The organism is Streptomyces sp. NPDC097595 (assembly GCF_044761525.1).
Classification (GTDB): Bacteria; Actinomycetota; Actinomycetes; order Streptomycetales; family Streptomycetaceae; genus Streptomyces; species Streptomyces drozdowiczii_A.
This window is the reverse complement of the sequence record NZ_JBIWCN010000001.1, coordinates 227554-455231: the sequence shown is the minus strand read 5'-3', so window position 1 is coordinate 455231 and position 227678 is coordinate 227554. Positions and strand designations below refer to the sequence as shown.

Annotated in this window: 191 protein-coding genes, 2 tRNA genes, 1 pseudogene and 6 riboswitches (1 of these 200 running past the window's edge); of the genes and pseudogenes, 90 read left to right on the top strand and 104 right to left on the bottom strand. The window is 72.2% G+C overall.

All coding sequences use genetic code 11. The annotated features are described in order from the left end of the window. The first annotated feature begins 62 nt into the window (after positions 1–62). Positions 63–395, top strand: a complete 333-nt coding sequence (locus tag ACIQZN_RS01960; RefSeq protein ID WP_403986968.1) for an STAS domain-containing protein — start codon at positions 63–65, stop codon at positions 393–395. Between the two features lie 71 nt (positions 396–466). On the opposite strand, the gene ACIQZN_RS01955 is transcribed toward ACIQZN_RS01960, so the two are convergent. After that, a complete protein-coding gene (locus ACIQZN_RS01955; RefSeq protein ID WP_403986965.1) occupies positions 467–2815 on the bottom strand; it encodes a GH92 family glycosyl hydrolase in 2349 nt (782 codons plus the stop codon). A 250-nt stretch (positions 2816–3065) separates the two neighbouring features. Between ACIQZN_RS01955 and ACIQZN_RS01950 the strand changes: the two genes are divergently transcribed. Further along, positions 3066–4211, top strand: a complete 1146-nt coding sequence (locus ACIQZN_RS01950) for a DMT family transporter (RefSeq protein WP_403986962.1) — start codon at positions 3066–3068, stop codon at positions 4209–4211. Here the strand turns inward: ACIQZN_RS01950 and ACIQZN_RS01945 are convergent. Continuing rightward, positions 4181–5482, bottom strand: coding sequence for a transglycosylase family protein (locus ACIQZN_RS01945; protein WP_403986958.1), 1302 nt, complete (start codon positions 5480–5482; stop codon positions 4181–4183). The two genes, ACIQZN_RS01950 and ACIQZN_RS01945, sit on opposite strands and share 31 nt — an antisense overlap. A gap of 413 nt (positions 5483–5895) precedes the next feature. Between ACIQZN_RS01945 and ACIQZN_RS01940 the strand changes: the two genes are divergently transcribed. Then, positions 5896–8406: a glycoside hydrolase family 3 C-terminal domain-containing protein gene (locus ACIQZN_RS01940; protein ID WP_403986955.1), complete on the top strand. Its 2511-nt coding sequence runs from the start codon at positions 5896–5898 to the stop codon at positions 8404–8406. Positions 8407–8414: 8 nt separating this feature from the next. Next, positions 8415–9512, top strand: coding sequence for a LacI family DNA-binding transcriptional regulator (locus ACIQZN_RS01935; protein ID WP_403986952.1), 1098 nt, complete (start codon positions 8415–8417; stop codon positions 9510–9512). Between the two features lie 26 nt (positions 9513–9538). Here ACIQZN_RS01935 and ACIQZN_RS01930 read toward each other — a convergent pair whose 3' ends face one another. After that, on the bottom strand, positions 9539–10885 hold the full coding sequence (locus ACIQZN_RS01930; protein ID WP_403986949.1) for an ROK family protein: 1347 nt from the start codon (positions 10883–10885) through the stop codon (positions 9539–9541). A gap of 145 nt (positions 10886–11030) precedes the next feature. On the opposite strand from ACIQZN_RS01930, the gene ACIQZN_RS01925 reads away from it, so the two are divergent. The 6 genes from ACIQZN_RS01925 (at position 11031) to ACIQZN_RS01900 (ending at position 16813) form a co-directional block, all read left to right on the top strand. Then, positions 11031–12344, top strand: a complete 1314-nt coding sequence (locus ACIQZN_RS01925) for an ABC transporter substrate-binding protein (RefSeq protein ID WP_403986946.1) — start codon at positions 11031–11033, stop codon at positions 12342–12344. A gap of 10 nt (positions 12345–12354) precedes the next feature. After that, a complete protein-coding gene (locus tag ACIQZN_RS01920) occupies positions 12355–13365 on the top strand; it encodes a carbohydrate ABC transporter permease (RefSeq protein WP_403986943.1) in 1011 nt (336 codons plus the stop codon). After that, positions 13358–14266 (top strand): carbohydrate ABC transporter permease, encoded by a 909-nt coding sequence (locus tag ACIQZN_RS01915; RefSeq protein ID WP_403986939.1) that lies wholly within the window; start codon positions 13358–13360, stop codon positions 14264–14266. Before ACIQZN_RS01920 ends, ACIQZN_RS01915 begins: the two co-directional genes overlap by 8 nt. Positions 14267–14286: 20 nt before the next feature. Continuing rightward, complete coding sequence (locus tag ACIQZN_RS01910) at positions 14287–15645, top strand: GH1 family beta-glucosidase (protein ID WP_403986936.1); 1359 nt, start codon at positions 14287–14289, stop codon at positions 15643–15645. Between the two features lie 161 nt (positions 15646–15806). Then, the gene (locus ACIQZN_RS01905) at positions 15807–16583 is read left to right on the top strand and encodes a MerR family transcriptional regulator (RefSeq protein WP_403986933.1); all 777 of its coding nucleotides are present in this window, start codon (positions 15807–15809) and stop codon (positions 16581–16583) included. 47 nt (positions 16584–16630) lie between these two features. Further along, positions 16631–16813: a hypothetical protein gene (locus ACIQZN_RS01900; RefSeq protein WP_403986930.1), complete on the top strand. Its 183-nt coding sequence runs from the start codon at positions 16631–16633 to the stop codon at positions 16811–16813. Between the two features lie 43 nt (positions 16814–16856). Here the strand turns inward: ACIQZN_RS01900 and ACIQZN_RS01895 are convergent, their stop codons facing one another. After that, complete coding sequence (locus ACIQZN_RS01895; protein ID WP_403986927.1) at positions 16857–17441, bottom strand: TetR/AcrR family transcriptional regulator; 585 nt, start codon at positions 17439–17441, stop codon at positions 16857–16859. 278 nt (positions 17442–17719) lie between these two features. Continuing rightward, positions 17720–19108: a cellulase family glycosylhydrolase gene (locus tag ACIQZN_RS01890; RefSeq protein ID WP_403986924.1), complete on the bottom strand. Its 1389-nt coding sequence runs from the start codon at positions 19106–19108 to the stop codon at positions 17720–17722. A gap of 242 nt (positions 19109–19350) precedes the next feature. Between ACIQZN_RS01890 and ACIQZN_RS01885 the strand changes: the two genes are divergently transcribed. From ACIQZN_RS01885 to ACIQZN_RS01855, 7 genes are all read left to right on the top strand, one after another. Then, positions 19351–20373, top strand: coding sequence for a LacI family DNA-binding transcriptional regulator (locus tag ACIQZN_RS01885; protein WP_403986921.1), 1023 nt, complete (start codon positions 19351–19353; stop codon positions 20371–20373). 219 nt (positions 20374–20592) lie between these two features. Further along, the gene (locus ACIQZN_RS01880) at positions 20593–21699 is read left to right on the top strand and encodes a lytic polysaccharide monooxygenase (protein ID WP_403986917.1); all 1107 of its coding nucleotides are present in this window, start codon (positions 20593–20595) and stop codon (positions 21697–21699) included. A gap of 163 nt (positions 21700–21862) precedes the next feature. After that, entirely contained in the window at positions 21863–22603 is a 741-nt protein-coding gene (locus tag ACIQZN_RS01875; RefSeq protein WP_403986914.1) for an MgtC/SapB family protein, read from the top strand. 42 nt (positions 22604–22645) lie between these two features. Continuing rightward, entirely contained in the window at positions 22646–24262 is a 1617-nt protein-coding gene (locus tag ACIQZN_RS01870) for a PucR family transcriptional regulator (RefSeq protein ID WP_403986911.1), read from the top strand. A gap of 126 nt (positions 24263–24388) precedes the next feature. Continuing rightward, on the top strand, positions 24389–25774 hold the full coding sequence (locus ACIQZN_RS01865; protein ID WP_403986908.1) for a diaminopimelate decarboxylase: 1386 nt from the start codon (positions 24389–24391) through the stop codon (positions 25772–25774). 77 nt (positions 25775–25851) lie between these two features. Then, entirely contained in the window at positions 25852–26334 is a 483-nt protein-coding gene (locus ACIQZN_RS01860) for a MarR family winged helix-turn-helix transcriptional regulator (protein ID WP_403986905.1), read from the top strand. Then, positions 26331–26765: a hypothetical protein gene (locus ACIQZN_RS01855; RefSeq protein ID WP_403986902.1), complete on the top strand. Its 435-nt coding sequence runs from the start codon at positions 26331–26333 to the stop codon at positions 26763–26765. The genes ACIQZN_RS01860 and ACIQZN_RS01855 overlap by 4 nt, the downstream gene beginning before the upstream one ends. A 432-nt stretch (positions 26766–27197) precedes the next feature. On the opposite strand, the gene ACIQZN_RS01850 is transcribed toward ACIQZN_RS01855, so the two are convergent. The 3 genes from ACIQZN_RS01850 to panD are packed head-to-tail and all read right to left on the bottom strand — an operon-like array spanning position 27198 to position 28667. Next, a complete protein-coding gene (locus ACIQZN_RS01850) occupies positions 27198–27836 on the bottom strand; it encodes an aspartate/glutamate racemase family protein (RefSeq protein ID WP_403986899.1) in 639 nt (212 codons plus the stop codon). 21 nt (positions 27837–27857) lie between these two features. Further along, on the bottom strand, positions 27858–28211 hold the full coding sequence (locus ACIQZN_RS01845) for a GNAT family N-acetyltransferase (protein WP_265538904.1): 354 nt from the start codon (positions 28209–28211) through the stop codon (positions 27858–27860). Between the two features lie 30 nt (positions 28212–28241). Further along, positions 28242–28667, bottom strand: a complete 426-nt coding sequence (panD, locus tag ACIQZN_RS01840) for an aspartate 1-decarboxylase (protein ID WP_403986895.1) — start codon at positions 28665–28667, stop codon at positions 28242–28244. Positions 28668–29231: 564 nt separating this feature from the next. On the opposite strand from panD, the gene ACIQZN_RS01835 reads away from it, so the two are divergent. Continuing rightward, positions 29232–29522, top strand: a complete 291-nt coding sequence (locus ACIQZN_RS01835) for a hypothetical protein (protein WP_403986892.1) — start codon at positions 29232–29234, stop codon at positions 29520–29522. A 528-nt stretch (positions 29523–30050) separates the two neighbouring features. Here the strand turns inward: ACIQZN_RS01835 and ACIQZN_RS01830 are convergent. The 3 genes from ACIQZN_RS01830 to ACIQZN_RS01820 form a co-directional block, all read right to left on the bottom strand. Then, on the bottom strand, positions 30051–30599 hold the full coding sequence (locus ACIQZN_RS01830; RefSeq protein ID WP_403986889.1) for a hypothetical protein: 549 nt from the start codon (positions 30597–30599) through the stop codon (positions 30051–30053). A 299-nt stretch (positions 30600–30898) separates the two neighbouring features. After that, entirely contained in the window at positions 30899–31780 is an 882-nt protein-coding gene (locus ACIQZN_RS01825; RefSeq protein ID WP_403986886.1) for an IS3 family transposase, read from the bottom strand. Next, on the bottom strand, positions 31777–32118 hold the full coding sequence (locus ACIQZN_RS01820; RefSeq protein WP_403986883.1) for a transposase: 342 nt from the start codon (positions 32116–32118) through the stop codon (positions 31777–31779). Before ACIQZN_RS01820 ends, ACIQZN_RS01825 begins: the two co-directional genes overlap by 4 nt. Before the next feature lie 87 nt (positions 32119–32205). Here ACIQZN_RS01820 and ACIQZN_RS01815 point away from each other — a divergent pair, with 87 nt between their 5' ends. Together ACIQZN_RS01815 and metE are read left to right on the top strand one after the other, a co-directional pair. Then, on the top strand, positions 32206–32688 hold the full coding sequence (locus ACIQZN_RS01815) for a TetR-like C-terminal domain-containing protein (protein ID WP_403986880.1): 483 nt from the start codon (positions 32206–32208) through the stop codon (positions 32686–32688). A gap of 65 nt (positions 32689–32753) precedes the next feature. Continuing rightward, positions 32754–32973, top strand: a riboswitch (cobalamin riboswitch). A gap of 168 nt (positions 32974–33141) precedes the next feature. Continuing rightward, positions 33142–35460: a 5-methyltetrahydropteroyltriglutamate--homocysteine S-methyltransferase gene (metE, locus tag ACIQZN_RS01810; RefSeq protein WP_403986877.1), complete on the top strand. Its 2319-nt coding sequence runs from the start codon at positions 33142–33144 to the stop codon at positions 35458–35460. 24 nt (positions 35461–35484) lie between these two features. On the opposite strand, the gene ACIQZN_RS01805 is transcribed toward metE, so the two are convergent. The 6 genes from ACIQZN_RS01805 to ACIQZN_RS01780 form a co-directional block, all read right to left on the bottom strand. Then, positions 35485–35868 (bottom strand): hypothetical protein, encoded by a 384-nt coding sequence (locus tag ACIQZN_RS01805; RefSeq protein WP_403986874.1) that lies wholly within the window; start codon positions 35866–35868, stop codon positions 35485–35487. Between the two features lie 61 nt (positions 35869–35929). Further along, positions 35930–35998: riboswitch (cobalamin riboswitch) on the bottom strand. After that, positions 35997–36797: an ECF transporter S component gene (locus tag ACIQZN_RS01800; protein WP_403987385.1), complete on the bottom strand. Its 801-nt coding sequence runs from the start codon at positions 36795–36797 to the stop codon at positions 35997–35999. It overlaps the preceding riboswitch by 2 nt. A gap of 65 nt (positions 36798–36862) precedes the next feature. Next, positions 36863–38509 carry an ABC transporter ATP-binding protein gene (locus tag ACIQZN_RS01795; protein WP_403986871.1) on the bottom strand — a complete coding sequence of 549 codons (1647 nt, stop codon included), beginning with the start codon at positions 38507–38509 and terminating at the stop codon, positions 36863–36865. Next, positions 38506–39684 carry an energy-coupling factor transporter transmembrane component T gene (locus ACIQZN_RS01790; RefSeq protein WP_403986868.1) on the bottom strand — a complete coding sequence of 393 codons (1179 nt, stop codon included), beginning with the start codon at positions 39682–39684 and terminating at the stop codon, positions 38506–38508. The genes ACIQZN_RS01795 and ACIQZN_RS01790 overlap by 4 nt, the downstream gene beginning before the upstream one ends. Continuing rightward, positions 39681–40655, bottom strand: coding sequence for a hypothetical protein (locus ACIQZN_RS01785; protein WP_403986865.1), 975 nt, complete (start codon positions 40653–40655; stop codon positions 39681–39683). Before ACIQZN_RS01785 ends, ACIQZN_RS01790 begins: the two co-directional genes overlap by 4 nt. Next, positions 40652–43372 carry a prenyltransferase/squalene oxidase repeat-containing protein gene (locus ACIQZN_RS01780; protein WP_403986862.1) on the bottom strand — a complete coding sequence of 907 codons (2721 nt, stop codon included), beginning with the start codon at positions 43370–43372 and terminating at the stop codon, positions 40652–40654. The genes ACIQZN_RS01785 and ACIQZN_RS01780 overlap by 4 nt, the downstream gene beginning before the upstream one ends. 170 nt (positions 43373–43542) lie before the next feature. Beyond that, positions 43543–43674: riboswitch (cobalamin riboswitch) on the bottom strand. 100 nt (positions 43675–43774) lie between these two features. Beyond that, positions 43775–43848, top strand: a riboswitch (cobalamin riboswitch). A gap of 121 nt (positions 43849–43969) precedes the next feature. Here ACIQZN_RS01780 and ACIQZN_RS01775 point away from each other — a divergent pair. Then, entirely contained in the window at positions 43970–45382 is a 1413-nt protein-coding gene (locus ACIQZN_RS01775) for a prenyltransferase/squalene oxidase repeat-containing protein (protein WP_403986859.1), read from the top strand. A 7-nt stretch (positions 45383–45389) separates the two neighbouring features. Here ACIQZN_RS01775 and ACIQZN_RS01770 read toward each other — a convergent pair whose 3' ends face one another. From ACIQZN_RS01770 to ACIQZN_RS01760, 3 genes are all read right to left on the bottom strand, one after another. Next, positions 45390–45884 (bottom strand): molybdopterin-dependent oxidoreductase, encoded by a 495-nt coding sequence (locus ACIQZN_RS01770; protein ID WP_403986856.1) that lies wholly within the window; start codon positions 45882–45884, stop codon positions 45390–45392. Positions 45885–46031: 147 nt separating this feature from the next. Continuing rightward, a complete protein-coding gene (locus ACIQZN_RS01765; protein ID WP_403986853.1) occupies positions 46032–48815 on the bottom strand; it encodes a molybdopterin-dependent oxidoreductase in 2784 nt (927 codons plus the stop codon). After that, the gene (locus tag ACIQZN_RS01760) at positions 48812–49648 is read right to left on the bottom strand and encodes an FAD binding domain-containing protein (protein ID WP_403986850.1); all 837 of its coding nucleotides are present in this window, start codon (positions 49646–49648) and stop codon (positions 48812–48814) included. The genes ACIQZN_RS01765 and ACIQZN_RS01760 overlap by 4 nt, the downstream gene beginning before the upstream one ends. A 225-nt stretch (positions 49649–49873) precedes the next feature. On the opposite strand from ACIQZN_RS01760, the gene ACIQZN_RS01755 reads away from it, so the two are divergent. Continuing rightward, positions 49874–51391, top strand: coding sequence for a PucR family transcriptional regulator (locus ACIQZN_RS01755; protein WP_403986847.1), 1518 nt, complete (start codon positions 49874–49876; stop codon positions 51389–51391). 21 nt (positions 51392–51412) lie between these two features. Here ACIQZN_RS01755 and ACIQZN_RS01750 read toward each other — a convergent pair whose 3' ends face one another. The 4 genes from ACIQZN_RS01750 to ACIQZN_RS01735 all read right to left on the bottom strand — a co-directional run bounded on the left by ACIQZN_RS01750 (position 51413) and on the right by ACIQZN_RS01735 (position 56337). After that, positions 51413–52372 carry a hypothetical protein gene (locus ACIQZN_RS01750; protein ID WP_403986844.1) on the bottom strand — a complete coding sequence of 320 codons (960 nt, stop codon included), beginning with the start codon at positions 52370–52372 and terminating at the stop codon, positions 51413–51415. Beyond that, positions 52369–54435 (bottom strand): TIM-barrel domain-containing protein, encoded by a 2067-nt coding sequence (locus tag ACIQZN_RS01745; RefSeq protein ID WP_403986841.1) that lies wholly within the window; start codon positions 54433–54435, stop codon positions 52369–52371. Before ACIQZN_RS01745 ends, ACIQZN_RS01750 begins: the two co-directional genes overlap by 4 nt. A 76-nt stretch (positions 54436–54511) precedes the next feature. Continuing rightward, positions 54512–55405 (bottom strand): carbohydrate ABC transporter permease, encoded by an 894-nt coding sequence (locus tag ACIQZN_RS01740; RefSeq protein WP_403986838.1) that lies wholly within the window; start codon positions 55403–55405, stop codon positions 54512–54514. Beyond that, entirely contained in the window at positions 55402–56337 is a 936-nt protein-coding gene (locus tag ACIQZN_RS01735; protein WP_403986835.1) for an ABC transporter permease, read from the bottom strand. Before ACIQZN_RS01735 ends, ACIQZN_RS01740 begins: the two co-directional genes overlap by 4 nt. A 442-nt stretch (positions 56338–56779) precedes the next feature. On the opposite strand from ACIQZN_RS01735, the gene ACIQZN_RS01730 reads away from it, so the two are divergent. Genes ACIQZN_RS01730 through ACIQZN_RS01715 form a run of 4 tightly spaced genes read left to right on the top strand, consistent with a single transcriptional unit; the run spans position 56780 to position 62329 of the window. Then, complete coding sequence (locus ACIQZN_RS01730; protein WP_403986832.1) at positions 56780–58441, top strand: extracellular solute-binding protein; 1662 nt, start codon at positions 56780–56782, stop codon at positions 58439–58441. Next, positions 58438–60390 (top strand): hypothetical protein, encoded by a 1953-nt coding sequence (locus ACIQZN_RS01725; RefSeq protein ID WP_403986829.1) that lies wholly within the window; start codon positions 58438–58440, stop codon positions 60388–60390. The genes ACIQZN_RS01730 and ACIQZN_RS01725 overlap by 4 nt, the downstream gene beginning before the upstream one ends. A 44-nt stretch (positions 60391–60434) precedes the next feature. Next, positions 60435–61415, top strand: coding sequence for a hydroxyacid dehydrogenase (locus ACIQZN_RS01720; RefSeq protein ID WP_403986826.1), 981 nt, complete (start codon positions 60435–60437; stop codon positions 61413–61415). Continuing rightward, positions 61412–62329: a sugar phosphate isomerase/epimerase family protein gene (locus ACIQZN_RS01715; protein WP_403986823.1), complete on the top strand. Its 918-nt coding sequence runs from the start codon at positions 61412–61414 to the stop codon at positions 62327–62329. Before ACIQZN_RS01720 ends, ACIQZN_RS01715 begins: the two co-directional genes overlap by 4 nt. A 68-nt stretch (positions 62330–62397) precedes the next feature. Here ACIQZN_RS01715 and ACIQZN_RS01710 read toward each other — a convergent pair whose 3' ends face one another. Together ACIQZN_RS01710 and ACIQZN_RS01705 are read right to left on the bottom strand one after the other, a co-directional pair. Further along, entirely contained in the window at positions 62398–63477 is a 1080-nt protein-coding gene (locus ACIQZN_RS01710; RefSeq protein ID WP_403986820.1) for a LacI family DNA-binding transcriptional regulator, read from the bottom strand. Between the two features lie 114 nt (positions 63478–63591). Further along, entirely contained in the window at positions 63592–64992 is a 1401-nt protein-coding gene (locus ACIQZN_RS01705) for a GH1 family beta-glucosidase (protein ID WP_403986817.1), read from the bottom strand. A gap of 386 nt (positions 64993–65378) precedes the next feature. On the opposite strand from ACIQZN_RS01705, the gene ACIQZN_RS01700 reads away from it, so the two are divergent. The 7 genes from ACIQZN_RS01700 (at position 65379) to ACIQZN_RS01670 (ending at position 74905) form a co-directional block, all read left to right on the top strand. After that, a complete protein-coding gene (locus ACIQZN_RS01700) occupies positions 65379–66926 on the top strand; it encodes a choice-of-anchor Q domain-containing protein (protein ID WP_403986814.1) in 1548 nt (515 codons plus the stop codon). Between the two features lie 28 nt (positions 66927–66954). Next, complete coding sequence (locus tag ACIQZN_RS01695; protein ID WP_403986811.1) at positions 66955–68328, top strand: nitrate/nitrite transporter; 1374 nt, start codon at positions 66955–66957, stop codon at positions 68326–68328. A 56-nt stretch (positions 68329–68384) separates the two neighbouring features. After that, positions 68385–69608, top strand: coding sequence for a glycosyl hydrolase (locus ACIQZN_RS01690; RefSeq protein WP_403986808.1), 1224 nt, complete (start codon positions 68385–68387; stop codon positions 69606–69608). Between the two features lie 250 nt (positions 69609–69858). Continuing rightward, positions 69859–71787, top strand: coding sequence for a heparinase II/III family protein (locus ACIQZN_RS01685; protein WP_403986805.1), 1929 nt, complete (start codon positions 69859–69861; stop codon positions 71785–71787). A 40-nt stretch (positions 71788–71827) separates the two neighbouring features. Beyond that, positions 71828–73171 (top strand): right-handed parallel beta-helix repeat-containing protein, encoded by a 1344-nt coding sequence (locus ACIQZN_RS01680; RefSeq protein ID WP_403986802.1) that lies wholly within the window; start codon positions 71828–71830, stop codon positions 73169–73171. An 80-nt stretch (positions 73172–73251) separates the two neighbouring features. After that, positions 73252–74064 (top strand): helix-turn-helix domain-containing protein, encoded by an 813-nt coding sequence (locus ACIQZN_RS01675; protein WP_403986799.1) that lies wholly within the window; start codon positions 73252–73254, stop codon positions 74062–74064. A gap of 112 nt (positions 74065–74176) precedes the next feature. After that, positions 74177–74905 (top strand): phytanoyl-CoA dioxygenase family protein, encoded by a 729-nt coding sequence (locus ACIQZN_RS01670; RefSeq protein ID WP_403986796.1) that lies wholly within the window; start codon positions 74177–74179, stop codon positions 74903–74905. A 58-nt stretch (positions 74906–74963) separates the two neighbouring features. Here the strand turns inward: ACIQZN_RS01670 and ACIQZN_RS01665 are convergent, their stop codons facing one another. Next, complete coding sequence (locus tag ACIQZN_RS01665; RefSeq protein ID WP_403986793.1) at positions 74964–75866, bottom strand: phytanoyl-CoA dioxygenase family protein; 903 nt, start codon at positions 75864–75866, stop codon at positions 74964–74966. 85 nt (positions 75867–75951) lie between these two features. On the opposite strand from ACIQZN_RS01665, the gene ACIQZN_RS01660 reads away from it, so the two are divergent. Continuing rightward, positions 75952–76872 (top strand): helix-turn-helix domain-containing protein, encoded by a 921-nt coding sequence (locus ACIQZN_RS01660; RefSeq protein WP_403986790.1) that lies wholly within the window; start codon positions 75952–75954, stop codon positions 76870–76872. Positions 76873–76924: 52 nt separating this feature from the next. Continuing rightward, positions 76925–79030, top strand: coding sequence for a glycoside hydrolase family 52 protein (locus ACIQZN_RS01655; RefSeq protein WP_403986787.1), 2106 nt, complete (start codon positions 76925–76927; stop codon positions 79028–79030). Positions 79031–79063: 33 nt separating this feature from the next. On the opposite strand, the gene ACIQZN_RS01650 is transcribed toward ACIQZN_RS01655, so the two are convergent. The 9 genes from ACIQZN_RS01650 to ACIQZN_RS01610 form a co-directional block, all read right to left on the bottom strand. Continuing rightward, complete coding sequence (locus tag ACIQZN_RS01650) at positions 79064–81742, bottom strand: hypothetical protein (protein ID WP_403986784.1); 2679 nt, start codon at positions 81740–81742, stop codon at positions 79064–79066. Then, entirely contained in the window at positions 81739–82473 is a 735-nt protein-coding gene (locus ACIQZN_RS01645) for an N-acetylmannosamine-6-phosphate 2-epimerase (RefSeq protein ID WP_403986781.1), read from the bottom strand. Before ACIQZN_RS01645 ends, ACIQZN_RS01650 begins: the two co-directional genes overlap by 4 nt. 17 nt (positions 82474–82490) lie before the next feature. Continuing rightward, positions 82491–84269 (bottom strand): FAD-dependent oxidoreductase, encoded by a 1779-nt coding sequence (locus ACIQZN_RS01640; RefSeq protein ID WP_403986778.1) that lies wholly within the window; start codon positions 84267–84269, stop codon positions 82491–82493. Beyond that, positions 84266–85795, bottom strand: a complete 1530-nt coding sequence (locus ACIQZN_RS01635) for a DUF4127 family protein (protein WP_403986775.1) — start codon at positions 85793–85795, stop codon at positions 84266–84268. The genes ACIQZN_RS01640 and ACIQZN_RS01635 overlap by 4 nt, the downstream gene beginning before the upstream one ends. A 43-nt stretch (positions 85796–85838) precedes the next feature. Further along, a complete protein-coding gene (locus ACIQZN_RS01630) occupies positions 85839–86825 on the bottom strand; it encodes an ROK family protein (RefSeq protein ID WP_403986772.1) in 987 nt (328 codons plus the stop codon). Next, on the bottom strand, positions 86822–87619 hold the full coding sequence (locus ACIQZN_RS01625; protein ID WP_403986769.1) for a GntR family transcriptional regulator: 798 nt from the start codon (positions 87617–87619) through the stop codon (positions 86822–86824). The genes ACIQZN_RS01630 and ACIQZN_RS01625 overlap by 4 nt, the downstream gene beginning before the upstream one ends. Further along, the gene (locus ACIQZN_RS01620; protein ID WP_403986766.1) at positions 87616–88536 is read right to left on the bottom strand and encodes a carbohydrate ABC transporter permease; all 921 of its coding nucleotides are present in this window, start codon (positions 88534–88536) and stop codon (positions 87616–87618) included. The genes ACIQZN_RS01625 and ACIQZN_RS01620 overlap by 4 nt, the downstream gene beginning before the upstream one ends. Beyond that, positions 88533–89411: a carbohydrate ABC transporter permease gene (locus ACIQZN_RS01615; RefSeq protein ID WP_403986763.1), complete on the bottom strand. Its 879-nt coding sequence runs from the start codon at positions 89409–89411 to the stop codon at positions 88533–88535. Before ACIQZN_RS01615 ends, ACIQZN_RS01620 begins: the two co-directional genes overlap by 4 nt. 74 nt (positions 89412–89485) lie before the next feature. Then, positions 89486–90799: an ABC transporter substrate-binding protein gene (locus tag ACIQZN_RS01610; RefSeq protein ID WP_403986760.1), complete on the bottom strand. Its 1314-nt coding sequence runs from the start codon at positions 90797–90799 to the stop codon at positions 89486–89488. 254 nt (positions 90800–91053) lie between these two features. Between ACIQZN_RS01610 and ACIQZN_RS01605 the strand changes: the two genes are divergently transcribed. Then, entirely contained in the window at positions 91054–92364 is a 1311-nt protein-coding gene (locus tag ACIQZN_RS01605) for a DUF3370 family protein (RefSeq protein ID WP_403986757.1), read from the top strand. On the opposite strand, the gene ACIQZN_RS01600 is transcribed toward ACIQZN_RS01605, so the two are convergent. The 3 genes from ACIQZN_RS01600 to ACIQZN_RS01590 all read right to left on the bottom strand — a co-directional run bounded on the left by ACIQZN_RS01600 (position 92327) and on the right by ACIQZN_RS01590 (position 95398). Next, positions 92327–93601, bottom strand: coding sequence for a beta-galactosidase (locus tag ACIQZN_RS01600; RefSeq protein ID WP_403986754.1), 1275 nt, complete (start codon positions 93599–93601; stop codon positions 92327–92329). The genes ACIQZN_RS01605 and ACIQZN_RS01600 overlap by 38 nt on opposite strands. Before the next feature lie 541 nt (positions 93602–94142). Next, entirely contained in the window at positions 94143–94670 is a 528-nt protein-coding gene (locus ACIQZN_RS01595; protein WP_403986751.1) for a DedA family protein, read from the bottom strand. Next, complete coding sequence (locus ACIQZN_RS01590; protein WP_403986748.1) at positions 94667–95398, bottom strand: class I SAM-dependent methyltransferase; 732 nt, start codon at positions 95396–95398, stop codon at positions 94667–94669. Before ACIQZN_RS01590 ends, ACIQZN_RS01595 begins: the two co-directional genes overlap by 4 nt. A 132-nt stretch (positions 95399–95530) precedes the next feature. On the opposite strand from ACIQZN_RS01590, the gene ACIQZN_RS01585 reads away from it, so the two are divergent. Both ACIQZN_RS01585 and ACIQZN_RS01580 read left to right on the top strand, forming a co-directional pair. Beyond that, the gene (locus ACIQZN_RS01585) at positions 95531–96670 is read left to right on the top strand and encodes a sensor histidine kinase (protein WP_403986744.1); all 1140 of its coding nucleotides are present in this window, start codon (positions 95531–95533) and stop codon (positions 96668–96670) included. Beyond that, positions 96667–97317, top strand: coding sequence for a response regulator (locus tag ACIQZN_RS01580; RefSeq protein ID WP_403986741.1), 651 nt, complete (start codon positions 96667–96669; stop codon positions 97315–97317). Before ACIQZN_RS01585 ends, ACIQZN_RS01580 begins: the two co-directional genes overlap by 4 nt. Here ACIQZN_RS01580 and ACIQZN_RS01575 read toward each other — a convergent pair. The 3 genes from ACIQZN_RS01575 to ACIQZN_RS01565 all read right to left on the bottom strand — a co-directional run bounded on the left by ACIQZN_RS01575 (position 97307) and on the right by ACIQZN_RS01565 (position 102127). Then, entirely contained in the window at positions 97307–98635 is a 1329-nt protein-coding gene (locus ACIQZN_RS01575; RefSeq protein WP_403986738.1) for a sulfatase-like hydrolase/transferase, read from the bottom strand. The genes ACIQZN_RS01580 and ACIQZN_RS01575 overlap by 11 nt on opposite strands. After that, positions 98632–99981, bottom strand: a complete 1350-nt coding sequence (locus ACIQZN_RS01570; RefSeq protein WP_403986735.1) for an MFS transporter — start codon at positions 99979–99981, stop codon at positions 98632–98634. Before ACIQZN_RS01570 ends, ACIQZN_RS01575 begins: the two co-directional genes overlap by 4 nt. 67 nt (positions 99982–100048) lie before the next feature. Beyond that, positions 100049–102127, bottom strand: coding sequence for an alpha-galactosidase (locus ACIQZN_RS01565; RefSeq protein ID WP_403986732.1), 2079 nt, complete (start codon positions 102125–102127; stop codon positions 100049–100051). 66 nt (positions 102128–102193) lie between these two features. On the opposite strand from ACIQZN_RS01565, the gene ACIQZN_RS01560 reads away from it, so the two are divergent. After that, on the top strand, positions 102194–103444 hold the full coding sequence (locus ACIQZN_RS01560; RefSeq protein ID WP_403986729.1) for an ROK family protein: 1251 nt from the start codon (positions 102194–102196) through the stop codon (positions 103442–103444). 142 nt (positions 103445–103586) lie between these two features. Continuing rightward, complete coding sequence (locus tag ACIQZN_RS01555; RefSeq protein ID WP_403986726.1) at positions 103587–104561, top strand: alpha/beta hydrolase; 975 nt, start codon at positions 103587–103589, stop codon at positions 104559–104561. A gap of 60 nt (positions 104562–104621) precedes the next feature. Here the strand turns inward: ACIQZN_RS01555 and ACIQZN_RS01550 are convergent, their stop codons facing one another. Beyond that, a complete protein-coding gene (locus ACIQZN_RS01550) occupies positions 104622–106082 on the bottom strand; it encodes an endo-1,4-beta-xylanase (protein WP_403986723.1) in 1461 nt (486 codons plus the stop codon). 329 nt (positions 106083–106411) lie between these two features. On the opposite strand from ACIQZN_RS01550, the gene ACIQZN_RS01545 reads away from it, so the two are divergent. Then, positions 106412–107044 carry a hypothetical protein gene (locus ACIQZN_RS01545; protein WP_403986720.1) on the top strand — a complete coding sequence of 211 codons (633 nt, stop codon included), beginning with the start codon at positions 106412–106414 and terminating at the stop codon, positions 107042–107044. Positions 107045–107094: 50 nt separating this feature from the next. Here ACIQZN_RS01545 and ACIQZN_RS01540 read toward each other — a convergent pair whose 3' ends face one another. The 6 genes from ACIQZN_RS01540 to ACIQZN_RS01515 form a co-directional block, all read right to left on the bottom strand. Next, positions 107095–108753, bottom strand: a complete 1659-nt coding sequence (locus ACIQZN_RS01540; protein WP_403986717.1) for a catalase — start codon at positions 108751–108753, stop codon at positions 107095–107097. Between the two features lie 122 nt (positions 108754–108875). After that, positions 108876–109121, bottom strand: coding sequence for a DUF6480 family protein (locus ACIQZN_RS01535; RefSeq protein ID WP_403986714.1), 246 nt, complete (start codon positions 109119–109121; stop codon positions 108876–108878). 85 nt (positions 109122–109206) lie between these two features. Then, positions 109207–109473: a DUF4235 domain-containing protein gene (locus ACIQZN_RS01530; RefSeq protein ID WP_403986711.1), complete on the bottom strand. Its 267-nt coding sequence runs from the start codon at positions 109471–109473 to the stop codon at positions 109207–109209. Next, positions 109470–109889 carry a DUF3618 domain-containing protein gene (locus ACIQZN_RS01525; RefSeq protein WP_403987382.1) on the bottom strand — a complete coding sequence of 140 codons (420 nt, stop codon included), beginning with the start codon at positions 109887–109889 and terminating at the stop codon, positions 109470–109472. Before ACIQZN_RS01525 ends, ACIQZN_RS01530 begins: the two co-directional genes overlap by 4 nt. Before the next feature lie 42 nt (positions 109890–109931). Next, positions 109932–110345, bottom strand: a complete 414-nt coding sequence (locus ACIQZN_RS01520) for a phage holin family protein (protein WP_403986708.1) — start codon at positions 110343–110345, stop codon at positions 109932–109934. 220 nt (positions 110346–110565) lie between these two features. Beyond that, positions 110566–112116 (bottom strand): polysaccharide lyase family 1 protein, encoded by a 1551-nt coding sequence (locus ACIQZN_RS01515; RefSeq protein WP_403986705.1) that lies wholly within the window; start codon positions 112114–112116, stop codon positions 110566–110568. Between the two features lie 481 nt (positions 112117–112597). Between ACIQZN_RS01515 and ACIQZN_RS01510 the strand changes: the two genes are divergently transcribed. Beyond that, positions 112598–113512 carry a diiron oxygenase gene (locus ACIQZN_RS01510; protein WP_403986702.1) on the top strand — a complete coding sequence of 305 codons (915 nt, stop codon included), beginning with the start codon at positions 112598–112600 and terminating at the stop codon, positions 113510–113512. 21 nt (positions 113513–113533) lie between these two features. After that, positions 113534–115168, top strand: coding sequence for an FAD-dependent oxidoreductase (locus tag ACIQZN_RS01505; RefSeq protein WP_403986699.1), 1635 nt, complete (start codon positions 113534–113536; stop codon positions 115166–115168). Between the two features lie 11 nt (positions 115169–115179). Here ACIQZN_RS01505 and ACIQZN_RS01500 read toward each other — a convergent pair whose 3' ends face one another. After that, the gene (locus tag ACIQZN_RS01500; protein WP_403986696.1) at positions 115180–115704 is read right to left on the bottom strand and encodes a DoxX family protein; all 525 of its coding nucleotides are present in this window, start codon (positions 115702–115704) and stop codon (positions 115180–115182) included. 236 nt (positions 115705–115940) lie between these two features. Here ACIQZN_RS01500 and ACIQZN_RS01495 point away from each other — a divergent pair, with 236 nt between their 5' ends. Next, complete coding sequence (locus ACIQZN_RS01495) at positions 115941–117956, top strand: FAD-dependent oxidoreductase (protein ID WP_403986693.1); 2016 nt, start codon at positions 115941–115943, stop codon at positions 117954–117956. A gap of 43 nt (positions 117957–117999) precedes the next feature. Beyond that, positions 118000–118536 (top strand): PadR family transcriptional regulator, encoded by a 537-nt coding sequence (locus ACIQZN_RS01490; protein ID WP_403986690.1) that lies wholly within the window; start codon positions 118000–118002, stop codon positions 118534–118536. Positions 118537–118578: 42 nt separating this feature from the next. Here ACIQZN_RS01490 and ACIQZN_RS01485 read toward each other — a convergent pair whose 3' ends face one another. Both ACIQZN_RS01485 and ACIQZN_RS01480 read right to left on the bottom strand, forming a co-directional pair. Then, on the bottom strand, positions 118579–119514 hold the full coding sequence (locus ACIQZN_RS01485) for a hypothetical protein (RefSeq protein ID WP_403986687.1): 936 nt from the start codon (positions 119512–119514) through the stop codon (positions 118579–118581). Then, positions 119511–120326 (bottom strand): phosphatase PAP2 family protein, encoded by an 816-nt coding sequence (locus ACIQZN_RS01480; protein WP_403986684.1) that lies wholly within the window; start codon positions 120324–120326, stop codon positions 119511–119513. The genes ACIQZN_RS01485 and ACIQZN_RS01480 overlap by 4 nt, the downstream gene beginning before the upstream one ends. Positions 120327–120474: 148 nt before the next feature. Here ACIQZN_RS01480 and ACIQZN_RS01475 point away from each other — a divergent pair, with 148 nt between their 5' ends. The 6 genes from ACIQZN_RS01475 to ACIQZN_RS01450 all read left to right on the top strand — a co-directional run bounded on the left by ACIQZN_RS01475 (position 120475) and on the right by ACIQZN_RS01450 (position 125872). After that, positions 120475–121104, top strand: coding sequence for a TetR/AcrR family transcriptional regulator (locus ACIQZN_RS01475; protein ID WP_403986681.1), 630 nt, complete (start codon positions 120475–120477; stop codon positions 121102–121104). A 230-nt stretch (positions 121105–121334) separates the two neighbouring features. Continuing rightward, entirely contained in the window at positions 121335–122342 is a 1008-nt protein-coding gene (locus ACIQZN_RS01470; RefSeq protein ID WP_403986678.1) for an SPFH domain-containing protein, read from the top strand. Further along, the gene (locus tag ACIQZN_RS01465; protein ID WP_403986675.1) at positions 122339–123238 is read left to right on the top strand and encodes a hypothetical protein; all 900 of its coding nucleotides are present in this window, start codon (positions 122339–122341) and stop codon (positions 123236–123238) included. Before ACIQZN_RS01470 ends, ACIQZN_RS01465 begins: the two co-directional genes overlap by 4 nt. Before the next feature lie 72 nt (positions 123239–123310). Further along, positions 123311–123817, top strand: coding sequence for an NUDIX hydrolase (locus ACIQZN_RS01460; RefSeq protein ID WP_403986672.1), 507 nt, complete (start codon positions 123311–123313; stop codon positions 123815–123817). A 50-nt stretch (positions 123818–123867) separates the two neighbouring features. After that, positions 123868–124362 carry an FBP domain-containing protein gene (locus tag ACIQZN_RS01455; protein WP_073966262.1) on the top strand — a complete coding sequence of 165 codons (495 nt, stop codon included), beginning with the start codon at positions 123868–123870 and terminating at the stop codon, positions 124360–124362. 43 nt (positions 124363–124405) lie between these two features. Beyond that, positions 124406–124499, top strand: a riboswitch (TPP riboswitch). Continuing rightward, on the top strand, positions 124490–125872 hold the full coding sequence (locus ACIQZN_RS01450; RefSeq protein WP_403986669.1) for a purine-cytosine permease family protein: 1383 nt from the start codon (positions 124490–124492) through the stop codon (positions 125870–125872). It overlaps the preceding riboswitch by 10 nt. Before the next feature lie 108 nt (positions 125873–125980). On the opposite strand, the gene ACIQZN_RS01445 is transcribed toward ACIQZN_RS01450, so the two are convergent. The 5 genes from ACIQZN_RS01445 to ACIQZN_RS01425 all read right to left on the bottom strand — a co-directional run bounded on the left by ACIQZN_RS01445 (position 125981) and on the right by ACIQZN_RS01425 (position 131665). Beyond that, positions 125981–126895, bottom strand: a complete 915-nt coding sequence (locus ACIQZN_RS01445; RefSeq protein ID WP_403986667.1) for a helix-turn-helix domain-containing protein — start codon at positions 126893–126895, stop codon at positions 125981–125983. Positions 126896–127121: 226 nt separating this feature from the next. Continuing rightward, positions 127122–128357 (bottom strand): lipase family protein, encoded by a 1236-nt coding sequence (locus ACIQZN_RS01440; RefSeq protein WP_403986664.1) that lies wholly within the window; start codon positions 128355–128357, stop codon positions 127122–127124. Between the two features lie 252 nt (positions 128358–128609). Next, entirely contained in the window at positions 128610–128738 is a 129-nt protein-coding gene (locus ACIQZN_RS01435; RefSeq protein WP_275408390.1) for an LPFR motif small protein, read from the bottom strand. A gap of 169 nt (positions 128739–128907) precedes the next feature. Continuing rightward, positions 128908–128981: transfer RNA gene (locus ACIQZN_RS01430), tRNA-Pro, on the bottom strand. Positions 128982–129031: 50 nt separating this feature from the next. Next, a complete protein-coding gene (locus ACIQZN_RS01425) occupies positions 129032–131665 on the bottom strand; it encodes an ATP-binding protein (RefSeq protein WP_403986660.1) in 2634 nt (877 codons plus the stop codon). 110 nt (positions 131666–131775) lie between these two features. On the opposite strand from ACIQZN_RS01425, the gene ACIQZN_RS01420 reads away from it, so the two are divergent. Both ACIQZN_RS01420 and ACIQZN_RS01415 read left to right on the top strand, forming a co-directional pair. Continuing rightward, complete coding sequence (locus ACIQZN_RS01420; protein ID WP_403986657.1) at positions 131776–132270, top strand: DUF309 domain-containing protein; 495 nt, start codon at positions 131776–131778, stop codon at positions 132268–132270. Between the two features lie 79 nt (positions 132271–132349). Then, positions 132350–132733, top strand: a complete 384-nt coding sequence (locus ACIQZN_RS01415) for a hypothetical protein (RefSeq protein WP_403986654.1) — start codon at positions 132350–132352, stop codon at positions 132731–132733. A gap of 12 nt (positions 132734–132745) precedes the next feature. Here the strand turns inward: ACIQZN_RS01415 and ACIQZN_RS01410 are convergent, their stop codons facing one another. The 3 genes from ACIQZN_RS01410 to ACIQZN_RS01400 are packed head-to-tail and all read right to left on the bottom strand — an operon-like array spanning position 132746 to position 136840. Then, positions 132746–133957 carry an FAD-dependent oxidoreductase gene (locus ACIQZN_RS01410; RefSeq protein ID WP_403986651.1) on the bottom strand — a complete coding sequence of 404 codons (1212 nt, stop codon included), beginning with the start codon at positions 133955–133957 and terminating at the stop codon, positions 132746–132748. Beyond that, positions 133954–135378, bottom strand: a complete 1425-nt coding sequence (locus ACIQZN_RS01405; RefSeq protein ID WP_403986648.1) for an NAD(P)/FAD-dependent oxidoreductase — start codon at positions 135376–135378, stop codon at positions 133954–133956. The genes ACIQZN_RS01410 and ACIQZN_RS01405 overlap by 4 nt, the downstream gene beginning before the upstream one ends. Positions 135379–135406: 28 nt before the next feature. Further along, entirely contained in the window at positions 135407–136840 is a 1434-nt protein-coding gene (locus ACIQZN_RS01400) for an FGGY family carbohydrate kinase (protein ID WP_403986645.1), read from the bottom strand. Positions 136841–137183: 343 nt separating this feature from the next. Here ACIQZN_RS01400 and ACIQZN_RS01395 point away from each other — a divergent pair, with 343 nt between their 5' ends. Both ACIQZN_RS01395 and ACIQZN_RS01390 read left to right on the top strand, forming a co-directional pair. Then, entirely contained in the window at positions 137184–138170 is a 987-nt protein-coding gene (locus ACIQZN_RS01395; RefSeq protein ID WP_403986642.1) for a hypothetical protein, read from the top strand. Between the two features lie 49 nt (positions 138171–138219). Further along, positions 138220–139749, top strand: a complete 1530-nt coding sequence (locus ACIQZN_RS01390; RefSeq protein ID WP_403986639.1) for an amino acid permease — start codon at positions 138220–138222, stop codon at positions 139747–139749. Positions 139750–139819: 70 nt separating this feature from the next. On the opposite strand, the gene ACIQZN_RS01385 is transcribed toward ACIQZN_RS01390, so the two are convergent. The 8 genes from ACIQZN_RS01385 to ACIQZN_RS01350 form a co-directional block, all read right to left on the bottom strand. Beyond that, positions 139820–140587 (bottom strand): sulfite exporter TauE/SafE family protein, encoded by a 768-nt coding sequence (locus tag ACIQZN_RS01385; RefSeq protein WP_403986636.1) that lies wholly within the window; start codon positions 140585–140587, stop codon positions 139820–139822. A gap of 37 nt (positions 140588–140624) precedes the next feature. Continuing rightward, on the bottom strand, positions 140625–141272 hold the full coding sequence (locus ACIQZN_RS01380; RefSeq protein ID WP_403986633.1) for a lactate utilization protein C: 648 nt from the start codon (positions 141270–141272) through the stop codon (positions 140625–140627). Continuing rightward, a complete protein-coding gene (locus ACIQZN_RS01375; protein ID WP_403986630.1) occupies positions 141269–142807 on the bottom strand; it encodes a LutB/LldF family L-lactate oxidation iron-sulfur protein in 1539 nt (512 codons plus the stop codon). The genes ACIQZN_RS01380 and ACIQZN_RS01375 overlap by 4 nt, the downstream gene beginning before the upstream one ends. Further along, a complete protein-coding gene (locus ACIQZN_RS01370) occupies positions 142804–143571 on the bottom strand; it encodes a (Fe-S)-binding protein (protein ID WP_403986627.1) in 768 nt (255 codons plus the stop codon). Before ACIQZN_RS01370 ends, ACIQZN_RS01375 begins: the two co-directional genes overlap by 4 nt. A gap of 166 nt (positions 143572–143737) precedes the next feature. After that, positions 143738–144472 carry a FadR/GntR family transcriptional regulator gene (locus tag ACIQZN_RS01365; RefSeq protein ID WP_403986624.1) on the bottom strand — a complete coding sequence of 245 codons (735 nt, stop codon included), beginning with the start codon at positions 144470–144472 and terminating at the stop codon, positions 143738–143740. An 81-nt stretch (positions 144473–144553) separates the two neighbouring features. Beyond that, positions 144554–145597, bottom strand: coding sequence for a S66 peptidase family protein (locus tag ACIQZN_RS01360; protein WP_403986621.1), 1044 nt, complete (start codon positions 145595–145597; stop codon positions 144554–144556). A 9-nt stretch (positions 145598–145606) separates the two neighbouring features. After that, positions 145607–146026: a DUF4440 domain-containing protein gene (locus tag ACIQZN_RS01355; RefSeq protein WP_403986617.1), complete on the bottom strand. Its 420-nt coding sequence runs from the start codon at positions 146024–146026 to the stop codon at positions 145607–145609. A gap of 32 nt (positions 146027–146058) precedes the next feature. Continuing rightward, positions 146059–146799, bottom strand: a complete 741-nt coding sequence (locus ACIQZN_RS01350; protein WP_403986614.1) for a class I SAM-dependent methyltransferase — start codon at positions 146797–146799, stop codon at positions 146059–146061. 175 nt (positions 146800–146974) lie between these two features. On the opposite strand from ACIQZN_RS01350, the gene ACIQZN_RS01345 reads away from it, so the two are divergent. The 3 genes from ACIQZN_RS01345 (at position 146975) to fusA (ending at position 150682) form a co-directional block, all read left to right on the top strand. After that, positions 146975–147892, top strand: coding sequence for a DUF2510 domain-containing protein (locus ACIQZN_RS01345; protein ID WP_403986611.1), 918 nt, complete (start codon positions 146975–146977; stop codon positions 147890–147892). 103 nt (positions 147893–147995) lie between these two features. After that, the gene (locus ACIQZN_RS01340) at positions 147996–148295 is read left to right on the top strand and encodes a hypothetical protein (protein WP_403986608.1); all 300 of its coding nucleotides are present in this window, start codon (positions 147996–147998) and stop codon (positions 148293–148295) included. A 302-nt stretch (positions 148296–148597) separates the two neighbouring features. Further along, positions 148598–150682: an elongation factor G gene (gene fusA / locus ACIQZN_RS01335; protein WP_403986605.1), complete on the top strand. Its 2085-nt coding sequence runs from the start codon at positions 148598–148600 to the stop codon at positions 150680–150682. A gap of 57 nt (positions 150683–150739) precedes the next feature. Here the strand turns inward: fusA and ACIQZN_RS01330 are convergent, their stop codons facing one another. Both ACIQZN_RS01330 and ACIQZN_RS01325 read right to left on the bottom strand, forming a co-directional pair. Beyond that, complete coding sequence (locus ACIQZN_RS01330) at positions 150740–152185, bottom strand: glyceraldehyde-3-phosphate dehydrogenase (protein ID WP_403986602.1); 1446 nt, start codon at positions 152183–152185, stop codon at positions 150740–150742. Between the two features lie 81 nt (positions 152186–152266). Further along, positions 152267–153256, bottom strand: coding sequence for a Gfo/Idh/MocA family oxidoreductase (locus tag ACIQZN_RS01325; RefSeq protein WP_403986599.1), 990 nt, complete (start codon positions 153254–153256; stop codon positions 152267–152269). A 173-nt stretch (positions 153257–153429) separates the two neighbouring features. Here ACIQZN_RS01325 and ACIQZN_RS01320 point away from each other — a divergent pair, with 173 nt between their 5' ends. Next, entirely contained in the window at positions 153430–154173 is a 744-nt protein-coding gene (locus ACIQZN_RS01320; protein WP_403987379.1) for a GntR family transcriptional regulator, read from the top strand. Positions 154174–154305: 132 nt separating this feature from the next. Then, positions 154306–156012: an RICIN domain-containing protein gene (locus ACIQZN_RS01315; protein WP_403986596.1), complete on the top strand. Its 1707-nt coding sequence runs from the start codon at positions 154306–154308 to the stop codon at positions 156010–156012. A 59-nt stretch (positions 156013–156071) separates the two neighbouring features. On the opposite strand, the gene ACIQZN_RS01310 is transcribed toward ACIQZN_RS01315, so the two are convergent. The 4 genes from ACIQZN_RS01310 to ACIQZN_RS01295 all read right to left on the bottom strand — a co-directional run bounded on the left by ACIQZN_RS01310 (position 156072) and on the right by ACIQZN_RS01295 (position 161197). After that, positions 156072–157895 carry a glycoside hydrolase family 2 protein gene (locus tag ACIQZN_RS01310; RefSeq protein ID WP_403986593.1) on the bottom strand — a complete coding sequence of 608 codons (1824 nt, stop codon included), beginning with the start codon at positions 157893–157895 and terminating at the stop codon, positions 156072–156074. Between the two features lie 71 nt (positions 157896–157966). After that, positions 157967–158863, bottom strand: coding sequence for a carbohydrate ABC transporter permease (locus tag ACIQZN_RS01305; RefSeq protein WP_403986590.1), 897 nt, complete (start codon positions 158861–158863; stop codon positions 157967–157969). Positions 158864–158865: 2 nt separating this feature from the next. Next, a complete protein-coding gene (locus ACIQZN_RS01300) occupies positions 158866–159801 on the bottom strand; it encodes a carbohydrate ABC transporter permease (RefSeq protein ID WP_403986587.1) in 936 nt (311 codons plus the stop codon). A gap of 22 nt (positions 159802–159823) precedes the next feature. Continuing rightward, positions 159824–161197, bottom strand: a complete 1374-nt coding sequence (locus tag ACIQZN_RS01295; RefSeq protein WP_403986584.1) for an extracellular solute-binding protein — start codon at positions 161195–161197, stop codon at positions 159824–159826. Positions 161198–161448: 251 nt separating this feature from the next. Between ACIQZN_RS01295 and ACIQZN_RS01290 the strand changes: the two genes are divergently transcribed. Further along, positions 161449–162507 carry a LacI family DNA-binding transcriptional regulator gene (locus tag ACIQZN_RS01290; protein WP_403986581.1) on the top strand — a complete coding sequence of 353 codons (1059 nt, stop codon included), beginning with the start codon at positions 161449–161451 and terminating at the stop codon, positions 162505–162507. Positions 162508–162522: 15 nt separating this feature from the next. Here ACIQZN_RS01290 and ACIQZN_RS01285 read toward each other — a convergent pair whose 3' ends face one another. The 7 genes from ACIQZN_RS01285 to ACIQZN_RS01255 are packed head-to-tail and all read right to left on the bottom strand — an operon-like array spanning position 162523 to position 170940. After that, positions 162523–163785, bottom strand: coding sequence for an MFS transporter (locus ACIQZN_RS01285; protein WP_403986578.1), 1263 nt, complete (start codon positions 163783–163785; stop codon positions 162523–162525). Further along, positions 163782–165101: a metallopeptidase TldD-related protein gene (locus ACIQZN_RS01280; protein ID WP_403986575.1), complete on the bottom strand. Its 1320-nt coding sequence runs from the start codon at positions 165099–165101 to the stop codon at positions 163782–163784. The genes ACIQZN_RS01285 and ACIQZN_RS01280 overlap by 4 nt, the downstream gene beginning before the upstream one ends. Continuing rightward, positions 165098–166498, bottom strand: coding sequence for a TldD/PmbA family protein (locus tag ACIQZN_RS01275; RefSeq protein ID WP_403986572.1), 1401 nt, complete (start codon positions 166496–166498; stop codon positions 165098–165100). Before ACIQZN_RS01275 ends, ACIQZN_RS01280 begins: the two co-directional genes overlap by 4 nt. Further along, positions 166495–167757: an ATP-grasp domain-containing protein gene (locus tag ACIQZN_RS01270; protein WP_403986569.1), complete on the bottom strand. Its 1263-nt coding sequence runs from the start codon at positions 167755–167757 to the stop codon at positions 166495–166497. Before ACIQZN_RS01270 ends, ACIQZN_RS01275 begins: the two co-directional genes overlap by 4 nt. Beyond that, positions 167754–169067 (bottom strand): ATP-grasp domain-containing protein, encoded by a 1314-nt coding sequence (locus tag ACIQZN_RS01265; protein WP_403986567.1) that lies wholly within the window; start codon positions 169065–169067, stop codon positions 167754–167756. The genes ACIQZN_RS01270 and ACIQZN_RS01265 overlap by 4 nt, the downstream gene beginning before the upstream one ends. Next, positions 169064–170287 (bottom strand): ATP-grasp domain-containing protein, encoded by a 1224-nt coding sequence (locus ACIQZN_RS01260; RefSeq protein ID WP_403986565.1) that lies wholly within the window; start codon positions 170285–170287, stop codon positions 169064–169066. Before ACIQZN_RS01260 ends, ACIQZN_RS01265 begins: the two co-directional genes overlap by 4 nt. Continuing rightward, entirely contained in the window at positions 170287–170940 is a 654-nt protein-coding gene (locus tag ACIQZN_RS01255; RefSeq protein WP_403986562.1) for a metallophosphoesterase family protein, read from the bottom strand. The genes ACIQZN_RS01260 and ACIQZN_RS01255 overlap by 1 nt, the downstream gene beginning before the upstream one ends. A gap of 489 nt (positions 170941–171429) precedes the next feature. Here ACIQZN_RS01255 and ACIQZN_RS01250 point away from each other — a divergent pair, with 489 nt between their 5' ends. The 5 genes from ACIQZN_RS01250 to ACIQZN_RS01230 are packed head-to-tail and all read left to right on the top strand — an operon-like array spanning position 171430 to position 176717. Continuing rightward, positions 171430–172098: a hypothetical protein gene (locus ACIQZN_RS01250; RefSeq protein WP_403986559.1), complete on the top strand. Its 669-nt coding sequence runs from the start codon at positions 171430–171432 to the stop codon at positions 172096–172098. Between the two features lie 56 nt (positions 172099–172154). After that, positions 172155–173417 (top strand): ATP-grasp domain-containing protein, encoded by a 1263-nt coding sequence (locus tag ACIQZN_RS01245; RefSeq protein WP_403986556.1) that lies wholly within the window; start codon positions 172155–172157, stop codon positions 173415–173417. Further along, positions 173405–174601, top strand: a complete 1197-nt coding sequence (locus ACIQZN_RS01240) for an acetyl-CoA carboxylase biotin carboxylase subunit family protein (protein WP_403986553.1) — start codon at positions 173405–173407, stop codon at positions 174599–174601. Before ACIQZN_RS01245 ends, ACIQZN_RS01240 begins: the two co-directional genes overlap by 13 nt. Beyond that, positions 174601–175710 carry an arginine deiminase family protein gene (locus ACIQZN_RS01235; protein WP_403986550.1) on the top strand — a complete coding sequence of 370 codons (1110 nt, stop codon included), beginning with the start codon at positions 174601–174603 and terminating at the stop codon, positions 175708–175710. Before ACIQZN_RS01240 ends, ACIQZN_RS01235 begins: the two co-directional genes overlap by 1 nt. Further along, positions 175707–176717 carry a DMT family transporter gene (locus tag ACIQZN_RS01230; RefSeq protein ID WP_403986547.1) on the top strand — a complete coding sequence of 337 codons (1011 nt, stop codon included), beginning with the start codon at positions 175707–175709 and terminating at the stop codon, positions 176715–176717. Before ACIQZN_RS01235 ends, ACIQZN_RS01230 begins: the two co-directional genes overlap by 4 nt. Here ACIQZN_RS01230 and ACIQZN_RS01225 read toward each other — a convergent pair. Next, positions 176690–177739 (bottom strand): hypothetical protein, encoded by a 1050-nt coding sequence (locus ACIQZN_RS01225; protein WP_403986544.1) that lies wholly within the window; start codon positions 177737–177739, stop codon positions 176690–176692. The genes ACIQZN_RS01230 and ACIQZN_RS01225 overlap by 28 nt on opposite strands. A gap of 140 nt (positions 177740–177879) precedes the next feature. Between ACIQZN_RS01225 and ACIQZN_RS01220 the strand changes: the two genes are divergently transcribed. The 4 genes from ACIQZN_RS01220 to ACIQZN_RS01205 are packed head-to-tail and all read left to right on the top strand — an operon-like array spanning position 177880 to position 182634. Beyond that, a complete protein-coding gene (locus ACIQZN_RS01220) occupies positions 177880–179196 on the top strand; it encodes an FAD-dependent oxidoreductase (protein WP_403986541.1) in 1317 nt (438 codons plus the stop codon). Then, complete coding sequence (locus ACIQZN_RS01215; RefSeq protein WP_403986538.1) at positions 179193–179843, top strand: hypothetical protein; 651 nt, start codon at positions 179193–179195, stop codon at positions 179841–179843. Before ACIQZN_RS01220 ends, ACIQZN_RS01215 begins: the two co-directional genes overlap by 4 nt. Beyond that, a complete protein-coding gene (locus ACIQZN_RS01210) occupies positions 179840–180916 on the top strand; it encodes a hypothetical protein (RefSeq protein WP_403986533.1) in 1077 nt (358 codons plus the stop codon). Before ACIQZN_RS01215 ends, ACIQZN_RS01210 begins: the two co-directional genes overlap by 4 nt. Further along, a complete protein-coding gene (locus tag ACIQZN_RS01205; RefSeq protein WP_403986530.1) occupies positions 180913–182634 on the top strand; it encodes a hypothetical protein in 1722 nt (573 codons plus the stop codon). Before ACIQZN_RS01210 ends, ACIQZN_RS01205 begins: the two co-directional genes overlap by 4 nt. Here ACIQZN_RS01205 and ACIQZN_RS01200 read toward each other — a convergent pair. Further along, on the bottom strand, positions 182611–183339 hold the full coding sequence (locus ACIQZN_RS01200; RefSeq protein ID WP_403986527.1) for a gamma-glutamyl-gamma-aminobutyrate hydrolase family protein: 729 nt from the start codon (positions 183337–183339) through the stop codon (positions 182611–182613). The two genes, ACIQZN_RS01205 and ACIQZN_RS01200, sit on opposite strands and share 24 nt — an antisense overlap. A 50-nt stretch (positions 183340–183389) precedes the next feature. Here ACIQZN_RS01200 and ACIQZN_RS01195 point away from each other — a divergent pair, with 50 nt between their 5' ends. Then, positions 183390–184016: an AAA family ATPase gene (locus ACIQZN_RS01195; RefSeq protein WP_403986524.1), complete on the top strand. Its 627-nt coding sequence runs from the start codon at positions 183390–183392 to the stop codon at positions 184014–184016. Here ACIQZN_RS01195 and ACIQZN_RS01190 read toward each other — a convergent pair. Continuing rightward, the gene (locus ACIQZN_RS01190) at positions 184005–184610 is read right to left on the bottom strand and encodes an HAD family hydrolase (RefSeq protein ID WP_403986521.1); all 606 of its coding nucleotides are present in this window, start codon (positions 184608–184610) and stop codon (positions 184005–184007) included. The genes ACIQZN_RS01195 and ACIQZN_RS01190 overlap by 12 nt on opposite strands. Positions 184611–184825: 215 nt before the next feature. Between ACIQZN_RS01190 and ACIQZN_RS01185 the strand changes: the two genes are divergently transcribed. From ACIQZN_RS01185 to ACIQZN_RS01165, 5 genes and pseudogenes are all read left to right on the top strand, one after another. Then, a complete protein-coding gene (locus ACIQZN_RS01185) occupies positions 184826–185518 on the top strand; it encodes a TenA family transcriptional regulator (RefSeq protein ID WP_403986518.1) in 693 nt (230 codons plus the stop codon). A 32-nt stretch (positions 185519–185550) separates the two neighbouring features. Beyond that, a complete protein-coding gene (locus tag ACIQZN_RS01180; RefSeq protein WP_403986515.1) occupies positions 185551–186699 on the top strand; it encodes a pyridoxal phosphate-dependent aminotransferase in 1149 nt (382 codons plus the stop codon). A gap of 35 nt (positions 186700–186734) precedes the next feature. Continuing rightward, complete coding sequence (locus ACIQZN_RS01175; protein ID WP_403986512.1) at positions 186735–187616, top strand: TauD/TfdA dioxygenase family protein; 882 nt, start codon at positions 186735–186737, stop codon at positions 187614–187616. 495 nt (positions 187617–188111) lie between these two features. Beyond that, the gene (locus ACIQZN_RS01170; RefSeq protein ID WP_403986509.1) at positions 188112–189380 is read left to right on the top strand and encodes a ricin-type beta-trefoil lectin domain protein; all 1269 of its coding nucleotides are present in this window, start codon (positions 188112–188114) and stop codon (positions 189378–189380) included. 158 nt (positions 189381–189538) lie between these two features. After that, a pseudogene (locus tag ACIQZN_RS01165) lies at positions 189539–190102 on the top strand (SDR family NAD(P)-dependent oxidoreductase); the annotation flags it as partial. Between the two features lie 133 nt (positions 190103–190235). On the opposite strand, the gene ACIQZN_RS01160 reads toward ACIQZN_RS01165, so the two are convergent. The 6 genes from ACIQZN_RS01160 to ACIQZN_RS01135 all read right to left on the bottom strand — a co-directional run bounded on the left by ACIQZN_RS01160 (position 190236) and on the right by ACIQZN_RS01135 (position 197767). After that, positions 190236–190309 (bottom strand) — tRNA-Pro (locus tag ACIQZN_RS01160). Positions 190310–190428: 119 nt separating this feature from the next. After that, positions 190429–192621, bottom strand: a complete 2193-nt coding sequence (locus ACIQZN_RS01155) for a right-handed parallel beta-helix repeat-containing protein (RefSeq protein ID WP_403986506.1) — start codon at positions 192619–192621, stop codon at positions 190429–190431. Further along, positions 192618–194084, bottom strand: coding sequence for a M1 family metallopeptidase (locus tag ACIQZN_RS01150; RefSeq protein WP_403986503.1), 1467 nt, complete (start codon positions 194082–194084; stop codon positions 192618–192620). Before ACIQZN_RS01150 ends, ACIQZN_RS01155 begins: the two co-directional genes overlap by 4 nt. After that, the gene (locus ACIQZN_RS01145) at positions 194081–195754 is read right to left on the bottom strand and encodes an extracellular solute-binding protein (protein WP_403986500.1); all 1674 of its coding nucleotides are present in this window, start codon (positions 195752–195754) and stop codon (positions 194081–194083) included. Before ACIQZN_RS01145 ends, ACIQZN_RS01150 begins: the two co-directional genes overlap by 4 nt. Positions 195755–195801: 47 nt before the next feature. Further along, entirely contained in the window at positions 195802–196662 is an 861-nt protein-coding gene (locus ACIQZN_RS01140; RefSeq protein WP_403987376.1) for a carbohydrate ABC transporter permease, read from the bottom strand. A gap of 82 nt (positions 196663–196744) precedes the next feature. Continuing rightward, on the bottom strand, positions 196745–197767 hold the full coding sequence (locus ACIQZN_RS01135) for an ABC transporter permease (RefSeq protein ID WP_403986497.1): 1023 nt from the start codon (positions 197765–197767) through the stop codon (positions 196745–196747). Positions 197768–198107: 340 nt separating this feature from the next. On the opposite strand from ACIQZN_RS01135, the gene ACIQZN_RS01130 reads away from it, so the two are divergent. From ACIQZN_RS01130 to ACIQZN_RS01110, 5 genes are all read left to right on the top strand, one after another. Beyond that, a complete protein-coding gene (locus ACIQZN_RS01130; RefSeq protein ID WP_403986494.1) occupies positions 198108–199097 on the top strand; it encodes a hydroxyacid dehydrogenase in 990 nt (329 codons plus the stop codon). Between the two features lie 95 nt (positions 199098–199192). Next, entirely contained in the window at positions 199193–200287 is a 1095-nt protein-coding gene (locus ACIQZN_RS01125; protein ID WP_403987373.1) for a LacI family DNA-binding transcriptional regulator, read from the top strand. A gap of 157 nt (positions 200288–200444) precedes the next feature. Beyond that, positions 200445–201863, top strand: a complete 1419-nt coding sequence (locus ACIQZN_RS01120; RefSeq protein ID WP_403986491.1) for a M60 family metallopeptidase — start codon at positions 200445–200447, stop codon at positions 201861–201863. 28 nt (positions 201864–201891) lie between these two features. Continuing rightward, complete coding sequence (locus ACIQZN_RS01115) at positions 201892–204279, top strand: polysaccharide lyase 8 family protein (RefSeq protein ID WP_403986487.1); 2388 nt, start codon at positions 201892–201894, stop codon at positions 204277–204279. Between the two features lie 28 nt (positions 204280–204307). Next, positions 204308–206230 carry a DUF2264 domain-containing protein gene (locus tag ACIQZN_RS01110; RefSeq protein WP_403986484.1) on the top strand — a complete coding sequence of 641 codons (1923 nt, stop codon included), beginning with the start codon at positions 204308–204310 and terminating at the stop codon, positions 206228–206230. On the opposite strand, the gene ACIQZN_RS01105 is transcribed toward ACIQZN_RS01110, so the two are convergent. The 9 genes from ACIQZN_RS01105 to ACIQZN_RS01065 all read right to left on the bottom strand — a co-directional run bounded on the left by ACIQZN_RS01105 (position 206231) and on the right by ACIQZN_RS01065 (position 214290). Next, positions 206231–206827 carry a GAF domain-containing protein gene (locus ACIQZN_RS01105; protein ID WP_403986481.1) on the bottom strand — a complete coding sequence of 199 codons (597 nt, stop codon included), beginning with the start codon at positions 206825–206827 and terminating at the stop codon, positions 206231–206233. After that, positions 206824–207558: a GTP-binding protein gene (locus tag ACIQZN_RS01100; protein ID WP_403986478.1), complete on the bottom strand. Its 735-nt coding sequence runs from the start codon at positions 207556–207558 to the stop codon at positions 206824–206826. The genes ACIQZN_RS01105 and ACIQZN_RS01100 overlap by 4 nt, the downstream gene beginning before the upstream one ends. Next, positions 207536–207907 carry a DUF742 domain-containing protein gene (locus ACIQZN_RS01095; RefSeq protein ID WP_026171133.1) on the bottom strand — a complete coding sequence of 124 codons (372 nt, stop codon included), beginning with the start codon at positions 207905–207907 and terminating at the stop codon, positions 207536–207538. The genes ACIQZN_RS01100 and ACIQZN_RS01095 overlap by 23 nt, the downstream gene beginning before the upstream one ends. A gap of 2 nt (positions 207908–207909) precedes the next feature. Beyond that, positions 207910–208344, bottom strand: coding sequence for a roadblock/LC7 domain-containing protein (locus tag ACIQZN_RS01090; RefSeq protein ID WP_161209832.1), 435 nt, complete (start codon positions 208342–208344; stop codon positions 207910–207912). Positions 208345–208351: 7 nt separating this feature from the next. Next, positions 208352–210226: a sensor histidine kinase gene (locus ACIQZN_RS01085; protein WP_403986474.1), complete on the bottom strand. Its 1875-nt coding sequence runs from the start codon at positions 210224–210226 to the stop codon at positions 208352–208354. Positions 210227–210533: 307 nt separating this feature from the next. Continuing rightward, positions 210534–211247 carry a C39 family peptidase gene (locus ACIQZN_RS01080; RefSeq protein ID WP_403986472.1) on the bottom strand — a complete coding sequence of 238 codons (714 nt, stop codon included), beginning with the start codon at positions 211245–211247 and terminating at the stop codon, positions 210534–210536. A 133-nt stretch (positions 211248–211380) separates the two neighbouring features. Next, positions 211381–212376 (bottom strand): ArsR/SmtB family transcription factor, encoded by a 996-nt coding sequence (locus tag ACIQZN_RS01075; protein WP_403986469.1) that lies wholly within the window; start codon positions 212374–212376, stop codon positions 211381–211383. Positions 212377–212482: 106 nt separating this feature from the next. Further along, positions 212483–213751 (bottom strand): MBL fold metallo-hydrolase, encoded by a 1269-nt coding sequence (locus ACIQZN_RS01070; protein WP_403986466.1) that lies wholly within the window; start codon positions 213749–213751, stop codon positions 212483–212485. Between the two features lie 98 nt (positions 213752–213849). Further along, positions 213850–214290 carry a PPOX class F420-dependent oxidoreductase gene (locus ACIQZN_RS01065; RefSeq protein ID WP_403986463.1) on the bottom strand — a complete coding sequence of 147 codons (441 nt, stop codon included), beginning with the start codon at positions 214288–214290 and terminating at the stop codon, positions 213850–213852. Between the two features lie 246 nt (positions 214291–214536). Between ACIQZN_RS01065 and ACIQZN_RS01060 the strand changes: the two genes are divergently transcribed. Both ACIQZN_RS01060 and ACIQZN_RS01055 read left to right on the top strand, forming a co-directional pair. Beyond that, complete coding sequence (locus tag ACIQZN_RS01060) at positions 214537–215745, top strand: Glu/Leu/Phe/Val dehydrogenase dimerization domain-containing protein (protein WP_403986460.1); 1209 nt, start codon at positions 214537–214539, stop codon at positions 215743–215745. Positions 215746–215833: 88 nt separating this feature from the next. Further along, a complete protein-coding gene (locus tag ACIQZN_RS01055; protein WP_403987370.1) occupies positions 215834–216424 on the top strand; it encodes a TetR/AcrR family transcriptional regulator in 591 nt (196 codons plus the stop codon). 42 nt (positions 216425–216466) lie between these two features. Here the strand turns inward: ACIQZN_RS01055 and ACIQZN_RS01050 are convergent, their stop codons facing one another. Together ACIQZN_RS01050 and ACIQZN_RS01045 are read right to left on the bottom strand one after the other, a co-directional pair. Continuing rightward, on the bottom strand, positions 216467–217471 hold the full coding sequence (locus ACIQZN_RS01050; RefSeq protein WP_403986457.1) for a DUF6745 domain-containing protein: 1005 nt from the start codon (positions 217469–217471) through the stop codon (positions 216467–216469). 66 nt (positions 217472–217537) lie between these two features. Continuing rightward, on the bottom strand, positions 217538–217864 hold the full coding sequence (locus ACIQZN_RS01045) for a hypothetical protein (protein ID WP_403986454.1): 327 nt from the start codon (positions 217862–217864) through the stop codon (positions 217538–217540). 173 nt (positions 217865–218037) lie between these two features. Here ACIQZN_RS01045 and ACIQZN_RS01040 point away from each other — a divergent pair, with 173 nt between their 5' ends. The 6 genes from ACIQZN_RS01040 to ACIQZN_RS01015 are packed head-to-tail and all read left to right on the top strand — an operon-like array spanning position 218038 to position 224171. After that, positions 218038–218985 carry an STM4015 family protein gene (locus tag ACIQZN_RS01040; RefSeq protein WP_403986451.1) on the top strand — a complete coding sequence of 316 codons (948 nt, stop codon included), beginning with the start codon at positions 218038–218040 and terminating at the stop codon, positions 218983–218985. 7 nt (positions 218986–218992) lie between these two features. Further along, complete coding sequence (locus ACIQZN_RS01035; RefSeq protein WP_403986448.1) at positions 218993–219964, top strand: STM4015 family protein; 972 nt, start codon at positions 218993–218995, stop codon at positions 219962–219964. Then, on the top strand, positions 219945–221093 hold the full coding sequence (locus tag ACIQZN_RS01030; RefSeq protein ID WP_403986445.1) for an STM4014 family protein: 1149 nt from the start codon (positions 219945–219947) through the stop codon (positions 221091–221093). Before ACIQZN_RS01035 ends, ACIQZN_RS01030 begins: the two co-directional genes overlap by 20 nt. Before the next feature lie 19 nt (positions 221094–221112). Continuing rightward, a complete protein-coding gene (locus tag ACIQZN_RS01025; protein ID WP_403986441.1) occupies positions 221113–221925 on the top strand; it encodes an STM4013/SEN3800 family hydrolase in 813 nt (270 codons plus the stop codon). Continuing rightward, complete coding sequence (locus ACIQZN_RS01020) at positions 221922–223271, top strand: STM4012 family radical SAM protein (RefSeq protein ID WP_403986438.1); 1350 nt, start codon at positions 221922–221924, stop codon at positions 223269–223271. The genes ACIQZN_RS01025 and ACIQZN_RS01020 overlap by 4 nt, the downstream gene beginning before the upstream one ends. Positions 223272–223277: 6 nt before the next feature. Further along, positions 223278–224171, top strand: coding sequence for an STM4011 family radical SAM protein (locus ACIQZN_RS01015; RefSeq protein WP_403986435.1), 894 nt, complete (start codon positions 223278–223280; stop codon positions 224169–224171). 19 nt (positions 224172–224190) lie between these two features. On the opposite strand, the gene ACIQZN_RS01010 is transcribed toward ACIQZN_RS01015, so the two are convergent. After that, a complete protein-coding gene (locus ACIQZN_RS01010) occupies positions 224191–225015 on the bottom strand; it encodes an SGNH/GDSL hydrolase family protein (RefSeq protein WP_403986432.1) in 825 nt (274 codons plus the stop codon). A gap of 183 nt (positions 225016–225198) precedes the next feature. Then, positions 225199–226110 (bottom strand): peptidoglycan DD-metalloendopeptidase family protein, encoded by a 912-nt coding sequence (locus ACIQZN_RS01005; protein ID WP_403986429.1) that lies wholly within the window; start codon positions 226108–226110, stop codon positions 225199–225201. 3 nt (positions 226111–226113) lie between these two features. Next, positions 226114–226270: riboswitch (cyclic di-AMP (ydaO/yuaA leader) on the bottom strand. A gap of 412 nt (positions 226271–226682) precedes the next feature. On the opposite strand from ACIQZN_RS01005, the gene ACIQZN_RS01000 reads away from it, so the two are divergent. Further along, positions 226683–227495, top strand: a complete 813-nt coding sequence (locus tag ACIQZN_RS01000) for a tyrosine-protein phosphatase (protein ID WP_403986426.1) — start codon at positions 226683–226685, stop codon at positions 227493–227495. A gap of 11 nt (positions 227496–227506) precedes the next feature. Here ACIQZN_RS01000 and ACIQZN_RS00995 read toward each other — a convergent pair whose 3' ends face one another. Next, positions 227507–227678: the 3' portion of a DUF6126 family protein gene (locus tag ACIQZN_RS00995; protein ID WP_203602020.1), read on the bottom strand. 5 nt of this gene lie beyond the right edge of the window; the window shows 172 of its 177 coding nt (coding positions 6–177); its start codon lies beyond the right edge, outside the window; the stop codon is at positions 227507–227509.

Genomic DNA, 227678 nt, shown 5'->3' with positions numbered 1-227678 from the left:
ACCCCCGCCGCCCAGTGCAACACGAGGTGAACGTGCTTCCACCGCCCAGCGCCGGCAGAGCCATGCAGATCGTCCCACGGCATGAACGTGGGGCGTTGGTGCTCGCTGTAACCGGTGACCTCGACATCGACAACGTGGCGCCCCTCGGCACCGCGCTGGAGAACGCGTCGCTTGAGGGTGCCGGGCCGGTCGTCGTGGACCTCTCGGACGTGAGTTTCGCCGACTCCACGACGGTGAACGTGCTGCTGCAGGGACAGACGGCTCTCGGTCCCCGGCTGCGGCTCGCCGCACCCTCGGTCTTCATGGAAAGGCTGATCTCCGTTCTTGGTCTGGACAGCGCGGTCCCGGTCTTCCCGAGCGTCGCCGAGGCGATCGACCCGCCGCTTCCCGCCTAGCGAAGAGGCAAACACCGAGCGCCCTTCTCCCCGCCGACGGGGAGAAGGGCGCTCGGCCGTGCGGCGCCCGGTCAGTCCAGGGCGGGCGGGGCGTCCTCGGGCGAGGTGCCCCATGCCGACGGCTCGTCGCCCACCGTGAAGGAGAGCGAGCGGGCCGAGCGGATGTCGTCCGTGGTCAGGTAGGTACGCGACTGCGTCGCGCGGTCGAGCCGGGCGGACTGGATGTAGCGGTCGGCGTCCGAGGTGCCCGGGGCGCTGACGGTCAGCGCGCCGTGCGGGTAGTAGCGCCGGTCGAGCTTGATGTCGACGCGTTCGAACGCGGGCGTGGACAGGCCCCAGGTGTCGGTGCCCGGCTGGACCGGGAAGACGCCGATGGACGAGAGCACCATCCAGGCGGACATCGTGCCCAGGTCGTCGTTGCCGGTCATGCCGGTCGGGCCGTTGGTGAAGAGCGTCAGGGCCGCGTGGACCACGTCGGTCGTCTTCCACGGCTGGCCGGTGGAGAGGTAGGTGTACGGGGCGATGAGGTCGGGCTCGTTCTGCGGGTTGTACTTGTCGGCGTTGTAGTACGCGTAAGGGCCGTTCACCCACACCTCGCGGGCGGTCTTCGCCGGGTCGGCGAGGAGCTTGTCGTACGCGAAGAACGAGTCGAGCCGCTGGTTGGCGGCGTCCTTCCCGCCGATGAGGTCGACCATGCCGGGGATGTCCTGCGGGACCATCCACTGGTACTGCCAGGACGTGCCCTCGTGGAAGCCCTCGCTCTCGGCCGGGTCGGCGGGGCCGGTGAACGCGCCGGCCGCGTCGCGGGCACGGAAGAAGCCGGTGGAGGGGTCGAAGATCTTCCGGTAGTTCTGGGCGCGGGCCTCGTAGCGTGCCGCGTCGGCCTTGTGGCCGAGGTCCCGGGCCATCTCGGCGAGCATGCCGTCGGCGAGGGCGTACTCCAGGGTCGCGGAGGCGCCGTGGTCGAAGTCGGAGTCACCGGGCTTCGCGTGCGGCCGGTCCTTGATGTACGGGGCGAAGCCGTCCTTCAGGTACTGGTCGTTGGCCTCGCGGCCCACGGGCGCGGAGTCGGTGGGCGGCACCCCGTCCGCGTTCTTCTTCAGGGCGCGGTACGCCTCCTCCTCGTACCCCTTCAGCAGGCCCTGCTGGTAGGCGTTGGTGAGGAAGGGGGTGACCGGGTCGCCGGTCATGATGTTGGTCTCGACCGTGCCGTAGCCCCACTTGGGCAGCCAGCCGCTCTCCGCGTCGATGCGCAGGACGGATATCGCCATGTCGCGGGATTCGCGCGGGGCGAGCAGGGAGAGCAGCTGGGCCTGGGTGCGGTAGGTGTCCCACAGCGACCAGTTCTGGTAGTACGTGAAGCCCTTCGCGGTGTGCTTCTTCTGGTCCCAGCCCGTGTAGCGGCCGTCCACGTCGCTGCCCACGTTGGGCGCGAGGAAGGACCGGTAGAGGGAGGAGTAGAAGGTCCGGCGCAGTTCGTCGCTGCCGCCCTGGGCCTTCACGCCTTCGAGGCGGTCCTCCCAGGTGTGTTCGGCGTCGCGCAGGACGTGGTCGAAGCTGTGGCCGCCCTCGGCGCGGAGGTTGAGCGCGGCGCCCTTGGCGTCGACGTAGCTGAGGGCCGTGGTGGCCTCGACGGTGCGGTCCTTGGTGGTGTCGAACCGCAGCCAGGCGCCGTTGCGGGCGTCGGTGGCCTTCGACTTCTTCGCGTCGGTGACGGTGTCGCCGTTCCAAGTGCCCGAGGTGGTGAAGGGGCGGTCGAACCGGGTGATCGTGTAGACCGTGTACGCCTTGGTGTCCTGGCAGAAGCCGCTGCCGGTGATGGCGGTCCGCACGGTGCGGTTGTCCAGGATCTCCACGTCGGACGAGAGCGTCCGGTGCAGCGACTGGCCCGCGTTCAGCAGGACGTTGGCCTTGTCGGTGGCCGGGAAGGTGTAGCGCTGGACGCCGGTGCGCTCGGTGGCGGTCAGCTCGGCCTCGATGCCGGTCTTGAGCCCGACCCGGTAGTAGCCGGGGCTCGCCTTCTCGTCTTCGTGGCTGAACTCCGCCGCGTACTTCGCGTAGTCGGTCTCGGTGACGTCGCCGGTGGTGGGCAGCGTCGGCAGGTCGCCGCCGAGGCCGCAGCCGACGCCGGAGAGGTGGACGGAGGAGAAACCGCGGATGTGGTTCTCGCCGTAGTCGTAACCGGTGTTGTGGCCGGTGTCCGGCGAGAGCTGCACCATGCCGAAGGGCACGGAGGCGCCGGGGTAGGTGTTGCCCTCGTTCTGGGTGCCGATGAACGGATTGACCAGATCGGTCAGCCGGCCGTCGCTCCGGGGGGCGGCCTCGGCCGTGGCCCCCGGGAGGAGGACACCGCCCAGGAGCGCGGCGGCGGCGAGCAGGGCCGCTGGGCCGCGCAGTCCCGGCCGTGGGGTCCGATGCATGGGGAGACTCCTTAGGACAACGTTGTCAGAGCGCGATCATTCTTGGATTCCGCCGTGATCGCGTCAAGGGGTCGGACGGACACCGCGCGTGTCGGTCCCGTGAAGGCCGTCCCCGGCAAGATCCTTCTGACGTCCGCCGCGCGGAGGACTACCGTCAAGAGGAGGACACCCGGACCACTGCCGTACTACCAAAGCAGTACGCCGGATCGCCGCCTCAGGGACGACGACGCGGCGGCTGTAAAAGGGGATCGTGGTGTACATGAGTTCCCTTGCGCTGTCCGTGCTCCTGTCACTGGTCTCCGCGGTCGCCTACGCGGCCGGGGCGATCGTCCAGGAGCGCGTGGCCACGGCCTCGGACGGCCGCTCTCTCGCACCGCTGCGCAACCGCGTCTGGTGGGCGGCCGTCACGCTCAACGGGGTGGGCGCCGTCCTGCACGTCGTGGCGCTGGCGTACGGCCCGTTGAGCCTCGTACAGCCGCTCGGGGCGCTCACGATCGTCTTCGCGCTGCCGATGGCCGCGCTGTTCGTACGCCGCAGGGCCGGGGCCACGGCCTGGCGCGGCGCCGTCATGGCGACGGCGGGTCTGGCCGGGCTGCTCGCGCTGACCGGCAGCTCCGACGCGCACAGCCTGGGCGCCCCGCAGCAGCTGATGCTGGCGATGGTGACGTTCGGTGCCGTGGCCGCGCTCATCCTGCTCTCGCGCGCCATGCGCCGACCGGTGATGCGGAGTGTGGTGCTGGCCGGGGCGGCGGGCGTCGCGTTCGGTATCGCGTCGGTGTACACGAAGACGGTGGCCATGGAGTGGACGGCGGGCGCCGTGAAGTCCGGGCTGCTGCCGCTGCTGGTGATCGCGGCGCTGGCGGGCTCCGGTCTGCTGCTGTCGCAGGCGGCGTACCGGGGCGCGGGTCTGACGGCCCCGCTGGCCACGGTGACCGTGGTGAACCCGGTGGTGGCCGCGGCGGTGGGGATCACGCTGTTCGGCGAGCAGTTCCGGCACGGGGTCACGGGCACGGTGCTGGCGCTGGTGTGCGGGGCGGTCGCGGCCGGCGGGCTGATCATGCTGACCACGGAACGGATGAGCGCGGAGCGGGTGGCGCCGGAGGCGCCGGAATCCCCGGATGCGGGGGACGCGGAGCCCGCGGATTTCGCCGGGCCCGCCGGGCCGCCGGCCTCGACGGGCATCCTGTCTCGCACGGTGGAGCCGGTCCCGGCCGCCGTGGCCGGTCCCGAAGCGGCGGGGCCGCGGACGCCTCGTCCGGCACCGCCCGTGCGGATGCCGCTGGAGGGCCTGACCGGCCGGGTGGAGTTCGGCCCTCCCCCGGGCGCCGGGCGCAGGACCGCCGGGGAGGCCGCTGACGGGGGCGTTCAGACCTTGACGCCGCCCGCTCTGAGGTAGGCCAGCGGGTCGATGTCGGAGCCGTACTCCGGGCCGGTGCGGACCTCGAAGTGCAGGTGCGGGCCCGTGACGTTGCCGGTGGCGCCGGAGCGGGCGATCCGCTGGCCGCCGCCGACGTGCTGTCCGCCGCGCACGAGCAGCGACGACAGGTGCGCGTACTGGCTGTACTTGCCGTCGCTGTGCCGGATGACGACCTGGTAGCCGTACGGTCCCGCCCAGCCCGCCGATACGACGGTGCCGGAGGCCATCGCCTTGACGGAGGTGCCGGTGGGGACGGGGAAGTCGACGCCCGTGTGGTAGCCGCTGGACCAGGAACCGGCCTGGTGGTACGGGGTGCCGGTGCGGGCCGCGACGGGCGCGGTGAGCCCGCTGTGCTTCTGCGTGTGCTCGGTCTTGTGCGTCTGGGGCTTGTGCGGCGTCTGGGTCTTCCGGGGCTGCGGCTTGGTCTGCTGCTTCGGCTGCGGCGCGGGCTTCTGGGCGGGTTTCGGCGCCGCCTTGGGAGCCGTCTTCGGGGTGGCCTTGGACGCGGTCTTCGGTTCGGCCTTGGTCGCCGTCCTCGGCGTTGCCTTCGTGGCCGTTCTGGGCGTTCCGGTCAGGGTCAGGCGCTGGCCGGGGAAGATGAGGTCCGGGTCGTCGCCGACGACCGCGCGGTTCGCCGCGTACAGCCGCTGCCAGCCGCCCTGGAGGTGCTGGTCGTCCGCGATCCCGGAGAGCGAGTCGCCCGGCGTCACGGTGTACGACTCGCGCTTGCCCGGCACCGTGGTCGGCGTGGCCGGGGGTGTGGCCTTCTTGGTCTGCGCGGGGCGGGACGATAACGACGCGTTGTCCGGCTTCTTCGGCGTCGCGACGCTCGCCGTGCGCTCGCTCTGCGTGCTGACGTCGGGCGTGGCACCGCCCCGGGCCAGGCCCGCCTTTCCGGAGCAGACCGGCCAGGCGCCGGGGCCCTGGCCGTCCAGGACCTTCTCCGCGATGGTGATCTGCTGGTCCCTGGTGGCGAGGTCGGCGCGCGCCGCGTAGGCCGTGCCGCCGTACGCCGCCCAGGTCGAGCGGGTGAACTGGAGGCCGCCGAAGTAGCCGTTGCCGCTGTTGATGTGCCAGTTGCCGGTCGACTCGCAGGCGGCGACCTTCTCCCAGACGTCCGTGGACGCGGCGCCCGCCGAGGCAGCGGTGAGGAGCGGGAGGGCGAGGCCGGCGCCTCCTGCCGTGACGGTGAGCGAAGCCCGGTTGATGCGGCTCGGCTGGTATCTGCGGTGCCGTCCGTTCGCGCCCATGACGTGGCTCCCCCACTGACTGTAGGACATGTCGCAAGCGGTCAACTTATGGGCAAACAGCGGGTGATGACAAGACCACGGTACGTTTCGGCCACCGTCGCCCGGACCGGTCAGCGCAGGGCGAAGGTCAGCGGGGCGAGGCGGACGGGCTCCGCTACGGACCGGAACCGCCGCCGCACGCGGCCAGGAGTACGACGAGGGCGAGGACGCCCGTGACGCGTATGGCTCTCATGTTTCCCCCAGAACAAGGACCGGGGGCATCGTAAGCCCCGCCCCTGGACCGGGGGCCCGAACAGGCCCGCCCCGGGCCCCCATTGACACGGTCGGCGGCGAGCGGGGACGCTGGGCGCGACAGCTGGGAGAGCGCTCTCCGATATCCGTGGGAGCGCGGTGCACGAAGGAGCATGGCCGCCATGACGGACGAAGAGACCGAACCGCTGCTCGACAAGCTGGACGCGGCACAGAAGGTTCGTCTGCTCACCGGTGCCAGCACCTGGCGCACGTACGCCGAACCGGCCGCCGGGCTGCGCGCGCTCACCCTCTCCGACGGCCCGGCCGGCGTCCGGGGCGAGACCTGGGACGAACGCGAGACCTCGCTCGTCCTCCCCTCCCCCACCGCGCTCGCCGCCTCCTGGGACGAACGGCTGCTGACGGACCTCGGCGCGCTGCTCGCCTCGGAGGCGAGACGCAAGGGCGTCGACGTGCTCCTGGCCCCCACCCTGAACCTCCACCGCTCCCCGCTGGGCGGCCGGCACTTCGAGTGCTTCTCCGAGGACCCGCTGCTCACGGGCCGCACCGGCGTGGCGCTGATCCGGGGCATCCAGTCGGGCGGAGTCGCCGCCACCGCGAAGCACTTCGTCGGCAACGACGCCGAGACGGACCGGCTGACCGTCGACGTCCGGATCGATGAACGCACCCTGCGCGAGGTGTATCTCGCCCCGTTCGAGGAGGCCGTCGCGGCCGGGGTCTGGGCCGTCATGTCCGCGTACAACAAGGTCGACGGCGTCACCATGTCCGCGTCACCGCTCCTGGAGCACCCGCTCAAGGACGACTGGGGTTTCGACGGCCTCGTGGTCTCCGACTGGGGCGGTGTGCGCACCCTTCTCGACTCCGCCCGCTCCGGCCAGGACCTGGCGATGCCGGGCCCGGACGGCCCCTGGGCGGCCGGTCTGCTCGCGGCGCTCGAAGAGGGCCTGGTCACCGCCGAAGCCGTGGACGAGAAGGTACGCAGGCTGCTGCGGCTGGCCCGCCGGGTGGGCGCGCTCGGGCCGGACCGCACGGCGCGCCGCCCCGCGACGGCTCCGGGGGCCGGGCGCGCCCTGCTGCGCCGTGCCGTGTCGGCCGGTGCGGTGCTGCTGCGCAACGAGGGCGGGCTGCTGCCGCTGGACGCGGCGGCGCTGAGGTCCGTCGCGGTCATCGGGCCGCACGCCACCGCCGTACGCATCCAGGGCGGCGGCAGCGCGGAGGTGTTCCCGGAGCACGTGGTGACCCCGCTGGCCGGGATCGAGCGGGCGCTCGACGGCGTGGCGGCGGTGACGTACCGGCCGGGCCTTCCCGCGTCCGGCCGGCCCGAACCGCTCGGCCGCGACCGGGCACGCGATCCGCGCGACGGCGAGCCCGGGGTGCTGGTGCGGCTGCTCGACGCGCGGGGCGCCGAACTCCACGCGGAGCACCGGCTGTCCGGGCGGATCGTGGAGCCGTCGGTCCGGGCCGAGGGCGCGGCCGCGGTGGAGATCCGGGCGCTGTTCCGGCCTACCGAGAGCGGCACGTGGACCTGGGCGGTCGGCGGCTGGGGCGACATCTCCCTCAGCGTCGACGGGCACGAGGTGCTGTCCGGCACCTTCCCGCTGGACAGCGACGACCCGACCCGGGTGCACGTCGCCCCGCCCCTGCACACGGCCCGCGTGGAACTGACGGCGGGCCGCCAGGTGGAAGTGGTCGCGGTCCGGTCGCTCGCACCGCACACCGGGGTCGCGACGATCCTCGCCGCCGCCCCGCCCGCCGGTGACGCGGACGCCGCGCTCGCCGAAGCGGTCGCCGCCGCACGCGCGGCCGACGTGGCGGTGGTCGTCGTCGGCACGACGGAGCAGAGCGAGTCCGAGGGCCACGACCGGGAGAGCCTGGACCTGCCGGAGGGCCAGGACGCGCTGGTGCGCGCGGTGGCGCGGGCCAACCCGCGCACCGTCGTCGTGGTCAACGCGGGCGGCCCGGTCGCCCTGCCCTGGCACGAGCGGGTGCCCGCGCTGCTGCTCGCCTGGTTCCCGGGCCAGGAGGCCGGGGACGGGCTGGCCGATGTGCTGTTCGGGTACGCCGAGCCCGGCGGCCGGCTGCCGACCACCTGGGCCGCCGCCCAGGACGACGTACCCGTGCTCGGGACCGCGCCCGACGACGACGGGCGGCTGCACTACGCGGAGGGCCCGCACATCGGTTACCGGGCCTGGCTGCGGTCGGGGGCCGCTCCGGCGTACTGGTTCGGCCACGGGCTCGGTTACACCGGCTGGGCCTACGAGGAGCTGACGGCCCCGGCGGCGGTGGCGGCCGGGGAGCCCTTCGACGTACACGTGCGGGTGCGGAACACCGGACGGCGGCGCGGGCGGGAGGTGGTGCAGGTGTACCTGGCGCGGAGCGGCTCCGCCGTCGAGCGGCCGGTGCGCAAGCTCATCGGCTACGCGACGGTCGAGGCGGAGCCCGGGGAGAGCGCGGTCGCGGTGGTCCGGGTGGACGGGCGGGCGCTGGCCCACTGGTCGCCCGGGGGGCGTGGCTGGGAGACGGAGGCGGGTGCGTTCACGCTGCTCGGCGGCCGTTCGGCGGGCGATCTGCCGCTCACCGCGCGGATCGTGGCGCAGCCGGGTGCGGACTCGGCCGGGAAAGGATCCGGTAACGGTTCGGAGCACGATGGAGAGCGCTCTCCGCTGATGCTATAAATGCGCTCATGACGGATGATCTGCGACCGGCCGGAACACCCACCCTTGAGGACGTGGCGAGGGCGGCCGGTGTCTCCCGCGCCACCGTCTCCCGGGTGATCAACGGCGTACGGAATGTCGACCCGGTGATCCAGGAGGCGGTGCGCCGCGCGGTCGCCTCCACCGGCTACACGCCCAACCGCGCGGCGCGCTCGCTGGTGACCCGGCGCACGGACGCCATCGCGCTGGTGGTGTCCGGTGCGGGCGTCGAGCCGGAGACGGAAGCGGAGGAGGACGCGCCGGCGGACGAGGCGGACGGGGGCGAGGGGGCCTCGTTCACCGGGCAGGTCTTCGCCGACCCGTTCTTCGGGCGGGTGGTGACCGGGGTCGTCAACTATCTGCGGCCGCGCGGGATGCACCCGGTCCTGATGTTCGCCGAGACGTCACGGGCGCGGGAGGACGTGGTGGCGTTCCTGCGCCAGGGCAGCGCGGACGGTGCGCTGGTCGTCTCGACGCACGCGGAGGACCCGCTGCCGGGCATGCTGACGGACGCGGGGCTGCCCGCCGTGCTGTACGCGCGCCCGGCGCGGGCGGCCCGGATCAGCTATGTCGACGTCGCCCACCAGGACGGCGCGCGGCTGGCCGCCGAGCATCTGCTGGCCCGGGGCTGCCGCCGGATCGCGACCATCACCGGCCCGCTCGACGTGCCCGCGGTGCAGGAGCGGCTGGCCGGCTTCCGGGACGCGATGACGCAGAACGGGCACCCCTACATCGCGATCGCCGAGGGGCGGTTCACGCAGGAGAGCGGCGAGACCGCGATGGAGCGGCTGCTCGCCGAGCACCCGGACCTGGACGGGGTGTTCGCGGCCAACGACCTGATGGCCACGGGCGCCTGCCATGTCCTGCGGGAACGTGGCAAGCGGGTCCCGGAGGACGTCGCGGTGATCGGCTTCGACGACAGCAGCGCGGCCCTGGCCTGCCGCCCGCCGCTGACCACGGTCCGCCAGCCGGTGGAGGCGATGGCCGCCGAGATGGCCCGGCTGCTGATCGAGCGGCTGGGCAAGCCGGAGGGCGCCGCGACGTCCGTGATCTTCGAGCCGTCGCTGGTGGTGCGGGACTCGGCGTAAGGGCCTGCGGTTCGCCGGAAACCCGCTCACCCCGTCCGGGGCCGCTCCCTGCTGCGTACCGCGTCCGCCGCGGTCCGGAGCGCCGCCGGTGCCGTGGGGCCGGGACGGGTCGCCGGTGAGGGGCGGCTGCCGCCCCGGGCCAGGAAGTCCGCCAGGGGCAGGGTCGCCGCGCCGACCGTGACCGCGTCCGGGCCGAGGCGGCCCATCTCGATGGTGGTCCGGGCCGCGGCGTGCTTGAGCGCGTACTCCTGGGCGTACCGCCGGATGTCGGGCAGCAGATGCGGGCCGATGAGGAGGCCCGCCCAGCCGCCGAGCAGGATGCGCTCGGGCAGGAAGAGGTTGATCAGGTCGCCCAGCGCCGCACCCAGGCACTCGGCGGTCTCGTCGAGGAGCGCGACCGCCACCGGGTCGGGCTCGACCCCGGGGGGCGGGTAGGCGGCGCCGAGGAGCGCGGCGAGCGCGGTCTCGTCGTCGGCGTCGGCGGGCAGCGGGCCGCCCGCCTCGTGCCAGCGCTCGCGCATCGCCTCGGCACCCGCGTACGCCTCCAGGCAGCCGATCGAGCCGCAGCGGCACCGCCTGCCGCGCAGCTGCACGGTGCTGTGGCCCCACTCCAGGGCCTGGCTGCTGCGGTCCTCGTCCAGGAGTCCGCCGTGGTTGACGCAGGCGCCGACGCCGGACCCGATGAGGGCGATCGCGGAGGCTCCCGCGCCCCGCCCGCCGCCGAACCACATCTCGGCCTGGCCGAGCGTCTTGGCGCCGTTGTCGATGAAGAACGGGACCTCGGGCGGCACCCGCACGGCGTCCCGGAGCAGCCGTTCGAAGGGGACGGCGCTCCAGTCGATGGTCTGGCCGTGGACGACGGAGCCCACATCGCCGACGACACCGTCCGGCGCGTGGCGCTCGATGATGCCGGGGACGCCGATCCCTATGCCGAGCAGCCGGTGCGGGTCGGCGCCGGCGTCCCGCAGCACGTCGGCGACGCCGCTGCGGACATGGCCGACTATCCGGTCCACGTCGTAGCCGTGCTGGGCGAGCAGCCGTTCGGTGCGGGCGAGCTCGGTCAGGGAGAGGTCGAAGAGCTCCACCCTGATCCGGGTCTCACCGATGTCGATGCCGATGAGGAGTCCGCCGCCGGGGGCGACGCGCAGCAGGGTGCGGGGGCGGCCGCCGTCGGAGTCCACGACCCCGGCCTCCTCCAGGAGGTTCTCCGCGGAGAGCTCCGCGACGACGTTGCTGATGGAACCCGAACTCAGCCCGGTCGCGGGACCGAGCTCCTGGCGGCTCAGCGGGCCGTCGAAATACAACCGTTGCAATACCCGCGACCGGTTGCCCCGTCGCAGGTCACGCACGGTCCGTCTGTTGCGCTCAGCCATGTGGCTCCTTCCCTGGCGGAAACATACCGCGACCCCGGGACTTGACGCGACCTTCTCTCACCTCTTAAATCACGTCATAAATTAAGTCCTGAAGGTCGTTCGGTTCTCGAACACGACCTTCCTCCCCGGAAAGGGGCCATCCCGTATGCGCACCATCAGAGCCGCGGCAGCCGTCACCCTCGCGATCTCCATAGCCGCCGGTGTCACCGGCTGCGGAGGCGGTTCGTCCTCGGGCGGCGGCAGCAACGATTCGCCGAAGACCCTCACGTACTGGGCCTCCAACCAGGGCGCCAGCATCGAGGCCGACAAGAAGATCCTGACTCCCGAGCTGAAGAAGTTCGAGAAGCAGACTGGCATCAAGGTCAAGCTGGAGGTCGTGCCGTGGGCCGACCTGCTCAACCGGATCCTCGCCGCCACCACGTCCGGTCAGGGCCCGGACGTGCTGAACATCGGCAACACCTGGTCGGCATCGCTCCAGGCGACGGGTGCGCTGCTCCCCTGGAACAAGGAGAACTTCGACGCGATCGGCGGCCGTGACCGGTTCGTCGACTCGGCGGTCGCCTCGGCCGGCGCGGAGGGCAAGGACCCCTCCGCGGTCCCGCTGTACTCACTCGCGTACGCCCTCTACTACAACAAGAAGAGCTTCGCCGAGGCCGGCATCGAGAAGCCCCCGGCCACCTGGGACGAGCTGGTCGCGGACGGCAAGAAGCTCTCCAAGGACGGCAAGTGGGGGCTGGGCGCCGAGGGCTCCAACCTCTCGAACAACATCCACCAGACGTTCGTCCTGGGCCAGCAGCACGGCGCCGACTTCTTCGACGCCGAGGGCAAGCCGACCTTCACCTCGGACGGCGCGGTCGCGGCCGTGAAGCAGTACATCGACTTCATGGCCAAGGACAAGATCATCGCTCCGGGCAACGCGGAGTACGCCCAGAACCAGTCCCTGACGGACTTCGCCAAGGGCAAGACCGCGATGGTCCTGTGGCAGGCCGCCGCCTCCACCTTCGCCTCGCAGGGCATGAAGCCCGAGGACTGGGGCGCGGCCCCCGTCCCGGTCGCCTCCGGTACGCCCGGCCAGGGCAAGAACGTCAACTCCATGGTCGCCGGCATCAACATGGCGGTGTTCAAGAACACCAAGAACCTCGACGGCGCCAAGAAGTTCGTGAAGTTCATGACGAGCGACGACGAGCAGAAGCTGCTCAACAAGACCTACGGGTCGATCCCGCCGGTCAAGACCGCCCAGGCGGACGAGGCGTTCTCGGCGCCCGACCTCGCGGTCCTGCGCGACACGCTGGCCAAGAGCGCGGCCCCGCTGCCGCAGGTTCCCAACGAGTCGCAGTTCGAGACCGCCGTCGGCACCGCGGTCAAGGAGCTGTGGGCCGACGCAGCGGCCGGCCGCCCCGTGACCACCGAATCCGTCAAGGCGCGCCTGGAAAAGGCCCAGCAGACGATGCAGCAGTAAGGCTCCCTTCATGACCGCCACCGTGACCACCGACAGCCTGACGGAAAAGTCGGACAGGGTGACGAGCCGGGGCAGCGGGGGTGCGCGCAGGAGATTGCCGCGCATCCCCGACCGGGTCCGCCAGGGCGGACTGCCCTATCTCCTGCTCCTGCCGGCCGTCCTGCTCGAACTCCTCGTCCATGTGATTCCGATGATCATCGGAATCGTGATGAGCTTCCGCCAGTTCACGCAGTTCTACATCAACAACTGGGGCGGGGCGCCCTGGAGTGGCTTCGACAACTACAAGATCGCCGTCGACGTCAACGCCCCGATCGGCGAGGCACTGCTCCACTCGTTCTTCGTCACCTGCGTCTTCACGTTCTTCGCCGTCGGCCTGGCGTGGCTGTTCGGGGTCGCGGCGGCGATCATGCTGCAGGAGAACTTCCGCGGCAGGGGCTTCCTGCGGGCGATCTTCCTCGTCCCGTACGCCCTGCCGGTCTACGCGGCCGTGATCACCTGGGCCTTCATGTTCCAGCGCGACAACGGCCTGGTCAACCACGTGCTCCACGACCAGCTCGGGATCACCGACGAGCCGTCGTTCTGGCTGATCGGCGACAACAGCATCTACGCGCTGATCGTCGTCTCGGTCTGGAAGGGCTGGCCCTTCGCCTTCCTGATCGTGATGGCCGGGCTCCAGAACATCCCGCGCGAGCTGTACGAGGCCGCCTCGATCGACGGCGCCGGGATCTGGCAGCAGATCCGCAAGATCACGCTGCCCTCGCTGCGCCCGGTCAACCAGGTCCTGGTGCTCGTCCTCTTCCTGTGGACGTTCAACGACTTCAACACCCCGTACGTGCTGTTCGGGAAGGCCGCCCCGGAGAACGCGGACCTGATCTCGATCCACATCTACCAGTCCTCGTTCGTCACCTGGAACTTCGGCACCGGCTCCGCGATGTCCGTGCTGCTGCTGCTGTTCCTGCTGGTCGTGACGGCCGTCTACCTGCTCATCACCTCACGCGGAAGGAAGGGTGCCGATGCCTAGCCCTGCCCAGCCGTCCGTGCTGCCGGCCAAGACGACGGGGCGCTCGCGCCACCGTTCCCCGATGGCCGCGCCGCAGTCCTTCCTCTGGATCCGCCGGGCCATCCTGACCTTCCTGACCGGCTTCGTCCTGCTGCCCGTCTACGTGATGATCAGCAGCTCGCTGAAGCCGCTCCAGGACGTGTCGGGGAAGTTCCACTGGATCCCGTCGGGGCTGACCGTGAAGCCCTACTTCGACATCTGGGACACCGTCCCGCTCGCCCGGTACTTCGTCAACTCGCTGATCGTGGCGGGCGCGGCGACGGTCCTCTCGGTGATCATCGCGGTGTTCTCGGCGTACGCGGTGAGCCGCTACAAGTTCCGCGGCAAGCGGGTCTTCACCGTGACGGTGCTCTCCACCCAGATGTTCCCGGGCATCCTCTTCCTGCTTCCGCTGTTCCTGATCTTCGTGAACATCGGCAACAGCACGGGCGTCGCCCTGTACGGCTCGCGCGGCGGTCTGATCCTCACGTATCTGACGTTCTCGCTGCCGTTCTCCATCTGGATGCTCATCGGCTACTTCGACTCGATCCCCCGGGATCTGGACGAGGCCGCGCTCGTCGACGGCTGCGGGCCGATCCGGGCGCTGTTCCGGGTCGTGGTGCCGGCCGCCGTGCCGGGCATCGTGGCCGTCGCCGTGTACGCGTTCATGACGGCCTGGGGCGAGGTCCTCTTCGCCTCCGTCATGACCAACGACACCACCCGCACCCTGGCCGTGGGCCTCCAGGGCTACGCCACCCAGAACGACGTGTACTGGAACCAGGTCATGGCCGCCTCGCTCGTCGTCAGCGTGCCGATCGTCGCCGGCTTCCTGCTCCTCCAGCGCTACCTGGTGGCCGGCCTGACCGCGGGAGCCGTCAAGTGACCGCCCCGGAAAGGAAGTCCGTGAACGACCTCAGCGCCCTGCCGGCCGGCTTCACCTGGGGTGTCGCCACCGCCGCGTACCAGATCGAGGGAGCGGTGGCCGAGGACGGCCGCGCCCCCTCCATCTGGGACACCTTCTCGCACACCCCGGGCAAGGTGGCCGGCGGCGACACCGGTGACGTGGCCTGCGACCACTACCACCGGGTCCCGGAGGACATCGGCCTGATCAAGGAGGTGGGCGCGAACGCGTACCGCTTCTCGCTCGCCTGGCCGCGCATCGTGCCCGGCGGCGACGGACCGGTCAACGCGGCCGGCCTCGACTTCTACGACCGGCTGGTGGACGGGCTCCTGGAGGCCGGGATCACCCCGTTCGCCACGCTCTACCACTGGGACCTGCCGCAGGCCCTCCAGGACCGGGGCGGCTGGACCGTACGGGAGACAGCGGAGCACTTCGCCGCGTACACCTCGGTCGTCGTGGAGCGCCTCGGGGACCGCGTCAAGGACTGGGCGACCCTCAACGAGCCGCTGTGCTCCGCGTGGATCGGCCACCTGGAGGGGTCGATGGCACCGGGTCTCACCGACCTGACCGCCGCCGTCCGGGCCTCCTACCACCTGCACCTGGGCCATGGCCTGGCGGTGCAGGCGATCCGGAGCATCTCCCCCGACGCCCGGGTCGGCATCGTCAACAACCTCAGCCCCGTGGAGGCGGCCACCGACCGCGAGGCGGACCGGGCGGCGGCGGTGCGCGGTGACGGCCACGTCAACCGCTGGTGGCTCGACCCGATCCTCGGGCGCGGCTACCCGCAGGACATGGTCGACCTGTACGGAGTGGAACTCCCCGTCCAGGAAGGCGACATGGGGCTCATCTCCGCGCCGCTGGACTGGCTGGGCGTCAACTACTACTTCCGCCAGGTGGTCACGGCCGACCCGTCCGGCCCGGTCCCGCACGCCAAGCAGGTCTACCTGCCCGGCTCCCGCCACACCCACATGGACTGGGAGGTGCACGCCAAGGGCCTGGAGCAGCTGCTCCTGCGCCTGACGGAGGAGTACGGCGTCGAGCGCATCTACGTCACGGAGAACGGCTCGGCCTACCAGGACGTCGTCCTCCCCGACGGGTCCGTGCACGACCCCGAGCGGACGCAGTACCTGGAGGAACACCTCGCGGCCTGCGCCCGCGCCGTCCGCAAGGGCGCCCCGCTGGCCGGCTACTTCGCCTGGTCGCTCCTGGACAACTTCGAGTGGGCGTACGGCTACGACAAGCGGTTCGGCCTGGTCCACGTCGACTACGCGACGCAACGCCGCACGATCAAAACCAGCGGCCGCCGCTACGCGGAACTGATCCGCGAAGCGACGACCCCCCGCTCCCGCAAGGCCGCCTGACCCCGGCCGCGCACCCAGTCAGCCCCCGGCCGCGACGGATCACCGTCGCCGCCGGGGGCTTCGGGCTGCGGGAGGCTCACTGACGCGGCCGGAGGGCCCGCCCCGAATCCACGAAGTCTCCGACTTGAACCTCACGTGGGGTGAGGATGCATCGTGGAACCATGACGAGCGAATCGACGGGTGAGTCCTGGCGGGTGGGCCGCCTCGCGGAGGCCAGCGGGCTGACCGTGCGCACGCTGCACCACTGGGACGCCATCGGCCTGCTCAGCCCCTCGCAGCGCACCGCGGGAGGGCACAGGGAATACACCGGGGCCGACCTCGCGCGTCTGTATCAGGTGCTGGCGCTCCGGAGTCTGGGGCTGGCGCTGGACACCATCGCCGTCTGCCTCGACGCGGGTGTCGATCCGACGCGGCTGGTCCGCGATCACCTGGCCGGTGTCGAGGCGTCCATCGAGGCGCTCGGCGTCCTGCGCGACCGGCTCGTGCGGCTGGACGAGGAGCTGTCGGCCGGGCAGGCTCCGCCGGCCACGGCCCTGCTCGACGCGCTGCGGGCGATCGGCCGCACCGGCCCGGAGCGCGGGCACGCCCTCGACCGCCACCTGGACCCCGAGCAGCTGCGGGTTCTGCGGACCGGTGCCGAGGCGCTGGGGCCCACGCGGCATTACCTGCTCGAAGTCGAGTGGCCCGAGCTGTACCGCCGGGCGGACCGGCTCCGTGCGGCCGGAACTCCCGCCACCGACCGACGGGTCCGCCGGCTCGTGGCCCGGATGGATGAGCTGGGCGCGCTGTTCACCGGCGGAGATGCCGGCATCTCCGCCGGCGTGAGAGCCGCCTGGCACGACGACCCGGCAGCCATGTCGGGGGAGCCCGATGCTCCCGCCGGGGAGTGGCGGGAGCTGGCCGCGTACCTGGACCGCGCTCGCCGGAGCTCCGACTGACGCTTTCCCGCCGTGGTTGACCCGCATCCGCCCCAAGGAGCTCGCTGATGAACCTGCGAACCCGTATCCGCATCGCTCTGGCCTCAGCGGTCCCGACCCTGCTCGCCCTTCCCGTCCTCTGCGTCCTGGCTGCGGTCAGCGCCCTGCCGTGGGCCGTTCTCCTGGCCCTGCCGGTGGTGCTCGTGGTCCACGCCGCCGCCACCTTCGTCCGCGTGAACCGGATGCCTTGAGAGGGCGTCCTGGCCGGCGAGTCGCGGACTCGTCATCCGTGGGTCACGCCTTCGCGTCGGTCGCCGACGCCCAGTTCGACAGCAGGAAGTGCAGCCCCTCCACCGCCCGTGCCCACGACGTCTGTACGGGCCGCGCCGCCTCGAAGCCGCCCTCGGCCTCCAGGTCCGTGAAGCCGTGGAACGTGCTGCGCAGCAGGCGTACCGCGTCCGTGAGGTCCGGGTCGGTCAGGCCGTAGGCGCGGAGCATCGCGGACGTGGTGCGGAGGGTGCGGTGGTACGCGGGGGCCTCGGCGACGATCGCCGGGTCGACGTGGTAGCGGGTGGCCGCGTACCGGCCGGGGTGTTCCAGCGCGAAGGTGCGGTACGCGTCGGCGAACGCGATCAGCGCGTCCTTTCCGGCCCGGCCGGCCACCGCCGCCTCGATGCGGTCGATGAACTCCTCGGCGGCCAGGAGTGCGACGCGGGTCCGCAGGTCGCCCAGGTTCCTGACGTGGGAGTAGAGGCTCGCGTCCTTGACGCCGAAGCCCCGGGCCAGTGCGGAGATGGTGACCTTGTCGAAGCCGGCCGAGTCCGCCAGATCGGCCGCAGCCGCCACGACGCGCTCCGTCGTGAGCCCCGCGCGCACCATTCGCACCCCTGCCGACGTGTTTCCTAGACCCCTTAGCTTTACGCTCCGCCGAATATACACAGAAGCCCGCGGTGGTCACGGATGGCCGTGACCACCGCGGGCTTCCGTACCGCGCCGACAGCGGGGAGTGGGTCGACACGGTGGCCGCAATCACCTGGGAGAGCGCTCTCCCAGGGCGATCCCAGTGTCTCGCCGCTGTCGACAAGGTGTCAAGGTTCAGCCAATGGACACACGGATGCGGGGCCCCGGCCGCCGCCGGGGCCCCGCACGCTCACGGATCAGCTGGTGGGGAAGTTGTCCGGGGTGCTGATCCGGGACTTGAGCAGCGCGCCCGACTCGGTGAGCACACCGCTGCTGCTGTAGTCGCCGCCGTCGCAGGTGCCGGGCTTGAAGGCGGCACTGCTCTCATTGGCGTCCGAGTAGGTCCAGTTCGCGTAGCTGATCTTCAGCTGGTCGAGCAGGTCCAGCCAGGCGGTGGTGCTCGCCCGGTCCAGCGCGCCGCCGCCGGTGGCGCTGACCGTACCGAACTCCGTCACGAAGAGAGGGAGTTGCGAGGCGGCGCGGCTCACCGTCGCGCGGTAGTTGTCCTTGTGGCTGGCGGCGTAGAAGTGGAACGTGTACATGATGTTGGTGGCGTTGACGGGGCTGTTGACGACCTCGCTCTCGTTCGAGCCGTCCGAGACGCCGAGGGACGACCAGCCACGCGTACCGACGATGACGACCGCGTCCGGGTCGGCCGCCCGGATGACCGGGATGACCTGCTCGGCGTAGTTCTTGATGCCGGCCCAGCTCACGCCGTTGGGCTCGTTGGCGATCTCGTAGATGACGTTCTTCTTCGAGGCGTTACGCGCGGCGACGGACGCGAAGAAGGTCTTGGCGCGCTCCAGGTTGTAGTTCGGGTCGCCCGGCGTGAGGGTGTGGAAGTCGATCAGGGCGTACATGCCACGGGCCTCGGCCATGTCGACCAGGCTGTTGACCTTGCTGGTGAAGCCCGCCGGGTCGGTCTCGTAACCGTCCTCCTGCACATACATCGCGGTGCGCAGCAGGTCCGCCTTCCAGTCGTTCGCCAGCGCGTCCAGGGACGCGTTGTTGTAGCACTGGCTGAACCACTGGAGGCCGTGCGTGCTCATGCCGCGCAGCTGGATCGGGCGGTTGTACTGGTTGCACAGGTTCGTGCCGCACACGTGGAGCTGGCCGTTGGTCCCCACCGGGGTGCCGTCACCCGTGGCCGGCGGCGGGCCGTCGTCATCGCCCCCGCCGCCGACGGTCCCCGTGCAGGCGACGCCGTTGAGGGTGAAGCCGGTGGGCGCCGGGTTGGCGCCCGAGAAGCCGCCGACGAAGCCCAGGTCCGCCGTGCCGCCGGTGGCCAGGTTCTTGTTCCAGTCGATGCCGGCCGCGGTGACCGTGGAGCCGGACTGCGACCAGGTGGCGTTCCAGCCCTGGACGACCTTCTGCCCGGAGCCCGGCAGGGTGAACTTGAGCTGCCAGCCGTTCACGGCGTCACCCAGGTTGGTGACCTTCACCCCGCCCTGGAAGCCGCCCTCCCACTGGCTGGTGACCGTGTACTCCACCTTGCATCCGGTGGCGGCCGCCGCCGGGGGGCTGGCCAGGACCGTCAGGCCCAGGACCGTGGCGCCGGACGCCAGCAGAGCCAAGAAGCGTTTCACAGCATTTCTCCTCGTTCGAAGGGGGACCAACTGAGGAACAACTGGATGGGAGCGCTCCCAGAACCCATCGGCCCGAGACCGTACACGGCGCGAGGGCCCGCGCATAGTCATCCGACGCTGTCATGCACAAATAAACTTGGGAGCGCTCCCATCCAGGCGGCGCGATCAGGCCGTCAATTGGTCCGACTCCTTCGGCCGCCCACCCTCCGGGCCGTAGGATCGGTGGCTCTTGGGGGTGGTCCATGCTGAACAGGGGTTCCGGCACGCCGACGCTGGAAGAGGTGGCGGCGCTCGCCGGGGTGGGCCGGGGCACGGTCTCCCGAGTGATCAACAACGCCGCGGGCGTCCGGGAGTCCACCCGCCGCGCCGTGCAGCGGGCCATCGACGAGCTGGGTTACGTGCCCAACCTGGCCGCCCGCTCCCTGGCCGGACAACGCGCGGGCGCCGTCGCCCTGGTGATGACGAAGACGGACTGGCGGCTGTTCGGGGAGCCGTTCTTCTCGGAGATCGTGCGCGCGGTCGGGGACGCCCTGGACGAGCGCGGCGTGCAACTGCTGCTCACCCTCGTCCGCACGGACAGCGAGCGGCAGCGACTCCTTGAGTACGTACGCGGCGGCCGGGTCGACGGGGTGCTGCTGATGTCGGTCAGTGCCGAGGACCGGCTGCCGGACATGCTCGCGGACGCCGGGGTGCCCACGGTCCTGCTCGGCCGGCGCTCGGGCGACGAGCGGGTCACCTATGTCGACGCCGACAACGTTGGCGGCGCTCGGGACGCGGTCGGCCACCTGGTGCGCGGCGGGCGCAGGACCATCGCCGCGATCGCCGGTCCGACCGAGATGTACGTCGCCCAGTGCCGGCTGCGCGGCTACCGGGAGGCCCTGCGCGAGGCGGGCTGCGCCGAGCCGCCGTCCCTGGTGGCGCAGGGCGACTTCACCGAGGCCAGCGGGCGGCGCGCGATGGCCCGGCTGATCGAGCGGCACCCGGAGGTGGACGCGGTGTTCGCCGCGTCGGACAGCATGGCGGCCGGGGCGCTGGCCGCGCTGCGCGCGGCGGGGCGGCGGGTGCCCGAGGACGTGGCGGTGGTCGGCTTCGACGATTTCGAGCTCGCCGAGCAGACCGACCCGCCGCTGACCACGGTCCGGCAGCCGATGGAGGAGATCGGCCGGGCGATGGTGCGGCTGCTCCTGGAGGAGATGAGCCGGCCGAAGGTCGCCTGGCATCACGTGATCCTGCGTACGCGTCTGATGGTGCGTCAATCAGGTTGATCCACACCACAGTTGAGGGACATGGGCAGGAGCGCACCCGAGCCGCGGCCCGTTTCGGCCGATGCCGTCCGCAGGGTTGTCAGGGACACGACCGCTGCCCTACAGTCCCCTACCAACGAACTCATGGGAGCGCTCCCACCTGTACGTATCCCCGCACCCCCTCCGCGGCCTGCCCGCCCCCCGCATCTCCCCACAGCCCCGCACGCAGAAGGAGACACCATGGCACGACGCAGAACACAACTCGCCTCCCTGGCGGCGGTACTGGCGACCCTGCTCGGCGGTATCGCCTTCACCCTGCTGGGCCAAGGCAGCGCGCAGGCCCACGGTGTCACCATGTCGCCGGGCTCGCGCACCTACCTCTGCTGGCTGGACGCCAAGACGAGCACCGGCGCCCTGGACCCGACCAACCCCGCGTGCAAGGCCGCGCTCGCGGAGAGCGGCGCGAGCTCCCTCTACAACTGGTTCGCCGTGCTCGACTCCAACGCGGGCGGCCGGGGCCAGGGTTACGTCCCGGACGGCACGCTGTGCAGCGCCGGCGACCGCTCCCCGTACAACTTCACCGGCTACAACGCGCCGCGCGGCGACTGGCCCCGTACGCACCTCACCGCGGGCGCCAAGATCGAGGTGGACCACAGCAACTGGGCGGCGCACCCCGGTGAGTTCAGGGTGTACATGTCCAAGCCCGGGTACTCCCCCACGACCGAGCTGGGCTGGGACGACCTCGATCTGATCCAGACCGTGACCAACCCGCCCCAGGTGGGCTCGCCGGGCACCGACGGCGGTCACTACTACTGGGACCTGACGCTGCCCTCGGGCCGTTCGGGTGACGCGGTGATGTTCATCCAGTGGGTGCGCTCGGACAGCCAGGAGAACTTCTTCTCCTGCTCCGACATCGTCTTCGACGGCGGACACGGCGAGGTCACCGGCATCCGCGGCTCGGGCAGCACCCCCGACCCGGACCCCACCCCGGACCCGACGGACCCGACGCCCGACCCGACGGACCCCACCGACCCGCACACCGGCTGCATGGCCGTCTACGAGGTGACCAACTCCTGGAGCGGCGGCTTCCAGGGCTCCGTCGAGGTCATGAACCACAACACGACGGCGCTCGACGGCTGGGCCGTGCAGTGGAAGCCCGGTACCGGCACCAAGGTCAGCAGCGTGTGGAGCGGGGTGCTGAGCAGCGCGTCGGACGGCACGCTGACGGTGAAGAACGCCGACTACAACCGGTCGATCCCGGCGGACGGCAGCGTCACCTTCGGCTTCACGGCGACCTCGACGGGCAATGACTTCCCCGTCGGCTCGATCGGCTGCGTCAGCCCGTAACCCCCTGGCGCGGACGGCGGCGGTTCCCCGGCGACACGGGAGCCGCCGCTTCCGTGTCGCGGTCTCCGCCCGCGCCCGCCCCGCCGCTTGCCACCGGGCCCCGATTGGCCGGGTACGGTGGACTCTGTCCGATCATGTTCCGCCGGACGGGCGAGGAGGCTGCGTGGCACTCGACATCAACGAACCGTTCGGTCAGAACTGGACGCACGCGGCGCAGTTCGGCATCGCGTTCGTCCTGTCGTGCGCGATCGGGATCGAGCGTGAGATCCGCCAGAAGGCGGCCGGCCTGCGCACCTACACGATCGTCGGGCTCGGGGCCGCGCTCTTCACGCTGGTGAGCAAGTTCGGCTTCTCCGACGTCGTGGTGACCGGCCAGGTGGAGCTGGACCCCTCGCGCGTCGCGGCCCAGATCGTCTCCGGGCTCGGCTTCATCGGCGGCGGGGTCATCTTCGTCCACCGGGGCTCGGTGCGGGGCCTCACCACCGCTGCCTCCATCTGGCTCACCGCCGCCGTGGGCTGCGCGGCCGGTGCCGGGCTGCCCGTGCTCGCGACGTTGGCCACGCTCGCCTACTTCCTGGTGTCGTACGGGGTACGCCCCCTCGCCCACCGGCTCCCCACCCTGCGCAACGCGTCGATCGGCTACCGCATCACGTACACCGAGGGCGTCGGGGCGCTGCGCGAGCTGGTCAACCACTGTACGGAGACCGGGTTCGCCGTGTCCGAGCTGACCACGCTCTCCGGCTCGGGCAGATACCGGCGGCGGCGCCCGCAGCAGGACGCCGAGGGGACCGTGGAGATCGCGCTGAGCGTGCAGGGGCGGGGCGACCCCGACGCGCTGACGGCGCGGCTCGCGGGCACCGCCGGGGTGCTGGCGTGCAGCCGGAGCGACCTCAACGACGAGTGAGCCCCGGTCCCGCGCACCGGGGTGCTCGTATGCTCGGCTGCCATGACGAGCCGTGCCGCCCTCCCGCCGGAGCCCTCCGTCGCGCTGCGCGAGGTCCTCGCCTTCGACGACGGGGGAAGCCTGCGGCTGCTGCTCGCGCCCGCCGGCCGTGACGTCGGGGTGCGCGGGGTGGCCGTGGGCGACGAGGGCCCGGCCCGGTCGCTGGACGGCTGCCTGGTCCTGGTCACCGGCGCGCCCGCCTCGTCCCCCGAAGCCGCCGCCCCGGTCCGCGAAGCCGCGCGCCGGGGCGCCTCCGGTGTGGTGCTGCGCGCCGTGGAGGGGGTCGCCGCCGCGCCGCAGGTGCTCGCCGCCGCCGAGGAGGCGGGCGTGGCCCTGCTCACCCGCGCGGAGTGGGCCGACTGGACGGACGCCGCCGCGCTACTGCGTTCCGCGCTGGCCTGCGCGCGGGCGGGCGCGGACGGCGGGGCCGCCGGGCGGATGGGGCCCGGGGGCCCGGAGAGCCTGAGCGCGCTCGCGGCGGCGGTCGCCGAGTACACCGGCGGGTCGATCACCATCGAGGACACCCGCCTGCGGGTCCTGGCCCACTCCGCCACCGGCCCCGACGCCGATGTGCTGCGCCGGTCCACCATCCTGGGCGGCCGGGTCCCGGAGTGGCGGGTCGCGGAGCTGCGGCGGAGCGGGATACTCCGGACGCTGTGGACGTCCCGGGACGTGATCCACCGCGCGGCCGACGCCGAAGGACCCGAGCGCCTGATCATCGCCGTCCGCAGCGGCCCCGAGGTCCTGGGCTCGATCTGGGTGGCCGGCGACGGACGCCCCCTGCGCCCGGACGCGCCGGACGCTCTGCGCCGGGCCGCCGAGGTCGCCGCTCCCCTGCTCGTCCGGCACCGGCTGCGCGAGAGCGGCGCCGCCCGCCGCAGTGAACTCGCCCTGCGCGGACTGCTGTACGGGGACGGGGACGCCCGTACGCATGCCTGGTCGCTCGGCCTCTCCCCCGACGCCGCCTGCGCGGTCGTGGTCGCCGAACCCCTCGCCGCCGTGCCCGCCCCGGGCGACCGCGCGCTCGATGTGGCGGCGCTCCAGGCAGCGACGTACCGCCCGTCCGTACGCGTGCTGCGCGACGGCGACCGGCTGCTGGTGCTGCTGCCCGTGGACGCCGGGCCGGATCGCGGCGCGGCGGCGCTGGCCCGGGAGCTGGCGGGCCAGGCGCAGGACGCCGGGGTGCTGGCGGGGGCCGGGCCGGTGGCCGCCGGGGCGGCCGGGGTGCGGGAGTCGTGTGACGAGGCCCTGCTCGTCGTACGGGTGCTGCGCGAGCGGGCGGTGGCAGGGGGCGCCCAGCGGTCGGCGGACGCGGCGGGCGTGGGCCCCTCGCTGGACGTCGCCCGGATCCTGGACGCCGCCCGGCCGGTCTGGGAGGCGGGGCGGGGGCCGGTGCACGACCTCGTACGGGCGGATCTGGCGGCGGGCGGCGAACTGGTCCGGTCGCTGGCGGCCTACCTCAACGCTTCGGGCGACGTGGCGCGGGCCGCTGAGCACCTGGTCGTCCACCCGAACACGCTGCGCTACCGGCTGCGGCGCGCCCGGGAGCGGTTCGGGGTGGACCTGGAGGACCCCGACACCCGGCTGCTGGTCACGCTCGCCGTGCGGCTCAGCGGGTAGGTTGCGGTCTGTTCGTACGGCTGCGGCTGCTCACCGCCTTCGCTGTTGGCCGACCGGACAAGGAAGCGCACCGTTCTTGGCCGCCCGGACAGAGACCTGGGGGCACTCATCGCCGACTCTGGCTCCATGAGCCTTTCTTCGCCCTCCTCCGCCCTGGCCCCCTCCCTCCAGGCGGGCTCCGCGCGTGTCGCGGCGGTCGTCCGCCACGCCGTGGCCGCCGGCCTGCTCGGCGAGGCGAGCCCGGTCGCCGGTTTCATCGACACGGACGGCGTCCGCGCCTCGGTCGCCGCCCTGCACGAGGCCTTCCCCGGCGTGCCCGCCGTGCTGCACACCTTCGCCGCGAAGGCGTCCTCGCTGGTCCCCGTGTTGCGGCTGCTCGCCCGGTGCGGGATGGGCTGCGAGGTCGCGAGCCCCGGTGAGCTGCGGCTCGCGCTGGACGCCGGATTCGCGCCGTCGAAGATCGTGCTGGACTCCCCCGCCAAGACCCGGGACGAGATCCGCCGCGCCCTGGCCGTGGGCGTGGCGATCAACGCGGACAACCTGGACGAGGTGGACCGGATCGCTTCGCTGCGTCCGGCGGACGCCGTGTCCGCCATCGGCCTCCGGGTCAACCCGCAGGTCGGCGGCGGCTCGATCGGCGCGATGAGCACGGCCACGGCCACCTCGAAGTTCGGCGTGGCGCTGCGCGACCCCGGCGCGCGCGAACAGGTCGTGAAGGCGTTCGCCGCTCACCCGTGGCTGACCCGGCTGCACGCCCATGTCGGCTCGCAGGGCTGCTCCCTGGAGCTGATCGCGGCCGGGATCGCCGAGACGTACCGGCTGGCCGAGGAGATCAACGAGACGCTGGGCCGCCGCCAGGTCACCGGGCTCGACATCGGCGGCGGCCTCCCGGTCAACTTCACCGACGACGAGGTGCGCCCCACCTTCGCGGCGTACGCGACGGCGCTGCGGGCGGCCGTGCCGGGGCTCTTCGACGGGCGGTACGAGCTGGTCACCGAGTTCGGGCGGTCCCTGCTCGCGAAGAACGGCTTCATCGGCGCGCTGGTCGAGTACACGAAGGACGCCGGCGGCCGCCGTATCGCGCTGACCCACGCGGGGGCGCAGACCGCCACCCGTACCGTCTTCATGCCGGACGCCTGGCCCCTGCGGGTCGGCGCCTTCGACGCCGAGGGACGGCCGAAGAACGGGCCCATGGTGGTCCAGGACATCGCGGGGCCGTGCTGCTTCGCCGGGGACGTCGTCGCGCACGCCCGGGAGCTGCCCGAGCTGCGGGCGGGCGACTTCGTGGTGCTGTACGACACGGGCGCGTACTACTTCTCCACCCCGTGGTCGTACAACAGCCTGCCGCGCCCGGCGGTGTACGGATACGACCTCGCCGCTACGAGCGGTGCGAGCGGCCGCGAGGAGCCGGTGGTGCGGTTCGCTCCGGTGCGCGACGCCCAGTCACTGGACTCGGTCTCCGCCGAGAGCGGCCTCGCGCACGCCGACGCGCTGCTGAATCTGCGGGACTGAGCGGGCGGCGTCCGGCCTGGCCATGGGCCCACGAAATTTAGTAGCCATGGATACAGTAGCCATGTACGGTATTCGTCATGAGCAACGCGATCGAGGGCGCGACCCCGGGATTCCTGGTCTGGCGCCTGTCCATGAAGTGGCGGGTGGCCCTCGACCGGGCGCTGACCCCGCTCGGCCTGACGCACGCGCAGTATTCGCTGGTCGCCTCCCTGCAGGGCATGGAGCACGCGGGGCTGCGGCCGAGTCAGCGCGCGCTGGCGGACCACACCGGACTCGAAGCGCTCTACGTCTCGAAGCTGGCCCGCGCTCTGGAAACGGCGGGGCTGGTGGAACGGACCACCGACCCCTCGGACAGCAGGGCCGTCCTGCTCTCGCTGACCGAGGGGGGCCGCGCGACGACGGAGCGCGCGGTCGCGGTGGTGCGGGAGCTCGTCGACGGGCTGCTCGCACCCCTCGGCGGGCTCGGCGGCAAGGACACCGAGGCGTTCACCCAGGCACTGACGGCCCTGCTCGACGTGCCGGTCCCCCCAGTCACCGCTACCCGCGAGGAGTCATCATGAGCACCGCACCCACCGTGAACGGCCAGGTCATCGGCATGGCCCACTACGCCACGCGCGCCCTCGCCGAACGGCTCCTGCCCCCGGGCGCCACCTTCCACCAGGCCCTGGCGCTCAACGCCGCCGAGGCCGCGGGCGGCACCGTCGGGCGCCGCGCACTGATCGAGCGCCTGACCGGCGCCGTGAAGCTCGGCGTTCCGGCGGCAGAGGCCACCGCCGCCGAGCTGACGTCCGCCGGTCTGCTGGAGGAGCGGCCCGGTGACCTGCTCGCGCTCACCCCTGCGGGCGACGCGCTGATCCAGTCGTACAAGGCGGGCGTCGCCGGCATCGCGGCCCAGCTCTACGGAGACCTGCCGGCCGAGGACCTGGCCGCGGCGGGCCGGGTGCTGACCGAGGTCACCGCCCGGGCCGACGCGATGCTGGCGGCCGGCTGAGGCCGGGGGCCCGGGCCGAGGCCATGCTGGCCGCCCGCTGAGGCCTGAGGCCCCGGCGGCCGGCCCCGGAGGCCGCCGGGTCAGACCGGTGACGGCTCCGGCTCGGGCGGCGGCACCGGGTCGGGATCCGGCGACGGCGGCTGCGGGATCGGGTCGGGCGCGGGCCCCGGCGGAGTGGGCGTCGGGCCCGGGGGTGTGGGCACGGGCGGGGTCGGCGCGGGCGGCGTCGGCTCCGGCAGCGGACCCGGGGTCGGCGCCGGAGGGACGGGGTCGGGGAACGGATGAGTCATCTCGGGCCTCCGAACGATCGGGGGTGGACCTCTTCCACCGTCTCCCGGAGCGGCTGCCCGCGCCCGGCGAGGCCATACGTACGAACGCGGATCTCTGCTGCGTACGGACGACGCGACGGACGACGCGTGCGGCCCCGCCGGGTCACCGCCCCGCGGCCGCCACGGCGGCGGCCAGCCCGGGGCGGGGGCTGGACAGGACCGGGATCCGGGTGGTCGTACGCCCGGCCGCGCCGGCCATGGAGCCCTGGGCGAGCACGATGACGTCCGCGTCGCGCACGGCGTCGGCCGAGGCCGCCACGAGGTCGAGGAAGCCGTCGTTGTCCCCCGCCGTGAAGCGTTCCCAGGCGCCGTCCACCAGCACGGTGCGCACGTCCGCCCCCGGCAGCCCGGCGCCGGCCGCCTCCTCGGTGAGCAGCGCGCGGGTCGGCTCCAGGGTGGAGGCGAGGGCGGCGAGAACGGTGATCCGGCCCGCCCGGACGGCCGCCGCCGCCATGGGCCGGTCGACCCGCAGGACCGGGACGCCGACCGCGACCCCCGCGGCCTCGGCCACGGCTCCGATGGTCGAGCAGGTGCAGAGCACGGCGTCCGCCCCTTCGGCCGCCAGGTCCGCGACCACCGCCTCCACCTCGTCGGCCACCGCTTCGGGCCCCAGCGCCGCCGCCGTGGCCAGCAGCTCCTCCCGTACGACGTGGCGCAGGGCGGTTCCCGGGTGGTCGGCGTCGCGCAGGGCGTCGAAGACCGGGACGTGGACGGGTGAGGTGTGCAGCAGCGCGAGCGTCATGGCCGGCCGGCTCCTTCCGGTTCAGTACAGCTCGGGGTGCGAGGCGAGCTGCGTCTTCGCGCGCTCCACCAGCCCCTCGGGCGCCTCGGGGGCCTCGTCGGGATGGCGCGAGGCCCACTTGGCGGCGTACGGGCACAGCGGGACGACGGGCACGCCCTCGCGCCCCGCCATGGCATAGAACTCCCTGACCAGGGCGGAGCCGATGCCCTTGCCCTCGTGCCCGGACCCGACGACCGTGTGGACGGCGACGAGCCCGGCGGGCTCCCCGTCCAGCACGAAGTACGCGATGACGCCGACGGCCTCGCCGTCCTCGTACGCGGACAGCTTGCCGGCCGCCCGGTCGTCATGGATCTCGGGCCCGGTCTGCTCTGCCATGGCGGTGTGCCCCTCGTTCGACGAGCCGCCTCAGCGCGCCGAGGGCACCGCGTGCGGGCTGCGCTCGGTGTCACTGCCCGGCACGGGCGCGGAGGCGTCGGCACCGAGTGCGACGATGCGGTTGTCCGCGTCGACGTGCACGATACGCGGGACGAGGGCACGCGCCTCGGCATCCTCGACCTGGGCGTAGCTGATGAGGATGACCAGATCACCCGGGTGCACCAGATGGGCGGCGGCACCATTGATCCCGATCACCCCGGACCCGCGCTCGCCCTCGATGACGTACGTCTCCAGCCGGGCCCCGTTGTCGATGTCCACGATGTGCACGAGCTCACCGGGCAGCAGATCCGCGGCCTCCATGAGCTCGGCGTCAACGGTGACGGAACCCACGTAGTGCAGGTCGGCCTGGGTGACGGTGGCACGGTGGATCTTGGACTTGAACAGAGTACGCAGCACTTTGGACTCCTCCGAGACGGCTCCCTGCCTGCTTTCTGCAGGTCAAGGGCGGTCTCAAGTGTACACCGGCACACCCCGAACGATGTTTATGAGGAACATCGCTCTGGTCAGGTGAGGCAGCTTCCCACCTGGGGCTATTCCGTCACTCAGGCGCCTGTTGAAACGATCGCCCGGGAATGTGCGGGGACACACCCTGACCGGATACTGACTTCACTGATGACCCATCAGGCATGCAGGAGGTCCCTCTGCACACGGACGGCGTGCGGACGTGGGACGCATCACCGACCTCTCAGGCACCGACATCGCTCCGGTTCAAGGAACGCGACCCCCTTTTGACCATCAGGGCGCGATGCTCGACCGCTCCGAGAGGTGAGCTCGTCAGGTACCAGTCGTCCAGGCCGCACGGCAGCGTGGAACTCGCGAGCAAGGCGCGTCAGCGCCGGCGCCGGCCCGCCCGGGCTGAAGCCGAGGTCACGCGCCCCTGCGCACTTGCGTGCGCCGCTCCTCCATTTCGCACTGTCCCACCGCTGGCGAACCGACCTCGCACACCGTGAAGGAGAGCCGTTGACGCCGACTGAGGAAGTGCTCCAGGATCTGGCTCAGCCCTCGAACGTCTCCGTCCAATCCGATGACGCACTGGTCGGCAAGGTGAAGGCCGCCATAGCGACGGACGACAAGAAGCGGAAGGAGAACGAGGACGAGCAGCTCAGCCCCCACATAGGACACGATCTAAGCAACCATGTAACGTACTGCGAGCCGTCCCAGGGAATGCGTTCACAAGCTTCATCAATTCCAAAAATAATAGGAGCCGCGGCAGGAATGCCGCGGCTCCTATTATTTACTTCTTTCTCGTGAGGTAGTAGGTATCCCGCACATCGGGATCCGACGTCAAGAAGAACAGGCGAAGTTCTCCCTTCTCACCTCTATTGATCCCAATGTCCCAAACCGCCTCTTTTGGCGGAGGTTCCGTGCGAGATGCGGCATCGTTTGGATTGAGTTCAGTCGCCGACCTCGCGCCTTCAGCCAAAGAACCCTTTTTCCCTTTACTGATAGCCGAGGTCGCCTTGACCTGAATCACCCACCCATCCCCTACGGTGTTCCCGCCTCTGTACGCTCCGGGCTCCAACAGGCGCCAGGACCCCGGACCCGACATGCGCCAGGCATCGTCGAAAGCGAACTCCTGCCCGTCAAGCTTCTCCACGACCGCGCGGTGCTCGGGCTGCAGTTTCAGAGAACTACCCTTCCAACCCGCCCAAGTCCCGTATATATCAGCGGCAGTCACCTTGACGGGGGATGGGGGCGGGTCGGTACGACTATCCACGCAGGAACTGAGAGTCAGCACCCCGACACATGCCATTGCGAGTCCAGCGGCTGGCACGTGTCTCACCGCTCAGGCTCCCGCATCACGATCTGCTCACTCCACCGAAAGGTCATCTTCATATCTCTTTGTCCGTTTGGAAACAACGCCCCGGTACGATTAGACAATGCCATGGCCCCTGGATCCTTAGCACCGCCTTCGTAGCCCTCCTTGGAAACCCCTCGCGTCAAGGACTTCTTCGTCATCATATTCGTGAGGATGAACTCCACCTTCCCCCTCTTGGACTGCTTATCGTATCCAGTCACTGTGGCTTTGAGGTTGAAGGAACCAAGGACGGCGCGAGTGGCACCTTCCGAGTTATTCGGGGAGTCACCGACGAACAATTGTGCGGCAGCGGATGACAATTCACCTGCCATCAAGTCAGTGAGGGATAGATTATTCATCGCCGCCCCATATTTGGTCTTGTAATCGAGGCCCTTGATAGTCTCACCGATTTTCACCCCCTTGCGATGTGCCAGGTAATCACGCACAACCGACAACCATATGTGACGCTTCACACCTTCTGTTATCTTGTCGTTTTCGTCGAACTGGTACGCCAGTGGTGTCGCGCCCATGAACCACAGCGCTACCAGCTGAGTGGCAGTCGGATTGAGTATGGCTTCGGCGTCTGGAAAGGATATTCCAGAGCGATAAGCTGCTGTCGCTCGCCTCCCCAACTCGTCCTGGCGCGGGCTGCTGCCGCCGTAATCACAGCTGTAGTAGCAGCCGTTCTTGCCGGTGCCTCCGGGGGCCTTGCCGGCGTCCTTGCGCTGCTCGCCTGTGCGTAGCTCGCTGTGGCCAGTCCCGTCATCGGTGAAGAGACCGGAGGGGTCACTGAAGGTTGACCTGACCCCTTTGGGGCCGACACGTCCGATTATGCCGCGAGTGTGAGGGGGTGGCTTCTTCGTTGCCGTTCCTCGTGCGGCGTCTGGTAGCCGATGGCTGAGTGGAGACGGCGGTGGTTGTAGTACGTGATCCACCGGAACGTGTCCGCCCTGGCCTCGGCCCTCGTCGGCCAAGCCTCCCTTCCTATCTCGGTTTTGAGGCTGCCGAAGAAGGACTCTGCGGCAGCGTTGTCGTAGCAGGATCCGGTCCGGCCCATCGACTGGCGTATGTCCAGCTCACGGCAGGTTTCCCGCATGAGCCTGGACGTGTACTGGCTGCCGCGGTCGGTGTGGAAGATCGCGTTGCCGGCCGTGTGGCCCTGGTGATGGGCCATGCGGAGAGCCGCTTCGGTCAGTTCCGCCTGCATGTGATCGCCGATCGACCAGCCGACCAGTTCCTTCGTGCACAGGTCGATCACCGTCGCCAGGTAGAGCTTGCCTTCCCCGGTGGGCAGCTCGGTGATGTCTCCGACGAGTTTCAGACCGGCCATCGGAGCGGTGAAGTCACGCATGACCAGGTCCTTCGCCGGCACCGCTTTCCTGTCCTGGCGGGTCAGCGACTTGCGTCGCCGCCTGGAGACGCCCTGGATGGCGTGCTCGCGCATGATCCGCGCGACCCGTTTCCTGTTCGCCGTGACGCCCCGGCGGTGCAGGGCCCGGGTCACGCGCAGGGCACCGTAGGTTCCCGACGAGGCGTCGTGGACCTGCCGGATCTCCGCGAGCAGGCCCTCGTCCGAGGTGTTCTTCGCGTCTCTCGCGGGCTGCCGGTTCTTCCATCCGTAGTAGCTGGATCTGTCCCATCCCAGCAGGTCACACACCCTTTTGACCGGGTGTTCCGCGCGGATCTCGTCGACGAAGCGGTAGCGGATCACTGCCCCGTCTCCCGTGCGAAATAGGCGGCCGCCCTCTGCAGGATGTCGATGTCCTGCCGGGCATGCGCCAGCTCGTGGTTCCGCTCGGCCAGCAGCCGGTCCAACTCGCGGACCTGCGCTTTCAGCGCTTCGACCTCCCGGCTCACCGCGGCATCACCGCCGTCGTTGCCGGCAGCCTTGCGCCTCCGGCCCAGCTCACGCTCCACCCACGTGCCCAGCGTCGCCTTATGCACGCCCAGCGACCGCGCGATGTCCGCAACCGGCCGCTCCGGCGAGGAGAGCACCAACTCGACCGCGTCGTTCTTGAACTCCTCCGGAAACTGCTTGCCACGAGCCATGGCCGACCACTTCCACCCGCAGGCCGCCACGCGACCTGCCGTTCAGGTGTCGGCATCGAAGGGGTCACTTCAGCACTGGCCGACACCGTGGACGCCGCCTGGGCCGCCGCCCCCGTCGACGACCCGGCCGCCCGGATCGAGGCATGGGCCACCGCCTTCCGGAGCTGGGCACTGTCCCACCCGGAGGGCTTCCGCCTCATCTACGGCGACCCGGTCCCCGGTTACCGGCCGCCCGAGGGCGGCGCCGCCCCGGATGCCGCCCGCCGGGTCTGCACCGGCATCACGGCGCTCGCCGCCGCCGCGTGGCCGCACGCCGAACGCCGCTACCGGGACAGCGACTTCGAGTGGTCCGACTTCGATCCCGGTCTGCTGGACAAGGTCCGCCCCGCTTTCCCCGGCCTGCCCCCGGCCGCCGTGGCCCTCGCCCTGCGCATCTGGAGCCACCTGCACGGCCTGGTGTCCCTGGAGGTCTACGGTCACATGCAGCGGCAGGCCCTCAGCCCGGAGAAGCTCTTCCGCGAGGAACTGTCCCAGCTCATCCACTCCTTCGTCCTCGCCCCACGGAGCTGAGGACCGGCCGAGGACCGGCGGAGGCCGGCGTGAGACGGGTGTCCCTCCACCCGGCGGCACCACGTAAGGTGGCCGCAGCAGCTGGTTCGCCCCGTCCGCCAGGCGGGGTGTCGCAAGAGGGAACCCGGTGGGAATCCGGGACTGCCCCGCAGCGGTGAGCGGGAACGACCGCCGTCATACGCACTGGGCCCGGGACGGGTCTGGGAAGCGACGGCCAGTAGGTGTCCTCCGGTACGGAGGGCGTGCCCGCGAGTCCGAAGACCTGCCAACTGCCCGCGCACGGACCATTCCGTACGCGGACATTCCGGTGACCTCGTGGGCGGGTCGGCGTACACACCAGACGGAGCAACCGCGCCGCGCCGCGCGAGGACCGTGTCCGTCGGGTCGTCGTCACCTTCGCGCTCTCGTCCCGTCTCCGGGATCTCAGGGATTCATCTCGCGAAGGAGATCTCCGTGACATCCAAGTCCGCAGCCGCGGCAGCACGCGCCACCGTGTACGGCTACCCCCGCCAGGGCCCCGACCGGGAGCTCAAGAAGGCCGTCGAGGGCTACTGGAAGGGCCGCGTCAGCGCGGACGCCCTCCGGCAGACCGCCGCACAGCTCCGGCACGACAACCGGCAGCAGCTCGCCGACGCCGGCATCCAGGAAGTCCCCACCGGCGACTTCTCGCTCTACGACCACGTCCTGGACACCACCGTCATGGTCGGCGCCATCCCCGAACGCCACCGCGAGGCCGTCGCGGCCGACGCGGTGGACGGATACTTCGCCATGGCGCGGGGCACCCAGGACGTGGCGCCGCTGGAGATGACCAAGTGGTTCGATACGAACTACCACTACCTGGTCCCCGAGCTCGGCCCCGGCACCGTCTTCACCGCGGACTCCACCAAGCAGGTCGCGGAGCTCAAGGAGGCCCTGGCCCAGGGCCTCACCGCGCGGCCGGTGCTGGTCGGCCCCGTCACCTATCTCCTGCTGGCCAAGCCGGCCCCCGGTGTGCCCGCCGACTTCGAGCCGCTGACCCTGCTGGACCGGCTGCTGCCGGTGTACGCGGAGGTGCTCGCGGACCTGCGCGCGGCGGGGGCCGAGTGGGTGCAGCTCGACGAGCCGGCGCTCGTCCAGGACCGCACCCCGGCCGAGCTCAACGCGGCCGAGCGCACCTACCGTGACCTCGGCGCGCTCACCGACCGGCCGAAGCTGCTCGTCGCCTCCTACTTCGACCGGCTGGGCGAGGCGCTTCCGGTCCTGGCGAAGGCCCCCGTGGAGGGCCTGGCGCTGGACTTCACCGAGGCCGCCGCCGCCAACCTCGACGCCCTCGCGGCCGTGGGCGGACTGCCGGGCAAGCGCCTGGTCGCCGGTGTCGTCAACGGCCGCAACATCTGGATCAACGACCTCCAGAAGTCGCTGTCCACGCTCGGCACCCTCCTCGGGCTGGCCGACCGCGTCGACGTGGCCGCCTCCTGCTCGCTGCTGCACGTGCCGCTGGACGCCGCCGCCGAGCGGGACATCGACCCGCAGATCGTCCGCTGGCTGGCCTTCGCCCGGCAGAAGACCGCGGAGATCGTCACCCTGGCGAAGGCCCTCGCGCAGGGCACCGGCACCATCACCGGTGAACTCTCCGCCAACAAGGCCGCGCTGGCCTCCCGCGCCGGCTCCCCCCTCACCCGCGACCCGGCCGTGCGCGCCCGGGCCGAGGCTGTCACGGACGCGGACGGCCGCCGCTCCCAGCCGTACGCCGAGCGGGCCGCGGCCCAACGGGCTCACCTGGGGCTGCCGTTGCTGCCGACGACGACCATCGGCTCGTTCCCGCAGACCGGCGAGTTGCGGTCGGCGCGCGCCGACCTGCGGGCCGGGCGCATCGACACGGCGGGTTACGAGGAGCGCATCCGGACGGAGATCCAGGAGGTCATCGCCTTCCAGGAGAAGACGGGCATCGACGTCCTGGTGCACGGCGAGCCCGAACGCAACGACATGGTCCAGTATTTCGCCGAGCAGCTGACCGGGTACCTCGCCACCCAGCACGGCTGGGTGCAGTCCTACGGCACCCGGTACGTGCGTCCGCCGGTCCTCGCCGGGGACATCTCGCGCCCCGAACCGATGACGGTGCGCTGGACCTCGTACGCCCAGTCGCTGAGCGACCGCCCGGTCAAGGGCATGCTCACGGGCCCGGTCACCATGCTCGCCTGGTCGTTCGTCCGCGACGACCTGCCGCTCGGGGACACCGCCCGGCAGGTGGCCCTCGCCCTGCGCGACGAGGTCGACGACTTGGAGGCGAGCGGGACTTCGGTGATCCAGGTGGACGAGCCGGCGCTGCGCGAGACGCTGCCGCTGCGGGCCGCCGACCGGGCGGACTACCTGGCCTGGGCCACCGAGGCGTTCCGGCTCACCACCAGCGGCGTGCGCCCGGACACCCAGATCCACACGCACATGTGCTACGCGGAGTTCGGTGACATCGTCCAGGCCATCGACGACCTGGACGCCGATGTCATCAGTCTGGAGGCCGCCCGCTCCCACATGCAGGTGGCCCGCGAGCTGGCCGCCCACGGCTATCCGCGTGAGGCGGGTCCGGGCGTCTACGACATCCACTCGCCCCGCGTCCCGAGCGCCGAGGAGGCCGCCGAGCTGCTGCGTACGGGGCTGAAGGCGATCCCCGCCGAACGGCTCTGGGTGAACCCCGACTGCGGCCTCAAGACGCGCGGCTGGCCCGAGACCCGCGCCTCGCTGGAGAACCTGGTCGCCGCCGCCCGTACCGTCCGGGCGGAACTGCCCGCCTCCTGAACGGGGTTGCCGGGGGCCGGGACGTCATCCGCGTCCCGGCCTGCGGCCGGCCGCACCCGGGTCGAACGCGTACAGGTCGAGGATCTCCGGCATCGGGGCCGCGCCCGGGCCTCCCGCGCTCACCCAGGCTATGACGTCCTCGGTCGCCTCGGAGTCGTTGACCAGGCCGAGCCACACCGGCCTGGCCCCGGCGCGACGGGCCTCGGCCGACGGCTGTACGACGATGACGTTGGCCTGTTCGCACACGTCCAGGCACTCCGAGACGCGCACCGGGACGGCCGAGCGCAGCCGCGCGGTCTGGGCCCGGTGGTCGCCCGGCACCTTGACCGTGCCGCAGCAGCAGTCCCGGCACACCGTCACCCTGCTGGGTGCGGAAGCCGTTGCGGCAGGGGTGGTTGATTCCGGCATGGCGCCGTCCGCCTCTCACCGGGGAGATCCGCCCCGGACGTCGTGGAGGTGGCGACGGTGTGAGTGTCTGGCTCCCGGGTCGTGCCCGGTCACAGTGGCGGGACCGCGCCGGATTCACACCGGCTTCCTCAGCTCCCGTCGCCCGATTCGGCGGCCATCGTCTCATGCCCCCCGGGGCGGTCCACCGGCTGAGGTGCGGTGAAGCGGGCCGGGGCGCGGAATCGGGCCCGGCGGGCGGCGCGGCGGAAGGTCGTGAGCACGGCGGGCCCCGCGAGCAGGACGCACACGAAGTTCGTCACGGCGCGGCCGGTGTCCCAGCCGAGGGAGGTGGCCAGGTCGAAGGCGACGTAGCGGTGCCACTGCTCGGTGAAGGGCAGGCCGGGCAGGTAGGCGATGGAGCTGTTCGGGTCGAGGGAGAACGGCCAGAAGGAGAGGTTCAGGAGGAATCCGAAGAGGTAGCCGGACAGGGAGCCGTAGACGGCGAGCAGCAGCACCTCGCGGCGGCCGGTGGCGCGCGGGAGGAACCCGGCGAGCATGCCGACGAAGGCGCAGCCGAACATCTGGTACGGCATCCAGGGGCCGACGCCCCCGGTGATGAGCGCGGAGGCGAACAGCGAGGTGCAGCCGAGGGTGAAGCCGAAGCCCGGGCCGAAGACCCGCCCTGCGAGGACGAGGACGAAGAAGACGGTCTCGATGCCCGCCGTGCCGGCGCCCAGGGGGCGCAGCGCGGCGTTGACGGCGGACAGGACGCCGAGCATGGCCAGGGCCTTCGAGTCGATGCCGCCCTCGGCGATCTCGGAGAGCACGACGCACAGGATCAGGACGAGCAGCACGCCGAAGATCAGGGGCGGCGCGTAGTTCGAGCCGAAGGTGCCCGGTGCCACGACGAACGGCCAGAAGAAGGCGATGATCCCCAGGAGCGCCGCCATCACGATGACGACGGTGGCGCGCGGAACGAGCTCGATCGCGGGCACGGTCGGTGTGTTCGGCTCGGTCACGGCTGATCGCCCTCCGGTCGTGGTGCGGCCAAGGCGGTGGTGACCTGGTCGACGGTGAGGAAGGGCAGCGGGGCCAGGATCTTCGCCGTCTGGGGTGCGAAGACCGGGGAGGAGACGATGACGTCCGTGGTGGGCCCGTCCGCGACGATCTCGCCTTCGGCCATGACGACGACCCGGTCGGCGGCGCGGGCGGCGAACTCGACGTCGTGGGTGGAGACGACGATCGCGCGCCCTTCGGCGGCCAGCGCGTCGACCGTCTCCACGAGCCGGCTCTTGGCCCGGTAGTCGAGGCCGCGGGTCGGTTCGTCCAGGAGCAGGACGTCCGGGGCCGCGGTGAGCTGGATGGCCAGGACGAGGGCGAGTTTCTGTCCTTCGGACAGGTCCCGGGGGTGGCCGGCGTCCGGGATGCCGGGTGCGAGCCGGTCCAGGATCTCCCGCGCTTTCCGGCCGTTCGCGGATTCGGTGTCCGCCTGGGCGAGTTCCTGTCCGACGCTTTCCAGGTAGAGGAGGTCGGCGGGGGTCTGCGGGACCAGGCCGACGAGCTGCCGGGCCCGGGCGGCGGGGAGGGTGTGGGGGTCGGCGCCGCGTGGAGTGCCGTCGGCCACGGATACGGTGCCGGAGTGCCGGGGGCCGGTGCCCTGGAGGGCCCACAGCAGTGAGGACTTGCCGGAGCCGTTGCGTCCCATCAGTGCGGTGACCTCGCCCGCGCGCAGGGTGAGGTCGACCTCGCGGACGGCGGGGACGCTCTTGTAGGCGACGGTCACCTTGCGGGCGGTGAGCAGACCGGGCCGGTCGGGGCCGGGGTCCTGGCGGACGGGTGCCGGGGTGTGGCCGGTCAGTTGTGTGCGCAGCTCGCGGGCGGTGCGCCTCGCGTCCCGGATGGACAGCGGGAGGGGGTCCCATCCGGCGGCGCGGCCGAGTTCCACGATGGGGGGTGCGATGGCTGACGTACGCAGGACGGTGGCGGGGGCGCCGATGCGGACGTGGCCGTCGCCGGGCAGGTGGAGGACGCGGTCGGCGTACTGGACGACGCGTTCGAGGCGGTGCTCCGCCATGAGGACGGTGACGCCGAGGTCGTGGACGAGGCGGGTGACGGCGGCGAGGACCTCTTCGGCCGCGGTGGGGTCGAGGGCGGATGTCGGTTCGTCGAGGACGAGGACGCGGGGGTGGCTCGTCAGGACCGATCCGATGGCGACGCGTTGCTGCTGGCCGCCGGAGAGCTCGTGCAGGGCGCGGTGGCGGAGGTCGGCGAGTCCCAGCAGGTCGAGGGTTTCCTCGACGCGCTTGCGCATGGTGGCGGGCGGGACTGCCAACTGCTCCATGGCGTAAGCGAGTTCCTCCTCCACGGTGTCCGTGACGAAGCCGTCGAGGGGGTCCTGGCCCACCACGCCGACGACGTCCGCGAGTTCGCGCGGCGGATGGTGGGCGGTGTCCCGGCCGTCGACGGTGACCCTGCCGTACAGGGTGCCGCCGGTGAAGTGCGGGACGAGGCCGTTGACCGCGCCGAGCAGGGTGGACTTGCCGACGCCGGTGTGGCCGACGACGAGACACAGCTCGCCCTCCTCGACCGTCAGGTCGACGTCACGGAGCGCGGGGCCGGCCGCGTCGTCGTACTCGATGGTGACCTGGTCGAAGGTGATCACGCGGTTCCGGCTTTCGGGTCGGTGCGGTGGGTCGCGGCGGGCGGCGGGGCGAGGAATCCCGCCGCACCGGCCAGCAGGACCGCCGAGGTCGGCACGAGCGGGAGCTCGGGCCAAGTCAGCGGGTAGAAGGTGGGGTTGAGCTGGGCGGGGTCGTAGCCGAGGTTGGCGAACAGCAGGACCGCCGAGAGCACACCGCTGCCGGCGACCAGCCACTCGGCGGTGCGCCAGGGGTCGGGCCGGTAGGTGGTGCGGGTGACCCGGCGGCCGCCGAGGCGGAGCCCGGCGACGCACAGCGCCGCGCCGACGCCCATCGCGGGAAGGCCCAGGAAGGCGGGGGCGGTGGCGTCGAGGAGCCCGTACGCCCCCGCGCACAGTCCGCACATGCCGAGGAGCATCAGGGCACCGGTGATGCGCCGGGAGGTGCGGGTCGCGGTGCCGGCCCGGCCGTATCCGCGTGAGTCCATGGCGGCGGCCAGGCGCAGCGACCGCTCCAGGGCGTCTTCCAGGACGGGCACGACGATGCCGCGCAGGGCGCGCAGCCCCTGGGTGCGGCCGGCCCTCAGTTTCCGCGCCCGGGACACCCGTTGGACGCTCTGCACCAGCTGCGGAGCGACGCTGATCGCGACGGTCACGGCGACGCCGAGCTCGTACAGCGCACCGGGCAGGACCCGCAGGGCGCGCTTCGGGTTGGCGAGGGTGTTGGCGGCGCCGATGCAGCACAGCATGCACGCCAGTCGGAGCCCGTCCGTGGCGGAGGAGAGGACCGCCTCCAGCGAGACCGGGCCGCCGAGCTGGATGCCGGCGTACCAGTCGGGGGTGGGGATGTGCGGCAGGGCGAACAGGAAGTGGTCGTGCGGGGTGATGCCGGTGGCGAAGACCGCGCGGAAGGTGACGCGGATCGCCACGACGGTCAGCGCCAGGTAGAGGTAGTACTTGAAGCCCCGGGCCCAGGGTGCTGTCGTCCGGCGTGCCGTGACGACGTAGCCGAGGACGGCGAGCACCAGGAAGAGCAGCAGCGGGTTGGCGGTGCGGCTGACCGCGGTGGCGAGGGCGAGTGCCCAGATCCACCAGGCGAGCGGATGCAGACCGCGCGGCAGCCGCCGACCGCCCGGGTCCGGTACGGGACCGGGCGGGGCGGCCGGCGGCTGCGCGGCAGGGCGGGCGACCGTGCTCACTCGTGCGGCCTGCGGCGGGCGGCGTAGAACGCGGCGCCACCGATGAGCACCACCAGGGCGGCGCCCGCGACGACCGGCAGCACCGAACCGGCGTCGTGGGGTGCGTCGGCGGTCGGTTCGGCGTTGAGTACCGGGGTCTTGCCCTTCGCGGCCGCCGCGCCCGCGCTCGGGGTGTCCGAGGGGGTGGGGGTGTCCGGCGGAGACGGTGACGGCGAGGGCGACTCGCTCTTCTCGGGCTTCTCGGACGCCTTCGGCTTCTTGGAGTGCGTCGGGGACGGTGTGTTCTCCTGGGTGGCGCCCTGCTCCGGGGCGGGTCCCGTGTCCACATCCGGCGGAAGGCCGGGCGCCTTTTCGGTGGAGGCGGGCGAACCGGCCCCACTGGGCTTGGTGTTGTGGGCCCGCAGCTGGTCGGGAGTGACCTTGGGGCGGCCCTTGGTTCCCCCGATGTCGGTGCCGCCGAAGATCCACAGGTCGACGCTGCCCGGCTTCGGCCGGTAGAGCATGGCGCCGAGCCGGCTGTACTCCCAGTCGTTGGCACCGGGGTTGGCGTGCCAGTACGACCAGTAGGCGGACGCCGGGGGCGTGAGGACGCAGTCCTCCTCGGACGTGGGCGGGAACTGCTTGCCGCTCTTGTAGCCGCTGAAGCCGATCCGGCAGATGAAGGCGGGTCCGTCGTGCCCGGTCCCCACCGTGCGCCAGCCGCCCTGGTTCAGCAGCTCGTAGCCGGTCGTCGGAGTCGTCCCGCAGGCCCGGTAGATGGGCCCGCCCCAGTGGCTGAAGTCGACGGCGAGGACCGCGCCCGACGTGGTGGTGCACCGGCCCATGGGCTGCGGGTCGGCCGCCGCCGGGGACGCGGTCGCGCCGAGCCCCGCGAGGGTGAGGCCGAGCGCGGCCACCAGGCGTGCGAGGGTGCGCAGGACCGGCCTCAGGGTGGACGGGCCCGGCCTCAGGGTGCGCAGGACCGGCCTCATCGTCCCGCTCCGGCCGCGACCCGGCGCCGGGCGGCGGCGACGGCCCACCAGCCGAGGGCGGTGAGCAGCACGGCGAAGGCCGCCAGCGCGGTGACCTGGACCCCGGTGGAGGCAAGGGCGCCGCCGTCACCGCCGTTTCCGCCGTCCGCGTTCACGATGCCGCCGCCCGAACCGGAGTCGTCGTCGCCGGGGGTGAGGATCTGCGGGGTGCCGCCGGTGTCGTCGGTGGGGGTGGCCTGGGCGGAGGTACCGTCGAGGCTGCGGTCCAGCTTCCCGAAGGAGATGCCGGTGGCGCCGCCCACGGCCTGGGTGGAGGCCCGAAGGTCGGAGCCCGGCTGGCCCTCCTTGGCGACCTTGAAGCCGCCGTCGCCGTTCTGCTGCCCGGCGAGGAACTTCAGCGCCGCGTCGATCTCCTTCTTGTACGTGTCCTTGTCGAGGGAGAGTCCTTGCACGGCGAGGGCCGCGGAGTTGACGGAGTTGCCCGCCGCGCCCGGGAATCCGCCGTCGGGCAGCTGCTTGGAGGCGATCCACTTCAGGGCCTTGCCGACCGCCGCGTCCGCCTGGTCCCCGCCGGCGAGGTCGAGGGCCATCGCGGCGATGGCGGTGGAGTCGACGTCGGAGTCGCCGGTCGGCGGGATCAGGCTCGGCCAGGCGCCGTTGCCGTCGTTCTGCAGGCTCTCCAGGTAGGCGAGCGGCGCCTTCGCGTTGTCCTTGTCCCCCGCGCGCAGCTGGGCCATGACAGCGAGCGCCTGCGAGAAGACGGACGGCGCGTAGGTGTAGGCGCCCTCGGCCGCGCAGGAGCGGTCCGGGGCGGTGCTCGCGGCGGGGCACACCGCCTTGTCCAGGGCGGCGATCAGGTCCTGCCCGGCGAAGTCGCGGGGGTCGCGTCCAACGGCCTCGGCCAGCAGCGCGGTCTTGCCGATCGATCCGCCGGCGGCGTACTCGGTGCCGGCGCCCGTCCAGTCGTTGACCGTCCGTCCTTCGCCGTCCTTGCCCTGGTCGTCCAGGAAGTCCACGATGCCGCGCAGCCTGGCGTTGTTCAGGCCGGTGGCGGCGAGCGCGTAGGCGCCGTCGATGGTCAGGCCGAAGTCGGCGCGCCCGGAGCCGGGGCCGACCGGGTAGTAGCGGCCCTGCTTGAGCTGCGCCGCGCCCGTGAGGTAGGCCACGCCCTTCTTCAGGTCGGGGCCCTTCCCGGGAGCCGGGGGCTCGGTGGTGGGAGGGGTGGTGGTCGGTGGGGTGGTGGGCTCGCTCTTCTCGGTGGTGAGCGTCGCGAGATCGGTACGCGCACCGGCGAGTACGGCGACGGGGGTCGCGTACAGGGTGGGGTCGACGGCGTCCTGGTCGTAGCCGAAGCCGCCGCCCTTGAGCTGGACGCGGGAGAGCCAGCCCTCGGCGGCCCCGGCCCGCTTCGTTTCGCCGAGCGCGCGCAGCGTCTGGGCGGCGTAGGCGGTGGTGATCACGTCACCGGTGGTGGACCCGGCGTAGCCCGGGAAGGCCCCGGTGTCGAGCTGCGTCTTCGTGAGGTAGTCGCGGGCCTTGGCGACGGCGTCGTCGTGGCCGCCCGCCGCGTGCAGGACGAGTGCGATCAGCCCGGTGGTGCCGGCGTCGCCCTCGCAGCGCTCGCCCGGCTGGATGAGGATGCTGGTGATGCCGCCGTCCTTGCACTGCACCTGGACCAGCCGGTCGACCGAGGCGGTGTCCGGCTTCTCGCCGGCCCGCAGGAGGGCGAGGACGGCGCGGGCCTGCTCGTCGGCGTAGGTGATGCCGCGGATGTCTCCGGGGGCGGTGCAGCCGTCGCCGGGGGCGCGTTCCGTGCACACGTTGCCGGTGAGGTCGGCGATCAGGTCGCGGCCGCCGAAGGAGTGCGCGTCGCCCTCGGTGGACTCCGCGAGCAGGGCGAGCCGGGCGGCGGCCGCGGTCGCGAGGGGCTGGTCCTTGCCGTTGGACGAGACGTAGTCGTCGACGTGGGCGGCGAGGAACGAGGTGACCTTGTCGAGTGCGTCACTCCTGCCGTCGGCGGCGGCCAGCGCGTACGCGGTCTCCGTCGTCAGGAGGTAGTTGGGGGTCTCGGCGCCCTCGTCCACGATGCGTTCGCCGTCGGTGAGGCCGTCCTTCAGCCAGCTCGCGGCCGCGGCGACGTCCACCCTTCCCGGTGCCCCGGTCGGTTCGCCGCTCGGGTCGGGGCTGGACCCTCCTCCGGGGCGCACGTCGTCGGGGCTGAAGGTGGGCCTGCCCGTGGTGCCTTCGACATCGGTGCCGCCGTAGACCCAGGCGTCGACGTCGCCGTCCTTGAGCTTGCGGCTCATGGCCCCGTACTGGCTGTAGGACCAGTCGTCCTGTCCGGCCGAGGCGACCCAGTAGGACCAGTACGCGGTGGCCTGCGGGGTGAGGACACAGGCTTCCTTGTCCGGAGTCGGGTACTGCGTACCGGAGTTGAAGGCGCCGTACCCGATGCGACAGATGAAGGCGGGTCCGTCGTGCTGGGTGCCCTCGGTGCTGAATCCGCCTTCGTGCAGCAGCTCGTAGCCGGTGGTGGGGGTCGTGTCGCAGCCGCGTTGGACCGTGCCGCCGAAGGGCCCGAAGTCGACGGCGACGACGGCGCCCTTGGTGGCGGTGCAGTCGGCGGCCGGGGCCGCCGCGGCGCGCTGGGCGCCGGGCAGGAAGGCGAAGCAGACCGCGGCCAGGAGGCCGAGTGCGCAGAGCGCGGCCGTGAACATGCCCTGACGTCTTCGTGCACCTGTGTCCGGGCGCTGCATGGTCCCCACCGGGCCCCCTCGGGTGTGGCCGATGCGGGGGTACGAAGACGTGGCAGCAGTACGCCGCCCGAGTTCCGCAAGGAACCGCGCGTCGTCACGGGGCGCACCACGCCGTAGTCCGCGACGGCGTCTGTTGCTGTGGAACAAGCTCCAGGTACTCCGGCTCACCCGGCCAGGCCGGGTCTACGGTTGCGGGTCAGCGCCGGACTTCGACCGGCTTCCCCTGGAACAGCTTGCGTATCGGAGCGAGTGGAGCATGCGTTCGTACGGTCCGTCAAGGCCGCCCCCGACGTGACGCCGAGGCGCACCGGGGCCCTGTGGCGGACCCGCCCGGCGTCGGGTACTGTCCCGCACTGCCGAGTGGGGGAACCCGGTGGGAATCCGGGGCTGACGCGCAGCGGTGTGGGGGCTTCTACCGCCTCCGAGCCCGAATGCCCAAGCGGTGATGGCTATCTGGAAGTCGGTCCACGCGTTCGCGGACGGCGGCCAAGTCCGCTGCGTGCGCTCGAAAGGGCCGGCCACCGGGCGGGTCGGCGTCCCTTCACCCTGGAGCACGCCATGCCCCGTCCCGCCCTTGTCCACCGCACCGCCCTCACCGCGGTAGCCGCGCTGGGCGCGTTCGCGCTCACCACCCTGCCGGCCGCGGCGACCGCCACGCCCGCGCAGATCGCCACGTCCAAGACGAACGGTGTGACGTACCTCAAGTCCCTTCAGCAGTCCGACGGTTCGTACGCGGGCACCGGTCTGTCCAACGAGTGGGCCTTCAGCGCGCTCGCGGCGGCGGGCACCGCCGCGGTGGACGTCACCCCCGGTGGCGACGCGACCAAGAACGCGCGGACGGTGTACAGAAACCTCCTGGCCACCAGCGCCTGGCCGTCCGCGTCCCCGGTCGTCACCGACTACGAGCGGGCCGCGCTGAACGCCTACGCGGCCGGAATCGACCCCGCGCGCGTCTCGGCGGCACGCAACCTCGTCGCGGACATGTACCGCTACTGGCAGACCGCCGAGCCCGGCTATTTCGGCCCCTCCGCCAACTTCAACGGCACGGTGTTCGCGGCGCTCGCCCTGAACGGCGCCAGGACCACCAGCGGCCAGATACGCGTACCGCAGTCGCTGCGCAACGCGGTGATCACCCGTATCCGGGCCAACCAGCACGACGACGGCGGCTGGAACTACAGCAAGGCCGAGGGCGATCCGGGCGCGCTGGCCGCCGACAGCGACATCGACATGACCGGGGCCGCGATGGCCGCGCTCTGCGTGTCGGGCGTCGCCAACACCGATCCGGACATCGTGCAGGCGAAGACGTTCCTCAAGGGCAAGCTGATCGCCAACACCGGTGCGTTCGAGGCCATGTTCGGCGTCAACACGGACTCCAACGGCTGGGCCGTCTCCGGGCTCAACGCGTGCGGGATCAACCCCCAGACCGGTGACTTCCTCACCAGCAAGGGCAAGACCCCGGTCGACTTCCTGATCAGCCAGCAGTTCAACCCCGGTGGCGGATTCAAGTACCTCCCGACCGACACCGGCCCGCAGGCGTACGCGTCGATCGACGGGCTGCGCGCGGTGGCGGGCGGCGGCTTCACGGCGACCCCGCCCACGCCGGTCACCTCGGGCGCACCCCAGTGGGTGGGCCAGACCTCGCTGACCTCGGGCACCGCGACGTCCTTCGCACTGACCGTGGACGACGGCACGGGCAGCCTGAAGGTGTGCTCCGTCCCGCTCACCCCGACCGGATCCACGACCACGCTCGGAGCGGTTCTCGACGCGGCCACGAGTGCGGCCACCCCGTCCGGCTGCGTCAGCGGGGTCACCCCGTCCTCCGGCACCGGACAGCTCACCTCGCTCAACGGCAAGGCCAACAGCGGCTCCAACACCTGGAAGGCGAGCGTCGACGGCTCGGCCTTCACCGCGGCCGCCCGCAACCGCTCCATCGGCGTGGGCGACACGATCGCCCTGAAGTGGGGCGCCTGACACACCGTCACACCACCGCGGGGACGGACTCCTCGCGGTGGTGGTGGCCGAGCCAGATGCCGGTGACGGCGCTGACGTAGCGCGCGCCGCACCGGTCGGACGGGACGACGAGCTGGGTGCCGGACTCGTCCAGGTCGTGGCCGTCCATCCGGGTGGCGAGGAGGACCGGCGCGTTACCGAAGTCCGCGTCGATCTCCGCCCAGGACAGCACGGTGTGGTGGCCGTCGCCGCCGCTCACCGCGAGCAGGAGGCGCGAGCGCTCCTTGCGGCGGAGCGGGGCGAAGCGGGGCAGGGTGGCGGCCACCACCTCGCGCAGCAGCGGTCCGGCGAACGCATGGCGCTGGGGGCCGGAGGTCGCGCAGTCGAAGACGACCTCGGCCCGGTGCTGCTCCCAGTCGCGCCGCAGCCGGGCGACGGACAGGGTGACCGGATCGGCCAGGTCGCCCCAGAGCGCGAAGGTGCCCGCGGGCGTGGGGTGCGGGGCGGTGCTCGGTCGGTTCATCGTCGGTCCCCTCGCGGCGGTCGGTGCTGCGGCTGCGCGCAGTGATACCCGACCGCCGGAGCGGTGAACCGCGATTGCCATGTCAGGTCGCCTCTTCGGCTCGCATTTCTGAGCTATGTACGAGTACGGGCCTGGCAAGGTCCTGGTCTATCGGCCGACGCCCTCCGCCCGCCGGTGCAGGGCCCGCCAGACGCGGTCGCGGGTCACCGGGAGCTCCGTGAAGCGGACGCCCGTGGCGTCCCGCAGGGCGTTGGCGAGCGCGGGCGCGACCGGGTTGAAGGGGCTCTCGCTCATGGACTTGGCGCCGAGCGGGCCGATCGAGTCGGAGGTCTCCGTGAAGTGCACCTCGGTCCGGGGCACGTCGGCGTACTGGGGCAGCCGGTAGCGGCGGAACGCGGCCGTGGTGACCCTGCCCCGGTCGTCCACCCGGACGGTCTCGAAGAGCGTCGCGCCCAGCGCCTGGGCCACCCCGCCCTCGACCTGACCGCGACACTGCATCGGGTTCATGACCTTCCCGGCGTCGGCGGCGTGGACGCTGCGCAGGATGCGGATCTTGCCGGTGCCGGGGTCGACGGCGATCCGGAACCACTGCGCGTTGAAGGCGACCGAGCGCGGCGAGCCGCCCCAGTGCCCGTCGGCCGCGAGCTCGTCCGCCGCGCCGAGGGCGTGCCCCGCCTCGTACAGCTCCTTGAGCGTGACGAGCCGGCCGGCGCAGTCGACGGACTCCGCCCCGAGCACGCACAGATGCCGGGCGACTCCGGTGTGGCGGGCGGCCAGGGTGCGCAGGCGCTGTTCCAGGGAGGTCGCGGCGAGGAGCACCGCCTTGCCCGCGACGACGGTGCCGGCCGAGCCGAAGGCGCCGGTGTCGTGGCGGACGACGTCCGTGTCGGACTGGCGGATCGCGATCCGGTCCTCCGTGGTGTTGAGGGCCCCGGCGGTGAGCTGTTTGTGCACGGTGGTGGTGCCGTTGCCGAACTCGGCGGTGCCGACGGCGATGTCGTACATACCGTCCGACAGCAGCGAGACCCGGGCGTCGGCGTAGTGGCCGCCGGGCGGACCGGTGGCGATCATCGCCATTCCTGTGCCCTCTCCGGTCAGCCACCCCTCGGGGACGTCGTCGGCGCTGCGGTCCTCGGCGATGGCCTTCCGTACGACGGACAGGCACTGGTCGAGGCCGTAGGAGGCGATGTGCAGGTCCTCCTCCTCGCCGATCGGGCTGACCATGGCCTCGCCGGGGCCGATGATGTTCTTCTCGCGGAACACCAGCGGGTCCATGCCGAGGCGGCGTGCGAGTTCGTCCATGACGGACTCGACGGCGAAGGTGACCTGGCCGAGGCCGTAGCCCCGGAAGGCGCCCGCCGGGACGACGTTGGTGTAGACGGAGTACGCGTCGACTTTCTTGTGCGGGGCCCGGTACACGGCGAACGATTCGCCGACGCTGTGGAACATCACCGCCGGACCATGGTTGCCGTACGCGCCGGTGTTCGACACCACTCGCATCTGCAAGGCGGTGAGCGTGCCGTCCCTGCGGACCCCGGCCTTGACGCCGATGGTGAACGGGTGGCGGGTGGTGGCACCGTAGAACTGCTCGGCGCGGGTGTACTCCAGCTTCACCGGGCGCCGCAGCCGGAGCGCGGCGAGGGTGACGATGTCCTCGGTGAGCATCTCCTGCTTCCCGCCGAAGCCGCCACCGACCCGGCCCGCGACCACCCGCACCTCGTCCTCGGGCAGTCCGTACAGCGCGCAGAGCGCCCGGCGGGTCAGGAACGGCGTCTGGGTGGAGGAGCGCACGGTCAGCCGCTCCCCCGTGCCGTCCTCCTTGGGCTCGAAGTAGGCGACGCAGCCGTGGGTCTCCAGGCTGGCGTGCTGCACCCGCTGGGTCCGGAAGGTCTCCTCGTGGACGATGTCGGCCTCGGCGAAGCCGTCCTCGACGGAGCCGGTCTCGCCGTGCACCTCGCCCGCCACGTTGTCCGCGACCCGGGCGATCCGTACGTCGGGCCCCTTCCCGGCGTGGATGACGGGCGCGCCGGGGCGCATCGCCTCCTCCGGTTCGGTGACGTGCGGCAGCACCTCGTACGTCACCTCGATCCGGCGGCACCCCTCCTCGGCGGCCTGTTCGCCGTCCGCGACGACGGCCGCGACGCGCTGGCCCACGTACCGGACGACGTCGTCCAGGACCCGGGTGTCGTCGGGGTCCTCGGTGGGGTGCTCGTGGCGGGCGGACGAGTAGAGCGTGTCCGGTGCGTCCTCGTGGGTGAGGACGGCGACGACCCCGGGGACGCGGAGTGCGGCGGCCGTGTCGATGGCGAGGATCCGGGCGTGCGGATGCGGTGACCGCAGGAGCTTCATGTGCAGCAGGCCGGGGACCTCGATGTCGAAGGTGTAGCGGGCGGTGCCGGTGACGATCTGCGGGCCGGCCGGCGCGCCGACGTTGCGCCCCACCGCCTGCCCCGCGCACGGGCGTTCGGTGTGCCGCACACCGTTCACCGCGTCCTCGATCGCGCGGTAGCCGGTGCAGCGGCAGAGGTTGCCCTTGAACGCGCGCGGCAGATCGTCCAGTTTGCCGTCGTCGTGCTCGGTGCCGCGTTCCGCCTCCAGGGCCGCCGTGGTCATCAGGAACCCGGCGGTGCAGAACCCGCACTGGTAGCCCTGTGCGTCGAGGAACTTACGCTGTACGGGGTGGAGTTCGCCGTCCGGTGCGGCCAGGCCCTCGACGGTGGTCACCGTACGGCCTGCGGCGCGCACCGCCGGGTAGAGGCAGCTGTGCACCGGCTCGCCGTCGACGTGGACGGTGCAGGCGCCGCAGTCGCCCGCGTCGCAGCCCTTCTTCACCCCGAACCAGCCGCGTTCGCGGAGGTAGGTCCGCAGGCACTGGCCGGCGCGCGGCTCCTCCTCGGACGTCCGTCCGTTGACGTGGAGTTCGTAGCTCATCGGTCGTCCCTTCCGGATGAATCGGTCAGCTCGCGGCGGACCTCTTCCGCGAGGCGCAGCGCCATGTGGCGGCGCCACTCGGGCAGTCCGTGGATGTCGTCGAACCACTCGGCGGCGGACACCGCCGCGTCGATCGCCGACCGCAGCCGGCCGGCCGTGGGCGGCAGCGGGAACCAGAACCTGAACGGCCTGGTGGTGGCGGCGGTGACCGTCACGGCGAGCGAGCCGTCCACCGGATCGAGCGTGCCGGTCACCAGGGCGCCGGACCGGCCGAGACCGTAGAGCGACGCCTGCCGGAAGGCCGTACGGCATTCCAGTGCCCGGCCGGGCAGCGTCACCGAACGCAGCAGTTCGCCTTCCGCGAGGTCCTTGAGGCCCGCGCCCCGGATGAAGTCGGCCACCTTCACCTCGCGTACGGAGCCGTCCTGCGCCCGGAGCAGGCAGCTGCCGTCGAGCGCGGCCGTCAGCGAGATCATCGGCCCGGCCGGCAGGCCGTTGCACAGGTTCCCGCCGACGGTCGCCATGTTCCAGATCTTGAACGAGGCGAGGAAGGCACGGCAGCACTGTTCGAAGAGCGGGGCGGCGGGCGCGTGCAGCGAGCGCCGGCCGTAGCGGGACAGCTGGGCGATCGTGCAGGTGGCGGAGATCTCCAGTGAACCGTCGGGGTGGCGTGTGAGGGGTTCCCAGCCCATCCGGCTCAGGTCGACCAGCCGGCGCAGGTGCGGCTGCGGCTCCGAGAACAGATGCGTCCCTCCTCCCAGCCAAGCGTCTCCGGTCCGCCACGGCTCGCGCAGCCGTGCGTCCCGCACGTCGGTGATCGTGTTCAGATCCATCCCGCCCCAGCCCTCCGACCGATGTCTTCGAGCCAGTGAAGCCCTCGGAATGTCCGGACACGACTGGACGCGAACCCGGAAAACGTCCACCTCCGGACCTCGTCACCTGGAGGATCAAACAAGAGCCATTTTCCGCCTGCGGCTTTGCATCTACGATGCGATTACGCGTATTCGCCTCGTGAATGCGCGTGCGGGCTCGCCCCGTGACCGCGCAAGGAGCCCCGTATGCACGTCGACCACCTCCTCCGGATGGACCGTCTGGATCTGTCCCTCGTCTGGGGCGACGAGACCCTGCTCGGCCAGGAGATCGCCGGAGTCACCGCGACGGATCTGGAGGACCCGGCCCGCTTCCTCCAGCCGGGAGAGGTGGTGCTGAGCGGTCTCGTGTGGTGGAGCCCGGACGGCGGCCCGGGGCGGACGCACCGTTTCGTGTCCGCGCTGCGGGAGGCGGGGGCCGTGGCGCTGCTGGCCGGCGAGGAGACCCACGGCGAGGTGCCGCGCGAACTGGTGGACGCCTGCCGCAAGTTCCGCGTGGCGCTCATCGCCGTGCCGCCGCAGACCAGCTTCCGGGCGGTCACCGAGGCCGTCTACCTGCGCCAGTGGGGCGACCTCAACGGCCGCCCGGGCACCCACCACGCCCTGCCGGAGAACGTGCGCCGGGACCTGGACCGGGCGTTGGAGGGCGGTGCGGCGGCCGCGGAGCTGCTCGACCGCGCGTTCGCCCACCTGGGGGCGCCCGTCTGCCATCTGCTCACCGGCAGCGGCCGCACGGTGGCCCGCACCGGCGGTGCGCCGCGTCTGCCCGCGCCCCGGGCGGCGGGGGCGGTGCGCGGCGGGCGGGGCACGACCGTGCGCGTCGAGTCCGAGAGCACGGCCTTCGACACCTGGTACCTGCACCTCCCCGAGGACGATCAGGTGCCGCCGCGCGTCCTGGAGGAGATATCCGGGCTGCTCGGCAGGTTCCGGCGCCGCCGCGACCAGCACCGGGCGGCGCGGGACACCGCCGCCGCCCGGCTCGTGGCCGCCGTGGGCGCCCTGCGCCCGGACCCGGACGGCCTGCGGGGCGCCCTGGAGGCGTGCGACCTGGCCTGCCGGTCCGCGTACACCGTGGTGACGGCGGTGCTGGAGCACGGGGACGACGGCACCGCCGCCCTCGGCGAGGCGCTGGCCCATCTGCCGGGGGCCGCGTTCGCGGTGGCCCGGGGCGCCGGGGACGAGGCGACGGCGGTCGTCGCGCACACCGGGGGCGGGACGGCCGGGATCGGGGAACGGCTGCGCGAGATCGGTCCCCTGATCCAGGACTGCCGCCCGCAGAGCGCCTGGCGGGCCGGTGTCAGCGAACCCGTCCCCACCGCCGCCGGGCTGCACACGGCGCTGACGCAGGCCCGTTACGCCCTGGCGGCCGCCCGCTCCCCGGTGCCGGGCGACCGGCCGGTCGTCGTGCAGGGCGAACTCGGCGGCCTGGCGCTGCTGTTGGCCGGGATCCCTTCGGACGTACGGAAGGTCTACCGCGAGACGGTCCTCGGCCCGCTCCTGGCGGCCGGCCCGAAGTCGGGCCCGATGCTCCTGGACACCTTGGAGGCGTTCCTGGCCCACGACTGCTCCTGGGCCCGCACAGCGGAGGTCCTGCACATCCACGTCAACACGGTCCACTACCGCGTCCGGCGCATCGAACTCCTCACCGGCCGGGACCTGTCCCGCCTGGACAGCCGGCTCGACCTGCGGACGGCGCTGCTGTGCTGAGGGCCGGCACCGCGCACGCCCTCACTCCGTCCAGTCGGCGGGGGCCAGGGCGTATCCCCCGGCGCCCCGCGTCAGCAGCATGTGCCGGCCTCCCAGGAGCCACTCGACCACATGGACGCGGCCCCGTCCGTCGACGGTGATGCCGTGCGGGCTGTTGAACCGACCGGGCGGTGGTGCGGGCGCGACGGTCGCGCCCCGGGCATCGACGGTGTTGGGCCACTCCGGCCGGAGGGGTGCCACCTCGTCGAGGCCGACACGCTGGATCAGCCTTCCCGCACGGTCGAGGTGGGCGAACGACGCTTCCAACTCCCCCACCAGCAGGGAGCCCTCGTGCAGGGCGACACTGCTCGGTTTGCGCAGCCGCTCCGCGACCGTGCCGATGAGCGCGCCATCCGGGTCCAGCGCGACCAGGCGGTTGTTCTCCCGGTCGGCCACGATGATCCGGACCTCGCCCTCGCTGTCGTCCAGCGCCATGGCGTGCGGGCAGCGGAAGGCGCCGTCCCGGCTCGCCTCGACGGGGCCGAGGTAGTCGCCCCCGGCGCCGTAGCGGTGGATCAGTCTCTGCCCGTACCCGTCCGAGACCCACACCTCCCCTGTTGCGGCTACGGGGAGGACGGCGGTCGGCTCGAAGCGGTGGCGGTCGTAGACGGGCTGCGGCGGCAGGGGCAGTTCGCGCTCCACCGTGCCGTCGAGCCGCAGCGCGACGGCACGGCCGTGGCGGCCCTCGCGTACGGGCTCGTAGCCGCCCCTCCCGTCCGGGGCGGTGCCGGTGGCGGGATCGGCGACCCAGACGACGTCCTGGCCGTCCTCCCCGGTGCCGGCCGTGACGCCGTGCGCGGAGACCACGTCCGCGGTGGGCGAGGCGAGGAGTTCCCCGTCCGGGCCGAGGACGAGCATGACGCGGTTGTCGGGGGAGAACGTCACCAGCCTGCCGTCGGACAGGGTGGTGATGTCGCTGTGCGCCCAGTGCGGGCCGCTCATGTCGCTCCTCGGTGAGGGGTGGGTTCAAGGGCCGCGCGGGCCCCGGGTCCGGCCTGTTCACCGACCCACAGGGGTGCGTGCCGGCGGGCGAGGTCCACGTCCTGCCAGCAGGGTCCGGAGACCGTGGCGCCGGTCGCGTAATGCGTCCACCGCCCCGGCGGGAACCACACGGGCCTGCGCCCGCCGGGCGCGTACACCGGTGCGACGAGGAGGTCGGGGCCCAGCAGGTACTGGAGGTCGGCCGCGTGGGCGTCGGGGCGTCGCGGATGGTCCAGGAACATGGGGCGCATCAGGGGCTCTCCGGTACGCACACTGTGCGCCGCCTGTTCCCGCAGATACGGCAGGAGACGTTCCCGCAGCCGGGCGGCGGCGAGCACCGCGTCAAGGGCGTCCCCCGGGAAGTCCCAGGGCAGCCGGGACGTCATCCCGTGGAAGCGGGCCATCGGCGACAGAAGCCCGAACTGGGCCCAGCGCACGTAGAGTTCGGAGTCCGGTGTGCCGTGGAACCCACCGATGTCGTGGCTCCAGAAGGGCTGTCCGGTCAGGCCGAGCGACAGCCCGCCGCGCAGGACCGACGCGAGGTCCTCCCACGTGGAGTTGGGGTCGCCGGCCCACTGCACGGCGTGCCGCTGCCCGCCGGTCCACGAGGACCTGCCCCAGACCATGCCGGTGCCGCCCGTGACCTCGCGCAGCACCTCGGAGACCACGTCGTTGTAGAGCAACGGGTAGAGGTTGTGCAGCCGTTCGCCCGACATGCCGTTGTGGGCGATCACGTCGGCCGGGACGCCTTCCCCGAAGTCGGTCTTCATCGCGTCGGCCCCTGCGGCAAGGGCCTCGCGCAGCAGCTCCCGGTACCAGGAGACGGCGCCCGGGTGGGTGAAGTCGACCATGGCGACATCGGGGTGGAAGCCGCTCCAGGCGTCACTGATCCATGGGGTGCCGTCCGCCGTGCACAGCAGGTGGCCCGCCCGCTCCGCCTCGGCGAACCTCGGGCTGCGGATGCCGATGTAGGGGTTCATCCAGAGGCAGGTACGGAAACCCTGTTCCCGCAGTGCGGTGATCAGGCCCTCGGGATCGGGGAACGCCTTCTCGTCCCAGCGCAGGTCGGACCAGCTGCCGTGCTCCTGCCAGTGGCAGTCGATGTGGATCACCGAGCACGGCAGTCCGTGCTCCCTGATCTCCTCGGCCCGCCGGATGACGCCGGCGGCGTCCTCGGCGGCGAACCCGGAGGACACCCACGGCCCGAAGGCCCAGTCGGGCGGCAGCAGCGCGGGGCCCGTGAGGGAGCGGTGCACGCCCAGGCAGGTGCGGGGGTCGCCCGCGATGAGGTAGTAGTCGAGCTGTTCGTCGGGGACGGTCATGGACCAGGCGGCGGTGTTGCTGTGGGCGAGGTCGAACACCGCGTGCGTGGTCGTGTCGACCAGGACCGCGTATCCCCGGCTGGACAGCAGCCAGGGGCTGGCCTTGTACGCGCGGCGGCCGGAGGTGCCCATGGCGTCCTGGATCCAGCAGTCGACCTGCCGGCCCCGCAGGTCGGGTCCGGTGAACTGCTCGCCGAAGCCGTAGAAGCGCTCGTCCGGGGCGGCGGTCCAGGTGTCGTGGTAGGCGAGCGAGCCGTCGGTGAGCTCGGTGACGCCGAGCGGGAGCACCGTGAGGACCTCGTCGGGCTGACGGTCGTACCCGTTCTGCCGGACGACGTCGTCGCCCGCCCCGGTCGGCAGCCGGAACGACATGCGGAACGGATCCAGGTCCACGCGGAGCGTGGTGCCCGGGGTGGTGAGTTCGATCCGGTCGTCGTGGCGTTCGACGTGGCCGGTGCCGGTGCCGGGATCGGCCAGCGCCGCTCGGGGGCCTTCGGGCGTGCCCGCCATCCGCAGGGTGACGCGGATGGCGCCGCCGGTGGCCGCGGCCAGGCGCAGGGTGCCTTCGCGGCCCCGCTCGGTGCGGACGAGCAGGGTCAGAGCGTCCGTGCCGGTCTCGGCGGGCTCGGCGCGGACGACGGGGTCGAGAGCTCCGGGGCCTGCTTCCCGCAGGGTGGGAGGGGGTGCGATGAAGGGGTTCACGGAGCGTGGATGGAGGGAGGTCACGGTGTTCCTCGGATGGTGCGTCGGAAGGTCGCGTGGTTCGGGCGCGGTCCGGTCAGCCCTTGACCGCGCCGGTGAGCACGCCCTTGGCGAAGTGGCGCTGGACGAAGGGGTACACGCACAGGATGGGGATGATCGCGAGCACGACGACCGCCATCTGCACGGCCTGCTGCGGCGGCGGCACATCGCCCGCACCCTGGTCCATGCCGGCCAGCGGCGCGCCTTGGAGCACATAGGTGCGCAGGACCAGTTGCAGCGGCCACTTCGTGGAGTCGGACAGGTAGAGGGTGGCGCTGAAGAAGGCGTTCCAGTAGGCGACGGCGTAGAAGAGGCCGACGACCGCGACGACGGCCTTCGACAGCGGCAGGACCATCGTGCGCAGGATGCGCCACTCCCCCGCGCCGTCGATCCGCGCGCTGTCCAGCAGCTCCTGCGGGATGCCCTGGAAGAACCCCCGGACGATGACCACGTTGAACGCGCTGATCGCGGTGGGCAGGATGAGGGAGGCGTAGTTGTCGAGCAGACCGAGCTGCTTGACGACCAGATAGCTGGGGATGATGCCGGGCGTGAAGAGGAACGTCAGCAGGACGATCAGCAGCAGCGGCCGGTGGAGGGCCGTCCCCGACCTGCTGAGCCCGTAGGCGGTCAGTACGGTGACGGTGAGGCTGATCGCGGTTCCCGCGAGGGTCACGGCGGCGCTGACCAGTACCGCCCGGGTGACGATGCCGCCCGACAGCACGGACCGGTACGCCTCGAAGGTGGGATGGGACGGCCACAGCACGAAGCCGCCGCCTTCGCTGATCTCCGCCTGGCCGGCGAGGCTGGTGGAGATCACGATGAGGAAGGGGAAGACCACCGCCAGGACGATCGCCGCCAGAACGAGGCTCTTGGCCGTGTTTCCCAGCGGGGTGGGCCGTTCCATCCAGGCGGGACGGATTGCTGAGCTCATTTCGAGTACACCCCTTGCTCTCCCAGCGCCCGTGCGGCGCGGTTGGCGGCCAGGACGAGGACGAGCCCCACCACACCCTTGAAGAGACCGGCGGCGGCCGCCACACTCCAGTCCCCGTTGGCGACACCGTGGAAGTACACGTAGGTGTCGAGCACTTCACCGGCTTCCGGCCCCACCGCGTCCCGTTGCAGCAGGATCTGCTCGAAGCCCACGGACAGGCTCTCCCCGAGGCGCAGGATGAGCAGCAGCACGATCATGGGGCGGATGCCGGGCAGCGTGACGTGCCACAGCCTGCGCCACCGGCCGGCGCCGTCGACCACGGACGACTCGTAGAGCTGCTCGTCGATGGTGCTCAGGGCGGCCAGGAAGATGATGGTGCCCCAGCCGGCGTCCTTCCAGATCGTCTGGGCGGTCACCAGGAAGGCGAAGGTGTCGGGGTTCGTCATGATGTCGATGGCGTGCCAGCCGTGGTCCCGCAGCGTCTGGTTGAGGGCGCCGGCACCGCCGAGGACCTGCTGGAACAGGGCGACGATGATCACCCAGGACACGAAGTGCGGGAAGTAGACGACCGTCTGCACCAGGCGTTTGATACGGGTGCCGACGATGCTGTTCAGCAGCAGGGCCAGTGCGATGGGGACCGGGAAGAACAGCACGAGCTGGAGCGCGGTGATCTCCAGCGTGTTGCGCATGGACTGCCAGAAGGCGGCGTCCGCGAACAGCGTGCCGAAGTTGTCGAACCCCACGAACTCGCTGTTCTGGATGCCCACATAGGGCAGGTAGTTCTGGAAGGCGATCACGTTGCCGAGCAGCGGCACGTAGTTGAAGAGCAGGAAGAGCAGCAGGCCGGGGACGACCATGAGGAGCAGCGACCTGTCGCGGCGCATGCGCCGCAGCAGGCCGGCGGGCTTCAGCCGCTGCGGGGGTTTCTCCATGGACCGCGGTGGTTTCCGTGCGGCGCTCTTCGGCGGGTCGCTGGTTCGCGCGGTTATCGCCAAGGCACTTCTCCCTGAGATCGGTCCCGGTCGGCGGACCGGTGGGAAGGCTGGTGGGCCGGGCCGGGGCAGTCGTACGAGCCGGAGCCGGCCGGCCACTCGGCAGGTGGTGACCACCTGCCTGGCCGGGACCTTAAAAGGTTTACAGGAACGTCGTCAATAGTTTCGCCACCATTTACAGGGGCCCGCATACTGCGCGATCCTGCGCCATGCGCGCATCGTCGCAGTTCATGGCCGCCGCCGTCGGTGTCGGCCGCACACCGGGGCCCAGCGGCGCGGGTCCGCGATTTCGGACCGGGGCCTTGCGTCGGACCGACCCTCTATGCACACTACCGAGAAAACGTTTCCAGTCGATGTTTCCTCCGACCTCAGGACGTCCCTCATGGCCCCTCGTGTCTCCTCCCCATTGGACCGCCGCACGTTCCTGCGCGGAGCGGTCCTCACCGCCGCCGCGGCGTCCGTGGGCGCCCCCCTGCTCACCGCTTGCGGCGGGGGCGCGGGCTCCAGCGCCGCCGCCGGCCCGAAGGCGGCGCTGCCCTCCTACATACCCGCCCTGAAGGCGAAGCCCGACCTGGTGGGGACCGCCGGAGGCATCCAGGACGGCTTCACCCGGCCCATCACCTCGTACTACCGGTCGGTGACCGGCGAGGTCGGCACCGGCAGCGATGTGACGGCGATGATGCTCACCTACACACCGCCCCCGCCGGCCGCCTCCGGGAACGTGTACCTGAAGGCGTTGAACAAGCGGGCGAGCACCAACCTCAAGGTCCAGGTCACCCCGGCTGCCGACTACCCGGCGAAGTTCGGGGCCGTGACGGCCGGCGACGCGCTGCCCGATCTCGTACAGATGCCGCTGTTCATGAACCTGCCGCACCTGGACGAGCTCCTGAACTCGCGCTTCGCGGACCTCTCCGACCATCTGTCGGGCGACAAGGTCAAGAAGTACCCGAACCTGGCGGGCATTCCGACCTACGCGTGGAAGGCCGCACGGATCCGGGGCCGCATCTACGGCATCCCGCTGCCCCGGCCGCTCGTCGCCTGGCCGATGCTCGTGCGTCAGGACATCCTCACCCGGGAGGGCCTGCGACAGCCGCGCTCCGCGGACGAGTTCGTCCAGCTCTGCAAGGACTACACCAACGCCAAGGCCGGGCGCTGGGCCCTCGGCTCCGATTCCACGTTCATGTTCAACGTCAACTGGTTCGGCCAGATGTACGGCGCGCCGATGCGCTGGGCGCTCAAGCAGGACGGCTCCCTGGTGAAGGACTGGGAGACCGACGAGTTCGCGCAGGCCGTGGAGTTCGCCCGCAAGCTCAAGTCCGCCGGCTACTTCCATCCGGACGCCGGTGCCGTCAGCGTCGTGCAGGTCAAGGAGCAGTTCGCCCAGGGCAAGATCCTCATGGGCATGGAGAGCCCGTCCGGGTGGCCCGCGTACTACGAGACCTACGGCAAGACGGTCCCGGGTCTGAGCGTCGACGCCCTGGTCCCGTTCGCACCCGGCGGGGGCCCCGCCAAGCAGTATCTCGACACCGGGATCTACTCGATCACCGCGCTGAAGAAGGCGGACGAGGACCGCGTCGAGGAACTGCTGCGGGTCATGAACTTCCTCGCGGCTCCCTACGGCAGCCAGGAGTACGCGCTGATCAATTACGGCGTCGAGGGCACCGACCACACGGTCGACTCCAAGGGCACCGTCACGATGACCGACCGCGGGACGGCCGAGAAGAACGTGGCTCTCTACTACCTCACCGCCTGTGCCCCCGTGCTGACCAGCACCAACTATCCGCACTTCGTCGAGCAGGCGTACGCCTGGCAGAAGAAGGTCGTCCCGGGCGGTGTGTCCGACCCGACCAACGGCCTGTACTCCGAAACGGCCTCCCGGGTCGGCAGCCAGCTGACCAAGGCCATGACCGACAGCTTGCTCGGCATCATCTCCGGGCGGCGCTCCCTGAACGACCTCAAGCCCGCCGTCACCGCCTGGCGCAACGGCGGCGGCGACAAGATGCGCGCCGAGTACGAGAAGGCTCTCGCAGAGGACACCAAGTGAGCGATCAGGACCCGGCATCCCCCCGCTACCCGGAACAGGTCTCCCTGTTCGACCCCCTCGCCGCCCGGCTGCCCAGGCCCAACCCGTACGACGTGCGGATGATGCTCGACCGGGCCCCGGCCGACTGGCAGCCGTTCGCCGCGATCGACGACCGTGACGCCTGGGAGGCGATAGGGCGGAACATCGGTGCCGACCGCCAACGGCTGGTCGAGGAAGGCCGGCTGCTCGCGGAGCGCGGGCTGCGGCCCATGCCGGTGCGGGCCTGGCGGGACATGCTGCTCAAGGGGGAACCCGCCCCCTACGTCGACCTGTGGATCGAGCGGCGCACCGATCTCGCCAAGCTGCTGATGGCGCACCTGCTGGAGCCGGCGGAGGCCACCCTCGACGCGCTCATCGATCTGGTGTGGGCCGTGTGCGAGGAGAGCAGCTGGGCCAATCCGCCGTACGACCCCCTCGTGGAGTTCCCCGACGCCGACGACCACATCGTCGACCTCTGGTCGAGCATCACCGCGATCGGCCTCGCCGAACTGTGCTCGGTGCTCCGGCCCGTGCTTCCGGCCGCGGTGCCGGCGCGGGTGGAGCGGGAGATCGACCGCCGGGTCATCACGCCCTACCTGGCCACCGACACCTGGTGGTGGATGTACGAGGGGGCGAAGCGGGCGAGCAACTGGGACGCGGTCTGCAACTGGGGCGTGGTGGGAGCCGCGCTCTACGTCGAGCGCGACCACGCCCGGCTGTCGTCGATCCTGTGCAAGTCCGCCCGGTCGCTGGAGGACTACCTGGAGAACTTCGACCCCGACGGCGGCACCAGCGAGGGCACCGGCTACTGGAACTTCGGGTTCGGCTCGTACTGCCAGCTCGCCGATCTCGTGGAGCGCCGCACCGGGGGCGGGCTGAACTGGTTCGACGCACCGATCGTGCGGCGCGTGGCCGCCTTTCCGCTGCGATCGCGCCTCACCGTGGATTCCTGGCCCACGTTCTCCGACGCCACGCCCGATCCGCGCTTCAACACCACACTCCTCCTCGACCTCGGCCGCCGCCTGGGCATGGAGGACCTGGTCACACTGGCGTCCACGCGGGCGGCCGGCGATCGCTGGATGATCGGGAACTCGCCCGTGACGCAGGCGCTGCGCACCACGTGTGCCGGATCGCTCGCGAAGGACGGCCCGATGCCGCCGCTGCGGGGGAACTCCCAGTACTTCCGGGGCGTGCAGTGGCTGCTCTCGCAGGCCGAGCCCGAGGACGAGGACACCCTCGCGCTCGCGGTCAAGGGCGGCCACAACCTCGAACTCCACAACCAGAACGACCTCGGGTCCCTCATCGTGCGGGCCGGCGGCGAGGACCTGGTGGTCGATCCCGGCCGGGGCCGCTACGTCCGCGACTACTTCAGCCCCGAGCGCCGTTACGAGTTCTTCGTCAACCGGTCGTTCGGCCACCCCGTCCCGCACCCCGGCGGGGTCGAGCAGCGCGAGGGCCATGAGCACCGCGCCCTGGTCACAGCGCTGGAGCAGACGAAGGACACGGACCGGATCGTCCTCGACCTCACCGCCGCCTACCCCGAGGAAGCCGCGCTGCGCCGACTCGAACGGACGGCGGAGCTCCACCGCGACCCGGCGCGCGTCGTGCTGAGCGACCACTTCTCCTTCAGCGCACCCCGGCGGGCCGAGTCGGCGATCGTGACGCACGCCGAGGTCGTCCGCGAGGACGGCAGGCTGCTGCTGCGCGGCGAGAAGGCCACGCTGGCCGTCGACTTCGACCCCCGGTGGACGGTCGAGGTGCGCGCCGAGGACGCCCTCGACCTCTTCGACGGACCCAGGGACGCCACCCGGGTGGCGTTCCGCACCCCGGACGACGTGACCGAGGCGACTCTCACCCTGGTGATGAGCCGCCTGCACGAGGACGTCCCGCGCAAGCGACACCCCCGGTCGCCGCTGCCGGTGTCCCGCTGAACCCTGAAAGGCAAACAGTGTCAGAACCCGTAATCATGGTGGCCATGGCGGACGAGCTGCTCCCCCGGTTCTTCGCGCGAGCGGCCTGGGACAGGCTCCGCTCGCTGGGCCGGGTCCTCGTCTCGCCCACCCCCGACGACCATCTCAGCCCACAGGCCCGGGACATGCTGGCCCAGGCGGAGGTCCTCGTCACGGGATGGGGAACCGCCATGGTCGACGCGTCCGTGCTGGACGCCGCTCCCCGCCTCAAAGCCGTGGTGCACACCGCGGGTTCCGTGAAGGCGTTCGCCTCACCGGACTGCTACGACCGGGGCGTCGCCATCTCCTCCCAGGCGTCCGCCCTCGCCGATCCGGTCGCCGAATACACCCTGGCGATGATCCTGCTCGCGGCCAAGGGCGCCTTCCGCGCGCAGCGGATCTACCGTGCCCGGCGCGCGGCCGTCGACGTACAGGGCGAACTCGCCTCGTACGGCGTCAACGGCACCCGGGTCGGCATCATCGGGGCCTCGGTGATCGGCCGGAAGGTCATCGAGCTGTTGCGCCCGTTCCGGCTGAAGGTGGTGCTGTCCGACCCCACCATCGACCACGCCACGGCGCGGGAGCTCGGGGCCGAACTGGTCGGCCTGGGCGAGCTCATGGCGACCTGCCCGGTCGTCTCGCTGCACGCCCCGATCCTGCCCAGCACCATCGGCATGATCACCGCGGACCTGCTGCGCTCGCTTCCCGACGGCGCCACCTTCATCAACACGGCCCGGGGGATACTCGTCGACCAGGACGCGCTGACCGCGGAGCTTCAGTCCGGGCGGATCGACAGCATCGTCGACGTCACCCACCCCGAGGTCAGCGACGCCGCGTCGCCCCTCTGGGATCTGCCGAACCTCGTCCTCACCCCGCACATCGCGGGCCCGATGGGCGTGGAGCTCGAGCTCCTCGCCTCGTCGGCCCTGGACGAGATCGCCCGGGTGCTCAGCGGCAGGTCCCTGCGCGGGGCCGTCGACCCCTCCCGCTACCACGCCGTGGCGTGAGGACGGAGCAGCCGGCGACGGCCGGCACCCTCAGGACCGTGGGCGCGTCGACGCTCGGCGCGCCCGGCGCGGCGCTGTCCACGGTGCTGTGCTGGCTCACCGAGGCGGGCGCGCGGACCATAGAGCTGCGCGTCGCCGACGGACAGCCGGTGCACGTGGGCAGCGGTCCGCGCCGGCGCGCCCGGGTACGGAGACAGATCGCGGACTCCGGAATCGAGTTGCTCTCGTGCTCCTCGTACGTCCGGCTCGGCGCCGGGGCGGACGACCGCGAGGTGACCGTCGATCTGGAACGCCATCTGGAGCTGGCGGCGGATCTCGGGGCCCGCTTCCTGCGGGTGTTCCCGGGGGCGGCCACGCTGCCGGGGCCCGGCGACCGCCCGCCCCTGATGGCGGACGGCCGGGCGGAGACGGACGACCGGATCGTACGAAGACTGGCCTCCGTCGTGGCGTCGGCCGACGAGTTCGGGGTGCGGCCGGTGCTGGAGACCCACGGCTCCCATCCGCGCGGGCAGGACGTGGCCCGGGTGCTGGACGCGCTCGACGCGCGGGCGCCCGGACACGGGGTGGGGGTGATCTGGGACGTGGAGCACCCGTTCCGTACGGGCGAGGCGCCGGCGCGTACCTGGGCGGCGATCGGGGGGCGCGTCCTGCACGGCCGCGGCTTCGTCCAGATCAAGGACGTCGGCTCCGTGCTGGACCAGACCCCCGTGCCGGTGGGCCGGGGGGTCGTGCCCCTCGCCACGATCCTCGGGGTGCTGGACGGGGGCGGTTACGCGGGTCCGCTCTCGCTGGAATGGGAACGGACCTGGCACCCCGGGGTGGCACCCCTGCCGGTGGCCCTCGCCGCCTTGAACGACTGGCTGACCCGGCACGCGCCGGCTCACGAAGCCTCCCGAACCGAGAGAGGGGAATGACGGAACGCCCCGGCAGCCGAGCTGCCGGGGCGTTCCGTGTTCGGAGCGAAAGCCCCCGTGTCAGGCCGCTACAGGCTGGTGCGGGCCCGGTTGCGGACGGAGTCCCGGGTGACGATGTGCGTGCCCAGGACGACATGCTGGCGGTCGCGGGCGTCTCCGTTGCGGTGCAGGGCGATGCGCACCGCGGTGCGGCCCAGTTCCTCGTGCGGCAGGTGCACCGAGGTCAGCCCGGGATGCAGGTCCGAGGCGACGGGGAGGTCGTCGTAGCCGACGATCGAGATGTCCTCGGGCACACGAATGCCGGCCGCGCGCATGACCTTCATCGCGCTGGCCGCCATGTCGTCCGTGCCCGCGAACACCGCGGTGAAGTCGACGCCGGAGTCCAGCGCCTGCCGCATCGCCTCGGTGCCGCCCCGGCGGGTGAACTCCGTACGGAAGACGAGCCGGTCGTCGTAGGGGATGCCGTGATCGGCGAGGGCGTTCCGGTATCCCTTCAGGCGGTTCTCCGCGACCGTGCTCTGCGGGACGCCGGACAGGTGCAGGATGCGCTCGTGGCCCGCCGAGAGCAGATGGCGCGTGACCGCGTACGAACCGCCCTCGTTGTCGTACTCCACCACGGAGGCGGGGACCCGGTCGCCCAGCGAGGGGCGGCCGCAGAGCACCAGGCGGCTGCCGGAGGCGTCCAGCGTGTGTGCCGCGGCGATCATCCGCTCCTCGTACGCGGGGCCCTGGATCACACCGCCGACCACGATGATCGCCTCGACGCCCTGCTCGCGCATCATGGAGACCATCGCCATCTCGCGCTCGAAGTCTCCGCCGGTGGAACAGATCAGGCACATACGGCCCTCGACGGCCGCCTGCTGCTCCACCCCGTGGCACACCTGGGCGTAGAACGACGCCGTGAACTCGGGGACGACGATCGCCACCGCGCCGGGGCCGGAGCCCACCAGCGCACGCGCGTGGGCGTTCACGACGTACTGAAGCTCCTTGGCCGCGGCCACCACCCGCTTGTACGTGTCGGAACCCGCCGTGGCCTTGCCGGACAGCACGCGCGACACCGTGGCGATGGACACGTCGGCCCGTGCGGCGACATCCCTGATGGTCGCCCGCCTGCCGAGCCCTTCGACCGGCTTCTCCCCCTGTCGCACAACCTGCTCCTGCCCGCTGGACTTGCTCGATGAAACATTTACAGACTACGTCTTCACGCGGTTTTGCCGAGCGGCCACCCCGTCGGCGGGGGCCGTGCCCGGTCGGCGGCCCCGTCAGCGGCCCCGGTCTCCGCGGGACAGACGGATGGTCTCGCGGTACCAGTGGGCACTGTCCTTGATTATGCGCTGTTGCGTGGCGTAGTCGACGCGGATCAGCCCGAAGCGCTTGCGGTATCCCTCGGCCCACTCGAAGTTGTCCATCAGCGACCACGCGAAGTAGCCCCGGACGTCGGCGCCCGCCGCGCGGGCCCGCGCCACGGCCGCGATGTGGTCGCGCAGGTAGGCGGTCCGCCGCACGTCGTGGACGGCACCGTCACCGGCGACGGTGTCGTCGAAGGCGGCTCCGTTCTCCGTGACGACGAGAGGAGTGCCGGGGTACTCGCGGGACAGGCGGAGCAGGATCCGCTCCAGGCCGTCGGGCACGATGTTCCAGCCCATCGCGGTGCGCGGCAGACCCGTGTCCACCATCCTGATGCCTTGCTCGTAGCCCGCCTCCCCGGCCGGCTGCCCGGTGGCGGCGACGGTGTCGTAGCGGTAGTAGTTCACGCCGAGGACGTCGACCGGAGCGGCGATCAGTTCCAGGTCGCCGTCCTCGACGGGGAGCCGGTGGCCGGTCCGCGCCAGCCGGCCGACGACGTCCTCGGGATACGAGCCCCGCAGCAGCGGGTCGAGGAACAGGCAGTTGGAGAAACCGTCCCAGCGCCGCAGCGCCTCCTGGTCCTCCGGCCGGGTGCTCGCGGCGACGTCGTCGGCGAGGTCGAGCGTGATGCCGACCTCGATCGGCGCGGTGGCGTTCTCGCGCAGCCGGCCGGCCGCCAGTCCGTGCGCCAGCAGCAGGTGGTGGGTGGCGTCGAGGGAGGCCGCGAAGTCGCGGCGCCCCGGGGCGTGGCTAGCGTTCGCGTATCCGCAGACCGCCGCGACCCCGGGTTCGTTCAGCGTGCTCCAGTCGCTCACGCGGTCGCCCAGCGCCTCATGGACGAGCGCCGCGTAGTCGGCGAACCGGTGGGCCGTGTCGCGGGCGGGCCAGCCGCCGGCGTCCTCCAGCTCCTGCGGCAGGTCCCAGTGGTAGAGGGTGAGCCAGGGGCGTACGCCGCGGCCCAGGAGTTCGTCGACCAAACGGTCGTAGAAGGCGATTCCCCGCGGATTGACGGGTCCCGTGCCGCCCGGCTGGACGCGGGGCCACGACACGGAGAAGCGGTACACGTCCACCCCCAGGTCCGCGATCATCGCGACGTCCTGCGGCATGCGGTGGTAGTGGTCGGCGGCCGTCGCACCGCTGCTGCGGTCCGCGACGGCCCCGGGTTCGCGGGTGAAGGTGTCCCAGATGGAGTCGGTCCTCCCGTCCTCGGCCGCGGCGCCCTCGATCTGGTACGCGGAGGTGGCGACGCCCCAGAGGAAGCGGTCGGGAAGTCCGGGCACGGCGACCGGCGCGATCGGGTCGAAGGTGTTCACCATGGCTCCTGGGGAGTCGGGGCGGACCACTGGCCCGCGTTCGCACGCACGTCTCACAAGAGACCTTAAAAGGTTTTCTGGAACAAGGTCAACACCTCGTTGAACCTCCACGATGGCCTGGGAAAACGGACCCCTGACAGGGTCATCAACCCTGTGAAATGCGGCAGTTGACGCGACCCGGGGCGCGGAAGGGCTGAAAACTTTCCCGAGAACGCTTTCTTGTGATCACGGCGACGATCTGCCACAGTCGTCCCGCACCCGCACGGCCGCACCGCCTCATGTCCGGCCGGATGTCCGCTCGCGACGGTACGGCGAGCACCCCCCACTGTTGTCCCCCTGTGCCCCGGGGCCGCCTCGCATCAGCGGTGCCGGGGACGAAAGGTACCCAGATGAGCCGCACCCGACTCCGTATCGCAGGCAGCGCCGCCGCGCTCGGCACCCTGTCGCTCCCGATGGCCCTGGCCGGCGCCACCCCGGCTCAGGCGGCCTCGACCACGTACTACGTCAGCCCTTCCGGATCGGACACCAACCCGGGCACGTCGGCCGGTCTGCCGTTCAAGACCCTCCAGAAGGCGGCCGACCTCACGAAACCCGGCGACACCGTGTCGATCATGAAGGGCACCTACACCGAGTCGGCCGACGGCCAGGACGTCCTGACCATCAGGCGTTCCGGCAGCGCCGGTCTGCCGATCACCTACAAGCCGTACCCCGGTGACCACCCGGTGATCCACCCCGTCACCGGCTGGAACGGGATCAACATCTCCGGCGCCTCCTACATCAGGATCCAAGGGCTGGAGGTGGCGGGCGACATACCCCACCTCACCCTCGCCGACGCGGAGGCCCACGCCGTGCCGGGGAAACCGAAGTTCAACACCAACTGCGTCGCCGCGTACAAGAACACGACGACCGGGCTCCAGTCGCACCACATCGACATCATCGGCAACGACGTGCACGACTGCCCGGGTGGCGGCATCTCCGCCATCGACGCCGACCACGTCACCATCGACCACAACCGCGTCCACACGACCTCCTGGTACAACGTGTACGCCACCAGCGGGATCTCGATCCTGCGCGCGCTCGACAGCGACAAGGGCGACCCCGGCACGTACAAGATCCGCATCACCGACAACGTGGTCAACGACAACGAGACCAAGATCAAGTGGCATGACTGCGACTGCTACTCCGACGGGAACGGCATCATCGTCGACACCCTGAAGGGCAAGCCGGCCGGCGAAGGGGCCGACTACAACGGGCGGGTCCTCGTCGCGAACAACCTCTCCTTCGACAACGGCGGTTCGGGTATCCACTCGTTCAAGTCCCAGCACGTGGACATCGTCGGCAACACCGCGTACTACAACTCCCGGTCGTCCCGGCAGACCGGATACGCGAACGTGTACGCCCTCCAGAGCACGGACGTGCGCCTCCTCGACAACATCTCCTACGCCCGCGCGGGCAAACCGACCAACCTCACCTCGGGCAACCAGAACGTCACCTACGACTCCAACATCTACTTCAACGGGGCCGCGCCCGAGACCACCGGACCGCACGACCTGGTGGCGGACCCGAAACTGGTGAACCCCGGCACCGACCCCTCCACCGCGGACTTCCGCCTCCGGGCGGACTCGCCCGCCGTGGACAGCGGCGCGGCGTTCCCCGCGGTCGACAAGGACCTCGACGGCAACGGCCGCCCGGCCGGCAGCGGTTACGACCGGGGCGCCTACGAGCGCACGGCGGAGAGCACCGGGGCGGAACCCCAGGGCCACGCCGACACGCGGGCGGACGCCGCATCCGACACCGCCTCGCACACCGAACTGGCCTCGACCGGCGCCACGACGAGCACCTGGGCCGTTTGGGCAGCCGTCACCGTGGCCGCCGGTGCCGGATTCCTGCTGCTCGCACGCCTCGGCCGTGGCGCTCGCGCCGGCCGGCGCAACTGACCGAACGCCACGAGGGAGGGGAACCACCGTGCAACAGCCGTCGAGGGCCCGCCGCCGGCCACGCGTAGCGGAGAGCGCGCCGGGGCGACAGCCGGCGGGGTCCCTCGGTGCCTGGGCGGCCTGGGGCATCGGGGTCGCCGTCTATGTCTTCGCCGTGGCGCAGCGCACCAGCCTGGGCGCGGCGGGGCTGGACGCGGCCGAGCGCTTCGGTATCAGCGCCTCGGCGCTGTCCGCCTTTCCCGTCTTCCAGGTCCTGGTGTACGCGGTGGCGCAGATCCCGGTCGGACTGGCCATCGACCGGCGCGGGCCCCGGCAGGTGCTCGCCACCGGGCTGGTGCTCCTGGTCGCCGGACAGCTCGGCTTCGCCTTCTCGACGGACTTCGCGACGGCCCTCGTCTCGCGCACCGCGCTCGGCTGCGGCGACGCCATGATCTTCGTGAGCGTGCTCCGTATCGTCGCCGACTGGTTCCCCGCCCGCCGGGCTCCCTTCGTCGCCCAGCTCACCGGTCTGGTCGGCACCCTGGGCAACCTGTTCGCCGTCACCGCGCTCACCTCCATGCTGCCGCTCCTGGGGTGGACGGTCACGTTCGTGGTCACCGGTCTGCCCGGGTGTGTGGCGCTTGCGGTGGTCCTGCTGTTCCTCCGCAAGTCCCCGGACACCCCGCCGCCGCTGTCGGGCGGGCGGTGGTGGGCCCGGCCGCGCTCCGGGCGCCCGGGCCGCGCGGTGACGGCCGCGGCCCTGGGGACGCAGGTCAGGGAGGCGTGGCGGGAACCCGGTACCAGGCTCGGCATGTGGGTGCACTTCACGACCTCCTGCTGGGCGTCCCCGTTCCTCCTGCTCTGGGGCCTGCCCTATCTGGTCGACGGCCAGGGCCTCAGCCGCTCGACGGCGGGGTCGCTGCTGGGCCTCGTCGTCGTGACCGGCATGGGGTACTCGCTGTTCTTCGGCCAGTTGCTCTCGCGCCGCCCGGGTGTCCGGACCCCGCTGATGCTGGCCGTGGTCCTCACCACCTGCGTGCTGTGGGCCGCGGTCCTGGGCCTGGCACCGGGGCACACCCCGCTCTGGCTGCTGGTGGTGCTGGCCGTCGTCCTCGGCGGCAACGGCCCCGCCTCGCTCATCGGGCTCGACTACGCCCGCCCGGTGAACCCCCCGGCCCGGGCGGCGACCGCGGCCGGAATGGTCATCATGGGCGGCTTCACCGCCACCATCATCGCGCTCCTGGGGATGGGAGCGGCGCTCGACCTGCTCACGCCGTCCGGTTCGGACGGTTACTCCCCGGCGGCCTTCCGTGTCGCCTTCCTCATCCCGTACGCGACCACAGCGCTCGGGCTCGTCCAGATCCTGCGCCTGCGCGGGAAGGCCGCTCTCCGTGAGCAGGCCGGGACCGGCAGCACCCTTTGATACCTCCGCCGGCCCGTCCGGCCGGCGGCAGCACTTCCAGCGTTCCGGAGAACCTCATGAACGACCAGCCCAACACCGGCCCCCGCTTCGGGGTCAACTACGTACCCAGCCGCAACTGGTGGTACTGCTGGACCGACTGGGACACCGAGTCCGTCCTGTCGGACCTGCGCGCCATCGCCGCGCTCGGCATGGACCACATCCGGATCCAGGTGATCTGGCCGGTGTTCCAGCCCAATCCGACGATGGTCAGCCCCCAGGCGCTGCGGCACCTGGAGGAACTGCTCGACCTGGCCGACCGGCCGGACACCGGACTCGACGTGAGCATCAGCGTCCTGGACGGATGGCTCAGCGGCTTCACGTTCCGGCCGGCCTGGCTGGGTGAACGGAGCATGATCGCGGACGAGGACGCGGTCCAGGCGGAGCTGCGGCTCTTCGACGCGCTCGGTGAAGCGGTGGGCACGCACCCGCGCTTCCTCGGCTTCGACCTGGGCAACGAGGTCTCCGTCATCAACGACGGCATCCCGACCGAGGTCGGGGACCGCTGGGCGGCGCGCCTGCTGGACCACTGCGAGCGCATCGCGCCTGGCCGCTTCCACGTCAACGGGATCGACCACCTGCCGTGGCTGGCGGGCCGGACGTTCTCCCGGCACGGGGTGGCGAGCAGCGGCAGCGCCAGCGTCTTCCACAGCTACCCGTACTGGACGGGGATCCTGGAGAAGCACGGTCCCGACGGCACGGGCACGCTCCATCTCGGCGAGTACATGTCCGAGCTGGCCGAGGCGTTCGCCGAGCGGCCCGGCCGGCCCAAGTGGCTCCAGGAGTTCGGTGCGTCGCCCGCCGAGCGGGCCCGGGAGTCCATCCCCGGCTGGGCCGAGGCATTCGTGCGCAACACCGTCTCCACGTCCGGCATCTGGGGCTGCACCTGGTGGGGCAGCCACGACGTCGACCGGCGCCTGACCGGCTTCGTGGAGTACGAGTACGAGCTCGGCCTCCTCACCGTGGACAACCAGGTCAAGCCGGCGGGCCGTAGGATCGCCGACCTCATCGCGGAGTTCCGCGACACCCCCCCGACGCCTCTGCGGCGTACCACCGCTCTGGTCGTCCCGGAGTCCGGGGAGGCCGGACTCGATGTGGCGGAGGCTTTCTTCGCGCTGATCGACGAGGGGGTCCGCCCTGCCGTCGTGACGGCCGAGCGCGCCCGCGACAGCGCCTATCTCGCCTCGCGCGGGATCACCGGACTGCGGCACGTGGAGCCTCTTCCGGATACGCCGGTGTTGTAGCGGTCCCGGGCATTGACGTCGTTTCCGTAAAGGTTTTAACCTCTTGTTCACACGGGTTTCGGCAGGTCGCGGCTCCGCCTCCCGCCATCCCGAGCGAACCCCCGGCCCACGCACCCCACCCGGCCCGAACCGGCCGGTGCGCGGAAGGCGACGCCGACGCGGGAGACCGCACATTCCTCCACCGCCGCAATCGGCAGCGGAATCACCGCCGGCGACCACATCCGCAAGGAACTTCAGGAGGCACTCATCCATGGCTGACCACGCATCCGTCGAAACGGCTCCGCCTCCCGCGCGGCCGGACAGTGTCACCGCCTGGGACGCCGCGGCAGCCCGGCTTCCCCGGCGTTGCGCCTCCGAGGTCCGGGCCCTGCTCGTATCGGCCCCGTCCGAGTGGTTCCTCTTCCCCCGGGCCGAGGACCGCGCGTCCTGGGACGCGGTGGCGAAGCGGCTGGGCCCGGCGGCCACGGCGCTGACCGAGGCGGCGCGGGAGGCGGCCGGACGTCCCGTGCCGCACCTGACGTCGTCCCTGTGGCGGGCGTTCCTCCGCACCGGGGAGCGGCTGCCCTACGAGAACCCGTGGTACGAGCGCCGCGACATGCTCGCCGATCTGCTGGTGGGCTACTGTCTGCGCCCCACCGACGAGGTGCTCGACGCGTTGGTCGACGTCGTCTGGATGATCTGCGAGGAGACCTCCTGGTCGTTCCCCGCCCATGAGCCGACCGAGTTCCCCGACCCCGGCGATCCCGTGGTCGACCTCTTCTCGGCTCTCACCGCGGTCGGGCTGGCCGAGACGCTCGCCGTGCTCGGCGACGCCCTGCCCGGCCCCGTGGCCGACCGCATCCGCACCGAGGCCGACCGGCGCGTCATCACTCCCTACCTGGAGAACGACGCATGGCGCTGGCTGTACGGGACGGCCGACACCGGAGTGAGCAACTGGACGGCGGTCTGCGGTCTCGGGGCCGCCGGGGCGGCCTGTTACCTCGAACAGGACGCCGACCGCCTCGCCCGCATCCTCGCGAAGGCGGCCCGCTCGATGGAGGACTACCTGGGGACCTTCGACCCCGACGGGGGCACCAGCGAGGGCGTCGGCTACTGGATGTTCGGCTTCGGCTCGTTCTGCCAGCTGGCCGACCTGGTCGAGCGGCGCACCGGAGGCAGCTGGAACTGGTTCAAGACCCCGGTCGTCGCCGACATCGCGCGTTTCCCGCTGCGGTCCCGGCTCACCGCCGCCTCCTGGGTGACCTTCTCGGACGTCGACAGCCGTACGGATTTCCCCGGCTGGCTCCTGCACGACCTGGGGACCCGGTTCGGGGAAGAGGGCCTGAACGACCTCGGGTCCGGGCCGTCCGCCACCTGGACCTGGAAGCGCACCAACTCGGCGGCCACCACCGCCCTGCGCTCCGTGCTCAGCGAGGGGCGCCGGGCCGGGGTCCGCCCCTACCCGCCGGTCAGGCGGTCGGACTGGTTCCGGGGCATCCAATGGCTGATCACACGCGCCGACCCCGACGACCCCGACGCCCTCACGGCGGCCGTCAAGGGAGGGCGCAACGACGAGCTGCACAATCAGAACGACCTCGGGTCCCTCATCGTGCGCGCCGGCGGCGAAGACCTCGTCGTGGACCCCGGCGCGGGGCTGTACACGCGGGACTACTTCAACGAGCACCGCTACGAGCAGTTCGTGAACTCCTCGCGGGGCCACTCCGTGCCCCGCCCCGCAGGTGCGGAGCAGGAGGCGGGCTCCGCCCACACCGCGCACGTCCTGGCCGTCCGGCAGAGCGAGGAGTACGACGAGGTCGCCTACGACCTCACCGCCGCCTACCCCACCGAAGCCGAAACCGCCCTGAAGGCCCTGCACCGCACCCTGAAACTGCAACGCGGTCCTGAGCCCTTCATCCGCCTCACCGACTCCTTCACCTTCGACTCCCCCCGCACCGCGGAGACGGCGTTCACCACCTACGCCGCGGTCGAGATCACTCCCGGGCACGTCGTCCTGCGCGGCGAGCAAGCCGTGCTGACCATCGAGCTGCCGGACCGTCCGGATGTCGACGTACACGTCGACACCGAGGAGTTCGCGCCGAGGTTCGGAGAGCCGCGCCTCGCCCGGCGTGTGGTCGTGCGCACCCGTGAGCCGCTACGGGACTGCGCTCTCGCCTTCACCCTGCGTCCCGGGTCCGCCTGACCCGTATCCGCCCCCGCACATCCCCGTGAAAGGAACCCCCATGCGTACGAGACGAGCACTCGCCGCCGCGACCGTCCTCGCGACGGCGGCGCTGGCCCTCGGTGCCGGCCCCTCGCAGGCCGCCGGCGCGAAGCACTACTTCGTGAGCGTCAAGGGATCGGACGACAACTCCGGGACCGACGCCCGGCACCCGTTCCGCACCATCCAGGCGGCCGCCGACCGGACCCTGCCGGGCGACACCGTATACATCATGGACGGTACGTACTCCGAGAGCGTGCCCCAGTCCGACGTCGTGACCATCACCCGGTCCGGAGCACCGGGCGCCCCCATCACGTACCGCAACTACCCCGGCGCGCGCCCGGTGATCCACCCCATCACCGGCTGGCAGGGCATCCTCGTCTCGAACGCCTCGCACCTCACGTTCACCGGCCTGAGGATCCAGGGCAACAACCAGAACCTCAACCTGGCCGACGCCGAGAAGAACGCGAGCAAGACCGATCCGACGTACAACACGAACTGTCTGTTCGTGCGCGGGAGCGACGGCGCCCACCCCAGCGACATCACCATCCGGGGGAACGAGGTCAGCGACTGCGCGGGAGGCGGGATCGGCTTCAAGAACAGCGGTGACCACCTCACCATCGACCGCAACAAGGTGCACGGCAACGCCTGGTACGCCGTCTACGCGAACAGCGGGATCTCGGTGCTCACCCCGTCCGACGTCGACACCTCGGGCACCGGCTACAAGATCAGGATCACCAACAACGTGGCCTACGACAACGAGGCCAAGGTGAAGTGGGCCGCGTGCGACTGCTATTCGGACGGCAACGGGATCATCGTCGACTCGACGCTGCACGCGGACGACGACCTGCCTGCCTTCGAGGGCCGCACCCTCGTCGCTGACAACGTTGTCTACAACAACGGGGGTTCGGGCATCCACGCCTTCAGCAGCTCCCACGTGGACATCGTGAACAACACCGCGTACTTCAACTCCCGTAATCCGCACCTCAACTACGCGAACATCTACGCGGCCTACAGCGACGACGTGCGGCTGCTGAACAACGTCTCCTACGCGCGGGAGGGCAAGGCCACCAACAGCACCAGCCACAACACCGCCAGCGTCGTCTACGACTACAACCTGTACTTCAACGGCACGACCCCCGCGGTCCAGGGGCCGCACGACGTGATCGCCGATCCGCAGTTCCGCAACGCCACCGTCGACCCGGGGAGCGCGGACTTCCGGCCCCGGGCGGGCTCCCCCGCCATCGACACGGGGGTGGCCTCCGACGCCGTCCCGCGTGACATCCGGGGGCTCCCCCGGCCGCTCGGGGGCGGCTTCGACCGGGGTGCCTACGAGCTGCTGCGGTTCGGAGCGGCAACGGAGTAGCACGTAAGCCGGTGGCGGGCCCCGCGACGGGTCCGCCACCGGCCTGAGAACCGTCTCGTACGTCCGTCAGGAGCCGGCGCATGACCTCCACGATCCTCACACGCTTGTCCGGACACGGATTCCGCAGGCCCGGGGAGGTCGTCGCCCTCCGCCAGGAGCTGGTCCGTCCCTACCGGCCGCACTGGCACGACTTCCACGAGATGGCCCTCGTCACCTCGGGCAGCGGTATCCATCACGTCGACGGGCGCACCCTGCCCCTGACCCGGGGTGATGTCCTGGTGGTCTCCCCCAGTTCCCTCCACGCCGTGGCACCCGCGCCGGGACACCGTCTCGAACTGATCGATGTCACCTTCGACGCACAGACGATGCCGAGGGATGTCGAGAAGATGCTGTCCACGCTGACCTCGGGCGACCCCGTCGTCGGCCAGGTGCCCGATCCCGCGCTCTTCGAGGCCCTGGCCGACGAGACCACCGGAAGCCGGCCGCACCGGCAGATCATGGCCCGTGCGCTGGTGTCCCAGGTCGTCGTCTCCCTGGCCCGCGACCGCACGGTGCCCGGCGGTCAAAGGCCGGTCCCCCCTTGGCTCACCCAGGTACTCGACCACATCGAGCGCCGGCACGCGGAGCCCCTGTCCGTCGACGAACTGGCGGCCGTCGCGCACCTCTCGCCGCCCTATCTGCGGGAGCGGTTCAGGGCGGAGACGGGCCGCACCCTGACCGGACACATCCAGCAGGTACGGCTGCGCACGGCGCGCGTCCTGCTGGCGACGACCGACCTCGACATCAGCCGGATCCGCCGGGCGAGCGGCTTCGGCGACCCGTCCCACTTCGCCCGCGCCTTCCGTGCCGCCACCGGCAGTTCGCCGACCGATTACCGGGCTGCGGCCTCCTGACCGCACCGCCGCTCGGAAGCCGCGACCGCGCACATCCGGCCCCGCTTTCGCGCACACCGCCGGACTCGCCCCGGTTCCATGCTGGTGGCTCCACCGACGAAGGGAACACGACATGAGCCGCCTCACCCGCACCGAGGTCGAGGGTTACCACCGCGACGGATACCACCGCTTCACCGAGCAGGTCTTCGCCAAGGACCGCATGGACCGGCTCGGCGAGATCTTCGAGGAGCACGTGTCCGCCGCCGGCACCAAGCGCACCGACGAACTCGACACCCCGCACATCGAGGACGAGCGGCTGCTGGAGTTCCTCCTGGCCGAGGAGGTGGCCGACCTGGTCCAGCCCCTGATCGGACCGGACATCGGCCTGTTCTCCAGCCACTTCATCGCCAAGGAGCCCCGGACCGGGCGTCCGACGCCGTGGCACGAGGACTCCGCGTTCTGGCAGTCCCGGTTCAGCGATTTCTCCCGCATCGTGACCGTGTGGCTGGCCCTGGACGACGTGGACCGGGAGAACGGCTGCATGGCGGTGATCCCCGGTACCCACGACAACGGCTTCTCCGCCTACCGGACACTCTCCGACGGAGACTCCTACACCTTCGAGCGGGAGATCGAGGGGGTGGACGAGAGCAGCGCCGTCTATCTCGAACTGCGGCGCGGTCAGGCGTCGTTGCACGACAGCCGGATCATCCACGGCGCGAAGGCCAACACCAGTCCCCGGCGCCGGGCCGGATACACGATGCGGTACTTCGACACCTCGGCCCGCGTGCTGCGCCAGGAGTTCCCCGTCTGGCTGGTACGAGGAGTGGACAAGGACGGTGGCAACGGTTTCGTCAACGGATGACACAGGCAGGGTGTGCGGGAAGCCGACGTCCCCGGCTCCCCGCACACCCGCCGCCGGCTCAGCGGTCGCAGCCGCCCTCGCCGGACGGGCGGACGTACGAGCGCGCGATGTCCTCGGTCCCCTTGTACGCGTACGGGTCGCTGCCCGCCACCAGTGTGATGTCGCGGTAGTCGTGCTCACCGATGTGGGTGCCCTCGGGGAGCGTCTGCCAGGGAAGCAGGGACTCGGCGGACATGTAGTGGTTCACGAGTGCCCGCCGCAGTCCGGTGCGGGCGGTGTTGGGGAGCGACCGGTGCAGCAGATAGCCGTTGAACAGCACCGCCGAACCGGCGGGGACCTCCACCGGCACCGCTTCGTCGTCGCTGTGCGGGAAGGCGTGGGCCTCACCGTTGCAGTCGAACTGCTCGTCCGACTGCACCCGGGAGGGGTAGAGGACGCCCCGCCGGTGCGAGCCCGGCAGGACCCACAGACAGCCGTTCTCCACGGTCGCGTCGTCCAGGGCGATCCACAGCCCCGTCAGGGAGCGGTCGCGGGTGGGGATGAAGTGTTCGTCCTGGTGCCAGGCCTGGCCGGGCTTGCCCGCCGCCTTGATGAACAGCATGGACTGCATGGCCTTGACGTTCGGGCCGATGACCCGGGTGAGTGCGCGCACGGCCGTGGGGTGCCGCATGACGTCGGCGAACACCTCGGAGATCTTGTGGGGGTAGTGGATGGCCAGGAAGTCCGTCATCACCTCCTCGTCGGACCGCTGGGTGCCGTCGTTCCGGAGCCCTTCGAAGGAGCCCCGCTCGCCCCGGCAGACGGCCGACGCCTCACGCCGGAGGCCGTCCACCTCGTCGGCGGAGAACAGGTCGCGGAGCACCGCGAAGCCGTTGGCGGGAAAGTCCTCCAGCGCACCGATCGCGACGGAGGACCCGGAGGTGGGCTCGGCGGTGGGCTCGGCGGTGAATGAAGGGGACACGGTCATCATGACTCCTGGGGTACGGGGTTCAGCCGGAACGCACACCAGCATCACCAGTGGTGTCCCGGGCGGCCATGACCCGTCCGTGCGAGGGGATGACGGTCCGTGCCACGCCGCCCCGGGCGCCGTTTCGGCCGTCCGGGCGGGCATCGCCGACTACCCGCCGGGCGCCGTGTTCGGCCCAAGGCCGCTGCACGACTGGGAGTTGGTGTGGCTGCTCTCGGGCACCGCGGTGTGGACGCGCGGCGCGGAGCGGGTGCCGCTGCGGCCGGGAACGCTCCTGCTGATTCCGCCGGGAGCCCCGGACACCCTGGTCTGGGACTCGGTCGCGTCCTCCAGCCACGGCTTCGTCCACTTCACGCTCGCGGACGGTGCGCCGGTGGGCGGGGTGCGGAGCTGGCCGCTGACCCGGGAGGGGCCGCTCGGGGGCTGGTGCGCGTACGTCCTCTGGCTGGAGCGCGACCCGCTCCCGCGGGCGCACGCCCGTCAGGCCCTCGTGGTCTCCCTGCTCGTCGACACCCTGCTGCGCGGCCCGGTGCCCGAGAGCGCGGAGGGCGTACGGCTGCCCGGGCCCCTGATCGCCGCCGCCGAGGCGGTCGGGCGGGTCTGGGCCGAGTCGAGGGGGCCCGTGCCGATCGGGCTGGAGCCGCTGTGCTCGGCGGCGGCGTCCTCCCGTCGCCGGTTGTGCCGGCTGGCGTCGGAGGCCTTCGGTATGGGCCCGGTCGCGGCGGTCGAGGCGGTACGGCTGACGCGGGTGGCCTCGCTCCTGGACCAGAGCGACATGCCGGTCGCCGCGGTGGCCCGCGCCTGCGGGTACGCGAGTCCCTTCCACCTGTCACGCCGGTTCCGGGCCCGGTACGGGATGCCGCCGACCGTCTACCGCGAGACCACCCGGGTGCCCGGCACGGCGCCTCCGGGGCCCGCCGGGGACTCGGCGGCGCTGCGCGCGTTCGAGGACATCGTGCGGCGCGCGCAGCACAACCATGAGCTGCGGTCCGGCCCGTGAACCACCCCCGGAAATGAAATGCCCGACCGAATACGAGGGATGTCACACCCCCATGGAAACGATCTTCTACAACACCCACCACTCACCCGCGGGGGCCTTCGCGTCCTTCACCCTCGGACACCGGGGAGCGGAGGGCGGCCTGGGCCTGGAACTGGCGGGGCCGTCCCGTGACAACGTCTGGATCGGCGCCGAGTCCGCCGACGGGGAGCGGTTCGAGGCGCTCCCCTTCTTCTCGCCCGCCCCCGACGACCGGCTGCGTTTCGACTCCGAGGCCGTACGGACGGGCGCGGTCGGCGACCGTCCGCTCGTGGCCTTCCCCGACGAGGCGCTGTCCCGCGTCATGACAGCGGGCCGCGACACCTGGACCGCCGGGGACCTCGCCTTTACCGTGTGGTCGCCGACCGGCCCCCTTCCCGACCCGGACACGGCCGGCGACGACCAGCTCGCCGCCGCGTTCGTGCCGGCGGTCTTCGCCGCGCTGACCCTCGACAACACCCTCGGCACCCGGGCGCGCCGGGTGTTCCTCGGCTATCAGGGAGGCGACCGCACCCGGGGCATGCGTCACCTCGAACGGACCGGAACGCTGACCGCCGGGGTGGGCCAGGGGGCTTCCACCGCGCTGGCCACCGGCGACGAGGGGGTGCGCTCCGCCATCGGCTTCGACCTGGAGGACATCGTCAACTCACCGGACGGCGCGAACTGGGGCTTCGGCCTCGGCCCGGCGGGTGCCCTCGTCGCCACCGTCCCGGCCGGCACCCGGCGCACGATGCGGGTGGCGGTGTGCTTCCACCACGCGGGACCGGCCACCACGGGGCGTACGACCTCGTACCTCTACACCCGCTGGTTCCCGACGATCGAGGAGGTCGCCGACTACGCGTGCCGCGACTTCGCCGGGCTCACGTCGCGCTGCGAGCGGGACTCCGCGCGGTTCGACGCCCCGCATCTGAGCGCCTCGCAGCGCTTCATGCTGGCCCACGCCACGCGCGGATACTTCGCCTCGACCCAGGCCCTGGACGAGGCCGGCACGGCGCTCTGGGTGGTCAACGAGGGCGAGTACCGCATGATGAACACCTTCGACCTCACCGCCGACCAGGTCTTCTTCGAGGCGCAGCAGAATCCGTGGACCATCCGCAACGTACTCGACCAGTTCGCGGACCGGTACGCCTACGAGGACCGGGCACGGCTGCCCGGTGAGGCGGCCGACCACCCCGGGGGCATCGCCTTCACCCACGACATGGGTTTCGCCAACGCGTTCTCACCACCCGGGCACTCCTCGTACGAACGCTCAGGCACCGATGGCCTGTTCTCGTACATGTCTCACGAGCAGCTCGTCAACTGGGTGCTCTGCGCCGCCGTCTACGTCCATGCCTCGGGTGACAGCGCCTGGCTCGCGCGACGAACGCCGTTGCTCGGCAGGTGCCTTGAGAGCCTGGTCAACCGCGACCATCCGGATCCCGGGCTGCGGGACGGAGTGATGAGCCTGGACGGGGTCCGGTGCGGCAGCAGCGGGGAGATCACCACGTACGACAGCCTGGACGCCTCCCTCGGGCAGGCGCGGCGCAGCGCCTACTTGGCGGTCAAGACGTTCGCCGCCTATGTATGGCTGGCCCGCGCGCTGCCGGGTGCGCCGGGGGCGCTCGCCGGGGAGCAGGCACGGCGCTGCGAATCCACGGTGCTCGCGCACCGGGACGACCGGGGCGTCATTCCGGCGCTGCTCGACGAGGACTCGCACGGCGTCACCCTTCCGGTGATCGAGGGTCTCGCCCACCTGTGGGCGGCCGGTCTCACGGATGTGCTCGCGACGGACGGCCCCTACGGCGAGCTCGTCGCGGCGCTGCGCACTCACGTCGACGCGGTGCTCGTTCCGGGCATCTGCCTCTTCCCGGACGGCGGTTGGAAGCTGTCCGCGACCAGTGACAACTCCTGGCTGAGCAAGGTCTACCTCTGCCAGTTCGTCGCCCGGCACATCCTGGGCAGGCCGTCCGGCAGCCAGGACGCGAGGGCCGACGACGCCCACCTCTCCTGGCTGCTGCGGGCCGGGAACGCGGCATGGGCCTGGAGCGATCAGATGCTCGCCGGCGACGTCATGGCCAGCCGCTACTACCCTCGCGGCGTCACCGCGGCCCTCTGGCTGAACGAGGCCCCGGCGCGGGGGTGAGCAAGGCGCTCACCCCCGGCCCTCGTCACCGGATCACCCGGCGGTCGGCGGCACCACCCGCACGGTCAGCGTCGCGTGCGGGTCCAGCGGCCACGCGACGGCCTCCTCCCCTGCCTGCACGGGGGCCTCGCCGTTCGTCCGCTCGTCCAGCCGCGCCGGGGTGAGCAGGGTGCCGGGGGCGGCCGAGACGTGCGCGACGCGCTTCTCGGCACCGGGGTTGGAGAGGCGGAGGATCAAACCGTTGCCGTCCTCCGCCGTCTTCAGGGCGCCGAGCAGTGCCCCCCGCGCGGTGAGGGCGCTGCGGTGGCCGACCGGGTCGGTGCCCGGGCGGAGCTGCCAGGCCCTCGGCGGGGTACGGAACCGGGCGGCCGTCCGTACCAGGTCGTGGTCGCGCGCCACCGGGGCGCCCGTCGCCATCGCCACCTCGAAGGTCTGCCGTCCCTGGCACTGGGCCTCCGGGGTGGGCAGTGCCGGTCCGGCTCCGGTGGTCCGGCTGCGCAGGTCGAAGCGGGAGAGCCAGCCCACCGAGCGGAGCAGGGTGACGACGATCTCCTCGTCGGCGCCGGTGGGCGTCTCGCCGGCGCCGAGGCCGCGCATCTCGGGCAGGCCGGGGGCGATGAGCGCGGTGCGGTCCTCGTCCCGGCCGAGGGCGCCGAGGCTCTGGACGGGGGCGGAGCCGCAGACCGCCTCGTGCCCCTTCTCCTGGGGCAGGGGGCCCAGGTCCGCGGCGATGGGGCGCTCGATGAGGCTCCAGTGGCCGTCCCCGGTCCAGGTGCCGTCGCCGCCCCGGCCGGGAACGTGCAGCCGCAGGCGGTGGTCGGTCACCGTGTTGTCGAGCTCGATGCGCCAGCGCAGCAGCGGGTCGCCGTGCCACAGCGACACCTCGATGCGTACGGGCACCTCCCGGGTGCGGGCGGCCCGTGCCTCGCGGGTGGCGGTCAGGCCCACCGGGAGGTCGAGCACCGCGTCGATCTCCATGACCTGGCGCACCGGTGACGTCCGCACCCGGGAGGCGGTCAGCCTCGGGCGGACGACGCGGTCGTCGGCCGGGGGGTCGTAGTTGTACGTGTCTCCGCGGTCGCCCCCGTCCGTGAGCAGCCCGTAGCCCGCCTGTCGGGTGCCGTCGGGCCGGAGCCAGGTGAGCGAGGCGTCGGCGGCCGGGCTGAGGCTGCCCCCGTCCGGGGCGTCGAGAGCGGCTGTGTCCGCCAGGGCCAACTCGGCCTCGGCCAACGGGGCGTCGGCCAGGACCACCCGTACGACGTCGCAGCCGAAGCCGGTGAGCTCGGGGGTGCGGAAGCGGAGGCGGTGGCGGAAGGAGGGGCGGGAGTCCGGCAGGAGGTCGAGGTCCGCCGCGAACGCGGTCTCCTCGCCCAGCGGCTCGGCCTCGAAGGGTATGCCGTTCCCGTCCGCGTCGAGGAGTGCGACGGGGTGGCGGCCGGGTGCGGTCAGCACATCGGCCTCGATCACGCCTGCGGCGGTGTCGGCGTGCGGGTTGACCACGACGAGCCGCGCCTCGTCGTGCGGGCGGTCACCGTGGAGGCGTACGTCGTAGCCGGCGCGCAGCAGGGCGCGCTCGACCACCAACTCGCCGAGCTGCGTGACGCGTTCGTAGCGGACGGCGTTCTCGCGGTGCACCTCGTCGACGCTGCATCCGCACAGGGAGTCGTGCGGGGCGTTGCGCAGGAGCAGCTCCCAGGCGTGCCGGAGGTCGGCGGCGAGGGTGGCGTCGTGCGGTGCGTGCAGGGCGACCAGGGGTTCCGCCCAGCGTTCCAGCAGGTTCTGCGCGGCGGTGTTGGCCTGCTTGAGGTAGGTCCGCGCGGACAGGGTGCCGGGCAGGATGAAGGTCAGGTGGCCGGCCGGGTGGCGCAACTCGCCGTCCACCAGCGGAAGTGCGCCGACGACGGATTCGTCCCGGGCCGCGGCGAAGAACTCCTCAAGGGTGCTCTGGCGCAGCCGCGCCCCCTCGGCGTCGGCCACGGCGCCGAGGGACGCGATCCGCCGCCCGGGGTCGGAGGGCGCGAGGTGGTCCCCGCCGTTCATCAACAGCCAGGGCCCCTGGGCGAGTCGCTTGCGTTCGCCGTCGAGGAAGGCGGTCAGACGGGCGGAGTCCGCCGCGTCGTCGCCGTCGCCCGCGCCCCAGAGGACCTCGGCCCCGTGGTACCCCTGGTTGACGGCGAAGACCTCGGAGCCGTCCGGCGAGCGCCAGCGGAAGCGTGCGACCCCGTCCGGGGCGCCGCGCCACACCAGCGCGGTGTCCATCCCGAAGCCGTTCAGCAGCCTGGGGAGGTCGGCGGGGTGGCCGAAGGCGTCCGGCGAGTAGCCGACCGAGGCGAGGGCGCCCTTGCCGGGGGCCCAGCGGCGCGCGGTCAGCAGGTTGCGGACCAGGTTCTCGCCGGAGACGAGCTGGTTGTCGGCGAGTACGTGCCAGGGGCCGAGGGTGAGCCGTCCGGCTTCGGCGTGGGCGCGCAGCCGGTCGGCGAGGTCGGGGCGCAGCGCGGCCACGTCGGAGAGGACGATCGTCTGCCCATCGAGGTGGAAGGCGCTCATCCGGCCCTCGTCCAGCTGCGTGCAGACGCGTTCGGCGAGTTCGACGAGGCGGGCGCGGAAGGCTTCGAAGGGGCGGTACCACTCGCGGTCCCAGTGGACATGGGTGACGACGTGGCAGTCCACCTGGTGTGCCTCGGCTGTCGGGGCGTTCGGCGTCGTGGTCATGCGGGTGTCTCCTCGGCGAGGGGGTCGCCGGCGCCGCGCAGGGCGGTGGCGAAGCGTTCGGTGATGGCGGTGGGGCGGGTGATCGCGCCACCGACGACCACGGCGTGGGCGCCGAGGGCGAGGGCCCGGGCGGCCTCCTGGGGGGTCGAGATGCGTCCCTCGGCGATGACGGGGACGTCGAGCTCGGCGGCGAGTTCGGCGAGGAGCTCGAAGTCGGGCCCGGGCGGCACGGGGCCGTCGGTGGTGTAGCCGGAGAGGGTGGTGGCGACGGCGTCCGCGCCCGCCGCGCGTGCGGCGATCCCCTCCTCGACGGTGGAGACGTCCGCGATGACGGGCACCCCGTCGGCGTGGAGCGCGGTGATCGTCTCGGTCAGGGTGAGGCCGTCGGGGCGGGGCCGGCTGGTGGCGTCGAGCGCGACGATGTCCGCGCCCGCGGCGGCGACGGTGCGTGCGGCGGCGAGCGTGGGGGTGATGTAGACGCCGGTGTCGCCCTGCTTCCACAGTCCGATCACGGGCACGGGTACGGCGGCTCGTACCGCCGCGATGTCCTCGGGCCCGTTGACGCGTACCCCGCTCGCGCCTCCCCGGAGGGCGGCCACGGCCATCCGGGCCATGATGGCGGCGCCGAACAGCGGTTCTCCCGGCAGCGCCTGGCAGGAGACGACGAGGGAGCCGGCGATGCGGCCGAGCGCTTCCTCGCGGGGCGTGGGGTGGTCTTGCGCGCTGTGCACGGGGGGCCTTTCGTTGTTCATTGGTTCTCCGCCCGGGTGGGCAGCGCCCGGGCGACGGCGGACCAGAGAGCCGCGGCGGCCTCCACCCACGTCGTCCCGGTGGGGTCCGGTGTCGGTACGGGGACGGGGCCCGGGTCCCCGAGCAGGCGGGCGGCGGCCTCCCGCAGCGACGCGAGCGCGGGTTCGGTGACCGGTGCGTCCGGGTCGGCGGTCAGCTGCGCGGCCCGTGGCCCGGTGAGGGCACCGGCCGCGCCGAGGAGCTGGACGGCCACGAAGTGGGGGTGTCCGGGGCCGACATCCAGCGTCCAGGCCAGGGGCACCCCACTGCCGGCCAACGCGGCCTGCAACCAGGTCAGTTCGCGCCGGTCGGCGACCACCCGGGCGGGCGTCAGGGAGCGCAGGCACGCCTGGGCGGCGAGGGCGCCGGCGGCCTCACCGACCGCCCACTCCCCCTGGTGCACCCGGTAGGCGGAGGCCGCGACCTGGGTCGCCCCGAGGTTCTTCGCGGCGGCGAGGAGGTTGACCGGGGCCGGTGCGACGAGGGCCGACAGGGGGATCTGGAAGGGCGCGGTCGGCGCGTACGCGCTCTGCGGATGGCCCACCCTGCTGTGCAGGTCCATGTGGTACATCGCCAGGCCACCGGAGTCGGCGAAGCCGGCCGCCCGGGCTCGGCCCGGTACGGGTTCCAGGTCCTGCTGCCGGACGGGGCGGGCCGTGCGCAGCCGTCGCGACTCGCGCAGATAGGGCTCCTCCGCGTATCCGTCCGGGGTGCCGCTGACCTCGGGAACGAGCCGGAGTTCGGGGTGGCCGAGGCCGCCGTCGTCGCGGGGGCACTCGGTGCGCAGCCAGTGCAGGAACGCCTCGGACAGCCGCTTGGCCTCGGTGTACGCGCGTGCGGGGTCGTCCAGGGCCGAGGTGTCCGCGTAGTCGTTGCCCGCCCAGTTGATGAGGGCGGCGTCCCGGCCGCCGAGGACCGCGCCCTCGCGCAGCCGCCGGTAGGTCCAGAACGGCGGGTGGCCGTCGGGGCCGTCCTCGAACATGCGGTAGCGGTGCGCCCGGCCGTCCCAGCCCGCGATCTCCAGGGTGAAGGGCTGCGCCTCACGCCACCGGGCGTAACCGGGGGGTGCGTCTCCCACCGGTCCGGTCTCCCCCGGCGGCGCCTTCTCGACCACGAAGCCGACCGTGCAGGACTGCACCGCGCCGGGCTGCGCCGGGCCCGGCAGGGCGAGGGATTCGCCGTACGCGTCCCGGCCCTCGGAGCCGCAGACCCAGGGCGCCCCAGCCATCGGCAGCAGGTCGCCGGCCTCGGTGGCGTCGCAGAAGACCTCGCCGGTCAGCGTGGTGACGCGCTCGTCCCCGGGCGCCCGGAAGTCGATCCCGGTCACCCGGTCGCCGTCCTTGCGCACGGCGACGGGCGCGAGTTGTCGCAGGACGGTGAGCCGGCCCGCCGTGATGTGTGGGGCGAGCAGGGTTTCCAGGGCCTTCTCGGCGGCGGCCGGTTCGCAGCACAAGCGGCTGACCCAGCCGCCGCCGGGGTTGTCCACGCCGTCGTACTGGGCGCGGATCGCGGCGCGGAAGGCGGCGTACGAGGTCGAGGCGCCGCCGGTCTCGATGTGGGGGTGCTCGTCGAGTGCGGGGACGAGCTGGGTGGTTGCCTGGCCGCCCAGCCGGGTGCGGGCGGCGGCCAGCAGCACCGTGCGGCCGGCTCGGGCGGCGGCCAGGGCGGCGGCGACGGCGCCTAGTCCGGAGCCGACGACCACCACGTCCGCCGTCCGGTCAAGTGCGGTACGGGTCACCGGGACTCCTCGGGGTGGGTGGGGGTGAGGGCGAAGTCGGCCTCGAAGGTGCGGTGCCAGGGAAGGCGGACGCTCTCGGGCACCAACGCGTGTCCCAGTTCGGGCAGTTCGGCCGCGCACCGGGCGAGGCCCTGGGCGATCTCGGTGAGGACGGTGTGGTCCGGCGGTACGTGGTCGTGGGCGCCGAGCACACTGCCCAGCGTGGTGCGCGCGGCCGCGCGTACCCGGGTCATATAGCCCCAGTCCTCGATGAACCGGTGGGCGAGCAGCAGGCGGTGGGCCCGCTCGTCGAAAGTGCCGGCCCGCCGGGCGAGGACGACGGTGACACCATGGGCCACGGCGGTCCCCAGGGTGTTGCCGGCGGTGTTCCATCCCGCGTAGGCGGTGAGCCGGCCGGCGACGCCCGCCCGGTGCAGGGCCTCCACGAGGAGCGGGTCGGCCCCGTTGGGCTGGGCGCAGTCCGCCACGGCCACCTCGTGGCCGCCGTCGAGGAGTTCACGGGCTCGCGCCGCGAGGGCGCGGGCGGTGGTGGCGGCGGATTCGAGGCGCTGGCCGGGCGGGGCGACGGCCCAGTCGCCGGACCCGTCCGGGGTGTGGACGAGGAGATGCAGACCCGCATCCGGGTCGTCGGTGAGCACGGCTCCGCAGGCGGCGATCTGCCCCGCCGCTGTGTCGGCGACCGGCATGTTCTCGTACGGGGCGACGGTGCGCAGCCCGGCCGGGTCGACGGCCTCGACGGCGACGGTCACGGGCGGCCCGCCGAAGAGGTCGCGGAGGGTGCGGGCGACCAGCGCGGTCACGGCCTCGTCGGCTCCGGGGCGCACGGCGACCCGGCTGCCGAGGCCGAGGCGGTCGCGCCAGAGTCGCAGCTGGGCGAGCTCGGCGGTGGCCAGGCCCCAGGGGGCGGTGTCGTCCGCGCCCACGACCAGGGTGTCGAGGCGGCCCCGGGCGACGAGGTCCAGGCCGGCGAGGTTCAGGGTGTGGTTGCGGAGGCGGCGGCCGAGGAAGTCGGCGCGGACGGCCTCCGGGATGCCGGTGGGCGCGGCGGGGCCGGCGGCCTGCTCCTCGGCCCGGTGCAGGGCTGCGGAGTGGCGGTGCAGGGCGGGGCCGTACGGATTCCAGTAGTCCGGTTCCTCCATGGCGTCGGCGGAGTCCGGGGTGCGGGTCACCAGCGTGACGCCGTGCACCGGGCGGTCCGTTCCGGCCCAGGCGGCCAGTCCGTCCCAGTCGCGCAGGACGTCGTGGGCGGACGCGGTCCCGGTGCGGGAGGCGATCAGCCCGCCGTGCCCGAGCATCTCCAGGCTCACGACGGCCGCGTCGCAGTCGGCCGCCCGTTCCGCGAGCCAGGCGCTGAGCCCGCGGGGGTCTCCAGGGGTACGCAGTCGGGGCAGCAGCTCCGACGGGGGCAGGGCGAGCCGGACGCCGGCGACGGCGGCGATCCGCGCGGGCAGTTCGGCGCAGGCCGGACGCTCGTCCAGCGGCAGGAGCGCCACGACGGCCTCGGGCCGGCGGGGTTCGTCACTCACGACAGGGTTTTCCTCAACGGGTGGTGGGGTCGGGGCGGCGGGTTCAGGACCGGGGCCGGAGCGTTTCCCGGGCGTGCTCGGCGGCACCGAGGGCGACGGCGTCGGCGCCCAGGGCCGCCGTGGTGACGGGTACGCCGTGCAGGAGGGGCAGGGTGTGCTCCTCGACCGCCCGGCGCAGGGCGTCCCCGTACCAGCGGCCGGATTCGAGGACGCCGCCGGCGAGCACCACGACGTCCGGGTCGAGTGCGCTGACGATCCCCGCGAGGGCGGTGCCGAGCGCGGTGCCGCCGCGCGTCAGGACCGTACGGGCCTCCTCGTCCCCCGCTTCGGCGGCTGCGGCGACGGCGCGGAGGTCGTCCGGGGCCCGCTGTCCCTCCGGGGTCGCCGCCCGCAGGAGCCGGGTCATCGCGGGCCCCGAGGCGACGGCCTCGACGTGTCCCGTGCGTCCGCAGGGGCAGGGCAGCCGCTCCGCCCCGGGGACCGGGAGGTGGCCCAGGTGCCCGGCGGCGCCGTGCGCACCGGTGAGGACCCGGCCCCCGACGGCGAGGGCGCCGCCTATGCCGGTGCCCGCCATGACGCCCACGGCCGTGTGCGCGCCGGCCGCGGCCCCGGCCGACAGCTCGCCCGCCAGGAACGCCTGGACGTCGCCCAGCACCGCGACGGGCAGGCCGAGCACGCTTTCCAGCCGGGCAGCGAGCGGTGTGCCCGCCCAGCCCGGCAGGGCGTCGGTGGCGGCGGCGATGGTGCGCCCGTCGGGGGCGACGACGCCGGCGGTGCCGACGCCGGCGGCGGCCACGCGCAGCCCCTGGGCCCGGGCCGCCGCGCGCACGATGTCGGCCACCTGCGCGGCGGCGGCGACCACGGCGTCGGGGCCTTCGGCGGCCGGGGTCGCGGTCTGCGCCCGGGACAGCACGCGGCGGTCCCCGTCGAAGAGCACCGCGACCGTCTTGGTGCCGCCGATGTCGATGCCCAGGAGGGCGGTGCCGCCGGCGGGCCGGGGGGTGGGTTCCCCTTCGGCAGGGTGTGTCATGGGTGCGGCTCTCTGGTGATGGTCAGCCGGTAGTCGTAGCGGTCGGCGCGGTAGAGGCTCACCGCGCGCTCCACGGCGCGGCCCCGGATGTCGCGGGTGACGCGCTCGACGTGGAGGGCCGGGAACTGGGCGGGTACGGAGAGGAGTTCGGCCTCGCGGGGGCCGAGGACCGTGGCCCGGATCATCTGGTCGGCCTGTTCGGGGGCGGCCCCGGCCCGCTCCAGCCGGCCGTACAGCGACTGCGGATCGCCCTCCTCGACCAGGCCGGGGACGAGTGCCTCGGGCAGCCACACGTTCTCCAGGCACATCGGCTCGCCGTCGGCCAGGCGCAGGCGTTCCAGGTGCACCACGGGGCTGCCGGGGGCGAGGAACAGGTCGCGGGCGCAGGCGAGATCGGCCTCGGCGCGCTCCAGGACGAGGAGCCTGCTGGCGGGCTTCATGCGCCGGCTCCGGATGTCCTCCGAGAACGAGGTGAGGTACAGCGTCTTGCTGATGGTGGAGGGGTCGGCGACGAAGGTGCCCGCGCCCTGCACGCGGTAGACCCGGTTCTCCTGGGTCAGTCGCTCCATGGCGCGGCGCACGGTCATGCGGCTGACGCCGTAGCGCTGCATCAGCTCGCGTTCGCTGGGCAGCGGCGCGTGCGGGGCGAGTCCGTCGTCGATGAGTGCGAGCAGTTCGGTGCGCAGCGTCTCGTGCTTCGGTGCGCGCTCCTCGGCCCCGGCCGGGTCGGCCTGCCGTCCCGCCACTCCCCTGCCGGCCGTCGCACGCTGCGGCTTGTGCGCTTGCTCTGTCATCCCTTGACCGCCCCCTCGCCCACTCCACGGAAGAAGTACCGCTGCAGGCTGAAGAAGAGAACGAGCAGCGGGACCACGGCCATCATCGTGCCTGCGGCCACGACCCGCTGATCATTGGTGAAGGTGCCGGACAGGTACTGGATGCCCACGGTGAGGGTGTAGTGGGCCGGGTCGGACAGGACGATCAGCGGCCACAGGAAGTCGTCCCAGGCGAAGACGAAGCTGAAGATGGCGACCACGGCGATGGTGCCGCGCACGGCGGGCAGGGCGATGTGCGCGAAGCGCTGCCACTCGCCCGCTCCGTCGAGCAGCGCGGCCTCCTCGACCTCGCGCGGCAGGTGCCGGAAGGCGTTGCGGAACAGCAGGACGGACAGGCCGGTGACGGCGGTCGGGAGCATGACGCCCAGCAGGGTGTCGTTCAGCCGCAGGGAGCGCATCATCAGGAATTCGGAGACCATGATGGACTCGAACGGGATGATCATCGTGGCCAGGAAGATGCCCAGGGCCAGCCCGCGCCCCCTGAACCGCATCCGCGCGAGCGCGTAGCCGGCGAGTGACCCGAAGAGGCAGTTGGTGACGGCGCTGCCGGCCGAGACGAGCAGGGAGTTGAGGCCGTAGTGGAACACCGGGACGGTGCGTGCGGCCTCGGCGTAGTGGCTGAGCGTGGGGTGGTGCGGCAGCAGTTGCGGCGGATAGCCGAACACCTGCTCGCCGACGCCCTTGAGGGAGGTGGACAGCTGCCACAGGAAGGGGCCCACGGTGAGGACGAGGACGGCGGCGAGCAGTACGTAACGCACGACCAGGCCGAGGACGGCCCGGCGCGCCATGGGCCGCCGGGAGGACGGCTGCCGGCGGGGCGCGGTGGCGGGCGCCCGGCGGCCGGCCGGGGCGGGTGCGGTGGTGAGTGCGGTCTTCACGCCTGCTCCTCCTTGGAGTTGAGCTTCGTGACGAAGACCGAGAGGCCGAGGGTGGCGACGAAGAGGGCGAGGCTCATCGCCGAGGCGTACCCGGCCTCGCCGCCGAGCCCGAGGCCGGTCTCACGGATCGTGTACACGAGCGTGCGGGCTTCGCCGCCCGGGCCCGCGCTGCCGTTGCTGAGGGTGTAGACCTCCGCGAAGACCTTCGCCGACGCGATCGAGGCGAGGGTGGCGACCAGGATCATGGTGGGCCGGAGCAGCGGCACGGTGACGCTGAAGAAGCGGCGTACCGCGCCCGCGCCGTCGACTTCGGCGGCCTCCAGCAGGGACCGGGGCACGTTGGCGAGGGCCGCGAGGTACACGACCATGTAGTAGCCGAGGCCCTTCCACACGGTCATGGCCATCGCGCTGATCAGCAGCCAGTGGGAGTCGGTCAGGAACGGGACGGGCTCGGTGACGACGTGCAGGCCGCGCAGCGCCGAGTTGACGAGTCCGTCGCTGGAGAGCAGCCACGACCAGATCAGGCCGGCGACGACCATGGAGGCGACGACCGGGGAGTAGAACACGGCCCGGAAGAAGCCGATGCCGGCGATACGACGCTGCACGAGAACGGCGACCAGGAGCGGCAGGACCACCATCAGCGGCACGACGATCACCACGTAGAGCGCGGTGTTGCGCAGGCTGAGCCAGAACTGCTCGTCGTGGATGAGCCGTTGGTAGTTGGCGGCGCCGGTGAAGTGGCCGCCGCCCAGGGTGCTGGCGTCGGTGAACGACAGGATCGTGGTGTTGCCGAACGGGATGATGAAGAAGGTGAGCGCGACGGCGAGCGCGGGGGCGAGGAACAGCCAGGGTACGTACCAGCGTCGGCCGGTCACGGGAACCTCCGTGCGGAAGGGAGCGGCGGGCGGGCCGGGGGTGCCCTGCCCGCCGCGGGTGTGCGGGGTGGTGATCAGCCGGCGGTGATGGCGTCGGCGGCGTCGACGGCCTGGTCCAGGGCCTTCTGCGGGGTGAGCTTGCCCTGGAGCGCGAGCTGGACCTTGCCGACGACGGCCTGGGTGACGCGTGCGTCGTACTGGACGGGGACCAGGTTCTGCCCCTTGGCGATCTGCTGGGCGGAGATCCTGCGGGCCTGCGCCTCGACCGAGCCGTCCCCGGCGTCCGTGAAGTACGGGTCCTTGAGGGCCTTGGTGACGCTGGGGAGCACGGTCACGATCTTGCTGAAGGCCAGCTGGTTCTCGCTGTTGGCCATGTACGAGGCGAAGGCGACGGCCGCGTTGCGGTTCTTGCTCGTCTTGGGGACGAGCAGCCCCATGACCGACATGTTGGTGGCGCCGGACTCACCGGTGATCTGCGGGCCGACGGCCGTCTGCTCGGCGATCTTCGGTGCGTTCTGCTTGATGATGGTCAGGAAGTTGGGCCCGGAGGGGAAGAGTCCGACCCGGCCCGCCTGGTACGCCTCGGTCTCCTTGCTGTGGTCCTGGGTCAGGGAGTCCTTGGGGTAGACGCCCTTCTTGTAGGCGTCGACCAGCTTGGCGAGGTAGGCGGCGGCCTCCGGCGTGTTGAAGGTCCACTTCTTCCCGTCCTTGTCCAGCAGCGGCACTCCCTGCTTGGCGAGGTCGGTGATGAACCGGTTCTCCAGCGCGGGGTGGGCGCCGTAGAAGGACCCCTTGCCCGCCTTGGAGAGGGCGGATCCGTCGGCGAAGAGCTGGTCGAAGGAGGCCGGGGGCTTCGCGGGGTCGAGCCCGGCCTTCTTGAAGAGGCTCTTGTTGTACATGGTGACCTCGGAGGTGAGGTACCAGGGGATGCCGTACGAGCCGCTCCGCCCCGGCACCGTGAACGCCTGCCAGGCGCCGGGGATGTAGTCCGCCTTGACGTCGGACGCGGCGGTGTCCATGTCGATGAACTGGCCCTTGGCCTCCAGCGCCTGCGCGAACTGGGGGTTGAGGTTGACGACGTCGGGCAGCGCCCCGGCGGCCGCGTCGGCGGTCAGCTTCTCCTGGGCGCCCTGGAAGGGGATGTCGACCCACTTCACGTTCACGCCGGGGTTCTTCTTCTCGAAGGCGTCGATCACACCGTTCACGTACGTGGTGAAGGTGGGCTTCAGCTGCAGCGTCTCGAAGGTGACCGTGCCCTTGAGCGGCCCCTTGGCGGCGCCGGCGGGCTCGTTGCCGTCGTCGGACGAGCCGCTGAGGCCGCAGGCGGAGGTGAGGGCGCCGATCACGGCGAGGGCGCAGGCGAGGCGGAGACCTCTGGACGAGGACATGACGCTCCTTGGGGCATTCCGGGGGCACGGCCGGAGAGAGAAGAGGGGTCGGCGCGGAGCCGAAGACCAAGTGGTCCGTACCACTTGCAGGCTTGAGTGTGCTCAGCCGCGCCCACGGCGTCAAGGGGCGGCCGACAAGTTTCTTCCGGTACCTCCCTGACACCCGCTCACCCGTCACGCCGAGCCGCCAACCCCTTGCGGCCCACGGTTTTACGTGCATTGATATGCGCCAACATCTCAAGAGAGGACCAGCGATGCCCTCCCTCCCCACCCGGCGCACCTTCCTCGCGGCGCTGCCGCTGACCGCTGCGGCCCTGAGCGTTCCGATCACGGATGCGGCGGCCCACCCGTCCGGACACAGAAGACGTACGGACCACTTGAAGAGGCACCGGGCCGCCGGCACCCAGGCCGCGAGCTTCGGTGAGAGTGCCTGGACGGCCGGTACGCCGACCGCTCCGGGCCCCACGGTCGCCCGGGAGCTGCTGCACCAACTCCCGGGCTCCGCAGGCGGATCGGAACTCGTCGTCTCCAACAACCCCGAGACGGTCACCGGCCCCGGATGGCTCATGCAGCACGCCCGGACGACGAGCACCCGCGGCGGCTCGGCACACGCCCTGTCGGGCACCTTTCCGCTGTACCTGTACCACCAGAACAGCACCGGGAAGGCGGCCTGGCTGCATGTGCTGGTCTCCAACCCGGGCACGGCTCCGGTCACCGTCTCCGCACGTGGCGCCGCATGGACCAACGCGGACAAACCCCTGGTGCAGGACCCGGCCGCCCGCGCCGGGACCGGCCCCTGCTACGCCACCTCGGCCGACTGGCTGTCCGGGAACGTGAAGCAGTACCTCTCCCCCGCCCAGGTGGCACCGGGGCACATGGTCGAGGCGGCGCGCCTGCCCATGACCGGGTCCATCCTCGACGGCCTGCTGGAGATCACGGCGAGCGCCGGGGTGTACACGTACACGGTCGTCACCACGGACGGCAGCACTACCACCGCCGTCAACCTCTCCCAGACGGACAGCGCGGCGGCGCCCGGGAACATCGTGTCCCAGACGGACACCACGTACGGGCGCGAAGCCGGTGTGTACGGCGCGTCGAGGTGGGACACCGGCCGCGCCGTGGTGGACGTGGCCGGTGCAGGCCACCACCTCGGCATCGCGGTCAACACCACGGTCCGGCAGGTCGCGGCGCTGGACCAGACGTCTCCGGCCACCGCCGCGCTGAGCGATTCCTCGGCGCGCAGCTGGGGCAACTACGGGCTCCGCTACGACGTGGACCTGGAGCTCCGCAACCCCGCTCCGGGGACGCGCACGGTCCGCCTCACCTTCGGGTCCAAAGTCACGGCCGCGACCGACGTCCCGGGCGACACCTGGAACGGCGCGACGGCCCTGTCGGTGGACGGCGGCGCCGAGGAGATCCGCACGGTGTACGTACGCCCCACCGTGCCCCGGGACGAACTGGCGACGCTGACCGTACCGGGCGGCGGGACCCGGCGCGTCACCCTCCGCTTCATGGTGCCCGGCCTGATCACCGCGGGCTCGCAGCTGCTGCTGGAGAGCGTGTAAGGGTCACCGGGCCGGGGCCGTCGCCGCCCCGGCCCGCCTCGCGCAGGGTGACGGCCCCGCCCGCCGGGATCGCCACGACGCCGCCGTTCCCGGTGCGGAACTCGACCGGTGCGGTGCCGTGGTTGAGCAGGAAGAGCCAGGAGCCGTCCGGGCCGGAGCGGCGTACGGCTTCGACGTCCTCGGGGGTCTTTGCCGCCGGGCGCAGTCCCGCGTCCCGGGCGAGCCCGCGCAGCAGCGCCCGCAGCGTCGCGGCCGACGCGCGGGTCGCGACGTACCGGCCGGTCCCCGAGCCGTGACGGTGCCGGGTGACGGCGGGCCCGCCCGGCGCGGGTCCGCCTTCGGGGCCGTCCGCGAACCGGACGACGGTCTCGCAGCCGCGCGGCTCCACGCGTTCCGCCCAGTGCGTGGCGGTGGTGGCGTCGGTGAGTCCGACCGTCACGCCGTCGCGCAGCGGGAGGTATTCGTCGACGCGCAGACCGAGCACCGTGCGCAGCGCACCCGGGTAGTGGCCCGGGTGCACCCGGTCCTGCCCGTCCACGACGCCGCTGAAGCAGCCCACCGCGAGGTGGCCGCCGGCGTGGACGTACCGGGTGAGTGCCTCGGCGTCCTCGTCGCCGAGGAGGTAGAGGTTGGGGGCGAGCACGGCCTTGTAGGGGGCGAGTGGGGTGCCCGGGGGGACGACGTCGCAGGTGATGTTGAGGCGCCACAGCGCTTCGTACCAGTCGCGGACCAGGTCGAGGTAGCGCATGCGGTCGGACGGGCGGGCCTCCGCCTCCAGCGCCCACCAGTTGTGCCAGTCCAGGAGGAGGGCGACGTCCGCTTCGACGCGGCTGCCGGCGACCTCGCGGAGTGCGTGCAGTTCGGCGCCGAGGTCGACGGCCTCGCGCCAGACGCGGGTGTCGGTGCCGCCGTGCGGAAGCATCGCGGAGTGCCACTTCTCGGCACCGGCGCGGGATTGGCGCCACTGGAAGAACATGAGGGCGTCGGCGCCTCGGGCCAGGTGGCCGAGGCTGTTGCGCCGCAGCTCCCCGGGCTGCTTGGCGATGTTGACCGGCTGCCAGTTGACGGCCGAGGTCGAGTGCTCCATGAGCAGCCAGGGGCGACCGCCGGCCGCTCCCCGGGCCAGGTCGGCGTTGAGCGCCAGGTCGATGTGGCCGTTCACATCGTGGGCGGGGAGGTAGTGGTCGAGGGAGACGATGTCGCACGCGGCGGCCGCTGGAAGCGCTTGCACGGCCATGCGGGAAGGCCGGTGCGGACCCCCCGCGGGCACGGCGTCGCTGTCCCCCTCAGGGCGGAGGGGCACAGCGACACGGGCCGAGGCGGAGCGGGGTGCCCGGGGAGGCAGGCGCCCTCGCCCTGCCTCAGTCCTTCGCAGAGAGAGTCGGCAGGTACCCCTGCGCCTGTCCCCTCGCGTTGGGGTGGTAGCTCTCGTGCACGGGGATCCGCGTGCTGTTCAGCCACTAGTCGGCCGAGCAGATCTCGTGGTTGGTGAAAGCACCCCGCACGTCCCCGAAGGCGAAGCCGTACGCGGACGCACGGCCGGAGACGACGGAGTCGATGGTGTCCGCGGCTCCGTTGATGGCGCTGCGGCTGGTGTCACTGATCCCGAACGAGCAGGAACCGCCGCTCCGAGCTGACCGTTGATCACGCCCTGGGTGGTCGCGCCGGAACAGGCGGCGAAGACGATGGAGGACGGGCTGTTGGCCGAGGCCCACAGCTGGGGGTAGGCGGCCGGACCGGCCCCAGCAGTATCAGCGGACAGGAGGATTTGGTGTGCCCTAGATGTTCTGTCCGAGGAGATGCTGCAGGGATGTGGCCGCCGTGTAACCGGTGCCCGCCTCGACCGCCGCCCACACCGGTGCGACGAGGGCGCTGTACGGAGCGATGCGCCGGTAGGGCACCCCGGTGGCGCCGGCCAGGTGAGGCGTGAGCGTACGGACGACGGGGACGAAGCGCGTCAGCAGCAGCGCCTGCCCGCCGCGCCGGGCCATGAGCCTTTCCGCGCGCTGCCAGGTGGCGGCGGGGACACGTCGGCCGACGCCCGCCGTGCGCAGGCGGACGCCGAGCACGGACCCCGTGCGGTGGGCCAGGAGGTCTCCGGCGATCACCGCACCGGAGACGACCGCGATGACCGGAAGGAGGTCCAGCTCCCCGGCGCGCGCGAGGGCCCCGGCGGTCAGCAGCAGGGTGAGGGTGGGCACGAACGCGCCGACCAGGAGGACGGACTCCGCGAGGACGGCCGCGACGAGGATGAGATAGGCGGCCGGGGCGGGCACGTCGGCGAGGGCCGTGGACAGCGCGTTCACCGGTCGGCCCGGACGGGGGTGCGCACGGCGAGCGCGGGCGGGGCCGCGGCTTCGGGGCGTCGGAGCTGCCACACCCGGGCCGGCGGCAGGTTGGCCCAGACGGTCCAGCAGCCGGTCGCGTAACGGCGCTGGTAGCCGGTCATGATCTGCTCGGCCCGCTGGTGGCGGCGAGACTCCGCCCGGCCGGACAGCAGAGTCCGTGCCGTGTGCGTGCCGAGGTACGCGAAGTAGGTGAGGGTGCCGCCGGGACGGAGCAGTTCCAGATACCGGTCCATGACCGCCTCGACCTGACGGGGCGTGAAGTTGGTGAGCGGCAGACCCGAGACGATGACGTCGTAGTCGCGGCCGGTGTCCAGCTCCTCGACGTATCCCTGATGGACGCGGACCTGTTCCGGCCGCCCTGCGAGGCGGGGGTGGGTGTGGACGAGCCGGCGCAGCGCGCCGGTGAAGCGCGGGTTGGCGTCGACGACGTCGAGGCGGCTGCCCGGGGTGAGCTGCGGAATGAGGGCGCGGGTGACGGCCCCGGTGCCCGCCCCGGCCTCCAGGACGGTCAGGGGCCGGTGCGCCAGGGCGCGCACCGGATCCGTGAGCGCGCGGGCCAGGGCCTTGCCGCTGGGGGCGACGGCGCCGGTGGTGCGCAGGTCCCGGGCGGCCTCGATGAGGAACATCCAGCCCTCGGCATGGCGCTGCGCGAGAACACGGTCGTGTGAGTTGGTCCATTCGTCCATGGATTCGACGCTAGGGAGCGGACGGCTCCGAGGAGTCCGCCTATGTGCGACCGTCCTGCCCTACGAAAGTAGGGGGCGCGGACGGCGGAACGGCGGAGTCCGCGCGGTGGCGGGCCGCCTAGGCTCGGCCAGGTGAGCTGGAAAGAGCGGCCCTCGTGGAGGGCGTACGGGCGATGGGGCCTGGTGGCCGTGCTGACCCTGGCGGCCGTGCAGAACAACGCCTCCACCTCGGGCGGCGCCTATCTGACCCCGCCGACCGCGGCCGCGCTGCTGTGCGGGGCGGCCCTGCTCGTACGCCGGGGGCCCTGGTACGTGGCCCCCGCCCTGGCCACCACCGCGGCTGCCGTGTGGGGGTGGCCGATGCTGCCGCTCCTGCTGCTCGCGCTCTTCGACCTGGCGGTCGCCCGCCCCGCCCGGATCGCGGTGGGGTGCGCGGTGGTCGCGCTGGCCGCCAACGTGGTCACGAAGCCCGCGGTCTCGTTGTGGACGCCGCAGCAGTACGGCTCCAGCCTGTTCCTACTGCTCGCCGTCGTCGGCGGGATGTGGCTGGGCGGCCGACGCCGTCTGGAGCGGGCCCTGCACGCCCAGGTGGATCACCTGCGCGTCGAGCGGGAGCTGCGCGAGAGCGCCGTCCGGTCCGCCGAGCGGTCGCGGATCGCCGCCGAGATGCACGATGTGCTCGCCCACCGCCTGAGCCTGATCGCCCTCCACACGGGCGTGCTCGGCACCAGGGACGACGGCCTGCCCGCCCCGGTTCGCGACCGCCTGGCCCTGCTGCGTACCGCCTCCACCGACGCCCTGGCCGACCTGCGGGACGTGTTGGGCGCCCTGCGCGAAACGGGCCTCGACCCGCAGCCCGCCCCGCCGGTTCTGCGCGAGGTGGGCGAGCTGGTGGAGCAGGCGCGCGCGGCCGGGCAGCAGGTCTGGACCGAAGTGATCGGCGACGCGGGGCAACTCCCCGCCGCCCACCGCCTGGCCGTCTACCGCATCGTCCAGGAGGCCCTGTCCAACGCCCGCAAGCACGCCCAGGGTGCTCCGGTCCGCATCCGGCTCGACTACGGGCCGCCCGCCACCCTGGTCGAGGTCACCAACGCCCCGGGGGCACCGGCTGCGGGCGTCGTCGATTCCGGCTTCGGCTTGGTAGGACTGAACGAAAGGGTCAAGGCGCTGGGCGGAGACCTCCACGCCGGGCCCGGCGGCGCGGGCGCCTGGCGGCTGGCAGCCCGTATCCCCCACCCCTCCGGCACCGAGAAGAACGGCTCCCCCACATGATCCGCGTCCTGATCGCCGACGACGACGCCCTGGTCCGCCTCGGCCTCGCGGACCTCCTGGACGGCGACGACGGCATGGAGGTGGTCGCCCAGGCGGCGGACGGCCTGGAGGCCGTCGAGCTCGCCACCGCCCATCGCATCGACGTCGCGCTGGTCGACGTACGGATGCCGCGCATGGACGGCATCGCCGCCACCGCCCGACTGCGGGCACTGCCCCATCCGCCGGGCGTCATCACGCTGACCACCTTCGACCTGGACGAGTACGTCTACAGCGCGCTGGCGGCGGGGGCCGATGGTTTCCTCCTCAAGGACACCGACCCCGCCGAGATCCTGCGCGCGGTGCACCTGGTCGCCGCCGGATCGGCCATGCTCCATCCCAGCGCCGCGCGCCGCGTCATCGACCGCTACCACCGGTCCGGCCGGGATCGGGCGACCGCTGCCCGCTCCCGGCTGGACCGCCTCACGCCACGTGAGCGCGACGTGCTGGCTCTGCTCGCCCAGGGCCTGACCAACGCGGACATCGCCGGCCGGCTCCACATGCGCGAGAGCACCGTCAAGGCACACGTCAGCCGTATCCTCACCGCGCTCGACGTCACCAACCGGGTCCAGGCCGCTCTGCTGGCCCGGGACGCGGACCTCACCCCCTGACGGGCTCCGGAACGATCTCCGGCCGAGGCTCCCCGGAGTCGGCGATGCGGTCGGCGAGCCGTTGGCGCAACGCTGCGCGGACGTCGGCGAGGGCCGGATCGCCCACGAGGTTGGTGAGCTCCCGCGGGTCGGCGTCGAGGTCGTAGAGGTAGGTGTCGACGTACCGCTCCGCCCGGGCCGCGTGGCGGGCGTCGGCGTCCGGTGCGGTGACGCCGTACTTCCAGCGGGAGGTGCGCAGCGCCCGGCCCACCTCGGACTCACTGATCTGGATCAGGACGTCCTCGGGTCGTCCGGTGCTCTCACCGCGTACCAGAGGCAGCAGGGAGTGTCCCTGCATCGCGGCGGGGACCGGCAGACCGGCCGCGTCCAGCAGGGTCGGCGGCAGGTCGACGTGGCCGACGAGCTGGGGCAGGGGGACGCCGGTGTCGAGGCTGGGGCCCGCCAGGACCGTGGGCACGCGGAGGGACGCGTCGTGGCAGCTGCGCTTGTACTCGTCGTTGCGGGTCTTGAAGTGGCAGCCGTGGTCGGAGGTGAACAGGATGAGGGTGTTGTCCAGTTCGCCCCTCTTCTCCAGGGTGGCGACGATCCGCTCCAGCACCTCGTCCAGGCGTCGCACCATTCCGTAGTAGCCGGCCAGGTGCTCGGGCCAGTTGCCGTCCAGCGCTTCGAGGTCGGCCGGCACCCAGCCCTCGTCCCCCGCGTAGCGGTCGGCGTATTCGTGCGGCGCGGGGTAGTCGTCGCGGCTGTTCTGGTGGTGCGGTTCGAGGAAGGACAGGAACAGGAAGTACGGGGAGTCGCGGTCCTGTTCGATGTAGCGGATCGCGGCTTCGCCGAGGGCGTCGGCGCGGTAGCCGTCGAAGGTGTGCGGAGCGCCGTCGTTGTCGTACAGCGTGGTCTCGTACGCGTCGGAGGTGAACTCCAGCAGATTCGCGGCGAGCCAGTACCGGTAGCCCGCCCGGTCCTCCTCGGGGACCGCGCCCGCGTAGTCGTCGCCCGCGAGGTGCCACTTGCCGATGTAGCCGGTGTCGTAGCCGGCCGCCGCGAAGTGCCGCGCGAGGGTGGGGGTGGTGGGCGGCATGGGAATGCCGTTGCGGTGCACGCCGGTGGTCGTGGGGTACATGCCGGTCTGCAGCGAGGCGCGGGAGGGGGCGCAGACGGGCTGGTTGGTGAAGGAGTTCTCGACGAGCACACCGCGCCGGGCGAGGCGGTCGAACGCCGGGGTGAGGCCCAGCGGGTTGCCGTGGGCGCCGGTGGTGTCCCAGCGCTGCTGGTCGGTGAAGAAGACCAGGACGTTGGGGTGGGTACGGGTGGTGCTCATGCGTGGGTCCTGTCCTTGTGCGGGGTCGCGGTCTCGGGTGCCGTCCGGGCCTCGATCTCGGAGACGTCCAGCTCACGGGTCTCGCGCAGCGCCGCGGCGGACGCGAAGGAGATCAGGCCGACGGTGACGAGCAGCAGCGCGATGGGCCAGCTCGCTCCGGCGGCGACGACCAGGGCGGTGGCGAGGAAGGGGACGAAGCCGGCGACCATGGCCGACGCCTGCGAGGCGATCCCGAGCGCCGAGTAGCGCACGCGTGTCCCGAAGAGCTCGGTGAAGTAGGTGCCCTGGACGGAGTTCATGCCGATGGCGCCGCCGATGGCCGCCAGGCCCATGGCGGTCCAGGCGAGCGGGGTCGAGTGGGAGTCGAGGAACCAGAAGTAGGGGAAGGCCGACAGGACGACGAAGGAGGCGCCGGCGAGGTAGACGGGGCGGCGGCCCACCCGGTCGGAGAGCGCCCCGGCGAACGGGATGGCGACCAGGCACAGGATGTTGTAGAAGACGATGCTCAGGAGCGCGACGGTCTTGCCGTACCCCATGGTCGTGGTCACGTAGGCGATGGCGAACGGCTGGTAGATCTGCGAACTGGCGGCTTCACCGATACGGGCGCCGAAGGCGAGGGCCAGGGTGCGCGGGTAGGTGCGTACGGCGGTGATCAGCGGCATCTTCTCCTGCGTGCCGGTGTTCTTGACCCGGGCGAACTCGGGGGTCTCCTCGATGGTGCGCCGGACGAGCAGTCCGGCCGCCATCAGGACCAGGCTCAGCCAGAACGGCACACGCCAGCCCCAGGCGAGGAACTGGTCCTCGGGCAGCAGGGAGAACAGGCTGGTCAGGCTGACGGCGATCAGATAGCCGATCGGGCCGCCGACCTGGGTCAGGCTGCCGTAGAACCCCCGGCGTGCGCGCGGGGCGTGTTCCACGGTGAGGAGGGAGGCCCCGGCCGATTCGCCGCCGAGGCCGAGACCTTGCAGCAGACGCAGGAGTACGAGGAGGGCGGGCGCCCACAGGCCGATCTGGCGGTAGTCGGGCAGCATGCCGATGAGGAAGGTCGCGGCGCCGATGATGAGCATGGTGGCGACGAGGCACTTCTTGCGGCCGATGCGGTCGCCCAGGTGGCCGAAGAGCAGAGCCCCGATGGGGCGCAGGACGAATCCGGCTCCGAAGGTGGCCAGGGCGGCCAGGGTGCCGACGGCCGGGTCGACGTCGGGGAAGAAGATCTTGTTGAAGACGAGTGCGGCGGAGATGCCGTAGAGGTTGAAGTCGTACCACTCCAGGGCGGCGCCGGAGAGGCTGGCCGCGAGCACCTTGCGCATGGGCTGGCTCTGCGGCTGTATGTGCGGGGACGTCACGTGAACACTCCGTTGTGCGTGGGCCGTACGTGGGTGTGCTGCGTTGTGGGGACCTGGGGCGGCGCGGTCAGTGGGTGCGGACCGCGTGCACGACGAGCGCCGACTCGGGGTGGAGGCGGGGCAGTTCGAGGCCGATGTGCGCGAGGAACTCGCCGGTGAACTCGGCGTGCTCCGCGTACCAACGGGGCGCTCGGCGCAGTCCGCCTGCGGGGGCGGGGGTCCGGGGGCCGACCGGTGTGAGGCGGTAGACGCCTTCCGGGTCGAGGCCGGTGAAGCGGGCCCGGGCCGGGATCTCCGCGCGGGTCGCGGTGAGTTGGACGTACGAGAGGAGCGCCTCGCCGCCGTCGGGGGCGACCACGGCGGTGAGCGAGGCGGCGTCGTCGTCGGGGCTCTCGTGACGGAACAGGCGGCCGGTGTGGAGCAGCGTGCGGTGGCGCTTGTACGCGGCGACCCACTCGGCGAGTTCGGCGCGCTCGGCGTCGGTGGCGGAGGTGATGTCCCACTCGATGCCGAAGTGCCCGAACAGGGCGGTCGCGGCGCGGAAGGCGAGGGTGTGGGTGCGGCCCGTGCTGTGGCAGGTGGTCGGTCCGACGTGTGCGCCGGTCAGTTCCAGCGGCAGCAGGAGGTTGGTGCCCCGCTGGATCTCCTGCCGTTCCAGGGCGTCGTTGCAGTCGGAGGTCCACACGCGGTCGGTGTGTTCCAGGATGCCCAGGTCCATGCGGCCGCCGCCCGACGCGCAGCTCTCGATCTCCACACCGGGGTGGCGCCCGCGCAGCTCGTCCAGGAGCCGGTACGCGGCGGCGGTCTGGGCCCGGACGGCGGCACGGCCCTCGTGGCCCGGCTCGACCAGGTCGCGGTTGTGGTCCCACTTGAGGTAGGCGATGTCGTACGTGGAGAGCAGGGTGTCGAAGCGCTCCAGGAGGTATGCGTACGCCTCCGGCCGGCACAGGTCGAGCACCTGCTGGTTCCGCCAGTCCGGCGGGAGCCGGTCGGCGGCGTGCAGCGCCCAGTCGGGGTGCTCCCGCAGGAGCCGGGAGTCGGGGTTGACCATCTCCGGTTCGCACCACAGGCCGAACTCCATGCCGTGCGCCCGGACATGCTCGATCAGCGGGTCGAGGCCGTCCGGCCACACGTCCGGGTCGACGTACCAGTCGCCAAGACCCGCGGTGTCGTCGCGCCGGCCGAGGAACCAGCCGTCGTCCAGGACGAAGCGCTCGACACCGACCTCCGCCGCGCGCTCGACCAGCGGCAGGAGGCGGCGGGGGTCGTGGTCGAAGTAGGTGGCCTCCCAGTTGTTGAGGACGACGGGGCGCGGCCGGCCCTCGGGGTCGGGGTGGTGGGCGCGGGAACGCAGCCACTCGTGGAACCGGGGTGTGATGCCGTTGAGTCCGGTCCCGGAGTACGCGGCGCAGAGCCAGGGCGTCACGTATTCCTCCCCGGGTGCGAGGGCGCACTCGCCGGGCAGGAGCAGTTCGCCGGTGCCGGTCACGCAGCCGGTGGACGGCATGCGTTCCACGTAATAGCGCTGGTTTCCGCTCCACGCGAGGTGCACCGACCAGACCTCGCCGTCGTCCCAGCCGAAACCGGGGGTGCCGACGGACATCAGGGCGGGGCTGTCGTGGCCCGGGCGGCCCCGGCGGCTCTCCCGCAGATAGGTGCCGTGGCCCAGCGAGTGGCGCTGGGGCTGGCGCTCCTTGGCCCACCGGCCGGTGAAGTCCATGGCCTCCACCGCGCGCGAGGGAATCGGCAGCACCGGTGTCAGCTCGTCCACCTGGTAGATGTCGGTGCCGGTGTTGCGCAGGCCGTGGCGCAGGCGCAGCAGTCCGGAAGGGGTCAGTTCCAGCTCCGCCCGCCACTCCAGCCGGCTGTGCGGGTCCTCGGCGCGGACGGTGATCCGCGCACCGTCGGCGTGGACGGTGCGGGCGTGGGTGAACGACGGCGACCAGGCGGTGCCCGCACGGTGGCCGATGAGACCCGGCCGGCCCTGGTGGACCTGGGCGTTCAGCGGGAGGAGCGAGGTTCCCGTCACCGTGTCGCCCAGGGTCCGGGTGGTGGCCTCGGAGAGTGCTCTCCCCCAGTGCAGGACGCTCCCGTCCGTCTCGTCGACGACCAGGCTCACCCCAGCAGCAGTCAGGTGAACGGACATGTGCGACCACCTCATACTTTTAATTAGACCCTTTTAATAAAACGGACTGCGGTAGGCTTGCAGGCCATGAGGGACGTGTCAAGAGGCGGAGTGGACTCCGCGATGGTGAGGCAGCTCAACGCCTCACGGGTGCTGGCGGTTCTGCGGGCGGCGCCCGAAGAACCCTGGTCCTCCAACGACTTGGTCGAGGAGACGGGCATGTCCCGGCCCACCGTCCTGGCCGCCGCCGATCATCTGGTGGACCTCGGCTGGGTCAGCGGGTCCGTGAGCCGCGCCGCCGCCGGACGCGGCCGTCCTTCCCGCGCGTTCGTCTTCCGCCGTGACGCCGGGTACGTGCTGGGCGTGGACATCGGCGCGCGGACGGTCCGGGTCGCGGTGGCCGACCTGACCGGCCGGGTCGTGGCCGAGGACGAGCACGCGTTCAGCGATCCGGGCATGCCGTCCGGCGAACGTCTTGAGGCGGTGATCGGGACGGCCGCCGGCGCCCTGGAGAGGGCCGGCGTCTCCGGCGAGCGGCTTCTCGCCGTGTGCGCCGGATCGAGCGGCACGGTCGCGGCGGACGGGACGGTCCGCGTCCGCTCCGGCATCCCCGGCTTCGTCGGTGTCAATCTGCCCGAGGCGCTCGGCCGGGTCTTCGACTGCGCCGTCGTCGCGGAGAACGACTGCAATCTCGCCGTCATCGCCGAGCGCTGGCGCGGGGTCGCCTCGGGCTCCGAGAACGTGGTCTGCATGCTCGCGGGCGAACGGCTCGGGGTCGGCATCGTGGTGCACGGCGGCCTGGTGCGCGGCTACGCCGGGGGCGCGGGCGAGCTCGGATTCCTGAGCCTGATGGACGGCTTCACCGCGGCCGAGGGGCTGGCCTCCCGCGCCCGGTCGGAGGGGCGGCGCCGGGTCGCGGCCCTGGCCGCGCGGCACGCGGGCCGCCTCCCCCGCGACACCCCCGGCGCGGTGCTGCACGCCCTGGCGGAGGGCGACGCGGCGCGGGTGGACGCCCCGCTGGTCTTCGAGGCCCTGCGCGCGGGCGACACGGCGGCGCCGGAGTTCCTGGAGCACGTCCTCGGCCCGGCCGCCCGCGCGATCGCGACCGTCGCGCTCCTCCTCGACCCGGAACTCGTCGTGATCGGCGGCGCGGTCGCCGACGCCGGTGATGTGCTGCTGCCCCCGCTCGAAGACATGGTCGCCCGGCTGACCAAGGCTCCTCCGAAGCTGGCCTTCTCCCCCTTGAGCGACCGCGCCGTCGTGCTCGGCGCGGTCCGCCTGGCCCTGGACACGGCACAGGCCAGGTTCCACGATCCGCTGGCACCGGCCCCGGGGTGAGCGCCGCCCCGGCCGCCCGCGTTGCGAAGGGCGGAGTCGGCGCGAACGATGGACGAGGGCCCGATGCCCCAGGCGGGGGGTGCGGTCGCGGCCCGCGCGGTCGCGCGACAGGGCGTGCGTACGCCCATGACTTGGAGCGGACATGACCGATCTTCCTCCTCCGATCACCCCGTACCTGGAACCGGCGGCGAAGGAGCTGTGCGAGGCGACGGACCCGCATCCGCGGATCTACGAGGTCCCGCCGGAGAAGGGCCGGGACATCCTGCTCGGCCTGCAGAGCGACGTGTCCGTCCCCCGTCCCGACGTGGACGAGGAATGGGTCGACGTGGACGCCGGCGAGTGGGGCACGGTCCGCACCCGCATCATCCGGCCCGCCGGGTCCACCGCGCCGCTGCCGGTGGTGTTCTACATCCACGGAGCCGGGTGGGTCTTCGGGGACGAGAAGACCCACGACCGGCTCTTCCGCGAGCTCACGGTGGGTGCCGGGGCGGCCGGCGTCTTCCCGGTCTACGACCGCGCGCCCGAGGCGAAGTACCCCACCCAGGTCGAGCAGAACTACGCCGTGGGGCGGTGGGTCCTGGAGCACGGCGCGGACCACGGCCTGGACACCTCGCGGATCGCCGTCACCGGCGAGTCGGTCGGCGGCTGCATGTCCACCGTGTTCGCGCTGATGAACAAGGAGCGCGGCGGGATCGACCTCAAGGCGCAGGCCCTGCTCTACCCGGTGACCGACGCCGGCTTCGACACCCCCTCGTACCACCAGTTCGCCGAGGGCTACTACCTCACCCGCGACGGCATGAAGTGGTTCTGGGACGCCTACACCTTCGACGCCGCCCAGCGGGCCGAGCACCACGCCTCGCCGCTGCGGGCGTCCCTGGACCAGCTCAAGGGTCTGCCCACCACCCTCGTCATCACCGATGAGGCCGACGTCCTGCGGGACGAGGGCGAGCAGTACGCCAACAAGCTGCGCGAGGCCGGGGTGGACGTGACCTCCGTCCGGGTGGCGGGCATGGTCCACGACTTCCTGCTCCTGGACAGCCTGCGCGACACCCGCGCCGCCAACGTCGCCCGCAAGCTCGCCGTGGACTTCCTCCACGGAGCACTTCACGGCGACTGATCCGGGTGACGGCCCGGCCCCCTCCCCGGACAGGGAGGAGGCCGGCGGCCTGAGGCCGTATCAGGAGGTCAGCGTCCAGCGCTGGTTGCTGCCGTTCCCGCAGGAGTAGAGCTGGATCCTGGTGCCGTTGGCCGTACCGGTGCCCACGGCGTCGAGGCACAGACCGGACTGGACGCCGACGACGGTCCCGTCGGAGTTGAGGCGCCACTTCTGGTTGTCGCCGCCCCAGCAGCTGTAGATCTGGATCCCGGCGCCGTTGCCGGTGCCCCCGGCGTCCAGGCACTTGTTGCCGTAGACCCTCAGCTCACCGGCGGCGGTGTGCTCCCACTTCTGGTTGGCGGCGCCGCCGCAGTCGTACAGCTGGACCGCGGTGCCGTCCGCCGTGGCGGAGTTGGGCACCTCCACGCAACGGCCGGAACCGACGCCCTTGAGCTGCCCGCTCTGCCCGCCCTCCTCGCCGCCGTCGCCGTCGCCGGGGCCGGTGGACGAGCCGCCGTTGAGTGCGTTCAGGACGGAGGTGTACGCGGCCTTCTTGCTGCCGTCGTTGTTGAACAGCAGCGGGGTGTCCCCGGACCGCCAGGAGTCGCTGTCGCGTACGCCCCATACGGTGATCCCGAGGCAGCGCGAGACGGCCAGGCAGTCGTTGGTGACACTCGCGTACGTCGAGGCCGAGGCGCCCTGGATGTCGAGCTCGGTGATGGCCACGTCCACGCCGAGGGCGGCGAAGTTCTGGAGCGTGGTGCGGAAGTTGCTGTTGTACGGGCTGCCGCTGTTGAAGTGCGACTGGAAGCCGACGCAGTCGATCGGCACACCGCGCTGCTTGAAGTCCTTGACCATGGTGTACATCGCCTGGGTCTTCGCCCAGGTCCAGTTCTCGACGTTGTAGTCGTTGTAGCAGAGCTTGGCGCCCGGGTCGGCGGCGCGCGCGGCGCGGAACGCGGCCTCGATCCAGTCGTTGCCGGTGCGCTGGAGGTTGGAGTCGCGGCGAGCGCCCGAACTGCCGTCGGCGAAGGCCTCGTTCACGACGTCCCACTGGGCGATCTTGCCCTTGTAGTGGCCCATCACACCGTTGATGTGGTCGATCATCGCCTGGCGCAGCGTGCTGCCGCTGAGGCTCTGCATCCAGCCGGGCTGCTGGGAGTGCCAGGCGAGGGTGTGGCCGCGTACCTTCTTGCCGTTCTGCACCGCCCAGTTGTACACGCGGTCGGCGTTGGTGAAGGTGAACTGCCCCCGCTGCGGCTCGGTCGCGTCGATCTTCATCTCGTTCTCGGCGGTCACCATGTTGAACTCGCGCGCGGCGATGGAGGTGTACGCCGAGTCGCCGAGCTTGCCCGAGGCGATGGCGGTGCCGAAGTACCGCCCGCTCTGCGCCGCGGCGGCACCGAGCGTGGTCTCGGCGGCGTGCGCGTCCGACGGTGCGACCAGTGCGGCGGACGCGCCCAGCACGCCGACGAGCAGCGCCGGGAGCAGTGCGCGGAGCGGCCGGCTGAGAGCGGATCTCGGAAGGGCGTAGGAGCCCATGGCTGTGCCTCCTCGGTAGGGGAATCGCGGAAGAGCCGAAGCGCGGCGGGCCGCGTGGCCCGCTCAGGAACGGATGATTGAGGTTTTGACCGTGGATCGTCAATACTTCGGTCAAAGAATGTTTCTGATTCTCAGTCGAAATATTTCGAAACACCGTGGGGCCGATTCTCAAGGGCAGAATCTCGTGTGATCTTGAAAGCCGACACTGTTTTTCATAGCTGTCGGCACAGCCCATCGAGCACCCGTCGAAATATTTCGATTCCCGCGCGGGAACCCGTGCGTCATACAGTGGACGCGCACGTCGCGTGCACGGAACATCGGGGGAACTGATGCGCGGAAACAGGAAGTTGTACGCGCTGGGGCTGGCCGTCGCGGCCGCTCTGGCCACCACGGCGTGCGAGCCGAGCGAGGGCGACGGAGACGCCGGCGGTGCGGCCAGTCCGTCCGCGAGCGCGCCGGCGAGTGCACCGGCGAGTCCGTCGGCTGCCGCGTCCCGGCCCAATTACGGGAGCGGGTGGCAGTACGAGGACCGGCAGACGCCGCCCGAGGGGTCGGTGTGCGACCACGGGGGCCAAGGGCCCTACGGCTCGGTCGAGTCCGTCAGCTGGGGCGGCGAGAGCCCGACGATGATCGGCCTGGTCTTCGGCATGTACGAGTGCGACGGCTCCGACTTCACGTTCCGGCCGACCAGCGCGACCGGGGCGGCGACGCAGGTGCGGATCGACACCCGGAACCTGAAGGTGGTGCTGGACGGCGCACTCGCGAAGGACATCGGGACGAAGACACCGTCCGCCGACCTGTTCCTCGACAGCATGGCCGCCATGCAGGAAAACGGGCAGCTCAAGGGCCGTCAGGCGCCCCAGTTCTACTTCCGGACGGATGTGCCGGACAGCGATCCGAACTCGATGCCCGACGAGGAGCACGAGTTGATCTACCTGTACCAGATCGTCGGCGCCAAGTAGGCGGAGGAGGCCGGCCCTCCCGCGGCGGGTGCGCAGGAGGGCCGGTCGCGTCAGCGGGTGACGACGTGGCGCTCGTCGGGGACGCAGTGGGTCATCGTCAGGCCGGTGACATCGCGCGGCGGGTTGTCGCCGAGGCGGCTGAGGCGCTCGCGGTCCTCGTCGGTGAGGGTCTGGCCGGGCAGCGGCTCCATGCCCTTGACGTCCGCGGGGGTGATGCGGAGCCCTTCGCCGATCCTGGTGCCCAGTTCGTTCTCCACGAGCAGGAAGTGCCAGACCATCCGCTCCTGGACCGGCCGGTCGCACTGCGAGAGCAGGTCGACGAGGTTGTGCACGAGGTCGTCGCGCTCCCACTGCTCCATCAGGAGGTAGCGCTGCCCGGCCTGGAGGTAATCGTTGGTCCGGGGGATGCGCTTGCGGGTGAGCCGGCCGCGCACCTCGGGGCCCACCTCGTCGTGCGTAGGGTAGTGCGCCTCGCGCAGACCGCCCGTGATGGACGGCTCGTAGTTGACGATCGGATTCCCGCCGCCGCCGTCCACGTGATACGTCATCAGGCCGTCGCGCTGGTTGGTGCGCACGGTGGCGTTCTTGGCCTGGTTGACCGGCAGTTGCAGGTAGTTGGGCCCGACGCGGTAGCGCTGGGTGTCGCTGTACGAGAAGGTGCGGCCCACCAGCATCTTGTCGTCGGAGAAGTCCAGCCCGTCCACCAGCACCCCGGTGCCGAAGGAGATCTGGTCGTTCTCCGCGAAGTAGTTCTCCGGCATCCGGTCGAGGACCATCCGGCCCACCGCCCTGGGCGGGAAGTCCTGCTCGGGCCATGTCTTGGTGTCGTCCAGCGGGTCGAAGTCCAGCTCCGGGTGGTCGTGGTCGTCCATCAGCTGGACGAGCAGTTCCCACTCCGGGTGGGCCCCGCGTCCCACCGCCTCGTACAGGTCCTTCGTGGCGTGGCCGAGGCCGTCGGCCTGGACGTTGGCCGCGTCCTCCTCGGTCATGCTGCGCACGCCCGCCTTGGGCATCCAGTGGTACTTCACCAGGAAGGACTCACCGGACTCGTTGACCCACTTGTAGGTGTTGACGCCGAAGCCCTGCATATGGCGGTAGTCCGCCGGGATGCCGCGCGGGCTGAACAGGTTGACCAGCATGTGCATGGACTCGGGCGTCTGCGACATGAAGTCGAAGATCCGCCGGGGCTGCTGCTCGAACGTGACGGGGTCCGGCTTGAGCGCGTGGATCACATCGGGGAACTTGATCGCGTCCCGGATGAAGAAGATCCCCAGGTTGTTGCCGACGAGGTCCCAGTTGCCGTCCTCGGTGTAGAACTTCACCGCGAAACCGCGCGGGTCGCGTGCCGCCTCGGAGGAATCCCGGCCACCGATCACCGTCGAGAAGCGCACCGCGAGGTCCGTGCGCTTGCCGCGCTCCTGGAAGAGCTTGGCCCGGGTGAAGCGGGCGATGGGCTCGTCGCCGAAGGCACCGTACGCCTCGAAGTATCCGTACGCGGTGACGCCCCGGGCGTGCACGACGCGCTCGGGGATCCGCTCGCGGTCGAAGTGGCTGATCTTCTCCAGGAACTGGTAGTTCTCCAGCGTGGCCGGGCCGCGGGCGCCGACGGTGCGCTGGTTCTGGTTGTCGTAGACGGGATGGCCCTGCCGGTTGGTGAGCGTCTCGCGCTCGTCACCGGCGGCGGGGCCCCTGCTGGATACGTCCGTCACGTGCGTCGACTCCTTCGGAACGTGTACGTATGCGCCTGTTCCTCAAGCTATGCGAGGTTTACGCACCCGGCAGGGCGGGCCGCCCGGGCGGAATCGGCTGTTCGGGTCGCCCCTCGCCCGCGTCAGAGCAGCAGGATGATCGCGTACACGAGGAAGAACGCCGCGACGAGCAGCGTCACGCAGATGATCAGCGCCATCGGGGCCTTCGCCCAGCCCTTCGGCGGGTTGTACGTGATGTCCCGGGGCCCCGCCCCCGACAGGCCGCTCTCGGCGGGCGGGGTCTCCCCGGGCGGCACCGCACGGCGGGGCTCCGGTCCTGTGGTCTCGCGGGGTTCCGGATCGGGGTCCGGGGGCTGCGAAGGAGTCATGTGATCCACGTTCCCCGATGACCGCCGGGTTCGCCCGCCAGCGGCCGGCGCCGGTGATCCGGCGCCGGCCCGCTCCCTCGCCGCGTCAGCCCGGCCAGCTGCCCGTGAGGCGGCGGGCGGTCACCGCGCCGGAACGCTCTATCGCCGCCTTGACCACGGCGAAGATCGCGCCTTGGACGGCCGCGGCGAGCAGGATCTCCCGCCAGCGTCGGTCCTCGTCCATGGCGTCGGGGGCGTCGCCCTCGCCCTCGACGACCTTCCACACCTGCTTGAACGCCATGCCCGCAAGCATGCCGCCGACGGCGCCGAGGACGAGCCCGACCGGCTTGTAGGCGATCTTGGCCGCGTTCACCGACGGTGGCTCCGGCTGCGGCGGACCAGGAGGACGGCGGCGATCAGGGCACCGGCCGCGAGCAGCGGGGTGCGGTTGGCCCGGGCCGCGGTGGCGGCCTGGCCGGCGGTCTCGCGCAGGGGCTCGGGCGCCTTGTCCGCCGCGTACTGTCCGGCCTTGGCCGCGCTCTCGCGTACCTGGGCGGCGGCCTGGGCCGTCTTCTCCAGGACGGGGTCGGGCGTGCGCTCCTTCAGCTTCTGGGCGACCATCGCCGCCTTGTCACGCACCTGGCCGGTGGCCAGGGCGGCCTTCTCCGCGGTCTGCTGCTTCACAGCGGTCGTCCTCTCCTTCGCCTGCGCCTTGATGTCGGCCTTGGCGGCCAGCGCCTCGACGGTCATCCCGAGTTCGTCACGGGTGTGCTCGACCTGCCTGCGCAGGTCCTCGGGGGTGGGGTTGCCGTTATCGGTCCTGTGTGTCGCTCATCGGTGTGCCTTTTCCTTGATCTCTGCCACATCGGCCTTGACGCTGTCGATGGTCTGCTCGGGTGCCGGCGTCCCGGCCTCGGTGATCTGCCGCTTCCCCGCCAGGGCTGCGACGGCTGCCGCGGCCGCCAGTACCGCCGTGACGACGAGGGCCGCCGCCCACCCCGGCAGCACCAGTGCGAGGGCGACGATGCATGTCGCCACCAGGGCCTGGGCCGTCAGGAAGCCCAGCAGGCCGGCGGCGCCGAAGAGGCCGCCGCCCCTGCCGTACCGCTTGCCCTTCTCGGTCATCTCCACCCGGGCGAGCCGCATCTCCTCCCGGACCAGCTCCGAGATCTGCCGCGAGGCACGCGAGACCAGTACGTTCACCGACTCGTCGGCGCCGTGGGCCTGACGCTCCATGGTGCTCATACGAGGTCACCTTGCCTTCCTCGATCGTCCGAATCGCGGGCCGCGCCCATCCGTCCGGCGCAGCGGCGCGTGTGTCGGTCCCAGCACGCGTACCCGGTGATCGGCAGCACACCCCTGGCGACCGCTGCTCCGTCCGACGACGGCCGGGCGGCGCCCGGACACGCAAGGGGCCGGTCCGGGGAGGGTGGTGCTCCCCGGACCGGCCCGGCTGTGCGGGAGGCTAGCCCGCGTACGTCTCGAACTCGGCGATCCTCGGTGTGCCGCTGGCCGACGTGATCTCGAAGGTGAGCTTGCGCAGCGAGGTGGCCGGGATGGTGATCGCGCCCGCGCCGCTGCCGGTCTTGAGGACCGCGCCGGTGTCGGCGTTCAGCAGGCGCCAGGAGCCGGTCACGCCCTGGGCGCCCGCGGCCTCGCGGATGGTGACGGCGGAGACGGTGGTGGCGGAGCCCCACTTCACGGAGACGGAGCCGGTCGAGCCGGCCGGGGACCAGTAGGTGCTCAGGTCACCGTCGCGCACGTTGCCGTAGCTGGTGCCGCTCGCCTTGCTGGAGCCGTCGGCCCCGGCGCCGAGGCTGAGGTTGGTGCCGGGGGGCGTGGTCGGGTCGGTGGGATCGGTCGGGTCCGTGGGATCCGTGGGATCGGTCGGGTCGGTCGGGTTCGTCGTGGAGCAGTTGCCGTCCGAGACCTTGAGTCCCTTGTTGGCGCCCGCCGTGCTGGTCACGATGGCGGGCACGCAGGAGGAGGCGTCGAGGGTGTAGGCGTACGGGATGCTCACCGTGGTGTTGGACTGCGGGTTCGGTCCGGCGGGGTGGTTCTCGGTGCCGGGCGAGGACCAGGTGACGTTGTCGAAGGTGTTGCCGCTGACCTGCCAGTACCCGGTGGTGTCGGTGTAGAAGGTACCGAGGACGTCCTTGGAGTCCTTGAAGTAGTTGTTGTCCACCTTGGCGTGGGCGCCGGCCCGGGAGTTGATCCCGGACTTGTTCAGCTTCACGTAGTAGTTGTTGTAGATGTGGGCGGTCCCGCCGCGCAGCAGCGGTGTGCGGGAGTCGACGTTCTCGTACAGGTTGTGGTGGAACGTGACGTAGCCGTTGTCGAGCTGGGTCTCGCTGGACCCGATGAGGCCGCCCCGGCCGGAGTTGCGCAGGGTGCTGTACGACAGCGTCACGTACTGGGTGTTGTCCTTCATGTCGAAGAGGCCGTCGAACCCGTCGTCCTCGCCGCCGGACGCCTCCAGGGTGGCGTGGTCGACCCAGACGTTGCGGACGTCGCTCTCCATGCCGATGGCGTCGCCGCCGTTGGAGGTGGGCGAGCCGGACTTCTTGACGTTCTTGACGGTCACGTTCTGGATGATGATGTTGCTGGACTGGCGTATGTGGATGCCCAGTTGGTCGAAGACGGCACCGCTGCCGACGCCGACGATGGTGACGTTGCTGATCTGCTTGAGCTCGATGACACCGGCCGCCGTGTTGCAGCTGTCGCCGGACACCTTGGCGGTGTTGGCGTGGTTGATGGTGCCCTCGACCTCGATGGTGATCGGGGTGCTGCTACTGGCCCGGCCGCACAGGGCCTGGTGGATCTGGGTCCCGGTGGTGGCCCGTACGGTCTGTCCGCCCGCGCCCCCGGTGGTGCCGCCGTTCTGGCTCGCGTAGCCGGTGGCGCCGCCCGCGACGGCGGCGGATGCCTCGGGCATCGTCAGCACCGCTCCGGCCGCGGCCGCCAGGGCCATCGTGGACAGCGCCGCAGAAAGTCTCAGTGCGACTGGTCGCCTCATGTTCGTTCCCATTCGTCGAAGAGAGATGGAAAGCGCTTTCTGGATGGCGAGGATAGGGGCGTCAAGACCCGCCGTACAAGTATGTGAACGCGAAAAGATGGCGCTTTCTTGATTTGCGCACGTCAAGCTCAGTGCGCGACCCGGATGTTACGGGCTCAACCGGGGCATCACCTCGGAGCACTCCGGCGAGAACGGCGGCGGTCCGGTTGACGCTGACGTTCCCCCGGGCCCCGATCCGTGGACAAGACTCCCCGCAGCCCCACGCCAACACCACGGGCACGCCCGCACCGTGGAGAGAACGTACGAATTTCCTACGCGGGGGTAGTGAGCGCGCGGCTCTTGCTATACCTTCCGTCTAACAGCTTGCTAGACGTCGCGTCTAACAAGCGAGGGCGGTGTCCGAGGCCGGCGATCTCATCGGGCGGTACACGATGAGGGCCGGACGGCGCCGGGTCGATCTCTCGAGTCAAGGAGCCGCAGCATGGCAAGCAGCACCGTTCGGCCGGAGGACCAGGACCGGGCCGCCGAGCAGGACGTCGCCCGGCGCCTGCTCGATTCGTCCGCGAAACTCTCGTACGACCCGGCCACCGAAGTGGACTGGGACACCCCTCTGGACACGGACCACCACGGGGCCAGCCCCGAGTGGAGCACGCTCTACGCCACCGCGTACTGGGGCGAACTGACGGAGGCTCAGCGCAAGGCGCTGACGCGCCAGGAGGCCGCTTCGGTCGCCAGCACCGGCATCTGGTTCGAGATGATCCTCCAGCAGATGGTGCTGCGCGACATGTACGCCAAGGACCCGACCGACCCGCGCTTCCAGTGGGCTCTGACCGAGGTCGCCGACGAGTGCCGGCACTCGATCATGTTCGCCCGGGGCGCGGCGAAGCTGGGCGCACCGGCGTACCGGCCGCGCCGCCCGGTGCTCGAACTGGGCCGCGCCTTCAAGACCCTGGCCTTCGGCGAGGCGGCGTACGCGGCGATCCTCGTGGCGGAGGAGGTGCTCGACGTGATGCAGCGCGACTGGATGCGCGACGAGCGCGTCGCGCCGTTCGTCCGCACGATCAACAACATCCATGTGGTGGAGGAGTCGCGCCACATGAAGTTCGCCCGCGACGAGACCCGCAAGCGCCTGCGCGACGCGGGCCCGGTGCGCCGCCACCTCAACGCGTTCGTCGTCGCCATCGCCTCGTACTACATCGTCACCAGCATGGTGAACCGGGACGTCTACGCGAACGCCGGCCTGGACGCCGCGCGAGCGAGGGCCGAGGCGAAGGCCAACGAGCACCACAAGTCCCTGATGCGGTCGAGCTGTTCGGGGCTCATGGAGTTCCTGGCCTCGGCGCGTCTGCTGACGAAGCCGGCCCTGTTCTTCTACAAGCGCGCCCACCTGATCTGACCCGAGCCGAGAGCCCGAGCCATGACCTACGCCATCACCCAGACCTGCTGCAACGACGCCACCTGTGTCGCCGTGTGCCCCGTCAACTGCATCCATCCGACGCCCGGGGAACGGGACTTCGGGCGTACGGAGATGCTGTACGTCGACCCGGAGACCTGCATCGACTGCGGGGCGTGCGCCGACGCCTGCCCGGTGGACGCGATCTTCCCGGTGGACAGCCTCTTCGGGGCGCGCGAGGAGTACGCCGCGATCAACGCGGCCTACTACGCGGACCGGGAGCCGGAGCCCGCCGCCGGGCCCAACTTCCATGCCTGGGGCGCCCCTTCGTTCGCGCGCAGCCTGCCGTCCGACTTCGCGCCGATCCGGGTCGTGGTCGTCGGCACCGGGCCCGCCGGGATGTACGCGGCCGAGGACCTGCTGCTGCACACCAACGCCGAGGTGACCCTGATCGACCGGCTTCCGGTGGCCGGCGGGCTCGTCCGGTACGGCGTCGCGCCGGACCATCCGGCGACGAAGGGGGTCGGCGAGACCTTCGCACGGTTCCACGCCCACCCCAGGGTGCGGATGCACCTCGGCGTCGAGGTCGGTACGCACGTCTCCGCCGAGGAACTGGCGGCGCACCACGACGCGGTGATCTACGCGGTCGGGGCGGGCGCCGACCGCCGGCTCTCGATCCCGGGCGAGGACCTGCCGTCGAGCATCGCGGCGACCTCGTTCGTCTCCTGGTACAACGCGCACCCGGAGGTGGCGCCGGACGCGGTGGACCTGTCGCGGGCCGAGCGGGTGGTCGTCGCGGGGAACGGCAATGTGGCGCTCGACGTGGCGCGCATCCTCGTCGCGGACCCGGCGGGGCTCGCGGGCACCGACATCGCCGACCACGCGCTCGCCGCCCTGCGCGGCTCCGGGGTGCGCGAGGTCGTGCTGCTCGGGCGGCGCGGCCCACAGGACGCCGCCTGCACCTCGTCCGAGTTGCTCGCCCTCAAGCATCTTCCGGGTGTGGAGCTGGTGGTGGACGACCACGATCCGCGTATCGGCCCCGCGATCGAGGGCGCGGCGTCCGGGAGCGCGGCCGCCGTGCTGCGGGGCGTGCGCCGGGAGTCCGTGGACTGGGCGCGCCCGCCGGCCGAGGGGCGCCGCATCGTGCTCCGCTTCCACTCGGCGCCCGTGGAGATCACCGGCCGGGACGATGTGGAGGGCGTCCGGGTCTCGGCGGCCGGGGGCGAGTCCGCGATACCGGCGCAGTTGTTCCTGCGGGCCATCGGCTACCGGGGCCTCGCGGTGCCCGGCCTGCCCTTCGACGAGGCGAGCGGCACGGTGCCGCACGAGGGCGGCCGGGTGGCCGGTCTGCCCGGGACGTATGTCGTGGGCTGGATCAAGCGGGGGCCCTCCGGTGGCATCGGCGCCAACCGCACCTGCGCCGCCGAGACGGTCGGCACGCTGCTCGCGGACGCGGTAGCCGGTGCGCTGCCCTCCCCGGCCCACCCGGCCAAGGCGTTCGGCCGCCTGGTCCGGGGCCGCGCCCGCCAAGTGGTCGACGCACGCGGCCTGGCCGCGATCGACCGGGCCGAACGGGCGCGGGGCCGGGACGGGGGCCGCCCCAGGGTGAAGTTCGGCACGGTCCCGGAACTGGTCGCGGCGTCGAAGGGGCGCCGCTGAGGGGTACCCCCTCAGAACTCCTCCGGCTCCGGCATCTGGGCCCGGGCCCGCCTGCCGACCACCGCCGCGGCCGCCGCCGCGCTGCCCGCGAAGGCCAGGGCGACCATCCACGGCTGGTCGAACACGTGCCCGGTCGCGTGGTCGACGGAGTAGCGGCCGGGGCCGGTCAGGCCGATCGCGGCGGCGGTGAAGCCGAGGAACGCCGGGTATTCGTAGCCGCCGCCCTGCGCGAAGAAGCCCGCGGGGGCGTGGACGGCCACCGCGCCCGCCATCGCACCGGCCGCCGCGGCCCCGGCGGCCGGTGTGGCGAGGCCGAGGGCCAGGAGCACGCCGCCGCCCGCCTCGCCGAGCCCGGCGGCGAGCGCGCTGTGCTTGGGCGGATGGAAGCCCATCGCCTCCATCGCGGCGGTGGTCCCCTCGACTCCCCCGCCGCTGAACCAGCCGAAGAGCTTCTGGGCGCCGTGCGCGGCGAGCACCGCGCCGGTGCCGGCGCGCAGGACGAGCAGACCGAGGTCGTGACGGTTGACGCAGCCCATGGGGGTCTCCGGTGGGTTGTTCCGGGCCCCGCCCGGACGACGCGGGCCCCTCGATTCCGTACGTCCCCACTCTCCGCGCCCCGCGCGACACGCGAACCGTGGTGCTACTCCATCCGGGCGACTCACCCCGGGGCGTGAGCCGTGACACAGTGCGACGAACGCCATTGTGCAACTTGTTGCAAAATGGCGCGGCGGTGGTCTAGAACTGGGGCGACGCCACACGGAGGAGCCACCGCATGAGCCCGTATCCGCACCTTCTGAGCCCGCTCGACCTCGGGTTCACCACCCTGCCGAACAGGGTCCTGATGGGGTCGATGCACGTCGGTCTGGAGGAGGTCGAGAACGGCTTCGAGCGCATGGCCGCCTTCTACGCCGAGCGCGCCCGGGGCGGCGTCGGCCTCATGGTCACCGGCGGCATCGCACCCAACGAGCGCGGCTGCACGTTCCCCGGCGGGGCGAAGATGACCACCGAGGCGGAGGCGGCCGAGCACGCCCGGGTGACCTCCGCGGTGCACGAGGCGGGCGGCCGGATCGCCATGCAGATCCTGCATTTCGGCCGGTACGCGCACCACCCGGACCTGGTGGCGCCGAGCGCGCTCCAGGCGCCGATCAGCGCGTTCACCCCGCACGCCCTGACCGACGACGAGGTCGAGGCGACGATCGAGGACTTCGCGACGGCGGCGGCGCTGGCCCGGAGCGCGGGGTACGACGGCGTCGAGATCATGGGCTCCGAGGGCTATCTGATCAACGAGTTCATCGCCTCGGCGACCAATCACCGCGAGGACCGCTGGGGCGGCTCGTACGAGAACCGCATCCGCTTCCCCGTCGAGATCGTGCGCCGGGTCCGCGAGCGGGTGGGCGACGACTTCATCATCATCTACCGGCTCTCGATGCTGGACCTGGTGCCCGGCGGCTCCTCCCTGGAGGAGGTCGTGCACCTCGCCCGGGAGATCGAGGCGGCCGGTGCGACGATCATCAACACCGGCATCGGCTGGCACGAGGCCCGCATCCCCACCATCGCGACCTCGGTGCCCCGGGCCGCGTTCACCTGGGTCACCGAGAAGGTACGCGGGGCGGTCTCCGTACCGCTGGTGACGAGCAACCGCATCAACACTCCCGAGGTGGCCGAGCAGGTGCTCGCGTCGGGCCGTGCGGACATGGTGTCGATGGCCCGGCCGTTCCTCGCCGACCCGGACTTCGTCGCGAAGGCGGCGGCGGGCCGCGCGGACGCGATCAACACCTGCATCGGCTGCAACCAGGCGTGCCTGGACCACATCTTCAGCGGCAAGGTCACCTCCTGCCTGGTCAATCCGCGCGCCTGCCACGAGACGGAACTCGTCCTGTCGCCGACCCGCACCCGCAAGCGCGTCGCCGTCGTCGGCGCCGGGCCCGCCGGTCTCGCCTGCGCGGTCACCGCCGCCGAACGCGGCCACGAGGTGACGCTCTTCGACGCGGCCGAGGAGATCGGCGGGCAGCTGAACGTGGCCCGCCGGGTGCCCGGCAAGGAGGAGTTCAACGAGACGCTGCGCTACTTCCGCACCCGGCTCGCGGAGGAGGAGGTCGGCCTGCGGCTGGGCACCCCGGTCGGCGCCGGGGACCTCGACGGCTACGACGAGGTCGTGCTGGCCACCGGGGTCATGCCCCGCACGCCCGCGATCCCCGGGATCGACCACCCGAGCGTCGTCAGCTACCTGGACGTGCTGCGCCACGGCGCGCCGGTCGGCGACCGGGTCGCGCTCGTCGGGGCGGGCGGGATCGGCTTCGACGTGGCGGAGTTCCTGACGGACGGCGGCGAGGAGGCGAGCCTCGACCCGGAGGTGTTCTTCCGGCAGTGGGGCGTCGACACCGGCTACCGCGAGCGCGGCGGCCTCGCGGCCCCGGAGCGCCCGAAGACCGCGCGCACCGTCCATCTGCTCCAGCGCAAGACCAGCAAGGTCGGCGCGGGCCTCGGCAAGACCACCGGCTGGATCCACCGCACCGAGCTCCGCCACCGCGGGGTCTCGATGACGGCGGGCGTCACCTACGACCGGATCGACGACGAGGGCCTGCACATCACGGTCGGCGAGGAGCGGCACGTACTGCCGGTCGACACGATCGTGCTGTGCGCCGGACAGGACCCGCGCCGGGACCTGTACGAGGAGCTGCTCGCCGCCGGCCGCGAAGCGCACCTGATCGGGGGCGCCGACGTCGCGGCCGAACTGGACGCCAAGCGCGCGATCCGCCAGGGCACGGAGCTCGCCGCCGCCCTCTGAACCGGACGGCCGGGCCCGCCCGGCCGTACCTAGGATGCACCCCATGTCACTGCCGCACGCGATCCTCACGGCCCTGCTGGAGAAACCCTCGTCGGGCCTCGAACTGACCCGCAGGTTCGACCGGTCGATCGGCTACTTCTGGTCGGCGACGCACCAGCAGATCTACCGCGAGCTGGGCAAGCTGGAGCAGGCCGGGCAGATCAGGGCGCTGGAGCCCGCGCAGCCGGCCCGGGGGCAGAAGAAGGAGTACGAGGTGCTGCCGGCGGGCCGCGAGGCACTGTCCGCGTGGGTCGCCCGGCAGGAGGACCCCAAGCAGGTCCGCGATCCGCTGCTGCTGCGGATGCGGGCGGCAGCCGTCGTCGGGGCGCCCGGCCTGGACGCGGAGCTGCGCCGCCATCTGGAACTGCACCGGCGGCAGCTCGCGGAGTACCAGGAGATCGAGGTCCGGGACTTCCCGCCGGAGCGCGACACCCCCGGGGACCGGCTGCGGCATCTGGTGCTGCGGGGCGGCATCGACCTGGAGAACTTCTGGATCGGGTGGATCACCCGCGCGCTGGAGGACTACCCGGAGCCGGCGTAGTCGCTACGGACCGGGCCCCCGTGACCCGTACAGCGTACGGATTCAGTGACGCCCGGCGCCGACCCGGCGGCGCAGTTCGCGGCGCGCGACGCGGGGGCTGCTGATGACCACCCGCGACGGCGCGGGCGGCGCGGCACCGGCCACCGCCGGCGCCGTCTGCGCCTGGGCGCGGGTCAGCAGGATCACGCCCCGGACCGCCGCCACCGTGCCGATCAGCGCCGGGACGAGTCCGGCCGGTCCGCCCTGGAACCGCTCCCCCAGCAGGGCGAGGCCGATGGCCGCGGCGGCGACCGGGTTGGCGAGGGTGACGACGGCGAGCGGTGCCCCGAGCCCGCCCCGGTAGGCGGTCTGGGAGAGCAGCAGCCCGCTCATCGCGAAGGCGGAGACCAGCACGGCGACGACCACCAGGCGCGCGCTGAACAGCGGTCCGGTGTGGTCGGTCACCGCGACGGTCAGGGTCTGGGTGAGCGCGGACGCGACGCCGGACGTGATGCCGGAGGCCGCCGCGTGCCGCAGTCCGGGGCGGGCGCCGGGGCGGCTGAGCCCGGCGACGAGCGCCATGGTCCCGGCGCCCACGGCCAGCGCCTCGGCCAGGGTCAGGGTCTCGTGCGGGGCGGCGCCGCCCGCCGTCAGGAGCAGGGCGCCGAGGCCGAGCAGGGTGAGGAGCGTGCCGCGCCACTCGGTGACCGTGACCCGGCGGCCCGCGGCGCGGGCGCCCAGCGGGACGGCCGCGACCAGGGTCAGCGCGCCGAGCGGCTGGACCAGGGTGAGCGGGCCGTACTTCAGGGCGGCCACGTGCAGCAGCGCGCCGCCCGCGTTGAGGCCGACCGCGCACCACCAGGCGCCGCGCCCGAGGAGCCGGAGCGTGCTGGTGCCGGGCGCGGTGCGGCCGGCCAGCCGGGCCTGGGCGACCGCCGCGGCGGCGTAGGCGGCGGCGGAGACGAGGGAGAGGGCGACGGCGGCCAGAGTGGCGTTCACCGGTGCGCCCCGGAGGCGGCGTACACGGCGGCGTGCTCCCGCTGCCGTACGACGGACGGCCACGGCTGGGGCGGGCGCACCGGTCCGGCGGGCGGGAGGCGGAGCGCGGCGAGCGAGACGGAGAGCAGCGCGGCCACCACGATCGAGTCGAGCCAGTAGTGATTGGCGGTTCCGACGATGACGAACAGGGTGATCGCCGGGTGCAGCAGCCACAGCCAGCGCCACCGGGAACGGGTGGCGACGACCAGGCCGACGCCGACCATGACGGCCCAGCCGAAGTGCAGCGAGGGCATCGCGGCGAACTGGTTGGCCAGGGAGTCCGTGGCCGGCTGCGCCCCGTACACCGAGGGCCCGTACACCCGGCCGGTGTCCACGAGGTGGGCGGCGGCGAGCAGGCGCGGCGGGGCCAGCGGGAAGAGCAGGTGCAGGGCGAGCGCGGCGCCGGTGAGCGCGGCGAGGACGCGGCGCGCCCAGACGTAATGGCGGGGGCTGCGCCAGTAGAGCCAGACCAGGAAGAGCAGTGTGGCCGGGAAGTGCACGGTCGCGTAGTAGGTGTTCGCCAGGTGGATCAGCGTCTCGTCGTGCAGCAGCAGGCCCTGAATGGCGCCCTCGCCGGGCAGACGCGCGGCGCGCTCGACGTCCCAGACGTGGCCCGCGTTGCGGAACGCCTCGTCCACATGGCCGTTCGCGGCCTGGCGGCCGAGCTTGTAGATCAGGAAGAGCCCGACGACGAGAAGAAGCTCGCGGACCAGGGGCGGGCGGGCGAAGCTGTCCGGCTTCCGATCGGCGGGCGTGGTGCCGGCGTACTTCACCCGGTGCCCCTTTGCTGATGCGCTTCGGCGGACGTCCGCCCTTATCGATACGCCAGTGTACCGATACGGCGGCGTATCGGTACACACGCGTATCGGTACACTGGCGTATCGATGGACCTCGTCGCAGAGTCGCAGAGAGGGAAGGCACATGTCGCCGCAGCAGACCGAGCAGGAGCAGCCCCCCGCGCAGCGCCGCTCGAAGATCACGCCGGAGCGGGCCCAGGAGCTCTACACCGCCGTGCTCGACATGCTGAGGGAGAACGGCTACGAGTCGCTGACCATGGAGGGGGTCGCCGCCCGGTCCCGCTGCGGCAAGTCGACGCTCTACCGCCAGTGGGGCTCGAAGCCCGAGCTGGTGGTGGCCGCCCTGCACGGCACCCGGCGCGGCGCCCTGCGGAAGATCGACACCGGTTCGCTGGCGGGCGACCTGCTGGAGGCGGCGCGGGCCATCGGTGAGGGCTCGGGGCGCGACACACCCCTGATGCTGGCGCTGAGCCATGCGGCGCTGCAGAGCCCGGAGCTGCTGTGCGCCCTGCGCGAATCGCTGATCCTGCCGGAGATGGCCGCGGTCGACGCGCTCGTACGGCGCGGAGTGGAGCGCGGCGAGGTGGCGCCGGACAACCGGGCGGCGGAGTTCGTCTCCGCGCAGCTGCTCGGCGTGATGCGGGCCCGCCCGATGCTGGCCGGCACCCACGCGGACGAGACCTACCTCGTCCGCTTCGTGGAGGGCGCGGTCCTTCCCGCACTCGGCCTGGACGCCCCGGCGTCCGGGTCCTGACAGACGTGGGCCGTCGTCCGAGCGGATGACGGCGGCCCGCCCGCGCCGCACCGTGGGGACGGGGGCGGCGCGCACCCGGCCGGCCGGTGACTTCTCCGAAGTCACCGGCCGTTCGCGTACCCGGCGGCCTCCTTGATCCGTACCCGGCAACCTCCTTTATTCGTCCTCTTGACGATAAGGCGGGATTCCGCTTATCGTCGTCATGACGAAAACAACATCTGGGGGTCCCCATGGCCGACATCACCCGCCGCTTCGGCTGGCGCCATCTCCGCTCGGCGCCCACCGCGCACATCCGCCACCACAAGCGCGGCGAGCTGGCCCACGACGGGGCAGGACTGAGCTTCTGGTACCGGTCGCTGAGCGCCGCGCTCTCCGAGGTGCCGGTCAACGACCGCGAGCTGGCCATGGCGTTCCACGCGCGCACCTCCGACTTCCAGGACGTCACGGTCCAGGCCACCGTCACTTACCGGATCAGCGACCCGGCCGAGGCGGCCGCCCGCATCGACTTCTCCGTCGACCCGGACACCGGCGCCTGGCGCGGCGCCCCCCTCGAACAGATCGCCACCCTGCTCACCGAGACCGCCCAGCAGCACACCCTGGACGTGCTGGCCCGCACCCCGCTGGCCGGCGCCCTGGTCGACGGGGTCGCCGCCGTCCGCGAGCGGGTGGCGGCCGGTCTCGCCGCCGAGCCGAGGCTCCCCGCCACCGGCATCGACGTGGTGGCCGTGCGCGTCGTCGCCATCCGCCCCGAGGCCGAGGTGGAGCGCGCCCTGCGCACCCCCGCCCGCGAGCAGATCCAGCAGGAGGCCGACCGGGCCACGTACGAACGGCGCGCGGTGGCCGTCGAGCGCGAGAGGACCATCGCGGAGAACGAGCTCGCCAGCCAGATCGAGCTGGCCCGGCGCGAGGAACAGCTCGTCGAGCAGCGCGGCACCAACGCCCGCCGGGAGGCCGAGGAGTCCGCCGCCGCCGACGGGGTGCGCGCCGAGGCGGAGGCCGCCCGCACGGTGCGGCTCGCGGGGGCCGAGGCGGAAGCGGCCCGGCAGGTCGGCGCGGCGCGCGCCGAGGCCCAGGCGGCGTGGCTGCGGGCGCACGGCGAGGTGGAGGCGGCGACGCTGCACGCGCTGGCGGCCACCCGGCTCGCCGAGAATCTGCCGCACATCGACAGCCTCACCCTGTCGCCGGACGTGCTCACGGGCCTGCTCAGCAGGCTGGGCCGGCCGGAGGCCGGGGCGTGAGCCTGGCCCCGCGGGCGGTCCTCGTCCACCGCACCACGGAGTACGAGGAGCTGCTCGCCCGCCACGGCACGCACGGCCAGGCCGCGTTCGTCCTGGGCGCGCGGGGCCGGTCCATCGAGGAGGTGGCCCGCCGGCACGAGCGGACCCGGCAGGCCCTGGCGGATGTGGCGGCGGCCGTTCCGCTCACCTGGCGGCACTGCCGGGTGGAGCGGGCCGACCTGGACCGGTTCCTGTTCGCGCCCGAGGACGTGGTGGTGGTCGTCGGGCAGGACGGCCTGGTCGCCAACGCCGCGAAGTACCTCTCCGGCCAGCCGGTCGTCGGCATCGACACCGATCCGGGCCGCAACCCCGGCGTCCTGGTGCGCCACCGCCCGGCCGACGCGGCGGCGCTGATGCGGGCGGCCGTGGCGCCGGGCGGGCGGGCCGACGCGCTGACGATGGTGGAGGCGGTGGCGGATGACACACAGCGGCTGCTCGCCCTGAACGAGGTCTACCTCGGCCCGCCCGGCCACCAGACGGCCCGCTACCGGCTCGGACCCGACACCGCGGACTCCCCCGCCGAGCCGCAGGCGTCCTCCGGCGTCCTGGTCGGCACCGGCACCGGGGCGACCGGCTGGCTGCGCTCGCTCTGGCAGGAGCGCCACAGCGCCCTGCCGCTGCCCGGGCCCGCCGATCCCCGACTGCTCTGGTTCGTCCGGGAGGCGTGGCCCTCGCCGTCGACCGGCACGTCGTTCGTCTCGGGCGAGCTGGGGCCCGGTCAGGGGCTGCGGCTGACCGTGGAGTCGGACCGAGTGGTGGTGTTCGGCGACGGGATGGAGGCGGACGCGCTGGAGCTGACGTGGGGGCAGAGCGTACGGCTCGGGGTCTCGGAGACCTCGCTGCGGCTGGCGGTATGACGGCGGTGGGCGGACGCGGCATCCCCGTAGGCTCCTCAACGCCCACCGTCCCGCCCCCTTCAGAGGAGCACCATGGCCGCCGAGAACCCCCTCGCCCCGTCCCGTAACACCCGGCCGCCCCAGGCCCAGGCCGCGCTGGGGGTCGGGGTGATCGTGCAGGACGCGCAGGGCCGGATCCTGCTCGGCCGGCACCACAGCGGCACCTGGGAGCTGCCCGGCGGCAAGGTCGACCCGGTGCCGGAGTCCGTCGCGGCGGCGGCCGTACGGGAACTGCGCGAGGAGACCGGGCTGACGGTCCCCGAGGACGAGGTCACCGTCTTCGCGATGCTGCACGACGCCCTCGGCGGGATCAACCGCGTGACGATGGCCGCCCTGGTGCGCGTGGACACCGGCACGGCGCGGGTGACCGAGCCGCACCTCATCAGCACCTGGGAGTGGACCACGCTCGACGCGCTCCCCTCGCCGCTCTTCGACCCGTCCGCGCAGATCCTCGCGACCTGGCGCCCGGACCTCGGCATCCCGCATCCGCCCGTGCACCGGCTCATCCTCGCACCCAATGAGCCCCAGGTGGTCCCCTAACTGAATTAATCGTTTGCCTAGGGGCCATAGGCAGAGTTAGCTTCGTGGGTATGAAGGCCCTGACCGAGCAGGACATCCGCTCATCGTTCGTGAATTGCTCCAAGGGGGAAGCCAAGCGTCTGCCGCTCCCCCGTGATTTCGAGGAGCTGCCGTGGGACGACCTCGACTTCCTCGGCTGGCGCGACCTGTCCGCGCCGGGACGCAGCTACATCGTCACCGAGCACGAGGGCGAGCCCGCCGGGATCTCGCTGCGCTTCCCGTCGCAGCAGCGCGGCTTCCTGCACCGGAGCATGTGCTCGCTCTGCCTGACCACGCACCCGGGCAGCGGGGTCTCCCTGATGACCGCCCGCAAGACCGGTCCGGCCGGGCGCGACGGCAATTCGGTCGGCCTGTACATGTGCACCGATCTGGCCTGCTCGCTGTATGTGCGCGGCAAGAAGAAGGTGGACTCCGGGGCCCGGTTCAAGGAGAGCCTGACCACGGAGGAGCAGATCGCGCGCACCGTCGACAACCTCCACGCGTTCGTGGCGAAGCTCTTCAGCTGACCCCTGCGAAGACATCGGACGGGCCGGCGCTATCCTGGCCGCCACACCGGACACGGGGTGCCCCGCACGGGGCTGAGATCACACCCGTCGAACCTGAACCAGTTAGCACTGGCGGAGGGATGTCTTCATGTCGTTGCCGTATGCCCAGGACGAGCGCGCCGCCTTCGGCGGGCGCATGCCCACCGCCCCCGGCGATCTGCGCATCGAGGCGAACGGGATAGCCCCGGTCCCCGCGGACCGCCGTTACGGCGGGGCGGGCCGGCTGTTCACCGTCTGGTTCGCGCCCAATCTGACCATGACCGGCGTCTTCACCGGCACCGTCGGCATCGCGCTCGGCCTGGACTTCGCGACCGCGCTCGCCGCCGTCGTGCTCGGCACCCTCGTCGGCGCCGCGCCCACCGCGTATCTGGGCACCTGGGGCAGTCGCACCGGATCGGGGCAACTTCCGCTCGCCCGGCTGGCGTTCGGGCCGGGCGTGGTGCTGCCGGGCGCCTTGCAATGGCTGTCGTCCATCGCCTGGGACGCCCTGATCGGCCTCTTCGGCGGGGACGCGCTGGCGCAGCTGTGCGGCTGGCCGTTCTGGCTGGGGGTCCTGGTCATGATGGCCGCGCAGGGTGCGCTCGGGGTGCTGGGTTACGAGGTGATCCACCGGCTCCAGACCGTGATGACGTTCGCCCTGGCCGCCGCCTTCGCGGTGCTCGCCACGAAGCTCCTGAACGGGGTGGACCCGGTGACCACCTCGGCCGTGCACGGCGCGGACCGGGCCGGGGCGTTCGTCCTGACCTGCACCATCGCCCTGAGCCTGGCGCTGTCCTGGGCGCCGTACGCGAGCGACTTCAGCCGCTATCTTCCGAGCGGGACGTCCCGGACGCGCATGTTCTGGTGCACGCTGGGCGGGATCAGCGCCTCCTTCGTGGCGGTCCAGACGATCGGGCTGTGGGGTGCGTCGGTCTTCACGGACCAGACCGCGCGCGGCATCGACTCACTGCTCGGCGGGGGCGCGCTCGGGGCGTTCGGGCTGCTGGCGGTGGCGCTGGCCGCGCTGTGCAGCAACGCGATGAACGACTACAGCGGTTCGCTCGCGTTGCAGACCATGGGGGTACGCCTGCCGCGTCCGGTGGCCGCGGCGCTCGCCGCCGCCCTGGGGTTCCCGCTGGTGCTGTGGATGCACGCGGCGGACACGACGGCCCGCTTCCAGAACGTGCTGCTGCTCGTCGGCTACTGGATCCCCGGCTTCGTGGCGATCGTGTCCGTGGACTGGCTGGTCCGCGCCCGGGCCCGGCGCGGCGCCCCCGTCGACCTCGCGGCCGAGCACGCCCGGTCGCGCCCGTGGTGGCCGGCGCTCGCCGCGTTCGCCGTGGCCTTCGCGGCGGCGGTCCCGTTCATGAGCACCGGCCTGTACGTGGGCCCGGTGGCCGAGGCGCTGCACGGGGCGGACCTGGCGTACGGGGTGGCGTTCCTCGTGGCGCTCGCGGTGTACGCGCCGCTGCGGATGCGCCGGGTCCGCTGACTCCCTCGCGGGGCTCCCGGAAACAAGCCGGGTTGCCCCCGTAGGTACCGAGGTCCCTTCAACGGGCCCGGGACCGGCGGCAGTCCGCCGGTCCCGGCGCCCCGTTCGTCAGGGCATCCTGGCCGTTCCGGTCGGCGCGCACTGCATCTGCTTCTCCGACGGGATCTCCCCGCACACGCTCATGGAGTCGAGCGGCGCCTCCTTGGAGACTCCGAGCATCTTGGTGTACGAGTCGTGCTCGAAGCGGATGAAGGCGTCCAGCTCCATCCCCCGGGCGTCCTTGATGATCACCTTGTCGCCGACGGCGCCGCCCTCGATCCGGCCCCAGACCGCCTGGCAGGCGGCGCTGTAACGGAGTTCGATCTGCATCCCGCGCAGATAGGTGCTCTTGGCGGTCTTGGCGTCCCACTGGCACTCCATGGCCTGGGGGTCGTTGCGCCAGCAGGTGGCCGACGTGCACTTGACCTTGATGTCGCCCGCGCCGGGCACGAGGTCCGCGCCCTGTCCGCTCGCCTTCTTGCTCTCGGTACGGGTCGTGGCGGCATCCGGGCCCTGGTCCGCTCCCGCGAGGTACGGGGAGAGCAGCCCGGTCGCCACCGAGCCCATCAGGGCGCCCGCCGCGATGTACCCGATCACCGCGCAGCGCCGCCGCCACGACACCCCGGGCCGCTCGCCCGGCGTCCGCGCCTCGGCGGCCGTGTCACCGGCGGCGGTGGGCGCGTCCGTGGCCCGGTCCCGCCCTGCCGCGACCGGCGCGCCGGCTCTGGCCAGCAGGTCGAGCAGCGGTTCCGGCGGGGTGCCCGCCACCGCCGCCAACTGCTCGACCGCCACGGGGGTCGGCAGCTGCTTGCCGTTGAGGAACCTCTCCCACGAGGATCGGCTGTAGTGCGTACGGTCGGCCAGCCCGCCGAAGCTGAGCTGAGCCCCCTCCTTGATCCTCCGCATCTCCGCGCCCAGTTGTGCGCGGGCCGCCGCCGTGGCATCCGGTGCCGGGTTCTTCCGATCCGACTTCGCGTTCGACATGCAAGACCCCCCTCGTCATGTGCGCCCGCGCGTCGTCTCCTCCCCCGGGTCCGACGCGGCGCGAGGGACACAATAGATCGGGTATGTGACAGCTCCGCGACAGCTCAAGTGCGTGGCGCGGCGCGGACGCGGGCCTGCCGGTCCCCCGGTCGGCGCCTCCTTCGGGGCACCCGTGAAGGTCTGCGCGGGTTGCCAGGAAAGGGTGCGCGCGATGCCAAGTTCCCGCTCACCGTCGCGGCCGGGCGAAGAGGCGGTCGATCCAGCGGGTGACGTCCGGCAGGGACGCCGACAGGACTCCGCGGTGGTCGGACCCGGGGTAGGTGTACGAGGTGACGTGGACGCCGTTCGCCCGCAGTTGCTTGTCCAGGGCGGCGGTCCAGGCGGGCTGGATGACGGTGTCCTTGCCGCCCTGGGCGAGCAGCACGGGGACGCGCGGGGACAGCAGGCCCGGCTCGTTGTCGGCGAGCACCTTGTCGAGGGAGGAGAGGTCGGCGTCCTTGCGGAAGATCTCGTCGCTCTTCAACGAGCCCCAGGAGCCCGGGTCGCGGAGCTGCGCGCTGCACAGCCGGTCCGCGTCACCGGCCACCGCCAAGGCCTTCGGCGTGAAGATGTCCTTGTCCGGCACGGGGCGAACGGTCTGCGCGCCGCGGACGATCAGCGGGAAGAAGTCGCTCACCCCGGCGAGCGGCTGCTCGCGCAGCGCCGGCACGGCCTTGCTGAGCTGCGAACCGGGCGCCAGCGCGGCCGCCCCGATGAGCCGCAGTTCCGGCGTCCAGCGGTTGGCGAGGTCGGCGGCGAAGACCGCGGCGTGCCCGCCCTGTGAATGGCCGTACGCCACCCACTCGTTGCTCAGGTGGCGGGAGAGCTGGTGCGCGGCACGGGTCAGGTCGGCGGCGGCCCGGGCCTCCGCCTCGCCGACGAGGTAGCTGTGCGTGCCGTCGGTGCCCAGGCCCTGGTAGTCGGTCCGGGTCACCGCGTATCCGCGTGCCACCCAGGGGGCCACGGTGTCCTGCATCGCCTGGAGATAGTCGTGCGCCGGGCCGTTCGCGGTGTCCCGCGATGGGGCGCAGGCGTCCGCCACGCCCGTGGTGCCGTGCAGCCAGGAGAGCACCGGCCGGCCGCCCGCCGGGGGCCGCCCGTGCGGGATCGCGACCGTGCCGGAGACGGCCACCGCCCTGCCCTGCGGGGTCACCGAGCGGTACAGCACACGCCAGTTGTCGGCGCCCGCGAAGGCCGCGACCCCGGTCAGGCGCTGCGCCCGGATGAGCGTGCCGTGCCGTCCGTGCTCCACCAGCCCGCGGGACGCGTGGTAAAAGCCTTCGCCGCGCGGCCCTTCGGGAACGCCGCCTCCGTGGCCCGCCGCCGCGGACGGTGTCGCGGCAAGCAGGGCCGCGAGGACACCGGACGCGCAGCAGGCCGCGATCGACCTGGCGGTCCCTGAGTACATGCGTCGCTCAGCCATGTGGGTTTCCGGCCTCTCTCCTGGGAAACGCTGTCGCCGGTCCCGCACGGCGCACCTGCTCGGCGCACCGGCCCGGGCGAAGCTCTGAATGATGATTCATTACTTCGTCCGCCCCTCGCAAGCCCCTGCGGCAGACCATTGCCGCGCGTGATCGGCCGAGAACGGTGACAGCGGCCCCCGGACATGCCGAAGGGCGGTTCCGGATCTCTCCGGAACCGCCCTTCGGGTGCCCCTGGCGACGTCGGCGTGCGCTCAGTGGTGACCGTGGGCGGTGCTCGACGCACCGCTGAAGAGGCGCGCGACGGCCCGGAAGGGAAGCGTGACCACCGTCGCTATGGCGCCGCCGATGGAACGGAACACATCTGCAATCGCCTTGAGCATGGCTACTCCTCTTGTTCGGTCGCACTCCTTCGCCGGAGTGCCTCGGTCCTCTGTCTGCGACCGCGTACCCGGGCTCTCGGCGCGAAAACGCCGGGTCCGGGGCCGAACAACGATCAAGGGCCGGTCTCGGAAGATTCCGAAACCGGCCCTGATCTGCGACTGCATCCAGTCGGGACGACAGGATTTGAACCTGCGACCCCTTGACCCCCAGTCAAGTGCGCTACCAAGCTGCGCCACGTCCCGCTGCCGCTTGCCCGGTCTCGCCGGGTGGCGGCTGCAGGGAAAACATTACCTCACTCGGTGGACCGGATCGACGCGCGTGCCTGCTGGGCGCGGGCGGCCAGTCCTTCCGCGCCGCAGGCCGTGGCCAGTTTGTGGGCGCGGGCCAGTTCGCGGGGCGAGCGGGCGGCGACGCCGTAGTCGTAGAGCGCCTGGGCGAACTCGTAGCCGGAGGGGGATGCCTCCAGATGGCGGACCGCCTCGCCGAGGAGGTGGACGGACTCCTCCGGGCGCGCGAAGAGGGCCACGCAGCGCAGGGCCTCGCCGATGGCGGTCTCGGTGCCGAAGCGCTCCGCGTGGACCCGGGCCGTGTTGGCGAGCTGGGCGGCGCGGCCGGGGTCCTCGTCGGCGAGTGCGCGGGCCAGGTCGCCGGCCCAGGGGCCCCAGATGCCGTTGAACCTGCCGCGCGGTTCCAGGGAGCGCCCGGCCGCCTCCAGCTCGGTGACCGCTTCCTTCGTACGGCCTTCGGCCAGCAGCAGGCGGCCGCGGACGCACGGCGCGTCCGGCAGCACCATGGCGCTCGGGTAGGGCAGGCCGAAGTCGTAGTGGTCGGCGACCTTGCGGGCCTCGGGGACCCGGCCCCGGGCGAGCAGGGTGTCGATGAGCAGGCAGGCCGCGTCCCAGTGGACGGGGAGCCCGCTGCCGACGCGGTCCGCGAGGCGCAGTCCCTCGCGCAGGAAGCCCTCCGCCTCGGCGAGGCGGCCCCGGCGGCGGTGGACCAGGCCGAGCAGGGTGTGCGCGAAGGCCAGGTGGGCGCCACTCCAGCCGGAGATCTCGAAGGCCCGGACCGCCTCGCCGAACAGTTCCTCGGCGCGGTCGAGCCGGTCCGTGAAGGCGTAGGTGATCCCGGCCATGGCGGGGAGCTCGAAGCCCCACTCGGAATCGGTCCAGCCGAGTCCGCGTGCGGGGTGGCCGTCCACGAGGGCGCGCTCGCAGAAGTCGACGATGATCTCGGCGTTCTCGCCGCGCAGCATGGCGTCGAAGGCGCGGAGGGTGAGCAGGGCGCGTTCGGCGTTGTCCCGGCCGGTGAGGTGGTCGGCGTTGGCGGCGAGCCGGCGCGAGCGGCCGGGGCCGTCCTCCTCGGTGGACTGCATGCCCTCCCAGAGGAAGTGGGCGGCCTGGAGCCGCATCAGGCCGGGTCCGGGCGCCGTGCGTTCGGCCTCGGCCGCGAGGGCCAGGGCCGCCTCCTTGAGCTGGTTGTTGTGGGAGAGCGCGGCGGCCAGCCGGAACGTGGCGTCCACCCGCAGCTCGTCCACGAGGCCCGGCATGTCCAGGGCGGCGCGCAGGTGCTGCACGGTGGTGGCCGGGGAGCTGAGCAGCGTCGCGCAGCCCAGCTCGTACAGCAGGGTGGCGCGTACGTCGTGGCGCGGCGGCTCTTCGAGCGCGCGCTCCAGGCAGCGCCGGGCGGCCTCGGGGGCACCGACGGCGAGGTGCTGTCTGGCGGCGGCCCGCAGCTGTGCGACGAGCTCCTGGTCGTCGTCCGGGTGGACTTCGAGCAGGTGGCGGGAGGCCGCGGCGGGGCCGAGCCCGGCGTTGGTGATGGCCCAGGCGGCCCTGCCGTGCATCGCGGTGCGGGTGGCGGGCGGGATGGAGCGGTAGACGGCTGATGCGATCAGCGGGTGCACGAACTCCAGCGGGTCGAAGCCGGTGACGATACGGGCCTCGCGCAGCCGGGCCGTGCAGTCCGCGGCCTCGGCGGAGCTCATGCCGGCCAGGGACGCGGCGACGTCCTGGGAGATGTCGGTGCCGAGGACGGCGGCCGCCCAGGCGAACCGGTTGGCGTTGGTGCCGAGCCGTTCGAGGCGGGCGACGAGGCCGCTGCCCCGGGCGGAGGCGCCGAGTTCGCGCAGGAGCCCGGCGGACTCCTCCAGCGGGGCCAGCTCCTTGTCCTGCACCTTGGCTACGAGCTCGACCGCTTCGTAGGGATTGCCGCCGGTGACGGCCCAGACCTCGCGGCAGAACGGGTCGTCGGCGTGCTCGCCGAGGGTGGCGCGGACCAGTTCGGCGGTGGCGTCCGGGGTGAGGGCGCGCAGGGCGACGCGGATCTGCGCGGGGTGGCCGTCGGCCGCGTTGCGCGCGGCCTCGCGGGCGGCCAGCTCCTCGGGGCGGTGGGCCTGGACGACCAGCACACGCAGGTCGCCGAGGCGGGCGGTGAACGAGGCGAGCCAGGCGAGGGATTCGCCGTCCGCCCAGTGCGCGTCGTCGATGATCAGGAGCAGCGGGCGGTGGCTGAGCCGGGAGGCGAGCCGCCGCACGACGTAGTCGAGGCCGTCGCGCACACCCTGCGGATCGGGCTGCGGGCCGGAGGGCTCGGCGAGCCCCAGGGCCGGGGCGGCGCTGTCGAACCAGGGGCCGAACAGGGCCCGCATGTCGTCGGGCGGGAACTGGCCCAGGGCCGGCTGGAGCAGCTGCCGTACGACGTGGAACGGCACCGAGGTGACCGTCTCACCGCCGCGTGCCGACCAGATGGTGCACCGGTCCGCCGCCATGGCCCGGATCTCGTCCAGGAGCGCGGTCTTGCCGATGCCTGCCTCGCCGCTGTAGATCAGCAGCCCGCCGGTGGCCTGTGCCCCGCAGAGCGAGTCGATGGCTTGTGCGGCAGTGGCGAGTTCCGGTTCGCGCTCATAAAGCGGCCGGGACGGCTTCATGCCTACCCTCCCCCAAAGTGGTGACCATGGTGGTCGAGCCTAGTCGCGCGCGGGGTCCCACGGACAGTGGTTCGGACAGTTCGCCGCAGGTGCGAGGCACAATCGGGGGCGTGAACGAGACACGCAGGGACCGGGATCCGGAGGGACGGGCGCACAACGCGCGCCCCCGTGACGGGCTGGGACGCCCGCTTCCGTACGGGACACCGGGGGTGGAACGCCAGCCGGAGGGTGTCGAACGCACCGCCGGTGAGACGGTCCGGGAGGCGCAGCGGCTGCTGGACGCGGGCATGCCGTTCCATGCGCACGAGGTCTTCGAGGACGCCTGGAAGGCGGGCCCGGAGGCGGAACGGGAGCTGTGGCGCGGGCTCGCCCAGCTGGCCGTGGGCCTGACCCATGCCGCCCGGGGCAACGCGACCGGCGGGGCGCGGCTGCTGCGGCGCGGCGCGGCGGCGCTGGAGGCGTACGGGGCGGGTGAGGCGCACGGAATGGGGCTCGGGGAGCTGACCGGCTGGGCGCGGGAGCTGGCGGTGCGGGTGGAGCGTGCGGGCGCGGGGCCGGTGGACGCGGCGGCGGAGGCGCCGAGGCTGCGGGCGGAGAAACCGTGAGGCACAACTCGGCCTGGTTTCGACGGTGTTGGTTGACAAGGGCGAACAGACCCGGGTGCAGCCATTACGATCCCGCGTCATGAGCACTTCTGACCAGGACCGAGCCGTGGACGCCCCGATAGCCGAGGACACCGCAGAGGACACCGCCGAGGACGTCGCGGACGACTTCCCGGAGGACCTCTCGGAGGGCGAGGAGACCGGCGAGCGCCGGTTGACCCCGCGCCAGGCCAGACGGCTGCGCATCGTGCTCTCCTCGGTCGGCATGGTGGCGATGGCGGTGGTGCTCGGGCTGCGGCTCGCGAGCCGCGCCTCCGTCCTGGTGGTCGGGGTGTACGGGCTGGCGCTGATCCTCTGCGGGATCGTGATCGAGCTGAGCCGGAACGGGCGTACACGGCTCGGGAGTTGGCTGCTGGCGGTCGGGCTGGTGGCCGCGATCGGCGCGGACTGGCTGCTCATTCCCTGAGCGGTACGAGGGTCACGCGACCCGGATGTGCACCGTGCCGCCCCGCGGGTCGACGCGTCCCAGCCAGTCGGCGGTGACGGTGAAGGAGCGGCCCGGCGCGACGGACCGCGTCAGACGTCTACGGCGCAGCAGCGCCCCGTCCTGGCTGACGACGAGCAGCGGTAGGGCCAGCCCGCGGCCGGTCCGCAGCAGGAGCCGGCGCCCGCCGGGCCCGGTGAGGTTGGGGGCGATCCACTCCAGCGGCGCGGCGACGGCGAGGGGCGGCCCGCTCGCCGTCCAGGTGCCGGCGGTGAGGTGGGCGAGCACGGGCCCCGTGACGGCCCGGCCCTCGCGGGCGGCGGTGGCCGCGCTCTCCCCGCCGTGCAGGAGGTTCCCGACGGCGAAGACCCCCGGCCGACGGGTGCGGTACGCGGGGTCGTGCGCGGGCCCCCTGGTGCCGGGGTCCAGCGGGATGCCGCCGCGCCGGGCGAGTTCGTGGTCGGGGATCCAGTCGGCCGTGAAGACCACGGTGTCGCAGGCCAGGGTGGCGGTGCGTCCGTCCGCGTGGCGCACGCGGACGCCGGTGAGGCGGGGCCGGCCGGTCAGGGCGGTGACGCTGGTGCGGGTGAGCAGGGGTGCGCCGCCGGCCTGGCGTACGGGCGCGAAGGGGCGGGGCGGGTGCTCGGTGACGCGGGCGACGAGGTGGACCCCGGCGGTGCGCAGGGTGTCGGCCGCGGCGAGGCTGACCGGTTCGTCGCCGATGACGACGGCGCGGGTGCCGATGGGCTGGTGGTGGAGGTGGACGGCCTGCTGGAGTTCGCCGGTGGTGTAGACGCCGACGGGGCGGGTGCCGGGGACGAGCCGGGCGGCGCGGGGGCGTTCGCGGGCGCCGGTGGCGAGGACGACGGCGCGGGCGGTGACGCGTTCCAGGCCGCCGGGGCCGGTGGCGTCGAGGGTGCGGGGGCCGGCCCAGCCGGTGACCGTGATGCCGGTACGGAGCGTGGCGCCGGCCGCGCGTGCCTCGGCCGCGCAGCGCAGGGCGTACGCGGGACCGGTGAGATCGCCGCTCGTGCGCGTACCGAATCCGCCGTGGGCGCAGTGCCTGGGGATGCCGCCCGGCGCCTGGTCGCGCTCCAGGACCTCCACGCGCCGCACCCCGGTGGCGGCGAGACCGGCCGCCGCCGCGAGGCCGGCCGGTCCGGCGCCGACGACCAGTACGTCGACGTGGCGTTCGCGGCGGGTCATGGGCGGGCCCTCTCGATCCGGGCGCGGAGCGCGGCCCCGCAGTGGAAGCCCTGGCAGCGTCCGTTGCCGGCCCGGGTCCTGCGGGCGAGCCCCGCGGCCGAGCGCGGCGGGAGCACCGAGGCGAGGGCGTCGCGGATCTCGCCCTCCGTGACGCGCTCGCAGTGGCAGACGACCGTGCCGTACGCGGGGTCGCGCGCGATCAGGCCGGCGTCGAGGTAGGGGCGGACGGCCCCTTCGCCGAGACCGGGCATGGCGGGCGGGGCGGGTTCGGCGGGCTCCCCCGGGTCGAGTCCGGCACCGGGGAGCAGCGAGACGACGTACTCGGCGATGGCCATGGAGGCGGTGAGTCCGGTGGAGCGGATGCCGCCGACGGTGATGAGGGCCCGGTCCGGGTGTGCGGTGATGCGGTAGTCCTCCTGGCCGGTGGCGGCCCGCAGTCCCGCGTAGACGGCGGTGACCTCCTCGTCGAGGAGCCGGGGCAGGATGCGGCGCCCCTTCTCGCGCAGCAGGGCGAGGCCTTCGGCGGTGGACTCGGTGGCGTCCTTGTCGTCCAGGTCCTCGGCGGTGGGGCCGAGCAGGACGTTGCCGAAGACGGTCGGTGCCACCAGGACGCCCTTGCCGGCGGAGGTGGGGACGGGCAGCAGGATGTGGTGGACCAGGTCGCGGGCGAGCTTGTCGAAGACGATGAGCTGGCCCCGGCGCGGGCGCACGGTGAAGGTGTCGAGGCCGAACAGCCGGTCGATCGTGTCGGCGTGCAGCCCGGCGGCGTTGATCAGCAGACGGGTGCGCAGGGTGCCCCGGCCGGTGGCGAGGGTGTGCAGGCCCCCGGCGTACTCGATGTCCTGGACGGGGCAGTCCAGGTGGAGGTGGACCCCGGCCCGGACGGCCTCGGTGGCGTAGGCGAGCGGGGTGGTCCAGGGGCAGATGACGGATTCGTCGGGGATCTCCAGGGCGCCGAGCGCGCCGGGCCCGAGGTGCGGTTCGCGCGCGGCGGTCTCCTCGGCGTCCAGCAGCCGGGCCGCCCGGTATCCGTTGCGTTCGGCCTTGGCCGACAGGGCGGGCAGCGCTTCGAGTTGTTCCCGGTCCCAGGCGACGAGGAGGGCGCCGACGCGTGCGACGGGGATGCCCGTGCGCGCGGCGTACGCGGAGAGCAGGCGCTGCCCCTCGCGGACGAGGCGGGCTTCCAGGGTGCCGGGGGCGGCGTCGAACCCTGTGTGCAGGATCGCGGTGTTGGCCTTGGAGGTGTCGTTGGCGATGTCGTCCGTGGCCTCGACGAGGGCGGTGCGCAGGGGGTGGTGGGCCAGTGCGCGGGCGATGGCGGTGCCGACGACTCCGGCGCCGATGACCGTGACGTCGTACGGCGGGCCGCCGGGCAGCGGGTCTCCGGCGCGGGTGACGGTGGGCGGTGTCGCGGCTACCACGTCGGGCCCCTCCGGCGGGCCCTCGTGCTCACGACCGCTCCAGCAGCCCGCGCACGGCGGCCCGGAACGTGTCGAGCCGTTCGGCCGCCTCGTCCGGGCCGATGCGTGGTTCGTAGACCGCGGCCGGTTTCCAGTCGGGGACGGCCCGGGAGAGGGGGAGCGTGGGGTCGGCGCCCATCCGGGCCACCGCGCCGACGCCGAGCGCGGTGACGTCGGGGAGCGCGGACACCTCGACCGGGTGTTGCAGCAGGTCGGCCTGGGTCTGCATGAGGAGGGCGGAGCGGGTGAGGCCGCCGTCGACGCGCAGGACGGACAGCGGTGTGCCCCGGTCGGCGGTGACCGCGGCGGCCAGCTCGACCACCTGGGCGGCGATCCCCTCGCACAGGGCGCGCACGAGGTGCCCGGCCGAGGTGTCCAGGCCGAGCCCGGTGACCGAGCCGCGCAGATCGCTCCGCCACCAGGGGGCGGCGAGTCCGGCGAGCGCGGGGACGAAGGTGACGCCGCCGGAGTCGGGCACGGTGGCGCCGACCGGGTCGAGGTCGGCGGCGCCCGCGATCACCCCGAGGTCGGTGAGCCAGCGGACCGCGGAGGCCGCCGTATAGACCTGGCCGTCCAGGCAGTAGCTGGTGCGCCCGCCGAGCCGCCACGCCACGCAGCCGACCAGCCCGCCGGTGCTGCGGCGCGGGGCGGCGCCGGTCCCGGCGAGGAGGAACGCGCCGGTCCCGTAGGTGCACTTGGCGACGGACGGGTCCGAGGCGCTCTGGGCGAGCAGGGCCGCCTGCTGGTCGACCAGGAGCCCGGTGAGCGGGAGTTCGCCGCCGAACGCCCCCGTCGTACCGAAGGTTCCGGCGGCGTCGGTCACGGCGGGCAGCCGCTCGTCGCCGAGGCCGTAGGCGTCCAGCGCTTCCGGTGACCAGGCGACGCGGTCCAGGTCGAGGAGCTGGGTGCGTCCAGCGGTCGCGGCGTCCGTGACGAAGGCGCCGGTGAGCTGATGGACGAGCCAGGCGTCGCTGGTGGTGACGACGCCCTCGCGGGTCAGTTCGCGGCGGATCCAGGCCATCTTCGGGGCGGCGAAGTAGGGGTCGAGAGGAAGTCCGGTGAGCTGTCTCAGCTCTTCGCCGCGCGGGGCGAGTTCCGCGCAGATACCGGCGGCGCGGCGGTCCTGCCAGACGATCGCCTCGGTGAGCGGACGCCCGGTGTCCGGGTCCCAGGCGAGGACCGTCTCGCCCTGGTTGGCGAGCCCGACGGCATCGACGGTGGAGCCCGATTCGGCCAGGGCCTGCCGGCCGGCCGCGACGACCGATGCGAGTAATGCGGCCGGGTCCGTCTCGACGGCCCCGCCGGGACCGTACCGGGGCCGCACGGGGGCGGAACCGGAACCGGTCACGCCGCGCTCGGGACAGATCACCAGCGCTTTCGTTCCCGATGTGCCCTGGTCGATTGCCAGCACCGGGCCTGTCATCGGTTCTCCAGCGGTACGCGGGCCGGGGCCCGAACGGAATCGTGATCTTCGGTCGCGGCCACCCACAGTGGTGCAGCCCAGCGGTTACGTCAAGCACGCGCCGGCCGTATGTCCGGAACCTTTCGAGGGCGGCGAGAAGGAGCCAACACGAGTAACCGGCAAGCGACTTGGGTGGAATCAATGATTCGTTCGAGAGTTCCGCGCAAAGGGCTCTACACTCACCGCCGAGCAGCAACCGGCAGCCCAAAAGCGGTTCACTCTTCAACTGTTTCTACGCCTCAATAATCCCGCCGCAATACTCCCTGAGGATCGATGAATTCAGCACCCCGTCCCGAGCGCGTCCATGGCCAACGGTGAATTCCGGCCGGTTTACCATCCGGCCGGCCACGACAATGAACTCCGCGTGGCGTTACAGGACTTACGCACCGGACGCTGGATCGCCATGCGCGACCTGCTGGCGCGCACCCCGGACTGGACCCTGTGGACCCAGCGCACCCAGGTGCTCGGCGCGGTCGCGGCGGGGACGGACGCGATACGGACCTGGCTGACCGAGGAGCCGGAGAGCACAGCGGCGGCCGTGATGCGCGCCCGGGTCGCCGTGGAGCGGGCGGTCCGGGCCAACCGCTCGGGCCACCCCAGCGGCCGGGAACTCTGGCAGGAGGCGTGGGAGGCGTGCCGTTCGGCGGCGCACGCCGCACCGGCCGACCCGGTGCCCTGGGTGTGCCTGCTGGCGCTGTCCCAGCTGGACGACGGCCAGCGCCTCGCCGAGCACCGGCTCCCGCCGCCCGGGCCCATGCTGTTCCCCGGCCCGTGGGGACTGCTGGCCGAGGCCGACCGGCGCGACCCGCACAACCGCGAGGCGTACCACCGGATGCTCCAGTTCGTGTACGCGCGCAGGGCCGGCGGCGCGCTCGTCGAGGCGGTGAACTTCGTTCAGTGGGCGTCGTCCACGGCGCCCGAGGGCTCGGCCCTCCATGTGCTCCCGCTGTATGTCCGGGTCGAGCGCTACCGCCGGGAGCACGACCACGACAAGGCCCTCGACCTGCACTGGGTCACCGAGGACGCCGAGCGCGAGGCCCTGCGCGCGCTGGAGGTCTGGTACCGCCGCTCCCCCGCCGCCGGCCGCACCCTGCCCGACCTCAACCATCTGGCGCACGCCCTGTGGGGGGCGCTGCGGTTCGCCGACGCGGCCGTGGTGTTCCGCGAGCTGGGCCCGTACTTCACGACGCTGCCCTGGGCCTGCCGCTCCCGTACGCCCGACGACCCCGGCGGTGCCGAGGAGGTCTTCGTGCGTGCCCGCGCCCGCGCGCTGGCGGCGGACCCCGGCTGAGGACCCGCCCCCTTTTCCGAGTTGCCCATCCACCCCCAGGAGGTCCCCCATGTCCGTGTCCACCTCGCCCCGCAAGGGCGCCGGGCCCAGTGCGCCGAAGGACGAGGAGCAACGGCTCCGCGAGCTCGGCTACCAACCGGTCCTGGCCCGCCGCATGGGCGGGTTCGGCAACTTCGCCATCAGCTTCTCCGTCATCTCGATCCTCTCCGGGTGCATGACCCTGTACGGCTTCGGCATGTCGACGGGCGGCCCGGCCGTGATGCTGTGGGGCTGGGCCGGGGTCGGCCTGTTCGTGCTGTGCGTCGGGATGGCGCTCGCCGAGGTGACGAGCGCGTATCCCACGTCGGGGGCGCTGTACTACATGGCGGACCGGCTGGGCGGCCGCAAGTGGGGCTGGTACACCGGCTGGCTGAATCTGCTCGGGCTGCTCGGCGCCATCGCGGGCATCGACTACGGCGCCGCGCTGTTCACGGGCGCGCTGATGAAGATCCAGTGGGGCTTCACGCCCACGCCGGGCAAGACGATGATCATCTTCGTCTGCATCCTGCTGCTGCACGCCGTCATCAACCTGTTCGGGGTGCGGCTGGTGAGCATCCTCAACTCGGTGAGCGTGTGGTGGCATCTGGTGGGTGTGGCGGTGATCGTCTCCGTACTGGCGATCGTGCCCGCGCACCACCAGTCGCCCTCGTTCGTGTTCACCGAGTTCGTCAACGACACCGGCTGGCACAACCCGTTGTACGTGGCGGCGATCGGGCTGCTGCTCGCGCAGTACACGTTCTGCGGCTACGACGCCTCCGCGCACCTGTCGGAGGAGACCTCGAACGCCTCGGTCTCCGCGGCGCGCGGCATCGTCCGGGCGATCTGGGTGTCGTGGGTGGCCGGTTTCGTACTGCTCGCCGGGCTCACCTTCGCCATCCAGGACTACGTGGGTACGCAGAACAGCGCCACCGGTGTGCCGCCCGCGCAGATCCTGATCGACGCGCTGGGTACCTCGGGCGCGACGGCGATGCTGGTGATCGTGATCGCGGCGCAGCTGTTCTGCGGGAACGCCGAGGTCGCCGCCGCCAGCCGGATGGTGTTCGCGTTCAGCCGTGACAACGCGCTGCCGGGCTCCTCGCTGTGGCGGAAGGTGAGCGCGCGGACGCAGACGCCGGTGCCGGCGGTGTGGCTGTCGGTCGTCGTCGCCGGGGTGCTGGCCCTGCCGTCGCTGTACTCGGCGACCGCGTACGGCGCGGTGACCGCGATCAACGTCATCGGCATCACGCCCGCGTACGCGATCCCGATCTTCCTGAAGCTGCGCGCCGGGGGCCGCTTCCAGCGCGGGCCGTGGCACCTGGGCCGCTGGTCGAAGCCGGTCGGCTGGATCGCAGTGGTGTGGGTGGCGATCGTGACGGTGCTGTTCCTGCTGCCGCAGTCGTCCCCGGTGACGATCGGCTCGATGAACTACGCGTCGGTCGCCCTGGTCGTCGTGCTGGTCCTGGCCACGGTGTGGTGGTTCGTCGCGCGGAGCTCGTACGGTACGCCGTCGGCGTACGGGAACGCGCGCGAGCAGGCGGAGATCGAGGAGGGCATCATCTGACCGGCCCCGCCGGGATACGGAAGACGGCCCCCGCGGACGCGTGTCCGCGGGGGCCGTCGGCGTAACGCCGTCAGGTGAGGAGGAGTTGGAGGCCGCCGACGACGGTGGCGGCCAGGACGACGCGCTCGAAGAGCCGCTGGTCGATGCGGTCCACGCACTTACGGCCGATCCAGGCGCCCGGCAGGACGAACACCAGCAGGCAGGCGTCCAGCAGCAGGGAGCGGCCGTCGATCAGCCCGAGGCCCACGCTGAACGGCACCTTCGTGGTGTTGACGATCAGGAAGAACCACGCGGAGGTGCCCAGGAAGCCCAGTTTCCGGAATCCGGCCGAGAGCAGATAGAGCGACATCACCGGGCCGCCCGCGTTGGCGACCATGGTGGTGAAACCGCCGAGCACCCCGTACGAACGTGCCTTGAGCCGTTCACCGGCGGTCGGCGGCCCGTCGTCCGCGCCGGGCTCCGCGACGGCCTCGGCCGTGCGGCGGCGCCAGACGGTGACACCGGCCATGAAGACCAGGATCGCGCCGATCGAGGTCCGCACGGTGGCGTCGTCGGCCCACATCATGAACAGCGTGCCCGCCACCACACCGGCCGCGACGGCCGGGAAGAGCCGCAGCAGGGTCGGCCAGTGCGCGTGGCGCCGGTAGACGAGGACGGCGAGCACATCGCCGGCGATCAGGATCGGGAGCAGCACCCCGGTGGATTCGCGGGCGGGGAGCACCGCCGCGAAGACCGCGAGGCTGATCGTGTTGGCGCCGCTGACGGCCGTCTTGGAGAAGCCGACGAGTGCGGACGCCGCGGCCAGTGCCGCCAGTTGCCAGAGGGTAAGAGTGTCCATGCCAGGCAGAGAGCGTAATCCCGCCCGGCATGATCACCTAAACGTCTGTGCGAATCACGACCGCGAGGGTGCGTGGGCCGTGGACGCCCTCGACCCGCTCCAGCTCGATGTCGGAGGTGGCCGAGGGTCCGCTGATCAACGTGGTCGGGCGCTCCGGCACCAGCCGGGCCACCGCCTCCGGCACGCCCGCCTCCACGGTCGACAGGTCGACCACGCACACATGGAGGTCGGGGACGAGGGACAGCGCCCGTCGCCCCTGGTCGGGCGAGCCGTCCAGGAAGATGGTGCCGGTCTCGGCGCAGCTGACGGCGGACGCGGTGACGACCCCGTCGAGGGCGTCCAGGCGCGGGGCCGGGATGTCCGCGGAATCCTGCCGGACCTCGCCGTCGTAGGCGGCCAGCCACCCGGAGTCGAGCCCCGGGGGCACTCCGATGCGCGCGGCGCCCCGGTCCCGCAGCACCTCGGCGATCACCTCGGCGGTCCGGTCGGCGGTGCAGGGGTGGACCTGCGCCTTGTAGTCGACCAGCCGGTCGGTGAAGAGGGCGAGGCGTTCGTCGTCGGGGAGGGTGCGTCCGGTGCGGTAGGCGCGCGGGACGGGTGTCTCACGGGCGGGTGTCTCACGGGCGGGTGCGAGGGCGAGTGCGTCCCGTACGCGGCCGAGCACGGTGTCACGGGCGGTCGTCATGCGCCGTCCTCCTGTTGCTGGGTACGGGTGTGCTCGGCGGACGCCTCGCGCATCGCGGCCTCGCCCTCGGCCGAGGCCAGCCAGGCGCGGAAGGTCTGCTTCGGCGGGGCGGGGGTGTCGCGGCTGTCGCTCCAGCCGTTGAGCGGGGGCGGCAGCGCCGGGAGCTTGCCGTCCCGGGCCAGGGCACGGCCGAGGCGCGACGCCTTCTGGGCGGCGGTGTACACCTTGGGCCGGCTCATCACAGCTCCGGCCGCCTTCATGGCGAGCTTCTCGGCGGTGGTGCCGGTCTGCTCGGTGTGCTGGTGGCGCAGTTCGACCAGCAGCGAGGGGATGTCGATCTTGACGGGACAGGCGTCGAAGCAGGCCCCGCAGAGGCTGGAGGCGTACGGCAGCGAGCTGTTGGGGTCGTCCTTGGCTGCGTGCATCCCGGCGAGCTGCGGGGTGAGTACGGCCCCGATGGGCCCGGGGTAGGTCGAGCCGTAGGCGTGCCCGCCGGCCCGTTCGTACACCGGGCAGACGTTGAGGCAGGCCGAGCAGCGGATGCAGTTCAGCGCCTCGCGGCCGATGCGGTCCGCGAGGGCGGCGGTGCGGCCGTTGTCGAGGAGCACCAGGTGGAAGGTCTGCGGTCCGTCGCCGGGGGTGACGCCGGTCCACATCGAGGTGTACGGGTTCATCCGCTCGCCCGTGGAGGAGCGCGGCAGGAGCTGGAGGAAGACCTCCAGGTCCTGGTAGCGCGGGAGGACCTTCTCGATGCCCATGACGGTGATCAGTGTGTCGGGGAGGGTCAGGCACATGCGGCCGTTGCCCTCGGACTCGACGACGGAGAGGGTGCCGGTCTCGGCGATCCCGAAGTTGGCCCCGGAGACGGCCACCGTGGTGGTCATGAACTTCTCGCGCAGATAGGCGCGGGCGGCGGCCGCCAGGTGGGCGGGGACGTTGTCCAGGGCCGGGTCGACGCCGGGGATCTCCTTGAGGAAGATCTGCCGGATCTCGTCCCGGTTGCGGTGGATGGCGGGGACCAGGATGTGCGAGGGCTTGTCGTGGGCGAGTTGGACGATGAGTTCGGCGAGGTCGGTCTCGTGCGCGGTGATGCCGAGGGATTCGAGGTGTTCGTTGAGGCCGATCTCCTGGGTGGCCATCGACTTGACCTTGATGACCTCGTCGCTGCCCGTCTCCTGGACCAGCCGGGCGACGATCTCGTTGGCCTCGACGCCGTCGCGTGCCCAGTGGACGGTGCCGCCGCGTGCGGTGACGTTGCGTTCCAGCTCCTCCAGGAGTTCGGGGAGCCGGTTCATGGTGTCGGTCTTGATGGCCGACCCGGCGTCGCGCAGCTCCTCCCAGTCGGGCAGTTCGCCGGTGACGTTCAGGCGTTTGGCGCGGATGGTGTGGGTGGCGCGGCCGAGGTTGCGGCGCAGTTGCTCGTTGCGCAGCTCGTCGTGGGCGGCGTCGGGGAACTTCCGGTCGCCGCGCAGATGACCCGTGCCGTACGGGGAGCGGGGCGGGGTCGCGGGCATGCCGAGAAACGTCGCGCTCATCGGGCGGCCTCCGTCAGGACGTGCGGCGAGGTGCGGGTGGAGGAGAGGATCTGGGCGAGGTGCAGGGTCTTCGTTCCGGATTTGATACGGGAGAGCCCGCCGCCGATGTGCATCAGGCAGGAGGAGTCGCCGGCGGTGCACACGTCGGCTCCGGTGGCGGTGACATGGCGCATCTTGTCCTGGAGCATCGCGGTCGAGGTGTCGGCGTTCTTCACGGCGAAGGTGCCGCCGAACCCGCAGCAGGTGTCGGCCTCGCCCAGCTCGACCAGGTCGATCGCGTCGACGGCGCGCAGCAGCCGCAGCGGTTTGTCGCCGACCCTGAGCATGCGCAGCGAGTGGCAGGTGGGGTGGTACGTGACCCGGTGCGGGAAGTACGCGCCGACATCGGTCACGCCCAGCACGTCCACCAGGAGTTCGGACAGCTCGTACGTCTTCGCCTTGACCGTGGCGACACCCGCGCGCAGCGCCGCGTCCCCGTACCGCTCGGCGACGAGCTCGTGCTGGTGGCGGACCGATCCGGCGCAGGAGCCCGACGGCATGACGACGGCGTCGATGGAGGCGTCGCCGAACTGGGCGGCGAAGTTGCGGACCAGCGGGACGGGCTCGCGCTGGTAGCCGGTGTTGACGTGCATCTGGCCGCAGCAGGTCTGGCCCGGCGGGAACACCACCTCGTGGCCCAGGCGGGCCAGCAGCACCGCGGTGGATTTCACCGCCTCGGGGAAGAGCGTGTCTCCCAGACAGGTGGCGAAGAGTCCGATGCGCATGGGTCTCCCGATCATGGCTCTGGGTGGGCGGGCGCCGCGCGTCCGGCTTATGGTCCGACCATACTACGCTCGATCCTCAGGAGTACGAAGGCCCGCGCACAACGAAAGAGCCGCCGCGCGGACCCCCGGATTCGGGCGTCGGCGCGGCGGCTCTTCGGCGTACGGGTCAGGCGTCGGTGACCGGATCGTCCACGAGGGTCCCGTGCAGCCCCCTGATGTGGGTCTCGACCAGGTCCGCGGCCCGCCCCCCGTCGCCCGCGCGGACCAGCCGCAGCAGCTCGGCGTGGTCCGCGTTGAGCGCGGCGGCGGTGGCCGGCCAGTCGGGCTCCGCCTCCAGCGCGCGCAGGATCAGCGGCCGGACGGACTCGCGGACGGCGGAGGTGAGCGTCGAGGTCAGCGCGTTGCCGGAGCTCCGGGCGATCCGGACGTGGAACCGGGTGTCCAGGTCGTTGAACTCGGGCACCCCGATGTCCGGCGCGCCCATGCGCACGACCAGCTCCTCGGCCTCGACCAGATCAGCCTTCGCGGCGTGCAGCGCGGCCGCCTCAAAACCGGACCGCTCCAGCACGACCCGGGCCTCCAGCATGTCCCCGAGGCTGTAGCTGCCGAGGGCGAAGTGGAGCCGGAGCAGCCGGCCGAGCGCGTCGTCGGGATTGCGGACGATGCGGGCGCCCGCGTCGGGCCCCCGGCCCGGCTGGGCGACCAGCACGCCGATGGTCTCCAGCACCCGCAGCGCCTCGCGGAGCGCCGACCGGCTCACCCCGAGGACGGGAGCGAGTTCCCGTTCGGGCGGCAGGCGGTCACCGGCCTTCAGATCGCCGGCGAACACCCGCTGCTCGATGCTCTGGAGCACCAGCTCGTGTGTGCGCGACTGCCTTACGGGCTCCCAGTCGACGGGCATGGGCCATCCTCTGTTCCGGTCGGAACATCCCACTATGTCACACACGGTATGTGGTCGGACCACAGACCGGTGGCCGCCCTGTCAGTACGTCACGACGATCCGCCGGGCCACCCCGTCCACCCGGACCTTCCCGCCGAACGGGATGATCACCTGCGGGTCCGTGTGGCCGCAGTCCACGTCGAAGACGGCCATGGTGTCGGGGGCGTACTCCGCGAGCGCGCGCAGCACCGCGTCCCGCTGCTCCCGGCGGTACACCGCACCGGCTTCCGCGTCGAGCGGCCGGTCGAAGGACCAGTTCTTGGCGCGCCCCATCAGCAGGGCGGGGAAGCGCCGCAGCAGTCCCCGCTCCCCCATGTTGCGCAGGATGCGGTACACCTCGTCGGCGCTGGGCAGTTCCTCGGAGGTTTCGAGGAACAGCACCCGGCCCTCGTAATCCTCCGGGGGCAGGATCTCCCGGTCGGCCATCAGCATCCAGGCCAGGATCTCCAGGTTGCCGCCCCAGCTCGCGCCTTCGACCACCCGGTCCGCGTGGTGCCAGGTCCAGCCGTCGGCGGGGAGCAGCTCGGGCTCCTGCTCGAAGGTGTGCGGGTCCCTCCAGTCCCGGTTGGTGCTGCCGGTCTCCTTCGCGGGCGTCAGCTCGTACTCACCGTGGGTGAAGAGCGCGGCCCGCAGGGACTCGGCCGTCTGCGGGTGGAGCGCGCCGGGCCGGCCGAGCTCGACCATGACCGTGCCGCCGTGGTAGCCGACGATGCCCAGGCTGTCGAGGAACACCAGCAGGTTGGTGTTGTCGCTGTAGCCGAAGAACGGCTTGGGGTTGGCCCGCAGCAGTGCGCGGTCGAGATGAGGCAGCACGGTGATCTGGTCGTCGCCGCCGATGCTGGCTATGACGGCCTTGATCTCCGGGTCGGCGAACGCGGCGTGCAGGTCGGCGGCGCGCTCCTGCGGGGTGGAGCCCATCTTCCGGGTGCAGGGATACTCCACCGGCTCCAGGCCGAAGTCCTCGCGGAGCCTGCGCAGGCCGAGTTCGTACGGCAGCGGGAGGATGCCGGGCAGTCCGGACGAGGGCGAGAGTACGGCGACGCGGTCGCCGGGCCGGGGCTTGGAGGGATAGCGCGAAGGTGTCATCGGGTGAGCTTATGCAGCGCCCCCGGGGCTGTCCGCCGGATATTCGCGGGCGGTCCCCGCCGGGCCGGCCGGAGTGCCCTGGTGGAAGTACATCCGCCACTGCTCACCGGTCCTGCGCCACAGCGAACTGCGCCTGACCAAAAAGCCGTTCCGCTCGGTGACGTATGTCAGGTGGACCAGATCCGGGGCGAGCAGGGTGCCGGACAACTCGGAGACGTCCGGGCCGGGGTCGTCGTCCTCGACGGCGGAGGTGACGGCGAGGATGGAGGCGCGGTCGTAGCGGCGTCCGGACGCGCCGAACTCGGTGAACTCCGGGTCCAGCAGTTCCGTGACCGCCTCGGGCGAGGCCCGTACCGCCGGGTCGAGCAGCCGCAGTTCGCCCGCCATGGCGGCCCGTACGGCCCGCCCTTCCTCGTCGCTGAGCTTCATACGGACCGACCTTACGTCGGCGGGGCGCGCGGTCAGGCCAGGACCAGCAGGTCCATCCAACTCACGGCGGGGCGGTCCGGCTCCTGTTCCGCCGCCGTACGAAGCCGGCGCATCCCGCGCTCGAACTCGTCGTCGCCCAGGTTCCGCAGCTTCGCGTCGGTGTCCCGTCTGATCCGGTCGGCGAACGCGGCGAGGCTCGGCGCGCTCTCCTGCGGCACGGCGTGCAGGGCGACGCGGGTGAAGCCGGCCCCGGCGAACGCGGCGCACGTCTGCTCCACCGTGGGGTAGCCGTCCACGATGCGTTCGGCGCCGGGGAAGAAGCGCACCCGCAGGTCCCGTGCGCACCGGCCGGGGAACGAGTTGCGGATGAGCACGGGGGCGCCGGGCTTCAGGGCCCTGCGCAACTCCCGGGCGGCGGCGGGGAGATCGCCGATGTGGTGGACGACCGAGCCCAGCCAGGCCGCGTCCGCGCAGCCGTCCGGCACCGGCAGCGCCTCGGCCCGCCCGTCCAGCGCCTCGATCAGCTCGCTCCGGGGGATCAGCGCCCGCATGGCGGCGGCCGGTTCCACGGCCAGGACCCGGACGCCGAACCAGTCGGCGAAGGCGGAGGCGAAGAAACCGGTGCCCGCGCCCACGTCCAGAACGGTGGCGCCCGGTGCGAGTTCCACCTCGGCGGCGACGGCGGCGCGCCACGCGGTCAGCCCGTCGCGCGGTATCTCCCGGGCGAGGCGGTAGTCCTCGGCGAAACGACGGTCGGGGGCGGTCGCTTCCATGGGGCCCTCACTTCTGGGCGCGGTCAGGCGGGTCCGCCACGCCTCGTCGGCGGATGCTAGCGACACCCCCTCCACATGTCTAGACCAAGGAAGACGGCGGATACGGGTGGCCGCCAGGCAGGGATCACCCACCCAGTTCATAGGATTCTCAGGCAGTCCGGTTAACGTGTCGGGCGTGACCCAGACGAGCCCGCCCGGCTGGCATCCAGACCCCGGGTATTCAGGATTTGGCCCCCGCCACGAGCGCTGGTGGGACGGCACCCAGTGGACCGACCATCTGCGCGTACCCCCGGCGGCCGTCCGCAGCCGGCGCATACGCGTGGGGGCGGGCATCACCGCCGCCGTGGTGGTCCTCGCCGCCATCGGGGGCGGTGTCTATCTGCTGACGGACGACTCGGACGGCAAGAGCGACACCACCGCCACCGCACCGTCCGCCTCCCCCACCCCCGGACCCGACAGACAGCGCGGCGGCGGCCCGGGCGGTGGCGGCAACGGCGACGAGCGCGGCGGCGGCAACGGCGGCGGCAGCAGCGAGGCGCCGGAGCAGGGCGGGCCGGAGATCGAGGACGGTTACGCGACGGACCTGGCCAGCGGCATCAGCATCCCGGTCCCCGACGGCTGGAAGGGCGAGTCGGGCATGGGCGCGGGAGTGACCACCGGGTCCTACGCCTGCCCCGGTGACACCGAGCAGAAGTGCGTGCGCGGCGGGGTGTTCTCCGCCCCGGCCGAGGCGCTGAAGCTGACCACCAAGACGGCGAAGGCCACCGCCGAGAAGGACATCGAGACCAACGCCAACGAGTCCTACGGCGAGAAGATCTACGGCGGCATCACCTCGCACGAGGAGCTGAAGTCCGAGGCGGTCACGGTGGCCGGGCAGCAGGGCTACCGGGTGCGCTGGAAGGTGGTGACGAAGAACGGGGACGACGGGTACGTCGAGTCGCTGGTCTTCCCGTCCCCGCTGGCCAAGGACATGCTGGTGGTGATCCGCTCCGGCTTCGACATCAACAGCAAGGCGCCTTCGCTGTCCGTCCTGGACAAGATCACCAAGGGCATCAAGGCGGCGTCCGGCGGGGGCTCCGGCACCAACGCCTGAGCGCCCGGCGGGGCGCACCGCACGGCCCGGCTGAGTATCCGGGCCGTGCGGTCTGAGTACGTCCCCCGATCCCGGGCCGGTGCGCCGCCGCTGAAATGGGGTCATGGCTCCCGACCCGAAGCGCCTGCGCGTGCGCCACGTCACCAGCGCCGGCACCACTCTGGCCCTCTCGCTCGCCCCGCTCGTGATCGGCGTGCTCTTCGCGCGCACGATGGCCCTGGACCCGCACACCCCGGTGAACGCCCTGATCACGCGGGGCGGCCGGGGCGTGGGTCCGTCGCCCGCCGAGTGGCGCGGCTGCGGGCGGAACGCCCTGCGCCGGTGCCGTAGCGCCTGCCGGCCGCCGGGTCCGGGACTCACCCGGCCGAAAAACCGGTTCCCCCGCGCACCCCGCCTTCCCTAGACTCGCCCCACACCGCGCGCCGGGCCTCCGCCGGCGCGTCCGCCGTGACCGTTGAGGGGAGACCGCCGTGCGTTACCGCACCGCCGCCGTCGTCCCCCCGTCGCGGTTCGAGGTGATCCTGGTGTCTCGCGCCGCCCGGAGCCGGCTGCGCGGCCGGCCCCGGACCCCGTGACGAACACCCGGGACCCGCACGGCTTCTGACGTCCAGTCATGTCAGTGGGCCCCGCAGGCCCGCATCCGGGCCGCTTCGTCCGGGGGTATCGCGCCGTCTTCTTCCGGATCATCCCGAAAGGCCACCGGCCGTGCGTACCCACCAGCACCTCTCCCCCGTCACCGCTCTCACCACCGTCCGCAACCTGGGCATCCTCGCCCATGTCGACGCCGGCAAGACCACCGTGACGGAGCGGATCCTCTACACCACCGGCACCACCCACAAGCGCGGTGAGGTCCACGACGGCACGACCATCACGGACTTCGACTCCCAGGAGCGCGACCGGGGCATCACCATCTTCGCCGCGGCCGTCAGCTGCACCTGGGACGGTCACCGGATCAACCTCATCGACACCCCGGGGCACGTCGACTTCGCCGACGAGGTCGAGCGTGCGCTGCGGGTGCTCGACGGTGCGATCGCGGTGTTCGACGCGGTCGCCGGGGTGGAGCCGCAGAGCGAGTCGGTGTGGCACCAGGCGGACCGGCATTCCGTGCCGCGCATCGCCTTCGTCAACAAGCTGGACCGGGCCGGCGCCGACCTGGACGGCGCCGTCGCCTCGATCCGGGACCGGCTGCACACCGTCCCGCTCGTGGTGCAGCTGCCCATCGGGGCGGAGGACGCCTTCCGCGGCGTCGTCGACCTGGTGCGCATGCGCGCCCTGGTGTGGGCGGACGGTGCCGACGCGTACGAGGAGGGCGAGGTGCCCGAGGGGCTGCGCGAGGAGGCGGCCCGGCGCAGACGGCTCCTGGAGGAGGCGGTGGCGGAGCTGCATCCGGCGGCGCTGGAGGAGTTCTGCGTACGCTCCGAGCTCTCGGAGGAGACGCTGGCCGGGGCGCTGCGGGATCTCACGCGGACCGGTGAGGGGGTCGTGGTGCTGTGCGGTTCGGCGTACCGGAACCGCGGCGTCGAACCGTTGCTGGAGGCGGTCGTCGCGTATCTGCCATCGCCGCTCGATGTGCCACCGGTACGGGGCGTGCTCGACGGGGCGGTGCAGGAGCGGGCGGCCGATCCCCAAGGGCCTTTCGCCGCGCTGGCGTTCAAGGTGAACGCCACCGCGACGGGCCGGCTGACCTATCTGCGCGTGTACTCGGGAACGATCCGGAAGGGGGAGACGGTGCTGGACGCGACCACCCGGCGCGGGGAGCGCGTCGGGCGCATCCTGCGGGTCCAGGCGGACCGGCATGTGGACGTGGACGCGGCGGTGGCCGGGGACATCGTCGCGGTCATCGGTCCGAAGGCCGTCCGCCCCGGTGCCACGCTGTGCGCGCCGGGTGCCCCGCTGGTCCTGGAACCGCCCACGGTGGCCGACCCGGTCGTGTCCGTGGCGGTGGAGGCGCGGCTGAGCACGGACACCGAGCGGCTGATGGCCGCGCTGGTCCGGCTGGCCGAGGAGGACCCGTCGCTGGTGGTGCGGACTGACCCCGAGACCGGTCAGACCGTTCTCTCGGGCATGGGCGAGCTCCATCTGGAGGTGGCCGCGGAGAAGGTCCGCCGCGACCACGGTCTGGACGTCCGGGTCGGCCGGCCGCAGGTCGCGCACCGGGAGACGCTGGTGCGCGGGGTGTCCGGGCTGGTCTACCGGCACGTCAAACAGGACGGCGGGGCCGGGCAGTTCGCGCATGTCGTCATCGACGTCGAACCGCTGGAAGCCACTGGCGGCGAGGAGGCGGCGGAGTTCGCGTTCGGTTCGGCGGTCGTCGGCGGCCGGGTGCCGCAGGAGTACGTGCGGGCGGTCGAGGCCGGCTGCCGGGACGCGCTGAACGAGGGGCCGCTCGGCGGGCATCCGGTGACCGGGGTGCGCGTGACGCTGACCGATGGCGCCACGCATCCCAAGGACTCCTCGGAGATGGCGTTCCGCACGGCGGGGCGGTTCGCGCTGCGGGAGGCCCTGCGGGCTAGCGCGATGGTGCTGCTGGAACCGGTGGTCGAGGTGACGGTCACCGTGCCCGGTGACGCGGTCGGCGGGGTGCTCGGCGACCTGGCCGCCCGGCGCGGCCGGGTCTCCGGCTCCACCACGCGGGGCGGTGCGGCGGTGGTCACGGCGACGGTGCCGCTGGCCGAGCTGTTCGGTTACGCGACGCGGCTGCGGAGCCGTACGCAGGGCCGGGGCACGTTCACCACCCGGGCCACGGGGTACGCGCCCGCGCCCGCCGTCACGGTCTCCGGGACCGGCTGACGGAAAGGTCCCGCCCGCCTTCGCGGCGGGCGGGACCTGTCGTCGTACGGGCCGGGGTCAGGCGACCGGGACCGGGAAGGTCGGGTACTCGACGCCGGAGACGTACTGCACGACCCGGATGACCTGGCACGAGTAGCCGAACTCGTTGTCGTACCAGAGGTAGAGGATCGCGTTGTCGCCGTCGACCTGGGTGGGTCCCGCGTCCACGATGGAGGCGTGGCGCGAGCCGATGAAGTCGCTCGACACCGCGTCGGGGGCGGTCGTGAAGTCGATCTGCCGCTTCAGCGGGGAGGTCAGCGACACCTCGCGGAGGTGGTCGAGGACCTCGGTGCGGGTGGTTTCGCGGCCCAGCTTCAGGCTGAGGATGGCGATCGAGACGTCCGGCACGGGGACGCGGATCGAGCTGCCCGTGATCGTCGCCTCCAGGTCGGGGAGCGCCTTCGCGACGGCGGAGGCGGCGCCCGTCTCGGTGATGACCATGTTGAGCGGTGCGGAGCGGCCGCGGCGGTCGGAGCCGTGGTAGTTGTCCAGCAGGTTCTGGTCGTTGGTGAACGAGTGGATGGTCTCCACGTGTCCGCGCAGCACGCCGTACTCGTCGGCCATCGCCTTCAGCGGCGGCACGATCGCGTTGGTGGTGCAGGAGGCGCAGGAGATGATCTGCTCGTCCGGCTTGATCATGTCGTGGTTGACGCCGTGCACGACGTTGAGGACGTCGCCCTTGCCGGGGGCGGTCAGCACGACCTTGGCGATGCCCGGGCGCAGGTGCTGGGAGAGGCCCTCGCGGTCGCGCCACCTGCCGGTGTTGTCGATGAGGATGGCGTCGTCGATGCCGTAGGCGGTGTAGTCGACGGAGGTCGGGTCGTCCGAGTAGATGACCTGGATCTCGTTGCCGTTGGCGACGATCCGGTTGTTGGCCTCGTCCACGGTGATCGTGCCCTGGAACTGGCCGTGGATGGAGTCGCGGCGCAGCAGCGAGGCGCGCTTGACGATGTCCTGGCCCGCTCCCTTGCGGACCACGATGGCGCGCAGCCGCAGGCCGTTGCCGGAGCCCGCCTTCTCGATGAGCAGCCGGGCGAGCAGACGGCCGATGCGGCCGAAGCCGTAGAGGACGACGTCGCGCGCCTCGCGGCGCTCGATCTTGTTGTCCCCGGTGGCGCCGGCGACGGCCTCCGCGGTGAACTCCGCCGCGCTGAGGCCGCGGTCGTCGGCCTTGTGGGTGGCGGCCAGCATGCCGATGTCGATCTGGGAGGGGCCCAGGTCGAGGGTGGTGAGGGCCTGGAGGAAGGGCAGGGTCTCGGTGACCGAGAGCTCCGCGCCGTCGATCTGCCGGGCGAATCGGTGGGTCTTGAGGATGCTCACCACCGATTTGTTCACCAGCGAGCGGCTGTGCAGGAGGACGGTGACATCCCGCTCGCGGTGCAGCTTCCCGATGATCGGAATCATCGATTCCGCGATCTCCTCGCGGTTTTTCCAGTTGGTGAACGCGTCGTCATTGACAGTCACAGGTTTATCTTTCGAGCTAGGCGGCGCTCATATGGTAGCCGTACGTTCATTCGAGCACTCACCCGGTCCGACCGTTCGCCCTCACCCCTCGACGCGCACCGGCCGCCCCGTGCGCCGCGAGCGGTCGGCGGCCTCCGCGATCAGCAGTGCGGCCAGGGCGTCGGCCCCGGTGCAGGGGCTGGGCCGCAGGCCGGCCGCGACCTCGGTGAAGGCCGCCATCTCGGCGACGTACGCGTCGTGGAAGCGGCTGAGGAATCCGTCGTACGGGGCGGTGCCGGACGGCGTCGCGTCGGCGGTGGTCCGCAGGGGTGCGCGGTCGCCGTATCCGGTGGCCAGCGTGGCCCGCGAGCCGGCGAGCTCCATGCGCGCGTCGTATCCGGCGCCGTTGTAGCGGGTGGCGGTGCAGCTGACGAGGGTGCCGTCGTCCAGTGTGAGGACGGTGACGGCGGTGTCGACGTCTCCGGCCGCCGCGAAGGAGCCGTCGCCCCGGTTGGCCCCGGTGGCGCCGACCTCCACGACCTCCCGGCCGGTGACCCAGCGGACGCTGTCGAAGTCGTGCACGGCGCAGTCCCGGAAGATACCGCCGGACAGCGGCAGGTATCCGGTCGGCGGGGGCGCCGGATCGGCGGTGCACGCCCGTACGGTGTGCAGCCAGCCCAGCTCCCCGGCGGCGGCCGCGTCCCGCAGGGCGGTGTAGCCGGCGTCGAACCGGCGCTGGAAGCCGACCTGGAACGGGACGCCGGAACCGGCGGTGGCGGCCAGCAGGGCATGGGTGGCTTCGAGGGTGGCAGCGACCGGCTTCTCGCAGAAGACGGGGACCCCGGCGGCGACCGCCGCGCGGATCAGCGTGTCGTGGACGGCGGTGGGGGCGGCGATCACGACCCCGTCCAGGCCGGAGCCGAGCAGCGCGTCCAGGTCGCCCGCCCAGTCGGCGCCCAGCTTCCCGGCCAGCTCGCGGGCCTGCTGCTCGACGGCGTCGTGCAGGACGAGGCGGTCGACGGCGGGCAGGGCGGCGAGGGTGGCGGCGTGGAACGCGCCGATGCGGCCCGTTCCGATGAGTCCGATGCGCATGCGCGGTGCCTCCGGGGCGGATGGGGGCCGGCTGGCCGACGCTCCTGATCTTCGTCTTTGTATCGTCGCCGATCGCACCCGGTCAAGCATTTGTACTGACATATATACGTACTGAGCTGCACGCGGGTTTACGGCATACTGAGTACGTGGCACGACGTTCCGAGGAGCCCGGCATGGAACCGCTCACCAGGCTGATCACCATCGACCGGTCCAGCCCCGTTCCGCTGTACTTCCAGTTCGCGCAGCAGCTCCAACACCTCATCGAATCGGGCACGTTGGCGCCCGGTGCCCGGCTGGAGAACGAGATCGCACTGGCGGACCGCTTCGGCCTCTCGCGCCCGACGATGCGTCAGGCGATGCAGCATCTGGTGGACAAGGGACTGCTGTCGCGCAAGCGCGGGGTGGGCACGCGGATCGTCAACAACCGGGTCCGCCGACAGGTGGAACTGACCAGCCTGTACGAGGACCTGCAACGCGAGGACCGCCGCCCGCGCACCGAGGTCCTGTCCCTGCGCGTCCGCCCCGCCGAGGGCCGGATCGCCGCCGCCCTCCAGCTCGAACCGGGCATGGACACCGTCGAGCTGCGCCGGCTCCGGTACGCGGACGACGAGCCGATGGCCGTCCTGGAGAACCACCTGCCGATGGGCATCGCGGACCTCACCGAGGAGGACCTGGCCACGCACGGGCTCTACCAGCTGCTCCGGCGCTCCGGCATCGCGCTGCGCTCCGCCGAGCAGACCATCGGCGCCCGCCGGGCCACGGCGGCCGAGGCCAGGCTCCTCGCGGAGGGGCGTGGCGGCACCCTGCTCACCGTGGAACGCACGGTGCTGGGAGACGGGGGCCGCCCGGTGGAGTACGGCCGCCATCTGTACCGGGCATCGCGGTACTCCTTCGAGATGACGCTGACGGCACCCTGAGTCACCCGGGCGACCATTGAAGCGGAAGCTGTACGGCCTGTTTACATCGATGTACATCCGGCCCTACTGTTTCGCCGTCAGCAGCCCCACTCGGCCACCCCCCACGCCTCCGTGCCCCGAGGAAGGACGCCCGTGCTCTCCTTGCGCCGACCACCCAGACCCGCACCCCACCCCTCCCCCGCGCCGACCGGCCGCCTCGCCCGCTGGGCGGCGCGCGCCGTCGCCCCGGTCCTGGCCGCCGCCCTCGGCCTGTCCTTCGCCCCGGCCTCGGCCGCGCCCGCCGCCTCCCCCTCCGCGCCCGCCGTCGCCGCCGCCAACGGCACCCCGCTGGGCAGCGGGACCGGCCTCTATCCGAGGGCGATCCGGCTGGAGCACAGCGGCGCCGCCAACGGCCGGGTGCTCGCGAGCGTCGTCAGTTTCAACGGCAACAACGGCATCGGTGCCATCCACGAGAGCACCGACGGCGGGGCCACCTTCCGCCAGGTGGGCGGCGTGGCCGACCCGGAGTCGTCGGGCGGCCAGGGCCTGTGCTGCTCCACCCTGTTCGAACTTCCGCGCCAGGTGGGCTCGTTGGCGCCCGGCACCCTGTTGTGGTCCGCCTCGTCCGGTGCGGACGAGCAGAACCGGCGGATGGCGCTGCGCGTCTGGCGGAGCAACGACGTGGGCCGCACCTGGTCGTACCTCTCCACCTGCGCCACGGCGAACGGCACGGGCGGGCTGTGGGAGCCGGAGTTCTCCGTCGCCGCCGACGGGGCGCTCGTCTGCCACTACGCGGACGAGACGGACCCCGCGCACAACCAGAAGCTCGCGGCCGCCCGCAGTTACGACGGGGTCACCTGGCAGGACCGCCGCAACACGGTCGCCAGCTCCTGGGAACCGGACCGGCCGGGGATGCCCATGGTGCGCCGGCTGCCGAACGGCACGTACTTCATGAGCTACGAGATCTGCAATCCGGGCGGCCAGTACCAGTGCGTCGTGCACTACCGGACCTCGGCGGACGGCTGGAACTGGGGCGACCCCGCCTCGCTCGGCTACCGCCCGGAGACCGTGGACGGCAAGTACTTCCGGGCCGCGCCCACCATCGCCTGGGCGCCCGCGCCGGGCGGCGGGGCCAACGGCCGGCTCCTCCTGATCGGCCAGCAGCTCCTGAACCGCGACGGCACGCCCGCCGCCGACAGCGGCCGCACGATCCTCGCCAACACGGAGAACGGCACCGGCCCGTGGTACGAGATCGAGGCCCCGGTGAAGGTCGCGGCACCGACCGCCACCTACTGCCCGAACTACAGCTCACCGCTGCTGCCCTCGGCCGACGGGCGCACCGTGCTGGAGATCGCGACGGACTGGGACGGCGACGTCTGCCGCCCGTACGTGGCCACCGGTCCGCTCACCGGCAGCGGTGACGCGGCCGGGGTGGCGGACGGTGCGCGGTACCGGCTGGTCAACGCCAACAGCGGCCAGTGCCTGGACGTCGCCGCCGACTCACGGGTCGCGGGCGGCAACGTACAGCAGTGGACGTGCAACGGCCTCGGGCCGCAGGCGTGGACGCTGCGGGCGCACGGCGACGCGTTCACGCTGACCGGCGTCAACAGCGGCTTCTGCCTGGACGTGGAGAACGGCTCCGCCACGCCCGGCGCCAACGTACGTCAGTGGTACTGCAACGCCGCGACCGCCCAGGACTGGCGGCTCCAGAACGCGGGGCGGGGCTACTACCGCCTCGTCGTGAAGTCCTCCGGGCAGTGCCTGGACGTCTCGCAGGGCTCCCGCACGGCGGGGGCCAACGTCCAGCAGTGGACGTGCAACGGCCAGCAGCCGCAGCTCTGGCGGCTCGAACGGGTCTGAAACCCGCGGATGCCCGCCCCCTCCGGCGAGGAGGGGGCGGGCATCCGCGTGTGTCACCGTCAGCCGGCGTCCGGCTCCTCGATCGCGGCGGGCCGCAGCTGGGCCTCCCGGATGCGGGCGATGTCCAGCTTGGTGCCCCGGTCGAAGCGGTAGACGCCGTTCTGCTCCTGGAAGACGTCGGTCAGCTGGGTGTAGCAGTAGCCGAACATGTCCGGGTCCGCCAGCAGCGCACCGGTCAGACCGGCGAACCGCTCGTGGAACTCGTCCTCGGTGCGCACCCGGTCGCCGTAGCCCCAGGAGACCGTACGGTCGCTGCCCGACTGCTCGGCCGCGGCCTCCGGGTCCCACCAGATCCCGCCGAACTCGCTGACGAAGTACGGCTGTCCCCGGTACGGCTGCGAGTACGCGGCGCCGTTCTCGTACGCGTTGACGAACGGCTCCCCCTTGGCGAGCCCGGAAACCAGCTGCCGGAAGGCGGCCGGGTCCTGCTCGTAGGTGTGGGAGTCGTAGATGTCGGTCTCCAGAACCCGGTGGGAGTAGCCGGAGGCGTCGATCACCGGGCGGGAGGTGTCCATCGCCTTGGTGGCGAGGAACATCGCGCGGGTCACGTCGTCGAGCTGGGTGATCCGGTCGTGGAGCTTCTGGTACGTCTCGTTGAGCGGGCACCAGCCGACGATCGAGGGGTGGGAGTAGTCGCGCTCGACCGCTTCGAGCCACTGGGCGACGAAGGAGGCGTCGGGCCGCTGGTTGTCGCCGGAGGAGCCGCCGACCTCGCAGCCCCAGTCGCCGAACTCGCCCCACACCAGGTAGCCGAGCCGGTCGGCGTGGTGGAGGAAGCGCTCCTCGAAGACCTTCTGGTGCAGCCGGGCCCCGTTGAAGCCGGCCTCCATGGCCAGCTCGATGTCGCGGACCAGGGCCTCGTCGGTGGGGGCGGTCATCAGCCCGTCCCGGTACCAGCCCTGGTCGAGCACGAGGCGCTGGAAGCGGGGGCGGCCGTTGAGTTGGACGGCCTTGCCCCGGATGGAGACGGCGCGCAGACCGGCGTAGCTCTCGACCGTGTCGGTGGATTCGCCGTCGGGGCCCAGGAGTTCGAGGCGCAGCCCGTACAGGTGGGGGTCCTCGGGGCTCCACTCGCGGCGCCGGTCCTCCGGGACGGCGAGGTGGAGGCGGGGGGCCAGGTCGAGGTCGGCGCGGGCCTCGGCGCGGCAGACCTCGCCGGTGCCGTCGCTGAGGACGGCGCGCACGCGGTGGCCGGGGAGGTTGGCGGACAGGGGCAGTTCGAGGTGGAACGCGCCGGCCGCCAGGTCGGGGGTGATGCGGGGGCGGCGGAGATGGGCGTGGGGGACCGGCTCGGCCCAGACGGTCTGCCAGATCCCCGTCGTACGGGTGTAGTTGCAGTCGTGGTTGGCGTACTGGATGGCCTGCTTGCCGCGGGCCTGGGGGCCGGACTTCGGGTCGCGGGCGCGGACGGTGATCTCCACCTCGCGTCCGGCCGGGGTGAGTTCGCCGAGGTCGGCGGTGAAGGGGGTGAACCCGCCACGGTGGCGTACGACTTCGGTGCCGTCCACCCAGACGGTGGTGTCGTGGTCGACGGCGCCGAAGTGCAGCAGCACCCGGCGGCCGGCCCACTCGGCGGGCGGGGTGAAACGGCGCCGGTACCAGACGGCCTCCAGGAAGTCGGTGTCGCCGACGCCGGAGAGCTCGGACTCGGGGGCGAAAGGTACGAGGATCTCACCGGTCAGGTCGCGTTCGAGGAGCCCGCGTTCGAGACCGCTGTCCCCCTGGTCGGTCTCGAACTGCCAGGTCCCGTTGAGGTTGAGCCAGTCGCGCCGTACGAACTGCGGGCGCGGGTACTCCGGACGGGGGACGGAGGGGTTGTGCACGGGTACTCCAGGTGGTTCGTGGTGGCGGCCGGCCGGGAGACCGGGGCCGGGGCAGGGACGGTCGGTGGGGGTCAGCCGCCGCCGAGGCCGGTGGTGGCGACGGAGTTGACGATGCGCCGCTGGAAGAGCAGGAACATCACGATCAGCGGCAGCGCGGCCAGCAGGGCCGATGCCATGGACTGGGCGTACTGGATGCCGTACGCGTCCTTGACGGTGGCGAGGCCGACCGGGAGCGTCATGAGGTCCGGGTCGTTGGTGACGACGAAGGGCCACATGAAGTTGTTCCACGCGCCGATGAACACGAAGATCGCGACGGCGGCGACGATCGGGCGGGACAGCGGAAGCACGATGGAGGTGAAGACCCGCAGTTCGGAGGCGCCGTCGATGCGGGCGGCGTCCTCCAGTTCGCGGGGGATCGCGTCGAAGAAGCGCTTCAGGATGAAGACCATCATGGGCGCCACCACCTGCGGCAGGATGACCGCCGCATAGGTGTCGACCAGGTGGAACATCGTCATCTGCTTGAAGAGCGGGACGATCAGCAGCTGCGGCGGGACCATGATCGCGCCGACGGTGACCGCGAGCAGGGTCCGGCGGCCGCGGAAGGTGCCGCGCGAGAATCCGTACGCGGCGAGCGTGGAGACGGCCGTGGTGAGCAGGGTGACGAGCACGGAGATGAGCAGGCTGTTGAACGCCCAGGTCGGTACGTTGCCGCGCTCCAGAATCTGCCGGTAGGCGGAGAGTGTGAACGCGCCCTTGAACGGCGAGAGGCCCGACTTCATCACGTCCTGCTCGCTCTGCAGCGAGGTGGCTATCGCCCATACGAAGGGCAGCAGCCACGCGACGGCGAGCACGGTCAGCGCGGTCCCGGCGAGCGCCCGGGGCAGTCGTCCGTGGCCGAGCAGCAGGGGCGAGCCGGACTCCTCGCGCGGCCGGCGCGGGCGGCGCACGGGGGTGGAGATGGCGGACACGGTCAGCCCTCCTGACGGAAGAAGCGGAGTTGCATGACGGAAACCACGATGACGATCGCGAAGAAGATGTAGCTGACCGCGGAGGCGTAGCCCAGCCGGTATCCGGTGAACCCGACGTCGTAGACGTACTCCAGGATCGGGCGGGTCGAGCCGTTGGGGCCGCCCTTGGTGAGGATGTAGATCTGGTCGAACACCTTGAGGGACGCGAGGACTTGGAGCATCGCGACCAGCACCGTGGTGTGGCGCAGCTGCGGCAGGGTGACCGACCACAGCCGCCGCCAGGCGCCCGCGCCGTCGAGCGCGGCGGCCTCGTCGTACGTGGTGGGCAGGGACTGGAGGGCGGCCAGGTAGAGCAGGAAGTTGAAGCCGACGGTCCACCAGACGGTGAGGGCGGCGACCGACCACATCGCCACCGACTCGTCGGAGAGCCAGCCGACGGGCTCCATGCCCAGCGAGGTCAGCAGCTGGTTACCGAGGCCGATGTCGGGCTGGTAGAGCCACGTCCAGATGAGCGTGACCACGGTGACCGGCAGCAGGTACGGGGCGAAGTAGGCCAGCCGCCAGACCCATTGGCCGGCCAGTCCGCTGTGCACGAGCAGTGCCATGCCGAGGGCGACCAGGACGAGCGGTACGCACGAGATGACGGTGAAGAGGACGGTGTTGCCGAGGCTGCTCCAGACGTCCGGGTCCCCGAACGCCTCGGAGTAGTTGGCGAATCCGACGAACTCGGTGCCGCGCAGGCTGAGCGAGGCGTCGGTGAGGCTCATCCAGAGGCCTTGGACGATCGGCCAGACCAGGAAGAGCGCGAACACGATCAGGAACGGCAGGACGAACAGCCCGCCGCCCCGGGTCAGCGAGCGGCGGCGCCGGGGCGCGGCCGGTGTCGCGGAGGGTGGCTGCGGGGGCGCCGACGCTCCGGCGGGCGCGGTGGTGGTCACGATGCGGCTCCTTCGGCTGTCGTCAGGCGACCGGGTTGGGCTGGCGCAGCAGCGTGTCCGCTTCACGGACCATCTGCCGTACCGCGCTCTCGGCGGAGGTGTTGCCCAGCAGCGCCGACTGGAGCGGCTGGCACATGCGGTTCTGGAAGTTGCCGCCGGCTCCGGCGAACCAGTTCGGCGGGTCGAGCACGGCGATCTCGCCGGCGGCCGCGTAGGACGACTGGGGGTCGAGCTTCGCGTACTCGGGGCGGGCCTGCACCGGCAGATAGGCGGGGATGTGGCCGGCGCTCGCCCAGGTCAGGCTCTGTTTGACGATCTCGGCGATGTACCGGTGAGCCTGGCGGCGGCGGGCCGGGTCGGGATCGTCCTGGTGCGGCAGGACGAAGCTGTGCGAGTCGGCGTAGACGGCCGGGCGCGCGAAGACCTGGGGGAAGGGGGCGGCGCCCAGGTGCTTGATGCCGGACTTGCGGAAGGTGGGCAGCTCCCACTCCCCCGCCATGATCATGCCGCCGCGGCCGTCCATGAAGGCGGCCATCGCACCGTTGTAGTCGAGGTTGTTGGGGTTGGTGCGCCCGTCGAAGAGCTGCTTCATGAAGGTGACGACCTTCACCGCGGCATCGATGTCGATCTTCGGCGGCCCGCCGTCTGGCAGCGTGAAGGACGCCCCGGTCTGGGCGTACAGTGCGGCGAACTGGCGCCAGCTCTGGGCGGTGTCGGTGACATGGCCGAAGAGCACGCCGGACTTGCCGGTGACCTCGGCGAGCTTCTTGCCGGCGTCCAGGAACGCCTCCGGCGAGCCCATCGGCGCCAGGTGGCCGGAGGAGTCGAGCAGTCCGGCCTTGTCGGCGGCGTCCTTGTCGTAGAAGACGATGAAGGGGTGGACGTCCAGCGGGATCGCGTAGACGGTGCCCTGGTGCTGGGCGCGCTTCCAGACGGCGGGCGCGAAGTCCTTCTCGCTCACGCCGAATTCGGCGAGGACGTCCAGGTCGAGCGGGTCGAGCAGACCGCCGGGGGCGTATCCGGCCAGCCGTGACAGGTGCAGCACGGCGACGTCGGAGGCACGGCCGCCCGCCGCCGACATGGCGAGCTTCGTGTAGTACGACGGGCCCCAGTCCAGGATCGTGCGGTCCACGTCGAAGCCGTCGGAGCCCTTCGAGACGGCGGCGATCATCTCGTCCATGAGCATGCCGTCGCCGCCCTGGAAGAGGTCCCAGACCTTCAGCGCGGACGCCCCGCCCGCACTGGCCGGCGAGGCGCAGCCGGTGAGCGGGCCCGCCGCGAGGAGCGCGGCCGCCCCGGCCGTCCCGTAACGCAGCAGCTTGCGGCGCCCGATGGCGGGCGGGCGGCCGGGGTCCCAGGCTCCGGGCAGCCCTCGGGCGGGAGGTGCAGAGTTCATCACTGACCTTTCGACGGCCGGACGACGTGCCCGGCCGAGGGCAGGCGCCATCGGCACGGCAGCCGTCGGCCGCCCGCGCACATCGGGGGTGTTCCGCGCCGGTCTCCCGGAGCGGTGCCCTGTTTTTACATCGATGTACATTGGCTGTAAAGAGCTGGGTCATCACCTGTGCCCGATGCACCGCCCATCGGTCCGGGACCGCCGTGGGGTACGGCATAGACTCGGCCGGTACCGAGGGTGGGGAGTCACGGGTGGCACGACCGAGGATCAAGGACGTCGCACGGCACGCGGGGGTGTCGGAGAAAACGGTGTCCAACGTGCTCAACGACTATGTGCACGTGTCCGAACGGACGCGCCGCGTGGTGCAGGAGGCCATCGACCACCTCGGGTACCGCATCAATCTCGCCGGCCGCCATCTGCGCAGCGGACGCACCGGGATCATCGCCCTGGTCGTGCCCGAACTCGACGTCCCGTACTTCGCGGAACTCGCCCAGTACGTCGTCCGGGAGGCCGAAAAGCGCTCCCTGACCGTGCTGATCCACCAGTCGGGCGGCGACCGCGAGCGCGAGAGGGCCGCCCTCGCCGGTTTCGGCTCGGACTTCGTGGACGGCGTCATCCTCAGCCCGCTCGCCCTCGCGCCGGACGACCTGCGCGCCCACACCGGACCGCCGCCGACCGTCCTGCTCGGCGAGCTGCTCAACGAGGGCGCGGACCATGTGGCGATCGACAACGAACGCGCGGCCCGCGAGGCCACCGAGCACCTGCTCGCCCTGGGCCGCCGCCGCATCCTCACAGTGGGCGGCCGGGACGACGGCTGCGTCGGTACGGCCCAGGCCCGCACCCGCGGCTTCCGCCTCGCGCTGTCCGGGGCGGGCCTACCGTACGACCCGGCGTCGCTGCTCCCCGTGGCGGCGTTCCACATGAGCGACGGCGCCGAAGCGGTCCGCCGGGTGCTGGCCGCCGGCGCCCGGCCGGACGCCCTGCTCTGCCTGAACGACCAACTGGCGCTGGGTGCGCTGCGCGCGCTGCACGGTTACGGGGCACGGGTGCCCGAGGACGTGGCGGTGATCGGCTTCGACGATGTGGAGGGCGGCCGCTTCAGCGTGCCGTCGCTGAGCACGGTCGCCCCGGACAAGGAGGCGGTGGCCCGGGTCGCGGTGGACCTGCTGCTGCGCCGCATCGAGGAGGCCACCCGCCCGGACGCCACCGGCAGCCGGGCGGCGGAGTGCCCGCAGGACCGGGTGGTGGCGCATCGCCTGGTCCTGCGCGAGTCCACGGAGGGGGCGGCCGGGCCCGACGGGGTGTGGTGAGCGGGGCGGGGGCGGTCAGCCCCGGTTCGCGGGCGGCCCGGTCTGCTCGGGGATGTCGCGGAGCCGGCGCAGCCGCGAGCTGAGGAGCCACAGCGCTCCACTGGTCATGCCCACCCCCGCGATCAGGAGCGCGCCGCGCACCCCGGCCCACTCGCCCAGCGCGCCCCCGGCCACACCGCCGACCGGGATGATCCCCCAGATCAGGAACCGGACGCTGGCGTTCATCCGGCCCAGCAGGTGGTCCGGGCACAGCGCCTGCCGGAAGCTGACCTGCGCGACGTTGTAGACCACCAGGCCGTACGCGGCGGTGAACCAGGGCACGGCGAAGAACAGCATGCGCCAGGACGGCCCGGCGAGCGGGATGAGGAGCACGGTCGGGATGGCCATCAGATAGGCGAGGCGAATCACCCGGACCTGGCCCAGGCGTCGGGCAAGCCTGCCCGCCGAGGCGGCCCCGAGCACGCCCCCGACGCCGCCGACCGCCATGAGCACCCCCGCCCCGGCCTCGGACAGCCCCACCTCGTGGACGAGCAGCAGCAGCACCAGCGGTGCCTGGACCGCGTAGAAGAAGTTGTAGGTGGCGGCCGAGCCGACGACCGGGCGGATCAGGGGGTGGGTGAGCACGAACGAGAGGCCGCCCTTGATCTCCTCACGCATGTTCGCCGCCGGGCCGCGCACCGGCACCGCCTCCGGCTTGCGAATGCGCCGCATCAGGAGCAACGAGGCCGCATAGCTCACCGCCTGTACGGATACCGCGGCCGCCGCGCCCGCTTGCGCGAGGGCGCCCGCGAGGGCCGGTCCCGCCATCTGGGAGGCCGAATTGGTGCTCTCCAGGCGGGAGTTGCCTTCGACGAGCCGGTCGCGCCCGACGACGGCGGGGATGTACGCCTGGTAGGCGACCTCGTAGAACGTCCGGGCCGCCCCCAGCAGCAGCGCCACCCCGAGGAGCAGCGGGAAGGTGAGCCGGTCCAGGAGCGCGGCGCACGCCAGGGTCACCATGAGCAGAGCACGGCCGAGGTCGCACACGATCAGGACGGGGCGGCGCCGCATCCGGTCGATCCAGGCTCCGGCGGGCAGGCCGAGCACCAAGTAGGAGAGCCCCAGAGCGGCTTGGAGCATTCCCATCTGAAACGGCGAGGCCGCCAGGGCGGTGGCCGCGATCAGCGGGATCGCGGTGCGGCTGACGGAGGTGCCGAGCACACTGAGGCTCTGCGAGGACCACAGCAGCCGGAACTCCGGCAGCCCGGTGACGCGTTCCGAGCGGTCCGTGACGCTCACCGCCCGATGGTGAGGCCACCGGCCCACAGGCCGGGGCAGTTGACGAAGGACGTGTGGGAACGGGTGGTGCGGACCGTCCCGTCGTGGCCCTCGATCCGGCGCAGCAGGTCGAAGACGTTGCCCGCCACCGTGACGTTCCCGGCGTTGTGACGGGTGCCGTCCGGGTCTTCGAGGAGGGCGTTGGCTCCGATCGAGAAGTCCCCGGTGATGCCGTTGGAGGTGTGCACCCCGTTCGCCTGGACCACGCGCAGCAGCCGGCGCCCGGTGCGGGGGGCGCTGCCGAGGGCCCGCCCGGCGCGCAGGGTGAGGTGGCTGGGCTGGACCCGGGGCATCTCCCCCGCCGCGCCGCGCCAGCCGGAGCCCGCCTGTCCCTCTCCGGCGGCCCGGACGCTGTTGCGGTGGCCGAGGAAGGCCCGCAGCCTGCCGTCACCGACGAGCTCCACCGCCCGGGTGGGGGTGCCCTCGTCGTCCCAGGGGGCGGCGAGGGGGTTGTCCGGGGAGCCGGGGTCGTCGATGAGGTCGACGCCTTCGGCGCAGACCGGCTCGCCCAGTCTCCCGGCCAGCGGGGATCTGCCTTCCACGACCGTGTCCCGCTGGAAGGCCGGGAGGACGAGGGACAGCAGCTTCACGGTCACCCAGCCGGTGAGCAGGACGTCGTCGTACTCCAGCACCGGCGCGGGCGGACCTGCGAGCGCGGCCGCCAGAGCGCATATCTCCGGCAGGTCCGCGTCGGCCGCCCGGCCGAGGACCTCCTGGGCCGTCCTGCCGTGGAGCTGGTGGGACACGAAGCCGGTCCCGTCGCCCGTGGCGGTGACGCGCGCCTGGAGCTGGAAGAGGCCCGTGCGGTAGCCGCGCGGCTCCAGGGCGGGCCGTCCGATGCGGATCGCGGAGCGCTCCGCCCGCGCCCTGAGCTCGATGTCCAGTCCGGGGCCGGACGTGCTGAGGTCGCTCACGGCGCGGATCGTCTTCTCGTCCAGCGCCGGGGCCGTGGCCGCCTCCGTCGTCGGCGCGCCGGGGACCGGCGGTGCGACGGGGGCGAGCCGAGGGGGGCGCCTGCCCGGGAGGGCGGCGGCGGCTTCCAGCGCGGCGCGCACCAGCCAGGGATCGTCGGAGTCCGGCACCGCCCGTACGGCGTAACCCTCGCCGCCATCCCGCCACACGGTCACGGCGGTGACGCCCGAGGCGACATCGCTGCGCCGTTCGACGGCACCCGCGCGGCAGACGGCCTCCTCGGTCTGCCTGCGCGCGGTCCACACCTCGCAGTCGGCCCCCTGTCGGCCCGCCGCCTCGATCAGCGCGCCGATGCCGTCGCTCACTGCGTACCTCCTACGAGCAGGGACCGCACACGCAGGGTGGGTCCGATGACGCCCACGGGCACCCACTGCCCGAACTTGCCGCACTTGGCCGCGCCCACGGTCACGTCGTCGGCCACCGCGTCGATGTCCCGCAGCACCTCGGTGCCGAGGCCCGCGATGGTGGTCTCCCGGACCGGGTCGGTGATCCGGCCGTTCTCGATCAGCCATCCATTGGTGACCCGGAAGGTGAACTCACCGGTGGCCTCGATGACTTCGCCGCCGCCGACGTGCTCGGCGTAGATGCCGAACGGGGTGTCGGCGATGATCTCGTCGACGCTGCTGGTGCCCGCCGCCAGACAGGTGTTGGTCATGCGGGGCAGGGGCGGCTGCTGGACGGTCGTGCACCGGCCGTTCCCGCTGGGCGCGGTGCCCAGCCGGGCCGCCGAGTCGTGGTCGGTCAGATAGGCGGTGAGCCGCCCCTCCTCGATGACCGTCGTGGACCGGGCCTCGGTCCCCTCGTCGTCGCAGCGGTACGAGCCGACCGCGCCGGGCACGGTCGAGTCGTCCCGCACCTGGACCAGGGGGGAGGCGATCCGCTCGCCGATCTGTCCGGCGTACACGGAGCCGCGCGCGACCTCGTCCCCCTCCAGGGGGTGGCAGCACGCCTCGTGCAGGAGCACCATCCCCCGGCCGCCCGCGACGACGACGGGCATCCGGCCCACGGGGGCGGGCCGGGCGTCCAGGCCCGCGACGGCGCGGCGCGCCACCTCCGCCCCGCAGGCTTCCATGTCGATCCGGTCCAGCCGGCCGCTGACGCCCGGGGTGTAGAAGCCGGTGGCCACCCGTTCGCCCCGGCGTGCGACCACCCGCACGGAGAGGTAGCTGAGCAGCCGGTGGTCCGTCCGCGGCGGCGCCGTGTCCGCGCCGCTCACGAGCGCCGTCTCCTGGTCGCTCAGCTCGAAGTCGATGACGACCTGGGCCACTTCGGGGTCGAGGGAGCGGGCCGCCTCCTCAAGACGGCCCAGCGAGGAGACGACCGCGCCGATCTCCAGCCAGCGCGGCGGTTCGGTGGCGGGCCCGGTGGCACGTCCCACGTCCGGGAACCGGTCGAGCCGTGCCGCGCGCGGGTCGAAGCCGGGTACGGCGCGGTGGATCAGACCGTCCGCGCCCAGGTAGCGGGCGGCGGTCGCCTCGCCCTGCTGGACGCTGAGATCGCGTACCGCCCCTTCGGCGAAGCGCCCGCTCACGCGGTGCCAGGACTGGACGGCGCCGGAGGAGGGCCGCACGCCCCGGGGGGCGCGGCGGCGCATCTCGGCGGCGAGTTCCCCCGCGGCGGCGGCCGCCGGGCCCCGGTCCCGGGATGCGGCGGCGGCCGCCGGGCCCCGGTCCCGGGGTGGGTTCTGGGCCGGGTGCGTCACACTGCCTCCTCGGTCGGCGGGGTGGTCCTGATGTGGAAGGCGAGCGCGCCGAGGGCGGTCCGCGCGGTCTCCATCGCCCGCTCGGCGCTCGGGCCCGCCGCCCGGACGTGGGCGAGCCGCTCGTCGGAGGATTCGAGACCGGCGCATACCGTGCCCGGTTCGGCCTCGACGACGACTTCCTCGACCCCGGGCACCCGACGGGCCCGCTCGACGCCCTCCACCTCGGTCAGCACCCCGGCGACCGGGGCCGGGGCATACCGGATCGCGGCCCCGGCCGTCGTCCCTCCGGAGGCGAGTTCCTTGCGGAGGTCCGGGAGCACGCGCTCGCCCGCGGCCTGCCGGGCGACGAGGTCGGGCAGGTGGACTCCGGTGGCGGTCCGCACAAGCGCCGGAATCTCGTCACCGCCCATGCGCAGATGGGTCTCGATCACGCGTGGCCCCTCGTCGGTGAGGACGATCTCGGTGTGCGTGGCCCCGAAGGTGACACCGAGCGCGTCGAGCACCTCGCCGACGTAGCGGTGGATGTCCTCCCGGGTCCGGGCGGGGAGCGGGGCGGGGACCGCGTGGCCCAGCTCCACGAAGCGGACCGGGTCGGAGTACTTGCGGGTGATCGCCACGCACACGTGCTCGCCGTCCTCGGAGAACCCCTCGACGCTGAACTGCGGTCCCTCGTGGAAGCGTTCGACGACGACCCCGGTCCCGGACAGGCCGTAGAAGTCCCCGCCGGCGCGGGCGAGGGCGGCGGTCAGCGCGGCGTCGTCGGTGGTACGCAGCACGGCGACGCCGACGCTGGCCGAGCCGTGCGCCGGCTTCACGACGCATGGCACTCCGTGCGCGTCCACGAACGCGCGCAGTTCCTCCGGGCCGGTCACCGCGGCCGAGGGTGTCGGGTCGGTGCCGGTCTCCCGCAGCCGTGCGCGCATGGCTGCCTTGTCGTGGACGAGGGTCACCGTGCGCGGGTGGTGCGTGGCCAGTCCGAGGGCGCGCCCGATCTCGGCGCACCGGTCCTGGTCGCGCTCGCCGAAGGTGGCGATGCGGGTGAAGGGGTCCACGGCGTGGGCCGCGGCGGCGAGCGCCACCCATTCGGTTCCGGGCGCGTCGTGCCGGACGGCGATGACGCGGCTGTGCGCGTCGCGTTCGCGCAGCCGGGCGAGGTATTCCAGACGGCAGATCACCGAGGTGCGGTTGCCGGGCGCGGCCTCGCGCACCCGGCCGGGGAGGTCCCGGCCGCTGCCGACGACGAGCACGTGCTCGCTCATACCGACGCCCTCTCCGCCCCGCGCGGTACGTCCCGGGCGGGGCCGACGGTGAAGCGGACGCGGCCGGCCGCCGCGTCGAGCAGCTGTGCGGTGCGGCCGGCGTCCTCGCCGGTGACCAGGACATAGCCGGCGCGGGCGTGGGAGTCGGCCACGGTGGCCGACTCCGCACCGGGGGCCACGGCTATGTGGACCTTCACGACGCCCTCCGGCTCCTCGGCCTCGTCCACACCGTCCACCGCGAGGACCCTGCCGGGCGGACAGTTCAGGAAGCGGATGGCGACGTGGCGGCGGGGCTGCCGGACGGGCACGTCGGACGAACCCGACAGGACGGTGAGGAGGTCGGCGACGAGCGAGCCTCCGTGGGCCAGGTCGATGAGTTCGTGGATGCAGTCGCCCGGGACGCGTCCGGCGCACTCGACGAGCACGGGCGACCGGCCGTCCCTCAGCAGCCATTCGGCGTGCAGCACCCCCGTACGGAATCCGGTGGCGGCCACCAGCCGGTCCATCGCCGCGGCGACCCGCTCCGGGACGCCGGGCGGCACGACCGCCGGGACGTGGTGCCCCATCTCGACGGGGTGCCGGCCGGGGCGCACGGCCTTGCCGGTCAGGTTGCGGAACAGCACCCGGCCGTCGAGGACCACGCACTCCGCACTGATCTCGGGGCCGTCGACCAGCTCCTCGACCAGGAAGGACGCGGGCAGCGGGCGCCTCGCCCGCAGCCGGGGCTCGTCGGCGCCGACCGTGTGGAGCCACGCCGCGTCGGGGTCGTCGCCGGGGCCGAGGAGCTGAACCCCCAGGCTGCCCTGCCGGTTCGCGGGCTTCAGGACGCACGATCCGCCCTCCCGGTCGCGGAAGGCGCGTACGTCGTCGGCGCGGACGGCCCGCTGCCAGCGCGGCTGCGGCACTCCGGCCCGTTCGCAGGCCTCCCGCAGCAGCGCCTTGTCCCGGAGCACACGGGCCGCCCCCGTCCCCGCCCCGGGCAGCCCCCAGTGGGCGGCGAGGTGGGCGGCGGCGGAGACCCCGTACTCGACCCCGGGCAGGACGGCGCGGACGTGTGGCGGCCGGGCGACCGCCGAGAGCACGGCGGACAGGTCGTGTTCGTCGTGGATGGGCGCCCGCACGACGCGGGCCACGCAGGGGTGCGCGGCGGCGCGTCGGTCGAGGTCGCGGGCCGCGATGACGTCGGGCTCCTCGACGACGAGGAGGGTGCGCGGGGGCAGGCAGCGGTCCAGGTCGGGCAGGAGCGCCGCCCCGAAGCCGGCCATGACGTGGGTGACGGTGTCCTCGCCGCCGCCGGGGAGGCCGCTCATCGGGCGGGCGCCTTGTCCTCGGCTGGCTCGGTGATCACACGGACCGACGCGGCGGCGGCGCGGGCGCGCTCCACGGCGGTGGAGGGGTCGTCGGCCGTGGCGATGACATGGCCGACGCGGTCCGCGCTGGAGCGCACGGGCCGGACCTCGTCCCCCGCCCCGACGTGCAGGACGACCTCGTGCACGCCGGCGGCCTCCGACACCGGGCCGACGCCCTCGATGCCGACGACGCGGCCCGGTTCGGCGTGGACGAACCAGATCGCGGCGGCCCGCGCGGGGACGGGCGGTTCGGGCAGCGGGTCGATGTCCAGGGGCAGGGTGTAGCCGAGGCGTTCCAGGTCGGTGCCGTGGGAGAGGCGTACGAGTTCGTAGATGCGGTCGCCGCCCATACGGTTGTGGGACTCGATGGTCACCGGTCCGGTCCCGGTGAGCATCACTTCGGTGTGGGCGCAGCCCTCGGCCAGCCCGGCGGCGTCCAGCAGGCCCGCGACCAGCTTCTCGACGGCGGGCCGGTGCTCGGGGCCGACGCGGGCGGGCACCACGTGGCCGCGCTCCACGAAGTTCTCGTCGATGAACTTCTCGGTGAGGGCCAGGACCGTGTGCCGCCCGTGCTGGGACACCGTTTCGACGCTGATCTCGTGGCCGGTCAGGAACCGCTCGGCCAGCAGCGGCGGTTCGCCGGCGGTCCGGTCCTCGAAGAGGCTCTCCGCGTCATCGGCGGATTCGACGCGCCGCACGTTCTCGCTGCCCGTGCCGTCCTGGGGCTTGAGGACGAGCGGGTAGCCGTGGCGGTCCGCGAAGTCCCGCAGTTCGCCGGCGGTGCGGACGAGGGCGCAGGGGTGCGACTCGACGCCCGCTTCGGCCAGCCGGGTGCGGAGTGCGTACTTGTCCCTGAGCAGCGCGGAGACGTGCGCGGGGTTGCCGGGCAGGCCCAGGTGGTCGGTGAGGAGGCCGGCCGGTTCGAGCCCCGGGTCGGTGAAGGAGGCGACGAGCGCGAAGGGGTCCGCCGCGTGCAGGCCGGCGGCGACGGGGAGCAGGCGCTCGGGGCGGGTGTAGTCGAGGAGGAGCGCCTCGTGCGAGGCCGCGCGGTGGTGGTCGGCGAAGAGCGCCGTGTGCTGGACGTAGACGACCTCGAAGCCGGCGTCCGCGGCGGCCTTGAGCTTGCCGGCCCGTCCGGCGATCACCAGGACCCTCGGCCTGGGGCTGTTCTGCTTCTCCATCAGCGCGCTCCTGTCGGACGGGCGGTTTCGAACGTGACCGTGCGGGCTTCCTCGTCGTAGAGCACCCAGTGCGCCTCCGGGTCGCGAGCGGCGCCCGCGTTCACCAGGCAGGCCCCTTCCGCGGGCAGTTCGTAGACGCGTCCGGTCACCGGCTCCACGCGTAGCGGGTCGTGTCCGTGCCGGCCGATGCCGGTGGTGAGGAGCCTGCGGTGGTTGTGCCCGTGGATGAGGACGGGCCGGTCGGGCGGGGCGTCGAGGAGGGGGTGGCTCAGGTCCTCGCCCTGTCTGGACCAGGTGAAGCGGTGCCCGTGGACGAACCGGGTGACGGGCGTCGCCCACTCGGCCGGCGCGGCCAGGAGTGCGTCCAGGAGGACGGGGAGGCGCCGGCGGCGCAGGATCGTGGTGATGCGTTCCTCCTGATTGCCGCGCACGCGTGCGCATGTGGAGAGCGTCTGCCACAGCGACGGGTCGTGGTCCGTCGCCTCCTCCAGCGACCAGTTCACATCGAGATGGAGGTCTTTTTTGGACACTTTCGCATCGAGGTAGTCGCCTGTGAGGAACACCGTGTCGACACGTCCTGCGACCCTCTCCCGAATCGCCAGGAAGTTTTCACGATTCCCGTGCAGATCGGAAACAACGGCGAAACGCGCCACCCCGGCTCCTCCCCCAACTCGCTTACCTCCGAAAGATCCTCACGCACCGTCGGGACGGAATCCACGTTTCGAGGGTGGCGCGATGCGTCGTTGCGTGCAGACGACAGGAAGAAAAGGGACCGAAGGTGAATCTTCGGGGGCATATGACTTCCCCGACCGGCTGTTTCAGGACGGCGCGATGCTCCGTGTCTCGTGCGGTGGGCGTCCTGTTGACACTCCGCTGGACGTCTCCTACGTTTCACCGGCGTACAGGAAGCGTTCATTCATCCTTACTGGCACGCGTCGCCGTTGACGCCGTGTCCGCCGGCGCAAGACCGCATTCAGCACGGGCCGTTCCCCTTCGCACGAAGGCGTGATCCGCCCCTCGGCGCCGGGTCGCACCGCGCACTCACACGTCCGATCCCGTCGCCGTGCTCGCGGCCGTGTCAAGCCGGTGAGAAACCGCAGCGGCGGGCCGCCACACCCGCGTGAACCAACCAGGGAGCACCGATGTCGCGCCAACAACTGGAAAAGCTCGCAGCGGAACAGATGGAAGAGCTCTTCCGTAAGGCCCCGCAGGCCAGGGAGTTCCACGCAGGCACGTGGTTCGACCGCGAGTACTACGAGCGTCATCTCATCGAGACCGTGCTGCGCATCCGCCTCAACAACGAGGTGGACGCCTACGGTCTGTACAAGATCGGGTCGAAGGACCACCGGCTCGCCGCCACACTCGCCCAGTACCTGGCCGAGGAGAACAATCACGAGGGAATGTTCCTTCGGGACCTGAAGCGGTTCGGAATCGAGAAGGAACAGGTGGACGCCATGCGCCCGTTCCGCTCCACCGACTACCTGATGGGATATCTGTACTTCGCCATCAATGAGCAGGGCCCTCTGCCGACGGCGGTGTGGAACTGGTTCGTGGAATGGTATTCCGACCAGTACAACCCGGTCATCACCCGGAAGGCCGCCGCCGAACTCGGCGCCGAGATGGTGAAGGGTTCGCAGGCGCACATCGAGTACGACGAGTCCCACGACCACGACGACCTCATGTGGTCCACGGTCGAACGCGCCATCCGGGGCTGGGGCGACTTCGCCTCGGCGGAACGGCTGCTGTGCAACTTCGTCGATCTCATCCGGCTCTACTTCACGGAGCTGTACGAGGACACCGTCAAGGCGTAGGACTCCGTCAGGGCGCAGGACACCGTCAAGACGTCGAGCGACAGCGAGGGAATCCCGTGTCACCTGGTGTGTTTCTAGTCCTCGAACCCGAGTCCGCCGGCATGAGCCTCGTCCCGGCAGCGTTGTCACTGGGGCTCTCGGTGCATGTCCTCACCAGCCGCCCCGTCGCGGAGTTGCCTCCCTCGACGCGGGTCCGGGGTGTCACCGCCGAGCAGGTCGACGGGGACCCGGCGGCCTTCGTGAAGGCGGCACTCGCCTTCGCGACGGACCGGGAAGTCGCCGGTGTGGCACCGGGATTCGACTACCAGGTGCCCGCCGCCGCCGAGGTGGCGGCGGAGCTGGGGCTGCCCGGGCCCGCGCCGGAGGCGGCCGCGGTGCTCACGGACAAGCACCGCATGGAGCGGGCCCTGGCGGCCGCCGGGGTTCCGGCCGCCGGCGGGGTCGTCTTCGATCTCGACGAGCTGACCCCGGCCGGGCTCGACGCCCTGGCCGCCCGGACCGGGTTCCCCGCCGTGCTCAAACCGGTGAACGGGTCGGGGAGCCTGCGGGTCCGCCGCGTCGACGGACCGGCCGCTCTGCGCGGGCTGCTCGCCGAGGATCTGGCCCTGGGCCCGGTCGAGGACCTGGGCCGGATGATCGGCTCCCGCCTGCTGCTCGAACCGTACCTGGACGGACCGGAGTTCAGTGTCGAGGGCCTGGTCACCCCGGACGGCCCCGTGGTCGTCGCCGTCACGGAGAAGCAGCTCGGCCCCGTGCCCCATTTCGTCGAGGTGGGACACATCGTCGAAGCGGGGCTCCCGGCGGCCGGGCGGGCCGCCCTGGAGGCGGTGGCCGTGGACGCGGTCACCGCACTGCGGCTGACGGCGGGCGCCTTCCATCTGGAAGCCCGCCTCACCGCCCGGGGCCCCGTGGTCATCGAGGTCGGCGCGCGGCTCGGCGGCGACCGCATCCACCGGCTCGTCGACGAGGTGTACGGCTTCGACCTGCCCCGGGCGATGGTCGGTTGCCTGGCGGGACGGCCGGTGCCCGCGCGGGGCCCGGCGCGCGGCGTGGCCGGGGTGCGGTTTCTGACCGTGCCCCGGCCCGCGCGGCTCACCGACCCGCGTCTCCTGCGGCAGCGGCTGGAGTCGATTCCCGGCTGCGTGGAGGCGGTCGTCGGCTGCGCGCCCGGCACTGTGCTCCGCCCCGCCACCGATTTCCGCCAGCGCTACGGCCATGCGCTCTTCCGGGCTCCGGACCGGGCGGCCCTGGACGCCCGGCTGTCCGACGCCGACGGCGTCCTCACGCAGAACCTGGAACCCCTGACATGCACATACTGATCCTCAACCGCTACAGCGACGCGTTCGCGGACTACGCCCGCTACGTCGACCACCGGGCGCACACGGTCTCGTACGTGACGGTCTCCGGCCACGTGCCCATGATCCCCGCGCACTCACGCGGTCATGTCGAGGTGGTCGACTCGCTCACCGGCACGGAGACGGTGCTGCGGGCCGCCGGACGGTGCCACCGCGCGGCGGGCGCGTTCGACGCGGTGCTGGCCATGTCGGAGTTCGACCTGCTGACCGCCGCCGCCGTGCGTGAGGCGTTCGCCGCCCCGGGGCCGGACATCCACAGCACCCTGCGGTTCCGCGACAAGGCCGTCATGAAGGAGGCCGTCGCGAAGGCCGGCCTCCGGGTTCCCCGCTTCGAGCCCGTACGCTCGCTCGCCGATGTCGCCGCCTTCGCCCGGACGTGTCCCGGCCCCGTCGTGGTCAAGCCCCGGACCGGCGCGGCGTCCGCCGGAGTGACCGTGCTCCCGGCCGGCGCGGAACCGGCGCCCGGCCTGCTGGGCCCACCGGCGGAGGAGTACGAGGCGGAGGAGTTCTGCGCGGGGCCCATCTGGCACATCGACGGGCTCCGGTACCGGGGCGAGACCACCTGCCGCTTCGCCTCCCGTTACATCGGCACGTGCCACGGCTTCGCCCAGGGGGAACCGCTCGGCTCGGTGCTCCACCGGGACGGAACGGCCGAGCGGCTCGCGGACTTCTCCGACGACTGCCTCGACGCGCTGGGCCTCACCGACGGCCCGTTCCACCTGGAGGCCGTCCAGCACGAGGAGGGGCCGGTGTTCCTGGAAGTGGGGGCGCGGGTCGGCGGCGGCGAGATCCCCTTCGTACTCCAGGAGGTGTACGGCCTGGACCTCTTCCGGGAGTGGGTGCGCGTGCTGCTCGGCGCCCGCCCCGCCGGTCCGGTCGCGGCGGCGGCCGCCACCGAGCACGTCGGCTTCCTGATGCTTCCGGAGCCGGTGGGCCACACCCTCGTCTCCCGCACCGGACTCGTGGGGCGCATTCCCCACCTCTACGCCGAGGAACTGCCCGACCCCGGCCACCGGTTCGACGGCAAGGGCGGTTACGAGCACATCCTCGGCCGGTTCCGCTACCGGGCCGCGTCCGCGGAGTCGGTCGAGCGGGCCATCGAGGACACCCTCACCGCCTATCACTACGAACTGACGGGAACCCGCTGATGGCGCCGACACGCTTCCTGCTCCAGGACCCCACCGAGGTGATGCCGGCCGAGATGGGGCTGTTCATCGATGTGGGAAGCGGTCACGACCCCGCGCGCATCCGCTCGGAGTCCGAGGCGCTGCGCGAGACGCTCGCCCGGTTCGGTGAGGTCCTGACCGTACGCCGGGTCCTGGAGGCGGCGCCGTACGCGGAGCTCCTGGAGCTCGCCCGCCGGGCGATCGGCGCTCCGACGCCCGCACGGCTGAAGTCCGCCCAGGACGTCCTGCACGGCTGGCCGGCGGCCGACCTGGCCGAGATCGTCGTCCGGCAGCCCGGGCTGGAGCTGCACGAGGACCCGGAGATCGCGGCGATCAGCCCCGACACGGCGTACGAGAGCTATGTGCTGCGCCCGCTCTACGGGCTGATGTTCCCGCGCGACCATTACGTGGATCTCGGCGGCGGCGTGGCCCTCGCCCGGCTCCGGCGCCGGGACCGGGTCCGCGAGACGACTGTGCTGGAGCGGGTGCTGCGCGTGGCGCGGGGATGCCCGGCCGAGCACGTGCCGGCTGAGGGGCTGTTTCTCGAAGGCGGGGACGCCACGGCCACCGGCGAACTGGCGGTCGTGGGCTGCGGTTTCCGGACCAGCCCGGAGGCCGCCGCGGGCCTCGTGCCGCTCCTGGCGAAGGACGGCCGTCCGGTCCTCGTGCTGCGCGACGGGGTGCGCGCCCCCGGGGAGTTCCACCTCGACCACTGGTTCTCCCTCGGGCCCGGTCTCGCACTGATCGCCCGGGACCGGCTCGACGACCCGCGTATGACGGCCGTGGTCCACTCGGGCAGCGGCGGGCCCTCGCCGGCGCTGAGCGTGCGCGAGGGCCTGGCGCGGACAGGCACCGTCGCCCTGCCGCTCACCCCGGCCGAGGTCGGGGCCTTCGCGGCCAATGTGTTCTTCGTGCCCGGGACGCGCTCGGTCATCGTCTCCGAGGCGGCACGCGAGGCGGTGAGCCGGCTCCTGGACCCGCACGGCTTCGAGATATGTCCGGTGCCGTTCGACGGGCACCACCTGCAGTTCGGCAGCGTCCACTGCGCCGTCAACACCCTGACCGCCCCCCAGCAGGAAGACCTCACGTGACCGTGTACAGCGCGGCCGGGGCCTCCGCCCGGCACCAGCGGCTCGGGTACCTCGCTCTCGCGGCGAGCACCGTCGGCGTGGGCTCGGCGCTGATCTTCGTCCGGCTCAGCGAGGTCGATCCCACGGCCACGCTGATGTGGCGCATGGTGGTGGCGGCCGGGCTGGTCGGCGCGATGTCCGTGCCGCGCGGCGCGCGGCCCGCGCTGCGCGACGTGGGGCGCCGGGACGTGGGGCTCCTGCTGGTGTCCAGCCTGGTGGCCGGTCTCGATCTGCTCGCCAACCAGTGGGCGGCGATGTGCACTTCGGTCGCCAACACCGCGCTGCTGATGAACCTCTCCCCCGTGTTCATCCTGCTGCTCAGCGGCCTGGTGCTGCGTCAGCGCATCCCGGCGGCCAAGGCCGGTGTCACCGTCCTCGCCCTGGCCGGGTGCGCGATGGTGGTGCTCGGGGACTCCGGCGGGTCCTCGCCGACGGACCGGCCGGCGCTCGGCAACACACTGGCGCTCGCGTCCGCCGCGCTCTACGCCACGTTCATGCTGATGACGAAGCATCTCCGGGAGCGCGTGCCGACCACGCTGATCATGCTCAGCAACGCCCTGGTCATCGCCCTCATGCTGGCTCCGGTCACCGCGCTCACGAGTGATCCGGCGCTGCCGCACTCCGCGTCCGGCTATCTGCTGATCTTCGCCTACGCCCTGGTCAGCCAGCTCATCGGGCACGGGCTGATGACGTACGCGCTGGGGGTGGTGGACGCCGGGCTCGCCTCGATGTCCGTGCTGCTGCGGCCCGTCGTGGCCGCGGTGCTCGGCCGGCTGATGCTGGACGAGGGCATGGGCCTCGTCCAGGTGACGGGCGGCGTGGTGATCCTGGCCGCGCTGTTCTGCTTCCAGCGACTGGAGCGGCGCGGGGCGTCCCTCCCCGGTGCCGCCGGTGAAGCGGGACCGGGGCCGGTCCCGAACGCTGGTTCGGCCGGCCCGCCTCAGGCGACCGCGCGGCCGAGGAGGTAGCCCGCGTGCAGCCGGTTCGTCGCGCCCAGCTGGGCCATGATCTCGGCGACGTGCCGCTGCACGCTGCGCAGCGACATGCCCAGACGGCGGGCGATCACGCGGTCGTCCTCGCCGAGCACCAGGAAGCGGATGATGGCCTGCTTGATTTCGTCGGAGATCATTCGGACCCGGTCCTGCTGATATGAGTCCGGAAATGGGTCCGCCGCTATCCAGGCCCAGTTGAAACATCGGCTCATGAATTCAACGACGCCGGGATCTCGTACCAGCACGGCGCCCGGCGAACCGGACCGGGCGTCGATGAGCGCGATTTTGCGGTCAAACAGGATCAGCCGAGGAAATCCGTCGGCGAGGGTGCGGACTTCCGCTCCGAGTCCCGTGACCCATTGCACGTAGGACAGTGTTTCCTGGCTGAATTGTGCGGTGTGCTGATAGAGCGTGCGCATCCGCACTCCGCGGGACAGAAGGGCGCGTGTGCGCTCAAGTGATTCCGCCAGCTGCTCCCCCGGACGGGCGCCTCCGGGCTGGGAGGTGAGCACTTCGGTACGGCAGGTCTCGGAGAGCTCGGTGATCAGGTCGCGGACCTGCTGGACGTCCTGGATCGGCTCCACACGCTGGTCCTGCATGCGGTCGAACAGCGCCTCGGTGTAAGCGGACGAAAGGTCCATCAGCTCCCTTCGCACCTGGTTGACCCGCATCAACGCCTGCGTGATCTGCCGTTCGGGCCCACCCAGCAGGAGAGCCTGGGAGAGATCGGGAGGGAGCGCCGCGTACCGGCCGGGCGTGTCGCCGACGTGGACGAGGAGGCGGAGCCCGACGAGCCGTTCCACGGCCCGGTCCAGCTCCTCATCGGTGACCGAGGAAAGCTCTTCCCGTTCGCGCAATTCCCGAATGGAAACAGGTGATAGCTTCGCCGCACCCTCATAGATGGATACCGCAACTGCATCCAAATCGTACCGGCCTACACCTTCCAGGATGTCCGGTATATTCACTTTGGCCGCCCTTCGCTTCTCCGTCAGACGCATCTACGATACCTACGCTACGTCCATGTAGCCGTAACATGGTGCAACATTGACCAAGAACACTGCTTTCACCGCTTGAGCGAATCGCCATAAAGCACGGCGAAGAACTCGGACCAAAATGCAGAACCGAAAGTGGGGAAACGATGGGCAACAAGGGCGCAGCTCCCAAGGACGGGCCGGACGGGCCCGCATCCCACCACTCCGCGACCCCGGCGGAGTCCGCCGCCCGCAGTCGCCACGACGACCGGGACCTCGGCTGGGGCCTGACCGCACACCGCTCCGCCGCCACCGGCCGATGTTGGCGCCAAGTGGTCATCGGCGGCGGGTCCGCCGCGGCCGTCCAGGTCCGGCAGGGTGACGTGCCCCCGCAGGACACCCTGGTCATCGCCGACCGCTGGGGCACCGGCATGGAGTTCCTCGGCGAATCCACCCTCCAGTCCTACGCGGACGAGCTCCGGCTCTCCCGGTGCGAGGCGGCGTTCCAGCTGGGCACGCCGGGGCAACTCCGTCCCACCGCAGCCCAGTTCGACGCCTATGTCCGGGAGAGCCTGCTCGCCTCGGGCGCCGCGTTCAAGAGCGCCCGCGTCCTGGAGATCGAGGGCGGGCCGGGCGACTTCCTCCTTCACACGCTGGGCGGCGACGGCCGCATCACCTACGAGCGCGCCGAGGCGGTCGTCCTCGCGACGGGCAGCGCCCCCCACACCCCGCCGCCCGCGTGGGAGGAGGCCGGGGCCGTCTCCCACGACGTGGTCCACCGCGAACACGCCGCCCGGTGCCCGGAGCGCTGGGCCGGCCGCACCGTCCTCGTGGTGGGGTCGGGCAACTCCGCGATGCAGGCGGCCTCACTGGTCGCCACCGAGGCGGCCGAGGTGGTCGTCCTCGGCAACCGCTACATCGGCATGTTCCCCGCCGAGAGCCAGGACAAGTACAGCTGGCGCGCGCCTTCCCAGCTCACCTGCGAGCTGGTCGCCAAGTCGGCCCTGGAGTGCGGCCGGGCGGGCTGGCACACGACGTGCGTACGCCACCTGGTGTACGAGAGGCTCGACGTGCGGGACGGCGTGATCACGTGGTCCTACCGAGCCTCGGCCAACCAGAATCCTCTGGGCTCACGCTCCCTCAGCGGGCGCTGCCGGCACGCCCGGGGCCGCCTCATAGGCAACGGCGAACCGTACTGGGAGGAGAGCCGGCGGGCCGAGGCGGCCACGGTCGTCTGGGCCACGGGCAGCGCCCCCGTCCTGCCGGGCGGGCCCGTGGTCGCCTCGCTGGCCCGGACCCCTGACGGCGCCCTGCTCACCGACGAGTCGGGCCGCACCTCCGTGGAGGGCATCCACGCCCTCGGCGCCTGCGCCGGTCAGCGTGCGGTCAACGAGACCGTTCCGGCCCTGGTGCGCGGCCGGCTGCCCTTCCCCGAATTCCTCTCGGGCCGGGGGCTTCCGGTCAACACCGAGGTGCCCGCATGAGGGGAGCCGACCGCCCCTGCCGGATCATCGCGGTGGAGGGGATCGACGGTTCGGGAAAGTCCACCCTGGCCCGGCGCCTGGTCCAGCTGCTCGGCCCCCGGGCCCGGTACGAGCGGCTGTCGCCGCGGATGGCCGGCGTCTTCCGCGAACTGGTCGACGAGCCCTCCGGGCAGCGCGAGCGCTACCAGGACGTCATACCCGACGCGCTGCGCCGGAGCGCGTTCCTGGTGGACGCGCAGGCCCAGTTCCACTATCTGGAGAAGCGGTACGCGGCCTGCGACTGGCTCGTCTTCGACCGCTGGCTGACCACGTACGACGTCTACGCCCCGGGGCGCTCCGCGCACGACGACCTGTACCGGCTCCTCGCCGACGACCTGCCGCGCCCCGACCTGCTGCTGCACGTCCGCACACCGCCCCGGACCGCGTTCGCGCGCATCGAGCGGCGGGGGGACTGGACCGTGGACCACTGGAGCCCGGAACGGCTGATGGCCGATCTGGAGAGACTCGACGCCGCCTACGCCGAGCTCCTGGCCGGCGTACCGCACACCGCCGTGGACGGGACGGCGCCCGCCGAGGAGGTCGCGCGCCATGTGTTAGGCCTGGTCCGGGCCCTGGACCGCGCGGAAGCCGAGGAGGCGGTCCTGTGAGCACACCCCCCTTGGCCACGCTCCTCGCCGTCGCCGACGCCTGGCCGCGCTCGCAGCTCGACCCCTTCCTCGCACACCGGAACTGGCTGGCCGAGCAGGGAGTCTCCGTCCGGCTGCACTCCTACGCCGAGGTGCGCAAGGGCCTCCCCGGCCTGCGGGGGCCCGTCGGAGTGGTGCTCTTCTTCCCCCACCAGTTCTGGGACGCGCGCATCGAGGACCGCGTGCCGGGCGCGTACGGCACCCGGGCTTACGCCGAGGCGCTCACCTCGTACCTCGTCGGCTCCGACCGGCTGCTCCGGCGCGGCGCCCCGCAGGGGCTGCGCTACCTCAACCCGCCGGAGGCGGTCGCCCGCACCCGGGACAAGGCGCTCACCCGGGCGGTGCTGGCGAAGGCGGGCATCCCGGTGCCGCCGGGGGTCGAAAGCCCCACGCCGCGCCGGTTGCTGGACGTCCTGGCGTCGGGACGGTCCGTCTATGTCAAGGCGGTGTGCGGGTCGATGGGCAAGGGCATCACCCACCTCTCCCCCACCCGATGGCGCACCAACTATGCCTACGAAGAAGGCGAGTTGAAATCTCCCGGAAACACGACCGGTGAACAATGGACGTTTCGCGACGTCGCGCCGGGAGACGAGCGCTTCCTCGCCGCCCTCTGCGCCGAAACGGGGTTCGTCTTCGAGCAGGAGGTGGGCATGACGGTCGGGGGCGCCAAGACGGAACTGCGCGTCACCGTGGCGAGCGGCTGCGTGATCGACATCGAGGAGCGCCGGGCACCCGCGGGATCGGTCACCACCCGGTCGGTCGAACAGGGGCGCCCGGTGGCCGACGGTCCCATGGCCCGCAGCGCCACCGCCGGGCAGACGGCACTGTACGCGGCCCGCGCACTGGGTCTGCGCTACGCGGTCTTCGACATGGTCGTCGACGACCTGGACCGCTCCTACGTGCTCGACGCGCAGGCGTTCCCGGCCACCGGCACGAAGGAGGAGTTCTGGCGGAAGATCTTGAGCGTACTCGTCCCTCCACCCCTCTCCCGGCCCGCGGCCGGGGGGCAGCCGACAGGAAGCCGAGCGGAATGATCACGAACACCGATGAGGCGGGCGGCACACGCCTCGCGGAACCGGCCGCGGCCGGCACGCGGGTCGTCGCACCCGACGGCGTCACCTATCCGTGGCAGGGCTTCACCACGGGGCCGCGCACCCTCAGCGACGCGGAGATCGAGGACCACTGCCGGCTGCTCCTCGGGCACGGCGTCGCGCAGGTGGCGGACCGGGCGGCGAAGGAGCTGCTGCCGTACGCCGAGGACCCGGCCGCGCCCGAGCAGGTGCGTGCCGTCATCATGCACTCGGCGACCCGGACCACCCGGGGCTTCGAGGGCGACCTGGCCGACGTCGTCGCCGGGCGCAATCCCTACGACGTCGCGGGCTACCTGGAGAGCCGGGCGGTCACCCTGGCCCGGGAGGGGGACCTCACAGTCGGGCGCGTCGGCCCCTGGCGGGAGGCCGTGGCGCGCGCGGGTGTCTCCTCGGTGGACGTCGGCGCCCTGGACTACTACTACCTCTCCGACGCGCTGCTGACCGTCGCGGCCACTCCGGGCCAGGAGGTGCTGCGGCCGCTGCTGGACTGGTACGCCGCGCACCCGGACGCGGTGGTCCGGCTCTACGCGCTCGACCTGGAGACGCAGGTCTTCCTCTTGTGGCTGAAGGAGCGGCTCGGCCTCGACGTCCTGCGGATCGACGCGAACGGCCCGGTGGTCTCGGCCGTCTGGAACCGCAAGGACCACCTCCACCCCACGGTCACGGACGCCCTGGGCGTCAGCGCCGGGGGGCTGGAGCCGGAGGAGCTGCTGGCGCGCGAGCAGCGCCTGTCCTCCGCCCACCGGCTGCTCGGCATGACCGTGCCGGTCCTCCCCGGCTACCTCGTCCCGCGCGGCGACGACCCGGCGGAGTTCGCCGAGGGGGTCCGGGCGGCGGCGCGACTGCTGCTGGAGCGGTACGGCGTGGAGCGGGGATGCCTCAAGCCCTGCGAGGCGGGCGACGGCGCCCGCATCGTGACCGGCCTGGATCTCCGGGACGAGGCCGTGCTCGTCCGGCACGCCCGCGAGGCGCACCGGCACGGTGACGCGTACGCGCTGGAGGCGCACGTCGACTTCGCCACCTGCCGGATCGCGGGGCGGGAGTTCATCGTCTCGCCGTCCGGACACATCCAGGGCGGCCGGGTCGCGCCTGGGCTGACCCTCCAGCTGATGAACGGGTGCTCCTGGGAGGGCAACGCGACGCTGCTCGCGGAGGACCTCGCGGCCCTCGGTGTCCCGGAGGACGCGTACGCCTCCATGACGGATGCGCTGCACGCGATCCTCGGCGCCTTCGGCGGCCCGGAGGCGGAGGCCGCCGGGTGTGCGCACACCCTGGTGACCGGCGGCATCGACTTCGCCGTGGGGCGGATCGGCGGGCGGTTCGGCGACCGGCTCGTGCAGGGGGTGATCGACCTCAACCTGTCGTCGCACGGCGCGGTGTACATGCGGGCGTTCCAGGACGCGCTGTCCGGGGCCGGCCCGGTCGCGCACGTGGCCACCCGGGTCTACCGCCCGACGGCCGGGGCGGACCTGGCGGCGACGGCCGCTCGGGCGGAACGCGAGACGGGACCGGACAGAGCCGTCCGGGTCGTCGCCAGCGTTCCGCGCCGCTGGGGCATGGTCGGTGTCTCGGGGAGCTCGACGGCCGACGCGGTGTCGGCCGTCGAGGATCTCGTGTCCCGGCTGCGTGCGGCGGGCCTAGTGGGCGACGACGCGGGCTGACGTGGCGGCGGCCCGGGTGAGCGCGCGGAAGACCCCGCCGCCCACCGGTGAGCCGGTGGGCAGTTCCTCGGGGTGCCACTGGACCCCGAGCGCGAACCACGGGCCGTCGGCCTCGATCGCCTCGACCACGCCGTCGGGTGCGTGGGCGACGGCTTTCAGGCCCGTCCCCAGCCGGGAGACGGCCTGGTGGTGCCTGCTGTTCACCAGGATCCGGTCCGCCGCCGTCACCTCACGCAGCCGGCTGCCGTCCGCGACGACGATGTCGTGGAACTCGGTGCCGGCGCCGTCGTCACCCCCGTGTCCGCGGACACCGCGCTGGGCCGGCAGGTCCTGCCACAGGGCCCCGCCCAGCGCCGCGTTGAGCAGCTGGGCGCCGCGGCAGACGCCCAGTACGGGCTTGCCGTCCTCGCGCGCCCAGCGGAGCAGCGTCAGCTCCATGGCGTCCAGCTCCGGCTGGATCTCGGTGGTGGTGCGTCGCTCGTCCCCGTACAGCTCTGGGGCGATGTCCATGCCGCCGGGCAGGACGAGGGCCGCGCAGAGACCGTAGAGGGCGCGGAGGGCGGGTTCTGGGACCGGTGCGATCCCGAGAGGGACCGCACCGGAATGCTGCACGGCGTGGAAATACCCGATGCTCTGCATCCAGCGGTCGGTCTTGCCCGGCCTGCGCCAGGGCCTGAGGGATATTCCAATAATCGGCTCCGTCATGGCGCTGAAGCTAACCCGAAAGGCCACCGGAAAGGCAAGGAGCATTCGGAGTGACATACCGCATAGTGGCGCTCGAAGGCGTGGACGGAAGTGGAAAGTCGACCCTACTGAAAAGTCTCGGAAGAGCCCTTTCGGAAAAGGCGGAGGTCGTTCATGCACGCCCCGCGCGGGCGATGTCGAATGCATTCCGCAGAATCGCCGAGGACGGTAGTCCGGAAAAGCTCTACCAGGACGCGCTGCCGGCGCCCTTCCGGCATGCCACCTATCTCCTGGAAAGCGCGGTGCAGTTCCGCTACGAGCAGGAGCGCTTCGAACAGGCCGACTATGTGCTCTTCGACCGCTGGCGGCACACCTGGGCGGTGTACTGCGAGGAGGTGACGGAGTACCGGGAGTGGTTCGCCCGGATCGAGGCGCTGCTGCCCAGGCCCGACGCGCTGCTCTGGCTGCGTGTCGACCCCGAGGTGGCGTACGCGCGCCTTGTGGCGCGCCGGGACCGCTGGGTCGACGCCTACTCGCCCGCCGGGCTGCGGGCCAAGATCACCGGACTCTGCGAGCGGTACGAAGAGGTCATGAGGGACTCCGGTGCCGTCGTGCTCGACGGCACCGCCCCCGCGGCCGAGGTCCATGCCGAGGCCCTCGCGGTCGTGACGGCCCGGCAGACCGGCTCAGCCGGCTAGCAGTTCCTCCAGGGTGCGCCGCAGCGCGGCACCGCTCTCGAACAGCACGGCCGTGAGCCCCAGCGAGCGGGCCGCCCGCACGTTGGCCTCGCGGTCGTCCACGAAGAACGCCTCCTCGGCGGTGGCGCCGAGGAGGCCGAGCGCGCCGGCGAAGGCGTCGGCGGACGGCTTCGTCGCGCCCAGGGCGCAGGAGAAGGCGAGCGCGCCGAAGCGGTCGTCCACCTCCGGCAGCTCCTGGGGCAGGCCGGCGAGCAGCAGCGCGTCGTTGTCCGTGAACAGGGCCGTCGGGTACGCCCGGACGAGGTCGGCCGCGGCAAGGACCTCCGGGTCCGGCTCGAACGCCCCGCACCAGATGCGGCGCAGCTCCTCCGAGGTGCCGGTGAAGCCGAGGCGGCGCCTGATCTCCCCCTCCACGTCCCCGGCACTCGCGCCGCCGCCGTCCCAGGCGGAGATCAGGCCCGAGGAGTACAGCTCCTCGTCGACGCGCTCCGCCGGAAGCCCGCAGGCAGCGCCGAGATTTTCCAGGCGGCGCTCGCGGTGAAAGCGGCACACGACGCCGCCGAGATCGAAAAGGAAAACCCTTGACTTCATCATGCCGGGCACCTTAGCAAACGCCGCCGGCGGGCACTTCCCCTTCCTTCGGGAGCAATGCCCGCTTTACCCCCTGTCGGTCTGTTGCCAGACCGTATCGCGAAGGCCACGGGCTCTGGCCGGAACGGCGGAATCACCCCGATGATGAATATGTCCGGTCGACGCCGCGCAGCGGTTTCCCGTACGGCACGTATCGTCTCCGAAAGGATTCAGTCCCCGTGGGCAACGAGGTCGAAGCAGGCAACGAGGTCATCGCGCGCATCAAGCAGATGATCGACGATTCGGGAATCAACGAGAACGCGTTCTACCAGACGCTTCGCAAGGAGCCGCTCCCGAAGGAGGTCCTCAAGGAGGTCTTCCAGCAGTACTACTACTACATCCGGACGTTCCCGCAGATCCTGGCCGGACTCGCCGCCCGGGTCGACGACGAGTACATCCGGCTGAAGAGCGCCCGCACCGTCGTCTCGGAGCTGGGGGACGGCCGCGGAGACGCGCACTACGTCATGTTCGAGAACGCGCTCAAGGGCATCGGCGTCGAGCTCGATGACTACCGCACCGTCGAACACGCCCCCGAGGCCGAGCAGTTGGTCGCCAACCTGCGCCGCCTCTTCCTCGACGAGTCCTGTAACCACTCGGTCGGCGCGCACTACGTGATCGAAGAGTTCGGCTTCCCCATGATCGTGAACCTGTACGAGGGCTTCCGGCTCTACGACGGGTGGGAGCACGAGGACTACAACTACTTCTACCTGCACATCCTCATCGAGGCCAACCACGTGGACTGGGTCCAGGACGCCCTGCTCACGGCCGCGAAGGAGGAGAGCGCCCGCGAGGAGCTGATCGAGGGCGCGGCCCAGGTGCTGGAGTCCCTCACCACCTTCTGGAACGGCCTGAACCGCATCGCCACCGCATGACGCGAGCGCCCGGGCCCGAGGAACGGAGGACCATGGTGAGCACATCCGCCACGACCGGGCCCGACACCCAGGTCGTGGGCATCTACCAGCGCATGACGGCACTCGCGCGGGAGCACTCCGCGGTCAACCTCTCGCAGGGGATCCCGGAACCCGTCTACGACGCCGAGTGGCGCGGGGCGCTGGCGGCGGCACTGCCGGACGCGCACTTCCAGTACACCCCGACGGCCGGCACGCCCGCGTTGCGCGCCGCCGTGGCCGGGCTGTACGGGGACGGAGCACCCGCCCCCGTCATCACCTCCGGCTGCACGGAAGCGCTGGCCGCCCTGCTGCTCGGACTCGCCGAGGACGGGTACGACACCGTGGTGTGGCTGGAGCCCTTCTACTCGTACTATCCGGGTCTCGCGCGTATGACCGGCATGGAGGCGCGCAGCGTCCCCGTCGATCTGACGGGGAGCGGACCGCGCCTGGACCCGGACCGGCTGGCCGCGGAGCTGTCGAGGCCCGGCCGCCGTACCGTTCTCCTCCTCAACTCGCCGCACAACCCCACGGGACTCGTCCTCGACGACGGGGAGTGGCAGGCGGTGCGCGCGCTGGTCGGACTCCACGACTGCCACCTCGTGATCGACGACGTGTACCGGGACTTCCGCTACGGGGGTCCGCCCGTCCCGTACGCGGAGCTACTGGCGACCGGACGTGCCGCCGTCGCGGGCGGGGTCTCCAAGTCGTACGCCGCCGCCGGGCTCCGGCTCGGCTGGCTGCTGGCCCCCGAGCGGGTCGCCCGGAGCGCGGAGGCCGCCCACATGCACCTGTCCAATTGCGCGCCGGACCTGCTCCAGCGGGCAGCCGGGCGGCTGCTCACCGAAGTGGACGGCGCCCGCCTGGCGCGTACCGCGCGGGACTACCAGCGCAAGCGCGACCACCTCCTGGGGGCGCTTACCGACTGCGGCTTCGCCGTGTCCGTGCCCGGCGGGGGCCACTTCGTGATGGCGGTGCCGCCCGCGGACCGCTCGTGGGGACCCGAGCCGGCGATCGGCCTGCTGCGGGAGACGGGGGTCTGCGCGCTGCCGCTGGACCACTTCTTCGCCCGGCCGCACGCGCCGTGGCTGCGCTTCTCCTTCGCGGTCACCGCCGGGGAGGTCGCGGAGGCGGCCGTACGGCTGCGCGACACCTGGAACACCTGAACCGGGGGCGTCCGATTTCACCGGGAGCGATTCACATGCGAACAACGGCACTGGCCGACCACCACTTCGCCGGTGAGGTCACCGGCTTCGACGCCGCTTCGGCGGCCTCGGAGGAGATCGACGAGCTGAGAAGCCTCCTCCACCGGCACCGGGTCCTCGTCCTGCGCGATCAGGCCCTGGACCCGGCCCGCTACCAGAGGTTCATGGAGCACTTCGGCCGGCCCGTCCCCCATGTGCTCCAGAATCTGACCGTGCCGGGCTTCCCCGCGATCCTCACCATCTCGGACTACATCAAGCCCGACGGCACCCCGTCCGGGGTCCTCGACGGCGGCGCCTACTGGCACGCCGACATGTCGTACCTCCCGGACGTGGGCATCGCCACCTCCCTCTACGCGCTGCGGGCCGCCGGGCGCTCCGGCGGCACCGCCTTCGCCGACCTCTCCCCCGCCCTGGACCTGGTGCGGTCGCGGCCCGACCTGCTCCGGCTCCTCGGCTGCGCGACGGCCGACGAGCTCCTGGCCCTCGACGTCGTGCACCGCTTCGGCAACCGGAGGGCGCTGCGCGACGAGACGGCCGCGGAACAGACCCTTTCCCGGGCGCAGCACGACCAGCTGCCCGGCACCCGGCACCGGCTGTTCGAGACCCATCCGGTCACCGGGCGGCCCGGCCTCTTCGCCCCGGCGGGGAGCGCGATGTCCATAGCCGGGCTCTCCGCCGACGACTCGGACCGCGCGCTCGACGCGCTGGAGGAGTTCGTGCTGAAGGAGCTGCCCGCCTACACCCACCGCTACCGGCCGGGTGACCTCGTGATCTGGGACAACATGAGCACCCTGCACCGGGGTACCGGAGTCGCCGCGACCCGGGACATCGAGAGCAGCCGGGTCCTGCACCGGATCAACGTGAACATCACCCGGTGAGCGGGCGCCGGCGAGGTCATGTCGCGCAGGAGCAGGGCGTCATGGTCGGAGCAGCCGGGTTCCGCGGTGCGGACGCGATGCGCTGACCGGTGTCGGCCACCTGGACGAAGTGATACGCAGGGCCGCCGCAGCACATCACCGTCGAGGCCGAGAGCGAGCGCGCGCCCGTAGTAGCGCGGGCGGTCTTCGGATCGCCTCGGCCAGTTCGATGACCAGGCTGAAGGTTGCCGGTCCCGACACCTTGCCGAACAATCACATGGGTCGACATTCTGTGTCCATGACATGTTTTGCCGTCGTCCCGATCCTGTAGGACAGGCTCGACGCAAGGCGGCGCCAGCATCAGTGATGACTCGTCAGAGGCGGTTCAGAGACAGGCGAAAGCATGCCTCTCCGCCCACTTTCACGGAGGTCGGACGCATGCGATCGAGTTGGCCAGTACGACGGCGCAGCGGGTGGAGGAGAGCCCTCGGACTGCTCCCTGTCGTCGCCGTCACGGTGGCGACCACCCTCGTCGGTTCGTCGAACGTCGCCCAGGCGGCGATCCCGGCCCCGCCGGCGGGCTTCACTCTCACCTGGAGCGACGACTTCAACGGCGCCTCCGGCACCGGCATCGACCAGGGGCTGTGGAAGTACGACACCGGGCCGGGCAGTTCGTTCGGCACCGGTGAGATCGAGACAATGACCAACAGCACGTCCAACGTCTACTACGACGGCCAGAGTCATCTTGTGCTCCGGGCCCTGCACTCCGGCTCCGACCCCAGGAGCGGCTGGACGTCCGGACGCGTGGAGACCCAGGCGGCTACCTTCGGCGCGCCGGCGGGCGGAGTCGTCCGTATGGAGTCGGTACTCCAGCAACCGAACGTCAACACCTCCAACGGGGCCGGCTACTGGCCCGCGTTCTGGATGCTGGGCGCGCCCCTGCGCTCCGGTGTCACCTGGCCGAGGTCGGGCGAGATCGACATCCTGGAGAACATCAACGGCCGCAACTCCCACTTCAGCACCATCCACTGCGGTGTGAACCCGGGCGGCCCGTGCAACGAGTCGACCGGCATCGGCTCCGGCGAGCGCGCGTGCTCGGGCTGCCAGACCGGCTTCCACAACTACGCGGTGGAGATCGATCGCTCGGTCTCGCCGGAACAGGTCCGGTTCTACCTCGACGGGAGCAACTTCTTCACCGTCAAGGCCAACCAGGTCGACGCGACCACCTGGGCCGACGCGATCGACCATCCCTTCTTCATCATCTACGACCTGGCGATCGGCGGGGGCTTCCCGGACGCGTTCGGCGGCGGTCCGAACGCGGCGACCGTCTCCGGCGGCAAGCTGGTGATCGACTCAGTGGCCGTGTACAACAAGGCGCCCGGCTCCGGCGGCGGCACGCCGACCGGCCAGCGGATCACCGGGCCGGGCGGTAAGTGCGTGGACGTGGCGGGCGACGACACCGGCGGCGACGGCACTGCGGTCCAGCTCTGGGACTGCCAGTCGGCGGCGAAGGACCAGCACTGGACCTGGAGCGGTCAGACCCTGCAGACCCTCGGAAAGTGCCTGGACATCGCCGGCGGCAACAGCGCCAACACCACCAAGCTCCAGCTGGCCAACTGCAACGGCGGCGGCTACCAGAACTGGGTTCCGCAGAGCAACGGCGCGCTGAAGAACCCGACCAGCGGCCGCTGTGTGGACTCCCCGTCCGGCGCCACGGCCAACGGAACACGCCTCCAGATCTACGACTGCAACGGCACGGCGGCCCAGAAGTTCACCATCGGCTGACCACCCGACCCGGCCTCCCGGCAGGCCCGGACCGCTCGCGGGAGCGGTCCGGGCCTGCCGGGAGGCCGCCCTCCGGGGCAAGCTCGGCGCGGGTCCACATAAATGGCACAAGCATGCAATTGCCTCGCGCACCGGTTCGGGAGCGCGCGTGGCCGCACGTCGGCACCCTTGAGCAGGAGAGCGTCGACGAGGTCCGCGCGGTGATGGAGGTCAACTTCTTCGGTGTGCTGTACGTCACGCGGGCGGCTCTGCCGCTCCTCCGGGCGAGCAGGGGTCGCATGGTGACGGTGATCAGCGTGGGAGGAATCGTCGGTCAGCCCTTCAACGAGGCCTACTGCGCCGCGAAGTTCGCGGTCGAAGGCTTCATGGAGTCCCTGGCACCGATCGCGGCCACCGCCGGTGTCTCCGTGAGCGTCGTCGAGCCGGGCGCGGTGGCCAGCGAGTTCGTGAGCAACGCAGGGATCGACGACGACCTGGCGAACCGGGCTGGACCGTACGCCCCTGCTCTGTCCGCCTACCTCGAACGCACCCGCCACGCCTTCGCCGGCGCGCAGACGCCGCAGGCCGTCGCTGAGATCCTGGTCCACCAGCTCGACGGCGAACAGCCCGCGTTCCGGGTCCTGACCTCGGAAACCGCACGTGCGTTCGCGGGGACGAAGCTCAAGGACCTCGACGGTTCGGCAGTGCAGACACTCACCTCGCGGTGGGTGTCCTCGCCTTGAAGGCGCCGCCGACCAGCACGACTGCGCCAGTCGGCCGCGCGCCGCACCGCGCCGGCCCTCGGCCGCTGAGCAAATGATCAAGGGCCGGTTTCGGATTACTCCGAAACCGGCCCCGATCTACGACTGTCACCAGTCGGGACGACAGGATTTGAACCTGCGACCCCTTGACCCCCAGTCAAGTGCGCTACCAAGCTGCGCCACGTCCCGATGCCCGCCTGACCTGGGGTTTCCCCCTGGCCGAACGTGCATGAGAACAATACCGCACTTCATCGGGTGGTCACGAACCGCTTTCGCGATGCTTGCGGAACGTGTCCGAGCGGGCACCCTCAGTGGATCAGCACCTGGGAGAGGGCGACCCGGCCCGTGCCGGTCTTCACGATCCGGACCGTGCGGGTGCGGCTGTCCAGGTTCACCACGGTCGGGCGCAGGGCCTTGCCGCTGACGTGGACCGTGGTGTCGTCGGTGACGATGTCGAAGTCGGCCGTGGTCGTGGAGGCGTCGTTCCAGACCTCGACCTGGCGGATGTGCCGGGTGGCTCCGAGGTCCACCTGCCACCAGGCGCCGTCCTCCGCGAGGGTGCGGGTGTCCGTGTTGGTGTCGGCGTCCAGGGCGAGCGCGGCGGTGGCGGTGCCGTCCGTCGAGGACTGGGTGGCCGTGCCGGTGCGGGCCAGGTCGGTGCGCAGCTGCTCGACCGGGCCGCCGTGGGCGCCGGCGCGGGCTGCGACGGCCAGGGCGGCGGCCGGGAGGCGGTCGAGGCCGGTGTGGTTGCCGGTCATGACGGAGCCGGTGCCGCCGAGGGCGGGGGCGGCGGTGTCGGTCCAGTTGCCGCGCGCGGTGTTCCGCATGCCGTAGTCGGCCCAGTTGGAGACCCACTTGTAGCCGATGCGGGTGATGACGTTGTTCTCGACGGTGATGTACGAGGACTGCTCGTCCAGGTAGATGCCGTTGCCGTCGCGCTCGGTGTTGCCGTACGCGGAGCGGTTGATGTAGTTGCCGCTGACGACGGTGCCGGGCTGGGCGCCCTGGGTGTAGATGGCGCCGCCGTCGTGCTGCTGGCGGGCGACCTCCATGACGTCGGTGATGCGGTTGTTCGTCACCTTGTTGTCGCGGAGCACGGACTTCTGTGCCTCGGGCTGGTTCCAGCCCCAGCCGACGGAGATCGCCGAGTACGGGAGGTGGTCCAGGCTGTTGTGGTCAACGGTGAGCCCGGCCTCGTAACCGGCCCAGATGCCGACCGCGTCGGTGTACTCGACGCCGGTGCGGCTGATCGTGTTGTACGCGACGGTGTTCCGCTCCCCGGCGAGTGCGGGCTCCGGCAGGGGCTCGGTGTCGCCCACGTAGACCGCGCCCGAGGAGAGGTCGGTGAAGGTGGAGCGGGTGAGGGCGCTGTCCTTGGTGCCGGCCTCCAGGACCGCTCCGGCGCCGCCGAGGTGGGTGAAGCGCGCGGAGTCGACGGTGACCCCGCGGCCGCCGCGCACGGTGAGCGCGGCGGCCGGTTTGGTGTAGTAGCGGCCCGCGTGGTCGACGGGGCCGGTGGCTCCGGTCAGGGTGAGACCGGCCTGCATCCCCGCGTAGCCCTCGTCGGTGTCGGGCTGCCGGTAGGCCGCGTACGCGAAGCCGATGCCGCTGACCGTGAGGTCGTGGGCGCCGTCCACGGTGAGCAGCTGTTCGGTGTGCGGGGTGACGGCCCGTGCGCGGCGCATGTTCTCGCCCTCGCGCGGGAGGTAGGTGACGGTGCGGTTGGCGGAGTCCCATACGAACTCGCCCGGCTCGTCCAGGAGTTCGGCGGCGTTCTCGAAGAACGCGACGCCGCTGTACCGGGTGGAGTCGACGGCGGTGGTGTCCCAGGCCGGGCCGGTGCGGTCGGTGCCGCTCGCGGAGTTGGTCCAGCAGGGCTGGGCGAAGGTGAGGGTGTCGCCGCTGACGCCCGCGATCCGGCAGTGGTAGTTGCGCCAGCGGATACGGATGACGGCCTCGGCGTCCGTGGGGTGCGCCCAGTGGTCGATGCCGGTCGCGGTGGCGCCGGTCATGCCGGTGGCCGTGGCGTCGCAGGTGCTCGCCGCGCATGCCTCGCCCCGGGCGCGGGTGGCGCGGCGGCCGTCGACGAAGAGCTGGCGCGGGGTGACGCCCTCGGGGACGGCGGCGGTCCAGGTGCCGTCGGTGTTCCGGTGCCAGCCGGTGAGGTCCCGGCCGCCGGAGAGCACCGGGTGGGCGCCGGGCGCGGCGGTCCAGGTGGTGCCGGAGTCGGCCGCGCCGAGCTCCAGGGGCGCGTCGAGCCGGTAGGTGCCGTCCTTGAGGAGTACGCGGACGGCGCGGCGGTGCTCGGTGCGGGCCAGGTCGCGGGCGCCCTCCAGGGTGCAGGGGCGGGCGGCGGTGCAGGCGGAGCCGCGGCCGTCCGGGGCGGCGTACAGGGTGCGGGGCGCGGGCGCCGCTCCGGCCGGGGCGGCGAGCAGGGCGGTCAGGAGGGCGGCGGTGGCGGATGCGGCGGTGGCTCGTACGACGTTCACGGGGCGGTTCACGCGGTGGCCTTCCAGTCGGGGTGGCCGGGCATGGGCGGGTTGACGGCCCCGAAGAGCCAGTCGCGCAGGAACGGGTCGAGGGAGCGGTCGCGGGTGGTGTCGACGGTGTGCCGGATGAACTGCTCGGAGGTGTACGTGGAGTCCTTGAAGCGCCTCACCCACTCGCGCATCACCGTGTCGAAGGAGCGGCGGCCGATGCGCTGGTTCAGGGCGTAGAGGACGAGGGCGCCGCCGTCGTAGATGTTGGTGCCGCCGAGTGCCTTGGGCAGCCCGGGCGGGCCGTCGGCGACGCGGACGGCGTCGAGCTTCTCGTACGTGGCCTTCATCTTGTCCGCGAGGACGGACCAGCCGCGCTCCTCGCCGTACAGACCGGCGTAGTAGACGGCGGGGCCTTCGTTGAGCCACGCCTGCTGCCAGTCGTGCGGGGTGACGGAGTCGCCGAACCACTGGTGGACGAGCTCGTGGACCATGGTGGTCTCGTAGCCGGGCTGCCCCTGGGCGTTGAGCTTGAACCAGTTGGTGCCGAAGAGCGACAGCGTCTGGTTCTCCAGCGCGTCGGTGTAGCCGTCGTAGATGTGCACCCCGTAGACGGAGAACGGGTAGCGGCCGAACTTCGCCTCCAGCCAGGCGAGATGGTCGGCGGTGCGGGCGACGATCGGGGCGTACGTGTCCTCCTGGCCCTGCGGGACGATGTGGCGTAGGGCCAGGCCGCGGTGGCTGCTGCCGTACAGGTAGGTGCCCTTGACCACGGCGATGCCGATGAGCTCGGTGGCCATGCGCTCGCGGAGGGCGAAGTGCCAGACGGTGGAGCCGTCGGAGCGCGGTGTACGGTGCGTCAGCTCGCCGTTCGCGGTGGCGACGTAGCCCTCGGGGGCGCTGATGTGGAAGGTCCACGTCGCCTTGTCGGAGGGGGTGTCGTTGCAGGGCAGGAAGGTGTCGGCGCGGGAGGACTGGGCGGCCGAGGCGAAGCCGCCGTCGCTGCCGAACCGCCAGCCGGTGAGGCCGAGCCGGGGCGCCTTGCCGTTGCCCCGGTAGCGGATCTCGACGGTGAACGCCTGGTGGTCGCGGATCGGGCGGGCCGGGGTGACGGTCAGCTCCTGGCCGCTCTGGCCGGCACTCAGCTGCCAGGTGGCGGGGCGGCCCGCGACGGTGACGGCGTCGATGGTGTGGCCGTCGGTGTCCAGGTTGAAGGCGGACAGGTCCTGGGTGGCCTCGGCGCTGATCCGCACCGTGGCGGTGAAGTCGTATGTCACCGGGGTGAAGTCGAAGCTCAGGTCGTAGTGGGTGACCTGGTAGCCGCCGTTCCCGAGGGTCGGGAAGAGGGGGTCGCCGACGCCGTCGGAGCCGGGCTCGGGGTGGAAGCCGTGCGGCCGGGCGGCGGCGGGTGCGGAGAGGGCGGGGACGGTGACGGCTGCCGCCACCGCCGCGCCGCCGAGTGCGAGGACCGAGCGTCGGGTGGTCACTTCTTCCCCTTCTGGAAGGCTTCCTCGAACTCACCGCGGGCCTGCTCGCCCCCCTTGGCCAGGTAGTCCTTGACCAGCTGGTCGTAGGCGGACATGGGCTTGCGGCCGGAGATGATGTCCTTGAGCACGTCGCCCTTGAGGGTGCCGAGGCTGCCGGCGCTCTTGGAGTCCCAGGTGGGCGAGGAGTACTGGAGCGTCGGGTCCGGCACCATCATCGGGATCATCTTGGTGAAGGTGTCGTGGACGTGGCGCACGCCCTGCTCGGAGTCGGCGCTGAAGATCGCCGGGACCGCGGACGCGGCGAACTTCCAGGGGACGGTGACGTCCTGGGTGCCCTGCTTGGTGAGGGCCGGGTTGCCCTTGTCGTCGCGGGTGAAGTCCTTCCCCTCGACCCCGTAGTTGATGAGGGTGTACTCCAGGCTGCCGAACGGCGAGGCCGCGAAGTCGGCGAACCGCAGGATCTCCTTGACGCGGTCCCCGGACGCCTTGCTGATGTGGGTGTTCTGCAGCGCGACGTTGTCCATCCAGGCGACGGCGTCCTTGCCGACCGGCACGAAGGGGCGCGGGTCGAACTTCTTGTTGATCGCCTTCATCGCGGCGATGTAGCCGACGCCCGGCGCGAGGTAGGTGGGCATGCCGTCGTACACGTACGCGCCCTTGCCGTTCTTGAACATGTCCGTGTACTGGGCCTTCTGCGCCCCGGACATCTGGAGGGTGCCCGGGTAGTAGCAGCCGGCCTTGTACAGCGTGCGGGCCGTCTCGACCGCCGTGCGGTACTCCGGGGTCTCCAGGTCGAGGGTGAACTTGCCCGTCTTCTCGTCCAGGCGCCAGAAGTTGGGCGCTCCGGCGGACATGGCGAGCACGGTGGTGACACCCGCGATGATGGCGTACCGGTCCTCCTTGGGGCGGGTCAGCTCCTTGCAGACCTCGACGAACCGGTCCAGGTCGGTGATCTGGTCGAGGCTGGTGACGCCGACCTCCTCGAAGAGGTCGTGGCGGTAGACCCCGGCGCCGGCGGTTCCGGTGCGGGCGATCGGGATGCCGTAGAGCTTGCCGCCGAAGATCGCGCCCTGCCAGGCGCCCTTCGGGATGGCGGCGAGGTTGGGATACTCCTTGATCGCGTCCCCGGCGAGGTGCGGGGTGAGGTCGGCGCACTTGGCCTGGAGGAAGGCGGCCTTGTTGTCGACACCGCCGCTCTCCGGGTACATGAAGAGGTCGGGCAGGCTGTCGCTGGCGACCATCGTGGAGAACTTGGTGCCGTAGTCGTCGGCGGGGACGGCCGTGATGTTCACCTGGCCGCCGAGCAGCTTCTCGATCTCCCGCCAGGCGGCGTTCTTGCCGCGCGAGGGCGGCGGCGGGGAGAAGGTCTCCATGGCCGCGCCGATGGGCTTCGCCCCCTTGAGCGGGGTGGTCCTCGTGGCCCGCAGCGGCTTGGCCGGGTAGCTGAAGAAGCCCTGCGGGACGCCGGCCGCGGTGCCTTCCAGGTCGGGCTTGAGCCCGATGTTGCGGACGGCGCTGCGCGGGAGCAGGGACGCGCTCTTGGCCTCGGCCTTCGCGGTCGTGCCGCCGTCGCCGCAGGCGGCGAGCAGCGGGGCCGCGGCCAGTCCGAGGCCGACGCCTGCACCCAGGCGGAAGAGTGCTCTGCGGTTGATGGGGGTGGAGCTCGACACCTGGATCTCCTTGGAAGAGGGAAGGGAAGGAGCGGGGGCGGCTGCGCTCAGCCCTTGACGGCTCCGGTGAGCACGCCCTTGGTGAAGTAGCGCTGGAGGAAGGGGTAGACGCAGAGGATCGGGACGACGGCGATGACCAGGACCGCCATCTGCACGGCCTGCTGCGGGGCGAGCACTTCGCCGGCCGACGCGGAGTCGAGGCTCTGGCCTTGCAGGACGTAGGTCCGCAGCACCATGGGCAGCGGCCACTTGTCGGAGTCGTTGAGGTACAGGAGCGAGTTGAAGAAGGCGTTCCAGTACGTCACCGCGTAGAAGAGGCTGATGACAGCGAGGACGGCCTTGGACAGCGGCAGGACGACGCGGACCAGGATGCGGAAGTCCCCGGCGCCGTCCACCTTGGCCGCGTCGTACAGCTCCTCCGGCAGGTTCATGAAGAAGGAGCGCAGGACGACCAGGTTGAAGGCGCTGACCAGGGTGGGCATGACGAGCGCCGCGTAGGTGTCGTACAGGCCGAGGCCCTTGACCAGCAGGAAGTTCGGGATGATGCCGGCGTTGAACAGCATGGTGAACAGGGCCGTCATCAGGATGAAGCGGGAGCCGGTGACCTCGCGGCGGGAGAGCCCGTACGCCATGCCGACGGTGACGAGCAGACTGGCGAGGGTACCGAAGACGGTGATGCCCACGGAGACGATCAGGGCCCGGCTGACGACGCCGCCGGTGAAGATCGTGCGGTAGGCGTCGAGTGTGGGGTGCTCCGGCCACAGGACGAGGCCGGAGCTCTTGATGATGTCGGTCTGCGAGGCGAAGCTCGTCCCGATGACGCCGACGAGCGGATACGCGACGGCGAGGACGACCACGACGACGGCGACGGCCTTCGCGGTCTGACCGAGGCGGGTCGGGCGCTCCATCCACGGCGGACGGCCGTCGGACTTGCGTACGGGGACGGGCGGGGTCCCCGGCGCGGTGGTCCGGGCCGTGGCGCGCGTCTTCTCAGCGGTCAGCACCGCGGTACACCCCTTCGTGGCCGAGTCGGTGGGCGAACTTGTTGGCGCCCAGCACGAGTGCGGTGCCGATGACCGCCTTGACGAGTCCGACGGCGGCGGCGACGCCCCAGTCGTTGTCCTTGATGCCGTGGTAGTAGACGTAGGTGTCGAGCACCTCGCCGGAGTCCGGGCCGACCGCGTCGCGCTGGAGCAGGATCTGCTCGAAGCCGACGGAGAGGATCTGCCCGAGGTTGAGGATGAGCAGCAGGATGAGTACGGGGGCGATGCCCGGGAGCGTCACGTGCCACAGGCGGCGCCGGGGGCCGGCTCCGTCGATGGCGGCGGCCTCGTACTGCTGTCGGTCGATGTTGAGGAGGGCGGCGAGGATGATGATCGTGCCCCAGCCGGCGTCCTTCCAGGCCACCTGGAGGGTGAGGAGCCAGGGGAAGGCGTCCGGGTCGCTCATCATGTCGTAGCGGGGCAGGCCGATGCTGCCGAGGAAGTCGGGCAGGACGCCGGCGCCGCCCAGGATCTGCTGGAAGATCGAGACGATGATGACCCAGCCGATGAAGTGCGGCAGATAGACGACGCTCTGCACGAAGCGCCGGATGCGGTCGCTGGCGATGCTGTTGAGCAGCAGGGCCAGGGCGATGGGCACCGGGAAGAAGAACACCAGCTGGACGAGGGCGATCTCCAGGGTGTTGAAGGTCGCGCTCCAGAAGGCCGGTTCGCTGAACGCGGCGGAGAAGTTGGCGAAGCCCACCCAGACGCTGTGCATGTAGCCGAGGTACGGCTGGTAGTCCTGGAACGCCACCACGTAACCGAGCAGCGGCACGTAGTGGAAGACGATGAAGTAGAGCAGGCCGGGCAGGGTGAGCAGCAGCATCACCCGGTCGCGTTTGAGTCGCTGTCCGAGTGTGAGCCGGTGCGGGGCGGCGAGGGCCGGGCCGGGCGGCGGGGCAGGCTCCTCCGCCTGCTTTCGCCGCGTTCGCCGCTTTTCGCGCGGCAGCGGGGGTGCTGTGTCAGCCATGGTGGGTCCTGTTCGGCTGGGTGGCGCGTGGTGTGCCTTCTGCGGCGGCAAGTTAGTAAGCGGTTAACCCAAGCGTCAAGAGATTCGGGCGAACGTCTTCATGGGACGTCGGCCTTTCGGGCCAATTCCGGGGCGGCGAATGCCAACAAATCGGCGTCAGCTGCCCATTCGGGCCGGTCCCACGCTTGACGGTCGGCCGTGGACCTCCCTAGCGTGCCGGTCATTCGATAGAACACGATTACTATCCGGAGGCAGGGTGCGAACCACCGAAGAGGCGCCGGCCCGTTCCGGTCCCGAGGCAGCGGATCCGCCCGGGAGGCGGCCGCGCACGGTTCTGGTCATGAGCACGGGGCTGCTGGACGACGTCTTCCCGCCCGCCGTCCGGTCGCGTCTCGAAGAGACCGCCGAACTGCTCGACCCGGCGGTGATCAGCGAGTTCGACTCCCCCGCCGCCGCCCGGGCGCTGGCCGACGCGGAGGTGCTGCTGACCGGGTGGGGCTGTCCGCCCGTGGACCCGGCGCTGCTGGACCGGGCCCCGCGCCTGCGAGCCGTCGTCCACGCGGCGGGGACGGTGAAGACGTTTCTGTCACCGGCCGCCTTCGACCGCGGGATCCTCGTCTCGTCGGCCGCCGCGGCCAACGCCGTGCCGGTGGCCGAGTTCACCCTCGCGGCGATCATCATGGGCGCCAAGCGGGTGTTCCCGCTCGCGGACCTCTACCGGGCCCGCCGCACCCACCGCACCGCCGCCGACCTGGACCGCCACCACTGGCTCGGCACCCATGGCCTGACCGTGGGAGTGGTCGGCGCCTCCCGCATCGGCCGCCGCGTGATCGAGCTGCTGCGGGCGGCGCTGGACGCGGAGGTCCTGCTGCACGACCCGTATGTGAGCGCCGCCGAGGCCGCCCTCCTCGGCGTGACCCCGGTCGACCTGGACACCCTCGTGGCGACGAGCGACGTGGTGTCCCTGCACGCCCCGGACACGCCGGAGACCCGGAACATGATCGACGCCCGCCGGATCGGCCTGATGCGTCCCGGGACGCTGCTCGTCAACACCGCGCGCGGCCCGCTCGTGGACACCGAGGCGCTGACCGGCCACCTGGTCAGCGGCCGGCTGGACGCGGTCCTCGACGTGACCTCGCCCGAGCCGCTGCCGCCCGGCCACCCCCTGTGGGACCTGCCCAACGTGTTCCTGACCCCGCACCTGGCGGGCGCCCAGGGCAACGAGGTGGGCCGGCTCGGCGCCCTCGCCGTGGACGAGCTGGCGCGGTACGCCAGGGGCGAGCCGTTCGGGCACCCCGTGCACCGGGCCGACCTGGGGAGGATCGCGTGACCGCCCCTCCGCGGCGGGCTCCGGGACCGCGACCGGCCGGGGCCGCCACGGCACTAGGCTCGTCGTCACACAACAGCCTTCAGGGGGTGAGCCGGATGCGCCGGCAGAGCACGGCCGGGGACGGACAGCGGCGGGCGACGGTCACCGACGTCGCCCGGCGCGCGGGCGTCTCGACGGCCACCGTCTCCCGCGTCCTGAACCGCAACTACCCCGTCGCCGAAGCGACCCGGGAGCGCGTCGAGTCCGCCATGCGCGAGCTCGGCTACGTGGTCAACGCGCACGCCCGCGCCCTGGCCGGCGTCTCCAACCGCACCGTGGGCATCATCGTCAACGAGGTCATCGACCCCTTCTACGCGTACATCGCGCGCGGGGTCGAACGGGAGGCGGCGCTCGGCGGACGGCTCTGCCTGGTCTGCTGCACCCAGGGCGACCCGCAGCGCGAGCTGGCCTTCATCGACCTGATGCACGAGCGCCGGGCGGACGCGGTCGTGGTCGTCGGCGGCTCCATCGCGGACCGGGGCTACACCTCGGAGCTGGCCCGCCGGGCGCGCGAACTGGACGCGGGCGGCTCGAAGCTGGTGCTGTGCGGCCGGCCCCCGCTCGGCGAGTCCGCGCCGACCGCCGCCGTGGAGTACGACAACGAGGGCGGCGCCTTCGCCATCACCGACCACCTGCTGATGCAGGGCCACGAGCGCATCCTCTACCTCGGCGGTCCGCCCAGGCTCTCCACCACCCGCGACCGGCTCGCCGGGCACCGCCGCGCCCTAGAGTTGCGGGGTGTCCCGGTCGATCCCGAGCTGGCCCAGCCGGGCGCCTTCAGCCGTGGCTTCGGATACCGGAGGATGGCCGAACTCCTGCGCGACGGACCGGAGTTCACCGCCGTGTTCGCGGCCAACGACATGGTGGCGGCCGGTGCCGCGCAGGCCTTGGAGGAGGCGGGCGTGCGGGTGCCCAAGGACGTCTCGCTGGTGGGGTACGACGACATCCCGGTCGCCCAGGAGCTGCGGCCCCGGCTGACCACCGTCCATGTGCCGCTGGAGGAGATGGGCCGCCAGGCGGTGCGCCTCGCCGTGTCCGGCGGGGACGAGGACGACTGGCGGGAGCCGACCACCGGGGCGCTGCGGCTCGGCACCCACATCGTGGTACGCGATTCCGTGGCGCCCAGATCCGCCAGACCGCCGCGCAAGTGACCGGTTACTTCCTGCCTGTCCGCAGTTGGCCATAGAAAATCACAGTAACTTCCCGACTCCCCTTGCGGCTCGACAGCAACCGCTTACATGCTGACCGGGCACCCCCAGCATCCCGCACGCCTTCGCCCCTCGTTCATGACTGCAGGGAGAGTTCCGCATGCGTAAGCACACCCCGTCCGCCGCCCCGGCCGCCTCCCCCACCACCGAGCCCACCACCGCATCCGCCTCCTCCGTGGGCCGCCGCGCGGTCCTCGGCGCGGCGGCCGGCGCGGGGGCCGCGACGGTCCTCGGCCTCACCGCCACCGCCGCCCACGCCCGGCCCGCGACCGCCCGGCCCACCGGACACCCCACCACCCGCCCCGTCTCCGTGACCGTCACCGGACGGCCCGCCGCCGAGGCCGAACGGCTCCGGCTCGCCCAGGCGTTGCGCGGTTCGGAGTTCCAGCCGACCGGCCTGTACGTGCCCGCCGGCACCCCGCTCTCGCTGACCGTCCAGCCGCACGACGACCTCGTGCCCACGCTCTGGATCGGCGCCTGGGACTACTACGGCGAGGTCACCGAACCCCGCGGCTACCCGCTGACCGCCGGCGCCAACACGGTGACCGACCCGCACGGCGGCCCGGTCTACCTGACGCTCACCGGGAGCGGCGAGCGGGCGGGCGTGCTCTTCCGGTCCGGCGCGGTCCGCATGCCCGTCTTCACGCTGGGCCGGACCGGCGAGGCGGACTACCAGCGCCAGCTGGACACGCTGACCGAGTCGCCCTGGGTGGAGCTGCACGCCCCGCACACGATCATGACGCTGACCCGCGAGGGCGCCCTGCTGTACCGCGACGAGGACCACGCGGCGCTGCTCCGGCTGGTCGAGACCATCATCGACTCGCACGCCCGGATCAGCGGGCTCGACGGCTCGAAGCCGGTGCACCGGCGCAAGGCGGGGCCGTACCACTTCACCGAGGTCAGCAAGGTGCCGACCGGCGTCGGCGCCTACGCCACGCACGGCTACAACGGCTTCCCGCGCGCCTACCTGGACCGGGCCACCACCGTGGAGGGCCTGCGCACCCGGGGCTGGGGGCTCTACCACGAGTTGGGTCACCTCCATCAGCAGATGGCGTACAAGCCCGGCGGCCTCACCGAGGTCACCGTGAACATCTATTCGCTGGCCGCGCAGCGCACCCTGAAGCAGCCCTCGAACCTGCTCACGGTCGACCCGGCGACCGGTCAGACCGTGTTCCAGAGCTCGCGGGACAAGTTCGGGACGCCCGGTCTCACGTACGAGAAGTCGTTCGGGGCCTACGAGAAGCTGGTGCCGCTGCGCCAGTTGGAACTGGCCTTCGGGGAGGACTTCTGGCCGCGCCTGCACAAGCTGGTGCGCGAGGAGAACCCGCAGTCCGCCTCCACCGAGGACGCCAAGCGCTACCGGGCCCTGGCCACCTGCTCCAGCCGGATCGCGGGCTACGACCTGACGGACTTCTTCGTGAACACCTGGGCGTTCCCCATCGACGCCACGGGCCGCGCCGAGCTCGCCGCGCTGAATCTCCCGCAGCCGCCCGTGGACCCGAGCACGCTCTCCGACTGAGACCGCGACGACGAGGAAAGGAGTCATCATGCACCTGAGCAGAAGGACCCTTCTCGCAGCGGGCGGCGCCACGGCGTCGGTGGTCCTGACGAGGGGTCCGGCGTGGGCCGGAACGCGGGAGGAGGAGCCGATCGACGACTTCGAAGGACTTCTCGACCGGGCGGGGACGCTGCTCACCGGAGGCGCGTTCGACCCGGCGGACCCGGACTTCGCCGCCGGTGTGGCCGCCCTGGACGGCACGGCGGGCGCCCTGTGGGACAACCTGGACCGGAGCGCCGGGCGGACCGCCCTGTGGTCCGACCTCGCGCCGCTCACCGACCCGGGCAACTTCGGCCAGAGCTACACGCGCCTCCGCACGATCGCCGTCGCCTGGGCCACGCCCGGCACCGCGCTCTCCGGAAGCGCGGAGACGGCCGAGGCGCTGCTCGGGGCGCTGCGGTTCGCGTACGACACGGCGTACCACCCCTCGGCCGCCGAGACCGGCAACTGGTGGTTCTGGGAGATCGGGGCGCCGCGCGCGCTGATGGACTGCTGTGTGCTGCTGCGCGCGCACCTGCCCGCCGCCGACCTCGCGGACTACCTGACGGTCGTCGACCGGTTCTGCCCCGACGCGGACCGCCGCACCAACTCCCCCACCCTGCCGGAGACCGGCGCCAACCGCACCGACAAGGCGGTGATCGTGGCGCTGCGCGGGCTGCTCGGCAAGGACGCGGACAAGGTGGCGTCGGCCCGCGACGCACTCTCCGACGTACGCGACTCCGGCCGCAACAGCCTTTTCCGGTATACGACTTCGGGCGACGGGTTCTACGAGGACGGCTCGTTCGTCCAGCACGCGGAGGTGGCGTACACCGGCTCCTACGGCACCGTGCTGCTCGGCGGCGCGGCCTGGCTGCTCTCCCTCCTGGCCGGCTCCGCGTGGGCCGTGACCGACCCGAAGGTGTCGGTGATGTACGAGGCCGTGGAGCGGAGCTTCGTCCCGGTGGTCTTCGACGGGCTGATGATGGACGCGGTGCGCGGCCGGGCCGTCTCCCGGGAGCGCGCGGGCGACCACCGGGACGGGGCGGCCGCCGTCGCCGCGATCCTGCTCCTGGCCACCGGCGCCCCCGCCGAACCGGCGGACCGCTGGCGCTCGCTGGTCAAGGGCTGGCTCACCCGCAACCGCACCACCCCGTTCACCGCCCTGGCCGCCCTGCCCCAACTCGCCCTGGCCAAGGCGGTGCTGGCCGACCGCGCGATCCGCCCCGCTCCGCGCACCACGGGCAGCTTCGTCTTCGCCGACATGGACCGCGTCGTCCACCGCCGCCCCGGCTGGGCCTGCGCCCTGTCGCTGTCCTCGAAGCGCATTTCCGCGTACGAGGCGGGCAACGGCGAGAACCTGCACGGCTGGTACACCGGTGACGGCATGACGTACCTCTACGACGGCGACGACCTCGGGCAGTACAACGATGGCTTCTGGCCGACCGTCGACCCGTACCGCCTGCCGGGCACCACGGTCGACACCCGCCCCCGCGAGGACCTCGGCACCGGCGCGGGCACGTCCACCTACCGGCCGCCGAACGCGGTGGCGGGCGGCGCCGCGCTGGACGGCCGGTACGCCGCCGCCGCGATGGAGCTGATCGGCGCCCCGGGGAGCAGCCTGCGGGCCCGGAAAGCGTGGTTCCTGCTCGACAACACGGTCGTGGCACTCGGCGCGGGCATCACCTCGAACGACGGCCGCCCGGTCGAGACGGTGATCGAGAACCGCAACCTGGGCGCGGACGGCCGCAACCGGCTGCTGGTGGACGGCATCCCCGTCCGTAACGGCGCTTCCAGCCATGCCCGTTGGGCGCACATCGACGGGGTCGGCGGGTATGTGCTGCCCGACGGGGCCGTCCTGCGCACCCTGCGTGAGGAGCGCACCGGCACCTGGCGAGCCATTGACACGGGCGCGGACACCGGCGGCAGCACCGACCCCGTCACCCGCCGCTACCTCACCCTCTGGCTCGACCACGGCGCCTCCCCCACCGGCGCCGGTTACGCCTATGTGCTGCTGCCCGGCGCCTCGGCGGCGGCGACCGCCGCCTGGTCGGCCTCCCGGCCGGTGCGTGTCCTGGCCAACGACGCCACCGCCCAGGCGGTGGAGGACCGCAGGACCGGGCTCATCGCCGTGCACTTCTGGGCCGCCGGTACGGCCGGGGGCATCACCGCCTCCGGTCCCGCGACGGTCCTGGTGCGGCGGCGCGGCGGCCGGGTCTCCGTGGCGGTCGCTGACCCGGGCCGGACCGGGGCCTCCGTCACGGTCGGCCTGCCGTTCGCCGTCCGCAAGGCGGCCGAGGCCGACGACACCGTCGAACTCACCCCGGGCCGCAGGCCGTTGCTCACTGTCGCCGTCGACGGCTCCCGGGGCCACACCCACCGCGCCGAACTCGTCCAGTAACCCCGCACACACCAGGAGCACCATCGTCATGTCCGTCGCCCCGCATCTGCAGCTGCCGTCCACCGACCGGATCCTGTCCTCCCGCACGGGCTGGACCCGGGCCCACTGGGAGGCGACGGCCGACCGGATGCTGGACGCGCTGACGCCGTACGCGACACCGGGCTTCGCCCAGTACCGGCTGCCCGGCCGGAACAGCTGGTCCGGTGTCGTGTCGGACGGCCTTGAGGGCTTCGCCCGGTCGTTCCTGCTGGCCGCGTTCCGGATCGCGGGCGCGGGCGGGGCGGTCGACCCCGCGCTGATCGAGCGGTACGCGGCGGGGGTGGCGGCCGGGACCGACCCGGCGAGCGGTGAGGCGTGGCCGCGCCTGACGGACTGCTCGCAGCAGCTGGTGGAGGCGGCGTCCGTCGCGATCGCGCTGCACGAGACCCGGCCGTGGATCTGGGACCGGCTCGACGCCCGGGTGCAGGAGCGGGTCGCCGACTGGTTCTCCGGGTTCGTCGGCGGGCGCACCTGGGACAACAACTGGCGCCTGTTCCAGGTGGTTTCGGAGCAGTTCCTGGCGTCGGTCGGCGCCCCGTACAGCAAGTCCGACATCGAGGGCGGGCTCGACAGGATCGAGGACTGGTACGTCGGTGACGGCTGGTACACCGACGGCAGCGGGCGCAACTTCGACTACTACATCGGCTGGGCCATGCATCTGTACCCGCTGCTGTGGGCGCGGATCGCGGGCCCGGACGGCGACGGCGGCCGGGCCGCCGTCTACCGGGAACGTCTGAGCCGCTTCCTGGAGGACTACCCCCACTTCTTCGGCGCCGACGGCGCCCCGGTGCACCAGGGCCGGTCGCTGTGCTACCGCTTCGCGTCGCTGGCCCCGGTCTGGATGGGCGCCGTCGCGGACTGCACCCCGCTCGCGCCCGGACTCACCCGGCGCCTCGCCTCCGGGACGCTGCGCCACTTCGCGGAGCGCGGGGTGCCCGACGAGCGGGGGCTGCTGACGCTCGGCTGGTACGACACGTTCCTGCCCACCACGCAGCCGTACTCCGGTCCGGCGTCCCCGTACTGGGCGAGCAAGGGCTTCCTCGGGCTGCTGCTCCCGGCCGACCACGAGGTATGGGCGGCGCGCGAACTGCCCTTGCCCGTCGAGGAGTCCGACACGTACACCGCGCTTCCGGCGCCCGGCTGGCTGCTGCACGGCACCCGGAACGACGGGATCGTCCGGCTCGTCAACCACGGCAGCGACCACAATCCGCTCCCGGAAGCGGGCGCCACCGACCCGGACGCGGGGGCGGGCGAGGACGATCCGCACTACGCGAAGCTGGCGTACTCGACGGCGACCGCCCCGGAGTCCGCGCCGCACGCCTTCGCCCGGAACATCGACAACCACCTGGCGCTGCTCGCCCCGGACGGCACCCCGTCCCGGCGCCGCCGCATCCACCCGGTGAGCTGCGAGGACCGCGTCGCCGCTTCCTGGTCGGCGGCCCGGCTGCCGGGCGACGAGCGCGCGTACCGGATCGGCACGACGAGCGTGCTGCACGGGCCGTGGGAGATCCGGGTGCACCGGGTCGAGGCGCCGGAGGGCGCCGTGGTCCGGGAGGGCGGCCACGCCGTCGCGCACCGGACGAGCCCGTTCGCCACCTCGGGCCCCGGCTGGGCGCTCGCCCGGACCGCGGACGGCCTGTCCAGCGCGGTGGTCGGGCTGTACGGCTGGGACGGCGGGCCCGAGGACGCCGAGGTGGCGCGGGACCTGGAGTCCAACGCGTACGGACCGCACTCGGCGGTCCCGTATCTGCGCAGCGCACCCCACCCGGGTGGGCAGAGCGTCCATGTCACGCTCGTGGTGCTGTCCCGGGACAGCGTGCACCCGGAGGCGCTGCGCACGGCCGTGCGGGTGCGGGTGGCCGGGGACGCGGTGACGCTGGGCTTCCTGGACGGCCGCACGGTCGAGGTCTGATCAGAAGCGGGGGGCGTGGTCCTCCCTGCGGTCGAGATGGCCGATCAGCTCCTGCGCCAGGGACTTGATGGTGTCGAGCCCCGCCCTTCCCCAGGGGCGGGGCACGGTGTCCACGGCGCAGACGGCACCCAGGGCCATCCCGGTGCGGTCGATGAGCGGTGCCCCCAGATAGGAGCGGATGCCTATGTCGTCCACGACCGGGTTGCCCGCGAAGCGCGGGTAGTCGCAGACGTCCTCCAGAACGAGCGCCTTGCGCCGGACGACCACGTGCGGGCAGTAGCCGTGGTCGAGGGCCACATAGCGGCCGCTGCGGCCGCTGCGGCCGCTGCCCGCCGCGGTGGCCCCCAGGTCCGAGCCCCTGCGGGTTCCGGCGGGGGTATGCAGCCCGGCGTAGAACTGCCGGTTCCCGTCGATGAAGTTGACCATCGAGAACGGCACGTCCGTCACTTCGGCCACCCTATCGGCGAAGGCGTCGAAGTTGTCGAACGAGGCGTCCTCGCGCTCCCCCAGGCCAAGGCTCCGCAGCCGCCGGGTGCGGGCGGGCGCCTCGCTGTCGACGGGGGTCAGCAGCAGCCGCCCGGCACCGCGCGGGATCACGGCCTGGCCCCGAATCCGGCGTGCCCGGGGAGCGGCACGACGTCGTCGGTGGCGTTGATGAGGTGCTGGACCAGCGTCACCAGTGTGCCGGTGCCGGAGCTGGCCATGCGGGCGTCGCACAGCACGACCGGCACCTCCGGCGACAGGTCGAGCGCGGCGCGGACCTCCTCGGGGCCGTAGCGGTAGGCGCCGTCGAACTCGTTGACGGCGACGACGAATCCGATGCCGCGCCGTTCGAAGAAGTCGACGGCCGCGAAGCACTCCTCCAGCCTGCGGGTGTCCGCGATCACGACCGCTCCCAGCGCGCCCTGCGAGAGCTCGTCCCACATGAACCAGAAGCGTTCCTGGCCCGGTGTGCCGAACAGGTACAGCACGTGCTGGTCGTCCAGCGTGATGCGGCCGAAGTCCATCGCCACGGTGGTGGAGGTCTTCGACTCGACGCCCTCCAGGCTGTCGGTCGCCGCGCTCGCCTGGGTCAGCAGCTCCTCCGTGCTGAGCGGGGCGATCTCGCTGACGGCGCCGACGAACGTGGTCTTGCCGACGCCGAATCCACCCGCGACGAGCACCTTCAGCGCGACGGGGAAGCCCTCGGGCGCGGCCGGCGGCGCGGTGTACTCGGCGGTGGCGGTGTCCTGCCCGTACCCGCCGCCGGAGCCGTCGTCCGCGTAGCCGTAGCCATAGCCGGAGCCGTCCGGGTAGCCGTAGCCGTCAGAGCTGTCGTCGTAAGCCATCGAGCACTGCCTCCAGCAGATGTCGGTCGGTGGGCATGTCTTGGAAGGCGGGCGCGTGGGCGGTGACGGCGCCGCAGTCGACCAGGTCCGAGAGGAGGACCTTGGTCACGACGGCGGGCAGTCTCAGATGGGCGGCGATCTCGGCCACCGATGTGGGGCCCTCGCACAGTCCCAGGGCCACCGAGTGCTCGGGGCCGAGGTGGGTCTGCGGAACGCTCCCGGTGGCCATCACCAGGGACAGCAGGTCGAGCACGGCCGTGGGACGGGTACGCCCGTTGCTCACCGTGTAGGGGCGGATGAGGCGGCCCGCCGCGTCGTCGAGCAGCGGCCCGTCCTGGGTGACCGCCATGGTCACAGCCCCGCGGTGCCCGGTGTCCCGGCCGTCTGTCTCACCGGGGTCATCAGGTAGGGCCGCACGCTCTTCACCAGCATGGTCATCTCGTAGCCGAGGACGGCGGCGTCGGCGTTGCGGCCGGCGAGGACGGCCAGACAGGTGCCGGAGCCGGCGGTGGCGACGAAGAGGAGCGTCGAGTCGAGCTCCACGACCACCTGCCGGACCTCGCCGTTGTCCCCGAACCTGGCCCCGGCGCTGCGGCCGAGCGAGTAGAGGCCGGCCGCCAGCGCCGCCATGTGGTCGGCGCTGTCGGCGTCCATGCCGTGGAGGGACTTCACCAGCCCGTCGGCGGAGAGCAGGACCGCGCTGCGGGTGTACGGCACGCGCTGGACGAGGCCGCTCAGCAGCCAGTCGAGGTCCGAGACCTGACCGGACGGCATATCGGTCGCCATGGGGCATCTACTCCTTGATGGGGTTCGCTGCGAGTGGGTCGTGGTCGCCGGGGTGGGCGCCGGCTCCGTGCAGTTGCGCGGGCTGGGTGGCGCCCCGGACGGGCAGCGGCCGGGCCGGTGCGCCGAGCTGGGCGGCCGTCGTCATGTGCGTGGCACCGGCGGGCGCCTCGGGCGCGGGCTCCTCCTCGGCCTCCGCCCGGGCCTCGGCGAGGTCGATGCCGCGCCGGAAGGCGGCGACGAGCCCGGGGTCGTGCAGGACGGGTTCGTCCCCGGACCGGGGCGCGGGCGCCTCCCTGAGCTGCGGGACCAGGTGTTCCTGGTTGGCCCGCTTGGGCAGCAGGGGGCGGTCGGCCGCGCTCCGCGGCGCGGTCGCCTCGTCGGACGCGGCGACGGGCGGGGTGTCGTCCGCCGGCCGGTCCACGCGCTCGGCGCGCAGCGGCAGGGGCGGGGCCTCGTCCTGGCGGGCCGGGCCCGGCTGGGACGGGGTCCGGTGCGGGCTGGGCTGCTGGCTGGGGACGTAGGGCCGGCGTTCCGGCTCGGGGGCGGGCGCCGGCTCGCGCGGTGCCGGGCGCTCCTCCAGGGGCGGCGGGCGGTGCACGGGCCCGGTGGGCGGGACGGGCGCTTCGCCGGCCGCGCCGGGAGCGTCCTCGTCGGCGCCGAGCAGGGTCTGCGGGAGGACCAGGACGGCCTGGGTGCCTCCGTAGATGTTGCTCTGGAGCCGTACGGCGATGCCGTGGCGGCGGGCCAGCGAGGCGACGACGAAGAGGCCGATGCGGCCGTCCTGGAGGAGGCGGGCGACGTTGACCTGGTCGGGGTCGGTGAGCAGGGCGTTCATCCGCTTCTGCTCGTCGCCGGGCATGCCGAGTCCGCGGTCCTCGACCTCCAGCGCGAGCCCGGCGGTGACGCGCTGGGCGCGCAGCAGGACCTGCGTGTGCGGGGCGGAGAACACCGTGGCGTTCTCCACGAGTTCGGCGAGGAGGTGGATGACGTCGGCCACGGCGTGCCCGCGCAGGGTGCCGTCGATCGGGGGGACGAGCTTGACCCGGGGGTACTGCTCGACCTCGGCGATCGCCGAGCGCAGCACCTCGGTCATGGTGACCGGGTTGCTCCACTGACGGCGGGAGACGGCGCCGCCCAGCACGGCGAGGTTCTCGGCGTGGCGGCGGATGCGGGTGGCGAGGTGGTCGACGTGGAAGAGGCCCTTGAGCAGGTCCGGGTCCTCGACCTCGTGCTCCAGCTCGTCCAGCAGCTGGATCTCGCGGTGCACGAGCGACTGGAGGCGGCGGGCGAGGTTGACGAAGACCTCGACCTTCTGGTCCTCGCCGCTGGGCTCGGAGAGCCGGGACGCCTCGACGACCGCGACCACGGCGGCCTCCTGCTGGCGGGCCAGCTCCTGGGCCAGCAGCTCGAAGGGGTCGCCGCCGGGCGGCTGGCCTTGCGGGGCGCGCCGGACGGGCACGGGTTCGCCGTTGCGCAGCTGTTCCACGACGCGTTGCAGTTCGGCCTGGCCCTGGGCGCTGGTCCGGCGCAGCGCAAGGCAGCGGCCGAAGACCGTGGTGGCGGCCCGGTTGGCGGCCAGGAAGGCGGCGAGGACCGCGGCGAGCGCGAGCGCGGCCGCCGAACCGAGGGCGATCCAGAGCTCCGTGGACGGCCGTGCGTGGCCCGCGCGGGCGGTGAAGACGACGGCCGCGGCGCCGGCGAGGGCGACCGCGAGGGCCGGCAGCACGGCGGTGCGCAGGAGTTGAGGGCGTATGCGCGCCTCGGGGGTCGGGCGGGCGGCGCGTGGTCTGGCCGCGGCCGAGTGGGAACGGGCGCCCGGTCGGCCGTGCCGCCCGCCCTCTCGTCGGTCCGGTCGCGCGTCGGGTGCGCGAAGTTGAGACATCAGCGTCCTCGGTACGTGGGGCCCCAGGCATCTGCGTACATGTGGTGGCACCTACGGTGGTCGGGCATTCTCGGGTCATCGGCCGGGCAGGCCCGGAGAATATGAGCCCACCGTTGATCACCGGGCACACACGGTAGTCGCCAGAAGTGCGGCCGCGATGGGCAGTTGTGGAACTTGCCCGCCATCCGTCCCGCTCTGGTATGAGCGCTCGCACGGGCGACCGATTCCTGTGGGCCGGTTTCCGGGGTATGGACGCGTGTGGACCCCCTCGGCGTGTGCCGAGGGGGTCCGTGCGGGACCGTGCCGGTTATGCCGAGTAGCCCTTCGGCGGGATCAGGGTGGCGAGTTGGTCGAAGGAGAGCCAGTAGATCTGGTTGCCGCCGAAGGATGCGGGGTCGGCGATGAGGACGGTGCGGTCGGCGTCGTCGTAGCCGATGACCGTGAAGTAGTGGTAGATCGTCTGGTTCGACGGATAGCCGGGCGGCTGGTTGCCGGGCGGGGCCACGATGTTGGTGACCAGGGGGTAGTTGCGGTCGATGTCGAAGACGACGTCGTACCAGAGCAGATCGCGCTGGGCCTGGGTGGGCGGGTCGTTGGGCATCTCCTTGGTCTCGTACCAGCCGCCGCCGAGATTGGCGTTGAGCACCCCGGTGACCTGGGATATGTGGTCGGTGCCGTTCACGGTGGTGCCGAGCTGCCACGCCAGGTCGGACTGGCTGGGCGGGGAGATGCGGGCGGAGAGCGCGATGCGGGTGGCGGCGGGACCGCACCAGTAACCGGTCTCCTGGACCTGGTAGTCGACGTCCAGCCAGTGTGCGGTGGCGGTGCTCCCGGCGTCCACCGTGATCCGGGTGCCGGGCCGGTTGTGCCCGCTGATCACGGCGGTTCCGGCCGACGAGCCGTGGGCGGTGACGGCGGCGGCGCCGATGTGCGGGTCCGCCGAGGCGAAGGCGGTGCCGGGCTGGACGAGGGCTCCGAGGGCGACCGCGGCGACGGCTGCGGACACAAGTCTCCTGCGCATGAAGGCTCCTGGGGGTGGGGGGACGGGCCTTGGGTGCGGAACGGCCGAGCGTTTCGGGCCACCAGCGTGGTGCCGTCGCCATGGAGCCCGCAAGGACCGGAAGCTGGTGCTTACGCCCGCAGGTGACGTGCCGTCATCGGGCGGGCGGGTCCTCGGCGGCCAGCAGGGAGCGCCCCTCGGCGGTCGCGACGTGGAAGGAGCGCCCGGCCCGGCGCACGGTGGTGACGAGCCCCGCCTCCCTCAGCACGTTCAGGTGCTGGCTGACGGCGGGATGGGTCACGCCGAGGAGCCGGGCCGCCTCCAGGGTGGAGCAGCCGGTGCGGGTGGCGCGCAGGACCCCGGCGCGGGTGTGGCCGAGGAGCGGTCCGAGGGGGCCGGACCCGGGTGCGGGGCGGGTGCCCGGTGCGGGGACGCACCAGTCGGGGGTGTGGTGGATGGGGTGGACCAGCACGGGTGGCAGCTCGCCGTCGGCCAGAGTGGCGGGGGTGGGCCAGCAGAAGAACGACGGCTGGAGGACGAGGCCCCGGCCGCGCAGCCACAGGTCCTGGTCGACCGGGTAGGCCACTTCGAGGACGGGCGCCCGCCAGCGGAACTGCGGTCCGAGTCCGGCGAGCAGCCCTTCGGTGCCGCCTTCGAGGAGGCTGCGCAGCCGCAGGGCGCGGTCGGCGTCGATGTCGGCGTGCACCCGGCGCCAGTGCGGTGCGAGGGCTTCCCTCTGGTACGTACGCAGGGCTCCGCCCAGCTCGCGCAGGGCGTCCGCGTCGCCGCCGGCCAGCTCCCCGAGCCAGCCCGGCAGCCGTGCCGGGGTGGCGAGCCGGGCCAGTTCGGCGCGGAGCCGTGGGCGCGGGGTGCTCAGCAGGACGTCGACGGATGCCTGGAGGGAGCCCCGGTCGCCGGTCGTCGGTGTGAGGAAGTCCGGTGAATAGCCGCGCGGTGGCAGCAGGCGGGAGAGCAGGCGCGGGCTGCCGGAGAGCCGGGGCCGGACCCAGCGCCGCCAGGCGCCGAACTCCCGCTCGCCGTCGCGCCGCTGGAGCGTCTGCACACTGTTGCTGATCTCCCAGAGGAAGTCGGGGCCGGGCGCCACCCGGACCCGTGCGAGGTCGTCGGAGGTGAAGTGCACCCGCAGCATCGCCCGCCCCCCTCAGGACGTGACCGTCTCGTCGGCGGAAGCCCTGCTCACCTCACCGCCCCGCGTACGCCCCGCCCGCCCCGTCCGGGACGTACGCCTCGGGATCTCAGGGCTGGGGTGCCCGGTCTCGGTCCCTGCCGGTGTCCTGCGCGGGCCGGTCGGCCGGCTCGTGGAGCTGTACGTGGACGGGGGGCCAGTTGCCCCAGCCGGGGGCCGGTTCGGCGGCGACGGCACGCCACCACGGCTCGACGGGCGGCGGATCGGCGGGCTCGAACGGCTGGCCGGGGCGCGGGGCTGCCATGGTCACGCCCACGGACCGGGTGGCGCGCATCGACCACTCGGCGGGCTCCGCCCAGGGGTGCAGCGCGAGGTTGAACGTCCCCCAGTGGATCGGCAGCATGACGCCCGCCGAGGGGTCGTCGCCCTGGAGATCGAGGTGGGCGCGCACGCCCTCGTCGGGGCTCATGTGGATGTCCGGCCAGGCACCCGGCTCAGGCATGCTGTCCGTACGGTCCTTGGACCAGTACTGGCTGTACGCGCCGATCTGGATCATGGTCGCGTCGAACGGGCCGTGCTCGGCGCCGATGGTCCGGAAGCCGGAGAAGTATCCGGTGTCGCCGCTGTGGTAGATCCGGTGCTCGGGTCCGGCGACCGCCCAGGAGGCCCAGAGGGTGTGCTGCTGGTTGCGCAGGCCGCGTCCGCAGAAGTGGCGGGCGGGGGTGGCGGTGAGGCTGATGCCGCCGACCGTCGTGGTCTCGTTCCAGTCGAGCTCGCGGAGCCGGTCGGGCGCGACGCCCCAGCGCTCCAGATGTGCGCCGACACCGAGCGGGACCGCGAAGACCGTGTCCGTACGGGCCAGGGCACGGATCGTCGGGAGGTCGAGGTGGTCGTAGTGGTCGTGCGAGATGACCACCACGTCGACCGGCCCCAGGGCGCCGAGCGGCACGGGGGCCGGGTGCAGGCGCCGGGGGCCGGCGAAGGCGAAGGGGGAACAGCGGTCGCCCCAGACCGGGTCGAACAGCACGCGCCGCCCGTCGATCTCGGCGAGGACGCTGGAATGCCCCATCCAGGTGATCCGGAGCCCGGAGGCGGGTGGCCGCGCGAGGTCGGCGACGGTCGTGGCGTGCACGGGCACCGGGGCGGCGGGGGCCCGGAGGACCCGCTCCTCCTTGCGGAAGAAGACCCGGGCGAACTCCAGGGTGGAACCGGAGGGTCTGATCCGCGCGCCCACCGGGTTCTGGAAGACACCGTCGGCGAAGTGCGGGGAACGGCGGATGCGCTCCATGCGAGCGCCGTCCGGGTCGGCCCCGAAGGCAGCGGGGCGCAGCGCACGCAGCCGGGTGCGGAGCGGAAGCCTGTGGTCAGCGCCGGTCACGGGGTCTCCTGAGGAGTCGGGGTCGTCCCATTATGGACAAGGGGTACGACAGTGCGAGAGGGGAACGTCCGGGGGAGGGCGTTCCCGCCCCGACCGCCTTACCCGCGTTGCTGTCCGTACACATGCTCGACATGGAGGCGCAGGACGATGCGCCGGTCCCGGACCATGGCGGCCCGGTAGTCGTCCCAGTCGGGGTGCTCGCCCTGCACGTCGCGGTAGAGCCGGATCAGCTCCTCCACGGTGTCGTCCGCAGGATCGGCGGCGGTCGCGGACAGCTCGGCGGTGCCCTCCGCGACCGTCCAGGCCCAGCGGTCCTCGCTGGTCACGTGGTAGCTCGCGCGCGGGTCGTGGCGCAGGTTGCGCGTCTTGGCGCGGCCCTCGGTGACCGAGACCCGGACGATGCGCTCTTCGGGGTAGTAGAAGTGGTTGACGTTGGACAGCTGGGGCCTGCCGTCCTTCTTGAGGGTGACCAGGACGCCACCGTCGTTCTCGCCCAGGAGCCTGAGCAGCGCTTCCTGCCGTGCATCGAATGCGGTCATGCCGTTGCAACGAACAGCCCCGGCGGAGGATTCCGCATTCCGGACGTGATCCGGTCCGCCCCCCTGCCCGCCTCCGCGCACCGGCGCGTTCCGGCCACGGGGCGGCGCGACGGCGGACGCCGCGTTGACAGGGGCGCCCCGCCTCCTGATACTGACCGACGGTTCAGTAACTCGTCCGGTCGCCTCAGGGGCCCGGACCCACCGCGCCCAGGACCGCCCGCCGACAGTGACCGAGGAGCACTCCCGATGACGACGCCTCCGGTGTCCCCGCCCGCCCCGCTCATCTCGCTGACCTGGACCGACCACGCCACCGGGTGCCGGGGCCACCTCGTGGTGGACCGGCTGGTGCGCGGGGTGTCCAGCGGCGGCCTGCGGATGCGCCCGGGCTGCACGCTGGAGGAGGTGGCCGGCCTGGCCCGGGGCATGACGATGAAGGAGGCCCTGCACTTCGACGCGGACCGGCCCGGGGCCCGGTACATACCGCTGGGCGGCGCCAAGGGCGGCATCGACTGCGACCCGCGCGACCCGGCGGCTTACGGCGTCCTGGTCCGCTATCTGCGGGCGATGCGCCCGTACATCGAGAGCGTCTGGACGACCGGGGAGGACCTGGGCCTCTCCCAGGACCTGGTGGACCGCGCGGCGGCGGAGGCGGGTCTCGTCTCCACCGTGCAGGCCGTGTACCCGCTCCTCGACGACGAGGCCGGGGCCCGGCGCCGGCTGGCCGACGCCTTCGCCCTGGAGGTGGACGGCATCGGCCTGGACGAGCTGGTCGGCGGCTGCGGGGTCGCCGAGGCGGTGCTCGCCGCGCTGGACCGGGACGGGGTCGCTTACGGCGGTGCGCGGGTGGCGCTCCAGGGGCTCGGGACCATGGGCGGGGCGACCGCCCGCTTCCTGTCCCGGGCCGGGCTGCGGGTGGTCGCCGTCGCCGACATCAAGGGCACGATCGCGCATCCGGACGGGCTCGACGTCGAGGCGCTGCTCGCCGCGCGGGACGCGCACGGCACCGTGGACCGGGGCGCGCTGCGCGCCGGCGACCGGGAGCTGCCGGGCGACGCCTGGCTGGTCCAGGACGCGGAGGTGCTCGTCCCGGCCGCCGTGTCCTACGCGGTGGACGCGGTGAACCAGGCCGGGATCAGGGCCCGCTGGGTGGTGGAGGCCGCCAACATGCCGGTGCTGCCGGAGGCGGAGGCGCTGCTCGCCGCGCGCGGGATCACCGTGCTGCCCGATGTGGTGGTCAACTCCGGGACCAACGCCTGGTGGTGGTGGACCCTGTTCGGCGACATCGGGGCCGACGCGGACGAGGCGTTCGCGCACACCCGGGGCGCGATGCGCGAACTGGTCGGCCTGGTGCTGGCCCGCGCGGCGGCGGACGGGTGCACGCCGCGGGCGGCGGCGCACGCGGTGGCGGCCGACCGGCTGCCGGTGATGGCGGAGCGCTTCGGCTGGTACCGCTGACCGGTCCCGCCGGTCCGCCGGCGGTCCGCCCGACCTGCTTCGGACGGGCATTGGTTAGGGTGACCGCGTGGCAAGAGTGCGGTTGGGAGTGGCGGAGCGGCGCGAGGAGTTGCTGCGCGCCGCCGTCGAGCAGATCGAGGTGCGCGGTGTCGCGGCCGTGCGGATCGCCGATGTGGCGTCCGTACTCGGCGTGAGCAACGCACTCGTGCTCTACCACTTCTCCACCAAGGAGAAGCTGGTCGCGGCCGCCTTCGCGCACGCGGCCGAGAGCGATCTCGCCCATCTGCGCAAGCTGTTGAGCCGCCGCACGACCGCCGTGCGCAGACTGCGCGCGGCCGTCCGCTGGTACGCGCCGACGGGCCAGGCCAAGGGCTGGCGGCTGTGGATCGAGGGCTGGGCGGCCTCCCTCCGCGATCCGGCGCTGCGCAATGTGGCCGGTGATCTCGACCAGCAGTGGAAGGCCGAGCTGGCCGAGGTCATCGAGGAGGGCGCGGCGGCGGGCGAGTTCCACTGCGACGACCCGATGTCCGTGGCCTGGCGGCTGACCGCCCTGCTGGACGGGCTGGCCGTGCAGATGACCTCGTACAACGGTCCGCTGTCCCGGGCCACGATGCTGGAGTGGACCGAGCAGGCGCTCGCCCGTGAACTGGGCATGGACCACGAGGCCCTGACGGCCTGACCCCCTTCTCCTCCCTCTTTCTTCTCGGGCCCCCTCCCCCGGTCAGGTCTGCTGGAGCGGCTCGTAGACCTCGCTGTCGAGGCCGAAGGTCCAGGCGACGCCCTCCTTGGCGGTCCTGGTCCTGGGCGGGACCCGGAGCCAGTACGTGCGGTGGGTGCCGTCCGGCTCGGGCGTCGAGTTGACCACCTCGACCATGACGACGTCCTCGTCACCGGCGAGCGCGATCCGCCAGAGGATGCCCGTCTCGTCGCGGTGGACCGGTTCGGCGCCCGACTCGGTGAGGTAGCGGTCGTAGCCGTAGTACTCCAGCATCACGCGGCGCAGCTCCGCGTTCTCCTCGTCGCGGATGCGCTTCGGGGTCAGCGCGGCCAGCTCGTCCAGGAAGTCCGGGGGCACGGGCATGCCGCGCCAGGCGTACAGGGCGAAGCCGTCCGGGTAGGAGAGCGCCGGTCCGTCGCCCCGGTCGAGGCGGCCCGCCTCGTCGCGGTGCAGGACCTCCGGACGTTCGCAGATCACGGCGACCCGCTCGTAGGGCCACCACCAGCCCGCGTTCCGCGCCACCGCCGCCAGTCCGTCGAGCCGGTCGCCCCGGCCGTCGAAGGCGGCGAGCCATGCCGCGTCGTGCTGCCCGAGGACCGCGTCGAGCAGGACCAGGCGCACCCGGGACTCCGCCTCGGTGTCCGCACCGGCGAGGTCGGCGACCACCCCGGCCCGTATCCGCTCGGCGAGGCCCGCCGTGGTCTCCCAGAGCTGGGCGCCGGTGGCCGACCAGAGGGCGGACCAGCCGGCCGGGCCCAGGGCGTCGTACACCCGGCGTCGTTCTTCCGCCCAGGGGCGGGTGCGCACCTCGTCGCGGACCGAGCGTCCCTGGCCGGTCAGCTTCCCGACGGCCTCCACGGCTTCCCTGGGCGAGCCGGCCCAGACGAACTCCTCCGGCTCGGCCAGTCCCGCGCTGCGGTAGGCGAGCCGCACCCCGTCCTCAGCGGCCGCCCGGTCCGCCGCACCCGTCGCCGCCGCCACGGCCCGCCAAGAGTCCACGTACTGCATCGGTTTCCCCGTCCCCTGTTTCCGCTCTGAATTCCTTGGTTTCGCACACAACGGCCGTGCCGTACCTCAGTCGGCGACGATGCGGACCGCCCCCGGCGCGTACTCCCGCTGGCGCACCACGCGGAACCAGCCCTGGGGCAGCGGGATCGTGGCGTGCTCCTCGTGCACCACGCGTCCGCCCTCGGGGAGATGGAGCAGCATCGGGCCGAACACCCCGCCTTCGCGGATCAGCCGGCCGGGCCCCGGCACGGCGTGCGCGTGTCCGGTCACCTCGCCGAGCGCGAGCACCAGCCGGCCCCGCGCGTCGCGCAGTTCGCCCGCCGCCTCCAGGAGGTGCGCGGGCACCGCCGGCTCCTCCAGTGGCACGATCAGTACATCGCCCTGCCGGTACACAGACCTCTCCCCTCCGTGGTGGCACCCGGTGTGCCGGCCACATCGAAAACGCTACGGCGGGGGTCTGACAATCGGCCGTCGAGCGGCCCGGGCGGGGGCGGTCGCGGCATTGTCAGTGGGCCTTGATAGACCTTGCGGACATCAATCCGTCGCCGTCATCAGGAGCTCAGGGCATGTCCGTGGACCACCTTCACGAGTTGCTCGGCCTTCCGGCCGTCGATTTCCAGTCCGGCACGGAAGGCGGCCCCCGGCCCGCCGCCGATGCCGCCGCCTGGCGGGTGTCGATCGACGCCTACGAGGACGAGGGCACCTGGGAGGAGGAGTTCGACGCCTTCCTGGCGGAGGTCGATCCGGCGGGTGTCCGGGCCCTGATCATCGGGCAGTGGGGCGAGTCGTACGAGGAGAAGTCCTCGTATCCGATCGGTCTCGTGATCGCGGCCGCCGACCGGCTGACGTCTCTTGAGGCGGTGTTCGTCGGGGATCTGACGATGGAGGAGGCGGAGATCTCCTGGATCGAGCAGAGCGATGTCACCGCGCTGCTCGACGCCTTCCCCGCGCTGGTGGAGCTGGGTGTGCGCGGCGGTTCCGAGCTGGTCTTCCCGGCCGCGAAGCACGAGCGGCTGCGGGCGCTGACCATCGAGACGGGCGGGCTGCCGCGCGAGGTGGTGCGCGGTGTCCTGGAGAGCGAACTGCCCGCGCTGGAGCGGCTGGACCTGTGGCTCGGCGTCTCGGCCTACGGCGGCGACGTCAACGTGCCGGATCTGGCGCCGCTGCTCGCCGGGACGCGCTTCCCCGCCCTGCACCACCTGGGCCTGCGCAACAGCGAGATCCAGAACGAGATCGCGGCCGCGGTGGCCTCGGCTCCGCTGGTGGCCCGGCTGAAGACCCTGGACCTGTCCTGCGGCACCCTCGGCGACGAGGGGGCGGCCGCCCTGCTGGAGGGTCAGCCGCTGACCCATCTCGACGTGCTGGACCTGCACCACCACTTCCTCACCGAGCCGATGGAGCAGCGCGTCACCGAGGCGCTGACGCCGCACGGGGTGCGGGTGGACCTCTCGGAACGCTGCGAGCCGTGGGACAACCGGGGCCCGGCCGGCCGGTACGTCACGGTGTCGGAGTGACCGCGCGATGACCGAGATCGGCCACCCCTGCTCCTTCCACGGCATGCCCGTGTTCACCCTGCCGGAGCCGGGTGACGAAAGTCCGTGGCCCGCGACGCTGCCCGCGGCGGACGCCATGGCCTGGCGGCTGGACTGCGGCTGGGAGGGGCACGAGTTCGCCGCCGTCTGGCGGCACTTCCTGGAGAAGGTCGACCCGGCACAGGTCCGTGCCCTGGTGATCGGCCACTGGTGGGACGGCGACTACACCTCCCTGGCCCCCGTGGTGGAGCTGATCACCTCGGACGCGGCCCGGTTCCCGGCGCTGCGCGCTCTCTTCCTCGCCGATGTCGTGGGCGAGGAGTGCGAGGTGTCGTGGCTCCAGATGTGCGACATCACGCCGGTGCTCCGGGCGTTCCCGCTCCTGGAGGAGCTGGTGGTACGGGGCGGTGGCAGCGGGCTGAACGAGGAGACGCTGGAGCTGCACCCCGTGCGGCACGAGGCGCTGAAGGCCCTGCGCTTCGAGTCCGGCGGTCTGCCCGGTCACGTCGTGCGCGCGGTCGGCGCCTGCGAACTGCCCGCGCTGGAGCGGCTGGAGCTGTGGTTCGGCTCCCAGTGGTACGCGGGGGACGCCACGGTGGCGGACATGGCTCCGCTGCTGTCCGGGGGCGGTTTCCCCCGGCTGCGTCATCTCGGGCTGCAGAACAGCGAGATCCAGGACGAGATCGCCGTGGCGGTCGCCTCCGCTCCGGTGGTCGCGCAGCTGGACTTCCTGGCGCTCTCGATGGGCACCCTCAGCGACGTGGGGGGTCTGGCCCTCCTCGAAGGACAGCCGCTCACCCATCTGGGCGGCCTCGACCTGCACCACCACTACCTCACCGACGAGGTGATGGAGCGCTTCAGGGAGCTGTCCGAGCGCGACGACGTCCACGTCGACCTCTCCGAGGCGGACTACTGGGACCCCCAGGACGACGAGCCCCGCTATGTCGCGGTCAGTGAGTAGCGGCGGCCCGCCGCGCCTCGCGGTCGTCGGCAATCCGGGCAGCCGCCGCGTCGCCCTGTTCCAGGACGCGGTGGCCGCCGCCGGACTGCCCGAGGCGCGGACGGTCCCCTGGCTCGACGTGCTGCGGGGCGGGGCGCGCTTCCTGCCCGGGGAGACCGTGCGCGTCGAATCACCCGGCGAGGACGCGGAGGTGGACCGGCTGCTGCGCGGGACCGACGAGCCGACGCGGGTGGAGGGTTCGGCCCTCTGGTACGCGCGGTTCACCGCCGCCGTACGCGAGGTGGCCCGGGCCGCCGAGGAGGCCGGCGCGCACCTGCTGGACGCTCCGGCGGACATCGCGGCGCTCTTCGACAAGCGGCTGTGCCACGGGGTGCTGGACGCATCCGGGGTCCCCGTTCCCGCGTCCCCGACCTCAGGACCGGCCGGGGCGCCCGTGCGCGGCTGGGACGACGTACGGGACCTGATGGCCGCCCACCGCATGCCCCGGGTGTTCGTGAAGCCCGCGCACGGCTCGTCCGCCTCCGGGGTGCTGGCCGTGGAGACGGCGGGCGGCGGCCGGGTCCGGGCAGCCACCTCCGTCGAGCGGGACGCGGCCGGCCGGCTGTACAACTCGCTGCGGGTCCGCCGGTGCACGACGGAGCGCGAGGTCGCGGCGGTGATCGACGCGCTGGCGCCGGACGGGCTGCACATCGAGCGCTGGCTGCCCAAGGCCACCCAGCGCGGCCGGGCCGCCGATCTGCGCGTCGTCGTGGTCGCCGGCCGGGCCACCCACGCCGTGGTGCGCACCAGCGCCTCACCGATGACCAACCTCCACCTGGGCGGGACGCGCGGCGACCTGGCCGCGGTGCGGGCGGCGATCGGGGCGGCGGGCGGCAGTTGGGGCGAGGCCCTGGCGGTCTGCGAGCGGGCCGCCGCCGCTTTCCCGGACACCCTGTGCGTCGGCGTCGACCTGCTGCCCCTGACCGGCTGGCGGCGCTTCGCCGTCGGCGAGGTCAACGCCTTCGGGGACCTGCTGCCCAGGCTCACCGGCCTGCCCGGCAGCGGCGCCGAGGGCCTGGACACCTATGCGGCGCAGATCGCCGCCGTACTGGAACGAGCAAGGAACGACCGTGTCAGCACAACCCCCTGAACACTGCCCGAATCCCGACATGAGCCAGGTCGTGGGCAGCCACGACCTGCTGTTTGTCACCCTGGACACCCTGCGGTACGACGTCGCGGCCGAGCTGGCCGCCGCCGGGCGCATCCCGAATCTGGCCCGCCATCTGCCGGGCGGCGTCTGGGAGAAGCGGCATGCCCCCGGCAGCTTCACGTACGCCTCGCACCAGGCGATGTTCGCGGGGTTCCTGCCCACCCCGGCCGCGCCCGGGCCGCACCCCCGGCTGTTCGCCGCCCGGTTCGCCGGGAGTGAGACCACGGCGGAGCGCACCTTCGTGTTCGACACCCCGGACCTGGTGTCGGGGCTCGCGAAGGAGGGGTACCGCACGGTGTGCGTCGGCGGTGTGGGCTTCTTCAACCTTCGGGGGCCGCTCGGCTCAGTGCTCCCCGGGATGTTCCAGGAGGCGCACTGGGAACCGGAGTTCGGGGTGCCCTCGCCCACCTCGTTCGAGGCGCAGGTGACCCGCGCCGAGGAGGTGGTCGCCGCCCTGCCTCCGGAGCAGCGGCTCTTCCTCTTCGTCAACGTCTCCGCGCTCCACCAGCCGAACTGGTTCCACCAGCCCGGTGCGACCCGCGACGCCGGTGACAGCCGGGAGACGCACGCCGCCGCCCTGGAATACGTGGACGCCCACATCGGCCGGCTCTTCGCCGCCGCTAGCAGCCGCCGCCGTGCCTTCGCCATCGTCTGCTCCGACCACGGCACGGCCTACGGCGACGACGGCTACACCGGTCACCGGCTCGGCCACGAGTCCGTCTGGACCGTCCCGTACGCCCACTTCTTCCTGGAACCGGGGGCCGTCCGATGACCGTGACGCACACCGTCCGCCCGTACGAGAGCTATGTGTACGCCTACCCGCACAAGACGGCGTACCGCCCGCTCGCCGAGCAGCCCGGCGGGCGGCCCGCGCTGGACGAGCTGTGGGCGGGGGAACGCAGGGACGCGCTCTCCCTCTATATGCACATCCCGTTCTGCGAGGTCCGCTGCGGCTTCTGCAATCTGTTCACCCGGATCGGCGCCCCCGACGAGCTGACCTCGCGGTATCTCGACGCGCTGGACCGGCAGGCGAGCGCCGTACGGGACGCGCTGGGCGACGCGGAGCCGGTACGGTTCGCCGCCGCGGCGTTCGGCGGGGGCACGCCCACCTTCCTGACGGCGGGCGAGCTGGAGCGGCTGTGCGACATCGCGGAGAAGCGGATGGGCGCCGATCTGCGGTCCGTGCCGCTGTCCGTGGAGACGTCCCCGTCCACCGCGACCGCCGACCGCCTCGCCGTGCTCGCCGAGCGGGGCGCCACCCGCATCAGCATCGGGGTGCAGTCCTTCGTGGAGGCCGAGGCCCGCGCGGCGGTGCGCCCGCAGCACGCCGCCGACGTGGAGCAGGCCCTCGGCGCCATCCGGGACACCTCCATACCCGTGCTCAACATCGATCTGATCTACGGCATAGAGGGCCAGACCGAGCGGACCTGGCGCACCTCGCTGGACGCGGCGCTGCGCTGGCGGCCGGAGGAGCTGTACCTCTACCCGCTGTACGTGCGCCCTCTGACCGCGCTGGGCCGGCTGGCGAAGAGCGAGGCCGACGCGGCCTGGGACGAGCAGCGCCTGCGCCTGTACCGGGCCGGCCGCGACCACCTCCTGGCCCACGGCTACGAGCAGGTGTCGATGCGGATGTTCCGCCGCGCCGACGCCCCGCGCGCGGAGGGGCCCGACGACTACGCCTGCCAGACGGACGGCATGATCGGCCTGGGCTGCGGCGCCCGCTCCTACACCTCGCGGCTGCACTACTCCTTCGACTACGCGGTCCGGATGAGCGAGGTCCGGGGCATCATCGACGCCTACACCGCCACCGACGACTTCTCCCGCGCCGAGGTCGGGCGGTACACCGACGGGGACGAGGCGCGCCGCCGCCATCTCCTCCAGTCGGTGCTCCAGGCGCAGGGCATGCCCGTGGACGACTACCGCGAGCGCTTCGGCACCTCGCCGTACGAGGACTTCCCGGAGGAGCTGGCCAGGTTCGAGGACCGGGGCTGGCTCGACGCGGGGGCGCAGGGGCTGCTGCGGCTGTCGCCCGAGGGGCTGGCGTACTCGGACGCGCTGGGCCCGGAGCTCTTCTCCCCCGCCGTGCGGGCCGCGATGGCCGCGTACGAGCTGAAGTGAGTGACCGTGGACCTGACGATTCTCTACCGGGGCCCGCTCGCCTCCTGCGACTACGACTGCCCGTACTGCCCGTTCGCCAAGCGGCGCGACAGCGGCGAGCAGCTGCGGGCGGACCGGGCGGCGCTCGAACGGTTCACCGCGTGGGTGGCGGCGCAGACCGGTGACCGGATCTCGGTGCTGTTCACGCCGTGGGGCGAGGGCCTGGTGCGGTCCTGGTACCGCCGGGCGATCGTGGAGCTGGCGGGCCTCCCGCACGTGCGCCGGGTCGCGATCCAGACGAACCTGAGCGGCCGGACGCGGTGGCTGGCCGAGGCCCCGGAGGCGGCGCGCGAGCGGATCGCGCTGTGGTGCACGTACCACCCGGGGCAGACGCCGTACGAGCGTTTCCTCGGCCGGTGCGCAGAGCTGAGGGACCTCGGGGTCCGGCACAGCGTGGGCGTCGTGGGATTCGACGCCCATCTCGGCGAGGCGCGGCGGCTGCGCGCGGCGCTCCCGGAGGAGGTCTACCTCTGGGTCAACGCCGCCGAGGGGCACACCTACACGGACGAGGAGGCGGGGCGGTGGACGGAGATCGACCCGCTGTTCCCGTACAGCCGCCATCCGCACCGCTCGGCGGGGCTGCCCTGCCGGACCGGTGAGTCGGTGATCTCGGTGGACGGGGAGGGCACGGTGCGCCGCTGCCACTTCGTCCGGGCGGAGCTGGGCAATCTGTACGACGGGAGCTACCGGCGTGCGCTGGGCCCGAGGGCCTGCCCGCTCGCCGTCTGCGACTGCCACATCGGCTATGTGCACCTGGAGACGCTGCCGCTGTACGACGTCTTCGCGGGCGGCGTCCTTGAGCGCGTCCCGGCGGCGCTGCCGCTGTCCCCGGTCGCCGCGACGCGGTCACGGGGCGACTGAGGACAGCGGAGGGGGCCGGTCAGAGCGGCAGCAGGTCCGGCCGCTTCGGCTCGACGTGGTCCCCGGAGGACTCGCCGCGCAGCCGCCGTCCGATCCACGGGACCAGGTATTCGCGCGCCCAGTGGATGTCGTCGCGGCGGATCTCCAGCGTGCCGCGCGGCGGCTGCGGCGGCCACGGCTGGTCCGGGTCGGCCGGCACGTCGAGGCCGAGGACCTGGGCGGCGCGGAGCGCGACCCGGGTGTGTCCCTCGGGCGACAGGTGGAGCCGGTCGCCGTCCCAGGCGCGCCGGTCCTGCACGGAGCGCAGCGACCACAGGTCGAGGACCGGGCAGTCGTAGCGGTCGGCGATGGCCCGGACATGAGCGGTGTAGGTGGCGATCTTGCCGCGCAGATGGCGCAGCACGGGGACGCCGCGGGTGTCGAAGCCGGTGGTGACCATGACGGTGCCGACCGAACGCGTGAGGTCGGCGACCGCCCGCTCGAAGCGTTCGGCCACGTCGTCCGGGTCGGTGCCCGGCCGGATGATGTCGTTGCCGCCGGCGCAGAAGCTCACCAGATCGGGGGCGAGTTCCTTGGCGCGGGGCACCTGCTCCTCGACTATCTGGTCGAGGAGGCGTCCTCGTACGGCGAGATTGGCGTACCGGAAGTCCCCGGTCGCCGGGCCGGGCTCCGGGAGCCGGTCCGCGAGGAGTACCGCGAGCCGGTCGGCCCAGCCGACGAACCTTCCGTCCGGGCCGGGGTCGCCGACTCCCTCGGTGAAGCTGTCGCCAATCGCCGCGTACGACCCGATGGCGCCCTGTCGGTCGACGGCGCCCTGCTGGAGGTTGTTCGAATCGTCTGCCACAACCGCATATCCTGCACCCCGGAATGTGACCTACGCGACCGTAATAAGGGGTTGACGGGTGGTGAGATAAACCACCCGGTCAGTTTTCGGTAAAGGGGGAATAAGCAGAGGGACGGCGCACCGCCGTGCGCCGTCCCTCTGTGTCGTTCAGGGGCCCGGATCACCGGGCCGGTACTGCCTGGATCAGACGTTGATCCCGTGCGACGCCAGGTAGGCGATCGGGTCGATGTCCGAGCCGTACTCCGGGCCGGTGCGGATCTCGAAGTGGAGGTGCGGGCCGGTGGCGTTGCCGGTGGCGCCGGAGAGGCCGACCTGCTGGCCCACGGTCACGGTCTGGCCCGCCGAGACGGAGAGCGAGGACATGTGGCCGTACTGGGAGTAGTGGCCGTCGGCGTGCTTGATGACGACCTGGTTGCCGTAGGCGCCGCCCCAGCCGGCGGTGACGACGGTGCCGGAGGTGATGGCCTTCACGCTGGTGCCGGTGGAGACGGGGAAGTCGATGCCGGTGTGGCTGCCGCTGGACCAGCTGGCACCGGAGGCGCGGTAGGCGGTGGTGTGGTTGCCGGGGACCGGGTGGACGTAGCCGGAGGCGTTGTCCTGGGAGGCCGGGGCCTCGGTCTGCGCCTCGGTCTTGGTCTCGACCTTCGTCTCGGCCTTGGGTGCGGCCTTCGCCTCGGTCTTCTCCGCCGTCTTGGCGGGGGCCTTGGACGGGGTCGCGGCGGCGGGGGCCGCCTTGGCGCCGAGGGTGAGCTTCATGCCCGGGAAGATCAGGCTCGGGTTCTCGCCGACGGCCTCGCGGTTGTCCTGGTACAGCTTGTGCCAGCCGCCCTTGAGGTGGTGCTGGGCCGCGATCTTCGACAGGTAGTCGCCGGAGACGACCGAGTACGTGGTGGTGCCGGCGCTCTTCGCGGGCTTGGCCGGGGCGGTGTGCGCGGCGACCGACTTCGACGTGGCCGGGGCGGACTGCTCCGCGGCGTGGGCACCGGTGGCGCCGAGCAGCGGAAGCGCGATGACGGCTCCGCCGGCGCTCGCGGCGACGACGCCACGGGCGATGGTGCTGGACTTGGGACGGCGGTGCTTACCCGAATTGGGCATGAAGAATTTCCTCTCCGGCGCCTGCGAGGTGAGCTGTCGGGTTCGGGCTGGAGATGCCCGGCCGCGCCTGGCGCGACTTCACCCCTAGCCGTCCGGTCGTCCCGGTCGGCGGCTTACCTGGTTCCCCCGCTCCTGCCACACGGTGAAGTGGATGCGAATTCCGGACGGCGGCAGGATTGGGCGTTCCATCCGGATGGCATGGAACGTAAGCGAGCCGGGACGGCGGAAACAAGCCACGTGTTCGGCACCGGATTCCGCACCGGAATTGCGGTGCGGAATTCCGGTCACACTCCGTGGATTACGGATCTTGGCTTTCCGCGCGGCGCGGGGACTACCCAGCCGGGCCGTCACCACACACCGTCACGGATATGATCCCGCTCACGAGCGGGTGATCATCTCCCGCACAACCGGGGCAGGTTGGGCATATCCCATCAATACGGACATGTCGCGGTCGTCCTCCGCGTCGACGGGGAGCGGGCGGCCGAGATGATTGCCCCAGGAACCGATGTCGTATCGTCGCGGTCGTGGGCCCGTCGGCGACACGCGCCGGGGCAGAGCCTCCAGGAGTGACCGTGACGCAGCAGCTGCCGCAGACCCCGCCGGCGGAGCCCGTACTCACCGGCGTCCGCAACTTCCGCGACGTGGGCGGCCTGCCCACCACCGACGGCCGCCAAGTCCGGCACGGCAGGCTCTACCGCAGCGGCCACCTGGCACACGCCACGGCCGAGGACGCGACGTTCCTCGGCGGGCTCGGCCTGCACACGGTCTTCGACTTCCGCAACACGGCGGACCACAAGCTGGACGGCCTGGACATCGAGCTGCCCGGCGTACGGAATGTGAGCATCCCGCTCAGCGACCCGGCGGACGGCGCGGAGTTCTGGCGGATGGTGCGCGACGGCAACATCGCGGAGCTGCGCTCGATCCTGGCCGACGGCAAGGGGACCCGCCGCATGGTCGCCTCGTACCGCTCGATCATCCTGGAGCGCACCGCCGAGCACAGCCGGGTGCTGCACGCCCTGGCCGAGGACAGCGTGCCCGCCCTGATGCACTGCGCGGCCGGCAAGGACCGGGCCGGGCTCTCCATCGCGGTGACGCTGCTGGCGGTGGGCGTCGGACGCGAGACCATCGAGGCCGACTACCTCAAGTCGAACGACGCGCACCGCCGCTACCGCATCCGGCGCAGCGACACCTCGGCCGCCGGGTTGTCCCCGGAGGTGCTGGAGCTGCTCAACCCGCTCTTCGGCGCCCAGCCCGACTACCTCGCCGCGGCCTTCGCCGCCATCGACGAGACCTGGGGCGGCACCGACCGCTATCTCGCCGACGGGCTGAAGCTCACGCCCGCCACCCGTGAGCAGCTGCGCGAACGCCTCCTCGACGAGAGCTGAGCCGGCTCCCCCTACTGGTTGTGCATGCCGACCGCGAAGAGCAGGTACAGGAACGCGGCGATGACATGCCCGACCACGAGATAGGCGAAGAGGCGGATGACGAGTCCGCGCGGCATCTTCTTCTCCTGGGTGTCGGCGCCGGGACGCGGGGCCGGGGTGAGCGGGTCGTAGTGCTCTGAATCG

Coding starts and splice junctions, on each gene's coding strand:
- ACIQZN_RS01960 (WP_403986968.1), top strand. CDS start 63: ATGCAGATCGTCCCACGGCATGAACGTGGGGCGTTGGTGCTCGCTGTA.
- ACIQZN_RS01955 (WP_403986965.1), bottom strand. CDS start 2,815: ATGCATCGGACCCCACGGCCGGGACTGCGCGGCCCAGCGGCCCTGCTC.
- ACIQZN_RS01945 (WP_403986958.1), bottom strand. CDS start 5,482: ATGGGCGCGAACGGACGGCACCGCAGATACCAGCCGAGCCGCATCAAC.
- ACIQZN_RS01940 (WP_403986955.1), top strand. CDS start 5,896: ATGACGGACGAAGAGACCGAACCGCTGCTCGACAAGCTGGACGCGGCA.
- ACIQZN_RS01935 (WP_403986952.1), top strand. CDS start 8,415: ATGACGGATGATCTGCGACCGGCCGGAACACCCACCCTTGAGGACGTG.
- ACIQZN_RS01930 (WP_403986949.1), bottom strand. CDS start 10,885: ATGGCTGAGCGCAACAGACGGACCGTGCGTGACCTGCGACGGGGCAAC.
- ACIQZN_RS01925 (WP_403986946.1), top strand. CDS start 11,031: ATGCGCACCATCAGAGCCGCGGCAGCCGTCACCCTCGCGATCTCCATA.
- ACIQZN_RS01920 (WP_403986943.1), top strand. CDS start 12,355: ATGACCGCCACCGTGACCACCGACAGCCTGACGGAAAAGTCGGACAGG.
- ACIQZN_RS01915 (WP_403986939.1), top strand. CDS start 13,358: ATGCCTAGCCCTGCCCAGCCGTCCGTGCTGCCGGCCAAGACGACGGGG.
- ACIQZN_RS01905 (WP_403986933.1), top strand. CDS start 15,807: ATGACGAGCGAATCGACGGGTGAGTCCTGGCGGGTGGGCCGCCTCGCG.
- ACIQZN_RS01900 (WP_403986930.1), top strand. CDS start 16,631: ATGAACCTGCGAACCCGTATCCGCATCGCTCTGGCCTCAGCGGTCCCG.
- ACIQZN_RS01895 (WP_403986927.1), bottom strand. CDS start 17,441: ATGGTGCGCGCGGGGCTCACGACGGAGCGCGTCGTGGCGGCTGCGGCC.
- ACIQZN_RS01885 (WP_403986921.1), top strand. CDS start 19,351: ATGCTGAACAGGGGTTCCGGCACGCCGACGCTGGAAGAGGTGGCGGCG.
- ACIQZN_RS01880 (WP_403986917.1), top strand. CDS start 20,593: ATGGCACGACGCAGAACACAACTCGCCTCCCTGGCGGCGGTACTGGCG.
- ACIQZN_RS01870 (WP_403986911.1), top strand. CDS start 22,646: ATGACGAGCCGTGCCGCCCTCCCGCCGGAGCCCTCCGTCGCGCTGCGC.
- ACIQZN_RS01865 (WP_403986908.1), top strand. CDS start 24,389: ATGAGCCTTTCTTCGCCCTCCTCCGCCCTGGCCCCCTCCCTCCAGGCG.
- ACIQZN_RS01860 (WP_403986905.1), top strand. CDS start 25,852: ATGAGCAACGCGATCGAGGGCGCGACCCCGGGATTCCTGGTCTGGCGC.
- ACIQZN_RS01855 (WP_403986902.1), top strand. CDS start 26,331: ATGAGCACCGCACCCACCGTGAACGGCCAGGTCATCGGCATGGCCCAC.
- ACIQZN_RS01850 (WP_403986899.1), bottom strand. CDS start 27,836: ATGACGCTCGCGCTGCTGCACACCTCACCCGTCCACGTCCCGGTCTTC.
- ACIQZN_RS01845 (WP_265538904.1), bottom strand. CDS start 28,211: ATGGCAGAGCAGACCGGGCCCGAGATCCATGACGACCGGGCGGCCGGC.
- ACIQZN_RS01830 (WP_403986889.1), bottom strand. CDS start 30,599: ATGGGCGCGACACCACTGGCGTACCAGTTCGACGAAAACGACAAGATA.
- ACIQZN_RS01820 (WP_403986883.1), bottom strand. CDS start 32,118: ATGGCTCGTGGCAAGCAGTTTCCGGAGGAGTTCAAGAACGACGCGGTC.
- ACIQZN_RS01805 (WP_403986874.1), bottom strand. CDS start 35,868: ATGCCGGAATCAACCACCCCTGCCGCAACGGCTTCCGCACCCAGCAGG.
- ACIQZN_RS01800 (WP_403987385.1), bottom strand. CDS start 36,797: ATGGCGGCGCTCCTGGGGATCATCGCCTTCTTCTGGCCGTTCGTCGTG.
- ACIQZN_RS01785 (WP_403986865.1), bottom strand. CDS start 40,655: ATGAGGCCGGTCCTGCGCACCCTGAGGCCGGGCCCGTCCACCCTGAGG.
- ACIQZN_RS01780 (WP_403986862.1), bottom strand. CDS start 43,372: ATGTTCACGGCCGCGCTCTGCGCACTCGGCCTCCTGGCCGCGGTCTGC.
- ACIQZN_RS01775 (WP_403986859.1), top strand. CDS start 43,970: ATGCCCCGTCCCGCCCTTGTCCACCGCACCGCCCTCACCGCGGTAGCC.
- ACIQZN_RS01770 (WP_403986856.1), bottom strand. CDS start 45,884: ATGAACCGACCGAGCACCGCCCCGCACCCCACGCCCGCGGGCACCTTC.
- ACIQZN_RS01765 (WP_403986853.1), bottom strand. CDS start 48,815: ATGAGCTACGAACTCCACGTCAACGGACGGACGTCCGAGGAGGAGCCG.
- ACIQZN_RS01760 (WP_403986850.1), bottom strand. CDS start 49,648: ATGGATCTGAACACGATCACCGACGTGCGGGACGCACGGCTGCGCGAG.
- ACIQZN_RS01755 (WP_403986847.1), top strand. CDS start 49,874: ATGCACGTCGACCACCTCCTCCGGATGGACCGTCTGGATCTGTCCCTC.
- ACIQZN_RS01750 (WP_403986844.1), bottom strand. CDS start 52,372: ATGAGCGGCCCGCACTGGGCGCACAGCGACATCACCACCCTGTCCGAC.
- ACIQZN_RS01740 (WP_403986838.1), bottom strand. CDS start 55,405: ATGAGCTCAGCAATCCGTCCCGCCTGGATGGAACGGCCCACCCCGCTG.
- ACIQZN_RS01735 (WP_403986835.1), bottom strand. CDS start 56,337: ATGGAGAAACCCCCGCAGCGGCTGAAGCCCGCCGGCCTGCTGCGGCGC.
- ACIQZN_RS01730 (WP_403986832.1), top strand. CDS start 56,780: ATGGCCCCTCGTGTCTCCTCCCCATTGGACCGCCGCACGTTCCTGCGC.
- ACIQZN_RS01720 (WP_403986826.1), top strand. CDS start 60,435: ATGGCGGACGAGCTGCTCCCCCGGTTCTTCGCGCGAGCGGCCTGGGAC.
- ACIQZN_RS01705 (WP_403986817.1), bottom strand. CDS start 64,992: ATGGTGAACACCTTCGACCCGATCGCGCCGGTCGCCGTGCCCGGACTT.
- ACIQZN_RS01700 (WP_403986814.1), top strand. CDS start 65,379: ATGAGCCGCACCCGACTCCGTATCGCAGGCAGCGCCGCCGCGCTCGGC.
- ACIQZN_RS01690 (WP_403986808.1), top strand. CDS start 68,385: ATGAACGACCAGCCCAACACCGGCCCCCGCTTCGGGGTCAACTACGTA.
- ACIQZN_RS01685 (WP_403986805.1), top strand. CDS start 69,859: ATGGCTGACCACGCATCCGTCGAAACGGCTCCGCCTCCCGCGCGGCCG.
- ACIQZN_RS01680 (WP_403986802.1), top strand. CDS start 71,828: ATGCGTACGAGACGAGCACTCGCCGCCGCGACCGTCCTCGCGACGGCG.
- ACIQZN_RS01675 (WP_403986799.1), top strand. CDS start 73,252: ATGACCTCCACGATCCTCACACGCTTGTCCGGACACGGATTCCGCAGG.
- ACIQZN_RS01670 (WP_403986796.1), top strand. CDS start 74,177: ATGAGCCGCCTCACCCGCACCGAGGTCGAGGGTTACCACCGCGACGGA.
- ACIQZN_RS01655 (WP_403986787.1), top strand. CDS start 76,925: ATGGAAACGATCTTCTACAACACCCACCACTCACCCGCGGGGGCCTTC.
- ACIQZN_RS01650 (WP_403986784.1), bottom strand. CDS start 81,742: ATGACCACGACGCCGAACGCCCCGACAGCCGAGGCACACCAGGTGGAC.
- ACIQZN_RS01630 (WP_403986772.1), bottom strand. CDS start 86,825: ATGACACACCCTGCCGAAGGGGAACCCACCCCCCGGCCCGCCGGCGGC.
- ACIQZN_RS01625 (WP_403986769.1), bottom strand. CDS start 87,619: ATGACAGAGCAAGCGCACAAGCCGCAGCGTGCGACGGCCGGCAGGGGA.
- ACIQZN_RS01610 (WP_403986760.1), bottom strand. CDS start 90,799: ATGTCCTCGTCCAGAGGTCTCCGCCTCGCCTGCGCCCTCGCCGTGATC.
- ACIQZN_RS01605 (WP_403986757.1), top strand. CDS start 91,054: ATGCCCTCCCTCCCCACCCGGCGCACCTTCCTCGCGGCGCTGCCGCTG.
- ACIQZN_RS01600 (WP_403986754.1), bottom strand. CDS start 93,601: ATGGCCGTGCAAGCGCTTCCAGCGGCCGCCGCGTGCGACATCGTCTCC.
- ACIQZN_RS01590 (WP_403986748.1), bottom strand. CDS start 95,398: ATGGACGAATGGACCAACTCACACGACCGTGTTCTCGCGCAGCGCCAT.
- ACIQZN_RS01580 (WP_403986741.1), top strand. CDS start 96,667: ATGATCCGCGTCCTGATCGCCGACGACGACGCCCTGGTCCGCCTCGGC.
- ACIQZN_RS01575 (WP_403986738.1), bottom strand. CDS start 98,635: ATGAGCACCACCCGTACCCACCCCAACGTCCTGGTCTTCTTCACCGAC.
- ACIQZN_RS01565 (WP_403986732.1), bottom strand. CDS start 102,127: ATGTCCGTTCACCTGACTGCTGCTGGGGTGAGCCTGGTCGTCGACGAG.
- ACIQZN_RS01560 (WP_403986729.1), top strand. CDS start 102,194: ATGAGGGACGTGTCAAGAGGCGGAGTGGACTCCGCGATGGTGAGGCAG.
- ACIQZN_RS01555 (WP_403986726.1), top strand. CDS start 103,587: ATGACCGATCTTCCTCCTCCGATCACCCCGTACCTGGAACCGGCGGCG.
- ACIQZN_RS01550 (WP_403986723.1), bottom strand. CDS start 106,082: ATGGGCTCCTACGCCCTTCCGAGATCCGCTCTCAGCCGGCCGCTCCGC.
- ACIQZN_RS01545 (WP_403986720.1), top strand. CDS start 106,412: ATGCGCGGAAACAGGAAGTTGTACGCGCTGGGGCTGGCCGTCGCGGCC.
- ACIQZN_RS01535 (WP_403986714.1), bottom strand. CDS start 109,121: ATGACTCCTTCGCAGCCCCCGGACCCCGATCCGGAACCCCGCGAGACC.
- ACIQZN_RS01520 (WP_403986708.1), bottom strand. CDS start 110,345: ATGAGCACCATGGAGCGTCAGGCCCACGGCGCCGACGAGTCGGTGAAC.
- ACIQZN_RS01515 (WP_403986705.1), bottom strand. CDS start 112,116: ATGAGGCGACCAGTCGCACTGAGACTTTCTGCGGCGCTGTCCACGATG.
- ACIQZN_RS01510 (WP_403986702.1), top strand. CDS start 112,598: ATGGCAAGCAGCACCGTTCGGCCGGAGGACCAGGACCGGGCCGCCGAG.
- ACIQZN_RS01505 (WP_403986699.1), top strand. CDS start 113,534: ATGACCTACGCCATCACCCAGACCTGCTGCAACGACGCCACCTGTGTC.
- ACIQZN_RS01500 (WP_403986696.1), bottom strand. CDS start 115,704: ATGGGCTGCGTCAACCGTCACGACCTCGGTCTGCTCGTCCTGCGCGCC.
- ACIQZN_RS01495 (WP_403986693.1), top strand. CDS start 115,941: ATGAGCCCGTATCCGCACCTTCTGAGCCCGCTCGACCTCGGGTTCACC.
- ACIQZN_RS01490 (WP_403986690.1), top strand. CDS start 118,000: ATGTCACTGCCGCACGCGATCCTCACGGCCCTGCTGGAGAAACCCTCG.
- ACIQZN_RS01475 (WP_403986681.1), top strand. CDS start 120,475: ATGTCGCCGCAGCAGACCGAGCAGGAGCAGCCCCCCGCGCAGCGCCGC.
- ACIQZN_RS01470 (WP_403986678.1), top strand. CDS start 121,335: ATGGCCGACATCACCCGCCGCTTCGGCTGGCGCCATCTCCGCTCGGCG.
- ACIQZN_RS01460 (WP_403986672.1), top strand. CDS start 123,311: ATGGCCGCCGAGAACCCCCTCGCCCCGTCCCGTAACACCCGGCCGCCC.
- ACIQZN_RS01455 (WP_073966262.1), top strand. CDS start 123,868: ATGAAGGCCCTGACCGAGCAGGACATCCGCTCATCGTTCGTGAATTGC.
- ACIQZN_RS01450 (WP_403986669.1), top strand. CDS start 124,490: ATGTCGTTGCCGTATGCCCAGGACGAGCGCGCCGCCTTCGGCGGGCGC.
- ACIQZN_RS01445 (WP_403986667.1), bottom strand. CDS start 126,895: ATGTCGAACGCGAAGTCGGATCGGAAGAACCCGGCACCGGATGCCACG.
- ACIQZN_RS01440 (WP_403986664.1), bottom strand. CDS start 128,357: ATGGCTGAGCGACGCATGTACTCAGGGACCGCCAGGTCGATCGCGGCC.
- ACIQZN_RS01435 (WP_275408390.1), bottom strand. CDS start 128,738: ATGCTCAAGGCGATTGCAGATGTGTTCCGTTCCATCGGCGGCGCCATA.
- ACIQZN_RS01425 (WP_403986660.1), bottom strand. CDS start 131,665: ATGAAGCCGTCCCGGCCGCTTTATGAGCGCGAACCGGAACTCGCCACT.
- ACIQZN_RS01415 (WP_403986654.1), top strand. CDS start 132,350: ATGAGCACTTCTGACCAGGACCGAGCCGTGGACGCCCCGATAGCCGAG.
- ACIQZN_RS01410 (WP_403986651.1), bottom strand. CDS start 133,957: ATGACCCGCCGCGAACGCCACGTCGACGTACTGGTCGTCGGCGCCGGA.
- ACIQZN_RS01400 (WP_403986645.1), bottom strand. CDS start 136,840: ATGACAGGCCCGGTGCTGGCAATCGACCAGGGCACATCGGGAACGAAA.
- ACIQZN_RS01395 (WP_403986642.1), top strand. CDS start 137,184: ATGGCCAACGGTGAATTCCGGCCGGTTTACCATCCGGCCGGCCACGAC.
- ACIQZN_RS01390 (WP_403986639.1), top strand. CDS start 138,220: ATGTCCGTGTCCACCTCGCCCCGCAAGGGCGCCGGGCCCAGTGCGCCG.
- ACIQZN_RS01385 (WP_403986636.1), bottom strand. CDS start 140,587: ATGGACACTCTTACCCTCTGGCAACTGGCGGCACTGGCCGCGGCGTCC.
- ACIQZN_RS01380 (WP_403986633.1), bottom strand. CDS start 141,272: ATGACGACCGCCCGTGACACCGTGCTCGGCCGCGTACGGGACGCACTC.
- ACIQZN_RS01375 (WP_403986630.1), bottom strand. CDS start 142,807: ATGAGCGCGACGTTTCTCGGCATGCCCGCGACCCCGCCCCGCTCCCCG.
- ACIQZN_RS01370 (WP_403986627.1), bottom strand. CDS start 143,571: ATGCGCATCGGACTCTTCGCCACCTGTCTGGGAGACACGCTCTTCCCC.
- ACIQZN_RS01365 (WP_403986624.1), bottom strand. CDS start 144,472: ATGCCCGTCGACTGGGAGCCCGTAAGGCAGTCGCGCACACACGAGCTG.
- ACIQZN_RS01360 (WP_403986621.1), bottom strand. CDS start 145,597: ATGACACCTTCGCGCTATCCCTCCAAGCCCCGGCCCGGCGACCGCGTC.
- ACIQZN_RS01355 (WP_403986617.1), bottom strand. CDS start 146,026: ATGAAGCTCAGCGACGAGGAAGGGCGGGCCGTACGGGCCGCCATGGCG.
- ACIQZN_RS01350 (WP_403986614.1), bottom strand. CDS start 146,799: ATGGAAGCGACCGCCCCCGACCGTCGTTTCGCCGAGGACTACCGCCTC.
- ACIQZN_RS01340 (WP_403986608.1), top strand. CDS start 147,996: ATGGCTCCCGACCCGAAGCGCCTGCGCGTGCGCCACGTCACCAGCGCC.
- ACIQZN_RS01325 (WP_403986599.1), bottom strand. CDS start 153,256: ATGCGCATCGGACTCATCGGAACGGGCCGCATCGGCGCGTTCCACGCC.
- ACIQZN_RS01320 (WP_403987379.1), top strand. CDS start 153,430: ATGGAACCGCTCACCAGGCTGATCACCATCGACCGGTCCAGCCCCGTT.
- ACIQZN_RS01295 (WP_403986584.1), bottom strand. CDS start 161,197: ATGAACTCTGCACCTCCCGCCCGAGGGCTGCCCGGAGCCTGGGACCCC.
- ACIQZN_RS01270 (WP_403986569.1), bottom strand. CDS start 167,757: ATGAGCGAGCACGTGCTCGTCGTCGGCAGCGGCCGGGACCTCCCCGGC.
- ACIQZN_RS01265 (WP_403986567.1), bottom strand. CDS start 169,067: ATGAGCGGCCTCCCCGGCGGCGGCGAGGACACCGTCACCCACGTCATG.
- ACIQZN_RS01260 (WP_403986565.1), bottom strand. CDS start 170,287: ATGGAGAAGCAGAACAGCCCCAGGCCGAGGGTCCTGGTGATCGCCGGA.
- ACIQZN_RS01250 (WP_403986559.1), top strand. CDS start 171,430: ATGTCGCGCCAACAACTGGAAAAGCTCGCAGCGGAACAGATGGAAGAG.
- ACIQZN_RS01240 (WP_403986553.1), top strand. CDS start 173,405: ATGCACATACTGATCCTCAACCGCTACAGCGACGCGTTCGCGGACTAC.
- ACIQZN_RS01235 (WP_403986550.1), top strand. CDS start 174,601: ATGGCGCCGACACGCTTCCTGCTCCAGGACCCCACCGAGGTGATGCCG.
- ACIQZN_RS01225 (WP_403986544.1), bottom strand. CDS start 177,739: ATGCGTCTGACGGAGAAGCGAAGGGCGGCCAAAGTGAATATACCGGAC.
- ACIQZN_RS01220 (WP_403986541.1), top strand. CDS start 177,880: ATGGGCAACAAGGGCGCAGCTCCCAAGGACGGGCCGGACGGGCCCGCA.
- ACIQZN_RS01215 (WP_403986538.1), top strand. CDS start 179,193: ATGAGGGGAGCCGACCGCCCCTGCCGGATCATCGCGGTGGAGGGGATC.
- ACIQZN_RS01205 (WP_403986530.1), top strand. CDS start 180,913: ATGATCACGAACACCGATGAGGCGGGCGGCACACGCCTCGCGGAACCG.
- ACIQZN_RS01200 (WP_403986527.1), bottom strand. CDS start 183,339: ATGACGGAGCCGATTATTGGAATATCCCTCAGGCCCTGGCGCAGGCCG.
- ACIQZN_RS01190 (WP_403986521.1), bottom strand. CDS start 184,610: ATGATGAAGTCAAGGGTTTTCCTTTTCGATCTCGGCGGCGTCGTGTGC.
- ACIQZN_RS01180 (WP_403986515.1), top strand. CDS start 185,551: ATGGTGAGCACATCCGCCACGACCGGGCCCGACACCCAGGTCGTGGGC.
- ACIQZN_RS01175 (WP_403986512.1), top strand. CDS start 186,735: ATGCGAACAACGGCACTGGCCGACCACCACTTCGCCGGTGAGGTCACC.
- ACIQZN_RS01140 (WP_403987376.1), bottom strand. CDS start 196,662: ATGGAGCGCCCGACCCGCCTCGGTCAGACCGCGAAGGCCGTCGCCGTC.
- ACIQZN_RS01135 (WP_403986497.1), bottom strand. CDS start 197,767: ATGGCTGACACAGCACCCCCGCTGCCGCGCGAAAAGCGGCGAACGCGG.
- ACIQZN_RS01130 (WP_403986494.1), top strand. CDS start 198,108: ATGAGCACGGGGCTGCTGGACGACGTCTTCCCGCCCGCCGTCCGGTCG.
- ACIQZN_RS01125 (WP_403987373.1), top strand. CDS start 199,193: ATGCGCCGGCAGAGCACGGCCGGGGACGGACAGCGGCGGGCGACGGTC.
- ACIQZN_RS01120 (WP_403986491.1), top strand. CDS start 200,445: ATGCGTAAGCACACCCCGTCCGCCGCCCCGGCCGCCTCCCCCACCACC.
- ACIQZN_RS01115 (WP_403986487.1), top strand. CDS start 201,892: ATGCACCTGAGCAGAAGGACCCTTCTCGCAGCGGGCGGCGCCACGGCG.
- ACIQZN_RS01110 (WP_403986484.1), top strand. CDS start 204,308: ATGTCCGTCGCCCCGCATCTGCAGCTGCCGTCCACCGACCGGATCCTG.
- ACIQZN_RS01100 (WP_403986478.1), bottom strand. CDS start 207,558: ATGGCTTACGACGACAGCTCTGACGGCTACGGCTACCCGGACGGCTCC.
- ACIQZN_RS01095 (WP_026171133.1), bottom strand. CDS start 207,907: ATGGCGGTCACCCAGGACGGGCCGCTGCTCGACGACGCGGCGGGCCGC.
- ACIQZN_RS01090 (WP_161209832.1), bottom strand. CDS start 208,344: ATGGCGACCGATATGCCGTCCGGTCAGGTCTCGGACCTCGACTGGCTG.
- ACIQZN_RS01085 (WP_403986474.1), bottom strand. CDS start 210,226: ATGTCTCAACTTCGCGCACCCGACGCGCGACCGGACCGACGAGAGGGC.
- ACIQZN_RS01080 (WP_403986472.1), bottom strand. CDS start 211,247: ATGCGCAGGAGACTTGTGTCCGCAGCCGTCGCCGCGGTCGCCCTCGGA.
- ACIQZN_RS01075 (WP_403986469.1), bottom strand. CDS start 212,376: ATGCTGCGGGTGCACTTCACCTCCGACGACCTCGCACGGGTCCGGGTG.
- ACIQZN_RS01065 (WP_403986463.1), bottom strand. CDS start 214,290: ATGACCGCATTCGATGCACGGCAGGAAGCGCTGCTCAGGCTCCTGGGC.
- ACIQZN_RS01060 (WP_403986460.1), top strand. CDS start 214,537: ATGACGACGCCTCCGGTGTCCCCGCCCGCCCCGCTCATCTCGCTGACC.
- ACIQZN_RS01050 (WP_403986457.1), bottom strand. CDS start 217,471: ATGCAGTACGTGGACTCTTGGCGGGCCGTGGCGGCGGCGACGGGTGCG.
- ACIQZN_RS01040 (WP_403986451.1), top strand. CDS start 218,038: ATGTCCGTGGACCACCTTCACGAGTTGCTCGGCCTTCCGGCCGTCGAT.
- ACIQZN_RS01035 (WP_403986448.1), top strand. CDS start 218,993: ATGACCGAGATCGGCCACCCCTGCTCCTTCCACGGCATGCCCGTGTTC.
- ACIQZN_RS01030 (WP_403986445.1), top strand. CDS start 219,945: ATGTCGCGGTCAGTGAGTAGCGGCGGCCCGCCGCGCCTCGCGGTCGTC.
- ACIQZN_RS01025 (WP_403986441.1), top strand. CDS start 221,113: ATGAGCCAGGTCGTGGGCAGCCACGACCTGCTGTTTGTCACCCTGGAC.
- ACIQZN_RS01020 (WP_403986438.1), top strand. CDS start 221,922: ATGACCGTGACGCACACCGTCCGCCCGTACGAGAGCTATGTGTACGCC.
- ACIQZN_RS01005 (WP_403986429.1), bottom strand. CDS start 226,110: ATGCCCAATTCGGGTAAGCACCGCCGTCCCAAGTCCAGCACCATCGCC.